The organism is Rhizobium cauense (assembly GCF_019511525.1).
Lineage (GTDB): Bacteria > Pseudomonadota > Alphaproteobacteria > Rhizobiales > Rhizobiaceae > Rhizobium > Rhizobium cauense.
On the sequence record NZ_JAEUAT010000013.1, the window covers coordinates 1 to 176,500 of the forward strand.

Genomic DNA, 176,500 nt, shown 5'->3' on the forward strand with positions numbered 1-176,500 from the left:
GTAGAGGATGATCTTTTCGAACACGAGCCTCCAGATCCACATAGCTGAAGAGTTCACCTGTCCTCACATCGCCGCCGCGCATCCATCAGCTCCAAATCGCAATAAAGCGAGTGAATCACGACAGGAGCCTTGCGCCAATGCCTTTTTCAACAGCCTGCTAAGGCGCGGGCTACGATAGTCGGCGCATGCAAACCCTGCCTAACGGCGCATCGCCGGCCATCTCCAGGGGGGCGGTCTATATCCGCCCTTCTGGATCTGGCGCGTCAGCAGGAAATTTGCGTCCGTCTTCCTGAAAATGTCAGGCCGACAATGTGGCGGAGCCGTAGATAGCAAGTATTTGGGGGGATCTAGCCGCATGTTCATCCTGTACGTCGCTGCCATCTGGGCTGTTGCCGCAGTAACACCCGGTCCCAATTTCTTCGTCGTCGCAAGAACCGCGCTCGAAGGATCCCGGTCTGCAGCCTTAGCAGTGCTTGCGGGCGTCATTTCGGGAACCTTGTGGTGGGGGGTGGCGGGCTGGCTTGGGATCAGCGCGCTCTTTGCTGCGGCGCCGATTGCGTACGTATCACTCAAGGTCGCGGGTGGAACCTATCTCGTATGGCTAGGTATCAAGCTGCTTGTGGGGGTCGCCAGAGGCACGAAGGTCTCGGACGCGACGATCGGCAGCGATCAGGAGATAACCGCCTGGAAGGCCTTCTCGCTCGGTCTTCTGACGAACCTCGCCAACCCAAAGTCGGCATTCTTTGTAGCCAGCCTCTTCGCCGCCACGTTGCCACCTACTCATACTTGGCTCGAGGGTGCGGCTACCGTCGGCACCATGGTTTTCGTATCGGCGAGTTGGTACACCCTGATTCTTCTATTCCTTCGGCGCCCCGCCATCGCACGCGCATATACGCGTTCTCGCCGCATCGTGGACGGGGTGGCCGGGGCGTTGTTCGTCGGCTTCGGCATCAGGCTGCTGGCTTCGACGCGTTAGGACCGGGCGCCTTCTCAGCGGGCGCCACGCCTGAAGACTCGTGCGAGGAAACCTGCCGGAGCCACAGCTTCTCCTAGAGTTGGTCGAAGGAGCAACTGTCCGGCTTCGGAAAAAGCATGGCGCTGCATCAGAGCGGTAGCCCCCATTCCTGACACTCCGGACGCTATAAGGATCATCGCCACGATTACGAACTGGTAAATCCCCGCGTACAACGGGCTTGCGCCCGTAACGAGCATCCCCGCCATCACGCCGGGTATCCACACCAGTCCCAAAGACTTAAGCATGTCCAGGCGAGGCAGCAGGCTTGCGTATACAGCACTTTGTACGTAGGGCGACACGCTTACCTCCGGCTTCGCACCCAGACAAAGTGCGGCTTCGACCTGGCCGACATGACTGAAGACATCTGACCTGAAGCGCTCCATGGCTTGGGCGCTGGCGTTCATACTGTTAGCAATGATCATGCTTCCAACAGGCACCAGCACAGTGATGTTCGTACTCAGACTTTTCGTAAGGAGCATGAACACAATGGCCGTAAAGCCGCCCGCGCCGACGGAGTACAGCGAGATCTCGAAAACATAGGGGAGTCCGGGAAACCGTTGAGAGACCGTGAATGCCGCCGCAGTAACCATCCCGAGTAGAATAATCGCCCCGATGAGCAGGCTTCCCTTCAGCAAAAATCCGAGCACTAAGCCCACGACAGACATCTGGATCAAGCCCCTGACGAGGGATATGACTGTTTCCCGTTCGACTTGAACCTGAAAGTGGCGACAGAGAGCCACCACGCCCAGGCATAGGCAGATAGCCGCGGCGGCTTGGCCAAGACCGACCAGAACCTGTTGGTCAAACAACGTTGTGAGCATCGAGAACCTCCTTTGTCGGGCCTAGAGCAACGACCTTGCCGCTGGTCATGTACATCGTCCGCTTGGCCAGTCGCATCGCCTGTGGCGCATTGTGCGTAACCATGAGGCACGCTATCTGATCCTCCTCAGTCAACTTCAGGATCAGATCCTCGATGGCGCGACTGGCCTCCTCGTCTAGGGCCGACGTCGGTTCATCGAGCAGCAGAATTCCAGGTTTGTTGGCCAGCGTGCGTGCAAACGATACGCGCTGCGCCTCCCCTCCTGAGAGCGTGTTCACGTCGCGCGCCACGTATCCCGCCAGGCCTACCTTTTCGAGCAGTTGTTCGATGACTTCGTCTCCAAGCGTGTCACCTCGCTGGGCCGGACCGAATGACACGTTTCCTCGTACTGTTCCGGGAAACAGATTTGCACTCTGCATCACCATCCCGACCCGGCGCCGGAGGACCGGCGTTTCCATTTGGCGATAGTCGCGGCCCCGGATGAAGATGGTTCCGCTCGTTGGCTCGTCGAGGCGATTGACCAGTCGCAGGAACGATGATTTTCCTGCCCCACTTGCGCCAGTAACGGCGAGAATCTCTCCGCGACCAACCGAAACGTTCACGTGATCGACGAGTTTTCTATCCCCAATCTGCCTGGTCACGCCACGCGCTTCGACTTCTCCAGGTTGACGGTTGGGATCTGCGAGGGTGGCAGCTCGGAACGGAACAGTGCGTTCTCCCGGAAGATCCATCGACATTGCTCCTTCAAGGCCACACCTTCACGCGTCCAGCAAGATCAAGCGAGGTTAGGCCGGTGAAGGTCACCGCGTAACTGGCTGTTGGTCTAGGTGTGATCGCCTGATTGCACAGGGGGCTGCGCCTGCCCACGCGTGCGGAAATGACTCCACCACCGGAAGTCGAGACGATCCTGGCCCGATCGCTGATGTTCATCACACCAACGCTCAATTCCGCGACGAGCGCAGACGGGATATCCTAACACAGCCTCATATCCGACCCGAGGCTCAGCGGCGCCCCCTCCCGCCGCTGTGGCTCGTGAGCAATCCCCGCTCATCACGAGCCGCGGGCGTAAGCAACCCGCGATGGCCGCCTTCGTTTCGGCGAAGGTGGCCATTTCTTCAATTGGCTGCTTAATCAGGCAAACAAGACAAAGCAAGTTCGATGCCTTGATCAGCCGGATGGTAAATCAAGGTCAAGGAGCCAGCAGCAAGTAGGGTCGGCGTGTGATGTTTCGGCGGGTGTCTCTGAAATGGACATAGGTGTCTGAATTGCGCTGTCACCGGACAGGTTGTTGCCAGTCCCTTCCGAAACAAGATCTATCGTGTCGCTGCGCCATGGCTAGGTCATTCTCCAAAACCACTTTCCCACGCGAGGATTGCCAACAGGATGAACCCCATACATGCCAGTGCGAGGGACGGAACAAGGCCCCAGCCGCCAATCGAGAGAGCGCCACATATGACACCCGCGACGAACGAAAGCCAGGATGATCCGTACACGAATATCGGTACGGTTCCGACGCGTCCTCGTAGGGCGCGCGCGATTGCCTGACCCAATCCGAAAAGCGCTCCGGTTATGAAGCTCTTTCCGGCATCTGTCCCAGACACGCCCTGATGCATCACGTTCTGCATTCCCATTGTCAGCGCAATCAGCGTCAAGGCAAGTGTTGCCAGACCAAAGGCAGCTAGAGAGGTCGCCGCGGCACAAAGCACCAATTCTAAAGCAAGCACAGCAATAACAGGCTTACCGCTAGCATCCGTTACGAGCGTCCCGATGAACGTCCCACCCACAAAGGCAGCGATTACGAAACCCGCGTAGATAACATTTCCCCACTGCCCGGAGGCCGCGGCCATCCCTAGATGCGCGCTGTTGCCGCTCATAAAGGATACGTAGAGGTGATTGAGCTGCGCATAACCAACCGCATCGAGAAAGCCAGCAAGTGCGGTTGCCGATGATGCAAACAACAGATGCGAGACAGGTCTCGCCACGGCGCCGCTGGTGCCGCCTTTGGTACGCTCAGTGTTCACGATCTTCTTTTCCGAGGGGCGCCCGCACCGTTGTGGACGGGACGGGCAAATTGCAGTCAGCGCACCACAGGCTGGCTCGTTTGACGCAAGGCGTTCATAACGGTCCGGTCGAGGCCCAGATGTCCGCGGATCAGATCAGGAGGAGTAAGCGCCATCCACTGGTTCAGCGAGACGTCGGTACAGAACCTGCTGTTGAAAACGTTGACCACGCGAACAGGTACCTTCCCAGTGTTTTCGATGTAGTGTCCCAGGGTCTTGGGAACGAACCCGACATCGCCAGGCATGAAGTCGAAGGTACGAGCCTTATTGGTGGCATCGAACACAGTCATGCGCGCCTGGCCTTCGATGTAGTACTGCCACTCGTCGGCATCGGGGTGCCAGTGCATCTCGCGCATCCCCCCAGGCTCGATCTCTATCACCAAAGCCGACAACGTCGTCATCGGGAAGACACGCGAATCTATGGTCTTCACCGTGCCGCCACTATAACGTTCCGGCTCGATCTTGGACGCAAGCAGGACATAGGGGTCCCGCGGTGGCTTGTGCGGCAACTGACCTCGGACAACGTCGAGCGGCGGCGGGACCGGCTGACGGAAGATGTATTTTTCCGATTTGGGAATGTTTGCGAAGTGCGCGCTCCCAACTCCGAAGTTCTTCGCCAGAACCTCTGGAGGAGTGTGCGCAAGGTATTCAGTGATTAGCAACGTTTCGTTTTCCGAGAAATTGCCGTCATCGAACACAAGCAGAAACTCGGTCCCATCCTCCATTCCTTGGATAGCGTGAGGAACGCCGGCCGGCACCAGCCACATATCGCCTGGGTTGAGGTCATCGATCGAGAGATTTCCCTCCGCGTCGACGACAGTCAGGCGAGCTGTCCCGTCGAGAATGTAGGCCCATTCCGCTTCCTTGTGCCAATGCAACTCGCGGACGACGCCGGGACCTAGCCGCATGTTGACCCCTGCCATCGATTTCGAGGCGGGAAAATCCCTCACCGTCACCTCGCGAGCCCAACCGCCGTCCTCCAGTCGGTTATGGGCAAGCGAGAAGGGAAATTTAAGGTTTGGAAGCGAACCGTTATCGGTATTAGGAGGCAGAAGGAGATCCGGATTCTGCAGGTCGACAGTTAGATTGCGCGGTCCGGGATCGTTTGCACCGCGGGTTCCGCGGACGGGTTCAACTGTGGTTTGATCAGTCATGTAACAATCCTCACGTGATTATGCTGGCATTTGTTGAGACGCGTGCCGCGTGATGGTGACGATGTGAGGATCGCAATTTAAGAGCTCGAATGATTGTCGAAACCGCCTCCGAATGCGCAATCTTTCGAAAAAGCCAATTGCGTCTCGTTGCGAATGTCAATCCCTGCGAGGTCGTTAATGCTGAAGCTATGGGAGACTTGAGAGAATATCATCGTGGACGGGAGGCCTAACGGCGCGGCCTCTCATGTGATAATTGGACGGGTATAACGCTCACATATCCCAGGCACACCGCGGGCTACTTTCGGACGCATTTCCTAGATCCCAGCTCATTGTCAGCGAGCGCCAACCGGATCCGCGACGACGCGGCAGCCCTCAATCATAATCAGCCCGGAGATCCCGAGAAGTTCGCTCGGCAGGTCGTCGCCTTCGCCGACTTCGATCAGCCACCGGTGCGCATGCCGTTCGGGAGCGACACCGTTACCGCGATCGGTGACGGAACGTGTCAGTCTCGACCAACTTCTGAGATATGTCCGTGACCATTGAAGGCTGAAGCCGACCTCGCGTACTTCTCGCGTTGTCGAGTCTGGGCTCTTGAAGGACTCGAACCGCCGGCCCTGCTGTTCCACGGGTCGTGTAGCGAGGTCGTGCGGAGAGTTCTGGCGGGCAAGGCGGTCTTCCCTCCCTCAAAGCCCCGATGTCGATTTCACTCTTCAATGGGGCGGCATCCGTGGCCGCTCAGGAACTCAAGCGAGCCGGACGCTAACGACCAAAGATGTTGTGATCTCGCAACCAAGTCAGATAGTCATTGAACGCAGCTTGAAGACCATGCTCGGACGTCGGACCAAACTCTTCATGGAACAATTCCCATGAGAGCCGCCCGCCATCGGTCTCACCATAGACTTCCACATTCCCAAGTTTGGCAACGGAAAAATCAAAGCTTGGAAATTTGACCGTTAGCAACTCTGCCCATGCAGATAACGGCCAGCATTCCTCTGGTCCAAGGTTGTAGACGGTCTTAGATGTAGCCTCCGAGGCCAATTTGATAAGTGCCGCCGCCGCATCCCGGCTATAGTGCCAGTTCTTGTTTTTGTCGAAGGGAATGATCGCCCGCTCGCCGCGGTGAGCCATGCGTGTCAGCTGATAAATCGGGCTCATCGTATCGCGAAACCCTGTCTGATGTTCCCATGGACCGAATGCGGTGCCGATGCGACCGATTGCATAAGGCAGCTTCCAAAGTGTCGCAATCCGAGCCACAATTCCTTCGGCGGCAGATTTGCTGATGCCGTATAGCGTCGAGACCTGATGCGGGACGTCTTCGGTCAATATCATCCCGTCGGGTCGCAACTCTTCGGAATAGACGCCAGCAGAACCCAGATACACGAATTTCTCGACGCCGGCTTCGCCGGCCGCGGTCACCACACTTGCCGTCCCGGCGAGATTGATGTCGATAATCATGCTGCCGTGATGTTGTTCGCGGTGACTGTCGGATGTGACAACCGCCCCGTGAAGAACATGGCTGACCTTATGGCGCAGCAATGCATTCCTGACGTTTGCTTGATCGCGGACATCGCCTTCGACATTCACGAGTTCACCATTCAGCCCTCCCAGATGTTTTAAGACAGACGAGGACATGGGTTGGTTGCTGAACGCGATTACCCGATGCCCGTCCCGTAGGAGCTGTTCAACGATATTAGTGCCGATGAAGCCGGTCGCGCCGGTAACGAGAAAGTTCACGTGTTCTCTCCTGCCGTATAATGGGGCATCTCATAACGATGGTCATTTTTTTCGCAATACCGACTGTATTCGCTTGACAGAACCTATGACAGACGATCATTCTCTATGCAAGACGCTGTTCTTTTAGGAAGACAGTTTAGTCGCAAAAAGGGGAACCGGAGAAAAACATGACCGAAAGCAAACTCACGACGCGCCGCTCGCTTCTTAAGACCGGCCTGGGCATGGCGGCGGCAGGCGCACTGCCGATACGCGTCTGGGCGCAGGCCTCTACCACGCCCAAGATTCCGGAAAAAACCGTCAGAATGGGAGGGTTCGCCGTAACGAACCACGGCTGGACGATGCTCCTGTCACAATCAGGCTTTCTGAAGGATGTCGGGATCACGATGGAGGGCGGTGCACCTAAGCTGCTGCGTGAAACGCAGGTCCTCCCGCAACTCAACAACGGTGAACTCGACATCACGACGATGTGGTTCGGTATGGTCTCGCAGGCCCTTGACAAGGAAGTCAAGGCCCGTCCGATCCTGACCTACAGCTACTTCCAAGGCAACACCATCCTCGCGAGCCCAACATCCGGTTTCAAGACAGTGGACGAATTCGTCGCAGAAGGAATGCCGTGGGACAAGGCTGCCGCCGCAGCAATTGAGCAGATGCGCGGCAAGCGCTTCGCGATTACGGCAAGCCCGAGCACCTATCAATGGAACGACTTTGCCCTGTCGCTGGGCGGAATGTCGATGAAGGACACCCAGACAGTTCCGGTGGAGGACCCGCGTGCGGTGCAGCTGGCGATCGGCAACCAGATCGATTTCGCCGCTCCGGGGGGCGCCGTCCAAGTTTACCAACTGCAATTCCAGGCCGGCTGGAAGCCGATCATGAGCACCCGCCAAATGATCAAATATATGCCGACCGGCACGGGTTCTGCGGTCAACGACCTGTTGAACTACGACCTGATGATGTGCACCGACGATTATCTCCGCGACAATAAGGACACGATCTACCGCTGGTGCGGAGCAACCTTTCGCACGCTCGATTTCATCTTCGGCGCGACGCAGAAGCAAGCCCTGTCAAAATACGCGCCCTTCATAAGCGCCAATACGGGAGCTCAGATGGACCCGGACGCGATCAAGTTCATTTTCGAGCAGATCGATCCGTTCTTCCAATGGAAAGATCAGGCTTCCATCTGGGAGGACGAGAAGTTCCCACTTTATTACAAGAACCTCTACTCCTACCAGATCAAGAAATTCATCGCCGCCGGCACGATCGCCGACAAGGCCTACGATCTCGACGAGGTCTTCCAGGCAAAGCGGATCTGGAAGGACCTGAGCGAGATGAAGACGAAGACCGAAGCCTTGCAGGCCAAGCTCGACGCAACGGCGTCGGACGATCGTAAGACCTTGGCAGCAGAAGCAAAACGGCACTACGATCAGTTCAACTATTTCGATGCTCTTCGCTTCGCGGAAGCTGCAGTGTCATGACAGTGACAGAAAGTATCGACAAGCCCGTGCCGCATGATGCCTCTATCGGACGAAACTTCACCAAGCTGGGAGGCGCGATCGCGCTTCCCATTCTAGGCTTCATCGCAATCGGTGTCCTGTGGCAGATCGGCAGTTTTGCGCTCGGTCGATATCTGCCTCCGCCAATCGACGTTGCCCGGGCAGCCTTCGAGAACCTCTTTCAGAGTCGCTACCTGGTCGGATTGGGAATGCCGGAGGGAGGTTTCCTTCCCCATCTCATATCGACGCTCTTGACCGTGATCAGTGGTCTTGTGATCGGAGCTCTGGTCGGCACGGCAACAGGCAGCCTTGCTGCCTATAGCCCGATCGTTACTGCTGTCTTCAATCCGATCGTCAATGTCTTCGGCAATATTCCGATCATGGTCGCAGCTCCGTTCTTCCTGATCTGGTTCGGTGTTGCGGAAGCCTCCAAGGTCTTGCTCGTTGCCCTTTATTCTGCCGTGCTCCTGCATGTCTTCATGTATCGAGCCATTCGCAATGTGAGGCCACACTTTGTCGAGTACGCCAGGACGCTCGGGGCGCGCCCCCTTGCCGTCTATCGGCAGGTGCATCTGCCCGGAGCACTCCCCGAGCTTTTCGGCGGGCTGCGCGCAGCACTCGGGGCCTCTTGGGGACTTGCAGCGATCACCGAACTTCTCGGTAGCACAAGCGGTGTCGGCCGCATCATCATCACCGCCTGGGGCGTGAGCGACGTAGCGCTCATGCTTGCGGGCCTGTTCTGGCTTTGCCTGATCGCACTTACCTGCGATGGGTTGCTAATGGCTGCGCGCCGTTACGTGCTGCGCTGGATGTAGGAGTTGACAATGATTGCAGTAGAAAACGCCGGCTGCGTCTTTCGACACGAGAGCGGGACGGTGGTCAAAGCGCTCGACGAGGTGTCGCTTGAAATCGGCAACGGAGAGTTTCTGTGCCTGCTTGGACGTTCGGGCCATGGCAAGTCGACACTCCTGAGATCGCTCGCCGGCCTGAATTCGCTGACCGCGGGATTGATCAAGATCGATGGCTCTCTCATTTCCGGACCGAGCGCGGATCGAAGCATGGTTTTCCAGGACGACACGGTCTTCCCCTGGATGACCGTCGAAGAAAACGTCGCCTTCGGTCTCAAGATGCAGGGCAGGTCGCGAACCGAGCAGAAACGGGAAGCGCGTCATTGGCTTTCTTTAGTCGGCCTGTCACAGAACCTCCACAGCTGGCCGAAGGAACTGTCGGGCGGCATGCGCAAGAGAGTGGCAATCGCGGCAGCCTTTGCCACCGGCGCTCCGACTTTGCTGATGGACGAACCCTTCGGGGCGCTCGACTATGTGACGCGCATGGATCTTCAGAACCTACTACTGCGTCTTTGGAGCGAAACCGGCCGAACGATCGTTTTCGTCACCCACGATATCGAGGAGGCCCTGGTGCTGGCGAGCCGCGTCGTCATGATCCGCCGCGGCCGGGTTGCGGAGGACACACAGGTTGACCTGCCACGGCCGAGAGACGCGGAAGTGCGGGCCCTCCCCGAAGGGGTTCGGCTGACGAAAACGATCTTGCAATGCCTGCATGACGACGCGTGAGCGGAGCAGAAACCATGAAAAAGCTTTTGACGAGACCGATCTCGCCGGCAGCATCGTTCCTGACGAGCCTGGTGACTGTGATCCTCCTTCTCTTGCTTTGGGAGATGATCGCCCATTCGGTGCCGACGAGCCCGCTCCGCCAATCGCCGATCGTGCCGCCGATTGAATTCATATTCGGCGAGTCTCTTCTCGGCATGTCCGATTATTGGAAGTTTCCTTTCTGGGCGCCCGTGCCTGAGATGGGCGGCGAACAGACCTATCGCGGCGCATTTCTTGCGCTCGGATTCCATTCTCTGGCGACCTTGCTGCGCGTTGTCGTCGGCCTTGTCCTCGGCGGGTTGGCTGGGACGGGATTGGGACTGCTGGTGTCGGTCTCCAAATCCTGCAGGGCAGCTGTCGCCGGCCCGTTGCACCTGGTTCGCATGTGCCCACTTCTGGCGTTGATTCCGCTGTTTCAATACTGGTTCGGCGCAAACAATGTCGGCGCCGTTATCTATATTGCCTACGGCGTCGGCGTCTTCTATTTCGTCTCGACCATCAACGCCGTCCAGAACATTCCGGTCAAATTCATCGAGGCGGCCAAGACCTTCGGCGCCACGCAGGTGGGCGTCTACCGTCACGTCGTCATGCCAGGAATCCTGCCCGAACTGTTTTCGAGCATTCACGTCACGATGGCGCTTGCCTGGACCGCTGCGATCGGCGCCGAATACATCGGCGTCGACAACGGCATCGGCCGCATGATCATCTGGGCCGATTTCTTCAGCCACACGGGCCGTATGATGCTGGTTACCTGTGTGATCGTCTTCTTCATTCTCGCCTCGATGCATGTCTGCAGGCGCATCGAGCGCCGTCTGCTGAGCTGGATGCCGAACCGTCCCCACTAGCGGCAACCTCTTTAGCTTTTTGACCGGTCCGCGCGCTTTTGGCGCGCGGAACAGATTGCCTATTGTCCTAACAGGAGGAATTCGCATGCGCCTAAAGGGGAAAACCGCCCTTGTCGTTGGTTGCGCAACCGGCATTGGCCGGGCCGTCGCCGAAGCGTTCATTGAGGAGGGCGCGATCGTCTGCCTAGCAGACAGGGGCCAGCAGGAAGTGCTCTCCGGCATCCTCAAAAGCGCGCCCGAAGGCAGCTTTTGCCTGCACTGCGACGTGCGCAGCGAAAGCGATGTCAAGACTGCAATCGAGAGGGCCATCGGCGGCCTAGGTCGGCTGGACATCCTTGTCAACAATGCCGGGGTCGGAACCTCAATGATCCCGTTCCAGACCCAGACGTGGGAGGAATGGGACCGCGTCATGGAGACCAATCTCAGAAGCGTCGCCTATGCCATGCATCACGCACTGCCGCATATGCTCGATCGCCAATATGGTCGCATCATCAATACGGCCTCGCAATTGGCACACAAGCCGGCTCCCTGGTACGCCGCCTATTGCGCCTCGAAGGCTGCCATCGTCGCCATGAGCGTATCGGTCGCCCACGAGGTCGCCGAACATGGCGTCACCGTCAATTGCGTGTGCCCCGGCCCGACCGATACGCCTGCCTGGCGGGCAAGTGACCCGAAATGGAATGATTGGAAGATTGCACAGTTGCCGATCAAGCGCATCGGCACCCCGCGGGAAATCGCCGGCGCTTATGTCTATCTCGCTTCGGACGAGGCCGGATACATGGTCGGACAGAGCCTCTCGCCCAATGGCGGCGACGTCGCCTGGTGATGGCAAATTCAGGAAGAGACCGGACGCATCGGCGTCCGGTCCCTTCCTGTCATAGAAGCTTCGATGCCTTTTTTCGGGCGATGAACTGGCCACGCCCCTTGGCGCCGGTAAAAGCATTGTTTTCGACTATAACCTCGCCACGGCTGATGACGATATCGGCATTGCCCTTGATCTCGCGCCCGTCATAGTGCGTGTAGTCTGAGCGGTGATGGAGGTCGGATTGTACGAGCTTCCGATCAGCATCCGGATCCCAAATAACGACGTCGGCATCGTAGCCCGGCGCAAGGTGACCCTTGGTGGTTAGGCCGAAGATTCGAGCCGGGTTCGTGGAGCAAATCTCGACGAAGCGTTCGAGACCGATTTCACCCTGCACGACGCCTTGATAAACCATGGTCATCCGCTCCTCGATTCCGGGACCTCCGTTCGGAATCTGGGTGAAATCGTGACGTCCGACCGTCTTCTGGCCCTCGAAGAGCCAGGAGGCATGATCGGAGGAAACGACCTGCAGATCGGAATTGGTGAGCGCCCGCCAAAGGACCTTATGGTCGCTCATCTGCCTCAAGGCCGGAGACAGGACGTGCTTGGCACCCTCGAAGCCCGGTTTTCTGAGATCCTCGGCCGTCAGATAGAGGTAGTGAGTGCAAGTTTCGGCAAACACGCCAGCTCGGCGCTTCCTCGCCCGAGCGACCTCGCGAACCGCCTCCTCGCAGGTGACATGGACGATGTAGATCGGCGCGTCGGCGATTTCTGCAAGCATCAGGGCGCGCGCAGTCGCTTCCGCCTCGGTCATTGGCGGACGCGAAAGCGCATGACTGAACGGTTCCGTCTTGCCGTCTGCAAGCAACTTGCGTTGCAGGTGTAGGACGGCATCGCCGTTTTCGGCATGGATCATGACGATGGCGCCGCTGGCTGCCGCGGTTTCGAAGGTTTTCAAGAGGGTGAGATCGTCCACCATCTGAGAGCCCTTGTAGGCCATGAACAGTTTGAAACTTGTGATGCCCCGATCCGGAAGCGTCTTCAGTTCCTCCAGGACAGCTTCCGTCGGATCGGTGATGATGATGTGGAACCCGTAGTCGATCACGGCCTTGTCTCCGGCTTTCCCATGCCATCCGGAAAGCGCCTCGGAAAGTGACTGGCCCTTCGCCTGAGCACAGAAATCGACGATCGTCGTCGTTCCGCCGAAGGCAGCAGCGAGCGTTCCACTATAAAAATCATCGGCAGTGCTTCCGACCTCGCTCGGCGCATCGAGATGGGTGTGCACGTCGATGCCGCCTGGAAGGATCAGTCGACCGCGCGCGTCGATATGACGGCGGCCCGCGGGCGCTCCGCCGATCTGCTCGATCCGCCCCTCCTTAATTCCGATCGAGGCGTCGAAGACGCCGCCGGTTGTGACGATCCGTCCATTTTCGATCACCAGATCCATCCGAAACTCCTTTTATTTGCCTCATCGTCGCTTGACGTCGCGACATCGATGTATTCTATATGCAGAAACTCGTTCTGTGGAAAGGACAAATATGTACGAAGGTGTTCGCGACTTTTATGTCTCGCGCGGCTTTGGTGGCCGTGTCGGTTTTGGCAAACGGCCGGCGGTCGTAGTGATTGACATGGCGAAATCCTGGCTCGACGAAACGTCCCCGCTCGGTTCCAGACGATTGGAAAGCGTTATGGCTGCCACCGTGGACGTGCTGGCGGCGGCTCGAGAGAATGACCATCCCGTCTTCTTCACGACGATGAGTTACAGCGATTTCGATGTGGCAGGCGCGCTCGGCCGCAAGCTGCCCCACGCAAGCGCCGGGCGCTCGCTTTCGGAAGGATCAGGCCTGTCGGAACTGGATCCGCGATTGGAACGGCGGGCAAGCGAGCCAGTGATCATCAAGCCGCGCGCCTCTGCATTCTGGGGAACAGCTTTCGATGCGCATCTGGTGTCGCTATCAGTCGATACCCTGATCATTACAGGGTGCAGCACCAGCGGTTGCGTGCGGGCAACGGCAGAAAGCGCGCACAATCTCAATCTGCATCCGATTGTCGTCGAGGAAGCCGTCGGCGACCGGTCGGCGGAAGCACATCAAGCAAATCTCACGGACATCGATCTTCGCTACGCCGACGTCACAGCCCTGCAAGACGTCATCTCCTATCTGAAAACCCAAAAGGCCTGACACATGACAATTACCAGACTGCAATCCGCAAAGAGAATGAGCCAGATCGTCAAGGCAAACGGCTTCGTCTTCCTGGCCGGCCAGGTCGCCAAGGGCGCCGAAGGCAAGCCGGTTGCAGACCAGACGGCAGCAATCCTAAAGAAAATCGATGCCCTCCTACAGGAGGCCGGAACCATCAAGGAAAAGATCGTCAGTGCAACCATCTGGCTGACAGACATCTCCAAGTTCGACGAGATGAACGGCGTTTGGGACGCTTGGGTGGCCGACGGCGCTTCACCCGCCCGCGCCTGTGTCGAGGCGGCTCTGGCGACACCCGACTACACGGTCGAGATCATGGTCACGGCGACGGTTTGAAGGAGACAGGACAATGGAAGAGCGTAAGAAGATCTTTATCGACCCTGCCTTTGTTGAACGCCTGATCCTCGACATGGCCGAACACGGCAGCGACGGCGGGACAGGCGTCTCGCGAACCGTCTATTCCCCGGAATGGGTCGAGGCGACGAAGCTTTACGCCAGGTGGTGTGAGGAAGCTGGCCTTGAAGCAAGAATGGACAGTGTCGGGAACGTCTGGGGGAAACTTCCGGGCTCGACGGCGGGAGGCTCAATCGTTTCTGGATCGCACATCGATTCCCAGACGCCAGGCGGCCGCTATGACGGTATCCTTGGCGCCTTGGCCGGATTAATCGCGCTGAAGGCCCTGAAGGAGCAGTTTGGCACACCGAAGAAGTCCCTCGAATGCATCGCTTTTTGCGAAGAGGAATCGAGCCGCTTTCCGTCCGCAAATTTCTGGGGCTCGCGAGCCATTACCGGCCGGACCGCCGCGACGGATCCTGACACCACAATCGCCTTCACCGGCGAGACGATGGCCTCGGCAATGCGCGACGTCGGCCTCGACCCGGCAAAGATCCCGGACGCCAAGCGCAACGATATCGACACTTTCGTCGAATTGCACATCGAACAAGGTCCGATCCTAGAACATGCTGACCTGCCGGTCGCCGTCGTCACAGGGATTACCGGCATCAGGCACTATCAGGTCGAACTGAAGGGCACGCAAAATCATGCCGGTGCCTTTCCGATGGATCTCAGGCGTGACCCGATGGCGGGGTTTGCCGAGATTGCCTCGGGGGTCGTCAACACCGCGCATCGATGGGGACGACCGGCCGTAACCACTGTCGGCCGTGTCAATGTGAGGCCGAACGCGACGGCTATCATTCCCGACACCGTTTCCTTCACGGTCGACGCACGCCATCCCGACCCGGTTCAATGCCAGAAGCTCTATGAAACCCATGAAGCCTTCATGCTCGAAGTGGCAAAGCGCAGGGGCCTCGAGATCAGCTGGAAGGTGATGATCGATCATCCGGCTTGCCCGTCCGATCAGGGCGTCGTCGCGACGTTGAAGGCTGCCGCAGCAGATCAGGGCGTGCCTGTCATGCTGATGGCAAGCGGCGCTGGACACGACTCGCAGCAGATGGCGCGGATTGCCAAAATGGCGATGATCTTTGTGCGCAGCAAAGACGGGCGGAGCCACACGCCCGACGAGTTCTCCTCGATCCCCGATATTGTCGCAGGCATCGAGGTTCTCGCTGCCGGCCTCTACCGCCTCGCCTATGAGGGAGCATGATATGCAGGCATATCCACGCGATCTGATCGGCTATGGCCAAAAGCCCGTCGATCCTCGTTGGCCCGAGGGGGCGCGGCTGGCGATCCAGTTCGTCATCAACTACGAGGAAGGCGGAGAGAACTCCATCCTGCATGGAGATCGTGCTTCGGAAGCCTTCCTCACCGAAGAACCCACGTCGGCGCTGGAAGGAATGCGCAATTTCAACGTCGAGTCGCAGTACGAATATGGCAGCCGGGCGGGGTTCTGGCGTCTTCACCGCCTTTTCACCGAACGGGCACTGCCCGTCACTGTCTTCGGAATTGCGACAGCGCTTCAGAAAAATTCCGACGCGGTTAGCGCGATGAAAAGTGCGGGCTGGGAGATTGCCTCGCATGGCCTGAAATGGATCAACTATGCCCAGATGCCCGAAGCGGAGGAGCGGGCGCAAATCCTCGAGGCAATTCGCCTCCATACCGAGGCAACGGGCGAGCGACCGGCGGGCTGGTATACGGGCAGGATGAGCCCCAATACCCGCCGGCTTATCGGCGAGATCGGCGGGTTCGCCTACGACTCTGATTCCTTTGCCGACGATCTGCCTTATTGGGCGTATGAGAACGGCACGCCGCAGCTAGTCGTTCCCTATACGCTCGACAACAATGACGGGCGTTTCGTTAACGGCTTCGGGTTGCAAGCAACGGATTTTTCGACATATCTGACGCGCGCTTGCGACCTCTTGCTGCGCGAAGGGAAACAAACGCCAAAAATGATGAACATCGGCCTCCATTGCCGGCTTGCCGGAAAACCAGGACGGGCAGCCGATTTCGAGCGATTCCTCGACTACGTCAAAACGCTGCCGGATGTCTGGATCACAAGACGCGTGGATATCGCTAATCACTGGCGGCAACATCATCCGCCACGTGACAAAGAGGCGGACTAGGCGGATTTGGCAAGTGAAAGCGGGAAGCTCTGCGGGGGCTTTCCGCCGATCAGCCGATGGATATCGGCGACCGTCTTGGTGATTTCCTCCGCGATCTCGAACTCGCGGCGAGCCATAGCGAGCGAGAGGCCCATGCAGTCAAGAATGAAGATCACGCGCCCCGCACTGTCAAAGATCGGAAGAGCAATCGCCGTCAGGCCCTCAGTGAATTCGCCGATGCTTCGCGCATAGCCTCTTGCTCTCGTGGCGGCGAGTTCGGCCTTTACCTCTTTCAGACTTGTCGCTGTGGCGCCGGCGTAGCGCACTGGTTCCCAGCCTTCGAACCAACCATCGACTTCCGTTTCCCCACACCAGGCGAGCCGCGCCTTCATCTGCGCGCTCGCATCTCTCGGAAAACGGTGGCCGAGAGGATAGGAAATCTCGACCTGATCGGGAGCGCTCGCCTTTGCGACGACGACGAAGGTGCACTCCGACGACGGTTCCGACAGGATGCAGGAGACGTTGGTACGCGACGGCAAATCGTCAATCAGAGGCTTGATCATCGATAGCGGTGTCACGTCGCGGATCATTGTGGAGAGGTCACGCAGAACCCCGACATTCAACCGATAGGATTTCCGGAGGGGGTCGAAATAGAGCCAGTCATGGAAGGTGAGCGTTTTGAGGATGGAATGGCAATGGCTCTTGGTGATGCCGGTTGCATCGGCAATCTGCGCAAGCGTCATTTCCGAGCGGCTGCCATTCACGAGCGCAAGAGCCCTCACAGCTTTGTCGACAGCAGGCACCAGTCCGGCTGTTTCCGTCCCGTCGCGCGCACCTTCAGACAGGACCCATTGATTGCCCTCGAGTTTTAGCTTTTCGTATCTGGCGCTCTCGGCTTCCGCGGCCTTAGAAGAATTTTTTTTGGGCATTCCAATTTCCTGAAATCTAATGACGCACATTATGGACGTTCTCTAAGAAGAATGCAACTTCTTTAGGCAGAACGCGAATCAAACGGTCAAGATGGAGAATTGAATTTTTCCTCGCCGGCAGGCTCAGACCCAGCTTCAGACCTCACAGCTATTGCGCCGTGGTGGGAGTCGAGCCCCCGACAACCAATGCCCGGGGACCTAATGTCCTGAATTTCCGAAGTTTTGCGCGCAATCCCGGCTGGCGGAGAGCGGCGAGTTGATCCCAACGGATCGAAGAGGCGCAGGCGCAGGCCGGATTGGTTGGTACGGGTACGGCCTTTTGAAGGCTTTTGATGGTTCTTACTCAAGACAATCACAGACGCGAGAGCAACGCCGTCATCAACAACTACTCACTGTTCCTATGGCCCCGACAGCTGGGGGAAGAACGATTGTCACCATGAGCCCTCCCCCGGCGCGGAAGAAAGAACCATCGAGCCGCCAGATAGTTCCGCGTGCTCTTTCACCTGTCCACTGATGATGATTGGCCGAGCACGACGGCGCGTATAGTCGCCTCTAGTTACGGGCGACATCGAGAACCGTTCCGAGCGGAAACAGGTCACACCCGGATGTATTAAGTTCTAGCACCATGCTGCAGACGAAACCGTTCCAGCGCCAACGCGCCGATGATGATCAGACCCTTGACGATCTGCTGCCAGACATCGGGAACACCCGTGAGGATCAATCCGCTTGAGTGCACGGCGATGATCATCGCGCCAAGCAGCGTGCACCAGATCGAGCCGATGCCACCAACAGAAGACGTGCCGCCCAGGATGACAGCCGCGACTGCGTCCAGCTCGTAAGCCTGGTCGAGCTGCATTCCGTTCGCCGCATAGTTGATGAAAGCTAACCACCATGCGCAGCATCAGCCTGGTGAGTCAGGTCCGACTACACTCGGGGTGAAACTATGATAGGGTGGGGTTTGAATGTAATGCCTTACTCCGACCTGTCCTACTCGCCATTGAGTACGGCCAACCTCATGACTGCCCGTTTGCCCAACCTTCGCAACCTTCCGCTCGCTACACTAAAGACGTTCGAAGCCGCCGCGCGTCACCAGAGCCATTCAAAAGCGGCTGCGGAGCTCAGCCTGACGGATAGCGCCGTCAGCCATCAGATCCGAAGGCTGGAAGAGGCGCTCGGTTGCGAGCTTTTCATCAAGTCCGGCCGAGGCGTCGTTTTGAGCGACGCGGGCAGAATGTTTGCAAAGACTGTTTCCTCGGCGATGCAGGACATCCTCGGCGCAGCACTTCGGCTGGCTGACGCCGATCAGGTTCAAGGGAGGCTGGATATCGCCTGTCCACCGATGTTCGCCAACACCTGGCTCGCCAAGAATCTCTACGAGTTCTGCCAGGACCACCCGGCAATCGAGTGCCATATCCGGCTTGTGGAGAACCAGCGCGTTCACGACCTGAGTGACGTGGACGTCGGCATTTCCTTCGGTCCCGGCGGCTGGGCCGACCGATGGTCGGCGCTGCTGGCACATGTCAACATCACCCCGGTCTGCAGCCCGCTTCTCTTCGAAAGGATTGGCGGCACATTCACAAAGCCGGCCGATCTGCGCTATACGACGCTGCTGCATCAGGACGACGGCTCCGAATGGCGCAGATGGCTTTACGAGGCTGGCGCGCCCGAAGTCGATCAGCAGGCGCGGCATCTTTATTGCAGCGATCTCGGCATGGCGATCGATTTGGCCGTGCACGGCGCCGGCGCTGCGCTGGTCAGCGACACCCTCTCTGTCGGCGACATGAAGCGCGGAATACTGGTAAAGCCCTTCGCGTTTTCAATCGACGCGTTCGGTGGCTGGCACGTCGTCTGCAGCCCATCCAGCATCAGCCGCTCAGCTTCGCGCTTGTTCCTCCGATGGCTTCTGGCAAGTTTCGGTCGCGACGCAGCACTCGATACGCTGCCCTGACCAGCCTTCCAAACAACTGATTTCAGGTCACAAATTGCAAGCAGCAAGCCCACGTTCGTGGGTCTTGTTCCTGTAAATCATGAAACAGGATCATGAATCGGGTGATGAAAGATCATTTGTGCAAAATTGCATCATCCGTCTATCTGGCAATTAATTAGGCAAGCGTGAGCCACACGCTGGGGAATTCAATATGAAGCTGAGCGCAACCGATATCCATAAATCCTATGGCCACCATGAGGTGCTGAAAGGCGTCACCTTGAATGCTCATGCCGGAGACGTCATCAGCATGATCGGTGCAAGCGGCTCGGGCAAGAGCACCTTCCTAAGGTGCATCAACTTCCTCGAACGCCCCAGTGCCGGATCGATTGCGATCGACGGGGAAGTCCTTGCGACCATCAAGGATAGCGACGGAACCCTGAAGCCAGTCGACAAAAACCAGCTACGGCGGGTTCGCACCAAACTGTCGATGGTGTTCCAGAACTTCTGCCTCTGGTCCCATATGACCGTGCTCGAGAATGTCGTTGAGGCCCCGGTCAGCGTTCTCGGCCTGTCGAAGATCGAAGCGCGAGAACGCGCTAAAGCGAACCTTGCCAAGGTCGGCCTCGGCCAGAACGTCCTCGAAAAATACCCGGCGCATCTTTCCGGCGGCCAGCAGCAGCGCGTTGCAATCGCGCGGGCGCTGAGCATGAATCCTGATGTGATGCTGTTCGACGAGCCGACCTCGGCGCTCGATCCCGAGCTTGTGAGCGAGGTTCTCAAGGTCATGCAGGCGTTGGCCGAAGAGGGGCGAACCATGGTTGTCGTCACTCATGAAATGGGCTTTGCCCGCCACGCCTCCAGCCGCGTCTTGTTTCTGCACGAAGGACGCGTCGAGGAAGAAGGCACGCCTGAAGCCATTTTCACCCAGACACAGAGCCCGCGCCTGCAACAGTTTCTTGCCGGTCGACTGAAACACTGATCGACGGCCCAGTCATCCATTCCCCTATAACAACAAGGACCGCAGAGGAGCATTGCCATGAGATTGCAGACAACTTCCTTATTCGCCGCGCTTTTGATGACGATCACCGGCGCCAATGCGGCCGAGCAGCTCAAGATTGCCACGGACGCCACGTTTCCTCCGTTTGAATCCGTCGATGCCAGCGGCAAGGTCGTCGGCTATGACGTAGAACTGATGCAAGCGATCTGCGACGCAGCGAAACTCGACTGCGATATCTTCAATGCTGCCTGGGATGGCATGATTCCCGGCCTTATTGACGGCAAGTACGACGCGCTGATTTCCCAGCTCACGGTGACCGACAAGCGCCGCAAGGTCATCGCCTTCAGCGATATCTACGACCACCCCACTTTCCGCTTCGTCGCCAAGAAAGGCTCGCAGTTCGAGTTCACCTCGGAAGGCCTGAAGGGCAAGACGATTGCCGTCCAGACCGGCACGCCGATGGACGCTTACGTCACCGCGCATTTTCCACAGGCAACCATCAAGCGCTACGACAGCGGCAGCGCGCCCTATCTCGAATTGACTGCCGGCCGCGCCGACCTGCACATCAGCTATCAGGCACAGATCATCCATAGCTTCCTGAAGGATGACTCCGGCAAGGACTTCGAACTGGTTGGCCCGCAGCTGACCGGCCAGGATGCCAAGGAATTCGGCGAAGGCGTTGCCATCGCCATCAACAAGAAGAACACCAAACTGGTCGAGCAGATCAATCAGGGTCTAGCCACCGTCCGCGAAAACGGCCAACTCAAGGCTCTCAACGCCAAGTATTTCGGCGAGTAAACGAATGGTCTGGGACTACGCCACGGCAATTCTGACAGCAGGGTCGACGACCCTGCTGGTAGCCGTCTCCTCGCTGATCGTCGCAACACTTCTCGGTCTGGCCGCAGCCTTCGCCAAGCTGTCGGGAAGTGCGGCACTTCGCCGATGCGCGGGAGCCTACACATTTATCGTGCGCGGCATCCCCGATCTGGTGGTTATGCTTCTGGTCTACTACAGCCTGCCGGCGCTTCTCAATCAGGGCATAGAAGCTCTCGGTTGGGACCTGAGAATAGAGTTTTCGCCTGTTGCCGCCGGCATCGCCACGCTCGGCGTGATCTTCGGCGCCTACATGACCGAAACCTTCAAGACGGCGTTGCAGAACATATCGAAGGGGCAGATTGAAGCCGCAGTCGCCTATGGCCTGACCAAGCAGCGCATGTTCGTCCGCATCATGCTCCCGCAACTGATCCGCCTTGCGCTACCCGGCTTCACGAACAATTGGCTGGTTCTTGCAAAGGGTACTGCGCTGGTGTCGCTGATCGGGCTGCAGGACGTGATGTTTCGCGCCAAGGGCGCGGCCGAGGCCACGGCGATGCCCTTCACCTTCTATCTCGTCGCGGCGGCATTCTTTCTGGTGCTGACGCTGGTCTCCATCGGGCTTCTGTCGCTTGCCAGCCGCCGCTTCGATGTCGGCATTCGAAAGTTGTCGTCATGAACTGGGATGTGATTTCCGAAAACCTTCCGCAATATTTGGAAGGAGCGAAGCTGACGCTGCTATTGACCTTCGCGTCGCTGGCGACCTCCTTCTTCCTGGCCGTGCCGCTGGCGTTTCTGCGAAACAGCGACAACCGCGCCATCCGCTACGGCGTGATGAGCTATACGGTTGTGTTCCGCGGCACGCCGCTTCTGGTGCAGCTGTTCCTGATCTATTTCGGCCTTGCCCAGTTCGGCGCCGTGCGCGAAAGCGTCTTCTGGCCCTGGCTTTCCGATCCGCTGGTGTGCGTGATCGCCGCATTCGTCCTGAACACGACGGCCTATACGACCGAGATCTTCGCGGGCGGACTGCGCCACATTCCCGTCGGCGAAATCGAGGCCGCGCGCGCCTACGGCATGTCGCCCTTCACGCAGGCGCGCCGCATCCAGATCCCGGCCATGCTGACACGATCGCTACCGCTCTACGGGAATGAAATGATCATGATGTTGCATGCGACGTCGCTCGCCAGCACGGTTACGCTGCTGGAAGTGACGGGCGTCGCCCGATCCATCACGCTGAATTACTACATTCAGTTCGAGCCCTACGTCACCGCGGCTGCGATCTATCTGACCCTGACTTTCGTGTTGGTCTCGGCATTCCAGATCGTTGAGAAGCGCTGGGCCGGTTACCTCGAAGCCCGCATCAACTGAAGGCTTTCCCACACACCCTCCCCTCATGAACACTCGTATCGACGAGACGAAGGAGAACCTGCATGTCAACCAAGGTGGATCTCGGCGCATTGTTCGGCGCGACCGAAACGAAGACCTTTCTCGGTCTCGAATCCTGCGAAGACCTGACGACGCTTGAAGCGCCGGTCGCACTGCTCGGCGTTCCCTGCGCCACGCCCTATGCCGCCGTCGGCGCCTACTGCCGCAACGCGCCCGATGCGCTTCGCCAGGCTACAGCGTCCATGACTGCCAACGTCGATCGCCACGATTTCGACCACGGCGGCCCGGTCTTCCCGGATCCGAAGCTGCGTCCGGTCGATTGCGGCGATCTGCCGTTTGACGAAAGCGATGGAGCCGGCAATCGCCAGGCCATCACCAGTGCCGTTACCCAGATCCTGGAGCGCGGCGCGGTGCCCGTCCTGCTCGGCGGCGACGACTCGATCCCGATCCCCATGCTCGAAGCGCTCGGCGCCACTGCCAACGGGCAGAAGTTCACCATCCTGCAGATCGACGCGCATATCGACTGGCGCGAAATCCACATGGGCGAGCGGATGGGCCTTTCCTCGACCATGCGCCGGGCATCCGAAATGCCGCATATCGAGCGCATCATCCAGGTCGGCGCGCGTGGCATCGGCTCGGCGGCGACCAGCGACTATGAGGATGCGCTCGCCTGGGGCGTCAAGTTCGTCACCGCCTACGACCTCTACAAGAAGGGCCTGGACGCGGCTCTGGACCTGATCCCCGAAGGCAGCAACGTTATCATCTGCATCGACGCGGACGCGATGGAATCGACGCTCGTCCCCGGCGTCATCGCCCGCGGGCCGGGCGGCCTCAACTACTATCAGGCCGTCGACCTCATCAAGGGCGCAGCCGCAAAGGGCCGGATCGCTGCCATGGACTTCGTGGAGTTCATGCCGGAGCGCGACATCGACGGCATCGGCGCCCTGGCCTTTGCCCGCTTGATCACGACGGCGCTCGGTGTCCTTGCGCGACAGGCAGCCTGACCTTGCCAGCCTGACGCTTGAACGAACAAAAGGCCCGGAGCGATCCGGGCCTTTCCTTTGTCGTACATTGGGCGCTCGTCAGTCACGCGGCGTCAGGTGGATGCCCGCCAATGTGCATCGCACCGATCCGCCGGCCCGCTCGATGGTCGGGATATCGAGCGCGACAAGCTTAGCGCTTTCCTCGATGGTGGCACGCTGGGCATGATCCAGCGCGGCCAGCGCCGTCGTCGACAGTGCCAGGATGAGGCCGTCGCGTCCCTGCAGCTCCAGCGCATTGCCGGCGAATTTCTCGATCTGCGCATCGGTGAGTTCAACGATGCGGCGCCCGAAACGCGCAAGGCGCCCGAGCATCTCGTCGCGCCGCTTCGCATCGCGGATCATCCCAGTTCCGATCATCGCAAATTCGGTGCCGACACACATGAGGACGTTGGTATGGTAGATCGGAAGATCGTTTGCATCGCGGGCCTCGAAGGCCATCGGCTCGAAATTGAAATGAGTCGCAAAGCGCTCGAGCGCGATCGGATCGGTCCTGTCGGATCTGACGGCGTAAGCCACCCGGTCTATATGGTCGAGGACCATGGCGCCGGTGCCCTCCAGGAACAGCCCGTCGGGCTCCAGCCCGGAATAGTCGATGACATCCTGCACACGATACCGGGCCTTCAACATCTCGATGATATCGGCGCGGCGCTCGCGCCGCCGGCTCTCAGCCTTCATCGGATAGATCGCGACATGACCGCCGGCATGGGTGGAAAACCAGTTGTTTGGAAACACTGAATCCGGTGTCGACGTGCCCTCGTCCTCGAAAAGATGCACGGTGACGCCATAGCTGCGGAGCATCTCCGCAGCGCGGCCTATCTCATCATAGGCCTTCGCCGACAGATCCTCGCTGCTATCATTGGCAATCTGAAAGCTGTTGTCGGCAGCGGTCTCGGTGTTGACGGTGAAGTGGTGCGGACGAACCATGACGACCGCGGAAGGAGACTGAACGGAGTAGCGCATCTTGTTCTCACTGGGCCCGCTGAAACATGCCGAACAGATCCCGCGGATCGTCCGGATCGGCGATGATGTCGAGATCCTGATAGAGGTCCGTGCCCTCCAGCTTACGCTTGATGTAGCGCAAGGCAGAGAAATCCTCGATCGCGAAGCCAACGCTGTCGAAGAGGGTGATCTGCGCCGCTTCGTGACGGCCTGTAACTTGGCCCGTGACAACCTTCCACAACTCCGTCACCGGGTAGTCGTCCGGCATCTGCTGGATTTCGCCTTCAATGCGTGTCTGCGGCGGATATTCGACGAAGGTGTCGGCGCGCAACAGGATATCGCGGTGCAATTCGGTCTTGCCGGGGCAGTCTCCGCCGATCGCATTGATGTGAACACCCGCGCCGACCATGTTGTCGGTTAGGATCGTGGCGTATTGCTTGTCAGCCGTGCAGGTTGTGATGATCCCGGCGCCCTCGATCGCCTCTTGCGCCGTTTTGCAGGAAATGACGTTCAATCCTGCCGACGAGAGATTGCGCCGCGCCTTCTCCGTCGCCAGCGGGTCGATGTCGTAGAGCCGGATGTTTTGGATGCCGAGCACGGCCTTCATGGCCAACGCCTGGAACTCGGCCTGGGCGCCATTGCCGATCATCGCCATGGTCTTGACGCCATCCCGCGCCAGATGGCGGGCGGCCATGGCCGAGGTTGCGGCGGTCCGCAGGGCGGTCAAAAGCGTCATCTCGGTCAGAAGGACCGGATAGCCGGTCGACACCTCAGCGAGAAGGCCGAATGCCGTCACCGTTTGCAGACCGTGGGCCATGTTCTTGGGGTGGCCGTTTACATACTTGAACCCGTAAACCTCACCATCGGAGGTGGGCATGAGTTCGATCACGCCGTCGGACGAGTGCGACGCAACGCGCGGCGTTTTGTCGAAGACTTGCCAGCGGCGAAAATCGGCCTCGATCTCGTCGGTCAGTTCGACGAGCACAGTTTCAATGCCGATGCGATGAACGAGACGCATCATGTTTTCAACGCTGACGAACGGCACGAAGGCCTTGGCGGATGGTGGCGGTGACGCGAGCATGGTGACTTCCTTTTGTGTCGTCATGCTCCGATCATACCGTGCGAAAATATTGACAAAAATGCCAAAAAAGTATCAATTTAATCACGTGGATGGCCATATCGATCAACACGGTTGGCTAAATTGACAGGACTAGTTGTGAGCATCGCGAAATATATTCCCGACGAATTGGATCGCCGGCTCATCGCTCACTTGCGCGCCGATGGGCGGGCATCGCTCGCAAAGCTTGCCGATCTAATGGGCGTTGCAAGAGGCACGGTGCAGAACCGGCTCGATCGACTAATCGAAACGGGGACCCTGCTCGGCTTTACCGTTCGGGTGCGGGAGGACTATGATGAACGGACAGTCCATGCCGTCATGATGATCGAAGTCGTTGGCAAATCGACGACGCAAGTCATTCGCAAAATGCGAGGCCTGACCGAAGTCTATTCGCTGCACACGACGAACGGCAACTGGGATCTTGTCGCGAATATCCGGGCTGCGAGCCTCTCGGATTTCGATCGAGTTCTGCGCGAGGTCCGCATGATCGAAGGTGTCTCAAACAGCGAAACTAGCCTGTTACTGAGTAGCGTGTAAATTGTAGGCTAAATAAAAGCATAGATGAACAGGCTCAGGCACAAATCTTGATTGCTGCTCTTGATGGGAAACGAACCGACGACCCATGACGTAGAACAGCTAAGTATCTCAATATTCTTGTATTTAGCGCGAAGAGAGGTTTGAAAGCAATAAGGGGGAAGAATGAATGCTCTGCTCCCTCATTAGCGCTTTCGATTGCCGCGGGCAGGGGCGCCGAGAACGCCGCGAACCGGACGACTACCGCCTAGTACGCACAGACAACACATTGCCGATAAAGCTCTGTTGAAACTCACTGCCCCATCCCGACCGTCCAAACATTTTTAACACCTTGCTAAAAGCAAAGACGGTTTCAGAATGAGATCGAGCCCTGCCTCGTGCCGTTTGTTCGGGCGTCAGTCCGCCACCAGTTTGTCACTTGTCGGCCAAACTCTTGGGATTGAAACTGTTGGCAAGCTCGATATCGGTTGCGAATGCGACGCGCCGACCAAGCGCCTCTACAGAATTCATCTTCTCATCGCACGCCTCGACCTCCGACATAGATTAGGTGGAGACAATCATGTGATGACTTGAATGCTGGCAGTTCGGGCGCAACGCCTCTGGGAACGAGATGTTTACTTCATTACGGCCCTTCAACTTGTGGATGACCAACAAACCACCTCTGCGATCCGCAATACTTGTGATGGTAATTTCAATCTGCGAATCGGATTAGGAAGTTATGAATGGCTGAGACTGTGAACCGTGCGCAGATGGCAGAAGACCTATCAAATAAGGTCTTTGCTGAGTTTCTTTGGCAGAAAACCGGTCCGATGAACGAGAATTGGCCGTGTGAGCAAGGAGAAGCCCACAACGCTAAAAGCCATCCAACCGATGTCGTCTTCTTCTATGACGAGCCATATTCGACCGTTCGAAGCTACATCCAATGCGACCTCAAGAGCTACGGCAAGGATAGTATCAAGCGAAATGCAGTGAAAGACGCCATCCTGAGCCTCGCAGATCAAGTGTCTTGTGCAGAAATTAGTGAGGTCTGGCAAAGCAGATATACGCACAAATCATCTACTTTTGAGATTTCAGGACTGCTCTTCGTCTATAATCACGACAAGGAATTCCATAAGTCATTTGATAGCCTGATTACCGACATTCGGCCGGAAGACATCAAGATCCCGAAGCGCTCACGTCTGTATGTTCTTGGACCGGAAGAGATAAATTGGTTGCAGCGAGTTGCTTATGAATTGCAACGGATGCGCGGTGACGAAGACGAGACAAACCGGCTTCCTCCTCGCGAACGCTGCGCCTTCTTCTACCCCCAGCTAGTCAGAAACACAGTTGTCCGAAGTGAGCGTGCGCGGGCAGCAACCATGGAGATGCTGAAGTCCCCGTGGATTATCCTAGAGCATTTCGACGAAGACGAGAAACGGCAAGGATTTGTCATTTTCCATCGCCGTACGACCACAGTTGAAGGCCTGATGTACTTACTCGACTATTTGCGAAGGCACGAGCTTATTGTGAACAAGACGCGGATAGACATCAAGGTTCAACCGGACGACAAAGAAGCGTCGGCTAACTTGCAGAAGGCAACCCAAGAGTACGTGGCCTCTATAACTGGAGAAAACCAAGACACGGATTTCGCTAAACGCCTTTCGCGCATTAAGATTTCCCACGTCCCCGAGATTCTCGCATCGTACTCAACCGAAGAGATTGGAATGAGCTATGCAGGATAAACGTCCACGTCTGTTTGCTACCGACAAAGAGCTTTACGACCTGATGTATTCGGCTAAGCAGAGGATCACGGATGGCGTTCTGCATCGCGCCACAAGGGAGCGCGGGGTGTTCTTCGGAGCCTCGACCACCCGCGCAGATCTCGCGGATTATATCTCGATGACGATCCATGACCTACAGGATGTGGTCGAGCTAGTGAAAGATGCGGAGCCTGGCACCAGAGGAGAACGCACCAGTTCGCTTGCCCTCAAAATGAAACTGGATGTGGCCGAAATCAAAGAGGTCATGAAAGAGTATGCGGATACGGATGGCAGGGGAGATAACGTCTCAGTTCAACAGAAAACGTCTGAGGCACTGACTGCGAGCGTAGCCTATAGCGAGTTTGATCTTTCACGCACAACCCTTGCACAGCGGCAAGACAGAGTCGCGACGTTAGACTTCAAGGTCGAGGACGATGGCATCGTGATCCGCTACCCGGCGAACGACAAAGGCCGAGAGATCGTCGACATATTCATTGAAAAATTAGAAAGCAAAAAGAAGAGCCAGCTTCAACAGGAACGCGTTGCGGTCGAAGATCTTTCGCCAGAGGACCGTACTCGGTTTTTCGTCAATCTAGTAACCAGGATGTCTGGGTTCAGATTAGACACCGTTACAAAGCTTAAGGTCTCGTCGGCATCGATCTCAGAGGATGATTTGGAACTGGATGACGATGACGATACTGCTGAGAAAGACGTCGCAAAATCTGAAATGATCAACCTGGTAAAGAACGTCGCCCTGACCGGTAACGACCTCTTGGTGTCAAAGCAGTATAAGCAGATGGAGGAGGATGGCTTTTTCATCACGGCGATCAAATGGGAAGCCACCCAGACGGTGCACCCTTTTGACAAGGCTGAGTTCGAGGCCCTGTTCGAGAACCCACAGGAGGGAACGGGGTTTCAGTATCGCGCAAGACATTCTCGCCGTTCGGAACGCACTGGAAGCTACCCCCACAACTTCAAGCTACCTGACGACGCGATCAAGAAAGTGTTGTTCTCCCTTCTAGAACAAACAGCACGGACGGTTCTGGCAGACATCCGGTCCAGTCGCCCAATCGCCAAGGGCGAAAAGTGATGCGCGTCCGGTGGTTCGGCTTGTTCACGCGACTGACACTGCGCGACGTCGCGGCTCAGTTAAAGGATGCACCGTATAAAGACGGGTCGACAGATGGTTTCGTTGTCGAACAATTGCGCTCCGACGTCCTTGAGGCATCTTTAATCCAGCGGCTCCAGACGACACACGAAGCGATCGATCCATTTGGCTTCAAGGAGCAGTTTGACGTCATCGAATATGTGAGAACGCAGTTCCGTCTGGATTCTACTCGAAACGTTATCGAGTTAAGGGACCCTGGAAGATCGAGTTCAAAGCTCGTTAGCAGACTCCTAGAAGTGTTGGGTGCGAATTTCACAATCGAAGAAGAAACCGTGAACCCCCTTGTATGGGCGAACAAATTTAGTGAGATGGTCGACCTCTATGGTTCTATCGAAAAGGTACAAATCGGATCGGTCGCACTAGGGGAGAATACTGTTGCACAAGTTGTGGTGAAAGGAAGCAGCGATGTCGCCGACGCGGCAATTAAGTTCGTCGCTCCATCGGAATACACGCTTGAAAAGGTACAACTGAAGCTTCGATCAGCCCGCGGCTCCGTGACGTTTCAGAGAAACTCGAGCGTCGTACTCTCCGCTGGCTTCGATGAGCGATTGATGGACGCCCTCCGCGACAGTCTGAGCGAGACCAAAGTGACGTAGGGGAATTCGGGCCTCTATACACAACCACCAATCATTCCGCGCTTGCCGGTGGAGCATACCGCAGCGAGCAATCGTAACGAAAGAAGATTTTGATCACGGCGACCAGGTATCTGATTGCTATTGAACAGTCGCCGAGGCTGGTCATCCTGACGTTTGCACAAACAGGACATTGTTACGGAAATGGCTGCAAAATTGAAACCGTCAGGGTCTGCCCTTCGCGATAAGGTCGCAGGTCTCCTCAAGTGTGTTCACGATGAGGTGGAAATTGAAAAGGGTTTGTCGATAACGACCGCCGACGTCTTCTACGTCGACGCCAGCAACCAGTTCTTCCCGAGGAAAATTGCCATCGAGTGCAAAGATTGGGGAAGAGGGCTCGCATCCTCGAACCTTGCGGAAATCTACAATCTCTACAAGCCGTCTTTGGACAAGGGCGAGATCGACAATCTGTTGATCATTGGCGAGAAGGAGCTCTCGCAGCAGCCGTCACGGTCAATGGGGACATTGGACAACGCAGCCTATGTGTCGTTTGATATGTTTGTCACGTCGCTGATGAACTTCAATTTTTTGCTCCAAGACAACGTAGCTGCGTTTCGCAACCACGACTCGTCGAAGAATTTCATTCACACCAATGTAAAGGGCCAGGGCAAAACCCTCGAGCAGGCCGCCCTCGACTGGCTCGCATCTAACGAAAATATCCTTCTGACCTACGGCGGATATGGTGTCGGCAAAACCAGCTTCAGTCTCTACTTCTGCAAGTTGATGACCGAACGCTATCGTTTGGGAGAATTCGACCGCATCCCGATCCGGCTGACGTTGGGTGACCTCTTTACCAAGCAAGATGTAAAAAGCGTGATCTGCTCGGCGATGACCGGCGCCGATGGCGGACCCGCCGTCCGCAACTTTGCCTACAACCTGTTCATCGAAATGAACCGCGAAGGCTATTTTCTTCTAATCCTCGACGGTTTCGACGAGATGCGGCATGCCATGACGCTCGATGATTTCAGGTTCATTTTCGAGGATATGGCAACCCTGTTTCAAGGCAATTCGAAGACGATCATTCTCGGCAGGCCAGACTCGTTCTTTTCCGCAGACGAGGAAAATGCGGTCATTGATTCCATTTTGACCAGTGTGCTCGGCGACCTCAAGCGGTTGAGGAAAGTCGAAGTCGATTTGCTACGCAGGGAGCAGGTCGACACATATCTCGACAACGTACTCGCCCGGAAGGCTGGTGACGAAAACTTCGCGCAACTGGTTGAAATCAAAGACCGAGCGCTCGCCGATGAGCTGGATGTCCTATCGCGGCCGGTACAGCTCAACATGTTCACGACGATCATGAGCAGCATGGCGATGTCCGAAGGCAGATTTAGCCGATACGAGCTCTACTTCCAATTCATCTATCGTTTCGTCCTACGCGAACATGGGAAGGCAAGCCGCAAACTCACTGATGAACAGCTGGGTGATTCCGCGATCGGATATAGTGACCCGCGAACGATCTTCATGCAGCGACTGGCATGGTGGTTGCTGACGGAAAAGAAGGAAAACCGCTTCAGAGCGATCGAGGTCCCTCCAGAATTCGTCCCGCAAACCGTGCGTAGTTCTCGCGGAAGCGAAGCGGCCTTAAGGGAAGTGATCGTCGGCTCCGTGGTCGAGCACCTTGGTGGGCAGACCGTCATCGGCACGAAAGGACCTAAGATCTACTATTTTCCGCACAAGAGCTATGTCGAGTTCCTCGTCGCAGAGTTCTTTTGCCGCGAGAAGTTCAGCGTGGAGATGTACACGACCTTCTTTCGATTCATGAACAGCGAGATCCTATCTTTCATCGCGGAAGGGCCTGCCGATGCGGTCGCCAACATCCGCGCCGGTCTGGAGCACGCCAAGGGAACAGTTAGCGCCGACGTCTTGCGGATAGCTTCCCGTGACCCTGCAATCCTTAAAGAGGAGCAAAAACTGTCCGAAGGCAATACGACGCCCGGCCGGCTTTATGTCTATTACGAATACCTATTGGCGAACGCCAGAAGCGACCAGGACATCGAAGACTTTCTTGTCGTTGTGATGTCGAAAGCGACGGCAATCAACCGTGTCGGCCCGGCTTACGCTTTGCTTGCCCACTATCTTGGACGAAAGAAGACCCTTGTGCTGATGGAGCGGGTTCTGGTGCTCGCCTTGAACAAGGTCGGCATATTTAAACTGAAGGAAATGCTGACAAAGACTAGCTCAATCTATTCGATGGATGGTGCAGCTGCTCACATGGTTTTCCTCTCTGTCTGCGCTTCGATCGAGCGCGGCGCCGTTTCGATCGACTTGGGTGAGATGAAACGCTTTGCGCGCGAAGCCTGCCAAAAGAGCCTCTATGTCAGCGGGTTCGACTCGCCGCCCGTCAAGGACGCCCGGAGCTTCAGCCTCAAACTCGGTGCCATCAAAGGGTTGTCTCCCGACATCAAAGAGTTTTTGGTTGCTTTCCCAGCAAAGTCGCGGCATCGCTTCAACGTGCAGGTTCACGGAAGGCCCGATGAGCTGTTGACGGGCATGTCGAATATTTTCGCGGCGCCACGAGACTTACGCGACCTCGACCAGTCTTGAACAACCGACATAAAGTTGTTCTTGGCTGTCGATCGGCAATTGACCATCGCATTGCGATCCGTGGTAAGATCGCAGGCTATCTGGCCAGTTTGATGCACGACCAAAGCCACATGGTGCCGTAATGTTGGACTTGTTTGATCCTCGATTCCGAGAAGAAAAACTCCATGACAGCTTTCGTCTCATTACGGCCGCGCCCGATTACAAGAAGGTCCAGCCTGTCATCCAAGCTTGGGCCACCGGCATGTTAGATCGGAAGGGAGAGAGCCAGAAGTTCGTCAACGAATTTCAAACTACATTCAATTCGTCGATGTGGGAAATCTATCTGAACCAGGCGCTGCGCGATTTAGGATGCAGCATAGATTTCTCGAAATCAGCTCCAGATTTTGTCGCACGAGGCCACGGAAACTACGAGTTCAACGTGGAAGCTGTTATCTCCGATCAGCGGCCGACTGTCTCGCAGCGGAAGACATTCGACGAGCAAGATTTCAAAATGCGTGGTGCGTTGAAGCTTGCCGGGAAGATCAGAGACAAACTGGATCTCTACCGCGGATCCAACGTAAAAAAGCACCCCTATTCATCAATGAGCCATGTGCGCGGTCGGCCGTTCGTTATCGCGATTGCCCCCTTCGATAGCAGTCTCTCACTCACCCAGAACAACGAGCTCATTAACATGGTTCTGTATGGACTGGCGCCACCCGTGCTCCACGGGCCAGACCGCGGGAAGCAGGGCAGGATAAGCTCGATTTTGAAGGCATCGGGCTCACCGGTCCAGATGGGAATTTTCACCAACGATTCGTTCAAGGAAATCAGCGCTGTCTTCTTTTCAACGGTTGGGACCTTCGGAAAAGCCGTCGTTGAGAGCAAGATCGAAAAGCTAGTGCGTTCAACGCGGTACAGGCTGATCGATAAGCGAAATATTGAACCCAACCCGAAGCATTGGCAGCTTGGAACGCATCGGGTGCAGCTCGCCCCGTTGGATTACCTAGTCAGAGAGCGGCGAGAAAGCGAAACTCATATCGGCGGCGCCGACATGCATGTTCGTCATTCGTCGTTCCATCACGAAACCCACTTGGATGGATTTCAAGTCTACTTCAATCCATTTGCTGAAGTGCCGTTAGACCAAAAATTCCCTTGGCCTCCGGAAGTTGCTCTCAACTACTATGATGTCAAGAGCGGCGAACACGTCCAGGCGCATCCAGACGGAGCTCTGGTGTCGAGGCAAGTCTACGACATAAGACCCGAATTCATTCACCTTTTACTCGGGACATATGGATTTCTCCGACCATAGCGACTCGCCACCCAGATCGTGCGTGATCCGGCCGCGGTGCAATTACTCGTATTCGAGAACCTTAAGCGTTTGCTTAGCCAGATTAGGCGCGATTCTTACGCTCCAGCTCAGGGCGGCTGCCGTGAACCATATCACCATCCACTGACTTTCGATGGATGCGGCGAGAATTAGGAACGTCCGAGCTGAGGCTCTTCATCTGTTATTGATGGCCTACATGCGCATAGCCCCATGCTGCCTGGATCCTCCTCGTCTTCTCGGACCTCTCAATCGCGTCAAGCATATGTCGGATCGCGCGTATGCCTGCCGAAACAAGATCCCTGTCACGGTCGGTGAAATACACTTTCGAGCCGTGGAAAAGGTTGTTCCGTATCGTCCTCACCTGAAGCAGGACATCCAGTACTGTCTTAGGAATTGCCGCATCTCGGAATTCACATCCCCCGTCAGCGATCTTTGTCAAGGTGCGCGCTGGTTCGCGAAACAGGATTGCGGCCTCGGCGTCGGCGGCCACCTCAGCGAGGAAAGACTTGTGGAGATCCTTCGCGAAGCTATCCCAAAGGACCCAGGCATTCTCGCCAATATCACCGCCAGCGTATCCGGACGAAAGCAGGGCGAACTCTAGGCGCGAGAAAAGCCCGAAGAATTCCACTGTGATGTAGGGAACGTTGCCCACTTCCTCTACGTAAACATCGGCGTTTTGCTTTTTGCGAGCAGCCCTGTCAAAACGCATATTTCCGACCTCTCAGTTCGAACGCATCGCGGCCGCCCTCCATCGTGTCGGTGATGGTCGTCCGGACGGCTGGAGTTTCGATCGCGCCATCGGCCTCGATTTCAACCCTTGCCGCCTGGGAATCATTCGGACTATCGGGTTCAACGCTCGGCGTGAGCGCAATCACTTTGTCCGCGTCGCCATTGACCACGAAGTTGGGATTGTGCGTCGCAAAAATGAGCTGTCGCTTCCGCTTGGTGGTCTGGAGAAGCTTCGCAATCTTCATGATGATCTTGTTGTCCAGATCATCCTCTGGCTGGTCGATGATCAGTGTTCCAGCCTCTTGCTCCAGAAGAAGCGCGAGGAGAGCTGAGGCTTGCTGGCCCGGAGAAGCTCTTTCGAACGGCATATAGCCACCCCGATCCCGGTATTCGAACCGCACGAATGGGGACGACCAGGCAGACAACAGTTCCCCCATTCGAGCATCGTCAAGCCGTCCCAAGACAGCCGTCGCCTGTTTGTCAGTCGTGTCCCAGCCCAAGGCGAGCCGTATCTTGCCGATCAGGTTTGGATCGATCTCCGATCCCTCCCCCGCATGGACGAGGCTATGTCGAATTTCCAGCAGTCCCTGCAGGAACTGCTCCCAGCCGTGCCCCTCATTGGCGCTCGCTTCGGAAACCTTGGTCGAGCATCGCTGCTCTAGTTCCCGGAACGAGCACTTCTCGCAAAGGTCGATGAGCGCGTCCAGGCGGCGACGTGGGAGCGGTTCCTCGTCGACCCTGGCTCGCAGGGTTCCACTGGACATCTGTTCGACCCGATCCGACGACGAGTTTAGAATCCGACGGAGTTTCGTGACCTCATCAGACAGCGCCCTCCGGCTGGTCTGCAGCGCTTCCTGTGCCTCGGCGACTTTTCCACCGCCGAATTCTCTGGCACGCGCTGCAGCTTCCGCTGTTTCCAGCTCGCCGGAAAGGCGGCGATGATCGCCCAGGATGGAAGACAGGTGCTGCTGCGCTGCGTTCGCTTCCTCATACCTCGTCCCGAATTCGATGTGGGCGCCAGCGAATACCATGCGGTGTCGCTCGATCTCTTGATGGATATTGGAGAGTTCGAGCTGCATTGCATCGGACAGTTCTTGCATCCTGGCGCACGATTCCGCCAGTGACGTCCTGACCGCTCTCACCGACGGAATATCGATGGCCTGCTCCCAGCTAGCAAGATCGAGGGCCTGCATCCGTTCCAGAGTTGCCTGACGCGCCTGTACGTCCTCGAGAGCACTTGCGAACAGTCTCTCGGTTCTCGAGTAGACTTGATGCTGATCAAGGATAGCACGCTGTTCCTCGCTCAAGCCGCCAGCTTCAAGCCGGGTGCCGGTGGCATCGAGTCTGCTTTTCAGGTCTGCAACCCTCGCTAGCTCGCGGTCATACGCGGCCTGAGAAGCCCATGCCTGGACAAGTGTTTGGAACGCGAGGCGTACCCCACGCTCGGCTTCCTCGATCCGCTGCTCTGTGTCGCGCCGCTGGTCGACCGCTTCTGCGGCGGCGATGCCGGTAATCTGTTCGTCTGCGGTCTCCGCCTTGCGCACCAACGTGGAGAGCTGCTGCTGGGAAAAGGCGCGCGCGCGAAACCGCTCCTGAGCCACGGCGACGGGAAGATCCGTTTCATCGCCAGCTTCGGTGCGTATCGCGATCACAGAAAGTCTACTGAGTGTGCGACGCCAGGTTTCGCGCACACCGTCACGCTCAAGATCGACCTCAACGTACCCCCCGATCAGTGTCGACCTGACAAGGTCTCTCTCGCGCTCCGAACTCTCACCCTCGTCCGTGTCCAGCGTACTGCGGCCGAGGCCAAACCGAAGGTATTCGAGCAGCGCGGATTTGCCGGACCCGCGGCCCCCGATAAAAGCATTAAAGCCGTCGTTGAAGGTCACCTCCATGCCGGGTCCAGTCAGCGAAGAACATACGCGAAGCTCAAGAACCCGCTGGCTCGGGATTGTCGGAGGACCGTATGTGATCCTGGCGAGATCAGCTAGCACAGCTTGCCTGATCGATTCCGCGGTCGGCTCCCCCAAACGCACCCAGCAGGCGTTTGAACCGAGTGCGTCATATGATGCGGAACGGTTGTCTCCGGTAGTCAGGATGCCACGGCGACGGTCACCCCATTCAGGGGTCTCGCCATAGATCTTGTCGAGAGTTCCCTTGTCCAGCTTTTCGTAGTGCTGCTCGTTGTAGACACCATCGACCTCCAGCTCGGCGAAACGCGGATGGAAACCCTTGCGGAGTATGTCCTTGTGGCCTCCCTTGCTGGCGTGAGGCAGTACGATGCTTCGGCCCTGGAATGCGATGTCCTCCATCGCAGAACCGATGAAGTCGGCGATATCCTTACCACAAACATCAGCTTGCGGGGCTCGCCCGAGATTGAGATCCGGCGCGGCGACCCGTGGCATGATGCCGAAAATCCGAAGAGTGACATCGTGACCTGTGCCCTCGTCAAAAAGGATCAGGCACTGGACCGCATCCTGGCAGGTCACCTCGACGCCCGGAAACAGCCATATCCTGGCTTTGGCCGCGGTTGATCGCTCAATCGCGCGGGCAACGTACGGATAAAGCGCAACATCATGATGGTCGGTTATGGCGATCGCCTCTATGCCCTTCTCGAGGCACCTCGCGACAAATACGTCCGCCCACTCTTCCCGTGCCGCCTCACTATCTGTGGTCCCTCCTGGGAGCGGACCTGAACCCGACCAGTTCGAGTCACGCGGCGTGTGGATCTGAAAGTCGGTTTTCTTCCAGACCGCCCCGGGATGTCTGCCCTTGATATGCAATCCGCCTCTCCTCCACGAACTAATCTGCAAGCTATAGAACAGGTATACGTCAGAATACTACCGCACCGACACGGCCAGCGCCCAGCAAAGAACCTTGGTATTGCCGGAAGAACTCAAGACGGATTTTGAAGCCGACAAATCATCGAGGAATTGCGCACCAGCTGTCGGGATCACATGTCTGACGACCAGAAAACAGCAGGGGCGGAACTCTCGAATTCAAACTATACCCCACGCCCGAAACCTCCCCCTCCCCGTCATCTCGCGCAGGCCAAGTTCCAAAACGATCCGCCGCGCCGCCTGCGGCGTGACGTCGAGCGTCTTCGCCACCATCCCGGCCGAGACCAGCGGCCTTGCCATGACGAGCTCGATCAGTTCCGGCAATTTCGAAGACGTCCGCCGCCCCTCCAGTTTTCGGTCCATCATCGTTTTCGCCAGCGTCAACCGGTCATGCTCTTTCATGCCAATCTCGGCGACCGCCAAAAGCCCGTGGGCGATGGCGAGCAGCCGGGTCTCGCGGTCAAGGTGGCGGCGCCGATCGACGGGAATGGTTTTCAGGCCGAGATTGATGGCGGCAAGGTGCGCGCCGGTGGTGATCCCGGCCTGGCGCAGGATCGCCGCGGCCAACAAGCGGCCGAGCCAGGGGGCATGCTGAAGAACTAACAGCTCGTTCCAGGCATCGAGGGCGATGATGGCCTGCAACGCCGCCGGCAAATTTTCGGCCTGGCGCAGCACGCCGCGCCATTCGTAGAGCCGGGCATCTTCGTCCCAGTCGAGATCGTAGACGAGCGGATCTTTTTCCGCTGCGCCAGCGCGGCCGGGCCGCTTGGCGTGTTCAATCGCCGCCTCCGATCGCGCCAGCAGCGCATCGATAGCGGCATAGTCAACGCCGGGCAGATTTTCCGCATCACCACCATAGTCCCCCTCCCCTTCAGCATTGATCGGGGTCGCGGGCCGTATGGCGCCGGCCGCCTCGGTCTCGCCGGCGCCGGTCGATGCAATCTCAGAGGTCTGCCGCAAAGTTTGGATACCGTCCGTGGATAATGCCCAATCCGGCGCCTGAGCGGCAATGCGCCGGCGGGTGCGCAGCACGTCGCGGGCGATGGTCAGTTCGTGGGTGGGCGTGCGGGTGTCGCGAAGCGCGTCGTGGAGAACGAGGTCTTCGAGGTGAACGAGCTCGCCGTCGATCCACAGCGAGGCGCAGGCGTCGGCGAAATTTTGTCGCTCGAGAAAGCCTCCGCCGACCGGCGAGCGGGCAATGCGCTCGTCGAGACGGGCGAGCGCGATGCCGGCGTCGAAAGCCGGCTGAATCAGGGCTGTCATGCTGATTTTCGTGAGATCGTAAGTCATTGATTTTATGGTAAATGATTTCTTAAAGGAAATCTATCTCCACATTTGGGTTCGCCACTGGATAGATTGCACCAGCGCAGCGCTGGCCATCGATAATGATCGGTTATCGATGGTAGTTGATCTGGAGTCGCAAATCAGCGATGTCGGCCGTCCGAATTCGGCGGATTCCCCACATTCCCGGCTATTTCGGGCGTTTTTCGCCCCAGTTCGGCGGACAGCACGCTGCGACGCAGCGTTCCCTTTCTTCGCGGACGAAGCAAGCGCCGCCACATTTCGCGATGAATTTCGGTCGTTCTTCTCTATTCCTTAGATGAACATCGAGGTTGATGCCGCCTGGAGCCTTATTTTCCGGCATTTCCGCCTCAGAGCGCCGATAGCGCGCGATCGCCGCACTGGAGGGCCCCAGATGCGCGCCGGATCGGAAAACGCGCTGTACGGACTCTCATTTAGCACGTAAAACACGCTTGCAAAGGAACCATTACCTATGCGTTCCTTATTTGAACAAACGCAGCGGAACCAGGGAAAAATCTATGGCAAAATCTGCGAAGAACATCGCCCCTGCTTTGCCTCGTCGGCTTATCGGCTATGCACGCGTTTCTACCGACGACCAGATTCACGATGCGCAGATCGACGAACTACGGGCCGCCGGCTGTGAGCGTATTCACCAGGAGCATGGTTCTGGCGCCTCTCGTACCCGGCCGGTTCTCGCCAGGGTGCTGAAGGAGCTGTCTGCCGGCGACGTCCTCGTCGTCGTGCGGCTGGACCGGCTGGCACGTTCGGTCAGTCATCTGCTCGATGTCATCGAGAACCTCGAGGAACGAGGCGTCCATTTCCGATCGCTGCGCGATCCGATCGACACTTCGACGCCACAGGGCATGTTCTCACTCCAGGTCCTTGGTGCTGTGGCCCAGCTCGAGCGAGCACTGATCGCCGAGCGCACGAAGTCGGGGATGAGGGCGGCCAAGGCACGTGGTCGCCTAGCAGGCAATCCAGGTCTTCGTGAGCGACGACCAGAAGCGATCCGTGCTGCCGCAGCCGCCAAGAACCGGGTCTACCTCGACGAACTAATTACGTCTGCCCAAACCTGGCTTCCGACGGTAAAGCGGCTTCGGCCGCAGCATAGCTGGGACAACGTTGTGCGGATCCTCAATCGGAAGGGCCACGACTGGACTGTCGAGCGCCTGCGCCGCGCCGTCCATCGTTTGGTGAGAGAGAAGCTCGCGGACTCCGAACTGTTGGCCCGCTCTCCCCGCAGACCAGTGGACGATCGCCATATGAAGCTTGTCGCGGCGATCGCGATCGCAGATCCGACTTTGACGCTGCGGGATATCGCAGGTCAGTTGGACCAGATGGGAGAGCGTCCGGTTCGCGGCGGCCGGAAATGGCAACCCTCATCCGTCAAGGCTCTCATGGATGAGGCGTTTCGGTTTGGGCTTCTGAGGGACTGAGCAGCTCGCGTGCTAACCGCGAGATCGCTTTGGAGCGGTTCCGCGGCGCCAGCGTCGAGAGCTTGTTCCAGCGCGGATCTTTAATCGCCGCGGACGCAAAGCCGAGGCGGCGTTGTTCGGGTGACAATATCCCCGCAACCCGCGGCGGCGCCGATTTGACCGCCGAATGTACGTGGCGCAATAAGCGAGCCAGCCGTGGATGGGCAGGCACACGATAAGGTTCAGGCCGGTTTTAAAAAGGTCAATGTTCTGCCAGGACATCCACCCTGCAGATTTTCACAGAGGATCTGCGTCGCAGATCTCCCGTCCCCTTCATAAAACTGTCACCCAACATTGGCATCGCTGTATCGATTTCCGATATCGTTATCCGGGGGGGATTGATGCAAAACGGGATCTATCACGCACTGTTCCTTTCACGCCGCAACTCCGCGCGCAGCGTGATGGCGGAAGCTATTCTGAACAAGATCGGCAAGGGTCGCTTCGAGGCCGTGAGCGCGGCCGTTGATCCTGCGCCGGTCATCGAGCCGACGGTCTTGGAACTGTTGCGGACGGCAGATTATCCGATAGAGAATATAACGCCACGGCATTTTGGGGCGTTCGCGGAGGCAGGCGCCGCCGACTTGGACTTCGTCTTCACGCTCAGTGACACCGCCGCCGGTGAGCCACTTCCGGAATGGCCGGGCTTGCCCATCACCTCGCACTGGCGGTGCCCCGACCCGCTCCTCGTCGAGGGTGAAGCCTGGGAGCGCAAACAAGCGTTCACGCAGGTGCTGACCGGACTGGAACGTCGCCTCAATATCTTTATCAGTCTGCCTTTTGCTTCGCTGGACCGGATGAGTCTCCAGAACCAGATCCGGAGCCTTGGCGAGGCGCAGGAGGTTTAGCTCTCTGATTGGCTGGAAGCGGTGTCGAGACCTATCCAATCCACGATCAGCCACCAGCTACCGGTAAGAATACCGGCACTAACGGCCGCTGCGATCATTGCGACCAGCAGTCCTATGCCGATTGCCAGCGAATCGCGCTGTGCCATTCCCAGAGCCGTAATGAGCACGGCCAGGCCCGGCAGCATATTGCCGAAGGGAATGGGCAGGGCGATCAGGATGGCCATCGTGAGGATAACTAGCCCGAGTACCGGCCGCATCGCAGTCTGGGAAAGCAGTCTGCCACGTGGTCTCATGTGTCGCTCCAGCCTAGCGAGGATTGGAGCGCCATGTGTGGCCGTCCGCTCAACAACGGCTCGAGGTATACTCAGGGCTGCCAGTCGACCAGGAAGCCGCAATCGTTCGGCGCCGAAGATGATCTGCATCGATAACAGAGCAAGAGCTACACCAAACACGAGTCCTGCCGGAATGCCTGGCGTTGGAATGATCGCAGGAATGGCGAACATCAGGAGCACGACGGCAATCCCCTGATCGCCCATCGCCCGTAGAAGGTCTCCCACGGTTGCAGCCCGCGGCAACCGGTCCGGCAGAGTGCGGAGCAGACTGGCGATGCCGTCAGTGCTGGCGGCATCGCTCATGCACACCACCACTCTCGCCAATCAGGTCGTACTATTGCCATGCGGCCTCGTTCTTCTTTTCATAGTCCCCGAACGCCTTCTTCAGGCCGCCGAGCACCTCGGCTGCGGTTTCGAACATCGCCTTCAGTTGCGGCTCGTCGACCTTTTCAATGTCTTCCCGCAGATGATCCATGGTTTCCTGCAAGCAGGTCTGCATTTTCTGGGTATGGTGACGCGGATCACGATCGGCTTCACTGACCATCGGTATTCTCCTATGGTTTGTGCTTCGATGAACCGCCAATCCGTCTGACGGTTGCAGGCAAAACTCTTTACCTCTAATCTCGGTTCCCGATATCGTTTTTCGAGAGTGAGGTTTTACTTATGGTGATAAATGGAACATCAGGACCTTCTCTCCGGCTTCATCCGGCTTCATGTCCTGCATCATGCGGCCGAAGGCGATCTCCACGGTCTCTGGATGATCGAGGAACTCGCGCATCACGGCTACAAGGTATCGGCCGGTACACTCTATCCGATGCTGCATTCCATGGAGAAAAAGGGATACCTCACCTCGCGAACCGAGCGGGTAGGCCGCACGCATCGCAGGATCTACAACGCGACGCCATACGGCATAGCAGCTCTCGAACTGGCCAGGGAAAAGGCGAAGGAGCTGTTTCGTGAAGTCGTCGGTGGAAGCAATTCATGAAGACGCTGTTGCGCGTCCAGGCGGTACACCGGGAGAAGTCTTCACAGCCTTCCTGAAGCTCGGGCTTACCTCCTTCGGCGGCCCGATCGCTCATCTCGGATATTTCCGCGACGAACTGGTGGTTCGACGCAAATGGGTCGACGAGACGGGTTACGGCGATCTCGTGGCCCTTTGCCAATTCCTTCCCGGGCCCGCCTCAAGCCAGGTCGGCTTTGCGCTTGGCCTGCTTCGGGCAGGTCCTCTCGGCGCACTCGCCGCATGGGCGGCCTTCACATTGCCGTCTGCAATCTTGCTTGTCATCTTCGCCATGGCTGCGACCGCCTTCGACGGACCGGTTGGATCCGGCCTGCTACACGGGCTGAAGATCGTGGCTGTCGCCGTTGTTGCTCAGGCGGTCTGGGGAATGGCGAAGAGTCTGACGCCGGATCGGGAGCGCGCGGGCATCGCGCTGGCCGCTGTCCTCATCGTCGTCTTTTCTGCAGGGGCAATCGGACAGATCGCCGCGATATCAGTTGGAGCGCTCGCAGGTCTTGTACTTTGCCGCAACGGCCCAGTCACGGGCGGGACGCATCTTTCGTTTCAGGTTTCCCGATCCTTCGGCATTGCCTGCCTTATCGCCTTTTTCGTTCTGCTTGGCGTCTTGCCCGTTATCGCCTCTGCATCAGGTCTCCAGGGACTGTCGCTTTTTGACGCCTTCTATCGATCTGGTGCGTTGGTGTTCGGCGGTGGTCATGTCGTGCTGCCGTTGTTGCAGGCCGAAGTGGTCAATCCCGGCTGGATGACCAATGACACCTTCCTTGCAGGCTACGGGGCGGCCCAGGCGGTTCCCGGACCGCTGTTCACGTTCGCGGCCTATCTCGGCGCGGTCGTGGGACCCGCTCCAAATGGTCTCCTCGGAGCAAGCATCTGTCTGATCGCGGTATTCCTGCCCGGCTTCCTGCTGCTGCTGGGTGCCCTGCCATTCTGGGACAGCTTTCGCAAACGCCCTGCGGCTCAGGCCGCGATGCGCGGCGCCAATGCAGCCGTCGTCGGCATCCTCGGCGCGGCTCTCTACAGTCCAGTCTGGACGAGTGCCGTACTAAATCCAGAGGATTTCGCGCTCGCTCTGACAGGTTTTATCCTGCTGGTCGTCTGGAAGGCGCCGCCGTGGATCGTCGTCGTGCTGTTGGCAGCAGGTGGCACTCTCCTTCACGTGATATAACCGGCGGAACATAACTATGAACCACGATCCGATCATCGAGCCATCCTCTCTTCGGGACCTGGCGAACTTTCACCTTCTCGACGTCCGCGATCCGCAAAGCTTTGACGAGGGACACGTGGCTAACGCCGTACGTGTCCCGATAGAAGTCTGGGAAGCTGCAGCAAAGGCGGAAGAGACTTCGTTCGAATCCGTTGATTACTGGCAAGATGCGATCTCGCCGCTTGGTCTCGATCCCGATGTCCCATGGATCGTTTACGACGATGGTCGAATGACTGAGGCGGCGAGGGTCTGGTTCATCCTCCAGTTTTATGGCGCTACAGCCTTCATTCTCAATGGGGGACTTCCTTCATTGCGAGAAGCAGGTGCCGATGTGCCCACAGCGGTCCCTGCAAGCTGTGGGTCTGCGTTTATTGCAAAGCCAGCATCTGGTCAGGTTGGTCTGATTGACCGAGAAGGGCTAAAAACAGAACTTGGAACGAACGTGCAGATCTTCGATGCCCGCTCGGCGGGGGAGTTCGATGGAAAGGATTTGCGCCGCAATGCGAGGGGTGGACATCTGCCGGGGGCAACACTCTTGCCTCACGCTGAGCTGCTGGATGGAAGCTTCGTTCGTCCAACAAACGAACTTCGCTCCCTCCTCAACCAGGCCGGCTTCGAGCCGGGCCATCACATTGTCACCCATTGCGACGGTGGTGGTCGCGCTGCTCTGGCTGCCGCGGCAGCCGTTCGTGCGGGGTACGACGATGTCCGCGCCTATTACCTCAGCTTTTCCGATTGGGCGAAGGATGAAAGCTGCCCGATCGTGCGATAACCCGGCGTTTTTCGAGCCCCGATATTAAGGACGCGTGCCAAAGCGCTGAGTTCATCGGCGCGCTGCACGGCAATCTTCTGCCACATCCCGCGAACTGCAAATCGCGATCGCTGGCTGGCTGCGGAAAATCAGCAAGCCTCGGCGTTCTGCGATCCGGCACAGCAAAGAGAATCACGCTGCACGTGAGTCCGCTCAGTTTGGGTGAATCCGGCGAATTGGGAGAATGTCCGGCGGCCGGCGGCGCAGCGAGATCGCAGGCCTTCGCCTGGAACAACTGACCGTGGAAGCTCCAATCGAAGTCACAGACGGCCCTCCCCTCCCCACTTTGGCCATTCATCTTGGCCGCACCAAGACGACATCAGGCGAGCAGGGCGACGTCGTCTATCTCACTGGCCGGCCGGTCGAAGCATTGAATGCCTGGCTGGCGGCCGCAAAGATCGACAAGGGAAGCGTCTTCAGGGGGATTGGGCGCTGGGGCACGGTGTCGAAGCGGGCGCTCGATCCGCAGTCGGTCAATGCGATCCTGAAGCAGCGGGCGGATGGCGGGGCTGAATGTGAGGGAGTTTTCGGCGCACGGGTTGCGATCGCGATACCTGACCCAAGCTGCCAACCGTGGAATTCCTCTCCTCGAGGCGATGGAGCAATCGCGACACAGGTCGGTCCAGCAGGCTTCGAGCTATTACAACAGTGCGACACGAAAGAGCGGACGAGCAGCACGACTTCTATGACCATACAATATGTCTGATAAAGTTGCCTTGATCGCCACCCTCTACGCACAGCTGAACCAACGTCTATTCCAAAGCATCCTCTGACGCCTGTTCTACTGCGTCTGCTTGCTCGAGCTCCAGCGACTTCGGGCGGCGACGGCCTACGATCCGAGGCGAATGGGATGCTGACCCGCTTGCGATAACGCCTCGGCTCCCGCATTGCCGACAGATTCTGTCAAGCCTCTATGAGGCCAGGGACGGCGATTATACAACATCTGACAGCTCCCTGAAGGTGATCGAATATCGCAGACGGTCGACGGGAGGGATTGAATGCTCCCAGACAGTTCGTGCCGGGCCTGACAGAACGTAGATGGACCCGGGCTGCGCCTCGATTGATGCGCGCTCCCAGTTCTCGCCGTTTCTGCGGCGAAGGCGAAATGTGCAGGGCGACAACAGCGAGATACCGACAACGACCCCAAAGACGGCCTTGTCTCGATGCCAGCCAATTGGCGCGCCGATATCATATTCGCTCACGAGGACCTGCTGAAGACGCCCCGCTGCCATTCCAGCGAAATCAGCCGCGATGTTACGCAAGGGAAACAGAATGTCAGGTATGCCATCGGTTTTCTGAAGCGAGGCCAGAGCGAAATCATACTTCCAGCCGAATGAGACGACCCGTCGTTTGCCCTCGTAACCATGGAAGTCGAACGCCTTGAATGGCAACGACGGTATCCACGCGAGCAATTCGTTTTGCGTTGCCTGCGAAATGGCATCCGCCTTGTAGCGAAAACCCTCCGGCAAACGCTGCGGCAGATCGCCGAAAAGATCATCCTGCATGCGCGGTGTCCTTTGATTGCAATCGCCCTGGCCGCTTCGTCAGCAATTCGGGCAGAGTCGTCGGACGCAGCTCGCGAGGGTCAACACCAACATCGAATTGACGCGGCATGGGCTTCAATCTGCCGTGCGAGTGACCATGCAGGTTGATCGACCCCTTGCCCATCTGGTTCCAGGTGCGGAATGCATAGTGACAGAGAATGAGCCGATGGCCGTCGGTCGTGAGTTCAGCGTAGTGCTGAACACTCGCCCATCCGGCAGCCCTTGTGGTTTCGGCCGGATCATTGTTGCCGATGATGAGATGCTTTTCGCCATGAAGCCGGGAAAGGAGCTGCTCGGCGAAGCCGGCTCGCTTGACCGCGAAATCTCCGAGATGCCAAATTTCGTCTTCCGGCAAAACGCGGCTGTTCCAGTTCGAGATCAGGGCAGCATCATGGTCAGGCATATTAGGGAAAGGACGCCGATCGATGCGCAGCACGCGCGGATCGCCGAAATGAGTATCGCCTGTGAAGTAAATCATACCTCAATCGCTGCCCGACCTGACCTGCTCGACGCGAAGGATGCCGGCGGAGAGCGGCGCAAGTATGTTGCTTTCTTTCCCGGAGAGGTAAATCCAATCAGCCCACCGGTAAGGCGCCAGGACGACGACCTGCCGGTCATGAATTAATTTTGCGGCTCCCTTGCGGACGAAACGGATTTTCAACACCGCGACTTCGTCCTGGGTGCAGAATTGCTCTTTACGATGGGTTCGAGTGGTGAGGCCGAAGAACTTGCCGTGTCCTTTCCGGACCGCAACGTCACCGCAACGGACACTGCTATGTTTCTCTGCCTCAGCGTCGCGATCGACCTTGGAGCCTCCGATCCCTCTCAGACCGCCGAGACAGCGCACAGCCACCGGCAAATTTGCGTTCTACCACGTCGGACGCGTAATCATCAGCCAGACGATTGCGAGTACCGCGCCAAACGCCGGAAAGCCGAAGAAAAACCAGCGCCTGAACAGGTCGTGATACCGCTTCGGCAGGGGGCTGCCCGTCCTCTCCGCTTCGATGGCGAGATTGCGCATCTCCATCTGCATCCAGACGACCGGCAGCCAGAAGATCCCGGTAAGGATGTAGAGCAGGATCGAGATAAGGATCCAGCCGTCCGTCAACGAGTAGCCCACATTCCAGGCCAGTGCCACGCCGGTGATTGGCTGTACGACCACTGCTGTGGCGGTGAAGAGGAAGTCCGCCAGAACGACGATGCGAGCGACCGGTGCAATCGTCGATGCGTTTCCGGTTCGGTGGGCAATCAGCATGAAGAACGCGATCCCGGCGCCGGTACCAAGCAGAACGCATGCGCCGATGATGTGGAGGAATTTCAGGAGGAAATAGAGCATCAACGCTCCTCCAAAATCGCGAAGGCGACCAGATGAAGAACAAGGATTGGTCCGATTTTCAGAAGCGGACCTAATGGTTCGTGCCAGAGCGCAGGAATGAGAATGGTGCCAGCGATCGCATAGAAGATCGACACCAGCACCGCGCCCCACAAGCCGAGGCGGCTCGTACGCCGGAAAGCGATCATTATTCCGATTGTAATGTCTGCCAGCGCTCCGGCGACGACAGAAGGCACCGCCAGCACGCCGGCATTGCCACGGTTCATCAGCGCCAGGCCCTCGTCGAAGCCGACGGTGACCGAAATAATTCCAGTGACGATCCAGAACAGCGGCAGAACCACGAAAATCAGTGGCTTGAGGAAGAAGAGATTCGAAAACCAACGTTCTTGCACGTTCGCCGGCGCCGATTTCAGCGCCTCAGCAAGGGATCGAGGTTGGATGCCGACTGTCGCGGCCCAAGGCTGAGGGTCTCCCGTTGCACCCCGGGCAATCTCCTTTTTGGCTGTTGTCCGAAGTGCAGGCCTCCAGCCCAGCACGCCCGCAAGGTCGCCGAGGGAATAAAGCAGCGAGGCGACGATCGACGGCACTGGTAATTGGACGGCCGGCCGTCTTCCAAGCCAACGGCGATAGATCCGGACCACCTCTTCAAAGGCCAGCCGCTGCGGTCCAGCCATTTCCAGAATGACCTGTCTTGCGGCGTTCGGTTCAAGCAACTTCACCACCGTTTCCACGACGTCGTCGAGTTGGACGACCTGAAGCTCGCCGCCTCCCGGCATCACCGGAAGAACAGGTAGGGCTGCCAAACCACGTATGAGCGCACTTGCGCCGAACGCCGGGCGCCCGAGCACGACAGACGGGCGCAGGATGACCCAGTCAAGATCGCGCGCCATCACAACGTCGTCGCCCCGGAATTTTGTTTCGGAGAATTGGCTCGGCTGCTGTCGATCGACACCAATTGCCGAAAAATGCACGACGCGCCTCACCCCCAGTTGCTCGCACGCCTGAAACAACGCTGCCGGCCCGGCGACATGAATCCCGGCCACGTCCTCTCTCGGGCTGTCCTGCAAGGCTCCGACGCAGTTGACGACCGCATGCACATTCTCCAGAATCGGAACCCAGGCCTGAACATCGACGGCGGATGCAACGTCCAGGTAAACGGTTTTGGTGGCGCCGAAAGGCGCAAGACCTCCCGGCCTGACGACCGCCACAACCTGATGACCGTCCTGGAGTAATCGTCCGCATATCGAAGAGCCGATGAGGCCGTTGGCGCCGGTCACGAGGATGTTCATCGCCTCTCCTGTCATATGTCGGTCGCTCGGGCACTTTCCCGGCGGCCTTCTTCCTGCATGAGCGTCGCTGGCGAACTTCTCTCCGACGCCTAAGTTCCGGCTCATCGAGCCAACTATGCTGCGGGTCGCCGCGCTGGCCCTCTTCTTTCTGTTGTCGTTCAGCCGCAGTTCACGGGCGTTGCGATAAGTGTTCGATCATGGAGATGCCGAAGATGAACCAGCAGCGGCTTTGGTGCCTGCTGTCTGCGTTGGACCGCCGGGCATGGCAACGATCGCCCAAAGGAACTGGGCTGAAGACCGCCAACATCCCGGTGGAACATGGACTGATCCTGGCGCGCGGCGACTGGAGGCAAAAACGCTATCGCCTCACTGCGCTCGGAGGTGAGGCGGTCAGCCTGCACGCCAATAAGCAAGGGAAGGGATAAAACGCGCCGGCGATCCGCGTCGCCCCTGCTTCAAGTTAACCGCAGAAGCATCCTCCCGCGCCGCTCCCGCGAGCGATGACCCTTTCTTGGAACAATTGTGGCTGAACGATGTTAACCGGCAGTAGGCCCGCCAGTCTGCCGATCCGGCACCTTTTCCTTTTACGGAGTTCAGTTATGGCCACGAAGACCTTGGAAGACCTCTTTATCGACGGCGTGAAGGACATCTAGTACGCCGAACGGAAGATCGTTGCAGCGCTGAAGAAGATGATCCGCGGTGCGCAATCGCAGGACCTGAAGACAGCATTCGAAACCCACCTGCAGGAAACCGAAGGCCAGGTCGAACGCCTGGTTCAGGTGTTCGAGATCCTCGGCAAGCCGGCGCGCGGAAAGACCTGCCCGGCGATCGACGGGATCGTCAAAGAAGGACAGGAAATCCTGGAGGAATTCAAAGATTCCCCCGCACTCGACGCTGGCCTGCTTGCTGCTGCCCAAGCCGTCGAGCACTATGAGATCGCTCGCTACGGCACGCTTCGCAACTGGGCTCGCGAACTCGGCAAGAACGACGTCGCGCAGCTTCTCGAGCAGACCCTGGCTGAGGAAGAAAAGACGGACGAACTTCTGACGCAGCTCGCCGATACCAAGGTCAATAGCAAAGGCAAGGCAAAAGCCGCCTGATATCAACGGGAGCGGCTTGGCAGCCGCTCCCGCCCGCCGGTTGTTTCGTCCGGCCGCTCCATTTTGCGTTTTTAAGGGTAATATTTTGCGTTTCCTCCGCGATAACGGCCTCACCATAGCCCTCCTCGGATTTTCTGTTCTGACCGTAGGCGGTATGCTGCTGACCGGCTGGGGCGTTTACAATGAAGAGCTCGCAGAGCATGGCGCGGGGCAGCTTGATCTTTGGAATTATGCGCTCTCAGGCCATTTCCTATCGGCCCTGTTCGAAAATTGGGAGAGCGAGTTCCTGCAAATGTCCGCGTATGTCATGCTGACGGCAATACTTTTCCAACGCGGCTCCGCTGAATCAAAGAATCCCGACGAACCTGCTTCCCAAGACCAAGACCCAGCAGAGAAACAGAATGATAATAACGCACCGTGGGCGGTTCGAGCCGGCGGGATAGCGCGCTCCCTCTATTCATATTCCCTCGGTATAGGCTTGGCGATCCTGTTCATTCTCAGCTTTGTGCGACATGTGCGTTACAGCGCCGAGGACGCGAATGCCGAAGCGCTCATGCATGGCCAGCCCCCAGTGGCGCTCCTCGAGCACCTGGCCAGCACGCAATTCTGGTTCGAGTCCTTCCAGAACTGGCAGTCGGAATTCTTGTCGACCGCCGTGCTCGTGGTGCTGTCGATCTTCCTAAGGTTCAGGGGATCGCCGGAATCGAAACCTGTCGCGTCTCCTCATTCGGAGACGGGCAGCTAAAGCATTTCCACAAATGGGCCTTCCCGGCCCACGTGACCCCCGATGGTGACATCATCGTGACGAACCACAGGCGCGCCATTGTCGCGGGACCTTCCAGTCGGCGGAGGTCTAAGCGAGCGCCCCCAAGTCGGTCTAGCTTCATCGGGCCATAGAATGATCCCGCGATATAAAGTGGATGGGCTCAACTGTCTTGACGTCACCAAGGTAGCGCCCACCGACAAGCCCCTTTTCGAAGAGCGGAAACCGGCGTTTCAGGTGTCGTTTTGCACTTAACCGTAAGACTTCGGTCCTAGCAAGATAGGCGGGCACTTCATCCGAGAGACTTGGCGTTTAATTTGAGATTTTGGCTTCGCCGGCGACCGCCGGCGCAGCGAGGTAGCCGCGCTCCGCGTTGACCAGCTCACGTCGAGGCGCCGATCCAGAAGAAGGACGACCCTCCCCTTCCCTCACTTGCCATGCATCTCGGGCGCGCGAAGACCGCCCCGAATGAGCAGGACCGAGTTTGTTGTCTACCTCACTGGCCGCCCGGTCGAGGTCCTGGACACCTGGATGGTGGCCGCCGGGATCGACAAGGTAGCGTCTTCAGGGAGATCGAGTTGGAGGACTGTTTCGAAGCGGGGGCTCGCGGCATTCCCCTACCCGAGGCGATGGAGCAATCACGCCATCGCTGCGTCCAGCAGGCCTCGAGCTACTAGAATGACGCCACCCGTCGCAGTGGGCGAGCGGCACGCATGCTGTGAACACCAGCGCGCGACACCCAGCTGTCGAAAACTCGTCTTGACGCTAAGCGGCTTGCGACGGCTGTTGCGATAGTCCCGAAAGCGCGGCATCGCCAGCACCGCCGAGCGACGCTCTGGCCAGCGCTCGTTCCAGGGCTTCGATGCAAATCGGGTCGTGCGACTGGCCCGCCCCTTCCCACAGGATCGCCAGTGCCTTGGCAACGGGCATGGCCGGCCGATAAGGCCGATCTGCTGTAAGGGCATCGAAGACGTCGGCCGTCGACACGATCCGGACCTCCATCGGGATCTCGCCGGCATGCAAGCCGCGCGGGTAGCCTTTCCCATCTAGCCGTTCGTGATGCGCCCCGCCGATCAAGGCCGCGTCGGAAAACGCGCCGATTGTCGAGAGGATGTGTTCCGAAAACGCCGCGTGCCGCTTCATCTGCAGCCACTCTTCCTCGCCAAGCTTACCGGGCTTGTCGAGAACGCTGTTGCTGACACCGAGCTTGCCGATATCGTGCAGCAGCGCCGCCCGCTTCAACAGCCGGCGCGCCGAAAAATCAACGCCCATTTCCTCGGCGATCAGATCGGTGAAAAGTGCGACGCGATCGCTATGCCCGGAGGTGTACGGGCTTTTGGCATCAATTACCTTGGCGAAGCCGGCGGCGATATCGTCAAGGTAGTCGTCGTCGGCCATGATCGCATGCTGCCCAGGCTCCGATGCCAATACCACGGCCTCCAGCTTTGCCGAGTTCAATGTCGTCCAGAAATCGGCCCGCTCAGAGACAGTGACAAACGCCTCGACAAGGGAGGCGATCAAACCAGTCCCCCTTGCGCTTGTTGATCTCCCTGAGGGCGCTGTTTCGAACGCGCCTTCGTCACCGCGACCGCAATAAAAATGGCTGGCACCACCGGCTTACCAGCGTCGATTAAAATCGACACGGTCCGGCCGATAGCCTTGCCGGCGATCGGGCTTTTTCCTATTCAAGGGCCCGAAACGAACACAGCAGCTTTGCCGTCCTCTCAACTCAATCGGAAAATAGAGGTTCAAAGTCGATAAGCCATTGATTTAACCACGCTAACAGCGAAAAAATACGGCTGACAACTGACCTAGTGGTCAATGATTTCGGCTTTCGCTTAAATATGTTATCCGGCGAGCCGTCCCCCTGCTCCATTGTTCTTCAGGAGTGCCATGAGCATTGGGCCAAGCGAAAACTCACCACGCTCCGCGCGCTTCGTGAGATCACGCAGATAGCCCCCCGCGGAGTTGATCATGCTGGATCTCTCCAAGATGCACGCCATCGCGACAGCGGCATTTTCGGGACCCATTGCTCCGCACGCCTCCTCGTAGGCTGATGGACTGACGCCCAACATTGACCGAACAGTCACCGCGGCACTCATCAATTCACGCCAGTGATCAATCTTGCCAGCAGGCCCGTAATCACTAATCTGGGGGCAGGCCCGAAGCACCATCCCGAGTGGAAATGCCTTGATTTGCTCGAGGCTGCGCTGCTCGCTAACCTGGCCTCTTCTTATAGGTTCAGATTCTGACTCCAACTTCTCGCCCTGCTCCTTTTCGGAGCTAGGTTCAAATTCATAGATGGATTCGGGTTTTGAACTCTGTATGTGGCGGCCGTTTTGGATAGCATTGCCAGCCGTATTTTCAGCTTTTGCCTGAAGTTCCAATTGGTTGAGCACTTCGTCTCGAAGCAGCACCATCTCGTCGAGGGTGGATTCAGCTTGCTCTCGGGTCGCGTAACGGGGAAGTCGGTCCAGAATGCCAAAATAGGCGTCTTCAGCGGCTTCCCAATTGCCGCTGGCGCCCTCCTCGATCGCAGCTGTGATAAGCTTGCGAACATCCCGCCTGCAGATGGTCAGAGCTTCCTTGACTCTTCGAAAACGTACGCGTTCGGCAACAACGTCTTGGGCAAGCTGGGCCAGTTCTGCAGACCGAGCCGCTAAGGGAGACAGGTCGAAGCCGTATGCCTGTTCAATCTCGCCATCGCGATCTCGATGAGCGTACCGCTTGCCGTTTGGACTGTCGCGTCTCTGGATCAGACCCGCTTCAACGAGCGCGCCTAAATGCCTACGCAACGTCGTGCCAGCCATACCGTGAGCGCGGAGAGACAACTGCGCATTCGACGGGAAGACGACCAGGCCGCGCGCTGTATCAAGTTCGTTGTCAGGATAGAATGTCAACAATGCATCGAGCACCGCGAGTGCCCTATCCTGAAGCCCCAGCCGCTCTCGCGTCTCACTGATGTCGCGGAAGACCTTCCACTTGTCGACACGCTTGTTAGCTTTCAATTTTGCGACAGACAGCTGCCCTTTCACGAGGGCAAGCGTCATCGATCGCCGCCCAAAGGGCGTCGACACAAGTCCTGTGTACATTTCTCTCTCTCACCTTTCGTTAGGCAAAAGAAATCCGCTCACCAAATCGGTGCCAAAGACTCTTGACTGTGATTCCGGGAAATGCGATTCTCCATCTTGCTACGGATAACGAGAGAGGCTTCCACGGGGTACCGTTCGGGGGCCTTTTTCTTTTGCGGTTAATCTCCGTTTTCTTCAGATTTAGACCGCCTGTATTCGTCGTACAGCTGGTCCATTCGGCTGGAGAGCCAATCACTAAATGGCTTGGCTTCTGTGTTTGAAAGCTCGATAGCCACCTTCTTGGATTTGGCGTTCATGGAAAAATTCAGTGTGCTATCACGCGATACCCACTCTTTCGCAGATGCCGCTGTTTTCGGCTTCTTTGCATCTGATTTGGTCTTGTACCGCTTGAGATAGTCGTGCAGGTCGTCGAACCTCTTATCCTCGGACAGTTCAAGGAACTCTGCGTTAGCCACGCGATCGGTCGAAGCTCGTAGCAGGGCAGGGGACAGAACCAGCTGCCTGAGGCTCAGCCACTTGTCGCGGCCTATCTTCTTCGAGGCACCAAGAGCTTTAATCACCGGAGCAGGGACGACTTCGACAACACCGAGCATTTTTGACAGCATTGCTTCATCGATGGCCAGTGATACTCGAACGACGTCCTTGGACATTCCCGTGGCAAGGAGGTTCTGAGCAAAGTAGGCGCGCTCGATGAACGACAAATTGGAACGAGCCGAATTTTCCTGGCCTTGCGCAATAGCCGAAGCGATATCGTCGAGTTTCTTGACGATCGCCTTGACCGGAATTCCAAGCTCGCGAGCTACCTTCAGGCGCCTGTGGCCGAAAACGACTGTATACCGTTGTCCGTCCGAGCTTGGCCGCACCAAAATCGGAGTCGCCTGCCCGGACTCCTGGATCGCCTGCTTAAGTTCCTGATATTCCTCCCCGTCGTCGGAAAGCCGATCGGAAATAGAGGAGGCGTCGAGCGACAGCGGATCCAATTCCACGATCACTTCACCTTCCATCAGCTTCTTAGTGTTCTCCGCAAGATCCTCAATGGACCTAACAACTGTCTTCGCGGCCCCGGTCATCGCGTAACCAGGCTTGGTCGGAGCTTTGGTGGCATTGATGGATGCCAAGTCCAGCTTTGCGAAAGGATTTTCACGCGACATGGCTCGTCTCCAAATTTTCTGTCAATCTCGATAAGGCGCTGTTACCCCTCGCGAAACGCCGAAAAAAAACGGCTGACAAGGTCATTTCCGCCCCCATGCGCTGTGGATCAGTTCCATGATCTCGCCGTTTGCAGAATTGAGACTTTCAATGGCGCGATCATATGTTGAGCGGACGAAATCTCCGCGCTCGACCTCGTACAGGGTCTGCTTCTTGATCGAGGCATCCGAAATGGCCGTCGATTTCAACACGTGATTTCGAAGCATGTGCTGCGCGAACATTGACTGCATAAAGCCAACCATCTGGGCCTGCGGTATGTCTGTCGGTTCGAAGCGCGTTACCAAATATCGGAACCATTCCACGCGTATCTCGGCGCCTGCCTCAGCAACCGGCGTCATAATACCGCCGAGCATCATCAGGAACTGACTCATCGACATGATGTCCAGCATCTGCGGATGGATGGTGATGAGAATGCCGGTGGAAGCCATGAGCGCGGTGATCGTCAGATAACCAAGCTGAGGCGGGCAATCGATCACAACGACGTCGTATCGGTCGTCGATATCCTTCAGGGCATTTACTATCCGCATATGGAAAAGCCGACCCTCTTCTCCCTTCCTCGAGGAGATCGCGAGCGGCACATCATACTCATATTCTTGCAAGATCAGGTTTGCCGGGACGACATCCAGACCCGGAATATTGGTAGGTTGGATAACCTCCGCGATAGGCTTGCGCTCGTCGTCAAAGCGCAGTGCCTCGTAGAGGGACGCCGTCTCGTCCAGCTCCGGCTGGATACCGAACAAGGATGTCAGCGACGCCTGCGGGTCAAGATCGATTGCAAGAACGCGATGGCCGGACAACGCAAGGTATTGGGCGAGATGCGCAGCGGTCGTTGTCTTTCCGCTTCCACCTTTGAAGTTCACAACGGACACGACCTGTAGGGGCTCGCCCTCACGCCGCTTGGGCAGATAGTACCGCTTGTCTGACTTCTTGTTGGCTTCAAGATATTCCCGAAGCTCGAGCATTTGATCTGCCGTATAGTACCTACGGCCGCTGATAGACTCGATCTCTGGGCCTTTTCCCTCGGAATGGATCTGGCGGAGATGGCTCTGCGTTACACCCATGAAGTCTGCAACCTCACCAAGCTGAAACTTTCGCAGACCTTTACGCGCATCGGGCGGATACTGCTGGCTGCGCAGCATATGCAACGCGCTAGAGATCTTTGATCCCTGCTCGGCGATCTCAAGATCAAAACGGTTAGGCAGCGGCTGGCTCATTTTGCGAACTATTTCCTTGGTGGTCACACTTTCGAAAAAATGGCCAACGAGCCATCATTTGCGCAACTATCTTTCGATTCCGCCTTTGCGGCAAGGAATTTAAAGTTAACAAAGTCTTAAGTCGATTCCGCGCATTTCTCACAGTTTGGCAAATTCACCTGTTATTTCATCCGGTTAGGCTGAACTCTACCGTGCCCGGCCTCTTATCTTTCCTGTGATTCATTGATCTAAACTGAAGCCGGCATCGCTCAGCAGCGGCCGAATCGAGGCGAACCTGACGGAATCACCCGCGACTCGCGAGGTGCAAAATTGCACATAGACTTCGCACGCCCTCCGAGGTCTGTCTCCTGACGTACTCAATCGAGGAGATGATTTTCCCCATGCTCCAGTCGCACTCTCGCCTTGTCCGCAAGCTCCAGGACGCACTCGGCGAGCACCTTTGCATTGCCCTTGAGGACCCCACAGTCGTAGAGATCATGCTCAATCCAGATGGTAAGCTCTTTATCGAGCGTTTAGGTCATGGCGTCGCGCCAGCTGGCGAAATGCAGGCGACTGCCGCCGAGACTGTTATCGGATCGGTCGCGCACGCTCTCCAGTCGGAAGCCGATGGAGAACGACCAATCATCTCCGGTGAGTTGCCGATCGGCGGCCACCGCTTCGAAGGGCTCCTGCCTCCCGTCGTCAACTCGCCAACGTTCACGATCCGCCGCCGCGCTTCGCGGCTTATTCCGCTCGACGACTACGTCACCGCAAGAATTATGACCGAAGCTCAGGCTTCGATCATCCGCAGCGCCATCGCCAACCGTCTGAACATCGTCATCGCCGGCGGGACTGGCTCAGGCAAGACAACACTAGCGAACGCTGTCATCGCGGAAATCGTTTCCGCTGCGCCGGACGACAGGATGGTGATCCTCGAGGACACATCCGAAATCCAATGCTCGGCGGAAAATGCGGTCTGCCTCCACACGAGCGACGCGGCCGATATGGCCAGACTTCTCAAGAGCACGATGCGCCTGCGTCCCGATCGCATCATCGTCGGCGAGGTTCGAGACGGCGCCGCGCTGACCTTGCTTAAAGCCTGGAATACTGGACACCCCGGGGGCGTCACGACCATCCATTCCAATTCCGCAATATCGGCGCTTCGGCGCCTTGAGCAACTGACGTCGGAAGCCAGCCAGCAACCAATGCAAGCCGTAATCGGCGAGGCGGTCGATCTCGTCATCTCGATCGAACGCGCTGGGCGGGGCCGCCGGGTGAGGGAGGTCCTTCATGTCGAAGGGTTCAATGGCTCGCGCTACCAGACAGAACACTATCCGCAGATCGATGAGGACAGTCATGCAGCATAATCGCGTTCTCCGTTTGGGAATTATCGGCGCATTGCTCTGCGCTACGTTTACCGGGCCGGCGCTTGCGGGCTCAGGCGGCGGAAGCCTGCCGTGGGAAGGTCCACTCGAGCAAATCCAGCAATCGATCACTGGGCCGGTCGCTGGCTACATTGCGCTAGCTGCGGTCGCGATCGCCGGCGGTATGCTGATCTTCGGCGGCGAGCTCAACGATTTCGCGCGGCGATTGGTGTATGTGGTGCTGGTCGCAGGGATCCTACTCGGCGCGACGACGATCGTCGGCCTCTTCGGCTCGACCGGCGCTTCGATCGGCGGTTCGTTTGTCGTCAAGCAAACCGCGGTCACGAACTCCAATCGGATCGGACGAGGGGAGGGGCGTCATGGCTGACGCTGGCGCCGGGCTTCATCGTAATCGGATCCATCGCGCCTTGTCGCGACCGAATCTCCTGATGGGAGCGGATCGAGAGCTCGTGCTGCTGACCGGGCTCGCCGCGATCATTCTCATCTTCGTCGTCCTAACCATCTACTCGGCCCTGTTTGGCGTCGCAATCTGGATCGTGGTCGTCGGCGTGCTCCGCATGATGGCGAAATCCGATCCCATGATGCGCAAAGTCTACGCCCGCCATATGCGCTATCGGGCGTATTACCTTCCGACCTCCGCGCCCTGGCGCCGTTACTGAGGATCTCGCGATGGTCGCCTTACGCACATTTCGATCGACAGGTCCGTCATTCGCTGACCTGGTTCCCTATGCGGGCCTTGTCGATAACGGGATCCTTCTGCTGAAGGACGGCAGTCTAATGGCCGGATGGTACTTTGCCGGTCCGGATTCCGAGAGCGCGACTGATTTCGAGCGCAACGAGCTTTCTCGTCAGATCAACGCGATCCTTTCCCGGCTCGGTACGGGCTGGATGATCCAGGTCGAGGCCGTGCGGGTGCCGACGACGGAATATCCGTCTGCAGAGCGCAGCTATTTCCCCGACACTGTCACGTCGCTGATCGATGACGAGCGTCGGCGGCATTTTGGAATGGAACGCGGGCATTTCGAAAGCAGGCACGCGCTTATCTTGACCTACCGACCGCCAGAGCGACGCCGATCCGGCCTGACCCGCTACATCTACTCGGATACCGAAAGTCGCTCAGCAAAATATGCCGATATAGCTCTCGATGCGTTTCGGCGGTCGATCAGGGAGATTGAGCAGTATCTCGGCAATGTTCTCTCGGTGCAGCGCATGCAGACCCGAGAGGTTCACGAACGGGATGGAGCTCGCGTTGCACGCTACGACGAGCTCTTCCAGTTCATTCGATTTGCCATCACCGGCGAGAACCATCCCGTCCGCCTGCCAGAAATTCCCATGTATCTGGACTGGCTGGCGACGGCAGAGCTCGAACACGGACTGACGCCGCGGGTCGAAAGCCGATTTCTCGGTGTGATCGCCATCGATGGGCTTCCCGCCGAGAGTTGGCCTGGGATCCTGAACAGCCTCAACCTCATGCCGCTGACATATCGCTGGTCGTCGCGTTTCATCTTTCTCGATGCGGAGGAAGCCAAGCAGCGCCTGGAGCGGACCCGCAAGAAATGGCAGCAGAAAGTGCGGCCGTTCTTCGACCAGCTGTTCCAGACGCAATCCCGATCGATCGACCAGGATGCCATGGCAATGGTCGCCGAAACCGAGGATGCGATCGCCGAAGCCTCATCGCAATTGGTGGCCTACGGCTACTACACGCCTGTTATCATTCTCTTCGACGAGAGCCGGTCGGCGCTGCAGGAGAAGGCTGAAGCGGTCCGTCGCCTGATCCAGGCGGAAGGTTTCGGCGCCCGTATCGAGACGCTCAACGCGACCGATGCTTTTCTCGGCAGCCTGCCGGGAAACTGGTACTGCAACATCCGCGAACCGCTGATCAACACTCGCAATCTGGCCGATCTCGTTCCGCTGAACTCTGTGTGGTCAGGACAGCCGTCCGCGCCGTGCCCATTTTATCCGCCCGATGCGCCGCCACTGATGCAGGTGGCGTCCGGCTCGACGCCCTTCCGACTGAACCTTCACGTCGACGACGTCGGCCATACTTTGATTTTCGGACCAACCGGTTCCGGCAAATCGACCCTTCTCGCGCTGATCGCCGCGCAATTTTGCCGATACGAGAAGGCGCAAGTCTTCGCCTTCGACAAAGGCAATTCGATGCTGCCACTGACGCTCGGCGTTGGTGGTGACCACTATGAGATCGGTGGTGACAGCGGGGAGGGGGCCAATCTTGCCTTTTGCCCGTTGTCAGAGCTTTCCACTGACGCCGATCGAGCCTGGGCCTCTGAGTGGATCGAAACCCTCGTTTCGCTTCAGGGAGTGACGGTTGCGCCGGACCATCGCAACGCGATCTCGAGGCAGATCGGATTGATGGCCTCGGCGCCTGGCCGCTCGCTGTCGGATTTCGTCAGTGGCGTTCAGATGCGCGAGATCAAGGATGCCCTTCATCACTATACGGTCGACGGCCCGATGGGTCAGCTCCTCGATGCGGAACAAGATGGCCTGACGCTTCGACGCTTTCAGTGCTTCGAAATCGAGGAGTTGATGAATATGGGTGAGCGCAATCTCGTGCCGGTCCTGACCTATCTCTTCCGACGGATTGAAAAGCGGCTTGATGGTTCGCCAAGCCTAATCGTCCTGGACGAGGCATGGCTGATGCTCGGCCATCCTGTATTCCGAGACAAGATCAGGGAATGGCTCAAGGTGCTGCGCAAGGCGAACTGCGCCGTCATCCTCGCGACGCAGTCGATCTCCGACGCCGAGCGCTCGGGCATCATCGACGTCCTGAAGGAGTCTTGCCCGACCAAGATTTGCCTCCCGAACGGCGCTGCCCGGGAAATCGGCACCCGCGAATTCTATGAGCGGATCGGCTTCAACGAGCGGCAGATCGAGATTGTCGCAAACGCCATCCCGAAACGCGAATACTACGTGACCTCACCCGACGGCCGCAGGCTCTTCGACATGTCCCTGGGTCCGGTCACACTTTCCTTCGTCGGCGCTTCCGGCAAGGCCGATCTAGCCCGCATCAGGGCGCTCTCGTCGACCCACGGCCACGAATGGCCGGGTCAATGGCTCATCGAAAGGGGGACCAACCGCTATGAGTGAAGCAGTCCAGTATTTGAAGCTCAGCAAATCGCTAGTTGCGGGGTTGGTCGCCGCTGGCCTTGCCGCAACGCCCACGGTTTCCTTCGCAGGAAGTGCGGTTACCGGCGCGACCGAGATGACGCAGATGCTCAACAATGGCGAGCTTATCCACCTTGTTGGTCAGTCGACCGAACAGATCAATAACCAGATCAAACAAATCACTCAGCTTGCCGAGCAGATCCAAAACCAGCTCAATATCTATCAGAACATGTTGCAGAATACGGCCCAGCTCCCGAACCACATCTGGGGTCAGGTCGAAGGCGATCTGGATCAGCTGCGCGATATCGTCACTCAGGGTCAGGGCATCGCCTTTTCCATGGGCAACGCTGACGATCTCCTAAAGCAACGGTTCAAAAGCTACTCAGACCTGAAAACAAACCTGCCGAACGCCGAGAGCTTTTCGTCTACTTATCAGACGTGGTCGAACACGAACCGCGACACGATTTCCAGCACACTTAAGGCTGCAAGCCTCACCGCCGATCAGTTCGACAGCGAAGAGGATACGATGGGCCAGCTGCGATCAATGTCGCAATCGGCGGACGGCCAGATGAAGGCGCTTCAGGTCGGCCACCAGATCGCCGCTCAGCAGGTCGCCCAGATGCAGAAGCTCCGCGGCATTGTCTCCCAGCAGACCACAATGATGGGGACTTGGCTGCAAAGCGAACAGACGGACAAGGATCTCGCACAGGCGCGGCGCGAGAAATTCTTCAATGCCGACGTCCAATCCATTCCCTCCGGACAGAAAATGGAGCCTCGCTGGTGACCCGCCCCGCATTGATTGCTTCTGTTTGCATCGTGATCGCAGGGATTGCTGCGATCACCGCCGTCGTTCTGATGCGAGGAGAGAGCTCCGCTCCGCCCCAGTTGAGTGAAGAACAACGAGCAACACGCGAGAAGTTCTTTGGCACGAGCAAGGCGCTGCCGCCGATCGAAAAGGGTCAGGAGATGCGCCCGAGATGGTGAAGCGCGGTCGGAGAAGCACCATCCTGGTTGCCGGTATCGCTTTCCTCGCGTTGGCGGCGCCGTCTCTCGCGCAGCAAGGCCAAGTTCTGACGGAATTGGAAAATCAGGTCTCGACGGCCGCGAAAGGGTGGGAAACCACCGTCATGGATGCGGCGAAATCGTTGTTCTGGATCCTCGCAGGCATTGAGGTTGGCATAGCTGCCGTGTGGCTCGCTATCCAGGCAGCATCGCTGGAGAGTTGGTTCGCAGAGCTCGTCCGGCGCATCATGTTCATCGGCTTTTTCGCCTTTGTACTCACGCAGGGACCGACTTTCGCCAAGGCTGTCGTCGATAGCCTTTTCCAGATCGGCGCCGGTGGCGGCTCTGCATCTCCGGCCGAAGTCTTTGACGCTGGCATTCGCGTCGCCTCTCAGATGTCAGAACAGGCGAAGTTCGGCGTCTTCGAGGACAATGCCCTGGCAATCGCCGCAGTGCTTGCCATGGGCATCGTCGTCATCTGCTTCTCACTGGTGGCGGCAATCTTCGTCTCGGTGATGGTCGAGATGTATGTCGGCCTGCTGGCAGGCATGATCATGCTCGGCCTCGGCGGCTCATCCTTCACCAAAGACTTTGCGATCCGCTATCTCGTTTATGCCTTCGGGGTTGGGATGAAGCTGATGGCCCTGGTCATGATCGCCAAGATCGGATCCAACGTCCTGCTTGGCCTCGCGCGGGCCCCGACAGCCGAGAGCGACCAATTCATCACGACGCTTGCGATCGCCGGCATTTCCGTCGTCGTTTTCATCATCGCGACGTACGTCCCGAACATTATCCAAGGCGTCGTGCAGGGGGCTTCGGTCTCCGGCGGCATGGAGACAATCCGCCACGGCGGCCAGGCGGCCTCGTTCGCAGCGGGCGGCGCGTTTCTTGGCGCCGGCGCGGTTGGCGCTGGCTTTGCTGCCGCGCAGGCGGCGCGCGCCGGCGGATCGTCGGCGGCAGGCTCGGTGCTCAAAGGCATGGGCGCAAGTTTCAGCTCCGGTGCCATGGCTGCCGGATCCGCCGCCAAGGAGAAGGCGATCGGGTCACCCGGCGCCTATGCCGGCTCGCTTCTTGGCTTGGCGAACGCGAAACTCGATCAGGCAAGGGGCAATCCTTCAGCTCCGCCACCTCCTCCGGAAAGACCGGACAAACGATAGTTCACGGACAGGATCACACACATGGCAGGGCATCCCGCACCCGAGAACCCGTATCTTGCCGCAAGGCAGGAATGGTCAGAACGTTACGGCTCCTACGTCAAGGCGGCCTCCGCCTGGAGGGCCGTTGGCATCCTGAGCCTGGGATTGGCCGTTATCGGCGTCAGCTACGCGCTTTATCTCAGCACGCAGGTCAAGCTCGTTCCTTATATCGTCGAGGTCGACAAACTTGGAAACACGGTTTCCGGCGGCTTCCCGCAGCAGATCGAATACGCCGACACGCGGGTCGTTCGCGCGACCCTTGGGAACTTCGTGACCAGCATTCGTTCGATTACGCCAGATGCCGTGGTGCAGAAGCAATATATCGATCGCACCTATGCCCTTCTACGAACGAGCGACGCTTCGACGCAAAAGGTCAACGCCTGGTTCCGTGCCAACTCGCCGTTCGAAAAAGCAGTCAACGCGACGGTGGCGATCGAGGTGAACAACATCGTAGCGCTTTCGAACCAGACCTATCAGATCGACTGGACAGAATACGAGCGTGATCGAAAAGGCAAGGAAGTCGCAACCCGTCGCTTTCGAGGGATCGCGACCGTGTCGATCACCTCACCACAAGACGAAGCAACAATCCGGCTCAATCCTATCGGCGTCTATGTGACCGATTTCGACTGGACCGCGCAACTTTGAGGGCAGGATCTGCAATGAGGATCAAACATAAACGCGTCGCGCTTGTCTGCATGCTAGCGCTTGCCGCATCGACCGAGGTCTCATCCAATGCGATCGCGCAAAGCCTGACGAGCAACGAGGCGAAGGGGACGAATCTCTCCGGTAAATGGCGAGGTCAATCCGGACTGGTGACACGTGGCCCGGACGGTAAGGTGATTTTCCTCTTCGGTGAAACGCAGCCGTCTGTCGTCTGCTCACCCTTGCAGGTCTGCGATATCGAGCTGCAGGGTGGCGAAATCGTCCGCGACGTGCTGGTCGGCGATACTGTTCGGTGGAAGGTCGAACCGGCAACCTCTGGCGCCGCCGGCGGTCAAGCGATTCACCTGATCGTCAAACCATCCGAGCCAGGGCTTGTCACATCCATGGTGGTGACCACCTCGCGCCGCACCTATCATATCCAGATGAAGTCACATCCCACGCAATACATGGCCCGCGTCGGGTTCGAGTATCCCGAGGACGCCGCCACAAAGCTTTCCGACATCAACGCCCGCCTCCAGGCCATGACTGGGCCGGAGGGCGGTGTCGCTCCCGAACAGCTGGCCTTCTCCTATGCCTTGAGCGGAAGCGCTCCATGGCGACCGAAGCGGGTCTATTCGGATGGGCAGAAGACCTACATCCAGTTCCCCCGCGCAATCTCCGGTCAAGATGCGCCGGTCCTGTTCGTCGTATCGGGCGGCCAGAACCGCATCGTCAATTACCGGATGAAGAACGACATGATGATCGTCGACTACAATATCGACAAGGCGATCCTGATATCCGGGGTCGGCTGGAAGCAGCAGAAGATCACGATCCGGCGGGGAGGATAATTCATGCAGCTCCATCGCCTCATTCCGATTGTGATCGCGCTCGGCCTATCTGGATGCCAAACTGCAACCGACGGGCTCTCCACAACTGCTGCACCCGCCGAAATCACCGGGCCAGCCGCCGGTGCCATCGCCGGCGACATGGCTGGACGTTTCGCAGAGCAGGCAGGATCGACGAACACTCCCATCAAACTGCCCAAGGAAACATCCGCATTCTCCGTCGCGCTCGAAGCTGCCTTGAAAGGGTGGGGATTTGCCATCGTCGCTGATGACAAGAGCGCAGGCGCCAAGGATGGACCTAAACCGATCGAGTTGACCTATTCGGTCGCTGCCGTCGATGGACAAGTGCTTGCGAAGCTATCGACTGACACGATGGCGCTCGCCCGAGCGTACTCGGTCAGCAATGGCGTGGCGACGCCGGCAAGCCCCCTTTCCCTCATGAAGCGAAACTGACAGGCGGAAACGATCATGGTCCAATCGCTGCAACTGGGAACGTCAATTCAGTCTGGTGACGAGAAAGGGATGAGGCGCCTCAATCGCGTGCCTCTGTTCGTGGGCATCGCGATCCTGGTCCTTGTTCTAGCGGTTCTCTTTTACGGCCTCTCCTCGCGTGGGCTGAGATTTGGTCAGCACGACCCGAACGACGGTGCTTCTGGCACGCCGGCTTCGACCTTTGCTGATCAGCTGAAGCGAGGTGTCAAAGACGGCATTATCGGTGACCGCGAGGAACAGCCGCCGGTGTTTCAGCCAACCCCGGTCCCCCAGCAACAGGCCGCCGCCCAGCCGGCGGAGGCAGAGCCAAGGGTCGAACCACGGGAGCCGCGCAAGTCTAGCATGGAATCAGACGAGGAATGGAATGCCCGGATGCTTCGCGAGCAGCGAGCGCAGATCTTTCGCGAACAGCAGCGCCAGCGTATGGCGAGCCTACAGGCGAGGGGGGCGGCTCTCGACTCGCCGTTGAAGGTCGACATATCAGATGTCTCGGCCCAAGTGCCGAGCGCCGCATCTGCCGGAGCGCGTCAATCGAACACCTCGTCGAGCGGCGCGCAGGATCTCTATGCAGCAGCGTTAAGAGCGGGTGCTGCGGGTCAGGTCGACCAGAACGGACAAGCGTCCAAGGAAGATTTCTTCAACGCTGATATCAAGGATCTCGGCTATTTGCCCAATCAAGTCGTCCCTCAGCAGTCACCTTACGAACTGAAACGTGGGTCCGTAATCCCCGCGACACTGATATCAGGCATAAACTCCGACTTGCCGGGCCGCATCACCGCCCAGATCAGCCAGAACGTCTATGACAGCGCGTCTGGCCATTACACACTTGTACCTCAGGGCACGAAGCTTCTTGGTCGATACGATAGCAAAGTTTCTTTCGGGCAGAATCGTGTCCTCGTTGTCTGGACCGACATCATCTTCCCAAATGGCTCCACTCTTCAGATCGGCGGGATGGCCGGGACAGACTCGGAGGGTTATGGCGGCTTCAGGGACAAGGTAGACAACCACTACCTCCGGACCTTTGGCTCGGCCGCTCTCGTCGCACTGATCGGGACAGGGATCGACATGTCGATGCCCGAGAGCTCAACTCTTGCCACACAGGACACGGCCTCAGACGCGGCGCGTCGGAATTTTGCCGAAACGTTTGGACGTGTCGCCGAGCAGACGATCTCGAAAAGTCTCAATGTCCAGCCGACGATCAAGATCAGGCCCGGTTACAGGTTCAATGTGCTCGTAGATCAGGACATCATTTTTCCGGCCACTACCAGCAACTGAGATTTCGCTTAGCAAGGTTTACCTCGACGTCGTCACGGCAAAAACACTTGCTTCGGCTTGGAACGGAAACCGCAAACAATATCCTCGCTAATAGTCTCCACAGTTGGCCGAGCTACCATTGCGCTCACCGCGATCAAGCAGAGCCGATGAGCTTCTTCCGTGCGCAAGCATCCTTTCGATGCTTTGGGCCTGCTGTATCCCGTTTCTCTTAGAAAGATACTGGAGGGGGATCATGCTCTCTTCCCGTGTTTTTCCTGACGATGCGATTGATCGATACAGTCCTGGGAAGTGTATCCACAGCTAATGCGATCGCGTATCGAGCGACCTCTTGGCCCAGGATTTAGGATGCGACAGGAATACCGCCGCCCTCTCAATATGATCAGCAGCGCATGTCGGTAAATACCTGACAGCACTACTTTGTTGGGCAAGATCTAGGTCCTGTTGACAAAGTATGGCAACCATATCTTCGCAGCGGCCAGAGCGAGGAATGCTGAGAAGGATTTTCGGGTTTTGTCGTATCGGGTCGCCACGCGGCGGAGCTGCTTGAGACGGTTGAACATCCGCTCGATGCGGTTTCGATCCTTGTAGGCTCTAACGTCGCATGCAGGCGGGTTCTTCCGGTTGGCCTTCGGTGGGATTACCGGTCTGATCCCGTGGACCAGAAGTTCCTCGCGCAGGAAATCACTATCGTAGCCTTTGTCAGCAAGGAACAGCCTCGGTTTGCCGACCGGTATCGCCAGCAGATCAGACACGGCGTTGTAGTCCGATGCTTCGCCGCCTGTCAGGACGAAGCCAAGAGGGCGTCCCTGACCGTCTGCGCGGGCGTGGATTTTTGTCGTAAAGCCGCCGCGTGATCGACCAAAAGCCTCCTGATAAGTCCCCCTTTTGCGCCCGCAGCCTGAGAGTGGCCGCGAACCGTGGTGCTGTCGATCATGTGCTGCCAGTCATCCGTCAGCCCGAGTTCGACCAGGGTCTCAAGGAGAGCATCCCAAACGCCTTGCTCGGCCCAACGGCGGAAGCGCACATAGACGGAATTCCACTTTCCATAGCGCTCATGCATGTCGCGCCAGGGACAGCCAACGCGCAGGACATGAAGCATCCCGTTCAAAAAGCGGCGGTTGTCATGCGATGGGCGAGACTTGCGGCCCCGCTCTCTCGGCAGTAGCGGCTCAACTATCCGCCATTCTGCATCACTCAAATCGCCTCGTCCAAAACCGCCTCCTAAAAAGCAGTGTTGAATCACGCCTCAAGCGATTTTGGAATCGGGGTCAATTGCAGCTGGTGGGCTTTTCGTGTCCAAAGTCTCGCAAATCTCGCCATCGCGGACCTCAATCCAGGCGGATTTCTGATGCTCAGTGCAACGGTCAAATATGGTCCAACTAGGCTGGCCGTCTGCGGTCATAAACGAAGCTATAAAAAGCCCGCCTGCCAATTCAATCGAGAGCTCTGGAAGTCGTCCGAATAACGATACATTTCGAACGCCACGACCGATAAGCGACCGAAAAATCTCTTCCCAACCGTCTTCGTCGCTCCAACTTCCGCACACAATCGAGTTTTCATTTTCAATCCGCCAACTCCACTCGATCATGACCGTGAAGTCGCCTTGTGAATTTCCGGCAGTACCGTCGCGTCTCACTTGGGGTGATAAGCGGCCAAACTCCAAGAAAATCGCGGAGCCATGGCCACGCCAAACCGCCGACAACTGCTTTGTCAAAAGCGCAGATCGATACTTATCGAAAACTTCCAAAGACGTTGGCAACTTGTGCCTCCCCACCCATAAAGGATGGAACTTCCCGATGATCGAGAACTTTGTCAACAGGACCTAGATGGACTTGATATGAGCTTTCTCCGAACTATACCTTTGCCTTCCCGTCTTGTTGCTAGAGTCCGTAGTTGCACCAGCACCCTACCAAATGTCGTCGAGCCCGATTTCCTACGCGGTCGGGACTTTGCGAAACCTGCGATCACAGAGAAAGCACAATGAGCGCCGCTGAAAAAAAGCCGCCTATAACGAAACTTTACGGCGTCATTACCCTGGCGCTGTCTGGAGTACCATTCCTCATATGCTGCTTTTTGGCTATCTACTTAGCTCAAACTGGCAATTTCACGGCCGTTTCAAGTTTAACAAGTAGATACGATTTATTGTCCGTATGTTCGGGACGAACATACGCGCTTATCTCTTCAATTCTGTACATTTACGGTCCGCTCTCCGTAGCTGCATTGCTGTCATATCTAGTCTCGCTGCCCTTGGCCTTCCTGTACAACGGGCCGCTGTTTAAATTTGTGGCTCTTTCATCCGGCGTGTTTAGCGTTCCATTCCTAGCGCTGCAGTTTCCAAGCGTACTGGTCCTATCTCGAATGCCTATTGACGTGATGTGCCGCGAGCATCCGCAGTCTTTGGCGTTGGTTTTGCATATGACGGCACTGTTTGTGGCTAGCTACGTAATTTTCGGAAATTTGGTCATGCTTTTAAAGCTTTCATATAAGGGGACGAGGGGTGAGTGAATCTGATTGGTCGAGGTTTTCGCATAGTCTGAATTTCCTCGGAGCTTTTGCGACGCGTGCAGCGCATCACTACAAGCCCTTGGCGCTACTCAAGCTTGCCGGTCCTTTGGGGCTGGATGCGGCGGGAACCTTGTCCGGTGTGGTCTTTCAAGATGGCGGACTTGACGCCTCTGGCATAAAGCTGACTGGGGCCGTCAGCGGTTTTTTTGGGTCTATGGCGGGCGTGGCCGTAGGGAATGCTGCCGTCACCGCGATATTAAGTTCGGCCACGGTTGCGACAATACCCTTCCAGTTGCCGGTAATGGGCACCGTGGTGGGGGGCGCTATTGCCGTTTGGTTCTTCAGCGAGGCTGGAGGTTTCCTCGCCCAGAAAGCTGCAGAATGGATGGCGGCGAATCACCCGACAAGACCTTCAATGCCGCGGGACAGTTGACCGTGCAGGTCACGACTAGCGATGACTCTACCAAGGTTCAACTGAGCTATGATCCGGCCAATGCCGCTACATGGTCAACCTACCAGCAGAACTTCAACGCGGCAGGGCAGCTGACCTATATCAACCAAACCAACGACAACGGTACCCGCAACACCGTTACCTATGACGTCGCCAACGCAGCAACCTGGTCGCGATACGAACAATACATAGATGGCGCGGGGCGGGTTCTTTATCAGACTAACTACAATGATAACGGCACCTGGGATGCGTACGCTTGGGATGCCACCAACGCAGCCGCGTGGTCGCTCTATATACAAAGCTTCAACCCAGCCGGTCAGTTGACCCTCGTCCAGCAAACAAATGACGACGGAGTACGGTACGTTTTCCACTATGACCCAACTAACGTGCAAAACTGGAGCAGGGTCGAATACACCTACGACTCCGCCGCAAGGATGACGGTCAATTCCGTCTTCTACGACGACGGAACTCGAACAACCGTCGCCTATGATCCGTCCAACAGCCAGAACTGGTCCACAGTACAATACAATTACGACGCGGCCGGTCGGCAGGTAAGCCAAGTCAACAACTACGACAACGGCACCCGGTGGATTTACACCTGGGATGTCACGAACGTCCAACCGTGGTCTTATGTCATCGACATGTACGATGCAGCTGGTCAGAGACCGCAGCAAAACATTTACAGCGATCAAGCGGGCAATTTTACGATAACCGTTTATGAGCCCAATGTCCGTGGTAACGAGTGGAACAGGACGGTCAATGAATATATCAACAACGTCCTTCGGGCATCTTACTATTACTATGATGATGGATGGTACGATCTGACACGTTATTCCACGAGCGGCGCCTTCCAAAGTACCAAATCGTACAATCCCCACGGCGTTGAATATACCAAACACAATGGGCTGAAGGTCCCCAACGGCTCGCAGCATCCAGTTCTGCTCGATCTAGATGCCGATCACCACGTTGATTTCCGGCCAATCAACCTTGCGGACCTTAGCGCATCGACTCGTTTTGACTGGAACGGCGACGGCCTCGCCGATCCAACTGGTTGGGTAGGGCCCAATGACGGTTTCCTTGCGATTGATCTGGGACCCGATGGCGGCGCCGGCGGCGATGGCCTGATTGATCAGGCTCGCGAACTGGCGTTTGCAGATTGGGCGAGCGACGAACAGGTCGCCGCCAACGGAGGCACTGTATCCGACCTTGACGGCCTCCGCCTGGTCTTCGACACCAACCGCGACAATATCCTCGATGCCAATGACGCTCGCTGGAGTGAATTCCGCGTCTGGCGCGACGCCAACCAGAATGGTGTTTCGGACGCTGGCGAGCTGATGACAATGTCAGAAGCGGGAATCAAGTTGATCAACCTGTTGCACACTCCGGAAGGATCGCGGGCTTTTGCCGACGGTTCGGCGATCACAGGCACGTCGACCTACGAGACTGTCAACGGCGAGAAGTACCTCGTTGCCGACGCTACACTCGCTTATAGAGCAGCATGATTGGGTTCAGGATGTTCCATCTCAAAGTAGCTTTGACTACCGCGGTCACCGCGATGTGGCTTGCCACCCTAGCAAGCGCAAGCGAGTTCGATCGGCAGTGCCATAAACTCCTACCTGAAGCCGACAGTTTTTATGATCGTTGCCAAAATGAGGGTGTCCCATTTGGCAGGACATTTTATCCTAGCGGGGGCACGAAAGGTGAGCATGAATCTTTCCGCGTGCTGTTTAGCGAAAGTTTCCAGGATTCGCAGTTCGTCATGGGATGCGTGCTGATGGGTAACTTCAGTATTGTCGGCATCTATTACAAGACTACCAAGGCCCCCTTGCCACCAATCAAGCCGGAATACATCCAGGCCGTCGATTTTCAAGGCAATGTGGGCCTTAAGATCGACGGAAAACGTCGCATATTGCTGGCCGTTGAACAAATCGTCACCGACAAAATTCCCGCCCGTTATGAGGCTGGCGTTCGCAACTGTGAAATCGGAGATTTCAACAGGGTGAAACCTCATACAAATAGCGCTTGGTTGGAGCGGGGAGCGGACGGCCGTCCCTCCGGGTTTTGCTATGGTTATGGGGTACCTTGCGAGCTCGCGCCGTATGCCGTGTTTTTCGGCGACGGACGTAACAAGGCGGTATTTATGCCAACCTATAAACTATTTGTCGACGCGGACGGCGCGCTGATGGTCGAGCAGAGTTATCGGGATAAGGCGTGTGCGGGTTGGCATGAAGTTTATGGACCCGAGGCAATCGTTCTCGAGACGTGCGCATCGCGCAAATAGCCGCCAGCTGAATTGATATGTCCTGCCTGCGCATCGAAATGGCTAGTTTGGTCATCTTGGATGGTGGTTGGATAAAGAGCTTGCCCGCGTCACCTGCCGCCGCGGCGCCAGGTGACGCGGGCATCCTGAAGCCTGCTACGTTCGGTAACATCTACCGGTGAGGCAATGTCCGGGGTCAAATCTCGCTTCGCTTGGCACTCCCAACCTATCGGCCTAGACCCTGGCGGATTCTATTGCATAAGGCTCATCATCAGATGAGCAGTATGACGCGCCAACGTCCTGTCCGGCGGAGCATTCTTTAGATGAGAGCAATTGGCCTGATGCCGTGTTCCACTGAATTGTTGTCGATCTCGCTGCAACCGTCGCGCAAAGACCATCCCAGTATTTGGCGATTTGGGTAGCCCTTCGCCCCAGCGGCGACGTGCCAGCAACGCGGGTGCGATGATGGCCCATCCAGACTCGCGCGCCGCAGTGGCGAGCGGTCGCCGGATGCCGCATTCGGGTGATCCCTCAGTTTCGAATAGCTGAGGCTCGACGAGAAAGTACCTGTCCCCCGCGCAAGACTAGGTACAACCATCAGCTTGGTCGTTTGAATCGGACCCCCACCCCGCCCCCGTTGCTTGGAAGAAACTGGATTCCAGCGTTCTCTAATGTCATCCGGATGAGTTTCAGGTTTGCGGTTGTTATCGACGGCAGTTGATTATCGGTCTCCGCCCGCCTTACTGTCGACAGACCCACACTTGCCGCCTCAGCAAGGTTCTCAGCCGTCCATTTAAGAAGAGCTCTTGCCGCTCGAATTTGAGCCCCGGTGATTTCGCTCATTTTTTTCGATTTCTCATTGAAACTTTTTAGTTCATGTGCAACATTATTGTTCACTACGGTCGCATCGGTGTTTGGGCATCGGATGCAGCCTGCCATAACATAAGCTGTCAGGAGCTCGGATCATGGGTGATTCCGACAATAGCAGAACTTTATCTACCGTCACGGTGCCTCTAGCTCGTTCTCCACTCCTCCGGTAGGACGTCGATGGAACTTCGCCAACTATCTCTCTTCAAAGCCGTCGCCGAAGAACTGCATTTCGGTCGTGCCGCTATCAAGATGAATATCGCCCAGCCGGCGCTTAGTAACCACGTCATGGCGCTCGAAAGGGAGTTAGGTTGCCCATTGTTCATCCGCACCACGCGCCGCGTCGAGCTGACCACGGCGGGGGAGACCTTCTATGACCGTGCCGTTCGTATTCTAAGCGAGATGGAATTGACCACGGAATTGACGCGTGCCGCCGGCGGCAGCCGCATCCGCCAGATCAGGATTGGGACCGTCCACCCGGCCACAATGGGTATGCTGCCTCTATTCCTCGGAAAGATAGCTCGCAAGTTTCCCGATGTCCACATCCACATCGCCTCAGGCAACACGGCAGACATTATCCGCGGCCTGGAAACTGGGCAGCTGAACCTCGGCTTCATCAGGCCCGTTGAGAATATTGGGTCGCTGCGCTTCTTCTCCGTTGCCTACGAACGCTATCTTCTGGCGGTTGCCGAGAGCAATCCTTTGGCTTCGCTCAACGAGATCTCAATCGAGGACCTCCGCGATCATAAGATCATTGCCTTCAATCGACAGAACCTCTCGTTTTCCGAGCGGTACTTCAATGAGAAGTTTCAGGAATATGATCTGACGAAGAACGTCGCCTATAGCTGCGACGACACCTACTCGCTGGTCTCTCTCGTCTCTGCCGGTCTAGGGATCGGCTTTGCACCAGAGTGGACGACCAACATCCCGAACCGCAGCTTCTTGCTCAAGAAGGTGAATGGGATCGACTTCAAGATTGGGCTGGGCATCGCTTGGTCGAAGGAAGATCCGACGGCTTCACGGGACGACATTGTGGAGATCGCGAAGTCACTGGTGCGCCGGCGGTGAGGAGGTTCATGGCCAGGCTGCGGCTCGGGCCGCAGCCAAAACTCACTCGGGAGAAACGACAGCAGATGAAGGGACTTGACGCTGCACATTAATGCAACGTGAGGTGCGCCGCGAGAATTAGAGATGTGTGGCGTGGGCGGCGACTTAATGCTTTTACCGCGGTCGAAGCTCGTAACACCTGCAATCAAACAACGTCGCTAGAGTTGCGCACTCATCATATTTGGCTTTTGTCTAACCACGAGGGAGGAGGAGAATGACAGTCCATAACCATGAAGTAAATTCTCGTAAAAGGGTGGGTGCAAATCTGCATTGGAAATAGTTTGATATCTGTGGCCTAAAAAGAAACCAACGGCGGTGGCACCCATTGATGGCGATCACCCGATGGACGCCGTCTCCACAGACTCGTCGATTAAAGCTAGAGAACCTTGGTAACTTCCGAAGCTGAGCGCGTCTCGGCGAAATTGCTGGAAATAAAAGAATGGTTAAAACCGAAGAGACTGCGGTAAGCGATTTGAATCTGCAACCGATTGTCGGCCTCCTAAGGGGTGTGCCTGAACCAGTCATTGAACACCTGACAGTAACGGCGATCCAGCGACATCGCAATCTCATCAACAAAGCAGATACGCTGTTTCATAGAATGCCTCCTCACGTTAAAGCAGGCTACGAAGCTGCCGGAGTCGACCATATAGAATATCTCGAGACGGCAATCGAGATGCATTCACAGATGTTAGCGCTCACCACCCTTCTGGATGTTCTTGGTAGGACGCCGAAGGCCTGACGAACATCATATCAAGCCGCGTCTGATCGCCAAAGCCACTAGTTGCGTGTTGTTGCAGAGATCGTATCGGCGTCTCAGCTCCTCCATCGCCTTTCGGACCGTATTGTATTTTACCTCTTCGACATCGGCGACATCCTGCACCGTTTTGCCCAGTTCAAGCCAGCGTGCAAAGGCCACTTCCTTTGGGCTCAGATAAAAGGGTTCTTCGACCGAGGGGGTCGCTTGCAACGTCTCGATGCGCGAATGGAGCTGCGCTACGGTAGAGGCCGCCGCTATTGCATCGATTTCGTGATCCACTTCCAGCTGGGGTTTGATCGACGCGAACGTGAGCACCGCAGTCCCTCGGTTCGGAAGCGTAATGGGGATGGTTACGCCCGATCTGATATTAAAGTCGGCTGCATCAGCGAAGAAAGCTAACTCGCCTTTAGACATGGATTTCCTATCAGCTTCTCCTGACCATGAAAAAGCACGACGGACCTTCTTTGCCTGCTTGATGACCGGATCCATCGATTTTAGATCACTCTTGAAATAGTGATCTTGCCAGTCAGGATGATAGTTCGAGATCGCGAAAGTCCGACCAAAACGGAGAACAATGTAGGCGTAGCCCGTAAATTCGAAGCGCTCACCAAGATCAGAAAGTGCGGACTTCAGACTATTCTGGTCGCGAGCAATGGCGGTGATGTCAAGTAGTTTATCAAGCCAATGTGCCAAGGCAGTACCCTTTTGGGCGATGAAAGTCCGTGATGGCAAGTTGCCTACCTTATATTTTCTACTGAGACGAGCACCCCCTTCCTGAGGCAAAGAAACTGACTTCGATGGAAACGCGAGCGACCTGGTGCGAAGAGGTCTTTCAGCTCGCGTTCCCTTCTCGGACGCTCGGGTTCATCGAACTGAGAAAGCCGTGAAGTATATTCGCCACAGTCATCATCCACTGACGGAGGAAGGCGGGTTTGGCAACTACACCAGCGCCAGACGAGATTACGCCGGCGCAGTGCAGCGTCTGTGGCCAGCGCGACTTTATGCGAGGTCCTGCAAGATCGACATGCGGCTGTAGCGAAATCAAGCTGAGCGCAGCCGTAGAACCTTCTAACGGAAGAAATCCCGCCAATCCGTCACCTGCGCCGCCTTTGCAGTCTCCAGGATCTCAACGATCTCGATCAACTTTGCTGCGGACATCTCCTGAACCTCGCAGACCTCGTCCGGGGTGAGGACTAGGGCCGTCCAAGTGCCGTCGGCATACCTGAAGGAAAGAAATTTAGGGTTGGTTTCGTCCATGACTGTCGGTCCTCTTGAGCGCGTACAGCAAAACAGCTCAGTGCGCGGAGGTCTACTCGCAAATTTGCGGGTAGTTAGGAACAAAATCCTCCGCGGGTAAGCGGGTGGCCACCTTTGCCGCTCCGGCCGTTTTGGAGGCCGAAGTCATTCGCTACAAATGCGCTGGGAGCGAAGGGTTCTTATCATTGGATCGCCTATCCGACGCCCGGATTCGGCCGGCTCCTGCTCACGAAGGTCTCAATCGAATGCCTGCCGCTCGCATGTAGACGAACGCACTCTACAACAGAGGGTACTATTCCCTTAGGAAGCTGCCATACATTTTGAAACGGTTTCTGACTTGAGTTTGACCTGAACCTGGTAACGAAAGTGCCAGCGTTACAGTTAAATGCTTGACGGGCCATAAACCGTTATTCCTTTACGAACTTGACGAACTTGACGAACTTATCCATCTTTGCCATATAAGTACTTCTGTATGGAGGCAGTGTTATGGCATCTCCCAAAGCAAGACCCACCACCAAAGACAACTCGGCCCGCAGGGATGGACCAGATAGGTCCATGGCTTTCTTTCTGGCGACAGGCGCCGATGCGCTGCCGGAAGGTATGAGCGGCTTCAAAATCAAAGTTCCGGATAGTGCGACCAAAGTCCTGTCCGACAAGCCGAAGCGCGTACAGGCACTCCTGCAGCAATATGGTCAGGCGATTTCAAGGAGTCGAACCGCCGGCAGGCGTGTGAGCTTCCGCGTTGACGTCGATCCAGAAGGCGAAATGGTCGTAACTCCGGTCGAAGACGACGCGTTGCCCACAGCTGCGCTGTCTGAGGAGGACAGCATCGCAGATGCTGGACTTGAGCAAGCTCTTGCTGCGGCCCGGGCACGCGGACGCTCGAAAGCCGCAGAAATCCTCGAGCGCGCCGATATGCTCAGCGCTGACGACTTTGCGCGCCTGCTCGGCACGACGCGGGTGACAGTCAATACCAAGCGGCAAAACGGTCAGGTGCTCGGACTCGACGGCGCCAAGCGTGGGTATCGCTTCCCTGAATGGCAGCTCGATTCCGATGGCAAGCCATTTGCTGCACTCCCTATTCTTCACGAGATGCTCGGTGGGGCCTGGGCGGTCTATCGCTTCCTGGTCCAGCCGCATGGAGAACTGGATGGTCTGACGGGTCGTGAAGCTCTGGAGCGTGGGCGAACTAAACAGGCGATCGCGGCAGCGGAAAGCGTTGGGCGAGATTTCCGGTAAATGGGAAATGCGCTGCCGCCCGCCGGCTTCGAAACAGCACGCCTGCATCTACACGTCGTGGCGTCCGGCTCACGGTTCGGCCGCATCTACCTCGATAGATACCCTGATCCGCTCGGTTTCGGAAAGACACCGAGCCGCTTCAGCGACCCGCGGCGCCGAAAGCCCGCCAATCGCTTTGGTGTACTCTACATGGGCGACACCATCAAAGTCTGCTTTCTCGAAGCCGTGCTGCGAGATCAACGCGATGGCTTGATCGGCGATCTGGCTATTGCCGAGTCAGACCTTCATAACCGACAGTACGCACAGATTGAGGTGATCGCCCCCCTGAAGATGGTTGATCTGCGTGACGACGGAGCGATCAAGATGGGTGTTCCGACGGATGTGGCAAAATCCTCCAAGCAATCCCTTGCTCGCGAATGGGCTGTCGCATTCCATGAACATCGAGATCAGGTCGACGGCATCATTTATCCGTCGAGGCTAAACGGGCACACGAATCTTGCGGTGTTCGATCGAGCCATCGGGAAGCTGAGGGCTGTCGGCGCAACAAGGCTGATACGGGCACCGGGTCTCGCGAATGTACTCGATGACCTGAACGTTGCGATTGTCGATCCCTGATTCATCGCCGCGTTCAGCGTTGCTTGATAAGTCATTTCTGACCGCCGATCCTCGAGAGATCGATCCTGATACCAGCCGCTTCGATATCGCTTGCATCCGAGGGCTCGGCCTCGCTCTTAACCGGCGCATCGTCGGCAGGCTGCGCCTCTGGTGCCTTTACCTCGTCGCTGTGGTTGGCGATAACACCACCTGGATCTTGGGCTTGAAACACGGCTTGCCCCTCGAACTGGCCGGTCTTCCAAGCGTAGACCGCATCGTCGAAGATTTGCGGAAAGACCTCAGCACTTTTGGGGTTGCCGTACCATTTTGTTACGATCCGGAGGATTTTGGCGAACATCGTCGATCCCTTGCGGAGGTTCTCGCAGGGCTCGACCAGATCGGAGGTTATCTCGGAGGTATCCTTTACGCCGACACCAGCCGGAAACTGCGTCACCCCCACTCGGACCACCGCCTGGCCGACATACTGCCGAACGATGCCCATGGCCTCTTCTGGGGTCTTCGGTTTGGGAACGAGGATGAGACGTCCACCCGATCTTACGGTGACAGCGAGCGGCTCGCCGGAGCCGACCGCAGACACGAACTGCTCAACAATAGCAGGCTTGAGCGCCGGATCGGCGCACTGTTTGATAAAGGCAGCGTCCATGACGATGGCTCCAATGATCAGGTGTTGAAAGACATCACGAAAGGCTTGCCGAACAGCCGAGCCCACGCTTCTGTGGTGGCGAATTGAATGGCGATGATGGATGTTCCTCTGGTCCACCAGCCATTCCCCACCGCGACGATCAGATCAGGATCATGAAGCATCGACTGCAGGATGGGCCAAATGATCAACTGCTCGTAGCAGATGAGTGGGGCCAAGCGCTGGCCGCCAACTGATACGATCGGATTTGCAAAGAAGTCCGCTCGGGCTCCGCCGCTCCTTCCAATCAGAGGCAACCAGGGCTGCCACATCGAGCCAGGCACTGGCATGCGCTCGCGATAGAGGATCTCGCTTTCGGTGGACGAGACGCGTACCAACACATTGTCATAGCCTTCCGGCTCGACGACCGCCGCTCCGGCAATGACGTCCACATCAGTCCCCGTGAGCTGCTGTTGCCACAGGCGATCGACCGATGGCGTCCAAAACCCGAGGGCGCTTTCAGGCAGGAGCATGTGGGCGGCATCGGGCCTGCGTTGCGCGCGCAGCGTTGCAGCAAGGCCACTATGCCGGGTAAGACTGCTGTCGCGACCAAGACTATCTCCCAGCTGCAGGTCGACGCCCTGCCATCCCGCCTCTAGTTTGGGAGCGGTCCAGAATGCGGCGGACCAGAGCCAGAAACCTACGAGGGCCATGGCTGCAGCCGGTCGATAGCGTGTCGTCATGATCGCAAGACCGGCTGCAACTGCCGCCAGTCCCGCCCATCCCCATCCTGGAAAGACAACGCCGGCGGCCGTGACCGGATGGGCCCAACCGATAATGCCGAAGGGTGGGATGGCCATGAGGATCATCGCCACCAGATATCGCAGGGCTTTCCGGGGCCCCGACTGGCGCGACCACAGCACGACATGAACGAAAACGAAGCCGCTTGAGGCGACGATACACAAGATCAGTCCCGGCCAGATGTCCGATTGATAGAAAGCGGCCACGCCTTGTGGGAGACCACGCGACGCCGCCAAAAAATAGGCTGCAGAAACAAGACCGGCGGTTCGGCGACTGCGTGCGAGCGACCAGAGCGCGGGAAAGGCAATTGCTGCTGGAAGCGCCAGCACGTGTCCGCTCCAGGCGATATATCCTGCCGCTGCAGAAGCCACAGCGAGAGAAAGAGGCTGGAGCCAATCATGGCGCATAGGTGAGCACCTGCTTTGCAAGGCCGAGGACACCGGAGGCAGGGACCGGCCCGAAGTACCGCGAGTCCCACGACCCGGGAAATGGCGAGTGCAGGAACAGGAAGCCGGATGGAATCGTCCCTCCCGAATAAGGGCGCAGCCGCCGCCCCAATCCGTCCTGAGCCACGAGGTTGGAGTTCGCGATCCGCCTTCCATCGATCGTGATGGCGCTGGCGACATCAATGCGTTGACCGGCAACTGCCGCCACCGTCTTGATGAGGGGACCAAAGCCGCCTGGGCATAGGCCCCAGCGGAGGTAGCCTCGCTTAACCCCCTCCGAAATCGCATCGGTCTGAGGCGGGCAGACGAACACCATATCGCCGACCTGAACCGGACGATCGAGGGGCGCGACACGCCACAATCCGAGCGGTTCGCTGGGTGTGGTGTTGATCCGCAGGCCGCCAATGGTGCCGCTGATAATCACCACCACGGCAGCGCCGGTTGAGGTCGCGAGAAGGGCGAGGGCCGAACGTCTTCGGCGAGCAACGGCAGGGGTGGAGGAGATATAGGACCTCATTTCAGCGACAAGCCTTTCGTCTGGCTCTGCCGCATGGCTTCCGCCTGTTTCAGCGCCACAGCTGTCCGTTCATGCGCGGCCAATTGCTGAACAGTCCGGATCGTGTCCCAAGCCGACCTCAGCTCTTGTCTCTGCGCCGGCTGCATTCCCGCGGACGCTGCCTCGAATGCCTTCCCGTCCGCGGTCTTTGCCGCAAGCGGCAGGAAGGTCCGTTCTCCGAAGCGTTCCGACACTGCCTTGGCAAAACCTTCAAGCTCGGCCTTCACCATTTTGTCCGCCAGGGCGAACTCGAGACCGGCGGGGATATCGTTTCGATCGATCGCATCGCGCACGCGCTCGAGCACCTGCTTTGCCGATGCGGAGAGTGCCGGAATGTCGAGCGAGAGCTTGGTGCGGACCGCGCGTTCCTCATCCTCATAGCGGCTGGCCGCCTCTGCGCGCTTTGCAATGAAATCCTGCAGATCGCGGGCGAGAGCCGGCGCGTTGACAAGAGCAGTATCGCGCGCCTGCTTCTCGGCGCTGCCGGCGAACAGCCCCGTCTTCCCCTTCAACGCGCCGAAGCTTTCCGGCTGCTCTGCAATCCGCACAATTGTCGTTGCGGCAACCGTCCCATTTGCCAGCATGGCATCGACATTGACTGCCTTGAAGGCGGCCTGCGGATCCGCAAAGACGTGATTGAAGCGAGCGGAAACCTCCTGCCAGCTATCCTTCAGGCCAGCGTCGGCTGAAAGCCTGTCTTCGACCGCCTGACCGATCGATCTGGGGAAGGTCGTTGTACCTGAGACCATGGGTTTTGCCTCCTTGATTGCAGATGATGTTGAGGCCGCCGCCTTCCTTTGACCAAGACCGAGCTTCGCTGCGGCGGCGGCAAGGCGCGCGCCGAGCTCGGCAAGTTTCGACGATTGACGGACGGTCCATTGGATCTGATCGTGCGCGATCGTGCGGGCGACGTTCATGAGATGGAGGCCACGTGCCTCGGCAAAGCGCAGCGCGGCGCGATAGTGCGAGGCGTCCTGGTAATCGAGCGTCGTTTCCTTCGATCCAGAGCGCGAGAGCCGCTCATGAAGGCGGGCCATCGCCAGCTCCTCGATCGGCACGACCTTCCAGGAATTCCTGTCGACCTCTGTTCCGTCGGGAAGCGTGACGCGTTGCGATCCGACGTGCTTGAGGCCGATACGATCACCGATCTCGGCTTTCGATTCATCCATCGCCCGCGCGAGGTCCACACCCCAGACGGTGCGCGTCTGACCATCAGAATAACCGAGCGTCACGTAGTAGCTGCCCCGGTTGCCGGGCTTGTGCTCGTAGGGCGCTTCGCCGTGGGCGATCAGCACGCCGCCACGCCGTTGCGCGAACTCTTCCAGCCCGACATAGAGCTCCGCCGTCTCGCGGTGGCGGGTCATCGCGACATAGGAGAGGTGCCGGTCCAGCGTGCTCGACGCCAGCACCTTGACGCGATCGACGGTGGCGCCCTGGCTCTTGTGGACCGTGGTGGCATAGCCGTGATCGACATTGGCGTAGAAGCGCTGTTCGATGACGACATGGCGCCGATCGTCGCCATCCCGGATCTCTGCAACGATCCGCCCTGGCTGGGCCTCGACCACACGCGCTAACATGCCGTTCTTGACGCCGATCGACCCTTCATTCTTCAGGAAGACGATCTGATCGCCGGCCGAAAAATGCCTCGTTCCGTCTTCCGACTTGAACGCATGGCCAACCTCGATCACGCCCCGGTCGACCAGCTTGCCGCGCGCCATCTCGTTCAACAGCCGCACATCGACACGACGATGGGCAAGGATCAGGGTCGTCTTCGTCGGATCGTATTCACGGTCCCAGTCGGCGATCAAAGAAGTGATCACCTCATCTTTTGTCCACCCGGTCCGCACAAAATTCCGCTGCGTGTAAGCGTCGAGCGCAGCTGACACGTTTCCTCGCGCCAGATCGAGTGAGGCATCGCGCATCCATTGTTCGCGCTGGCGGTAGATGGTCCCGAGTTCCGCATAGCCGATCCGCTCGGAGATGGCGCGGAAGGCAGCACCGGCTTCGATCGGCTGCAGCTGCTCGGGATCTCCGATCAGGACGAGTTTGGCCCCCCTCTCCGTGACAGCATCAACGAAGCGCGCCATCTGCCTGGACGAGACCATGCCGGCCTCGTCGAGGACGAAGACGGTATTCTCATCGAGTCGGTCTCGCTGCTGATCCCATCGCAGTTCCCAGGCTGAGAGCGTGCGGGAGGCGATGCCGGCTTCTTTCTCCAATCCTTCCGCCGCCTTGCCCGCCAATGCACCGCCAACGACGCGGTATCCGGCCGCTTCCCAGGCTTCGCGCGCCGCCTTCATCATCGTCGTCTTGCCGGCGCCGGCGCGGCCGATCACGGCGGCGATCCGCTCTGAGCCAGTAACATGTTCGATCGCGGTCTTCTGCTCATCCGACAGGCGATCATGATGAGAGAATACGCCGTTCAGGACCGCTGGCTTGACGGCATGAGAGGATCGCTGCGACAGCCATAGCGCCTCATTGGCCATCTGCGCTTCAACGCGGATCAGCTCCCGTGTCGTGTACTTCGCCGCTGACCTGACGCCAGTGACAAGATCCATACGTTCACGGTCGAGCCGTAGCGTCTGCGGGCTCTGCAGGATCCGCGCCATCAAGTTCTGGAAGAGGGCCGCATCGTCGATATAGCGGTAGAGGACCTTGGCGACATCGCGTTCCTCGAAGACACTCTTCTCGCGGGTGATGAGGTCGAGCACGATCTCCGGATTGCGCTGGATGCGCCGCGCGTTTTCAGCGCGGCGTCCCTCCTGCAGCTCCAACCGCTCGAGCGTGACCTTTTCCTCTCCGCCCTCGCCCTTCCGCTCGATCGCTTTCGTCCCGACGCCGAGATGGATGGTCGGAGCCAGCTCGATCCCTTGCTTCTCGAAGGAGCGCCCATCGACACGAATATCAAGACCGGCGAGTGCCAAATGCCGGTTCTGGATCGCAAACCATCCATCCCGAAAGACATTGAAATCGTCGGCTCCGCCAGCCCAAAGCTCATAAACGATCTTGCCGGCATCGTTGCGAAGAGGATTGCCGTCAGATCCTAAGACCGCGACCTTCTTGCCGCCGAACCCATCCTCGGTCAGTGGCCGCAAGGTGGTCATCAGATGGATGTGCGGATTATCAGGAGCATCGTGAAAGACCCAATCGGCGACCATGCCCTGGGCGGTGATGTACCGTTCTACGAAGTCGCGGACGAGGGCGATGTTCTGATCGGCGGTCAGCTCGATCGGCAGGGCAATGGTCACATCCTTGGCAAGCTGTGCATCGGAGCGCTTCTCGAATGCCTCGACCTTGTTCCAGAAAGCTTCTGAGGCGCCGGCGACCGAACGATCGGCGATCATTTCCTGCAGCCATTCCGGAGCGTCCTCGGGAATGACGAACTCCTCATGCAGCAGCCCCTGCTTGCGGGAATAGTCGATCGTCCTGGCTTCTCGCTCGAACTCCATCTTGGCGCAATGCCGGTAGGCCGCCGACAGCACAGCGCTGCGGCCGGAGCCGCGGGCAACGATGCTGACGGAGAAATGCGGGACGGCCACGAGTAGAATTCCCCTTTACGCAAATGATTTCAATCAGTTCGAAGATAACGGCGGCCCCGCCAGGCCGCTCTTGCGAGCACGTCGCGTCAGCGACGTATAATTGCGCCCTTGGATCCGCTTCTTCGAAACGGCGGGATCATTCGCCAAAAGCTGGCGCTTTGGCGAGGTGCAACATTGCACCTTTCCAGCGGGAGAAATTTCGGGGCAGGGTTCATCTTGATCGAACCGTCAGCAACGAGGAAGCCACGCCCATGAAGAAGCCAACTGCCAAAATCCGGGAAGAAATTGCTCGCCTGCAGGAGAAGCTGAAGGAAGCGGAAACACGTGACGCCGAGCGGATCGGTCGGATCGCGATACGGGCAGGGCTCGGAGAGATCGAGATCGAAGAGGCTGACCTTCTGTCGGCATTCGAGGAGATAGCCAGCCGGTTTCGCGGCGACACGAAACCGGCTCCGGGACGCAAGCCTGCGACCACGCCGCCGAACGGCGCTGGCGAGGCTGCGGGCCAATCTGCTGAGGCTTGAGCGGATGCAGAAGATGACGGCGAGCGAGGCTCGCAAGAAGGACGCGCGGGAGAAGATCGAGCTTGGTGGCCTGATCGTCAAGGCGGGCCTGCGCTATGAGAAACGTGCGCTGCTACTCGGACTCCTGATCGATGCCAGCGCACGGATCAAGTCTGACGAGGCGGAGCGAAGCCGCCTGAGTGAACTCGGTGCGAAGGCATTTGCCGATGACGCTTAGGAAGATCCTTGTCGCAAGCATTCCGGCCATTGCCATGATTGCCATTTGCTTGAGCCTCCCCGGTATCGAACGGTGGCTCTCGGCGTTCGGCACGACCGATCAGGCAAAGCTGATGCTCGGGCGAATCGGGCAGGCATTGCCCTATGTGCTCGCCGGCGCCTGCGGTCTCCTGTTTCTCTTCGGAACCAGGGGGTCGATCAACGTCAAGGCGGCTGGTTGGAGCGTCGCCGCGGGCGGCCTCGGCGTGGTCGTCGTCGCAGCGATCAGGGAGGGGTCGCGCTTGCTGGCGTTTGCCGAGCCAGTCCCCACGGGAAGGACGCTTCTGTCCTATGCCGATCCTTCGACCATCACAGGAGCGGGCGCAGCACTACTTACCACCGTCTTCGCGCTGCGCGTCGCCAGGATGGGCAATGCGGCGTTTTCGCGAAGCGAGCCGCGACGCATCCGTGGCAAGCGCGCCCTGCACGGAGAAGCGGACTGGATGACGATGCAGGAGGCGGAGAAGCTCTTTGCGGAAACGGGCGGCATCGTCATCGGCGAGCGTTATCGTGTCGATCGGGACGATCCGGCGACGAGGGCGTTTCGACCGGGTGAGCCGACAACCTGGGGCAAGGGTGGCTCCGCGCCGCTGTTGTGTTTCGATGGCTCGTTCGGTTCGTCGCACGGCATCGTCTTCGCCGGTTCGGGTGGCTTCAAGACCACCTCCGTTACGGTCCCCACCGCACTCAAATGGGGCGGCTCGCTTATCGTCCTCGACCCGTCCAACGAGGTGGCGCCAATGGTGATGGAGCACCGGCGCAAAGCGGGCCGGCGTGTCATCGTCCTCGACCCGAAAAAGCCAAGCTCCGGCTTCAATGCGCTCGACTGGATCGGTCGCCATGGCGGCACCAAGGAAGAGGATATCGCCGCCGTGGCGTCATGGATCATGAGCGACAGCGGTCGCGCCACCGGCGTCCGCGACGACTTCTTCCGTGCATCCGGTCTCCAGCTTCTGACGGCGATAATCGCCGACGTCTGCCTTTCCGGACATACCGACGCGAAGTCCCAGACCCTGCGCCAGGTCCGCGCCAATCTGTCGGAGCCTGAGCCGAAGCTCCGTGCGCGCCTACAGGAAATCTACGACAACTCGGCATCCGACTTCGTGAAGGAAAATGTCGCCGCTTTCGTCAACATGACGCCGGAAACGTTCAGCGGTGTCTATGCCAATGCGATCAAGGAAACGCATTGGCTGAGCTATACGAACTACGGCGCACTGGTGTCGGGGTCGAGCTTCCCCACCGATGCACTGGCGGACGGCGAGACCGACGTGTTTATCAATATCGATCTCAAGACCTTGGAGACCCATGCCGGGCTGGCGCGCGTCATCATCGGCTCCTTCCTCAACGCAATCTACAACCGGGATGGAGCGATCAAAGGCCGGGCATTGTTTCTCCTCGATGAGGTCGCAAGGCTCGGTTACATGCGGGTGCTGGAGACAGCGCGTGATGCCGGCCGAAAGTACGGAATCACACTGACGATGATTTATCAGTCGATCGGCCAACTGCGGGAAACCTATGGTGGGCGCGACGCGTCCAGCAAGTGGTTCGAGAGCGCCAGCTGGATCTCGTTCGCCGCGATCAACGATCCGGAAACTGCCGACTACATCTCGCGTCGGTGCGGCACGACCACGGTCGAAATCGACCAGGTCAGCCGCAGTTTCCAATCGCGTGGATCGTCTCGGACACGCTCGAAACAGCTTGCCTCGCGGCAGTTGATCCAGCCCCACGAAGTCCTGCGCATGCGCGCTGACGAGCAGATCGTCTTTACGGCGGGCAATGCGCCGCTGCGATGCGGCCGCGCGATCTGGTTCCGACGTCCGGACATGACGTCGTGCGTGGGGAAGAACAGGTTTCAGCAACGCGAAGCGGATGTCGACGAAGCTGTTTCTCCCGAAACAATCTGAGCGCAGGAGGATCGTCGATGCGATACTGGGAAGCCTGCGAGGCACAGGTTACGGCAGACGAGGCCATCGAAGAATGCCGCATCCACGAAGTCGCGGCTGCGGTCCGCGACGACGAAAAGGCATTGGTCGATGAAGCCACCGGCGAGGTCATCGCCCATGCCGACGAAGAGGGTGAATATTATGGCGCCGATATCCTCGGATATCTTGGGTAATGAAGGCTGCCGCAGTGCAAGCGAGAGGATCGTGACCCGAATGGGCGAAGACCGCTTGCGGGCTTCGTTCGCCTCGGCGAATAGAGCCGTGCGCCGAAGGCGGATCGCCCAAAACCTGATGTTGCGAACGCTTCACCGGATTGAATCGATCACGCGGAACCGATTCATAATTGTCGTTGGACCGCAAACTCAGCACGCGCGATTCTTAGTCATGATCGCACAGCCCTATCAGCTCTACGTCGAACGCAGAGACCGCGCCAAAAACATGGCTCGCTACTATGCCATGTCGATCGACGCCAACCTCTTTGGTGAACTTTGCCTGACCCGGCGATGGGGACGGATCGGCACCAAGGGCCAGACGTTGATCCACCATTTCGAGCGGGAACAGGATGCCGTGGTCCTCTTCTTGGAACTGACCCGACAGAAGCGTGCCAGAGGCTATCGAACGAGATCATCGGCAGTCGCCGTATCCGATAGTTCGGCACATGCATCCGGAATCGAGCTGGGATAAAATCATTGAAACGAATTTTGGCGGGAGTCGCCACTTCTGTTCAAAGGTGCGAACCGGGATGTAAGGAAAGGAATCTGATCGATGGCGCTTTCGAGTGTCGCCTTCAGCCCAAGATTTGAGTTGTGTTTGGCCCTGCGCTTACGACTGACCAGATGTAGGCACGGCGAAACGCCGGCTCACCATTTCCTCGTTTCGTATCCGGGGCAAGGGGCGCTCCCAGCTGAGACAGCCACTATCGACCGCTCATTGAAGCAAGGAGTATGTTAGATTCCACTCACTCCGGCTTGGGAGGGCTAAATGTGGGGGCCCTCGATTGCATTCACGTCTCTTGTCAGCTTGGCGGCGTCTAGCATTGGGGCTGATCTTCCTCCGTTCCATACCTCAATCTTCTCTGAAGGTGTCTCGGTGTCCTTATCGGTGCGATCTGTCACCGCGTCTCGGTCTCGGGAATATGACTACGATGTCACTATCGGCCTGACGGAGCGGCTGAGGAATGGCAGGACCATTTTTATCGACCATGGAAATCATCACGCGCGGGTCAAGTGTTTGCCCGGGAAGGTCTTCGTGGGTGGCAAGGAGTACCACCCGCTTCCAAGTCAGGCGACCCGCGACTGGAAGGAGGACCTGGTGGAATCGCTATGCACTGGTCCGGCGTCATAGTCCGCAATTTCGACCACGCATCCTCGCGGCTTTTATGCCTTTGTTGGGCCCAGGGCCGGTTTTAATGGCCTGGGCCCTTTTTCACTTAACCTGCGTCACGGTCAGCTTGCCATCAACGCGCTCGGCAACGAACTCGATGCTCTTGCCTTCCTTCAGTTGTTCCAGAATGGCCGAATCCGTGACCCTGAAAACCATAGTCATGGCGGGCATGTCGAGGTTCTTCAGGTCCTCATGCTTGATGGTGACCTTCTGCCCCTTGGCGTCGACCTTGTTGACGACGCCCTTGGTAAACTCCTGCGCGAATGCTCCAGCAGCGGCGCTGATGGACAGCAGGGAGGCCAAGGCGAGTTTAAGTGCGATCTTCATTGTTAGTCTCCTTTTGAGGGGCGGTTACTTGGCAGCGACAGTGACGTCGCCATGCATGCCAGCCTCGTAGTGGCCGGGGATGAGGCAGGCGAACTTGAAGTCGCCGCCGGATGTGAACTTCCAGATGATCTCGCCGGACTCACCGGCTGCCAGGCGAATTGAATTCGGGTCGGCGTGTTCCATCTCAGGGAACTTCTCCATCACCTTCTTGTGCTCCAGGATTTTATCCTCTTGGTCGAGCACGAACTCATGGTCGGTTTCACCCGCGTTCTTGATGGAGATTTTTACCGTCTGGTCCTTGCGAACCTTGATGACAGCAGGCTGGAACAGCATCTTGCCGTCTTCGGTCTCTTTCATGGTGACGCGGATGGTCTGCGTGACCTTTGCCTTATCGCCAGGTTCGCCGACCGCCATCTTTTCCCCGTGTCCGCCAGCGTGGTCGCCAGAGGCAAGGGCAGGGCTGGTGATGGCCGCAAGAGCAACTGCAAGTGCGTAGATTTTCATGTTTGTTCCTTTTGTTACTGTGAATATGCGTCAGCCGTGCTTCATCGGCTTCGGCGTGATGGTGGTGTTTGCGTCTTTGGCTTTGGGAGCGTCCGGCAGTTCGCCAGTCCACTCCCAAGCCTGGGTCCCGGGCGGGTTTTCGTACCAACCCGGATCGGAGTAATCGTCCGCCGAAATGCCTTCACGGACTTTCACGACCGAGAACATGCCGCCCATCTCGATGGGGCCGTGAGGACCCCAACCGGTCATCATGGGAATGGTGTTCTCGGGGATGGGCATTTCCATTTCGCCCATGTCGGCCATGCCTTTGGTTCCCATCGGCATGTAATCGGGCTGCAGCTTGCGGATTTTCTCGGCGACCTTGGACTTGTCGGCACCAATGAAGGTCGGGATGTCGTGGCCCATCGCGTTCATGGTGTGATGTGACTTGTGGCAATGGATTGCCCAGTCGCCGAGGTACTTGGCATCGAACTCGTAGGCCCGCATCGCCCCGACGGGGATATCGATGCTCACCTCCGGCCATCGCGCCTCGGGTCGCACCCAGCCGCCATCGGTGCAGGTGACCTCGAAGTCATAGCCGTGCATGTGGACCGGGTGGTTCGTCATCGTCAGGTTGCCGACGCGAACACGCACACGGTCGTTCTTGGAAACGACAAGCGGGCTGATGTCCGGGAAAATCCGACTGTTCCAGCACCACATGTTGAAGTCGGTCATTTCCATGACCTTGGGCACATAGGTGCCGGGATCGATGTCATAGGCGTTGAGCAGGAACACAAAGTCCCGGTCGACGCGCATGAACTTCGGGTCCTTGGGGTGGATGACGAAGAAGCCCATCATGCCCATCGCCATCTGGACCATCTCGTCCGAATGTGGGTGGTACATAAAGGTGCCGGACTTCACGAGATCAAACTCGTAAACAAAGGTCTTTCCGACAGGTATGTGAGGCTGCGTCAGACCGCCAACGCCGTCCATCCCCGATGGTAGGATCATCCCGTGCCAATGAATGGTCGTATGCTCGGGCAGCTTGTTGGTGACGAATATACGAACACGGTCGCCCTCGACGGCCTCGATGGTCGGTCCCGGGGATTGTCCGTTGTAGCCCCAGAGGTAGGCGGTCATGCCGTCTGCCATCTCTCGCTCCACCGGCTCGGCGACAAGATGAAACTCCTTGACGCCATTGTTCATCCGATGGGGAAGCGTCCAGCCGTTGAGGGTGACCACCGGCTGATAATCGGGGCCCGAGGTTGGGTGCAGTGGAGGCTGCATATCGGCCGACGCCATTGCCGGAGCGTCCGGAAGGCCCATCGCAGACGTCTTGGTCCAGGCTCCTGCTGCCATCAGGGCTGCACCAGCGCCAAAAAGTTGTCGTCTATTGAACATCTGAGTGTCCTTTCTCAATGAGCGCCGCCGCCGCTTTCGGAGGCCGAAGCAACCTCCGTCTCGGCTGCCGCCGCAGACGAGCCGCCGCCGTAGACAGCGGGGGCAAGGTTCGCGTCGGCCAGCCAAAAATCTCGCTTGGCGTTGACGGAAAGCAGGATGGAATTGATCTTGTCCCGAGTGTCGGTGAGCAATTCGAACGTGTTGGTGATCATGCCGTTGTAGGTGAGCAGCGACTCTTCCTCGACCTTGGTACGCAGCGGCACGACGTTGTTGCGGTAGTGCCGGGCAATGTCGTAGTTGGCGCGGTAGGCCTCGTAGGCTGATCTCGCCTCCGAACGCACATTGACGGCTTTCTCCGCCAATTGGTTCGCGGCTCGCATGTAGCCAAGCTCGGCCTTGCGCATCCGGGCCTTGCCGGTGTCGAAGATAGGGATCGCGAACTCCAGCTCGCCAGCGGCGGTGGTTTCCCACTTCTTCTTGCCGTCCTCCTCGACTTCGCGTTCGGCCTCGAAGCCTGCCAAGACTTCCAGGTCGGTGACGTAGCGGGTGGCCTCGGTCAGGCCATAGGATCGTGCGGTGGCCTCCAGCTCCAGGCGGGCGACCTGAAGATCAATACGGTTTCTGAGGGCTTCGGCTTCGATTGCGTCGCGCTTGGCAAGCGACCGTGGCAGCGCCGGGAGACTGTTCGGGACCTGGAAGTCGACGTCGGTGCCCCACAGGCCCATCAGTCTGGTGAGTTCCTCCTTGGCAAGACGCGCCGTCAACCTTGCCTTCGCGGTTTCGCCAGCCAGCTCGGCAACAAAGACATGCTCGCGAGCTTGGCCTCCCTTGGTCATTGCGCCTGTTTCACCCAGCTTTTCGGCGAGTTCCGACGCTGCGTCGGCGGCAGCTTGCGCTCGTTGCAGCTGACCGACATTTTCCCATGCCGCGACGGCATTGATCCAGGCACGACGGGTTTCCGCTGCGAGCTGCAGGGTCCGGACGGCAGCGTTCAGCTGAGCCTGCCTGAAGCGAGTGTCGGCGATCTCGATGTCCCGCTTCCTCGTCATTAGGGCGAGAAGGTTTGTGGTGATCGCCCCCTCGATTGTGCGGAATGCCTCAAGTTCCGGCGCACCAATGCCCGAGAAGCCGATAGAGACTGTAGGGTTCAGCAGCATCGTCGACTGCCAGGCATCTGCCGCGCTGTCGCCGAGGTCGGCGTAGGCTGCCTGCAGGCCCTTGTTGTTGATGAGCGAGACTTGGACGGCCGTGTCGGCGTCCAGCACCTTGCTCCGGCTCAGGATCGTCTTGACATGGGCAGAGGTTGCCTGGGCCTGCTGTTGATTTTGGACCCAGACAGTCTGCTTGGCGGTGGCACCACCAACCTTGGCGGAGACCGTGGAAAAGCCCGCTTCCTTTCTGGCGTATTCGGCACTGCTGACGCAACCGGCCAGAACCAGTGGAATAGCTGTCAGGACTACCGCTCTCTTGATGGCGTTCATGATTGGTCTCCGTTCTTCGGAGACAATTGTTCGTTCTGTTGCCGCCACGGCTTCGGATCGACAGGCTGGCGGGCAACGAAGCCAGAAATGGGCGAACGGTATCGAAGAGGACGCACCGAGTACGTCTGCTGGACGTCCGCCGACGCAATAACATCGGGAGGCGTGGATGCGCAGCCGCCAATCAAAAGGGGCAGCCCCACCACAAAAAGGGAAGGTTTCATTTTGAAAAATCCGAATAGCAGAAGTCGACCGGCAGGCGCGGCTGTCGCCACGGCATGCCTTCCGGACCCGTCAGGACGGGCTAATCGCTATTCAGATATTAGGCGGTCGATACAGAGGCGGCAGCTCGCCAACCACAGTTTGATCGTTGACGAACTGCCGGATCGAAGACACGACGGGTCCGCCGAAGTCGTGAGCTTCACAAACAATGCCAAAGCCGCCGCAGAAATCCTTGCAGCACGGCTGTTTGGAGAACTGGTCGTCATCGCCCGTGGATGACCCGTGATCATGCTGCTGGGAAAAATCTTGAGCCGCCGCCCGATCACCGGACATCGAATGATCCTGACCGGGCATGCCGTGATGATCGTGAGACATGGCACTATGGTCGTGCCCGCTCGCGGACGGCAATTCAGGGAACGCCGAGCCATGCATGGCGGCATTTGCGTTGGACAAGGTGTACCCTGCCAGCGATACGATGATCACCAGCCGCACGAATATGAGCAGTTTGCTCAGTGCGATTCGATACATTTTGCCCATTCCCAAGAGCTACAGCCAAAGCGGCCCCGCTTCAATTGCGCTGCCGAACGTTTCAAAGATTCGCGACCATTGTGAGGCAGTAATGGGGGCGTGTACGGCTTGCCACCGTTGGAAGGTCAACATCTATTTTGCTGAACCGCCTGCAATTTCGGACGGCAATGAGTTTGAGGGAGGGCACCCCGGCTTTTTGAAAACCAACCCTCCGCTGTGGCCTCCCACTATCCTCCCAGGAGAAGAGGATAGGAAGAGACTAGGACTAACCGCTTTCCTCGCCATCGGACTTAGGTCCAATCGTCGAATTCCTTACGTCAACGAACAATGCGGTTAGCGTCTGACTTGACGGTCCAGGTAACCGGATCGTCTGTGCGGGGAAGGATAATCCGGTCGATTGTAGCGTCCCGCTTGATCAACGTATGCCAGGCGGCCGCCGTGAAGTGCATCGCGACCATAATTAGGATCACCTTCGATCCGATGACATGAAACGGTGCGACGGAGAAGGTCAGATAGCTGGCGACGAAACCAAGTGCGGCTTGCCCGATTATCGCGGCATAGAAGGCAAAGTGGAGAGCCTTTGCGAGCAGGTCCGCACCCGTCTGCGGTATCGCTGGTGATGGCGGCCGCATAATCCTCAGGAGAAGCCGCAGGACCATCAACCCGCCGATGGCAATCCCCGCATAGTTGTGGATCAGGTGCTGCAGCACGTCGTCCGCCGACGGCTGCACGCCCATGTGCACCGCGTGATGGGTCCGCTCAATACTACCTCCAGTCAGGTACTGTAGTGGCAGTAGTCCTGCGATCACCCAGTGCAAGGCGATCTGATAACCCCTGTAACCTTTGCGCATTCGATCCTCCAATTGCCGTGGAGGATGCCGTGACTCTGTAAAAATTGGGTATCAACCCCCGTACTCCCTGCTTGCTTTCCAAGCTTGCCAGCCCATATCGCCATCAGGAACAAAATTCTGCTTTCGCCATTTGGATGCGAAAGGGAAATTCACGGTGAGCCGTATTAGTAGCAAAATCGCCCATGCCATAGTGGCCCTGGCGTTGAGCTTGATGGTGATCGCGGCGATGGCCCCGTCGGTGAACGCCGGCTCGCTGGGCGGGCAGTGCTTGCATGCCTACTCAGGCTCACATGATGAAAAGCCGCATCCGGACACGATACATGTAGTTGCATGCTGCAGTGACATGCATTGCTGTCCGCTTATTCCGAGCGTCCTTCCAGCCGAGACGTCGTTGCGGTTAGACGACGTCCTTTTTGCGGGACATAGGGCAGCAAGCCCGCTCCTGTTGATCAGGCCAATCGATCCGCCACCGAAAGCCTTCGCGGCCTGACGTTTCGATCAACCCAATCCTTGGAGATTTCCGATGAAAACGAAGTACCTTTTGACGGCTTTCGCCGCGTCTTGCCTGTCCTTGGCAGCGATTCCTGCTGTTGCCCAGGAAATGACCTATCCCGAAAAATGCAAGGGGATGGACATGGCCCAAATGAATACCTCGTCCGGCGGCGGGACGAAGATGGACATGTCCTCTGGCGGCGACATGAAGATGGATATGCCCATGGACAAAATGGGCGATTACCAGAAGGCCGTGATGGACGGCATGAAGTCGATGCACGACGACATGATGACGGGGATGATGCAGAAAGACCCCGATGTGGCTTTCGTTTGCGGGATGATCGCCCACCACATGGGTGCGATCAACATGTCCGAGGCCGAGCTGAAGTACGGTGACAACAAGGCGGCGAAGGACATGGCGAAGAAGGTCATTGCCGCGCAAAAAAAAGAGATCGCGTACATGACCAAGTGGGTCGAGAAGGAAGCCAAATAGGAGGCGATCATGCACCACCAATCGGAAGAGATGAAGCGTTGCATCGAGACCTGCCTGGCTTGCTACCAGGAGTGCCTTTCGATGGCGATGACCCACTGTTTGGAAATGGGTGGCCAACATACGAAGCCAGACCATTACCGTCTCATGATGGCATGCGCGGAAATGTGCCGCACGTCGGCGCATTTCATGTTGCTCGCCACACCGCATCACAAGCACACCTGCCGTGAGTGCGCCGAAATCTGCCGGGAATGCGCTGCCGACTGTGAGCGCATCGGCGATATGGAAAGCTGCGTCGATGCCTGCCGCCGCTGCGCGGAAAGCTGTGAGAAGATGGCCGCTTAGGCTGCAAGGCGGGAGGCAGTTTAGCTGCCTCCTGCTTTTTGTTGCAGCAAAAGCTCGGAGGGATTGCAGGCTTTTACGCGTGGCCGCCACTAAAGTGGCGTCGACCGCCTCCTCGACGCAACTGTGTTCAATCGTCAGCGTTACTGCTCAGATTGTTCCAGCGAAGCACGGATTTGATCGATCTTTCCGTCTTCCTCGCCAACTCCAAGAATGGTCTTTGCACTATCGAGAACAGCGGGACTGACTTCGCCACTCTTAGTTGCTGACGCCAGTGCATCCTCCAGAGCCGCGTCTCCCAAAAGCGGATCGTCGACAGATGGTTCGGTCCCGTTATCCAGTTCGTATCGCGCGTACGCAATGGCGTACGTGGAGATTGCCGTCATACGCGGATCGGAGGTATGCAGGTAGGCCCTATAACTCCGATTGAGAGAGTTCAGGCCAGCAAGTACTGACGATGTATTTCGCGCGCGCGTAGTGACAGCCGCTTTGCTGTTTTTTGTTGATTGCGCCTTGCTTCCACCAGCGCTCGACTGTCCTTTAGGGCTACCTTGCGACTTGGAATTGCCGTGTCCCGTTGAACCGCCTGCATTGTTGTTACTGTTCCCGCCGCCGTTCCCTCCGCCGCTTCCGCTCCCATTGCCCCCGCCATTTCCACCGCCGTTACCTCCGCTCTTAGCAAAGGCGTCCATTTCGAATCCGGCGATCTCGACGGGGCTGGCAGCGACAGCGACAGCGACAGCGACAGCGACAGCGACAGCGACAGCGACAGAAAATGCTGCGACAGATGCTAAAGTCAAAATACGCATTGCTTCCTCCAAATTGCAGGTGGTGCTTCGATGCTATTGAAGATAGAGGAAGCTGGCCAATGACGCATCGGGCCGAAGTCTGATATATCCCGGTCTTAGGTCCTAGCTCACACAGCACGACGATCTTCTCTTCGGTCGTGGCACGGACTGAAGTCTGATCATCGGAACCTCTGAGCCCGCCGCTTGTTGATCTAAGCTATCAATGAGGAGGCTGTTTGTGGACAAAGAGAACAGAGACTTGGACCTCCGCACCACGCCCCGCCGATATCGCCATCGCGGTTGGTTCTGGCTTTTGCTTGCCATCCTGTTGCTGTTCTGTGTCCTTGCGTATGGGATGTCAGAGCTCCGAACCGCACTTGGGATTTCCTAATGTCGTTCCAGACCAGGCGCAGAGGTGACCAGCGACATGCTGGCATAGAATGCCTGCACCCTTTTGCGACTGAACACTTATGGCCTTAGTATCCGCGAGACTTCCCATTAGCTTGTTAGAGCTTCTGGCAACCGCAATCTTTCATAAAGGGTCCGTTGGAAATTCTGGCCTGAGCGTCAACCACAGATTGAGGAAACCGGCGAATACCCGCAGCGCCGAAGTCCAAAGATGACAGCCTGAGAAGGCCTAAGACTGGGCGGTGGGCTCTCCATTCAGTCGCTTCTTGGATGCTGAGGGAAGCGATTACCGGCCTCCGAAGTTATTTTTGCTACGCACCACCTCGCATATGCTTTTGCCGGAATTCCTCCCAGCCAGCTGCCCACGGGGCTGCGGGAATACGAGTATTGAATTTTAACCGTCACCCGGCAGCCTTGTGTGATCGGCCTGATGACGAAATCCATGTGGTACGAGTCGATGACCAGCAATTTGGGGCGGCCGAGCGTTTGCCACGACTTCCGCCACGGTGGTTGCCACTCGGTGATGATCTCCTCGACGAGCAACTCCATGCCGAGAACCTTGCCGCGCATCTTTACGATGGAGCCGACAGCCTGCCCTTTGCCAGGATCGACGTCGTACTCCGTGGTGGCCCCCAGCATCATCAGCGAGGGCTTCTGCATGTGGGCTACGACAACGGTTGGATCATCGAGGAACGCGAAGACCTGCTGGGGCGGAGCCTGCAGGTCGATGGTGCTTGTCGCGGAGTCCTCGTAGGTCATCACGCGCCGTCCTTGTGGTCATGACCTCCATGACCACCGTGGCCATGGAACAGGTGCATTAGCGGACCTGCCAAAAGCAGGAGGTACGGGGGGATGCCAAAGGCGTGCGCCCAATGCTCCCGGAGCATGAAGAACACGACGATGATGCCAAGTGATGCCGCCATCAAAATCCAGGTGCGCGAATTCATAGTCCGATGCTCCTAAGTCTGAGGGAATTGCCGACGACGCTGACGGACGACAGGGCCATGGCGGCTGCGGCAATGATCGGGGAGAGGAGGATTCCAAAGACGGGATAGAGAGCGCCCGCCGCTATCGGCACGCCAGCGGCGTTGTAGATGAAGGCGAAGAACAGGTTTTGCCGGATGTTGCGCATCGTCGCCCGGCTAAGCTGCCGAGCCCTGACGATGCCTTGTAGATCGCCCTTGAGCAGGGTAACGCCCGCACTTTCGATGGCGACGTCCGTTCCGGTGCCCATCGCAATTCCGACGTCGGCCGCCGCAAGTGCTGGTGCATCATTGACGCCGTCCCCGGCCATCGCAACGATGCGGCCTTCGCTCCTCAGTCGCGAGACGGTCTTGCTCTTGTCTTCCGGAAGGACTTCCGCCTCCACCGAGGTGAGGCCGAGCTTGCGAGCAACTGCTGCCGCCGTCGTCTTGTTGTCGCCGGTCAGCATGACAACTTCGACGCCTTCTTCCATCAGCACATCAACCGCTTGCGGGGTTGTCGCTTTGATCGGATCGGCGATGGCGAAGAGACCGGCCAGCGAGCCATCGATTGCCAGGAAGATTACCGTCGCGCCTTGGTCTCGGAGTTCCTCCGCTTGAGCGGTCATCGACAGGACGTCGACGTTTGTGTCAGTCATGATCCTGTGACTGCCCAAGATAAGCCTCTTACCAGCAACGATCCCGGTCACCCCTTTGCCAACGGGACTGTCGAAGCCTTGCGCGTCTTGGAGAGGGAGGTTCTGCTCCTGAGCAGCGACGACGATGGCATGGGCAAGCGGATGCTCGCTCGACCGCTCCAGGCTGGCGGCTAACTGCAGGACGTCATCAGCCGCCATCCCGTCGCCAGGAATGATGGTTGTCACCTTCGGACGGCCCTCGGTGAGCGTGCCGGTCTTGTCGACCACGATGGTGTTGATCTTTTCAATCCGTTCCAGTGCCTCGGCATTTCTGATCAGGACCCCCAATCTTGCGCCGCGACCAACGCCGACCATGATCGACATCGGGGTTGCCAGACCCAGGGCGCAGGGGCACGCGATGATCAGGACAGCGACGGCGGCGACCAACCCGTGGGCAAATCGCGGCTCCGGACCGAACAGCAACCATGCGACAAATGCGATGACTGCGATGACGATAACAACTGGCACGAACCAGCCCGACACCTGGTCGGCCAGCCGCTGGATCGGAGCACGAGAGCGCTGTGCCTCGGCGACCATCCGCACGATCTGGGACAGCATCGTGTCACGGCCGACCTTTCCGGCCTCCATGACGAAACCGCCGGTCTGGTTCATGGTGCCGCCGATCAGCTTCGACCCGACTTCCTTGGTCACAGGCATGGACTCGCCAGTGATCATGGACTCGTCGACCGTGCTTCTGCCTTCGAGGAGGACGCCATCCACCGGCACTTTCTCGCCGGGACGAACGCGAAGCCGGTCCCCGACCGCGATGACATCCAGGCCGACATCTTCGTCGGAACCATCCGTTTTGACGCGTCGCGCCATCTTCGGAGCGAGATCGAGCAGGGCCCGGATCGCGCCGCCCGTCTGTTCGCGGGCCCGAAGCTCAAGAACCTGGCCCAACAAGACGAGGACCGTGATGACTGCTGCCGCCTCAAAGTAGACCGCAACCGCGCCTTCGTTTGAGCGAACCGTTTCCGGAAAGATTTCCGGGAACACGGTTGCGACCGCACTGTAAATCCAGGCGACCCCGGTTCCCATCGCGATCAAGGTAAACATGTTGAGGTGACGGCTGACCAGGGACTGCCACCCCCGTTGAAAGAACGGCCAGCCAGCCCAGAGCACGACAGGGGTGGCCAAAATCATCTGCACCCAGTTCGACGTCTGCGCGCCGAGAAGCATGTGCAAGTTTGTGAGGTGGCCGCCCATCTCCAGCGCCAGGACCGGCAGAGAAAGCACCAAGCCGATCCAGAACCGACGTTGCATATCAATCAGCTCGGCGCTGGGGCCGGTCTCAGCTGTCACCAATTCGGGTTCGAGAGTCATGCCGCAGATCGGACAGTTGCCCGGGCCGGGCTGCCGTATCTGGGGATGCATGGGACAGGTATAGATGACCGGCTCGCTGGTTATAGTAGGCGGTGGCGATGCCGCCATATGTTCAAGGTCGTGATGATGTACCGTTGTCACGAGACACTCCGTGTTTTCCGTTGCCAGCTCGCGCGGCCGAGCATGGCCACGCTCGTTAGATCAAGCAGCGGTACGGGGCGGTCCCAGCGATGGCGGGAAGATCACGCCGGTCAGGCGGTCGACCGGTGCCCGGTATTCGACGTCAATGAAACTCGGAACATGACGGACTTCTTGGGCAACGGCCTCTGCGACAAACACCAGACACTGCAAGGCGCAGCATTGGCCAGGGACAGCGTGCGGTTTTGAATCGTCGCAATCCTCGTGAGAACTTTGGTCGGCCGAAACGCGCGTGTGGGAAGAAACGGAGAGGTCGGCTGTGAAGCCTGGCATCACAGGGGAAAGGAAGAGCAGGACTGCGATGAAAACCGCGACCATGACTTTCCGTCCTTGAACCTCGTCGCTAACTCGAATCGGGCTGAATCTTGCCAATGTCTGTAGATAGCTGAGACGCAAAGTAAGACATTGATCTCGATCAAATTCAAGTCGATGCCGAGCCGTGCCAGGTTCGTTCATCGATCCTGCCAGCGAAGGGATGCCATGAGGTCCGTTATTGTCGGTTCATTGATTTTTGTGGCTGTTGCGTCTGCGGCGGTTTGCGCGGATGACATCGTGACCGTCCGGCAGGCGGATATGAAGGCAATCGCGGCTGCCACCAAGTCCATTGCTGGAATGTTTAAGGTGCCGTCGACCTATTCGTCGCCTGAGTTCAAATGGGCAGCCGAGCTTATTCGAGACAAGTCGGGCCAGACGCTGATCGACCACTTCGCGTCGGAAGCTGCATCTCCGGCTTCAAAGGCAAAGCCAAATATCATCGAGGAACGGGACCGTTTCGACCGTTTGGCAAATGACCTCAAGTCCTATGCGGCGGCGCTCGCCGTGGCCGCCGAAAGGAACCCAACGGTCATGACCGGCAGCATGCGAATGAAGCCCGGCGAGCCGGTGGGCGGCGGTCCGCTCGGCACCCATGTCCAGAGCGAGGCCGAGCTTTCGTCCATCCCCGCCGAGCACGCCTTCCACCTGATGCTGCAGAGCTGCACGACCTGTCACGTTAGGTTCCGAATGGAGTAAGCTGTTACCGTCGCACTGGCTGCTCGGGCCTGATACCGTTCACGCCGAACCGGGCGTTCATGGCTGGAACATCCTCTTCGTCGCTTGCGTTGGCGAATTCCTCGATAATCGGGCAGTCCGGTCGTTCATCACCGTGGCAGTGGTTGGCGAGATGCTTCAGGGTCTCCGTCATCGCATGGATAGCGGCGGCCTTCCTCTCCAGCTCGGCAATATGCTCCATGGCGATGGTCTTGACGTCCGCGCTTGCGCGAGATCGGTCGCGCCAGAGGGCCAGCAAGGTTTTCATCTGCTCCACGGAAAAGCCGAGGTCGCGGGCACGGCGGATGAAGCGCAGGGTGTGGATATCGTTGTGGGCGTAGGTTCGGTAGCTCGATTCCGTTCTATGAGCGGGCGTGATCAGCTTGATCTGCTCGTAGTAGCGGATCATCTTCGCTGAGACGCCGCTCGCCTTGGCAGCCTGTCCGATGTTCATGGTCGATCTCCTTGAGTGCGGGCGGCCCGTTCTAGGCCAGCCCGCTTCGCATGGGTTATGGGTTTACAGAGCGGAGGCGTAGCGCGTTTCCGAGTACGAAGACGCTGGACATCGCCATGGCTGCTGCCGCAAATATCGGCGACATCAGCGTGCCGTTTACCGGGTAAAGCACGCCTGCTGCGACCGGGATCAAACTCACGTTGTAGGCGAAAGCCCAAAAGAGGTTCTGCTTGATGTTCCGGATCGTCGCCTTGCTGAGGGCGATGGCCTTCGGCACGCCGTTCAGGTCGCCAGACATCAGCACGACATCCGCACTTTCGATAGCAATGTCGGTGCCCGTGCCGACAGCAAGGCCGACGTCCGCTTCGGTCAAAGCCGGAGCGTCATTGATACCATCGCCAATGAAGGCAACCTTTCTGCCACCGGCCCGCAGACGCTTCACGGCCTCTACCTTGCCGTCCGGAAGGACTTCGGCGACGACCTCGTCGATACCCAATTGACGGGCGATTGCGTCGGCGGTCCGTTTGTTGTCTCCAGTGATCATCGCGACCTTCAGACCGAGGGCGTGAAGCGCCGCCACGGCTGCCGGGGTTGTTTCCTTTACAGGATCAGACACCGCGATAATCGCTGCGAGATTGCCGTCGATGGCGGCATAGAGAGGAGACTTCCCTTGATCGCCAAGAGCGGCGGCTTTCTCACGGAATTGGCCGACGTCAACGCCCGCTTTCTTCATGGCGCGGTCAGCACCAACTAGGACCTTGCGACCGTTGACCGACCCTTCAATGCCGAAGCCGGGGTTTGCCTGGAAGTCGGTGACAGGGAGGGCACGAATGCCCCGTTCCCAAGCCGCTGCCGCCAATGCCTTGGCAATCGGATGCTCCGACAGGGTCTCGACGCTGGCGACGAGTTGCAGGACCTCGATTTCCGCATATCCTTCTCGGACCTCGATATCGGTCAGTTCAGGGCGACCCTTCGTCAAGGTGCCGGTCTTGTCGAGAGCGACGACATCGGCTTCGCGAAGGCTTTGCAGAGCCTCGCCCTTCCGGAACAGGATGCCAAGTTCAGCCGCACGTCCTGTTCCGACCATGATCGAGGTTGGCGTGGCCAGACCCATGGCGCATGGGCACGCGATGATGAGGACTGCCACCGCGTTGACGAGCGCGAAACTCAGGGCTGGCGACGGACCAAGCAGGTACCAGCCGACAAAGGTAATCGCGGCAGCGAGGATCACCGCCGGGACGAACCAGCCCGTGACCTTGTCCACCAAAGCCTGGATCGGCAGCTTCGAACCTTGTGCGGCCTCGACCATCTTGATGATCTGCGCCAGCAGCGTGTCGCTGCCGACCTTGGTCGCCTTGAAGATGAAAGTGCCGTTCGTGTTAATCGTGCCTCCGACGACTTCGCTCTCGGCTGCCTTTTCAACGGGGATCGGTTCACCCGTGATCATGGACTCGTCAACGAATGAGCTTCCGGTCACGACGATGCCATCGACCGGCACCTTTTCGCCCGGCCGTATGCGGAGGAGGTCGCCGACGATAACGTGTTCGATGTGCGTTTCGACGAATTCGTCGTTACGCGATACGAACGCGGTCTTCGCTTGCAGGCCGATCAGCCGCTTGATTGCTTGGCTCGTCTGCCCTTTGGCCCGGGCTTCGAGAAAGCGCCCCAGCAGGATCAGCGTCACGATCACCGCTGCGGCCTCGTAATAGACGTTGGCGGTGCCCGACGGCAGCACGCCCGGTGCGAACGTGGCCACGGCGGAGTAGAGCCAAGCTGCCGTGGTTCCGAGCACGACCAGCGAGTTCATATCCGGGGTCCAGCGCAGAAGGTTCGGTACGCCCTTCTGGAAGAAGCGCAGGCCGGGTCCGAACAGGACGATGGTTGCCAGGACGAACTGGAGGTAGAGATTGTTCTCCATACCGATGGTATCCATGATCAGTTCATGGACGCCGGGGATAAAGTGAGACCCCATTTCCAGTAGAAAGAATGGCAAGGTGAGCGTTGCCGAGACCGCCAGCAGGACCTTGAGCTTGGAGATTTCAGCGGTTCGCTGTTCTTTTGTCTCGGAGGTCTGCGCCGTGTGCAGGCGGCGGACGTTGTATCCGGCGTTCCTCACGGCCGCTTCGAGCGCTGGCGTCTGCACAGCACCCGCTGCCACACGGACAGTCGCCCGCTCGGTGGCCAGGTTCACCGAGGCGTCAATGACGCCGGGAACAGCTTTGAGCGCTTTCTCGACGCGGGCAACGCAAGAGGCGCACGTCATTCCGTCGACACCGAATTCCTGCGTATCGACCTTGGCCTGATAGCCCGCGTCCTCGATGGCACGTAAAACGGAGCCTGAATCAACAACGTCCTTGAAGACCACACTGGCGCGTTCAGTGGCGAGATTGACCGAGGCATTGTCCACACCGGGGAGAGCCTTGATCGCTTTCTCCACGCGGACGACGCACGATGCGCACGACATACCCTCGATTTCGAACTCTGTCGGTATCGGAAGGGCTTTGCTTTTTTCGAATTGGGATAGCGCAGTCATGGGGGATTCCTCATTTCACTGCACATATAGTTAATCCTTCCCATGATGGGAAGGTCAAGTCGCTTCTCGTGTGTTTAGGGATGAAATCCTCAATTGGCAGTTCGCTAACGGCACTGGTGAGAAGTCTGTTCGAAAGCAAACAAATGGCCGTACCTACCATTTAGTCCTACAGGCCGACCGAAGCAGCGAGCTGACGAAAGCAAAGGACGGCGGCAAGGCGAAGAGAGGACGCATGCATCGGGCAGGCGAAGCCAAAGGATTTGGAACAGATACTGGGTTCCTACTGATGGGCAAGGTGGACGATCCGAGCAGATACATGAAGCGATCCGATCTGGCCAAACGAGATCGGCCGAGGCTGTTGGTCGTTACATGCCTCTCGCCGACAGCGAAAAGCGTGAAAAAGATGCAAGAATTCGCGAAGCTTTCACTGCCGGAGCATTGTCAACCTGACACTCAAATTACGCGGCTGAAACTAGGCAGCACGGCGATGGGAGAGAGTGCACCACTTGGCTGTGATGCACCCGCTCGTTCTCAAATTTGCCTGAACCGCGACGGATACCCCGCGTTCTCGATAGCAGCATTGATCGTTGCCGGATCGAGCCTTGTATCAACCTTGGCGCTCTTCTCTGCAAGGTTAATATTGGCGGAGGCTGCCGGATCGGCCGCCTTAATGGCCTTTTCCACGGTGCTGGCACAGTGTGCGCAAGTCATGTTCTGGATCTCGAACTTATACATGGTGGTCTCCAATTGAATGTGACTTGATATAGTTGGGGCTTCCCACCATGGGAAGGTCAAGGCCATTCGCCAGGGTTTCCGAAAGCGGGCGAAGCTGATGATAGGCTAGCACCTCGCCACCTGCCGCCCGCAAGCCTCATGGTGGAGGACGTTTTGGCTTCTTCGTGAGGGTCCTTCCTTTGCCGAGATCCGCGCCAGGATAGCGTCATCAAATTCGCCCCTCAGCATCTCTGCGTGCAACGCTCGGCATCATGCTTGGTCCGATGAGTATTGGCATGGCTGAGAGCGCGATGGCGATGACCGGCGGAATGCCTGCAATGGTGCCGGAAGCCGCGAACACGCAAAATGCGTGGCGACAGTCCAATGTCGGATAGCGTGAAGAAACTAACGGCGGCGGATAAAACTGCGGCATGGGGCGAAATGCCGTGCTGCCCGAACCAGAGCCTGTTTCTCTTGGTTGCCAAAAGGTTCCCCGCTATCCTTTGATCGGCTCTTCATTAAGAAGGGGCAATAGCTGAGGTATCCTTCGGCAGGTCGGTAGATGGCGCAGCCGTTTCAGACGCATTGTCCACCCGTATGGATATGGCCCCCCGAAGGTATGGTGATGATGGCATACAGCCAGAAGTTCGAGGACCTCCAAGACTACGAACTCCAACGCAAGGAGAAACGAGCATGAAAAGAAGAACGTTTATGTGCCTGGCCGCCACGGGAGCGTTCACCGTAGTGGCGCGGCCGATGCTTGCGTCACAGCTCCAGATGGACGTCTACAAAGAACCGACCTGTGGATGCTGCGAGGCGTGGGCGAAAGTGATGGCAGATGCCGATTTCAACGTTGTCCTCCATCATGGCGAGAACGCGCTTGCCGACATCAAATTGAAGCTTCGGATACCGGAGGCCATGAAGGGTTGTCACACGGCTGTCGTTGGCGACTATTTCTTTGAAGGGCACGTGCCACTGGAAGCTGTCCAAAAGATCATGAACGAACGGCCGCAGAGTGCCGGTCTTGCGGTACCTGGCATGCCAGCCGGGTCGTTGGGGATGGGAGATGACCCCAATGCCTCCTACGAGGTCCTCAGCCTCAGTAAACCGGACATGAAGCCTACATTGTTTATGCGCATGGGAAGAAGGCTTAGTGGTCGATAATTGCATGCCATCCGATAAGTATCATCGCAGCACCAAAAAATAGCGCTGCGATGAGGGCGATCTGGCGGTCTGCCTTGACTTTCAATAGGGGGCGCACACGCCGTTTCGGCCTCAGTCGATGGGCACGAACCAGGGTTGGATTGGTGTGTTGATGCTTACGGCGGCCCGACGTGGCTCATCCTCCCATCGATGCGACGTCGACTTTAATGGGTGATTTGCTGGTAGACGAGCCCCTAAGCGCGCAGGAAATCTGTGGAGGTTAGGAAGCCGATATCGGGACTGAGATCGATCTGAACTGCTTAAGTGAGCCAGCGGAACGGGTGAAGCTGCGGACGTCAACTACTTAATCACCAGACCATCCGTTTTTCGTCGTCTTTAGGTCTTCGCCGAAGGAAAGGCCCCGCCCTTTCGGGCAGGGCTCGGGTCCTCAGTCCCGGTTCGAGCGGGACCAGATCAGCTGGTAGCCTTCTTCGCCTTCGACCTCGGAGAGCGTCGCGTAGATGGGAGCGGGGAAGCTCGGATCGTCGAGCTTGACCGAGAGGTAGTCGCGGTCGGTCTGCTCCGAGCGCTTCTGCCAGGCGGCGCCGAGTTCAACGGCTCCCGCGAAGATGCGGAAGTGCGGGCCCTTGTCGGAGGGATTTTCGATGCGGGCAATGCGGGCCTTGACGTTGAGAGCGAGGGTGCGGATAGAGCCGGTAAAGCCGTTTTCGGTAGAGGTGAAGGTGCCGATGGTAGCCATTTTCCTATTCCTTTTCGCTGTTTCGGGCCGCTCCATTGCGGCCTCGATGGCAGTCGCAGAGGCCGGGGACGATCGGACCGCACCCGTAGGGCCGAAACATCGTGAAGGGCGGCGTGGAGAGACTTTCTTGTTTCGCGAGGAATGACGGCGACCTGGGGTCCCCGCTCGACCTGTCGAGTGGGGTGGGTTCCGGCAGGGGATGAAAGTTTAGGAGCGCCGTTGCGGGAATACGAGCGAGGCGTAGCCGATCTCCGGCCAGACATGCCTCATCGAGCCCGCGAATGGAGCCCTGTCGGCAAGGGAAAGGGATATGGCGATGGCGGCCCGCACCAGGAACCCAGGCGAACGGCCGCAGCCATCAAGAAAGCCGTCTCAGCTACGACCAAGATATGCGCAGTCCTCGCATGACGCCCGACCAAGGTCCGCTTGCGAGACGAACTTGCCGCGACAGAGTTACCCCGCGAATCATCGCCTGGAGGATCTATGGCAAAGCAGACGAAACCGTTTAGCGTCGAAATCAAGCAGTCCCGGAAGCTGAAGCCTTCCGCTCCTAAGCCATCGATCTGGGAAAGGCTGGACTTGAGCAGCACGGAGGATCTGGCCCGCTGAGACGTTGACAGAGCCGGCCACCGCGGAGAGCAGCGACCGCCTGAGAACTCTCAAGCACTCATGCCGCGTCCCGAATGTTGGCGGCCTCCGGCTGTAGCCCGTGAAGGAATGCCGTCGCGCGTTCCGCGTGCGCAGCCGCTTGGAAGATTGCCCGCTTGTCACCGGCCAACACATTCAACCAGGACTGAGTGTACGACGCGTGATCCGGTCTCGGCTCGAGTTCGGGGACGATCCCGAGGTCAGCGCAAAGGAAACAACTTCCAAGCTCGGCGATCAGTTCTTCGCGGGCCCGCTCGCTTTTATCCTTGGCATAACGCGATAGGTCGCGGCCCACGCGGCTCTCAGGCGCTACCCAGTGGGTCTTATGCCGATATCGGCATAAGACCCATTATGCCGTAAGCCGGATTATGCCGCATAGCCGATCTTCTGCGTGGAAACTCCTCCATTCGGCCATGCGACGGTTCGGCATAATCAGAGCGACTCTAGGAACACGAGCAGTTCGTCGTTGGGTCGATACCGCCCGGGATTGGCTTCCGGTCTGACGATCTGAGACAGGGCCTTCTCCTTCAATCGCATGTCGGCGTGGATGTAGATCTGGGTCGTTTCCACGGACTCATGCCCAAGCCAGAGCGCGATCACGGATTGGTCGACCCCGTGATGAAGCAGTTCCATAGCCGTGCTATGTCGCAAGGTATGCGGCGTTACCCGCTTGCTCCTGAGGCTCGGACATCCTCGGGATGCCGTGAGGCAATGCTTGCGCACCAGATGTTCAAGTGCATCACGGCTGAGCCGCTCGCCCCGGATCGACGGGAACAGGGGACTGTCGCTATCACGACGCTCCCCAATCCAACCCTGGATCAGCTTTGCCGTATCGCGACGAAGAGGCGTACTGCGTTCCTTTCGCCCCTTGCCGACGCAACGGATGTGGGCGCCTGCTCCAAGGGCCACATCTTTGCAGCGCAGACTGATCAGCTCGGAGGCCCGCAATCCGGTCTGCAGCGCAAGCAACAACAGGGCGTGATCTCGCCGGCCAACCCACGTCGTTCGATCCGGCGCGGCCAACAGCGCCACTATTTCCTCTGCGTCCAGGAAAGTCACGCTTCCCTTCACATATCGCTTGCTTGGCATCGAGAGAATGCGCTGGTAGTGGAGAAGCCAGGTCGGATCGGTCATCGCGACGTATCGGAAGAATGAGCGAATAGCGGCAAGTCGCGTATTGCGGGTTCGTGCCGTGTTACCGCGCGCCGTCTCGACGTGGGATAGGAAGTCAGCGACAAGATCGGCGTCAAGATCTTCGATCGTCAGCTTTGTGGGCGGCTTTCCACGCCGTGAGCTAGCGTAGCGTATCAGCAGCCGGAACGTGTCCCGGTAGCCGGCGATGGTGTGGGGGCTTGCCTCCATCTGTGTGCAGAGACGGTCAGTGAAGAAGCGTTGGATGAGCGCAGGGAAGTTCGTCGCCTTCATTGCTCCCCCTCCGTTGCGGTTGCTATCCGGGCGGAAGCCAATTCCAGCAACTCCGGAACCGCCTCCAGATACCAATAGGTATTGGCCGGGCTTTCGTGGCCGAGCCAGGTCGTGAGTTTGATCATCTCGCGCCCGACATCCCGGCCGGAACGATACCAGTTCAGCATTGTCCGAACCGCGAAGGTGTGGCGAAGGTCGTGGATGCGTGGCCCACGCCCATGGCGCTTGTAATCCTGCCTCGGCCGTAGACCAATTTGCTGACAAACCAGCGCGAAGTTGTAGCGTGCGCCGCAATCGCCGAGACGATGGCCATCGCAGGTGACAAACATGGCCTCTGACCTGAGCCCCAGCAGCCGGTCTCGCTCACGCCCATAACGTTCGAGCTTCTGCACTACCGTTCGATCCAAGGGCAGTATTCGTTCCTTGCCGAGTTTTCCGAAGCGGACACGAAGAACGCCGGTCTCGATATCAAGGTCAGACTGGTCGAGACGCAGGGCTTCGTTGATGCGGAGGCCGGTCACCGCGATCAGGCCGAAGAGCGTCGAACTTGTGAGACCGCGCATGCCGTACACCGATGGCAACGTTCGGGCTTGCTCGACAATCGCAAGGATTTCGGCATCGCTGTAGATGTGTGGATGAACCCGTTGGACATGAGCGGGCACCAACCCTTGGGGCGGAACCTCGTGCCGTGGATCCATACCGTGGAGCCAGAGGGCAAATTGACGTGCCACCCGGAAGCGAGCGCCCCGGGTGCCGGCACTGGCAGCGGGGAGGCTCTCAAGCCAACGCATGATCAACCTAGTATCGACAAATTCCGCGCTACTCTTGTCGGCAAAGGCGGTGAAGCGACGCAATATGCGTTCTTCCGTACTCAGATCGGCGCCAAGCCGTCTTTTGATGCTGAGGTAGCGGTGCTGTTCGGCAAGGAAGCTCATTGGGCAGCCTCCGCGACTGGCCAAGGTTGGACGATGGAGCGCAATCCATCAGTGTCGAGCTTCGCATAGATCATCGTCGTAGCGCGCGATCGGTGTCGCAACAGATCGCCGATCTCCTCAAGCGAAGCACCGGACCGCACCAGGTTCGTCGCAAGGCTGTGGCGAAGCACATGCGATCGGACATAGGGCGTCGGCGGCTTCACCCCGGTTGCCGCGAACGCTTCCCGCAAGATCGAGTTGATGATCTGGCTATCCTTGAACGGACGGTTGGGCGCCCGATGGCTTACGAACAGCGTCCGGGTTGTCGTTGAAGTCCGCTCCTCGCGCAAATACCTGCTGATCGCCTCGCCCACGTCTGGCGGGATGGGCAGTCGGTCATGGCGTTGTCCTTTTCCGCGAACTAGAATCTCGCCGGCTCGCCAGTCGATGTCATCGAGCTGGACTGCCATAACCTCGGGGGCGCGCATGCCGAGCCTCGCCATCAAAAGCAACATAGCGTAGTCGCGGGCGCCTCGCCGTGGATTGGTCGCGACCGATGCCAGCACGGCCTCCACATCATCGGGCGACAGATATCGCGGAAGTCTCGCACCCCAGGGCTTACGTACGCTGGGCACGCACAGTGAGAGGTTGGCGGTAGTGAGGCCTCGGGCGAACAGATACTGGAAGAAGCCGCGCAAATGTGTGGACAACGTCTTGTCGCGGTAAGGTGTCTTACGCACAATGACATGCTCCATGAACGCAACGACATCGCGGGCGGTAAGCCCAGGAAGATCTAGTCTTTCTGTCCCAAAGCGATGAGCCAGAAAGCGAGCCCCGAACCCTAGCACGTGCTTGACGGACCGTGGACTGAGACCGCGTTGCCGCAGGAGGTAAAGCTCCAAGCTGCCGAGGAGTTCTTGGCGCTCGGCCTGAGCTGCAGTAACTGGCGGGCGTGTCGCCACGCCCATTTCGATCAGATGCTCGACGAACAGCTTTGCAAGATTGGGAACCCTGATCTGGGATTTGGGTGATGTTGGCAGTCGCCGTCCCAATTCGACGCAAATATCCGCCGTCAGTTCCGATGGCGCGATGCCTTCGGCCTCCAGAAGTCTGCCAAAGCGTCGGAGGTGGTGACGATAGTTTTCCAGGGTCGCAGGTTTGTAGTTCCTGGCAGCAAGACTCCGCTCGAATGACGCAAGGTAAGCGTCAAGGCAGGTGGCATGGTCGGATGTTGTCATTTCAGCGCTCCTTGTTGTTGGAGCCGTAATCTTCACGCCAAAGGATCCTTTAGGGCCAGTCGCTCGCGGCTTGACCTCTTGCCTGCCGTCGCGGCAACTGGCGACAGTGCTAAAAGCGGAACTTGCAAATGCCTGCTGTAATGGCCGATATCCGTAGCAGTAATCAGGTGCACAATGTCCGACGCAGGACAAGGAGTTGACGTGAAGACGGTAAAGCTTGGCTCAGATATTGAATTTTCAAACACCAAACCGATGGTGCTTATTGGCGGGGTCAACGTTTTGGAGAGCCGCGACCTCGCAATGAGAGTTGCTGAGACGATGAAAGCCGAGACAGCTCGCTATCGAATGCCATATGTCTTCAAGGCCTCTTTCGACAAAGCTAACCGCTCGTCAAATCAATCTTACCGCGGACCTGGGATCGAAGAAGGCATGCGAATACTGCAGGATGTGCGGGACGGCTTTAATATTCCGATTCTGACCGACGTTCATCTCCCAGAGCAGGCGGCTGTGGTCGCTGAGGTTTGTGACATCCTGCAACTTCCAGCGTTTCTCGCGCGTCAGACGGACCTAATCGAAGCCCTTGCCAAGACGGGAAAGGTCGTGAATGTCAAAAAACCTCAGTTCATGAGTCCGCGTCAAATCGGAAACGTCATCGACAAGCTCACTGATTTTGGAAACGACCAAGCGATTATCTGTGAGCGAGGAAGTTGCTTCGGTTACGATAATCTCGTCGTGGATATGCTTGGATTCAGCGTCATGAAGGAAGTCACCGAAGGCGCGCCGATCATCTTTGACGTCACACATTCATTGCAGATGCGCGATCCAAGCGCAAAGAGTTCTGGCGGCAGACGGAAGCAAGTCTTTGAACTTGCCCGCTCCGGGCTAGCTTTGGGATTGGCGGGCGTATTTCTTGAGGCCCATCCCGATCCAGACCGCGCGTTGTGTGACGGACCCAGCGCCTTACCATTGGACAAGCTCCCGGCGTTTTTAGGTCAAATGAAAGCGCTTGATGACTTGGTCAAGTCCTTCCCAGCCGTTGAGCTATCCTAGCTTACGTCCTTCATCGACTCTCCCGGAGTAGCGCTCTCTGTCCTTGTTCTGCTAGGCCTCGTTGCACGTCAGCACCTCGATTATGCCGAACCGTCGCATGGCCGAATGGAGGAGTTTCCACGCAGAAGATCGGCTATGCGGCATAATCCGGCTTACGGCATAATGCGTCATTTCATGGCTCAGTGTGGCATAGTAGCTTGCGGCGTCCTTGAAGGTCTCGAAGGGTGGCATCTGGATGATGTCAGGACCGGGCGCATAAAAAGCCTGATTTCCGCCGTGGCGGATGACCGCGCCGGTATTGCGGAAAAAACGATCCGCCTGCTCGATCCGTTCAACGGGATCGAGTACGGTCTCCGGCCGGCTGTAGAAATGCTCGGGCAAACCGTCGATCTGTTCGACGTTGAACACCGCGTAGGCTTTCAGGAACGGGATTTCGCGATCGACTTCACCACCCTTTCCGTCCGCTTCGGATTTGGTGAACCGGCTCGCGAACACGACCGTCGATCCGGTCTCGCCCTTTCGAACGGCGGCCCCGAGCTCCAAGGCCTGCTTGAACGTCATCCACATCGGCGACGCAAAGCCACGCGACATCTGCTCAGACCATAGCAAGAGCACGTTCATTCCCGAATAGGGCTGGCCATTGTGTCGGAGCGGGCGGGTGATCCGGCCATCCGTGTTTGCGGAATTCCAGGGCTTCATCCAGGGTCGGACCCCGTTGGCGAGGTCCTCGATGATTCGATCGGTGATCCGGGAATAGATGTCGGTGCGCTGGCTTGCGATCTTCTTGCTCATTTCTCATCTCCACTATCTGGAGCCGCGCCACGCGGCCCCGTCGCGGAGGCCAAGGGCAGGAGCCAGGAGCCGACGGCTGCACCGGAACGGCCGAAACGGAGTGGAGGACGGCGAAGCCGTTGCCTGACGTGGGCGGCTCCTGCAGGTCCGACGCCCGAGACGGGCCGCAACGGCCGATCAAATTCCTTTCTCCTTCCCTCTATCGAGAGTCGGCATGAAAAAAGGCCGCACCCAAGGGGCGGCCTTTATCGATGAGGGGCGGGGCGCACCCCGCCGCAAGGTGTCAGTCGAAAGCGGACATTTGGGCTGCGACCGCCTTGCGATCCACGGAATGTCCGGGATTTTCGACTGGTCGATCGAACGGCTTCCAGCTCTCGCCGACGATGTGCTTGTAGGCGGCGACGGCACCTTCGGCTGCCATCCGCAATGCGTGGGCCTGGATACCCATATCGGCGGCGAATTCCCGCTTGCGGTGGGCTGCACTATCGTATCCGGCGGGACCGTCGAGGTCTTCATCGCGGGCGTCGTTTGCCGCCTTGGCGGTGGCAGCGCGTGCCTGCGTGACGGCGTTGCTGTAAAACTGGCCAGCGCCGTGGGCCGAGCCGACATAAGCGCCGACGATCCGCTGCAGATGGATCTGCATGGCCCGTTCACCGAGGCCCTCGCTAAGAGCATCCGCAGTTTCGATGATGAGCCGTTCGTGGAGGTCTCGGATGCCGTCGCTGTCGATGACGGCAGTGCCGAAGCTTTCGGCGATCTTGATCGCCTGGGCGCTGTCTGGGCAGGTGAGGCGGACCATTTCGACGGTGGCGCCCTTGCGGAGCTGAACGACCCGTGCGGTCTGGCGACGATTGGTTGCGGGCTTGGCCATGTCTCTTCCTTTCGAGCCGAAGCGGTTCCGGCCCCGTGCCGGCTTGCCCTTCGGTGCGGTCGACCCGAACCGGCGGAAGACGGGCGCTTCAAGGTCCGGACCTGACCAGGCCAAGCGGAGCCGATCTGCGAGCAAGCAGGGCAACTGCCCTGCGAGGTCGAGCTAAGCTGCTCCGTGAAGGACGGCGGGTTCCGGCCGCCCCGCGGCGCGATAGCGGCCTTGAAGCGGACGGCAGCTGGTTCAGGCCGCAGCAAAACCGAAGGACAAACCGTCACGGAGCCACCCCCGGACACGATAGGGATATGGCTCCAGCCCGGTCTACTCGTCGCTTTTGCCGATGCTCAGGTTCGAGGACGCTGCATTCCCGGTGGACTGGCTGCGCAATTCTGCCTTGGGCAACCGGTAGGATTGAAGCGATGTGGGACCATGGGTGTTACGAAGACCGCGCAATATCCCGCCATCGTCATAAGGAGGCCCACCCATCCAGACATTGTTGAGGATGCTTTTCCAGCGACGGCCATGCCTGGCGGCATAAGCTCGTAGTGCAGCTCCTGATCGTCGCTCAGGACTGGCCATCGCTGGCGCTTGGATTTGGCGGCACGTAGTAAAGTCAGGTTGCGCTCTGCGATCATCAGCTTGAGCTCGGCCACGCCCGCATCGAGGCATGCTTTCCCTTCGAGATGATGAAACTGGAACCAGAATGCAGTTCGCCCAACATCGGAAGATCCGATCCCGGCTTTCCGCTCGAGGTCGCCTATTGTTGCCATGTCGTCAGTCCTCAGGACCCGGGTTCCGGTGTGGGGCGGCCGAGGACATACGCTCGCGTAGCGCTGCGATCGCAGCATCCTGCCGAGCCAGCTTTCCCGATAGAGCATCGACCTCTGGCTGACGCTCGGCGGTCAGGCCGGTAAGATTGGCACGATAACGCTCGAGCAACGTGCGGCCATCGGGCGCCTTGCCTCGCCTATAGCCGCATTGGCGCCTGGCGATCTGTGGCAGGATCGCTGTCATCCGGCGGGTGATTTGCCGGTCGATGATTTGCAGCTGCTTCAAAATCTCGACCTCGTCGTGGTTGACAATGCCTGCCAATCTCTCAGCGGCCGCCCGGGCGTCCTCGTGACCTTGTTCCGTAAGGCCGGTGTCGTACCACCCTCCCACCTTCTTCTCGATGTGGTGGATCGATTGTGCATGCGTCACCACGAACAGGTCCTTCATTGACTCTTCCGATCACCCACTGAAACGCCCAATGGCAACGGAGACAGGCCGCCATGGTGGATGACATGATATCCGCAATAGTCGGCAATCGGGCCCGAAGCGGACATTCAGACGGCTACGTGACTGCTGACAAGTCCATCGGCGGTGAGCCGATGGACCATAATCATGGGCGGATCATTCACGGCAGGAATGTTAGGGCCTCCAAACCAAAGCGGGTTTGCGCCGCAGATCGAGCCGCAAATGTGGGCGGGTATTGCCGCCAGCGTAGCGCTCATAGGTCGATGCACGTGACCGGACGAAATCGCCAGTGGCTTAAGGGAGCGCCGGGTCAAAAGTGCTGCTAGCTCCTCTCTTCCCTGCGCGATCACGGCGTCCATCGGTGGAATCCCGCATGGCACGACGTGGTGGTGCGTGAAGAGGAGCGTTGACTGGGCTCCTGGCAAATCCAGCGCTTGTTTCAGCCAGCCCAGATGTTGAGCGACGTCGCCAGCCGCCGTTCCAGACAGGGAAGTGTCTAGTCCCACCAGTCGAATTGCACCGAACTGGGCGCTGAAATGAATAGCGTCGCCATTATCGACCGCACCGTATCGGTTCGGGAACGCCGATTTAAGTGCACAACAATTGTCTGAATTCCCTGGCACCATTAAAACAGGACAATTCAACACGCTAAGACGAACCCCGATCTCAGCGTATCCCTCTGTCCATCCCTCCTCGATAAGGTCCCCAGACACCACAACCGCATCAGGCTTGACCTCGGCAAGCCATGACACTGCGCGGACGAGCCTCGACATGTTTCCGTTGCCTGGCGCAGCGTGAACATCGGAAACCTGCGCGACGATCATGTTGCTGCTCCTATACTCGATGTTCCAGCATAGAGGCGAATACCGCTCTTCGGAAGACAAAGCAGAGCCTCCACTACCTTTGATGGGAGCGAAACGACCGTTTGCGACAATTGGGTCTATGACCGCTTATGGCGCTTATGTTCCATGGCGGCCTTCGGGCCCGAAGCGGACGTTGGAGCGGAGCCCTGATCGCAAGGTAAATTGTACCCTTCAATAGAAATGAACCCTCGACAGATCAATCTCATAGGGATCGATGAGAATGGGCTTTCCATTCTCTTTGTATATTTCAAGTTCTGATAGCTCTCCACCAGTCACATGCAATGCGAGCCTCACGAGGGCCGCGATACCCAACATTCCCTTAGTTTCATCAATGACGTCGTCATAAAATCCTTCAACGGGAATACGGTCGTTCGGCCGCGAGGACGGAGCGTCACTGTCTTTAACCTCGGCGTACGGCCCTTGACTGCGAAGCTTTAGGCTGCTGCTAAAACCAATCCGCATAGCTTCCAGAGAATTGAGTTGTTCCAGGATTTCGGCTCTTCCCGGAAACTCTTGCCTGACCAAGTGCATAATAAGGGCACGCTCGGCAACACCGATTGGCCGCCACCTCCGAAGTGGTACGTCAACGTCCGTGGGTCGACTATTTGTCGCCGATGGAAGCCGCATCCATTCTATCACCTGTCTTGCTTCTGCCATGGCATCCTTGGCGCTCGCGAGGATGCCTGACGTACGTTCTCCGACCCAAGAGGGCGGGCTGTCATCCCATTCAGAGAGCACCTCTTCGACATATTCGTATTTCCCGTCAGAACGAGAATACACGCTGACACGCCGGGCGGAATCTTCTCGCACAACCCTCATAGTTAGTTCGCCGGGCATGGGTCCTCCCCCTTTGGCTTCACCTGAATTGAAATTGGGAGGAGTGTCAACGTCCGCTTGTGGCGGCGCGAGGCGGAAGTCGGCCACTGGCCCCGAAGAAGTCATGGCACATCGTGGATAGGCCGACTGGCAAGTTGAAGAAGCGTATCCATTTCGCGATGGGAGCGCAGCACCGCTACAGGGACATTGGGGCCATACCGATCAATTTGCTTGATGAATTGTGGCGCGTATCTCTTCTCGAAATTCCAAATGTACGACAGGAACTCTCGATCAGGCAGGGGCTCAGGGCAGCCGTCCGCCATCGCTGGGCGGACTGACCCATAATAGCGAGAGACACGCTTCAGCAGACCGATCAGTGCGGTACGTCTGGGCACCCGGACCCAGAGGACCAGCTCAGCGCACGGCAACCTGATGTCGAAAGAAGACGCGCCGCTGCCGTCCATGACCCATTTTTGCCCTGCACCAGATGCCTAATGATGTCTCTCTGTTCAGCTCGATCTCGTTCAACCCACCCCGGAAGCCATCGCACGTCCCGGTCGAGCGATAGAAATTGCAGGTGACGCAGCTCGGCGACCTTTACAGAGAACGTCGTCTTTCCTCCGCCCGAACATCCAATGACCAGGACGCGCTCGGCGGTCGCTAGGTGGCGTGCCGCTTCAGACAGAGAAACATATCGAGGCATCCAATTGTCACTCGCTAATCGTTTTGCTGAACGGGGGTACCGATTACTTGTGTTGGCCCAGTGCCCGGTGAACCGTAACCTCCGCTTCCTACATGGCTTTGACGAATAGAAGACGCTCAACTGTTTCGGACTCTAGGGCAAAACCTTCGCGCCGATAAAACCGATCCGCAGGGTTTGTTCGTAGGACGCTCAGCTTCGTCGACATCCCCCGTCGAGCCGCCTGAGCGACTTTCGTCTTCAAGACGCGTGCTCCAATGCCTTTGCCTTGGAAAGCTGGAGCGATGTAGAGCTTCTCGATGAACAAGTGATCATCATTCCATGTCGTTGCGACACAACCGATTTGAAGTTCATCCTGCTCGATGACCTCGTGACCAAAAACGTCGAAATTTTCCTCGCTTGACGGCTGCCAGGCACCCCACAACGCTTCCGCGTACTGACGCATGCAGACCTCCTCTAGTTCGAGCAAGTATGGTGCGTCGGCTATAGAAGCAGGTCGAAGTACAATCTGCATGGCCGCTTTCTTTCCCTTGCGGTATCAAACACCTTGTCACGAGGTGGCGCTTCTGGAGGAGGTGCGTTGGAACCGCCAAAAGATAGCGCCTTCAAACTGCTCTTATAAGTTGCAGAATTGCATCACGCCGCGTTTTTGTGCTCGCGTAGATTTCATCGCGTTCCTAATTTTGCTACCGCTGTGGTTGAAGAGCATTGGCATCCAGAGGTTCGCTTTGCCTAAGTAAGTCCCGGTCTCAATCCAGTTTCACCCACACACGCGGCAACGCAGGTTTGCCGTTGTGTAGTTGTGTTCACGGGGTGGCGGCATGAGACCGGTTTGGCATCGTTTCATGTGCCATCTGCGGCCTTCGCCGCAAAAAGCTCTTCAGCCACCCCAGAAACGCCATACCGCGCCCGAACGGGCTCTCACGCATCCATCTTGGTGAACTTCCGAACGGAAGACCAAGACAATATGTGCAATATACTTCAGGTCCGCTGGACCATAATCCCTACAACAGCCCCGCAGCCTTGGCTCGTTTGCAGCGGTTGTGGAGGTCTCAACGCCTTTCAATGCAGCAACAAGATCAGGCTCAATGCGAACGGTCGGAAGCTCGACGCGTGGCTCATTTATGAGTGCACGACGTGCGACAAGACGTGGAACCGTTCCATCTTCGAAAGGCGAAGTGTACGGGACATCGATCCCGCCACGCTCGAAGCGCTGCAATCAAACGATCCGAATTGGATTCAGGCGGCAGCCTTCAACCTTGAAGCTCTGAAAAGAAAGTCTCAACGGATTGACGAGTTCGCGGACGTGGAGGTCACGAAGGAGGTGGTAGGGGACGCTCTCGGTTGGACAGATTTGGGGATAGAATTCTCGGTCCCGTTCCCGGTCAGTACACGCTTGGATCGCTTGCTCGCCTCCGAGCTTGCGTTTTCGCGTTCCCAGTTGTTAAACCGCCTCAAAAACGGATTGATCCACACGAACTCTGATAGCTCAGCCTTACTACGGCGGCGCGTGAGGGATGGTTGTCGTGTAATTCTAGATTTGTCTGATCTCGAAAACAGGGGCATGGTCGGACACTGGGCGGCCGTTGCCAAGATTTCTGCCTGATGAGACTGCGACGGAGGCCCGAGGCGGGCCTTCGTTTGCGCTTCACGCCCACGCGACATTAGCGTCCGCTAGTTGGGCGGCCACTCGCTCAGCCAGTATTCCCCGTAGATTGCTATCTTGATAGCTCGACTGATTGCAGGCTTGATAGCTCGATGGATTGCAAACTGGATTTCAGTCGAAAAAGGATGGCGTGCGTTGACGTTGGTGGGAACCACCACCAAGATACCCAGACTGTACAGCTCTAGAGGCGACCAAGCGCCTGCCTCAGAGACGCTGCTATGCAAGGCGAATCTCCTCTGGCGGTTCCAACATCATAGATCAACGACGAAGCCGGGACGAAAGCCACCGAAGAAGCGTTCGCCGCCATATCCCCGAGGGTTACAAACCCGCCGCGCTCATCGAGATGCGTCAGCAGGGCGCGTTCCACGAGATCCGAGACGTCTTGTCGGCCGGTGTCAGCGAGATCGCCGAGGCGAAGCCGGACGCTTTCCAAACTTCGTGGAGCAGTAGACCCCGAATCCGGCACCCGCACGGTAGCCGCCGATCTAGGATTCGCCCGATAGAGCCGCGCAACCTCCTCGAAGCTTCCTCCCCGATCAGGCCGCACCACTGATCCGATCACAGATGGCGGTCGGCCTGACCGACGGGACAAACGCCATCGCGGCTTTTGGCTCTGTTGCTGTGTCGACTATTCTTCTGCAGAGAGACTAACTAGCCTCTTGCGGAGGTCGGCCGAGAGGAGCCGTCCATCGTACGTCGTGGTAATCCGTGTCGCCTTGGCATCCGAATTCAATTCAATCGCAGTGATCCCACGCATTTCCTTCCCACGCCATTCGAAGCCGCCTCCGGCCTTGCCGCCAACCACATGTAAAAGCGTCGAGCCCGCTCCAAAGGGAGCCGACTTAACGATGCGACCAAGATATCGGGTCACGGCATCGCGGCCGACGACGCGGGTCCGGAGTGCCTCATCCTCGTACACCACGTCATATGAAAGCAAGTCCGCAAGATGTCCGAAATCGCCGCTTGAGACGGCCGCGTGGTAGCCCGCTGCGGCCTTACCGATTTCAGGTGACGCGTTATTTCTGATGCCGCTCTCCTTGAAGTCCGTAGGAAATTTGGCCTCCGGCGTGCGGACTGCCCGATAGATGTCAGTGGGAAAGCCAGTGCTATCCCAGTAGTCCACCCATCGGATGATCTTGCCATCCTTGAAATCAACTGCACCAATCAGGCGGATTTCGCCGCCGAACAACTCTGGTGTGTCAACGAAGGCGACGATCGCACTGTTAGGACCTCCAATCACCCTGACGGGATAAGACTTCCCGGAACCCCACTTTGGCATCGCCTCGGCAAAAACTGACTTCAGGCTATCGTAGCTGTCCAGCGGCCACCCGAGAACCGCGTCGGTGTAGGTTAACAGTTGCGGGGAGAAGAACCCCATGGTCGCCTCAACGTCATGCCGGCTCTTTGCATCAAAATAGGCATTGAAGAGCCTTGCTGTTTCCGGCGCGGCGGCGACCGTGTCAGCTTTCGTCGGAAAGGCGGCCGAACCAGCGAATGTCGGCACTAGGAGAAACGACAATGCCGCGATTGTCGAAAAGGGAGATGACTTAATCATACGATTTTCCTTAGGGCGTGGTCCGCACCTTGGATTGGAGAAACGGCTCTTTGCCCGCCAGGCCGACCATCAGAGGTCGTCCGGCGATTCCACCCAAGTCTCTTCGCTATAATCGTCGTTGGAGCGTTTCCTCAGGTCGCATCGTCCTAGTCTCTGGCGCGGTCGTCCAAAACCAGAGTTGTGGCGGTTTCAACACTCTGGTCGTACCTTGTGCGCACTCGCAGAGTGCCGATCAGTAGACGCCCAGATGCTTTTCAGGTCGCCTCGGGACCGTCTTGGAACAAGCGTTCAGAGGCGCGTACCTATCAGGCACATCCTATCCGATACGCCGCCATTGAACTTCGTCATCGCATCAACGAAGACGGGTTCCGGATTGTTGACATACGGCATCGCAGGTAGCTCCGCCCGGAACGGCAGAGACGGTCGATGACTATATGGGATCTGCGGTTTGTCCGTCTGAATCCTGATCCAAGAGAGTCGACATATACAAGGGCGACAGGAGCGCGGTTGCCCCTCTCCTATCGACGGAGTTTTCATCGGTAGATCGTGTTACGTGTCGACACCCATCATCCTGCTCCCTGTTCGTCCTCAGCTAGAGCCAGTTTGCACTGTTGGGATCAACGTGGTGTCCCTCGAACGAAAGCCTGCTCGGACTTAATTCTTGCGCGCGACCATGCGCGAAGCAAGTGTCCCGTCCGTACTGGTGGGTTCAAGGCGAGGCCGCGTGCCGCCGGGCTACTATTCAAGTCCTTTGAAGACGTACGCGCGCTTGTAGGTCGCAGCCCCGTTCCCGATGACTTTCCGCGCCGGGCATCAATGTTGTCCTCTGGGATAATCGTTCCGACCTGAAAGTTCAGGCTCGCTGTCCTATGGTCTGGTATCAAGGGGCCGCACTCCAGCGATATCGTGAGCTTACCTTGCAGGTTTCCGGTTTGGCCCCCTATCGAAGCGTAACCGGCTGCCGCCCCGTACCGCTCTACAAGGCAACCTCGCAACCAGTTCACTCGTGACGGGAGGAAAGCATGGAAATGACAGCGCTTTTTCTCTCGCGTCTGCAATTCGCCTTTACCATCTCCTTCCACATCATCTTCCCCGCGTTCACGGTGGGTCTTGCGGCTTGGCTTACCTTCCTGGAGGCGCTCAGCCTTTGGACCGGGCGACCGCTGTATCGGCGTCTCTTCGATTTCTGGCTGAAGATTTTCGCGGTAGCCTTCGGTCTGGGTGTCGTAACCGGCATCGTAATGGCCTTTCAGTTCGGTACAAACTGGAGCGAACTCTCGTTGCGCACGGGCCCGATACAAGGTCCACTCCTAGGCTACGAAAGCTTCACCGCATTCGCCCTCGAGGCCAGCTTCTTCGGCGTGATGATGTTCGGACGCTCCCGAGTTCCGCGGTGGCTGTATTTGTTTGCCTGTGCAATGGTGACGCTGGGCACCAGCCTGTCTTCGTTCTGGATCATGGTCAATAACTCATGGATGCAATGGCCCGTCGGGTACGAGATCGACGCCAGCGGGACTTTTGTGCCCACGGACTGGTGGGCAATAGTGTTCAGCCCCGTAGCGTGGGTCCGGTTCCCGCATATGATCCTCGCAGCGTACCTAACCACGTCATTTTGTGTCGCTGCGACAGGTGCGTGGTATCTGATCGACCGAAGACTCCGGGTCGAGGGCGTGGCAATGGTCAGGCTGGGCTTGGGCATGGCCGCGATATTGGTCCCGGTCCAGCTCTTCTTCGGTCATCTCACTGGCGATTATGTTCATGACAAGCAGCCTGCGAAGTTCGCGGCAATTGAAGGGCGTTGGAACAATGAGAAGCCTGCGTCCGAGATCTTGATAGCGCTTCCGGACGAAGCCGCCGAGAAGAACAGGTATGAGATTTCGATCCCCTACCTCGGCAGTATTATTGGTTCGATGAGCCTCACTGCGGAAGAAGTTGGGCTGAAGTCCTTCCCGGTGGACGAACGCCCTCCAGTTTTGATCCCCTTCTTTGCCTTCCGCATCATGGTTGGTTGCGGCCTCCTGATGCTCGCACTCGCTTGGTATGGGACCTGGCTTGGCTTCGAGGGGAAGCTGCCTGACCGCCGATGGTTGAACTGGTGCGTATTTCTGAGTTTTCCGCTTGGATTCATCGCAACGTTGACCGGGTGGTTCACAGCGGAAGTTGGTAGGCAGCCGTGGGCCGTATACGGAGTGCTGCGTACTGCCGATGCCGTCACGCCGTCACTCACGGTGGAGCAGGTCGCAATCAGTTTCATCGCGTTCGGTGTCATCTACACTTCGATAGCCGTCGCGGGAATCGTCTACCTATATCGCATGCTTCGAGCGGGCCCCGAGGAAACAGTCCACGAGATCGGTGAAGGGGCAAATCCCAAGCGTCCCCTGGCTGTACCTGGTGGAAGTCCTGGCACACCACGCGATTTCACGGAGTAGTGGACATGATTGAGTTCTGGACCGCGAGTCTTGGGCTGACCCTGGCGCTGTATGTTATTCTCGACGGGTTCGATTTGGGCGTCGGAATTTTGTTCTCCACGACTCGAACTGAAGATACGAAGCGGCACATGCTCAATTCGATCGCGCCGATATGGGACGGCAACGAAACATGGCTGATTCTTACCGCGTCGATATTGTTCGGTGCGTTTCCAGTCGTCTATTCGCTAGTGCTCAGTGCGTTCTACCTGCCGATCATCATTCTGCTTGCAGCACTTATCTTTCGCGGCGTCGCGTTCGAATTCCGAGAGAAGAGCAGGAGCAAACAATGGCTGTGGGACGCTGGATTTTGTATCGGCTCCTTCATTGCCAGCTTCGTTCAGGGAGCCGCGCTAGGGGCCATCGTCGAGGGAATTCCGAACATCGACGGACGCTTCACTGGCACCGCATTTGGCTGGCTCACCCCGTTTTCGTTCCTCTGCGGATTTGGGCTGTGCCTGGGCTACAGCCTGCTAGGCGCCAGTTGGTTGGTGAAGAAGTGCGAGGGCGAAGTCCGAGAGAGGGGATATCAGTTGATTCCGCAGCTCCTCGCCGGAGTGCTGGCTTTTCTTGCGATCGCGTTCGTAGTGTCGCTTGCGATGAAGCTGCCGGTGATGAACCGTTGGCTCGAACGTCCGGGACTCGGGGCATTCCCATTGATTGGAGTCGTGGGGTGTGCGGTGATTATGGAGGGCGTAAGATCGCGGCGGGATGGCTGGCCGTTCTCGGGTGCAGTACTCCTGTTCCTCTCGGCATTCGGAACTCTCGCTGTCTCCTTCCTTCCCTATATGGTTCCCTTCACGATCACGATCGAGCAGGCCGCTGCGCCGCATTCCAGCTTGTCATTTATGTTCTGGGGCGCCGGCCTGTTCGTCTTGCCGTTGACGCTCATCTACACGATCGTGGTCTACTGGCTCTTCAAGGGCAAGAGCCATTCGGGCAGCTATCACTAATCGGTGACAGATCGATCTGCTAGTTCTTGGCAGAGAAGCCGCGACCGCACAGGTGCGGAGAATGAACGCATCGCATCTCAACGACTCAATTTCGGAGCAAACACGCCTTCTCAGGAAATCCCATCTGTCGCGCGTCCCTCCACAACGGTGGCCATCAAGCCGAGCTACCGTCCCGGTGATGAACGTCAACATGCGTCAGCTTATCCGGATTTTTGACCATATAGATTGCAAAGATCTTGTCGTCGCGGATGCCGAGAGCTGTTGTTTGCAACACACCCTTTGAATCAAGGCTCACATAGCCCGCTAAGCCGTTAATGATAGCGGTTCGCAGCAAGGTGGGCGGAGTCATGGACTTCCGGTGAGCGGAAACGAAGAGTCGAACTGCACGCTCCCGACCCCGAATGACTTCTCGGAACGCTAGAACCTTGCCGCCGCCGTCGCTATGTATCTCGACATCGCGCGCGAGCAATGCCGAAAGCGCGGTGACATCGCCGTCACGCGACGCAGCAAAGAATGCGCGAGCAATTCCATCAGCCTCTGTCGCCCCGACGCTGTATCGTGGTCGTGCGTTCTGGACATTCTTGCGTGCACGAGAAGCAAGTTGCCGAACGGCAGCAGGTTCACGATCAAGCACCGCCGCGACCTCGGTCAGCGCTACGTCGAACACGTCGTAGAGCAGGAAGGCAGCCCGTTCTAGCGGCGAAAGCCGCTCCAACGCCAACATCAGCGTCACAGTGACATCGTCAGTGGTGGCTTCGCACGCATCCAGAGACTCGACCAACGGCTCTGGCAGCCAGGGGCCGACATAGATCTCGCGTTGCACTCGCGCCGACTTCATCCGGTCAAGGCATAATCGGGTGACGATACGGGTGAGATAGGCGGTCGGAGTGCGGACTTCGTCTTTAACGCGCATCCAACGCAACCACGCATCCTGCACGACATCTTCCGCCTCGGTGATCGACCCAAGCATCCGGTAGCTCAGACGCAGCAAGCGTTTGCGCTCCCGGGTGAATTCCACAATCCTTTGGTCGCTAAGCGACGCATCAGCGCTCGCTTCATCGGTCATCGCCTCCTCGCGGATGTTATGAGTTCGGTCCGTTTCGTTCCTGCCGTGATGCCACATGCCACCTTCCTCGCACTCGATCGCTTGGCTCGTGGACGAGCGAGTTCGCGCAAGTGTGACATGGCCCCTGCCAAAAATAAAATCGGGTCGAGATGTCACTTCTCCAATTGACGCGTCGTCAACCGAGCAGCGCCGGCTGTAGGCGCAATTCAAGGAGACCATCATGAATGAGATCACGCGCCTCAACTGGCACGAGGTAGCACCCGCTGGAGCCAAGGCCCTGTTCGGCGTCCATCACTACGTGACACACAACACGAATCTGCCTGAGGAACTTATCCATCTAGTATTCCTGCGCGTATCGCAGATTAACGGCTGCGCACATTGTATCGACCTGCACACCCGCGATCTATTGAAGACCATGGCGGCCGACAAGGTCACTCTGGTCCCAGTGTGGGAAGAGGTGCCGCACCTATTCTCCGAACAGTACCGCGCGGCGCTGGCCTGGGCCGAGGAGGTGACGCTTGTCAGCGAAACGCATGCTTCTGACCAAGCCTATGCTGCAGTTTCGGCAGTTTTCGAGCCCAGAGATTTGGTAGATCTTACAATCACGATCGCAGCTATGAATGCCTTCAACCGTCTAGGCGCCCCATTTCGGCTGCCGGTAAAGGCGCAGCCCTGAAGATGCGCGGGCGCCGTTGCGTAGCCACGACGGCGCCCCTCGCTTGTATATCGGCTGCTTACAGGCCCCGCTTGCTCGCCCGCAGATGACCTCAGTCGGATGATGCCAGCGATCGATTGCCATCAAGTTGAAAGAGGGACGTAAGGAAAATTCTTTGATGGCCCTGGGATGACTGTCTCCTTTCCTATGCCTAGGCGAATTGGAGTATTGGCGGCGATCGAGAACATCACGTCGGCGACGTTATCCGTCAAAGATCGCCCGTTCCAATCCGAGAACCCAAAAATTGCTGGGGTTCCCAGCGTGTACGGCAAGATATTTGGAAACAGTCGACGAGCAAGTCGCTCGGCGTAAGCTCTAGGATCCTCTGCGGTTCCGTAGGCGCCGACTACGCCCGACACCGCCTTGATCACGGACTCTCCGTGCATTGCGAAGTCATCAGTAGGTATTCCAGCGTTCAAGCGGTTGCCTAAATCCCCGTTGAACTGCGTAAACAGCGGATGGATCATCGGTAGCCCGATGCGGTTGACGGAACGCCAGCCACCTGCGTCCGTTGCGAGTGTCGAAACCGCCCAGATGCCGAGGCGGCTACTAACGCCTTCTTGCGAGCGAAACTCGCCGTCCGGCACTTCCAGAACGATTGAATAGACCGTGTGTCCCGCAAAGAGGTTTCTCGCAGTCTTCGACGACCAATTCTTCAAGTCGACCGCGGTGCCATCCTCGAACGCATGGCCAACAGCATGGAGGACATCGGGATCAATCCAAAACGGATCCCCTGCCTTGCCAGCCCAGATCCTCAGTTTGTCAGGCGCTTTGACCTCCTCGCCCGTCTTACCTTCGAGGACGAGGTCTCCTATCTCGTTTGGATCAGCGGCTGCCCCTCCGGCAATCCGTCGCAAGACAAACCCCTGTTCTCCCTGCTCGTTTCGATCACCAAACGTCAACCGATACGTAATGTCCTCGACTGCGTCGTTGTTGAGATCGATCTTGATCTCGTACATCCCCTCAGGATGGAAGCCCGGGCTTGGTATGGGGCCGAAGATTGAATGACAGACGTTGATCGCGAAAACCGTGCCGACCTCACCTCGGAAAACGTAAAGGTCGGTGATGTCGAGCCGAATGTCTTGCCTGGCCAACGGTGAGTCCAGATGATGGGACAAAGGAGGTCCTCCTGTTCATTGAGTAAGTCGAGAAGATCACTTGTGATGGCGGGCTCGGGCTGGCAAAGCACGCTCTTCAACGCCAATCTATCGACGCATCTTCGCGAGTAATATTGTCCGTCAGCTCAGAGAGCTTACACGTTCGGACAATTGGAGCAGCCACACCCGTACCCGCCCGCGGTTTCAGCCGGGTAGCGCACCCTATTCTCACTGGTCATGACGGCTCCAGGGGTGACGGCGCCGGAAATCGTTCGGCCAGGTGCCATCAGGTGATCGACATCAAATCCTCGAAGAAGCAGGTAGTCGGCTATGATGCGCCGATGACATCGCCACCACGCCGCTTCTGAGCACATCATGGCGACACGTGACGATGTGCCAATTGCAATGAGCCGCGATATGGCCATCTGAAACCTATCGGACAGGGCGTAGTCGGCATAATTGTGAAAACTCGCGTTGCGCCACAGTGCGTTGAGGTTGCAGGGCACACCGCTCTGGCGACGACGGCGTCCACCAAGATCGCTCCAGTGCTCGTACCCTATGCCGTGAATGTCAAGGCTGGCTGGCAATGTTTCGATGTTGAACGCGGGGTGCGTACGGGATCGCGGAAATGCTCTTACATCGACGATCAAGTCGATTGCGGCTGGCGCAAGCACCTCGATGAACTCGTCCAGAGAGCGGGTGGAGTGACCTATGGTGAAGAACGGCACTGTCACTCCTTCGCGGACAGTGCGCTCTCCTTGTGAGCGGCTATATGATCGCTGCGGTCGCTCTTGATCTCATACTGGGGCGCGTCGACCGACGCGCGATGCTTGTACCCTTTGAAGACGAAGTCCGCGACATGGATCCGTATGACCCTGCCGCTGACAAGACCGGCCTCCGAATTCCATTTGACCAGATCGCCGATCCTGTACTTCGGCATCGTTGGAACTCCTTTGACGCGGCTGCTAGAGAAGCCCGGCAAACATGGCAGCTCCTGCGCAAGCCGCCACGCTCCCGCAGGCTTGGGCGATACTTCGCCCGTGAAGCACTCTTTCCATCGCCGCGCCGAACGCCATCCCGGTCGCGTGTAGAACCGCCGTCGCTAATACGAAACCTAGAGCATAGGTTCCGCCGTCTACGTACCCCGGTGCCTCAGCCCCGTTAGCGTAGCCGTGCAGCACGGCGAATGTAGCCACCAATCCGGAGACCAGCCAGATGGGTGGCCTGGACGCGAAAGCCACTACAGTCCCAATCGCGACGACGGACAGTGCGAGCACCTCTTCGGTGAACGACACCGTCACCCCCAGGAAACCCAGCATTCCTCCACCAACCATCGACAACACGAATATCGCTGGAAGGAGCAAGGTCGCCGTCCCCTGCCGTTGATAGACGTAGAGCCCGAGCATGATCATGGCGAGCGCATGATCCAATCCAAGAAGCGGGTGTGCGAACCCGTGACTAAAACCACTAGCGTCATCGACGCCTGTATGAGCGAAAGCGACCGTGGACGAACAGATGAGGAGGACGAGCATTCCAACCGGTCTTGCGAATCTGGACATGAGCTTATCCTTTAAATTCATCGGGATTGTTTGGCGGCGGACCCGACCCAATCAGATCGTAGGACGCCGGGGCGAGAAGCACTACTCGCTCAAGGACTCATGCTTGGCTCACTAAAGTGTAGTTATAAGCCGCTCGAGAAGCTGCTAGATTCGGAGCATTCAAGACAACAGCCACGGTGGAAGTCTCGTCTCCCAACGAGCGGTGAAGTCGCGCGCGGTGAAACCTGGAAAGGACGTCACAACATGCTCAAGCCAAAAAGATCCATAATCGCGATCATTCTCGTTGCCCTCGCGTCGTCGTGCACGTCGACGGACAGTATGAATGGAGGCCAGTCCTTGGACCGTCCGGCGAACATCGCCTGTACCGATGGCTTCCGGCCCAGCCACGGCCGACCATGCAGCTATTGACGAGCAATGGCCCGCACATAAGATCGAACTGCCTACGGGCGCAGCCGGGGGAGGACTTACCCAGGTCTTCAGCTCACGCTATATACTGAGGCCGATGGGACACGACCCTGCAAAGGCATTCCGCTACGGTGTGGCATCGCTACTGATGCGACGCCCGCACCTTCGTTGCCATGCGAAAATCGCCCACTGGTGGAGCGAGGAGTTCGTAGACTACGCCGTGGCCATCCGCGCCAGAGACAGGTTCAGCGCAGACAGCGATGATAGGCTGAGGGAGTACGAGACGCTCTGCTATGAGCTTGAGGACGAACTCGAGGGCTATCTCACAGGCGGAGAACAGCACTAAAATCAACACTGCGACGGCCCGGAGCACCCGTACTCCATAGGGCCGTTTCACTTGTTCGGTCATTTTTGTGTGCGGCGCGTGAAGCCTATCTCGGTCATTTGAGGATCTTCCTGTCGCAGCGTACGGACCATCTGCTCGTACTCTCGTTCCATTTCAGGTGTTACTGAGGGACGGACTTCGGTCAGCGCTCTTGAGAAATCTTCCGCAGTGACCAAGTCCGCGTCGATGGATTTCCGCAAGGCCATCAAGCCGGCGCGCCTCGACAGGTCTTCAAGATCTGCGCCCGTGAACCGCTCGGTCTGCTCGGCCAGTAGATCAAGATCCACGTCGTCAGCCAGAGGCATCTTCTTGGTGTGTATGCCGAGTATCTTTCGCCTGCCCTTTGCGTCGGGCACTGGGACATAGACAAGTTCATCAAAGCGACCCGGTCGCAGCAAGGCCGGGTCGAGGAGGTTCGGCCTATTGGTGGCCGCAATCACCACGACGCCATGCATCTCCTCCAAGCCGTCCATCTCGGCCAGAAGCGTGTTGACCACCCGCTCCGTGACCGCGGGTTCTCCAAGGCCACCTCCCCTTGCTGGGGCCAGAGCGTCGATCTCATCGATGAAGATCACTGTTGGTGCAACCTGCCTCGCACGCTCGAAAAGACGCGCCACCTGCTGTTCCGACTCCCCGTACCATTTGGACAACAGGTCCGACGACTTCGTTGCGACGAAATTCGCCTCCGCCTCGCGGGCCACCGCCTTTGCGAGCAGCGTCTTACCGGTGCCGGGCGGACCAAACAGAAGAAAACCTTTCGCTGGTCTGATGCCAAGGCGCTTGAAGGATTCGGGTGATCGCAGAGGAAGCTCCACCCCTTCCCGCAGTTTCAGTTGCGCGTCATCCAAACCGCCGACATCGTCCCATCTAACGTTCGGCGCCTGGATCATGATCTCCCGGAGCGCAGACGGCTGGATACGTCGGAGGGCGGAAAGGAAATCCTCGTGCGAAACCGTCAAGTCGTCCAACACATCCGGCGGAATTCCCTCTCGTAAATTGATAGAAGGCAAGATCCGCCGGAGCGCGTCCATTGCGGCCTCGCGCACAAGCGCCCCGAGATCTGCTCCCACAAAGCCGTAGGTCGTCCGGGCGATCTCGTCGAGATCCATGCCGTCTGCCAGCGGCATGCCGCGCGTGTGGATCGCCAGCACCTCCCGGCGCCCAGCCTGGTCCGGAACTCCGATCACAATCTCGCGGTCGAAGCGACCAGGGCGGCGTAGAGCTTCGTCGATGGAATCTCGCCGGTTCGTGGCACCTATGACCACCACGTTCTGCCTAGGCTCCAGCCCGTCCATGAGCGTCAGAAGCTGCGCCACTATACGTCGTTCCACTTCTCCGGTTACGTCTTCCCGTTTTGGAGCGATTGAGTCGATCTCGTCGATGAAGATGATGGAGGGAGAGTTCTGTGACGCGTCTTGAAACACCTGCCTCAGACGCTCTTCGGACTCGCCGTACCGACTTCCCATGATCTCGGGACCCGCGATGTGGAAGAACTGCGCCTCGGTCTCGTTCGCAACCGCTCTTGCGATTAGCGTCTTGCCTGTCCCGGGCGGACCGTAAAGAAGGACGCCCTTTGGAGGATCGATACCGAGACGCTGGAACAGCTCCGGGTGACGGAGCGGAAGTTCCACCATCTCCCGAACCTGATCGACTGTCGATCCGAGTCCTCCGATGTCGTCGTAGGTGACGTCCGCTCGGCGGGGGGTTGTCGGCTCTTCGAACTGTGGCCGCAGTTCCACTCTTGTATCCTCCGTCATCTGCACGATTCCGCGAGGTGTCGTCGAGACGACTACAAGCCTAATTTCCTGAAGGCCGTATGCAGGCATTTCAAAAAAACCTCGCGTGAGACTGTCGGAGGAAGCCGCTCGTCCGATTCGCTGCTGGACCGAAGTGGAGATTACGTCTCCTGCGACCATGGGCCGATGAAGAAAAGTCCGTTGTAGGGCCTCGCCCGATCCCTGAAGGACAAGGTTCTTTTGCGCAGGGGCAAGGACAATCTTCGTCGCCCGCTTGGCATCTGACTTCCTGACCTCCACATGGTCGCCGCTGGAGGTCCCCGCGTTTATGCGTTGCAGCCCGTCGAGCCGGATGATGTCCAGGCCTTCGTCTTCAGGATAAGGACGCATCGCGATCGCCGCCGTGTGTCGCTTTCCCGCAAGCTCGATCACGTCACCCTCTGAGACACCGATCTTCGCCATGGAATCCTCTGTCAGGCGGGCGATGCTGGCTCCTGAATCCTGAGGTCTTGTGTTCGCAACCTGGAGCTGGATGACGCGGTCGTTCGACGACATTGCGATTCCTTTCGTGATCGGCTCGGAGTACTGCAAGGTCACTATGCGTGACTGGGCGCACCGCGTGAGGCTCGCCGCCGGGCGCGAAGAGCCAGCCCGAAGGCGATGAACCCCCATCCTTGGAAAATAAGATCGACGGTCAGCAACCCCCCAAGGAACCAAAGCCCAACGAGGGGCTGCGACAAGATGAAGGCCCCAACAAAAAATGTTAGGCAGCCGCTTGCGGCGATCCACCCCCAGCCCCTTCTTGTCCGGTCGAGTAGGCCGGAAATCCCGCGGAAGACGCCGGATGCGACTAGCAGTGCGCCAATCCCGATAGTGATGCCAAGGGCCGAAAAGACCGGGTCGTACACTGCAAGGCCCCCGGCCGCGCCATAGAAGATGCCAGTCAGGAGATAAAGGGCCCGGCGCTTCCAATCACGCGACGTGAAAGCATGGACAATCTGCATGACGGCACCCAATAGCATCATGGCTGCGATGTAGAATACTGAAGCGAGGGTGGACGCGAACAGATTGGCGCTAGCGATGCCGCCTGCGATCAACATGCCGACCCCAAGGGCCGCGAACCAGCCCCATTGCTTTTCGACGTGCGCAGTGGACAGCCCCGTCCGGGGCGCTGAAATGCTGGACATGTTCATTTCTCCTTTTGAACCATTTGAACGCTGCGGGAAGTTCAGTGCGCCCGACTTGGGGCCAACAAAGCCTGGTCGCTACCGCACGGCTGCTGCGACGACCTTCGCTATCCAGATTTCGACGGGCACCCCAGCATGACCAGCGAGTTCTCTGACTTGTTCAGCCAACGCCGGGTTCAGGGGTACGTCGAATATGACGTCGTCGACACCGTTGTTTGTGAAGACCATTCGGGATGCTTCGGCGGCGAAGTCACGGACGCGGGTGATTTTTTCCTGGACAGAAAGATCAGTTTCTGCCGCGACCGCGGGGCAATACATCGCGATCAGATGGTTTACCGTATCGTTGGAAGACAGCCCGTGTTCCCTCATCAGGGTAATGACGGTCGCAAGTTGCTCCGGCTGCGCCAGGATGGTGCCTTTGGGCAGCAGGCTGTCTATTAGCGCACCAAGCGGCGGCGTTTTGAGATCGATGATCTCAGGACACTCGAGGGCTGCTGCGCTTGAGACATCCGCCGCCCCTAGCCATAACGCCAATCCGACCGCTAGAGAGCTAGCAACAGCTCCTGTACGACCGTGACGAACGAAGACGTTCCGTTGCGTTGGGAGGGTTCTGTCGAAATACTCTGAGCGCAGCACAGCCGTTATCCCTGATCAAACTTCGATCCCATTTGGAACGGAGGTCGCGACTCAGGATGTCTCCATGCACCCATGCTCGCGACCTACTCAGAGCAGCGTATCGATGGACATAGGAACACTGAATTATACTGGGGGATAACGGGGATCGCTCTTCCGCTAGGAGGAGTGGTCCGATGGTGTAGCCTGATGATGCGCCATTGACGGTCGGGAACGATCTCTCGCGCTTGCTGGTTTCCGGCCGAACATCTGCCGACCGGAAACCTTCAAATCAACTCTGCGAAAGCGTGCCCAGTTCCGTGCGAACCAGCAGCTTATCAAAGTTATCGGATCTCTCCCTGCCGATAGTGCTCCCCAACCAGCACAACGCAAACCCGAGGGGAATGCTGATGATGGCGGGATACTTAAGGCTCAGGTACGCCTGCGCTCCGAGCACAACCGGGGACGCCAGGATGAGGGCCAGCGAGGCGAACACGCCACCGCTCAGGCCGACGATCGCACCTGTACGGTTAAAGCTTCTCCAGAAGAGAGCACACAGGAGGACTGGAAGATTGGCGCTTGCGGCGACCAGAAATGCAAGTCCAAGCAGGAACGTGATGTTGAAGCCCGTACCGATCGCGATACTGGCTCCCGTTGCGAGAACGCCTACCACAACCGCCGAAAGCCTTGCCACCCGCGCCTCACGCTCCTCTATGTTGCTCTGACCTCGCCAAAATACGCCGGCGAATATGTCGTGGGCAACGGCGCCGGAAGCGGAGATAAGGAGCCCCGAGACGACTGCTAGAATGGTGAGAAACGAAACGCCCGCTATCAGCGCGATAGAGATCGCACCCGTAGTCGTCTCCAGACCGCCGCCGAGCACGCCCGCCAATATAGGGGCCACCAGGTTGCCACCCACGCCGGAGGCAAGCGTCGCCGCCTCGCCGCTTAGAAGAAGACGTGCGCCCAGTCCAAGGATAACGACCATCAGGAAGAAGACTCCCATCGCAGCCATCGCCCATCCGAGCGAACGACGAGCAGCGGTCCCGTCCTTCACGGTGAAGAACCGGATGAGCACATGTGGAAGGCCCGCTGTTCCAAGCATGTAGACCAGACCGTATGACAGTATATCGACGGGATGTGCCGAAGACAGGAGGAGTCCGGGTCCGGCGAACTCAAAACCCTTGGGATGTGCGGTTGCCGCACTCGTCACCAGTGAGGCGAAACTCCAGTCCGTGTGGCTGAGGATTGCGGCGCACATCGCGGCCCCAACCAGCAGCAAGATTACTGCCTTCACAATCATTACCCACGTCGCCCCGAGCATGCCGCCAAACGCGACGTAAGCTGTCATCAGTCCACCGGTCAAAATCACTGCCGTCGAAAAACTTAACCCGGACAACGCTTGCAGCAGGATCCCGGCGCCGACCAATTGCGCGAATAGGTAGAGCAAGCTCACAACGAGGGATGTCCCCGCCGTGACCGCCCGTACGACGGGGTCGGGGAAGCGCAGTGACAGAACCTCGGCGAGCGTGAACGCACCCCCATTGCGCAGGCGCTCTGCAAGCAGGAACAGAAGCGGCAGGAATGAAAAGATCGCCGCCACCAGAATCAAGGTGCCATCGAATCCATACAGATAGATCAGTCCCGTCGTCCCGAGAAAGGTGCCCGCTGACATGAAGTCACCTGCAATGGCCAAGCCGTTTTGAACACCGGAAATGCTGCGGCCCGCCGTGAAGAAATCGGACGCCGTCCGGGTGCGCCGCGCAGCCCAGGCAATGATGCCGAACATGGCGACGACAAGGGCCCCGAAGACCAGCAGGGTGATAAACCGTGTGTCTGCCATCAGCGTGCTCCCACTGGAGTGCTGATCGTGGCTACAACGTTCCTTCTAACTCTGGTGGCCATGGGTTCAAGGACACGAGCGGAGAGTCGAAGGTATAGCCAGGTGAAGGCCCAAGCTAGGAAGAACATTCCGAAAAACACCATGTAGGCGTTCGAACCAAAGACCATGTTCCCTGACCCCAACATGGTCGGCGCGAAAGCCACGAGCGCGAAAAAACCCACGTAGACAGCCATCATGGCAGCCGAGAAGCAGAATCCGAGGGTGCGGCTGCGCCTTATGAGCGACTGCACCTCCGGGTTTCTATGCAGCAAGGCCGGATCTCCATAGGTCTCTCCCGGCTTCAGTTCGATGACATTCTCGAGCATGAGTTCCTCCTCTGTTTGGCAGCACCGAGACACCCTCCCTGCTGCACCGCTCGTTCATGGATTGGGTTCGATGATTTTACGCAACAACCGCGCTAGCTCGGACTTCTCGCCGTCCGTGAAGCTGGCAAACGCTTCTGCTTCGATGTCTTGCATGACAGTAACCAGCCGCTTGCGAAGTTCCTCTCCCTTTGAAGTCAGAGCGAGGGTGATGAGGCGCTTGTCCTCTTGATTCGGATCCCTGTGGAGCACCCCGACTGCGGTTAGCTGCTTGATGGCACGGCTGATTTTCGCCTTGTCCATCTTTGTCAGCTCGGCCACTTCGAAGGTCGACACCGGCCCAAAGCTATGGACTACGGTGATCACTCGAGCTTCTGCGATGGTGATGCCGAGCAATTCAGCATAGATGCCAGAGGTTTTCTGAGTGATGGCACTCGTCGCCACGAGGAGCTGATACGGCAGGTAGCGCTTCAAGTGCAGGTCGTCGGAATCGGTCATGAGCAGGCCTCCAGGTTTGAATGGGAGGCATCAATACGGGTTAGCCATTGCATGACAAGGTCGAGGACGGTCTCGCTATTGCGATCCATCATCAGCATATGAGAGTTCCCCATCAGACCTTCCCGGGGAAGATCGAGCGTGTCGGCGACGCCTCCTCCGTCCCTCCACGCCTTCACGCTCTCCTTTGCGCTCCGCGCCAACCTCGTCCAGGTGTCATCACGGTCGATGAAATCGCCCTGCACATGCAGCATGGGGCGTCCTGCTGCACGCTCGAACCGCGATGGTCCTCCATGGGGCTCCAAGGCAACGGTCGCGCGGACGAGCTCAGGTTCGCGTTCCGCCACGGCCATAGCATGACCACCCCCTTGGCTGTGACCGACCAAGTAGCAAGGCCCGACTATTCGGACTACCGCCACCAGAGCGGCGATCTGTGCCTCCGTGTTCGTCAACCACCTGGGCACCGTCTGACGGACAAGGTCATCGAAGGCTTCTAATGGGAATTGCGAGCCGTCGAAGGGGCGACGTGCTGCAAAGTCGGCGCGTTTTCCGATCCGGAACAGGGACCAGGATTCTTCTGCGCTGCGCTGCAACGGGCGTCCGCTCCACGTGCCGGGCAGCGCGGCGAAACCCGCGCGGCCCCGCTCCACCGAGTCGGCGACGTAAGTTGACACGCCTCGGCGAATGAGACTTTCCTGCCAGCCCATCCGACAGTCTGGGTGAGTCTCCCAGCAGCTCCCGGTCAGCCCTCCGCCATGTACTAGAACAACCGGCAGCGCCAATCGCTGCTGGTGGGGAATGAAATATTGCACGTAGCTTTGCTCGATCCAGTATTCGCCGTTGGGATCGTAGCGGTAGTCAGAGAATCCGGCGGAGAACGAAATGTCCTCGCAGGGCTCGCCAGAAATTCGGACTCTGTGGCCACCGGCCATGAAACTTCCCATACCTCCAAGGACCATGGAGCACACGGCTAAGCCTCCCGAGAGAGGATGGACACGCTATGGCAGGCCATCATACCGCCGAGAGCGTGAACCAACGCGGTCGTAGGCGTCTCGACTTGAAGGCCGAGAGCTTGGCCCCGCAACTGCCTGATCGCCTCCATCATGCTGTCCATGACGCATGAGACGCCGGGCTGACCAAATGAAAGCCAACCTCCATTGGTGTTTGTGGGGCGCTCTCCTCCCGGGCCTGTCGCTCCAGACCTGACGAAGGACCCAGCCTCTTCCATGGCCACATAGCCGAGCTGGCTGAGGCTCATCAGTTCTACGTGCGCAAACTGGGAGGCCGTCTGGAGCAGGTCCATTTCGTTAGGTCCCAGACCAGCCATGTCGTACGCCTTCTGAGCGGCAATTCCGCATCCCGTTTCGGTAATGTTGGGAAGCTTGCCGAGTGGAAGGCGACTTGACCGCAAGGACATCCGATCGGTCAGATAATCGTGTGTCGAGCACTCACCCGCACCGAGCAGATAGATGGGGGTTTCGGTGAGCTGTCTGGCGATCTCCGACGTTGTTACGATGTATGCGCCGGCCGTGCCTGGCGGCCCCCATGTCGCGCAATGCCAGAGACGCAGCGGCGAGGCGATCAGAGGCGACGCCATCACTTCTTCGACAGTGATGATTCCCTTGCTTCCCTTGGCTGCAAAAGGATGATGGGTGGCCCACTCCTGGCACTGGACCGCGACGGATGCCAAGTCTTCCTCGGTCACATCGAACTCGTGCATGAGGCGGCAGGCGATCTGTGCGTAGATGGCAGGAATGATCGGCCTGTACGGCTGTTCGAATTCAGGATCAGCGTCGATACTGCTGATACCCACCCTTGCGTCCGTCATCCCCGCCGCTGCATCCGCGCCCACGCAAAGGACAAAGCGGGCGGCCCCGCTTGTTACCGCGAGCGCAGCGTGCTTGAGCATCGAGTTCATGCCAGCCGCGTGGATCGTGATTTCGGAGGCGTAGGTGGGGGTGATGTTCAGATTGGCAGCGAAGATATTGTTATATTGCTGGCGCATGTCCGACATCGGGGCACGTCCGAACAACAAGCCATCAATGTCGTCCTTCTCCAGACCCGCGTCCTCGATCGCTTTCCGAGTCGCTTCAGAAGCGAGCCGCATCGCAGTCTTGCGCTCGTCCTTCTTGCAATAGCTATCGCCGAAACCGACAATGGCTGCCTTTCCTCTAATGTCACGCATTTGGCTCATGACAACACCTTGAATTTCGGAAGCGTGACGCCGTTGCCGAGATCATCGAACCAAACTCGGACCCGCTGTCCGATTTCGACGACGCTGTCGAGGGCGGGTGGCTTGATCTCAGTGAACATGTGAAAGCCTTCATCGAGGCTCACTATGCCCAAGACGATTGGGTTGAAGGGGGTATCCGTTTGTCGAAGCGGGATGTACTGTGTGGTGAACGAATAGATAGAGCCATTGCCTTGCGACTGCGTCCATTCGAGATCATCAGACAGACAGTAAGGACATGCCGGTCGCGGATGAAAGACAGGCGCCTCGCAGCATCGACATTTCTGGAAGACAAGGCGGCCATCGCGGGCGGCCGCCCAATATGTCTCAGTGTCCCTGGTGGTCCGTGGGCGGTTTTCCATCTAGCCAGCCTTCCTTGACTGGAACTCTTCGAGGAAGATTTCACGCAGCAGGTGCTTCTGTATCTTGCCGCTGCCCGTGAGGGGCCACTCGCGCGTAAACCGGACGTATCTCGGTACTCTGAAATTGGCGACCGTACCTGAGCAAAAACGGATCACCTCGGCTTCGTCCAGTTCTGCTCCCTCCTTCAGCTCCACAATTGCCATAACGACTTCCGAGAGCCGATCGTCGGGAGCGCCTATGACTGCAACCTGTTTGATGTGAGGATTTTGTAGCAAAACAGCCTCGACTTCCTCCGCCGACACGTTCTCGCCGCCAATCTTCAGCATGTCTTTAAGCCGGCCCACGAATCGGAGGTTGCCTTCCGCATCAAGCGCTCCGAGGTCACCGGTGTGGATCCAGCCTTCATTGTCCATGGCCTTGGCCGTTTCCAGCGGCTGCCTCAGGTAGCCGTTCATTCGCCACCAACCGTTGATGCGAATTTCGCCGATCTCGTCAGCCGTCAGGCGCTCGTTGGTTTCGGGATCGAAAATCGCAAGCTCACTGCCAGTGACTGCGGTACCGCAAGTGGAGGCGCGAACGTCCCAGCTCTGGCGATAGTCGCCCCCGGCGCCGCCGCCTTCGGTCGCCCCGTATATCTGGACAAGGTCCGGCATGTCGAATGCGTCGCGGACGCGTTCCATCAATGCGGGCGTGCCCACGCACCATCCGCCGCGGAGGGAGGACAGGTCGTAGTCCCTGAAACGCTCATGGTTCATCTCCATGATGTACATGGCGCCATAGCCTGACCGTGAAACACATCGTTCCCGCTCGATCAGGGAGAGGATGCGCTCCACCTCGTAGTATTCTGCACTTACTACAGCCCCGCCGAGTGTAAGAGGCAGCGGGATGGCTCCACACGAGCCTCCCACGTGGTAGAAGGGCTGGGTGTTCAGAAACGGCTCGCCCGGCTTTAGTCCTGTACGGAGTGTGAATTCCACGCCGAAATTGAGAGCGTACCGATGGCTGCAGAGGGCTCCCTTTGGAAGCGCCGTCGTCCCGGAGGTATATTGCAGAATAACGGGATCATCGAAGTGTTGCTCGGACTGCCTCTGCATCAGCCGTTCCTGGCTGACAATCTCGCCGGAGTTCTCGAAATCCTTAAATGCCATGAAGCCTTCGGCCTGGACCGAACCTAAGGAAATCACTCTCTCGAGATGTGGAAGATTGGCGCTCTGAAACCGTCCGGAATCCTCCGGAACCCAATCGCCAGCCAGATCGGACAAGGTGCTCACAAAATCGTGCTTTAGGAAGCGCTCGACCATGATCAGGATTCGAGCTTGCGAATGCTTCAGGACGTGGCCGAGTTCAAACGTCTTGAAGCGCGTATTGATTGCAACGATGACCGCCCCGACTTTAGCGCATGCAAACTGGCAATAGGCGAATTCAGGGAGGTTCGGTGTCCAAATTGCCACCGTGTCCCCCTTTTTGATGCCATGAGCGAGGAGCGCCCGTGCTAGAGCGTCAGACCGCCTTTGCATTTCTCGGAAGCTGACCCGCGCCTCGTCAAAAACCCAGCCGATCCGGTCCGGCCAGTGAAGGACTGCCTGGTCGAGCGCTTCTCCAAGGCATAAATGTCGTATAGCAACTGAAAAAGTCATGTCACTCCCCTGTTTGTCTGGTGATCTTTGAAGGCGCGGCCGATGGCCGCGATCGAATTCGCTATGCCTGTGGTCGGAGAGCGATCATCATCGGCGAAGTGCCGCGCTGCACGAGAGTGCCGTCCTGATTGATCAGGGAAAACTCGCGCTCGACAATTCCGAAGTCACCTTTGCTGGTCAGGCGCTTTCCAGTCAGCACCATCTCCGCGTGGAGGGTGTCGCCGATGAGGATGGGCGCCTTGAATTCCCATTTGTCGATGGACAGCATTGCAACTGCTGACAGTTCGAACACTCCCCAGCGAGTGAACATTCCTGTCAGAAGTGTGATGCCGAAGATCCCGCCCACCACCCGACGCCCGAAGCGGGTCGTCCTGGCATACTCGTCGTCACAGTGTAGCGGGTTCCAATCTCCGGAAATCATGCAGAAGACCGTTGCATCTGCATCGGTTACCGTGCGGCCTGTGCTCACGAACTTCGATGGTATTTCCAAGTCTTCATAATACAACGTGGTCATCGCTCACTCCCAACAATGTCATTTCATATCATATGAAATGATTTATGCAAGGGATGACCAGTTACATGAATGTGAAGAAGAGGGAGCGAGGGCCTGGTAGCATCTGCTACCCAATCCCGCATGAATGGCCACACATCACTCAGCGACCTCGAACGCAAGGCTCCCCTCGTCCCAGCCGCCATTGGGGATCAGGGCCTTCCAGGTCAACGTGTAGCTTCCAGGATCAAGCCTTGCATTCGTGGGTACGACGATCTCGCCTTCGGTGGCATCCTGCTTTGCATTGGAACAAGGCAGCTCCCGGTTCGCGCTGTCACGCAGCTCGAAGTGCGAGCCCGCCAGGTCGACATCGTAGGAGAACGACAGGGACACCTCAGACCCGGTAAACGGGATGATCTGACCCATGCCCGCAACCGCTGCTGTCGGCGTCGCCGAAATAGCGGCAATCGTCAGGCAAACGACGAGGATTTTCTGCAGCATGTCGGCGGGCCTTTGAACTTCATTAAAGCGCCTAGCCTACGGACACGGTGATGCGGCGTGAATTGCACATTGGCTCGGGAAACCTATACCTTCGGATCAGTCACCCGGGCGACAGGTGCTTCAGGTGAAGCGCAGCCTCCACAGCCTCAGCCAGAACGAGGGCATGGTTGTGGTTAGGATCCTTGGCGCCATAGAGCAAAGTTACGTCGTGGGCGGCGATGAACTTGCAGAGGTTGGCAAATGCGGGATTGCGAAGGAGTTCCGCCCGATACCGCGTTCGGAATTCCTCCCACCTGTCAGCTCTGTGATCGAACCATTCCCGCAGTTCCGGCGTAGGCGCGACGTCCTTCAGCCAAGAATCGAGGTGCGCAGCCTTTTTCGAGACGCCGCGGGGCCAAAGTCTGTCGACCAGAATCCTGTCACCGTCGAGCGGGCTCGCGGGCTGATAGATTCGCTTAATTTGCAGGGACATGTGCTCAACCTTTCCGTTGTTTTGGACCGCTGCGCGTAAGGACGACAATGACCGCCGCCGTTAGGACGACGACGCCCATGACATAGAACGCGTCGGAGATCGCCATTATGAACGACTGCTGGGCTATCAGGTTTGCGAGGACGATCTCGGCCTGATGGCGAGCGTAAGCGGCGGTGCCTGCGCCGTGCTGCAGAAAGTAGGCTTGCATGTTGGTGAGAAACTCGCCGACCGTGTAGCCGTAAGGCGTGACCGATTGTCCGATGATGTTAGAATGGTACTCCTCCCGTCTCGTGATAACGGTGGCGAGCACGGCCGTTCCCACGGCGCCGCCCAGGCTTCGCATCATGTTGAACAGCCCAGATGCCGCGGCGGCATGTTCCTTGGGCATGCCGACCATGGCGATCGAAACGAGCGGAGCGATGAGGATCGCCTGCCCGATTGCGCGGACGATGTTGGTCATCATGAATTCGCTGCCGCCGTCGTTGAAGCTCAGGTGGGTGTTAAGCAGGCAGCTTGCTGCGAAGATCGCCAAGCCTGTGCAGACAATCGCCCGGTAGTCGAAATAGCGCTGCAGGATGGGGACGAGCGGTATGATCAGAAGCTGAGGCATGCCCGCCCATGCAAGGACGATACCGGTCTGTTCGGCGTTGTATCCCTGCACTTCGGTCAGGTAGGCCGGTAGAACGTAAATGGATCCGAACAGTGCAAAGCCTACGAGGACGTTCGCAAGCGTGCCCAGGCCGAAATTGCGCATCCGGAGCAACCGAAGCTGCACGGCAGGTTTTTGAACGCGGAGTTCGATGAATACAAACACCGTCAGGCAGAACCCCGAGAGTATGGAAAGATGGACAATATGGGTGGATCCGAACCAGCCGTCCTGGTTGCCTTCGTCCAGAACTGTCTGTAGCGCCCCCAGCCCGATCGCCATGAAAGCGATGCCGAGCCAGTCCCCCTCCTTCAGGAGCGGCAAATTCATCTCGCGCCGTTCGAGCGTGGGATGAAGCAGCGCAAACATTATTGCGCCAGGTATTAGGTTGATGAAGAAGATATACTGCCAGCCGTAATTTTCGGTGAGATAGCCGCCGATCGTGGGGCCGATCGCTGGACCGAAGGTTGCCGTAAGGGCGAAGGCGGCGAGCCCCACCGGCTGTTGACGCAGCGGGATGGTTGTCAACACTCGCGTGAAGGCCATTGGAATCATCACCCCTCCGGTGAAACCTTGAAGCCCCCGGAGGACGATCATCTCTGTAAGATTCGAGGCGAAGGCGCACCCTACGGAAAAGATGAGGAATAGCCCCAGGCAGCCAAGCAGGAACCTTCGGAAAGAGAAGATCCGGCTGAAAAAATCGGTCAGCGGGATCATGATGATCTCGCCGATCAGGTACGAGGTGGAAATCCAAGTTCCGTTTTCGGATCCAGTCCCGATGCCTCCCTCGATCTCGGGCAGCGAGGAGTTGGTGACCTGAATGTCGAGGACGGCAATCAGCGCGCCAATCATGCATCCGGCCACCGAGATCCAGTCTCGGAGGCTCGCGCTTCCTTTCGCCGCTCCGACAGCGCTGGTCATGGCCGGGAGACTCCGTCCTTCCCGACGGACTGCCCGGGTCTGTCATCAGACACGACCTTGATGGTTGCCGTCACCGACATGCCCGGAAGAAGTCGGCCTGCAAGCGGATCGCCTCTGTCGATGCTGATCTTGACGGGGACACGCTGCACAATCTTTGTGAAGTTGCCGGTCGCATTGTCCGGAGGAAGGAGTGAAAACTCCTGTCCGCTCGCTGGCGCAATGCTGTTGACGTAGCCGCGGATCGGCCTGTCCGCGAATGCATCCACGTCGATCTCGACTGGCTGGCCCGACCTTATTCTGGCCAACTGGGTCTCCTTGAAATTGGCCACCACGTAGGCCGCGGTGACGGGCACCACCGCCATGAGCTGCTGCCCCGGTTGCGCGAATAGGCCTACCCTGGCCATCCTCGAGCCGATAACGCCGTTGGTCGGAGCTCGCAGCGTCGTATAGCCTAGATTTAGCTGCGCTTGCGCGAGCGCTGCACGGTTGTGGGCCAATGTCGCCTTGGCCTCCGCCAGCCCGGCTTGTAGGGTATCCACTTGCTTTGTGGCGGCCTCGAGCGCTGCCTGATCCCGGGCAACGATGGCTTCGCTCGAATCTGCCTGGGCTAGCGTCTGCTGCGCCTCCTGCAAGGAGCCGGAACCGCTTTTCTGCAGCGCCCCGAACCTCTCCCTATTCTGCTGGGCGTAGACGTCGGAGGCCTGGTCGGTTCTTAGCGTGGCTTGAGCTTCTTCGATTAGCGCGCTCTGCTCACTCAGTTGAGCGGTGATCTGCGAGATGTTCGCTTCTGCTTGAGCGACATCGGCCTTCGCTTGATTCAATGCGTCCTGATAGCCACGGGGATCGATCGTCGCCAAGACGTCGCCTGCCCTCACCGCCTGGTTGTCGTTGACAAAGACGTTGTCGATGTAACCCGCGACCTGTGGTGCGATCGGAATGATGTCCGCCTGCACGTAGGCGTCGTCGGTTGATTCCTCGAGTCGCCATACCGTCCAATACTGCCACACCGCATATCCCGCCAGCCCTGCGACGACAAGCAGCGCCGCTCCGTAGAACGGGGCCCTCGACCTCTTGGGACCGTTGCTGCCTTCGCCGTCAGACTGCCCAACGGCGGAAGACTCCGGACTTGGTGCAGGCGCCTGCTGCCGAAAACTGTGAACCCGATCGATGACGCCCATGATGACCTCGCGTCCATGCTGGATCTTGGCGCCGGGCTTTGGCTTCGAGAGCGAAGCTCACCAACGCACAATGTTGCCCGCGGCCTTGCGAACCAGGCCGCCTGAGAGACCTACTTGGATGCTCGAAGTGTCAGGGAAGTCACGCCCACCGCGATGTTCACGCCCTCCTCTGCCTTTACGGAGATTGGCTGGAGGGAAATCGTGCCGTTCAGGCCGCCGACGAGAACATCGGCTCCCAGTCCGATGCCAACCGCCACGTCGGCAGTCACACCGGAATAGGTTCCCGCCAGTGCGGCCCTGTCCTTGTTGGTTGGCGCGTAGACAAGCCAGGCCATCTTGGCGGCCTTTATTCTGCCGATGTCGATGCCGAACTCATCGATCCTTCCTGAGTATTGCTCGGTTGGACCTCCGGCAGAGGGTCTGAACGTGCAGCGTGCCTCCTGCTGGGCACCGATGATCACGCCGACGCCGGCCGCGACGTCGCAGTCTAACGACCCTACTTCAATGCGTTCGGCCGCGTTCGAGGGGGCGATAGAAGCTATCGAGATGGCCGCCAGCGAGGCGGAGAAAATGAGAACTTTGAACATTGTCATACCTTTGAGTTGTTTTGTTCAATCGCTAAATGTGGCGGCTTTAGCGGCGCGTCGCTTCGAAAAGGAACCAGGTGCGGCGCTCGGCTTGATCGATCCAATTCTCGACCAGACTCGTGGTGGCGGCGTCGTCGTAGTCGGAGGCAAGCACATGCACCTCGCGCAGGACCGCAACGAGCTGCTCGTTGTCATCCCTCAGTTCCGCCAGCATGTCCTCGGGCGTTACAAATTCAGCGTCGTTGTCGAGAAGCCGCTGCAGCCGCGATGCATGACCTAACGAGCGAAGAGTGGTTCCGCCGATCTTTCGGGCCCGTTCTGCAATGTCGTCCGTCATCGCGAATATCTGCTCGCCCTGCTCATCTAACATAAGGTGGTAGTCGCGAAAATGCGGGCCAGACATGTGCCAGTGGAAGTTCTTTGTCTTGAAGTAGAGAGCGAAGACATCGGCAAGGAGAGCCGTCAGGGCTGCCGCGACGTCCGTTGTGGCGTTTGTTGACAGGTCGGTGGGGGTGGCGAGCGCTGAGCGTTCGATCTTCGTGAGGGAGTTGTTGTTGGTCAAGACGAAATTCCTTGGGTAGGTGGCGGACTGAAAGGCGGCCACGGCTAAGATTGCGGGTTGTCGAGGTATCAGCGTACCGCCTGTCGACTGGGTGCCGCTGACAATGGTGCCAGCCTATGCCGCCCGCGGCGCCGCGGATATTCACTGCTAGGTCAGTCTGTCTTGTACCTACGTACAGGCGGGATTAAGCGGTGGCTCCCTTGCTGGACGCAGGGGCGACATCGACGAAATGCCGGGTGAACGCACACCAACGTGTAGTAACCAACCGAAGCAGCGGCCGGTAGTTTTGCATCAGCACGCATCACGGAGCCCCGCGCCATGTACGCCGACACCATTGCAAACTTCGCAGTCGCCGGCGCGGAAAAGGCCCACGCCGTCCGACACAATTTCATCGCGTTCCTCATCGGGGCAGTGATGGCAGGCGCCTACATCGGCTTCGGCGACATCATCATGTTCACAGTTGCCGCCCACGTCGACCCGGCGTGGATCCATCTTGTTATGGGTGTTGTTTTCTCGTCAGCTCTTACGATCGTCGTGTTCGCCGGATCTGAGCTTTTCACCGGAACAGCCATGTATATGCCGCTCGCGGTGTTGTCAGGTCGATCAGGAGTCTACGACATGTTTGCAGTCTGGGTATCGTCGTGGGTGGGCAACCTGCTCGGCGCAATCCTTTTGGCTTCGCTGTTCCATCTTGCGGGTGGAGGCGTGCTTCTGGGTGACGGCAGTTCGGAGTTTTTTTCGGTCGTCACAGCCAAGATGGCCGCCGCCCCGGAACAACTATTTGCACGTGGAATTTTATGTAACTGGCTAGTCTGTCTAGCAATTTGGATGGCGGCGCGCACTGATAACGCTGCAGCGAAGGTCATGTTGATCTTCTGGCCGATCACCATTTTTGTAGCCGCGGGTTATGAGCATTCCGTGGCGAACATGTTCACCTTCGCCATGGCTCTACTGGGCGAACACCCCGCTACTGTTTCCTTGACGGGTGCGGCCCACAATCTGCTCTGGGTCACCGCCGGCAATCTTGTTGGCGGTTCCATCTTCGTGGCGGCTGGCTACTGGATGCAGGCGCGCAACGATGGTCATGTTTCCTTTACGCCCGTAGCCACGAAGAGCGAGACGGTTTCTCTAGGAGAACCGACCCATGATCAAGCGACCAAGTAGGTTTTGCACGTAAGCCGCAACTGCACACCCCAGTCGAACAGCCCGTCGCGGAAGTGACTAGGCAAGCCAAGTCATAGGAGAAAGCCATGAGCGAGATGTTGACTCGAAGCGAACTCGACCAACGCATAGCCGACGTCGAAGAGAACCTCCGGGTTCTCATTGAGTTAGCAGCAGCAGTGAGTGGTCCAGCGGATGAGGAACTGGCCAATGACAGAATTCAAGAGCAGCAGGTCCTTTTGGACCGCCTGATCTTGCGTCGGGCATCTCTTGAATTTGACGAGGATTAAAAAACAAGCCGGATCGCTATAGGCTACATCGGCATACCCTCGACGTCGTTCTGCCGAAGCATCCGCAGGCTTCCTCGCCGCTGTGTGCAGCATCCCCGCGTCTGTAGAAGCGATGGGTCGTGATGGCGCCACGGGGCCATCAAGCTGCAAGGCTAGCGACCGCTGCCTGCGAAGGAGTGAAGACTGAGCTGAAGAATATAGGTGCGCTCCTGCTCTGCATCAAAACGGAGGGATACCTCGGAGAGCAAGGACAGGAGACGGGAGTGGGTGGACCGAGCTTCTATTGCACATCCGCTTCAACGCCCACTGAGGTGACGACGTGTGGAAGCCCGGAACTTTGGGCGAAGGACCTCGCCATGAATTGCATCTACATTTCTGGTGCGGGCCAATGTTGAAAAATCGGTTCGCAAGCGCCTGCTCGGAGTGCAGCGCAGGAGGCTCTACCAGCGCAACGGTTGTGGTGACGCCACGGGATGCTTGAATTTCGGTCTACGAGCAGCGGCTCCATGAGATCCGCGAGATCGATTTCCGACCTGAGTGTCGCGACCCGATAGGAACGCACCATTTCCGTCCGACAGTTCGCGTCGAGAAGCGAGCTCGTCTCCAACTCGGGGAGCAATGCAGCAAGTGTTTCGGAGCTGTCGAGCTCCGAAACACGCGTTGTTCGCGGCAGCTTTAAAGTCCTAGGTCGGACAGACCAGGATGGCCCTGTGGCCTCGGACCGCTTCTATCCCAGTGGTACTTTCGTTCGTCGCTTTTGATGGGCAGATCGTTAATGGAGGCGATCCGGCGCTGCATCAGGCCATTGGGCGCGAATTCCCAATTCTCGTTTCCATATGACCGAAACCAGTTTCCGGCGTCGTCGTGCCATTCGTAGGCGAAGCGGACGGCAATGCGATTGTCCGTGAACGCCCACAATTCCTTTATCAGCCGATATTCCAGTTCCCGGGCCCACTTGCGCTGAAGAAACTCTACGATGTCCGCTCGACCCGTTACGAATTCGGCTCGATTTCGCCATACGGAATCCGGAGTGTAGACCAAGGAAACCCGTTCCGGATCGCAGCTATTCCAGCCATCCTCGGCACCGCGGACTTTCTGCCTGGCGGTTTCCAGAGTGAAGGGAGGAAGTGGGGGACGATTTTCACTCATCTGCTTTCCTTTGCAGTTGGAGACAATGACTCGGAGACGGCCGTCTGACTAGCGTGGGCCGAGAGGGTGCTTATGGCCTGTAGTCTGTCGAGATGCTCAGCGAGCGCCATTTGGCATCGGAGGCGCAAAGCGCCCGCATATGCGCACCGACAAGCTCGACGGCGTCCGAACCCAGGAGCAAGTGCAGTGGCGGATTGCTCATCCCCGCCACCTCAAGAATGACCTGCGCCGCCTTTTCCGGATCGCCTGGTTGCTTTCCCGTTATGTCGCGAACGTGCCTCGCGACGGCTCCCACGGTGTCATCGTAGGCGGGCTGTGTCGGGGCTATTCGCATGGACGAGCCTGCCCAATCTGTCCTGAACGCACCCGGCTCGATTATACTGACCTTGATCCCCAACGGTGCGACCTCGTGGTAGAGCACCTCTGAGAATCCGGAGACAGCGAACTTTGCGGCTTGATAAGCGCACAGGCCAGCGACGCCGAACCGACCGCCGACCGAAGACAACTGAATGATATGACCAGATCCTTGGCTCCGCATAACCGGAAGCGCCGCTTTCGTGACGTTAACGACTCCCCAGAAGTTGGTTTCGATCTGAGCCCGAAAATCCTCGGCCCGGATGTCTTCGATCGAGGCGATGTTGCCGTACCCGGCGTTATTCACGACGACATCCAGTCGACCATATGCGGCTTGGGCGATAGCTATCGCACGATGGGCAGCGTCCGCGTCTCTGACGTCCAGGCTGAACGCCAGCACGTTATCTCCGAACTGATCGGTCAGGTCGGACAGGTCCTCAGCGCTCCGTGCCGTCGCCAGAAGCTTGTCGCCTGCGCGGAGGACCGCCCGTGACAGCGAGTGTCCGAGTCCTCGGGAGCAACCGGTTATCAGCCAGGTTCGTGTCATCCGATTATCTCCGTCTTGGGCTCGAGGAACGCTTCGAGACCGACTCCGAATTCCCGTCCTACTCCCGACTGCTTGACGCCGCCGAACGGAGCGAGCAGGTCGGGCCGGATGGCGTTGATCAGGACGCTCCCGCGCGCGAGTGACGTGACCGCCCCGTCGATGTAGGCGCTGTCGATTAGCCTCATGGCAGCCCCCAACACCTAGAACGCCGACCGGATCGCGCCGCCATCCACGCGGATCGTCGCCCCGCTGATGTAGTCGGCATGTTCGCTCGCAAGGAATGCGACAGCAGCGGCGATCTCATCGGGACGGCCTAGTCGGCCGACGTCATTGGGCACCATGTCCCTTACCGAGTTTCGTTCGATCTCGTCCCAGGAGCCACCCCAGCCTCTCTCTGGCGCGATCTCCTCAAAGAATGCACGAACCGCCGGCACGAGGATCGCGCCGGGAGCAACGATGTTGGAGGTGACACCTGTATCCCGTAGCTCGCGAGCCAAAGAGACTGCCAGATTATGCCGGGCAGCAAGCGAGGCGCTATAGTCTGGAAGGCCGGATAGCGGTTGCCCAGCGAGACCGCCGCCTATCTGTATCACGCGCCCCCACCCGCGTTCGCGCATGGGCGGCACGAATCGTTCGACCATCCGTACTCCGGAGAGAACATTCACGTCGTAAGTCCTTGCCCATTCACGCGGGGTTGCGGTCTCCCAACTCAGATGACGATATGCTCCCGCATTATTGACGAGAATATCGACATCGCCGCCCACTCGCTGTCTTACGGCGTCGGCACCAGCGTCAGTGGAGAGGTCACCCACCGCGAAATCGGCCTCCTGTCCCATACCCGCGATCGCATATGCGATGGACCGGGCACGCGACTCGTCACGGCCATGTACAACGACCGCCGCACCCTCGGCGGCAAGCATCTTCACAATGGCCTCTCCGAGTCCCGCCGTAGAGCCGGTGACCAATGCTCGCTTTCCCTCGAGTTTGAGATCCATGACATCCTCACACTGGTCTTGCGATGTGCACTCTTGGCCGCGAGAAGCGTTCAGAACCTCGCCGCCGTGACGCATCGCCGCTGAAAGATCGTTGGATTGGTCGCTCGCACCTATTGCCGGGGCCGCTGGCTCGCATCGCTGGCTGCGATGCGAGCCAGCTCAGGCAACTATTTAATGAAGAATGTCATGCTGCCATCCGCAGCCTGCTGGGCGTTGACAACATTGTTGACGCTGATGCCCTTCGCTTCGAGCTTCTTGGTCAGCGCCTTGTTCGCCTTGATCGAGGCCTGGATGTTCTTGACACCCTCTGCGGTGCGCGGTGGTACGCCGTCCTGCGGATCGGGCTGGACCTTCTGGTTCTGGTAGTCGTTGAGGTACTTGACGTCGAAAGGCTGGTTGAACGTGACAAGTGTACGTTCGATTTCCGGACCGTCGTTCATGGTGAGACTGTCGGCGTAGCTGGTGCCGGCGATCGCCATCGACGAGATGAGAGCGGCGGCGGCGAAATTGAATGCGCGGTTCATGGTAAATTTCCTTATACCGATCTACACGAAGCCAAAGATCAGGCGCCGTGGGGTTAACTGGGCGCGCGCTCTAGTTCTGGAGCAGGCAGAAGGATAATATTCGTCGGTCCACCGCGAGAAAATTCGACCTAGGTAACTGGCACATACTCCGTTGGTCTCGGTGTCCGTGGATGGAAGGGCTATTGCAATTATCCGGGCCGCTCGAACTTCACTGCGAGATCAAGCCAAAGTCCGGGCGACCTGCATGCCAAAGAGAAGTCCCGCGAGTGACAGCGCGAGCGACGCCGCGACGTAGAAGATCGCGAGGCCAGCGTGCCCTCGTTGCCAAAGATCCACCGAGTCCAAGGAGAAGGTCGAAAACGTAGTGAACCCTCCGAGAACCCCGGTCGTAAGGAACACCTTCAGCTCTTGGGGAAGGTCGCTTTTGAGAACGAAGAGCGCGACCAAAACTCCCATCGCTGCGGACCCCACGACGTTGACGGCGAGAGTGCCGAAAGGAAAGCCGGGCGCAAACAGCCTAGAGGTCGCGACATTGACGACCTGCCGGAGGACTCCTCCGACCCCAGCCCCGATGAAAATCAGCACATAGATCATATCAAAACATCCCTTTTCGATCAAAAAGCCAGCCGACCGCGCCGCCTACGGAGCGACGAGAGGCACTGGCACGTTCCGCGAAAAGTTGCTTCTCATGACTACGGTCTCCGAGAAGCTGAGCGAGAGATCAGGTAGCTCTTCGTCTCGGACACCAAATTCTCTGGCGAGCACCGAGCGTTCAAATACCCCACCGATCGTGTCATCCTCGTCGACATCGGATTGCCGCCGGTCAAAGAAGAGGACGACATGCCCGTCTTCGTCCACGACAGCAACCATTTGCTCAATTCTTTCGTTACGTGCGTCCGGTGCGCGCTCGAGCCTGGTCTTGACGGCTTTTTCCACTACCAGAACTTCGGCGCCACGGTGATCGAGCGGCAACGCATTCACGTCCACTCCTTCTCTGGCGATGGCCAATATTAACGCCGCAGTCTCGCCATCGGCGCTGTAAATGCTGAAGTTCGTTCCAGCCGGTATGAAAATCAGATCGCCTTTCCCTGCGGAGAAGGATTCAAATGCTCCATGGTCCCCCCGGATCTGCAGCGAAACCTGTCCGGCGGCACAATATGCGAGCTCATGGAAAAGTGATGGGCCATCGGAGATGCGCTCACAGTCAGGCGGGATTTCCAACTTGCGGAAACCGATGTGCCGGAGTGACCGAAGGATCGAAACGTTGGCTTCGTCTTGCGTTCGCAGCGTGTTGAAGCTGGTGTAGCTCATGGGCCTGCCTCTCGTTTTGTTCAAGAGGCCAGTTTACGGTGCGGGCTTATTGCGGACTATCGTACAGGCGCTTGGCTTTTTGAGACCTCCGTATAGGGTCAATGGCCTGGAAGGTCGGCTTTCCGGTTGGAGCACTCGCACACTGTTGATGCTTTGCGTCAATGACCCGCGATAATGAGTGGCGTCCCGGTGCCAAGCGCGGAGGGCGACGAGACGCCCCCCACACACGGCCCCCCTAAAGAATAGCGCGATCAACCGACATTGGTGTAGGTTCGCTTGCCATCGGAACATATACCTTTACGGTAGCTTCCGGGCCACGTTGCAGGATGACCACGACAACCACTGCAGCATACAAGACGAGCCCAACGAGGACTAGCGCAGTAAGATAAGACCCTCCAGCCGAGGGCTTTGCGACGGTGTAACGGTTGCGTCTGAACATGTCTGAACCTCCTTCGCTGGGTTCCTAGGAGTTCCGGTTCCAAGGAGCGGCGATCACTCAGGCAAAAGCGGCGATCGTGTGGGCGCAAAGTCATCCTGTGACGGCGCGTGTAGTGACAGGTGTCACCCGCACCCGGCGACGCCATGCACTGGGGGTCACGCCAACGACCCGCCGGAAGAGACGCGAGAGATGGGCCTGGTCTGCTAAGCCACAACTGAGGGCGATTTGGGAAAGCGGTGCGTCTGTCGCTTCCATCAAGTGCTTCGCATATTCCACTCGCTGCTCCGCCACGTAGGCGTGAGGAGAGCGGCCGAACGTTGTCTTGAAGAGGGTGCAGAAGTAGCTGGTGCTCAGGTTCGCCACTCGAGCTAGATCGCCGATCGGAATTGAATTCGACAGTCGCCCAGCTACGTACGCTTCGACCTTCAAGCGCTGCCATCTGGCAAGGCCGCGACCAGGCGGTTCATCGCTTGAAAAATCATCGTCGCCAGTGGGGTCATGCCCGACGAGAATACGAGATGCTCGTGTCACCAGCTCAACAGCGTTCGCGCCATCATGCTGGTAGCAGTCCAGGGCGTGCATTAGAAGACGGCGGACTTCGGCGGACGCGCTGGCGCCCAAGTTGTCATCTGCAGGTTTGACGGTCTTTCCAGTTGCGAACATCCTCAATCTCCTCGGGACGTTGAGCGGCATTAACTGGTCCGACTATGAGAGCCTGCGGAAATTCCAGATATTCTCTTAGCATCGCGGATTACTGGCACTTCGGTCTCTGGGATGTAATACGAAGGTGCCATTGTGCTCGTCCGGGCGTCGGCCCGTCGACGCCCGCTCGAGTCGAACGAGATGAGATGGGGTGACGACAGTGGGGTATTCAGTTCATTTCGATACAAGCAGAAAGGCCCACGCCGGCGGACGCCGACGGGGCCAAGTTCGGGTGCGGCGGGCAGCCTTGACCCGCAGCTTATAGCAGCATCCGGGTTTTATTCCCGGATGAACGCAAGAAGGTCCGGGTTGATCACCTCGGCATGCGTGGTGAGCATGCCGTGCGGATAACCATCGTAGATCTTGAGCTTGCTATTGCGGATCAACTTCGCCTGCAACAAGCTCGCATCCTTGTAGGGGACGATCTGGTCGTCGTTGCCCTGAGTGACTAGCGTAGGAACTCGCATTTCCTTCAGATCGTCGGTCTGATTGGTTTCCGAAAATGCCTTGATGCCATCGTAGTGGGCCTTGGCGGCGCCCATCATACCCTGCCGCCACCAGTTGTTGATGATGCCTTGCGAGATCTTCGCGCCCGGTCGGTTGAAGCCATAGAACGGCCCCGATGGGACATCGATGTAAAACTGGGCACGATTAGCGGCGAGAGCTTCCCGATAACCATTGAACACCTCTATTGGCTCGCCTCCGGGATTTTCCGGTGTCTTAAGCATTATCGGAGGAACCGCGCTCACGAGAATCGCCTTGGCCACGCGCCCCTGAGGCTGCCCGTATCTGGCGACGTAGCGGGCGACCTCGCCACCACCGGTAGAGTGACCGATATGGATGGCGTTTCGCAGATCGAGGTGCTCGACGACAGCCGAAGCATCCGCAGCGTAGTGGTCCATGTCGTGGCCCCAGCTTACCTGCGCCGAGCGTCCGTGCCCGCGTCGGTCGTGAGCTACGACCCGATAACCCTTACTGAGGAAGTAGAGCATCTGGTTGTCCCAGTCGTCGGAGGACAATGGCCAGCCATGATGAAAAACGATGGTCTGCGCCTCTCTAGGACCCCAGTCCTTGTAGAAGATTTCCACACCGTCTTTTGTTGTAACGAATTCTTCTGCCATAAGGCTCGCTCCTTTCGGGATGTTCAGGTTGTTTCTGTCTGCCGCCAAAGCAGGCACAGCCATGGCAAGCGAGGCGGTCGCCCCGGCGAGCAGTGCCTGCCGACGCGAGAGGGGAAGGGAAAATTCACTTGTCACGTTGGTCTCCATCTTGATGCACCGAGGCCTGCCTCGTTTCACAATTCGACCATAGCGCCCGTCGGGCTGTCGCTATTGATGGATCGTCCTCGATTTAGCAGTTCATCGGAAATTCTGCCGCGCCACATGCACATGTGTGAACCCCCGCTAATTTTCCCCGGGGCATGAGGCGGAAGATGTGAGTTCTCGGTGGGACTGACTAGCGCTTCTACTGCGCGCATGCCGCGGGTGCGCACAGTGGCCACGGGAAGGAAAAAAGGATACTAGAAGGCCTCAATAGCCGAGGGTTGCAGCGGCCACGATGCCATGCTCGGTTCGAAAGCTGGTTCGGCATCTTGCAAGTGCGCGATCGCATCCGAGACGCGGACGAGGTCCGCGACCGTCCGTACGCTAAGCTTGCGCATGATGCTGCCACGGTGAACCTTGACAGTCGTCTCGCTTATCCCGAGTTCGCCAGCGATCTGTTTGTTCATCTTTCCCGCCGCCACCAGTGGCATGACTTCACGCTCGCGCTTGGTAAGTCGCAGGAACCGCCGATGAACAGCATGCAGGGCCTCGGCGGCATTCCGTCTGCTGCGGTCCAAGCTGACCGCCCGTGCGACCGCATCGAGGAACTCTTGCTCCCTGAAGGGCTTCACCAGAAAATCGATCGCACCCGCCTTCATGGCACGTACGGTGATCTGGACGTCGGCATGGGCAGTGATGAAGATTGCAGGTACTTTCGAGCCGCTCCGCACAATTTGCTCGTGAAATTCAACGCCGCTCACGCCTGGCAACCGAACGTCCAGGACAAAGCAGCTCGGCGTATCGCGGTGATTGTGACGCTGATCGAATTCGACCACTGACTCGTAAAGCTGACATTTTAGATTTACGGACTGCAATAGCTCCTGCAGGGATTCACGTATCGCGGCATTGTCCTCGATAACCACGACAATCGGATCGTCATTGGCGCTATCGAGCCTGCGGGAGGGCCGTGCTACGCTACGGCTCGTTGCGGCAGTGCGGCTGCCGTTGAAAGATTGCCCATTCAGCATCAGTGTTCCGAAACTGTCCATGACGCTCGCTCCTTCTCCAGCTACTCTGATTTCAGGTGTCAGGGCTCGCGATCTCGACCACGTTTCATTTTCTTACCGATCTCACTTGCCATGATCCGAAGTGTATAAAGCGATCCGACAAGCGGCTATTATGGGTTTCTATCAGGTGTTCTGGTGGCGCGCCTCGGCTTGAGCCTCCGAACGAAGATGATCTGCCAAACCCTGCGTACCGTAAGGAAAGAGCCTGCGCGTTGTCAGGCGCCCCTGCAGTCGCGATGGCAGCGCCAGCGGCGATGGCCATGTCGGCAAGGAGTCCGGAGATTTGCAATTCTGCTGCGCGGGCAAACTCGGGATAGCACCAAGTCGTACGCGCTCGTTGCATTTTAGCGCTAGACAGACGAGGTACCAGCCTAGCGAAGCATTCAGCAACTAGCGCACCGCCTTCGTGATGGCGTTGACCAGATCCTGGGCATCGAATGGCTTGCGAAAGAAGCGTCCGGAAGGCAGCTCCATCACGCGGGTTTGCGTCTCAACATCGCGAGTTCCCGTTATAAAGATCACCGGGAGGTCCGGCCGCTTCTCGTTGGCTGCTTCCTGCAACTCAAAACCGTCTAGTTCGGGCATGGTGATGTCCGTGACTAGACAGTCTGCGGGCGGCACGCTTTCGTCGTCGAGAAACGCGCGCCCAGATGTGAAGGCGCGGACGGCAAATCCCGCTGATTTCAGAAAATCTCCCAGTGAATCCAGGAGACGAGCGTCGTCATCAACTATCGCAACGACGGATTTTTGCATTATCATCGAGCGGGAACTCCTGAGTATCGTGAATGAGTAATAGGAATTTCCAACTTCGCCGCCACCCGCACGAGTTCGGCGAAGGAGGTGACCTGCATCTTCTGCATGACCCTCCCCCGATGAACTTGGAACGTTATTTCGCTGATGCCCAACTCAGCAGCCCCTTGCTTGTTGAGGAGCCCGCTAACAATCAGCGGAAGCACCTCCTGCTCTCGGGGCGTCAATTCATTGAACCTAACCTTCAGGTCGGCCAATGCCTCTCTCTCCTGACGGCGCTCTCGATCTCGGTCGATGCCCGCGCGGACCGCGGAGACGAGAGCGTCGGCATCGAATGGTTTGGTTAGGAAGTCCACGGCGCCGCGCTTCATAGCCGAGACTGATGAGGGGATATCTCCGTGCCCTGTGATGAACACCACCGGCGGATGGTCGTCGTTCTCAATTTGCGCATGGAAGTCGAGCCCGTTTACATCGGGAAGCTCCACATCGAGAACAATGCATCCTGGCACGTCGGGACGAGCGAACTCCAAGTAATCGCGCACCGATCCCAAGGCGAAAGTTTTCAGACCGACCGAGTTCAGCAGTTCTCCAACTGATTCCTGCACCTTCGGGTCGTCATCGACGAGAAAGACGATTTGATTGAGGTCTTGCTCCATATCCGTCCGCCACTGCACCGTGGATACTCCCTGCTGGCCAATGCGCTTCAACCCGCAGCCGTCGCTCCGACGCATCACCGCCCATCTTCCAGACCGATCAATCTTACCAGATCCGACGACAAAGGAGATGTTATAGAATCCTATAATGCCGACGATTTTTGCGATGGCCGCGCTAGGGCGCGGGATTGGCTTTGTCAGCACCGACAGGCAGCGAGAGCCAGAACGTCGCACCGTGAGGTTCGTTCGCAGTTACCCATAGCCTCCCGCCATGTGAAGCTGCGATGGTCTTGCTGATGGCAAGGCCCATCCCCATTCCTTGTGTCTTAGTGGAATAAAACGCGTCGAAGACCTTGTTCCTGATGTCAGGCGAAATCCCGGGCCCAGTGTCATGGACCGCAACGGATATGCTGTTATCGGAGCGTCCAGAGACGATCGTAAGTGATTTGGAGGAGCCATCGACGTGGTTTGCCATGGCTTCGATTGCATTAACGCTGAGATTTAGAATCACCTGCTGAACCTGCACCCGATCCGCAAGAATCTGTGGGAGACTCTCATCTAGCTTGATCTGAATGGACACATCCTTTTGATGCGCCTCCGCGGCGATGAGAGAGGCCGTTTCCGTTATTATGCCATTTATGTCGATGATCTCAGCCTTTGGTGGAGATTTCTTGACAAGGGCGCGAGTCCTTTCCAGCACCTCGCCAGCTCGGTGTCCCTCGCTTACGACGCGTTCTAACGCCCTCCGCGCGGCATCTAAATCCGGAGGATCCGCCTTTAGCCAATTCAACCCCGCGGATCCGCTTGTGACGACACCGACAAGCGGCTGCATCACATCGTGGGAAATTGCGGCAGACAACTGCCCCGCCACCGCCACACGATTCGCGTGAGCGAGTTCCGACTGAAGTTCCCGGTAGCGCCTGTCACTCGCGCGGGCGGCGTCTTCCGCATGTTTTCGGGCGGTCAGATCAAGAATATAGGAAACGCCACTCTCGAATTCCGTGTCACCAAATGCCGCCGCACCGATCAGAACCGGGACGCGACTGCCATCCTTTCGCAGGAACTCTTTCTCCCAAGGCGTCGCGACGCCAGTGGTCTTGACCTCCTCGACGACCTTGGCGTCGGTGGCCCATTCATCCGGCGGGGAAAGGTCGGTCCACCGCAATCGGCCCGCGGCGAGATCCTCGCGCTCGAAGCCAACCATCTGGAGGAAAGAGTCATTTGCCTCGAAAATCTCGCCGTCAAGCGTCCACATGAACACGCCAATGATGTTGGCGTCGACGAGTCGACGGATTCTCGACTCACGTTCCTTCAAATCACGGTAAAGTCGCGTGTTCTCAAGTGCGATTGCCGCGTGCGATGCGATGAGCTTCAGGATCGCGAGCCGATTTTGTGTGAAGGCATTGGCCGCGAGGTTGTTCTCGAGATGGAGGAGCCCGAGGAGCTTTCCCTGATTGACGAGCGGGAGTGCCAGGAGGGAGCGCACTCGATGCCGACGGATGTATTGGTCGCTCGAGAACGCGCTATCGGCAAGGGCGTTGTCGAGAATCATGGTCTCCCTCGTTCGAAGAACGTACTGAACGACGGTTTCGGGAAGTTCAACCGGCGTTCGAGCGTCAGCTCTGTGCTTGACGACCACTCCATCCGCCGTCATCTGAGCTTCCGCCTCAACAGCATGCCCTGTCGCATTGCCGAGAACGAGCACGGCTCGCCCTGCTCCGGCGTGCTCAAGAGCCGTTCTCATCAAGGTATCGACCAGGCGCTCAAGAACGATTTCGCCCGAGACGGACTGCGCCACCTTGATTACAGTAGCCAGGTCCAAATGCTCCACGGCGGCCACCGTGGTCCCGGTTGAGAGGCGTGAGGCGGACTCGTCGTAAAAATCAGCATATCTCTCTTCGAGCTGCCGCACCTTCGCGTCTGCGCCCCATCGGGCATAACAAGCGCGAGCTTCAAGGAGATAGGTACGCGCAAACCTCTTCGCGCCTCTTGCAGCGTGGAAACGCGCGGCCGTTTCGTTCGCGATCGCTTCGTATTGGGTGAATCCGTTTAACCGAGCCACCCGTATGCTCTCGTCATACAGCCGCTGTGCCTCACCCTCCATTCCCTCGAGGCGAGCGATCTCCGCTGCTACGAGGATATGCTTGTCCTCGAAGCTGGGCGAGCGGGCGTGCTTGGCCCAGGATTCCAACTGAGCATGCTGCTGACGGATCTCCTCAAGCATACCCGCTCTTTCCTCTGTTGAGGTCTCGTCCTTGATCACCGCAGCCAAAGCTAGCGCCGAGAAGTAGTAGCAATCCAACTGCTCGATTTGCATGTTCCTGATAGCAGGATTGGATCGAACTTTCGCAACCGCATCTAGGGCGGCCTCAAAATTCTCCGCCAGGGTGTAGAGCATCGCCTTTCTGGTCCAATACCACCACATCACCACCGAGTTCTGTGTGCTGGCGAGATCCTCCTCGAAAGCCTGCTCATCGAAACCATCGCTATCGTAGCTAGCCAATCCGCTGGTTCGCCCTCGAAGGCTCGCGATGGCGCGTTCGGTAGCAACGATGAGATCTGCCCCTGCGCGAAAGCCAGTCCTGCGGGCGAACTCCAGGGCCTGTTCACATTCCTCGTCTACGTCCTTCAGGTTCTCACCGCTCAGGAAAACGTGCAGTACGATGACGGCCGCTTCGAAGCATGCGTAGTAGAGGTCCCCCGCCTCGACGCCTCCACGGAAAGCCGGCCGAAGCCAGCCAAGTACGGCAGGTAAAGGCTCAGTCCACGCGGCCGCAAGTCCCGTCAAATGATTGACGCGAGCCAGATCTACCGTGACGTTGCGTTCGGCAGCCAGGCGGCCAGCCAATTTTGCGATGCGATACCCGTCCGCATAGCGCCCGAAGGCGGGCCCCATCACGTAACCGAGCATAACCAGCCCTTGTGCGGACGTACTCGCGGCTCCTCTTTCGAGGCAAAGATTGATCATCCTGCAAATCACCAGGATCGTCATGTTGAAGTTCGAAAAGTAAGCGGGAGGCTGCATCTCGGCGAGGAGACGCACCGCCGCCAGCGCCTTGGGATCGGTCATGGCTGGCAGGTCTGCGAAGCTCTCGATCGACCGCCCGTCGAGGTTTTCCCAGATCATGTCATATTCGCGCTGGACATCCTCCCAGGACGGGAATGCTGGCAGGTGCACCCCCAGGAGATTGAGGCCCAGGATCGCGTTGGCCACCGCGCCGCTGTTGTCGGATTTGACGACGCACAGCTCGACTATGACGCGGTAGATCGCTGCCTTGTCCACGTCGGTGGTTCGTCTTCGGAGAAGGTCCTCAATCAACAGCTCAGCCCTTCGGATGTCCCCGCCCAGGAACATGCACTCGACGTGTTCCAGTGCGAGTGCGAATGCAAGCTCGTAGTCCGACCTCCAGCCCATTTCACCAAGCTGCGAGATCCCCTGCGTGAGGTAGCCAGAGGCCGCGGAGTAGGCCGCGGCTGCTTTTGCTTTTCGACCCGCCCTAAGATTGAGTGAAGCAACCGTTGCTCTCTCGGCCTGGGACGCACGCCCCGCCTCCCCCCGATTGAACTGGCTGACGATCTCGAAGATGTCGGCTTCAATTTCCTCCTCGCCGAGCGTCGCTAGCAGTCGCGAACCTATTGCCCAGTGCGTCCTACCTCTCTCCTGCTCCGGGATCGTGGAATAGGCCGCCTCGTGGACCCGGTCATGTGCAAACGAGTAGGCATCCTCGCTCTGGAAAAGCAGACCTGCCCGAAAGGCTTCATTTAAAAGAGTGTGAGTCTCATTCCTTGAGAAATCGGTCATTCGCTGAAACGTCGCGATCTTGACGTTGCTGCCAATGCCGGCGAGTTGCTTCAGAGCCCTCTGTGATCCATCGGACAGGCGGCTAAGGCGTTCAACCATCAAGTCGACCACGCCCCCGCTCACATACTTTGACTGGATGCGGTTTATGTCCCATCGCCACCCGGGCAGCGCGGCGTCGTAGTGAAGCAGGCCGTCATCCGCCAGCGAGGCAACGAACTGGGTCGTGAAGAACGGGTTGCCCGCAGTCTTCGCGTAGACGACCTCGGAAAAAGGCTTCACTCTCTCCGTGTCATCTCCCAGGGCATCGGCGATCATCCGGGCGACATCGTCGGAGCCAACGCCCCGCAGAACTATCTCATCGATGCTGATGTCCGAGCGCCGGACCGCATCGAGACGGGCCGACAGCGGATGATCCGGCCCCACTTCGTTGTCACGGTACGCACCAACCAGCAGAAGACTTCCCACCTCCGTCTCATTCACCAAGCTTCCGAAAATGTCCAAGGTAGCGGGGTCAAGCCATTGCAGGTCATCGAGGAACAGCACGAGCGGGTGCTCTGGACGAGCGAACACGCCGATCAAGTGTTGGAACACCACTCGGAAGCGCCTCTGAGCCTCAGGTCCTGAAAGATCCGGTACCGGCGGCTGTTCTCCGATTATATGCACAAGCTCCGGGATCAAGTTCGACATCAAGCGGCCATTGAAGCCAAGAGCTTCGGACAGGGCGCCGCGCCATTGCGCTAGTTCGACGTCGCTCTTGCTGAGCAACTGCCTGATCAGTCCCTGGAAAGCTTGAGCAAGGGTCGCATAGGGAATGTCCCGCTTGTATTGATCGAACTTGCCAACCGCAAACAGGCCGCGAGCAGACACCAGGGATTTGTGGAGTTCGTTTACCACCGACGACTTGCCGATGCCTGAGAAGCCAGACACCAGCACAAGTCCGCGGGCTCCTGTATTTACGACTCGGTCGAATGCGCCTGCAAGTTGCTCGACTTCGCGCTCCCGACCGTAAAGCTTTTCGTGAAAGACCAGGTGATCCGGTCCAGTACCCGCCCCTAACTCGAAGCCTGAAATAGTCGCATGCGTATCCCATTCCGCTAGGCAGCGCTGAAGGTCTGCCTGAAGCTCCTTAGCTGAGCGGTAACGATCCTCGGCCGCCTTGGCCAGCAGCTTCATGACCACAGAGGAAAGCTGCGCGGGTATATCCGGCCGCCTGTCGATGACGGGTGGCGGCTGCCGCGCGACGTGGCAGTGGATCCACTCCATCGGATCCTCGGCTGAGAAGGGCAGCTTGCCAGTCAGCGCTTCGTAGAAGGTGACACCAAGTGCGTAGAGGTCACTGCGTGCGTCGATTGACCGGTTCATTCGACCAGTCTGTTCGGGCGCCATATATGCAAAGGTCCCCGCTATGACCTCCGGCGGCGCAGGTGTCTGGCGCTCTCTCGGAACTCGCGACGCGATACCAAATCCAGTCAGCCACGCCCGATCTTGCGAGGAGGAGACGAGAATGTTGGCGGGCTTGATATCCTTATGTAGCAGGCCGGCTTCGTGGACGCTCGCCACAGTGCGCGAGATTGCTATGGCGAGGCGCAGAAATGAACCCACTTCCAGCCGCGCACCGAGCACATGCTTAAGGCTATGTCCGACAGGATCCTCGAGCAGAAGGATGGTGACCCCATTCGCGTCCGAAAGCCGCGAAGGAAGGACAGCCCAGGCACTGTCGAGATGAGGTGCGAGGCCGTGCTCGTTGATGAGACGCGAAGTCATCTCGCGCGATGGGTGGTCGTCGACCGGGCCAACCGCCAGAAAGGGTCTCTCGCCGTTGATCCGGAGGACGATCCGTTCCCCGTCCTCTATCAGGACCTCGGCACTTGCTCTCCAGTCATCACTGATCCAATGCGGCAGACTCATCGTTCCCCCTTCTGGCGTCGCCTCGCACTTTCGATCTGTGAGAATAAGTTACCTTCGCTCTTTGCGGGTATCCAGCCTGTACGCCATAGCCGCCGATATGGAGGTCATTGAAATCGTTCGGTGGCTGATTGTCAACAATCGACCAGTTGCAATGGATCGCGTTAAGAGCGAACTATGCCGCTCGTTTTCTCCACCTAGGGACACCTAGCGCGACCTAAATCTCGCCGAGATGCGGCCAGCGCTCCACGGCATCGCGCCCTGCCTCGGTGACATTCGACCGAAACACGCTCCCGGCCGCCGCGCCATCTCCTGCGAGCAGCGCGTTTAGAAGGGGTTGGTGCTCGCCAACCAATCTCGTAACTGCACCGGGAACTTCATTGCCAACCACGATCAACATCTGAATCTGCGCATCGACTCTGTCGTACTGTGTCTGAAGTCGCCGATGGTCGGCGGAACTAACCACGATCTTGTGAAACGCAAAATCTGCAATATCCGCCTGCTTCACGTCCAGCCGACTACACGCTTCCTTGAGATCTTCGAACGCTCGTAAGATCATCGCAGGGTCGAGCGATCCACGGCCGATTGCGTCGGCCACTATTTCCGCCGCCAGACCCTCTAGCGCTGCTCGAAGAGTGTAAAGCTCCCAGGCATCCTTCGCGGAAAATCCGGTAACCTCCCAGGAGGCATAAGGACGCTGGCTTACCAAACCCTCGGTAAGAAGCTTCTGCAAGGCCGACCGCACAGTACCCCTCGATATTCCCAGCATCCCGGAGAGCTGAGACTCGGTCAACCGACTTCCTGGTGCGAAACGCCTGGAAACTATAGCTGCGCGCAACTCGTCTGCTGCACGGCTTTCAAGGCTACGGCGCGTCAGTGCGCGAAGGGGCTGTTCACTTGCCATTCCATGAATATGAAGCACGGTTGTTGACAATCAACAAAAATAACGCGCCTCCCGCCATCTATGATATTCCTAACTCATGTGAACCGGAGGAGTTGAGAATTGTTTGGAGACCGGCCCCGTTGGCTGACGTTCGACTGCTACGGAACCTTGATTCAGTGGGATCAGGGATTGCTCGCAGCAATGGACCGGATCCTTGCGAGTAAGGAGCAGCGCGTCGACCGCGATGCTTTCATCGCGGCTTACGATCGCCTCGAGCACGCCATGGAGATGCAGAGGCCGCATCGCACTTTCAGGGAGATCGCATCACGCGCCCTGATCGAGGCCATGGCTGAGTTTTCACTATCGGCCAATCACGAAGACGCAGAAATCCTGACCCGTTCGATCGGCCAGATGCCGCCCTTTCCCGAGGTCGTTCCAACTTTGGAGAGACTCAAGAACGCTGGTTTCAAAATCGCTGTCATATCGAACACCGATGATGCCATCATTTCCGGGAACATCTCGCAGCTCGGCGGAACTATAGACCGAGTTATCACGGCGGAACAGGCGGGTGCTTACAAACCGAGTGCGAGAATATTCGAATACGCATGGTCGGCTCTGGGCGCCGGCAAAGAAGAACTCGTGCACATCTGCGCAAGCCCGCAGCTAGACCTCCTAGCGGCGCGGGAACTTGCCTTCCGGGCGATTTGGGTCGACCGAGGCAAAGGACGCGCACTGCCCTCAGACTATACGCCCGTCGCGACCGTTTCGAAGCTTGACGAGGTTTGGACGGTACTAAGGGAGAGCGGCTGGATCTGAGATAGGATCCAGTCCGGCAACGAACTCTTCGCTTACGTAAGCGGGATACTCCGCCTTGGCCGCATTCGCAACGCTCTCGTCAATGTCAATTACGACTATCGGATCGACGGGTGAAGTCGCAGCCAATAGCTTCCCCGCCGGGTCAATCGCAAATCCGCCCCCACCAAACATCCCGCTTCGGGCCATGCTGCTTACTCGGTTCGAGCTCACAACGTAGGCGCCTGCAGAAACCGCCGCCATGATCCCGGCTGCATGCCAGAGGACGCTATTGCTTCCCGTCGCGCGTGGACTGGCAATTAGTTGAGCGCCACGTTGGCCAAGCAACTTCGCGTATCTTGTGAACATCAGTTCAGTGCATAGAAGCGCGCCAACTGATGTCTCTCCGCTTTGCTGAGGCTCGAAGCCCGGATGAAAGGGCTCGAACCATGTCGCCTCCTCCCACCCTGGCTCCGCTGGGAACAGGTGCTTCTGGTGCAGGAAGCGATAGGTCCCGTCCTCGAGAATGAATGCCTCGTTTGCGAGAACGTCTGGACCCATTACTGGTCTGGAAGAAACAATGGTTCGGGCATTCAGGGCGGCCAGCGCATCAAGCCCGTCCTCGTGCACCTGGACCCAATCCTCAGCCAGTCGACGCGAAAAGTCCCTGGTCTTCGGCAACCAGCTCCCAAACGGCATCTCGTTCGTCACAAGGATGTCGGGACGAAGGTCATTGATGCGATTTACTATGCGAGACCACGTCTCCGTTCCTGGCAGCAGGCCGTCTGCCCATTCAACTACCGCTATTCGAGTCATCTGTCCTCCCGAAGGCTCCGTCCAATTTTCACGCTATCGGCCGGCCTACTGCAGCCGAGCAATCAAGGTCTGCAGCTCACCGATCGAGTCCACCAACTGCGCTGCCGTACGCCGCGCTGCCGCGAAATCCAGATCTTCATTGTCGAACCATTTCAGATTTGCATGAGCTCTCAGGGAGAGTGCGGTCAGACACAGATTAACTTCGTGGAGTTCGGACGATAGTCCGTCGGGTGGCTGCAGGTGGGGTTCCACATTTCGCTCCGCACCTCTCACGTCCGGTATCGAGTCGCGATTGTTATTTAGCTCAGGCATGAACCTACCCTTCCGGAAGCTCAATGACGACTTTGCCAAAGGGGCCACGCCGCAAATGATGAAACGCCTCGGCCGCGTCAGCGAAGGGGTACACGGCGTCGATGACGGGTTTAATGCCGAGGTGGTCGATCGCCCGGATCATGTCTTCTTCTGCACGACGATGCCCCACCCCGATAGCGATAATCTGAGCTCGCTTGTAAAGCATCGGCAGAATTGGAGCCCGGAGTTCCGTTTCCCCCAGCACCCCTATGAGTGAGATTCTACCTCCGAACGCCAGGGCCGATACGGATCTCGCAATGTTGTCGCCGCCGGACATCTCGACGATGTGCGAAGCCCCTGCGCCGCCCGTAAGCTCCAGCACCGCTTCGTGCCAATCCGGAACTGCGATCCGATCGACGGCGTCGTCGGCACCTAGGCTTCGGGCTCTCGCCGCCTTGTAGTCGTTGCTTGTCACCACGATCGTCCGCGCGCCGTGCGCCTTTGCGAACTGGAGCGCGAACAGAGATACACCTCCAGTCCCCTGGATAACCACGGTGTCGCCTGCCTTAACCCCTCCCAATTCGATCAGGGCGAACCAAGCAGTCAAACCAGCCACGGGCAGCGTACTCGCCTCCACGTGCGACAAGGAAGCAGGCGCAAGTACCAGATTCTCCTCGGGCACCACAACGTATTCAGCCAGTCTGCCCAGAATGGCTACGCTGTTTGTTTCCCTCGGCGGCGCCGGGCCGTCGATCCAGTTCATGGTGTCGGCAGAAATGACAGACGCGCCAATTTGAAACCTTCTGGTGGAAGGGCCAAGCCCCACCACCTCCCCCGACATGTCGGAGCCCGGCACAATCCTTTCGTCCGGGGGGGCGGGAAAAACCCCGTCGAGCATGGCCACGTCGCGGTAGTTCAGGGAGAGCGCTCTAACCCTCACGAGCACCTCGCCTGCGCCGGGCACCGGCCTCTCGACATCACAGATCGCAAGATTGCCCTGACCGGGCACATATTCCCAGCGTTTCATCCTTGGCTCCTTAGATCGAGAGTACAGGTCGTCCGATTGTTTCACCCGCCTTCAGCGCGCGCTGCGCCTGCGCGACGCCTTCAAACGGCACCACGCGATCGATATGCACCCGGAGATTCCCGGCGTCGACCATCGTTGCGATCTTGTTCAGAACATCAACCTGACGGAGACGAAGCGCATGGCTACGGCTGATCTGCGGAAGACCAATGTTAACGAAGCCCAACTCCATGTTCTTCCACTCGGCCATAGCGTTGCCGCCGGCCGGCCAATCCGAGACCACGGTATTGACCAAGCGTCCGTAGTCGGCCGTGTGTTTGAAGCTCTCGGCGAAATTGCTGTGTCCTACGAAGTCGAAGACAACGTTGGCACCGGGCTCGCCTCGCCACCTCAGCAAGGACTCCTCGACACTCTCTTCCCTGTAATTGATCACCCGCTCGGCACCAAGCTGGCGGACGAAACTCGCCTTCGCATCCCCCGAGACGGTCGCCGCTATCCTCACCCCCAGAGTATTCAAATACTGGATAGCGATATGACCCAGCCCGCCGGCGCCTCCATGGACCAGCACGTAGTCGCCAACACGAACGCGCCCCTTGTCGAAGACAGCTTCCCATGCGGTCAAACCGACAACGGGCAGAGCTGCCGCCTCGACGAAACCGACGGTCTTTGGCTTAGCGCCAACGTAGTCGCCCCGGACAACTTTGAACTCCGCGTAGCTGCCGGGATTTCCCGCGTAACCGCCATCCACGTACCAGACCTCGTCCCCTACCCTGAACTGATCGACGTTCGATCCTACTTCCTCGATCACACCGACACCGTCGATACCGAGGATCGTGGGCGAATGGGTCCCGCGGCCATCCTCGTCGTAAACAGCCCCGTTCTCCCGGTTCTGCCAGTCCGCAGGGTTGATGCCGCAGGCCTTCACCCGGACGATGACGTCGTTTTCGTCGCGTAGTCTTGGGCGGTCGACTTCCCGGACCGCAAGAACCTCCGGTCCACCAGGCCGAGTGACCACAAGGGCGCGCATTTTCATAGACATCTGTATTTTCCTGTCGTTTTGCTGGAGCGGAAGTTGCCCGGGTGGGGCTCCTGCTGCCTGTTCGTTAGTCTTCATTGAGGATGCACCGGGGGGTGTTGGACTTGGTCCATCGCCCGCACCTCTGCCAATCGCCAGGGCGCGTGAGTGGCCCTAGCCGCTTATCCATGAGACGCGGTAATGCCCTTCTGAAAAGGCGATCAAGGCCTCTATAGGCTCGACCACCTTCGCGAGGCCCTCGCCGGCGCCTTCGATCCGACCGTCATGTTGCCTGGTCGATGAAGCGGCGGCCCTTCGCCACCAGGTTGCTAATAGTGCTCTTGAGGGTTAGCGGGCTTCGCATTGGATCTCCTTTCCAATGCTATGTAACGACCTTCCTCAGTACTCCTTAGCGCGGATCGTCTCAATTTCTGGCGCAACCGTCCATTATGGGAATCTGTGACGGACGCGCAGGTGGTGACTTGGCAATACCAATGGATAGGCGTGTCACACCTTGGGCCTATACCGTGGAAGGTCTCGGTCTCGTAGCTACTGCTGCCCGTGCCGCAAAATTGGAAAGCTGCAGATGCCTACAAAGACGAAACCATTGGTCGAGGTCTCCGTGAAAGGTCGGAAGAAAAGCATGCCGATCGGCATCATGAATGCGCGGCAGGCCCTCGAGCTTCCAGAACATGGTCGGTTCACGTTCTTGCACCACGACGATGGAACGCCTCGCAAGGGAGAACATCTCAATCGAGCTGAGTTCAAAGAGGCGTTGTCTAACGACGGCTCGGCAATAGACCGGCGTGCAGCGCCTCCGGAGGACGCGGCACGCGTGTCATTCGCGGGAGATCGAGACAGCAGTTCCAACCGCGGGCCGTAGGTGGTTCCGACCGGTAGTTGGGGCGGTGTTCGAGACAACCTACGTCATCGGGAATCGCGCCTCGTCTGCCGTCTCGAAGGATCGAGATTGCCTCCTTTGGAGCTTCGCTTTCGCCCGCGGAGACTACGGACACTGACTTTCCGTCAGTATGAATCAGTCCAACGGACAACAGCGCGCGTCGTCTCGCCAGCTTAGGCTGTCTGCATCCACTAGAAGACGGAGAAACCCCATTTGGAAATCCAACTCATGCCCGCACCTGGTGAGGACGCGTAGTATCGGAGATCGGCGTCCGGTTTGGCGCTAGCTACGTGATCTGCCATTTGCCGAACTCGCTTTCCGCGCATGGCAAGGTCCATTTTTGCCAGCCGCGCAAGCCTGTCCCTTGCGTTAGCCCCGCAATCATTGCGGATGACCGGGAGCCGGCTGCATCGTTGATCACCTGCTGAAAGAACACAGCGAGATTACGCCGACGCTCTCGCCCACCTAATAAAACCAGAAGGAGCGCCATTCATGGCAACCATTCTTTGCGTCCTGTTTCCGGACCCTGAAGGCGGATATCCGCCGAAGTACGCCAGAGAGTCTATCCCGGCGATAGCAGGATACCCGAACGGCCAAACGGTCCCAACACCGATCGGACCGATTGGGTTCAAGCCCGGGGACCTGGTGGGCTGCGTGTCCGGTGAACTTGGCCTACGGCCATATCTTGAAGCAAACGGCCACAAGCTCATTGTGGTCAGCGACAAGGACGGTCAGAACTCAGAGTTTGACCGCCATCTTCCCGAAGCCGATGTGGTTATATCTCAGCCCTTCTGGCCCGCCTACCTCACGGCGGAGCGCTTTGCCAAAGCCAAGAACCTCAAGCTTGCCCTGACGGCGGGGATTGGCTCCGACCACGTGGATCTAGGCGCCGCAGCCCAACACGGCGTCACGGTGGCCGAAGTAACCTTCTCCAACAGCATAAGTGTTGCCGAACATGTCGTTATGACGGTTCTGTCGCTTGTCCGGAACTATCTCCCATCGCACGAAGTCGCGAACTACGGCGGCTGGAACATCGCCGACTGCGTGAGCCGCAGCTATGACCTGGAGGGCATGGAATTCGGAACCATAGGCGCGGGCCGTATCGGTCTCGCGGTCTTGAGGCGATTGAAGCCCTTCGACGTCCGCCTGCATTATCATCAGCGGCACCGGTTGTCCGAAGACATCGAGCGCGACCTTGGTCTGACGTTCCACCCGACCCCCCAATCCCTTGTGCAGGTCTGCGACGTAGTCAACCTGCAGGTGCCGCTCTACCCCTCGACGGAGCGCATGTTCGACGATGCAATGTTTGCGTTGATGAAGCCTGGTTCGTACTTGATCAACACGGCGCGTGGGAAGCTTTGCGATCGCGATGCCGTTGTCCGCGCGCTAAAGCGCGGCACCCTGGCCGGATATGGAGGCGACGTATGGTTTCCGCAGCCTGCACCGCCTGATCATCCATGGCGGACGATGCCTCATCAGGGGATGACGCCGCACATCTCAGGCGCTTCCCTCTCCGGGCAGGCGCGTTATGCAGCCGGTACGTTGGAGATCCTTCAGAATTTCCTCGATGGAAAGCCAATTCGGTCCGAATACCTGATCGTTGCCGGAGGGGCCCTCTCAGGCGTAGGCGCCGCCTCCTATGGCCTTAAATAACCGAGCAGGAAACATCATGACTCTTGTATCCCGGAGAAGGGCCATCAGGCAGCACCGTAGCACGACGGCAAAACGACGTCCTCGGCCCTCAAAGGTTGAGCTCGCATGCTTGACCGTGGCGATTTTCGGGACGGCGATTTGGGCCGTCCTGCTCTTCGGAAACAGCGGGAGCAAGGCGGAAGCCGCCTCTGACCCCGCTGCGGCCGTGCCGGTCGCGATCAGTGACGCAAAGCTTCAAAACGTTCCCGTGTATCTCGAGAGCCTCGGAACAGTGCAAGCCAATCTTACCGTCACTGTGAGGTCTCAGGTCAACGGCACGCTTCAGCAGGTTCTTTTCACCGAAGGACAGAACGTCAAGACGGGAGATCTCCTCGCCGTCATCGATCCCAGACCTTACCAGGCGGCGGTAGATCAGGCAGCCGCCAAGATTCAGCAGGACGAAGCGGACCTTGCGAACGCGCAGTACCTGCTGTCGAAGGATCAGAAGCTCGGGAAGCAAGGCATCACCAGCGAGGAGACGGTCCAGACCCAGCAAAGTCAGGTAGATCAGTTGACGGCACAACTCGCCCAGGACAGGGCGGCGAAAGCGGCCGCCGACGTATCGCTATCGTACACTCAGATCCGGTCGCCCATCGATGGCCGCACCGGCATTCAGATCATCGACATCGGAAACCAGATCCAGACCACAGACACCGACGGGATCGTCGTCATTACGCAGATAAATCCGATCTCCGTCGTGTCGACTCTGCGGGAGCAGGACTTGAACGACGTGCGGGATGCTCTGCACGCGGGACCGGTCGAGGTCATCGCAATGGCCGACAATGGTTCAGACGCATTGGCAACGGGCACCCTCGCCCTCGTCGACAACCAGATTGATCAATCCAGCGGCAGCATCAGGATCAAATCGAACTTCGCCAATGCCGACGAATCCTTGTGGCCGGGGCAGTTCGTTACGCTCAGAATCCGCCAGAAAACGATCGAAAACGCAGTCACGATACCATCCTCGGCCCTGCAGCGCGGTCCGGACGGCTTCTTCGTGTACGTCGTCGACAAGGAAGACGTCGCGAACATTCGCAAGGTCTCGCCTGGCCCCATCCATGCCGGACGGGCGGTGATCACTTCGGGCCTTTCCGCTTCGGAGCGGGTCGTCAGCGACGGGCAGTTCCGCGTGCAGGCCGGCACGAAGGTGTACGTCCAAAACACGCAGAGAACCGACGTGAAGGTGAAGTGACCATGTCGATATCCTCGTGGTTCATTCGGCGACCGATCGCCACTTCCCTTCTCATGATGGCTCTCTTCGGGCTGGGCGTGGCCGCTTATCCCCTGCTGCCCGTCGCGCCGCTTCCGCAGGTCGATTTTCCCACGATACAAGTGTCGACGCAGCTTCCAGGGGCGGACCCCAAAACGATGGCCTCGTCGGTTACACAACCGCTGGAGCGTCAATTCGGGCAAATTCCCGGCGTAAGTCAGATGACGTCGAGCAGCACTCTCGGAAACAGCTCGATCACGTTGCAGTTCGAGCTGTCGCGCGACATCGATAGTGCGGCCCAAGATGTGCAGACCGCAATAAACGCAGCCGGCGGGCAGCTTCCGACCGCACTGCCGTCTCCTCCGACCTACCGAAAGGTCAATCCCGCAGATCCACCAATCATGGTGCTCGCCCTGACGTCCGAGACAATGCCGCTGACCAAAGTTGACGACTTCTCCGACACTATTCTTGCGCAGCACATCAGCCAGTTGAGCGGTGTGTCGCAGGTTCTAATATTCGGCCAGCAGAAGCCAGCAGTCCGGCTCCAGATCGAACCCAGACGGATCGCCAGCCTGGGCTTGTCGCTCGAGGACATCCGAAGCGCCGTCACCACCCTTACAAGCGATGCTCCGAAAGGAAGCATTCAGGGAGAGGAGCGGACCTACACCGTCTTCGACAACGACCAGATTCTCCAAGCCGAACCTTGGAACGACGCAATAATAGCCTACAAGAACGGGGCTCCGATCCGCATTCGCGACGTCGGGCAAGCGATCGACGGCGCAGAAAACACGCAGCTCGCAGCCTGGTCGAACGGAAGGCCCGCGATCATACTAGCGATATTCAAGCTTCCCAGCGCCAACGTCATCGACACGGTTGGCGAGATCAGGTCGGCCCTTCCAAAACTGCGGGCCACGGCCCCGGCTGGCATCGATCTGTCGATTCTCAGCGATCGGACGGAGACCATCCGCGCCTCGGTATTCGACGTCGAGAAGACCTTGGTGATCACGGTCCTGCTTGTGGTTATGGTCATCTTCGTCTTCCTTCGCAATTTCTGGGCCACGATCATTCCAAGCGTGACCGTGCCGCTTGCGCTCATGGCGACGCTCGCGCTGATGTACGTGGCCGGGTTCAGCCTCGACAACTTGTCTCTCATGGGGCTCAGCATCGCAGTCGGGTTTGTCGTCGACGATGCGATCGTGATGGTCGAGAACATTCATCGACATATGGAAATGGGAAAGACGCCCCTGCAGGCCGCGCTCGACGGCGCCGCGGAAATTGGCTTCACCATCATCTCGATCAGCGTCTCGCTCGTCGCCGTTTTCATCCCACTGCTTCTGATGGGAGGAATCGTTGGAGAACTATTCCGAGAGTTCGCAATCACAGTGACGATGACCATTGTGGTTTCCGCGCTGGTTTCCCTGACGATCACACCGATGATGAGTTCACGTTTCCTGAAGCCCGAGAACGAGACATCGCACGGCCGACTTTACGGCATGTTCGAACGGGGCTTCGACGTGCTGCTCGGCGGATACAGCAGAACTCTCGACATCGCCCTTCATCATCACAGGGTCACCTTTGCGATGTTTCTCGTGTCGCTAGCCGCGACGGCATACGTGTTTCTGCATATCCCGAAAGGCTTCTTTCCCACGCAGGACACGGGTTTGATAACGGGTGTACTTGAAGCCTCCCAAGATATTTCCTTTAAAAAGATGTCCAGCCTTCAGGTCGAGGCCGGACGCATCGTCCAAAGCGACCCGGCCGTTGCTAGCGTCGGAATGCAAGTGGGCGCCGGTGCAGGCTCCACCGTGAACATGAGCAGGATGTACATCACGCTGAAGCCGCTGGAGGATCGCGACGTCTCCGCAGTCGCGATCATCGACCGGTTGCGACCCAAGCTTGAGAGGCTGGAGGGAGCTCAGCTCTTCCTTCAGGCTGCGCAGGATATCAACGTTGGCGGAAGAAGCTCCGCCACCCAGTTTCAGTATACGCTTCAAGAAGGCGATCCCACCGTCCTTAACGAGTGGGCTGACAAGCTGCTTGCCAAGTTCAAGACCCTGCCGGAGCTGTCCGACGTGGCGACAGACCAGCAGAACGGCGGTGCCACTGTCACTCTGCAGATCGACCGGGATCAGGCGTCCCGCTTCGGAATAGCTCCGCAGGTGATCGACAACGTTCTCTATGATGCCTTCGGACAGCGGCAGGTGACGCAGTATTTCACCGATCTAAACAGCTACCACGTAATCCTTGAGGTGGCGCCGGAGTTCCAGGATTCGCCTGAAAACATCGACAATCTCTACGTGTCGTCGCCCGTCACAGGTGAGCAGGTCCCGCTGAATCTACTCGTGAAGCAGACCACAGAGCCAACCGCCGTACTAGCCGTGAATCACCAGAGCCAGTTTCCATCGGTTACCCTGTCGTTCAACCTCTCGAAGGGCACGGCGCTCAGCGAAGCAGTAGCTGCTATCAACCAGGCTCAGATGGAATTGGGAGCGCCGGCAACGCTTCTCGGCACCTTCCAGGGTAACGCGGAAGCGTACGAGTCTTCCCTCGCGAGCGAGCCGCTCCTCGTGCTCGCCGCGATCGTCGTGATCTACCTGATCCTCGGCGTGCTCTACGAGAGCTACTTCCACCCTCTCACGATCCTTTCCACCCTTCCCTCGGCCGGACTAGGCGCACTTACCATGCTCTGGATCTTCGGTTTCGACTTTACTGTAATCGCGCTGATAGGCGTTATCCTTCTTATCGGGATCGTGAAGAAGAACGGGATCATGATCGTCGACTTCGCGATCGAGGCAGAGCGGCAATCCGGAATGTCTCCTGAGGACGCTATCCGACAAGCGTGTTTGCTACGTTTTAGGCCGATCATGATGACGACCGCGGCGGCCCTACTCGCGGGCCTTCCGTTGATGCTCGGACACGGAGCGGGCTACGAGCTACGTCAACCTCTTGGCTATTCCATCGTGGGCGGCCTGCTGATCAGCCAGCTCATGACGCTGTACACGACGCCCGTTGTCTATCTCTACCTGGAACGGCTCAGCGGCCTGCTTTCGCCTCGCGGCTCTCAACTGGACAAGGATTCGGCCAACTAGATGCCAGCCCTGCCTACAGAGGAGTTACCGCAACAATTCCGGTTTGAAAGGATTCGACGATGCGCATCATCATGGCAATTATCCTCGCGTCGATGGCGGTTGCAGTCTTAAGCATAGTGGTCGTTCCCGGCCGCCATGAGCAGGTCATGCCGGGCCAGTCGTTGGCCACATCACTCGATCCAAAGGACGAAATACAGTGATGGCGGGGAACCCCAGCCACTAACCAAATGTGGAATCGTCAGTACCATCTTTGGCAGCACCCTGGTAACACCGATTATTGGGGCTGTTACTCAGTCCGGAGATTTCCTCGGAAGCCGCAAGGCGGTTGGATTGCCTCTCTCCTTCCTAGGAAATAACGTCAAGAAACCGCATTTCCCGAACTTCGGTATCGCCCGTGTACTTCGCATAATCGTCGAGCGCGAAAAATCGGGAATAGGACCTGCCTTCGTCCGTGAAGGCTTATACGCCAAGTGTGGACGCTGTTATTTCTAGCTGTTGAGTACATGGATGACTATAAGAACGCAAACCTTCAAGCTCCGGCCGTCCGTCGAGGATGACTATGATGCGATTGCCGAAATTTGGCATAGCAGCGCGAGTCTACCCGGTGTCGGTCCCCCCATTATGCCAACTGAAAATGAACTGCGAGAACGAGTGGATTTGGAGTTTGCTGCGGGTTGGAGCGTGACGGTCGCTGTTCGCGAGAACGATCTTATTGGTTTTGTAGCGATTAAGCCGAAGGAAGCTGTTCTCGACCAATTATTTGTTCGACCCGGATCGATAGGGGCTGGTGTCGGTCAAGCACTTCTCGCGCATTCCGTCGTCGCGATGCCGAAGGGATTCACACTCTTCACACGATCAGGGAATGCGAAAGCCCGCCGCTTTTACGAGAAAGCGGGACTGGTCTGGCTCCGTGACGATGTACATCCCTGCACAGGAGACTTAATAGCTTGCTACGGCTGGAAGGTAGGCTGAGTGTCAACGGCGAGGCGTCCCATTATCATGTCACGATGTATTCGAGCCGTCGGCCGTCGTGGCTGGAAAATGTGGAATCGTGAAATTTTAACGATTCCGCATTTAAGTTAGTGGCCGCAGTCCATCCGACGGCTTTGTTTCTCCACAGCAGTGGCCCCGTTACCACCCTCTTCCCGGCCCGAACGGACCGTCGAAATTGGCTATCCATGGACCCCACGGCCCCCAATCCCAGCCGCCGTCATGATGGGACCGCGCATAAACCGGGAGATGGCTGGCCACGGCCGCCCGCCGCTTCGCGAGACGATAACTGTCCCAAGCTTGCTGAGATCCAACATACAGGCAATCGCAGCCCTTTGGATCAGCATACACATAATGGACAGTGCGTCCGTGCTCGCGTTTCAGAAAGCGGTTGGGGGGCAGCCTGTCGAGCATGGCTTGGCGCTCGGCTGTGTTGGCGGGCCGCTTGACGAAGCCGGCTGCAACTAGGCTCTCTCCGCTGCCGTTAGCCCCTCCCGTCGTAGTACACGCGGTCAGCATCGCTGACGCAGCTACGCCGGCAGTGACAAGGGTACGAAAAAAGGAATGCCCGGGCATGGCGATCTCCATGAAGTCTCAGGTGCAGATAGTAAAAAGGCGCGGCTTTCGTCCCGTAGCCTCAGTAGCAAAGGGGATACGGATAGTAGCCGCACGGCGGGGCGATGTAGCGAGGGCTATGAGCGTAAAGAGGATATCCACCGATAGCGGTGCCTGCCAGCACCCCTGACAGCGCACCGGCGGCGAGCCCGGCGCCAAAGCTTCCGTGGTGGCGATGCTTGTACCAGCCGCCATGCCAGGCTGGCCGGGGGCCGTGAGCTCCACGGGGGTGGTACCAATCGATGAACAAGGATGCGGGGCCGCTCGCTCCGTGAAGATCGCTTTCCAGCACCGTGATATCGAAGGAAAGGTCCGCCCCGATCAGCATCGGTTTAGCAAGAACGATTACAGTGTCCTCAACCTTCCTGCCGTCTGGACTAAAGACGGATAGCGTCGCGTTGGGCGGGTCTGCCGCAAAGCTGTCAGCGCCAGCGTCCCACTGCTTGATGAAGTCCGAAGTGAGAACATGGCCAACGGATCGACCAGGACGCTCGGCAAAAACAATAGTATTGCTCGTCACTCCAGTAAGGGTCAGCCTCCCACTGGAAAAGTGCGCGCCCATCGAATTCAGCACTGCCAAGGAGGGTACAATGGCTTCCTGCGGCACGCCGACCGCCTTCTGCGCGGGATTTGAGATCGCATCGTCCGCGTATGTGACGTTCCACGACGTCATCGCGCTGAGGACGGCAGCCGAGAGGCACAGCTTTAGCCGAGAGGTGAAATAACCGCTCGATTGAAGGCGGAGTTGTCTAAGATGCCTCATCGCGTCGTGTCCTTTGTGTGATGTTGGCCATCACACTAGGGTCAACGGTGCAGCGAAAATATTCGATACATGGCCAAGTCGGCCTCTCCGAAGGGGTTAGGCGAATTCAAGCTGCTTCGAGCTCTCGCACCTTTTCGCTCTCACGAGATGATCTGACCTTTCGGTATTCGCTCGGCTTCGTTCCGACGCCCCTTACAAAGGCTTTTGTGAAAGCGGCCTCGGATGCGTAACCGACAGCACGGGCCACGTCCGAGACCCTCACGGAAGTCTTCTCAAGAAGTCTGGTCGCTTTGTAGATGCGCCAGTCAGTTAGGTAGCCTAGCGGCGGCTGTCCGACCACTTCCTTGAACCGAGCGGCAAAAGCCGAGCGGGACATCCCCGCGACCTTTGCCATCATGTCGACTGTCCAGTGCTTTCTGTGATCTCCATGAATCGCCTCTATGGCCAGGGCCAGGTTCTTGTCCGCCAGACCCGCCAACCATCCTCTCGGAAGAGAATGCTCCTGGGCGAAGCAACGAACCGCATGAATGAACAAAAGCTCGAAAAGACGCGCCGTAGCCGCTTCCGACCCAAGGCGCGGAATTACTGTTTCGGCACCAAGAAGCTCCAGCACGGACTGGAACGCAAGTGTCCGCCCCTCCTCCATGCGTAGCGACAAAAGTTTCGGAAGCGCCTGCATCAATGGCTTCACGTCCGAGTGATCTATTTCGAAGTAGCCGCACACGAAGGTGCTGGCCGGTCCATCGCTTCCAAACCTTATCTGGTTTCCAACGCGAAGCGCCTCGACGTCGACACAGGCGGCCAAGGTGGAGCCTTCCCGGTCAAAAAGCTTGTAAGGTTCGTTGCCGAGAAGGATGAACACGTCGCCGCTGGAAAGCGGGACAGGCGCCGCGCTGCTAGCCGTTACAAGAATCCCGTCACCCTCGACGACCAACACGAATTGTATGGCGGACATGCCGTCCGACTGAATCCCCCAAGGCGAATGTGCCGTCAGGCGAGTGAATCCAACCTTCCGGATGCGCATCGACGACAGGATTTCGGAAAGGGGGTCCAATGACGTATTCCTATAATGGACGATCGCGCCAAACTTTGGGACGATACGGACTGAGGGGCTTTGCGAACCGCCACTATATGGTGCCGGGAAAGGAGAGTGCCAATGCCAAGTCAAGAGGCCCTGATCAACACTATCCGTCGGCAGAAAGCAAAGTACTGCCGGTTTGTTGACACGAAAAACTGGGACGGCTTCGCCAGTCTCTTCATCGAGCGGCCATCGCTGCATTTTTATGGCCCAGACGGTGAACTCCTCTACGAATTCAACGATCGGTCCGAATACGTTCGCGCGGCCAGTTCATTCCTGGAAGGCGCCCATACCATTCACCAGGTCCACAACGACGAGATCGATATTATATCTGACACGGAAGTCCGGGCGATCTGGTCGATGGAGGACTATCTGTTCCTCGCACCTGGAAACGATCGGCCGAAGTCGATCCACGGCTACGGTCACTACCATGAGACATGGCGGCTTACGGACGGGAACTGGTGCATAACCAGGATCGAACTTCGCAGGACGATCCTTGTGACCGTGCCTGCGGACTCATCGCATTGATGGCCAACAAGGACTCTTGGTCCTGCCTCCACCGCGGTGAATTCACCTCCTCCTTCTGAGGAAAACTCCACACAACACTCACATCACACGTCGTCGAACGCAGCCGCGTTCGCTGAAAGGAAAATCTATGAGTTCTCAAACTTGGTTCATTACCGGCGCGTCCAGCGGACTAGGAGAAGCTATCGCCCATTCCGCATTGCGAGCCGGGCATCACGTAGCAGTCACTGCCCGCGATAGCGCTCGCCTCGGTCGCCTCGTCGCCGCCCATCCCAAACAGGTCCTTGCATTGTCGATGGATCTGGCTAAGTCGGCGGAAATTAAGGCGGCCATTGACATTGCGGAAGATTGGCGCGGTAGCATCGACGTCCTCGTGAACAATGCTGCGATCGGCTATGCCGCCGCAATCGAGGAAGGTGAAGAGGACAAGATCAGAGCTCTCTTCGATACGAATGTCTTCGGCGTAGCAGCGACGATTCGCCATGCGTTGCCCGGGATGCGCTCTCGAGGTTCCGGCGTCATCATCAACGTTTCTTCCATGGCTGGCCTCGTGTCGTACCCGGGCATGGGCTATTACAGCGCGACCAAGTTCGCCCTGGAGGGACTAAACGATGCCCTGGCGCAAGAGGTCGGACCACTCGGGATCAAGGTGACATCCATCGAGCCCGGTGGAATGCGCACAGGAATTGCAGGGCGCAATCTGCTGAGCCCGAGAATTGATGCATACGCTCCTACTGCACATGCCATCTTCGACATGATCAAGAACGACAAGGAAGGCGCCTTCGCCCCCAGCGACGTCAACCGCATCGGAGACCTGCTGGTTCGCATGGTGGAAGCCGGCGACCTTCCACTCCGTCTCAGCCTCGGTGGAGATAGTTGGAGCGCGATCCTGGGTAAGCTGGATTCTCTGCGCGCGGACTACGAGAAGTACAAGACTGAAGCCTACAGCGTTCAATTCGACTAACAGGCTGTTGAAGAAGTCAGTCGGGTTCGCAAACGAAGCCTGAGTCATCTCCGTTGTGGATGTAGATGTGCCCGACAAGGCGTCCGGCTGAGCCGAGAGCAGCCCATCCGCGACCACAGGCCGGGTCATTCTCGTCTTGTCCCTCCCATGAGAACTCCGCACAGCCTGATCCGTTGCGTGCGCCGTAGCGGACATCGAGAAAGCCCTTGAGCGCGACGAATGCGATTTCTCCGTCCGCTGCTCCCTGGAATGTCAGATGCGCCTCTTCCACGAGATCGAGGACGTCGTTATCCCAGTTGTCCATCTCGACGATGCGCCACCGACCGGCGAAGGCCTTGGGCAAGGCAGAAGCTCTCGCCATTAGCCTGCCTCCGTCACGAGCTTCGGCAGCCGCACAAGATTGTAGGCGGCGGCCGCGAAGGTGAAAGCCCATCCCACCCTGTCGCGACCGCGGAACTTTGTCTTGTCCTGCCCCGCGACAGTTTTGATCCAGCCGAACGCCTCCTCGATACGCTTGCGAATGCGTAGGCTGACCTCATAGCCGGGATGGCGTGTAGTGCGTCCGTCGATAGCCGAGCGGCGACCATTGACGTTCTGTGCCACGTGGGGC

General features: G+C 58.2%; 175 protein-coding genes and 10 pseudogenes. 77 read left to right on the top strand and 108 right to left on the bottom strand.

Features of this window, described 5'->3' with window-relative positions; all coding sequences use genetic code 11:
- Positions 1–355 precede the first annotated feature (355 nt).
- Positions 356–976 carry a LysE family transporter gene (locus tag JNB88_RS21965; RefSeq protein ID WP_220357252.1) on the top strand — a complete coding sequence of 207 codons (621 nt, stop codon included), beginning with the start codon at positions 356–358 and terminating at the stop codon, positions 974–976.
- A 14-nt stretch (positions 977–990) separates the two neighbouring features.
- On the opposite strand, the gene JNB88_RS21970 is transcribed toward JNB88_RS21965, so the two are convergent.
- From JNB88_RS21970 to JNB88_RS21995, 6 genes are all read right to left on the bottom strand, one after another.
- Positions 991–1,836, bottom strand: a complete 846-nt coding sequence (locus JNB88_RS21970) for an ABC transporter permease (protein ID WP_220357253.1) — start codon at positions 1,834–1,836, stop codon at positions 991–993.
- On the bottom strand, positions 1,817–2,566 hold the full coding sequence (locus JNB88_RS21975; RefSeq protein ID WP_223217278.1) for an ABC transporter ATP-binding protein: 750 nt from the start codon (positions 2,564–2,566) through the stop codon (positions 1,817–1,819). Before JNB88_RS21975 ends, JNB88_RS21970 begins: the two co-directional genes overlap by 20 nt.
- Before the next feature lie 609 nt (positions 2,567–3,175).
- Positions 3,176–3,856 (bottom strand): YoaK family protein, encoded by a 681-nt coding sequence (locus JNB88_RS21980; protein WP_220357255.1) that lies wholly within the window; start codon positions 3,854–3,856, stop codon positions 3,176–3,178.
- A gap of 56 nt (positions 3,857–3,912) precedes the next feature.
- A complete protein-coding gene (locus tag JNB88_RS21985; RefSeq protein WP_220357256.1) occupies positions 3,913–5,049 on the bottom strand; it encodes a cupin domain-containing protein in 1,137 nt (378 codons plus the stop codon).
- A gap of 332 nt (positions 5,050–5,381) precedes the next feature.
- A complete protein-coding gene (locus JNB88_RS34420) occupies positions 5,382–5,675 on the bottom strand; it encodes a hypothetical protein (protein ID WP_220357257.1) in 294 nt (97 codons plus the stop codon).
- 133 nt (positions 5,676–5,808) lie between these two features.
- Entirely contained in the window at positions 5,809–6,783 is a 975-nt protein-coding gene (locus JNB88_RS21995; RefSeq protein ID WP_220357258.1) for an NAD-dependent epimerase/dehydratase family protein, read from the bottom strand.
- Between the two features lie 167 nt (positions 6,784–6,950).
- Here JNB88_RS21995 and JNB88_RS22000 point away from each other — a divergent pair, with 167 nt between their 5' ends.
- From JNB88_RS22000 to JNB88_RS22020, 5 genes are all read left to right on the top strand, one after another.
- The gene (locus tag JNB88_RS22000; protein ID WP_220357259.1) at positions 6,951–8,255 is read left to right on the top strand and encodes an ABC transporter substrate-binding protein; all 1,305 of its coding nucleotides are present in this window, start codon (positions 6,951–6,953) and stop codon (positions 8,253–8,255) included.
- Positions 8,252–9,088 carry an ABC transporter permease gene (locus JNB88_RS22005; protein ID WP_220357260.1) on the top strand — a complete coding sequence of 279 codons (837 nt, stop codon included), beginning with the start codon at positions 8,252–8,254 and terminating at the stop codon, positions 9,086–9,088. The genes JNB88_RS22000 and JNB88_RS22005 overlap by 4 nt, the downstream gene beginning before the upstream one ends.
- Positions 9,089–9,097: 9 nt before the next feature.
- Positions 9,098–9,847 (top strand): ABC transporter ATP-binding protein, encoded by a 750-nt coding sequence (locus JNB88_RS22010; RefSeq protein ID WP_220357261.1) that lies wholly within the window; start codon positions 9,098–9,100, stop codon positions 9,845–9,847.
- Between the two features lie 14 nt (positions 9,848–9,861).
- Complete coding sequence (locus JNB88_RS22015; protein ID WP_220357262.1) at positions 9,862–10,731, top strand: ABC transporter permease; 870 nt, start codon at positions 9,862–9,864, stop codon at positions 10,729–10,731.
- 85 nt (positions 10,732–10,816) lie between these two features.
- Complete coding sequence (locus JNB88_RS22020) at positions 10,817–11,557, top strand: SDR family NAD(P)-dependent oxidoreductase (protein ID WP_220357263.1); 741 nt, start codon at positions 10,817–10,819, stop codon at positions 11,555–11,557.
- A gap of 49 nt (positions 11,558–11,606) precedes the next feature.
- Here the strand turns inward: JNB88_RS22020 and hydA are convergent, their stop codons facing one another.
- Positions 11,607–12,980 (bottom strand): dihydropyrimidinase, encoded by a 1,374-nt coding sequence (gene hydA / locus JNB88_RS22025; protein ID WP_220357264.1) that lies wholly within the window; start codon positions 12,978–12,980, stop codon positions 11,607–11,609.
- Between the two features lie 91 nt (positions 12,981–13,071).
- Between hydA and JNB88_RS22030 the strand changes: the two genes are divergently transcribed.
- The 4 genes from JNB88_RS22030 to puuE are packed head-to-tail and all read left to right on the top strand — an operon-like array spanning position 13,072 to position 16,250.
- Positions 13,072–13,713, top strand: coding sequence for an isochorismatase family protein (locus JNB88_RS22030; protein WP_220357265.1), 642 nt, complete (start codon positions 13,072–13,074; stop codon positions 13,711–13,713).
- A 3-nt stretch (positions 13,714–13,716) separates the two neighbouring features.
- Positions 13,717–14,067 (top strand): RidA family protein, encoded by a 351-nt coding sequence (locus tag JNB88_RS22035; RefSeq protein WP_220357266.1) that lies wholly within the window; start codon positions 13,717–13,719, stop codon positions 14,065–14,067.
- Positions 14,068–14,080: 13 nt separating this feature from the next.
- Positions 14,081–15,334, top strand: coding sequence for a Zn-dependent hydrolase (locus tag JNB88_RS22040; RefSeq protein ID WP_220357267.1), 1,254 nt, complete (start codon positions 14,081–14,083; stop codon positions 15,332–15,334).
- A gap of 1 nt (position 15,335) precedes the next feature.
- A complete protein-coding gene (gene puuE, locus JNB88_RS22045) occupies positions 15,336–16,250 on the top strand; it encodes an allantoinase PuuE (RefSeq protein WP_220357268.1) in 915 nt (304 codons plus the stop codon).
- On the opposite strand, the gene JNB88_RS22050 is transcribed toward puuE, so the two are convergent.
- Both JNB88_RS22050 and JNB88_RS22055 read right to left on the bottom strand, forming a co-directional pair.
- Complete coding sequence (locus JNB88_RS22050) at positions 16,247–17,158, bottom strand: IclR family transcriptional regulator (protein ID WP_220357269.1); 912 nt, start codon at positions 17,156–17,158, stop codon at positions 16,247–16,249. The genes puuE and JNB88_RS22050 overlap by 4 nt on opposite strands.
- Positions 17,159–17,768: 610 nt before the next feature.
- A pseudogene (locus JNB88_RS22055) lies at positions 17,769–18,029 on the bottom strand (ABC transporter permease subunit); the annotation flags it as partial.
- 96 nt (positions 18,030–18,125) lie between these two features.
- On the opposite strand from JNB88_RS22055, the gene JNB88_RS22060 reads away from it, so the two are divergent.
- The 6 genes from JNB88_RS22060 (at position 18,126) to JNB88_RS22085 (ending at position 23,285) form a co-directional block, all read left to right on the top strand.
- Positions 18,126–19,106, top strand: coding sequence for a LysR substrate-binding domain-containing protein (locus JNB88_RS22060; protein WP_220357271.1), 981 nt, complete (start codon positions 18,126–18,128; stop codon positions 19,104–19,106).
- A 190-nt stretch (positions 19,107–19,296) separates the two neighbouring features.
- The gene (locus JNB88_RS22065; RefSeq protein WP_220357272.1) at positions 19,297–20,064 is read left to right on the top strand and encodes an ABC transporter ATP-binding protein; all 768 of its coding nucleotides are present in this window, start codon (positions 19,297–19,299) and stop codon (positions 20,062–20,064) included.
- A 57-nt stretch (positions 20,065–20,121) separates the two neighbouring features.
- Positions 20,122–20,880 (top strand): transporter substrate-binding domain-containing protein, encoded by a 759-nt coding sequence (locus tag JNB88_RS22070; protein WP_220357273.1) that lies wholly within the window; start codon positions 20,122–20,124, stop codon positions 20,878–20,880.
- A 4-nt stretch (positions 20,881–20,884) separates the two neighbouring features.
- Positions 20,885–21,574 carry an ABC transporter permease gene (locus JNB88_RS22075; protein WP_220357274.1) on the top strand — a complete coding sequence of 230 codons (690 nt, stop codon included), beginning with the start codon at positions 20,885–20,887 and terminating at the stop codon, positions 21,572–21,574.
- Positions 21,571–22,263, top strand: coding sequence for an ABC transporter permease (locus tag JNB88_RS22080; RefSeq protein WP_220357275.1), 693 nt, complete (start codon positions 21,571–21,573; stop codon positions 22,261–22,263). The genes JNB88_RS22075 and JNB88_RS22080 overlap by 4 nt, the downstream gene beginning before the upstream one ends.
- A gap of 62 nt (positions 22,264–22,325) precedes the next feature.
- Positions 22,326–23,285 carry an arginase family protein gene (locus JNB88_RS22085; protein ID WP_220357276.1) on the top strand — a complete coding sequence of 320 codons (960 nt, stop codon included), beginning with the start codon at positions 22,326–22,328 and terminating at the stop codon, positions 23,283–23,285.
- A 78-nt stretch (positions 23,286–23,363) separates the two neighbouring features.
- On the opposite strand, the gene ctlX is transcribed toward JNB88_RS22085, so the two are convergent.
- Both ctlX and JNB88_RS22095 read right to left on the bottom strand, forming a co-directional pair.
- Positions 23,364–24,284, bottom strand: a complete 921-nt coding sequence (gene ctlX, locus JNB88_RS22090; RefSeq protein WP_223217279.1) for a citrulline utilization hydrolase CtlX — start codon at positions 24,282–24,284, stop codon at positions 23,364–23,366.
- Positions 24,285–24,291: 7 nt separating this feature from the next.
- Entirely contained in the window at positions 24,292–25,368 is a 1,077-nt protein-coding gene (locus tag JNB88_RS22095) for an ornithine cyclodeaminase (protein ID WP_276572938.1), read from the bottom strand.
- A 111-nt stretch (positions 25,369–25,479) separates the two neighbouring features.
- Between JNB88_RS22095 and JNB88_RS22100 the strand changes: the two genes are divergently transcribed.
- From JNB88_RS22100 to JNB88_RS33730, 6 genes are all read left to right on the top strand, one after another.
- On the top strand, positions 25,480–25,917 hold the full coding sequence (locus JNB88_RS22100) for an Lrp/AsnC family transcriptional regulator (RefSeq protein WP_220357277.1): 438 nt from the start codon (positions 25,480–25,482) through the stop codon (positions 25,915–25,917).
- A gap of 719 nt (positions 25,918–26,636) precedes the next feature.
- Positions 26,637–27,635 carry a PD-(D/E)XK nuclease domain-containing protein gene (locus tag JNB88_RS22105; RefSeq protein WP_220357278.1) on the top strand — a complete coding sequence of 333 codons (999 nt, stop codon included), beginning with the start codon at positions 26,637–26,639 and terminating at the stop codon, positions 27,633–27,635.
- The gene (locus tag JNB88_RS22110; RefSeq protein ID WP_220357279.1) at positions 27,625–28,743 is read left to right on the top strand and encodes a hypothetical protein; all 1,119 of its coding nucleotides are present in this window, start codon (positions 27,625–27,627) and stop codon (positions 28,741–28,743) included. The genes JNB88_RS22105 and JNB88_RS22110 overlap by 11 nt, the downstream gene beginning before the upstream one ends.
- Positions 28,744–28,763: 20 nt before the next feature.
- The gene (locus JNB88_RS22115; protein ID WP_220357280.1) at positions 28,764–29,417 is read left to right on the top strand and encodes a hypothetical protein; all 654 of its coding nucleotides are present in this window, start codon (positions 28,764–28,766) and stop codon (positions 29,415–29,417) included.
- A 180-nt stretch (positions 29,418–29,597) separates the two neighbouring features.
- Positions 29,598–31,997, top strand: a complete 2,400-nt coding sequence (locus tag JNB88_RS22120; protein ID WP_220357281.1) for an NACHT domain-containing protein — start codon at positions 29,598–29,600, stop codon at positions 31,995–31,997.
- A gap of 121 nt (positions 31,998–32,118) precedes the next feature.
- Positions 32,119–33,285: a hypothetical protein gene (locus tag JNB88_RS33730; RefSeq protein WP_223217280.1), complete on the top strand. Its 1,167-nt coding sequence runs from the start codon at positions 32,119–32,121 to the stop codon at positions 33,283–33,285.
- A gap of 199 nt (positions 33,286–33,484) precedes the next feature.
- Here JNB88_RS33730 and JNB88_RS22130 read toward each other — a convergent pair whose 3' ends face one another.
- The 3 genes from JNB88_RS22130 to JNB88_RS22140 form a co-directional block, all read right to left on the bottom strand.
- Positions 33,485–34,012, bottom strand: a complete 528-nt coding sequence (locus JNB88_RS22130; RefSeq protein WP_220357282.1) for a hypothetical protein — start codon at positions 34,010–34,012, stop codon at positions 33,485–33,487.
- Positions 34,002–36,815: a TrlF family AAA-like ATPase gene (locus JNB88_RS22135; RefSeq protein WP_220357283.1), complete on the bottom strand. Its 2,814-nt coding sequence runs from the start codon at positions 36,813–36,815 to the stop codon at positions 34,002–34,004. The genes JNB88_RS22130 and JNB88_RS22135 overlap by 11 nt, the downstream gene beginning before the upstream one ends.
- Positions 36,816–37,031: 216 nt before the next feature.
- Positions 37,032–38,162: an RHE_PE00001 family protein gene (locus tag JNB88_RS22140; protein ID WP_220357284.1), complete on the bottom strand. Its 1,131-nt coding sequence runs from the start codon at positions 38,160–38,162 to the stop codon at positions 37,032–37,034.
- A 530-nt stretch (positions 38,163–38,692) separates the two neighbouring features.
- Between JNB88_RS22140 and JNB88_RS22145 the strand changes: the two genes are divergently transcribed.
- Together JNB88_RS22145 and JNB88_RS22150 are read left to right on the top strand one after the other, a co-directional pair.
- Positions 38,693–39,610 carry a recombinase family protein gene (locus JNB88_RS22145; RefSeq protein WP_220357285.1) on the top strand — a complete coding sequence of 306 codons (918 nt, stop codon included), beginning with the start codon at positions 38,693–38,695 and terminating at the stop codon, positions 39,608–39,610.
- Between the two features lie 380 nt (positions 39,611–39,990).
- Positions 39,991–40,494, top strand: coding sequence for an arsenate reductase/protein-tyrosine-phosphatase family protein (locus JNB88_RS22150; RefSeq protein ID WP_220357286.1), 504 nt, complete (start codon positions 39,991–39,993; stop codon positions 40,492–40,494).
- Here the strand turns inward: JNB88_RS22150 and JNB88_RS22155 are convergent.
- Both JNB88_RS22155 and JNB88_RS22160 read right to left on the bottom strand, forming a co-directional pair.
- Complete coding sequence (locus tag JNB88_RS22155) at positions 40,491–41,129, bottom strand: exopolysaccharide biosynthesis protein (RefSeq protein ID WP_220357287.1); 639 nt, start codon at positions 41,127–41,129, stop codon at positions 40,491–40,493. The two genes, JNB88_RS22150 and JNB88_RS22155, sit on opposite strands and share 4 nt — an antisense overlap.
- 31 nt (positions 41,130–41,160) lie before the next feature.
- Positions 41,161–41,370, bottom strand: coding sequence for a hypothetical protein (locus tag JNB88_RS22160; RefSeq protein WP_220357288.1), 210 nt, complete (start codon positions 41,368–41,370; stop codon positions 41,161–41,163).
- A gap of 129 nt (positions 41,371–41,499) precedes the next feature.
- Here JNB88_RS22160 and JNB88_RS22165 point away from each other — a divergent pair, with 129 nt between their 5' ends.
- The 4 genes and pseudogenes from JNB88_RS22165 to JNB88_RS22180 form a co-directional block, all read left to right on the top strand.
- Complete coding sequence (locus tag JNB88_RS22165; RefSeq protein WP_136883602.1) at positions 41,500–41,811, top strand: PadR family transcriptional regulator; 312 nt, start codon at positions 41,500–41,502, stop codon at positions 41,809–41,811.
- A complete protein-coding gene (chrA, locus tag JNB88_RS22170; protein ID WP_338111021.1) occupies positions 41,783–43,012 on the top strand; it encodes a chromate efflux transporter in 1,230 nt (409 codons plus the stop codon). Before JNB88_RS22165 ends, chrA begins: the two co-directional genes overlap by 29 nt.
- A gap of 16 nt (positions 43,013–43,028) precedes the next feature.
- Positions 43,029–43,823 carry a sulfurtransferase gene (locus JNB88_RS22175; protein WP_220357289.1) on the top strand — a complete coding sequence of 265 codons (795 nt, stop codon included), beginning with the start codon at positions 43,029–43,031 and terminating at the stop codon, positions 43,821–43,823.
- Positions 43,824–44,049: 226 nt separating this feature from the next.
- Positions 44,050–44,551, top strand: a pseudogene (locus tag JNB88_RS22180) (tyrosine-type recombinase/integrase); the annotation flags it as partial.
- Positions 44,552–44,794: 243 nt separating this feature from the next.
- On the opposite strand, the gene JNB88_RS22185 reads toward JNB88_RS22180, so the two are convergent.
- Genes JNB88_RS22185 through JNB88_RS22205 form a run of 5 tightly spaced genes read right to left on the bottom strand, consistent with a single transcriptional unit; the run spans position 44,795 to position 48,028 of the window.
- A complete protein-coding gene (locus tag JNB88_RS22185) occupies positions 44,795–45,367 on the bottom strand; it encodes an alpha-ketoglutarate-dependent dioxygenase AlkB (RefSeq protein WP_220357290.1) in 573 nt (190 codons plus the stop codon).
- Positions 45,357–45,884: a metallophosphoesterase family protein gene (locus tag JNB88_RS22190; RefSeq protein ID WP_220357291.1), complete on the bottom strand. Its 528-nt coding sequence runs from the start codon at positions 45,882–45,884 to the stop codon at positions 45,357–45,359. Before JNB88_RS22190 ends, JNB88_RS22185 begins: the two co-directional genes overlap by 11 nt.
- 3 nt (positions 45,885–45,887) lie before the next feature.
- Positions 45,888–46,259 carry a hypothetical protein gene (locus JNB88_RS22195; protein WP_220357292.1) on the bottom strand — a complete coding sequence of 124 codons (372 nt, stop codon included), beginning with the start codon at positions 46,257–46,259 and terminating at the stop codon, positions 45,888–45,890.
- A gap of 15 nt (positions 46,260–46,274) precedes the next feature.
- Positions 46,275–46,742 (bottom strand): DUF2269 family protein, encoded by a 468-nt coding sequence (locus JNB88_RS22200; protein WP_220357293.1) that lies wholly within the window; start codon positions 46,740–46,742, stop codon positions 46,275–46,277.
- On the bottom strand, positions 46,742–48,028 hold the full coding sequence (locus tag JNB88_RS22205; RefSeq protein WP_220357294.1) for an SDR family oxidoreductase: 1,287 nt from the start codon (positions 48,026–48,028) through the stop codon (positions 46,742–46,744). The genes JNB88_RS22200 and JNB88_RS22205 overlap by 1 nt, the downstream gene beginning before the upstream one ends.
- Before the next feature lie 212 nt (positions 48,029–48,240).
- Between JNB88_RS22205 and JNB88_RS22210 the strand changes: the two genes are divergently transcribed.
- The 4 genes and pseudogenes from JNB88_RS22210 to JNB88_RS33735 all read left to right on the top strand — a co-directional run.
- Positions 48,241–48,453 (top strand): hypothetical protein, encoded by a 213-nt coding sequence (locus JNB88_RS22210; RefSeq protein WP_220357295.1) that lies wholly within the window; start codon positions 48,241–48,243, stop codon positions 48,451–48,453.
- Positions 48,454–48,627: 174 nt separating this feature from the next.
- Positions 48,628–49,128, top strand: a pseudogene (locus JNB88_RS22215) (YciE/YciF ferroxidase family protein).
- Between the two features lie 85 nt (positions 49,129–49,213).
- Positions 49,214–49,873: a DUF6766 family protein gene (locus tag JNB88_RS22220; RefSeq protein ID WP_220357415.1), complete on the top strand. Its 660-nt coding sequence runs from the start codon at positions 49,214–49,216 to the stop codon at positions 49,871–49,873.
- Positions 49,874–50,224: 351 nt separating this feature from the next.
- Positions 50,225–50,568, top strand: a pseudogene (locus JNB88_RS33735) (site-specific integrase); the annotation flags it as partial.
- An 88-nt stretch (positions 50,569–50,656) separates the two neighbouring features.
- Here JNB88_RS33735 and JNB88_RS22225 read toward each other — a convergent pair.
- The 4 genes from JNB88_RS22225 to repA form a co-directional block, all read right to left on the bottom strand.
- Positions 50,657–51,412, bottom strand: coding sequence for an HD-GYP domain-containing protein (locus JNB88_RS22225; RefSeq protein ID WP_338111022.1), 756 nt, complete (start codon positions 51,410–51,412; stop codon positions 50,657–50,659).
- Positions 51,413–51,738: 326 nt separating this feature from the next.
- Complete coding sequence (gene repC / locus JNB88_RS22230; protein ID WP_220357296.1) at positions 51,739–52,983, bottom strand: plasmid replication protein RepC; 1,245 nt, start codon at positions 52,981–52,983, stop codon at positions 51,739–51,741.
- A gap of 158 nt (positions 52,984–53,141) precedes the next feature.
- On the bottom strand, positions 53,142–54,134 hold the full coding sequence (gene repB / locus JNB88_RS22235) for a plasmid partitioning protein RepB (RefSeq protein WP_220357297.1): 993 nt from the start codon (positions 54,132–54,134) through the stop codon (positions 53,142–53,144).
- 81 nt (positions 54,135–54,215) lie between these two features.
- Complete coding sequence (gene repA, locus JNB88_RS22240; protein WP_220357298.1) at positions 54,216–55,406, bottom strand: plasmid partitioning protein RepA; 1,191 nt, start codon at positions 55,404–55,406, stop codon at positions 54,216–54,218.
- 380 nt (positions 55,407–55,786) lie between these two features.
- Here repA and trbB point away from each other — a divergent pair, with 380 nt between their 5' ends.
- The 11 genes from trbB to trbI are packed head-to-tail and all read left to right on the top strand — an operon-like array spanning position 55,787 to position 65,345.
- Entirely contained in the window at positions 55,787–56,752 is a 966-nt protein-coding gene (gene trbB, locus JNB88_RS22245; protein ID WP_220357299.1) for a P-type conjugative transfer ATPase TrbB, read from the top strand.
- A complete protein-coding gene (locus JNB88_RS22250; protein ID WP_220357300.1) occupies positions 56,742–57,137 on the top strand; it encodes a TrbC/VirB2 family protein in 396 nt (131 codons plus the stop codon). Before trbB ends, JNB88_RS22250 begins: the two co-directional genes overlap by 11 nt.
- The gene (locus JNB88_RS22255; RefSeq protein ID WP_220357301.1) at positions 57,130–57,429 is read left to right on the top strand and encodes a conjugal transfer protein TrbD; all 300 of its coding nucleotides are present in this window, start codon (positions 57,130–57,132) and stop codon (positions 57,427–57,429) included. Before JNB88_RS22250 ends, JNB88_RS22255 begins: the two co-directional genes overlap by 8 nt.
- A 10-nt stretch (positions 57,430–57,439) precedes the next feature.
- Positions 57,440–59,875 (top strand): conjugal transfer protein TrbE, encoded by a 2,436-nt coding sequence (locus JNB88_RS22260; protein ID WP_220357302.1) that lies wholly within the window; start codon positions 57,440–57,442, stop codon positions 59,873–59,875.
- A complete protein-coding gene (trbJ, locus tag JNB88_RS22265) occupies positions 59,868–60,677 on the top strand; it encodes a P-type conjugative transfer protein TrbJ (RefSeq protein WP_220357303.1) in 810 nt (269 codons plus the stop codon). The genes JNB88_RS22260 and trbJ overlap by 8 nt, the downstream gene beginning before the upstream one ends.
- On the top strand, positions 60,674–60,877 hold the full coding sequence (trbK, locus tag JNB88_RS22270; protein ID WP_220357304.1) for an entry exclusion protein TrbK: 204 nt from the start codon (positions 60,674–60,676) through the stop codon (positions 60,875–60,877). The genes trbJ and trbK overlap by 4 nt, the downstream gene beginning before the upstream one ends.
- A complete protein-coding gene (trbL, locus tag JNB88_RS22275) occupies positions 60,871–62,052 on the top strand; it encodes a P-type conjugative transfer protein TrbL (protein WP_220357305.1) in 1,182 nt (393 codons plus the stop codon). Before trbK ends, trbL begins: the two co-directional genes overlap by 7 nt.
- 21 nt (positions 62,053–62,073) lie before the next feature.
- Positions 62,074–62,736 (top strand): conjugal transfer protein TrbF, encoded by a 663-nt coding sequence (locus tag JNB88_RS22280; RefSeq protein ID WP_220357306.1) that lies wholly within the window; start codon positions 62,074–62,076, stop codon positions 62,734–62,736.
- A gap of 14 nt (positions 62,737–62,750) precedes the next feature.
- The gene (gene trbG, locus JNB88_RS22285) at positions 62,751–63,581 is read left to right on the top strand and encodes a P-type conjugative transfer protein TrbG (RefSeq protein ID WP_220357307.1); all 831 of its coding nucleotides are present in this window, start codon (positions 62,751–62,753) and stop codon (positions 63,579–63,581) included.
- Positions 63,582–63,584: 3 nt separating this feature from the next.
- On the top strand, positions 63,585–64,031 hold the full coding sequence (gene trbH / locus JNB88_RS22290) for a conjugal transfer protein TrbH (RefSeq protein WP_220357308.1): 447 nt from the start codon (positions 63,585–63,587) through the stop codon (positions 64,029–64,031).
- Between the two features lie 15 nt (positions 64,032–64,046).
- On the top strand, positions 64,047–65,345 hold the full coding sequence (gene trbI / locus JNB88_RS22295) for an IncP-type conjugal transfer protein TrbI (RefSeq protein WP_220357309.1): 1,299 nt from the start codon (positions 64,047–64,049) through the stop codon (positions 65,343–65,345).
- Positions 65,346–65,776: 431 nt separating this feature from the next.
- Here the strand turns inward: trbI and JNB88_RS34660 are convergent.
- Positions 65,777–66,585 (bottom strand): annotated as a pseudogene (locus JNB88_RS34660) (IS5 family transposase).
- A gap of 6 nt (positions 66,586–66,591) precedes the next feature.
- Positions 66,592–67,104: a hypothetical protein gene (locus JNB88_RS22305; protein WP_223217281.1), complete on the bottom strand. Its 513-nt coding sequence runs from the start codon at positions 67,102–67,104 to the stop codon at positions 66,592–66,594.
- Positions 67,105–67,325: 221 nt separating this feature from the next.
- Here JNB88_RS22305 and JNB88_RS22310 point away from each other — a divergent pair, with 221 nt between their 5' ends.
- The 4 genes from JNB88_RS22310 to JNB88_RS22325 are packed head-to-tail and all read left to right on the top strand — an operon-like array spanning position 67,326 to position 70,582.
- Positions 67,326–67,850 (top strand): hypothetical protein, encoded by a 525-nt coding sequence (locus tag JNB88_RS22310; protein WP_220357310.1) that lies wholly within the window; start codon positions 67,326–67,328, stop codon positions 67,848–67,850.
- Positions 67,843–68,283 (top strand): hypothetical protein, encoded by a 441-nt coding sequence (locus JNB88_RS22315; RefSeq protein ID WP_220357311.1) that lies wholly within the window; start codon positions 67,843–67,845, stop codon positions 68,281–68,283. The genes JNB88_RS22310 and JNB88_RS22315 overlap by 8 nt, the downstream gene beginning before the upstream one ends.
- Positions 68,232–69,803: a hypothetical protein gene (locus tag JNB88_RS22320; protein ID WP_220357312.1), complete on the top strand. Its 1,572-nt coding sequence runs from the start codon at positions 68,232–68,234 to the stop codon at positions 69,801–69,803. The genes JNB88_RS22315 and JNB88_RS22320 overlap by 52 nt, the downstream gene beginning before the upstream one ends.
- An 11-nt stretch (positions 69,804–69,814) precedes the next feature.
- Positions 69,815–70,582, top strand: a complete 768-nt coding sequence (locus tag JNB88_RS22325; RefSeq protein WP_220357313.1) for a hypothetical protein — start codon at positions 69,815–69,817, stop codon at positions 70,580–70,582.
- Positions 70,583–70,886: 304 nt separating this feature from the next.
- On the opposite strand, the pseudogene JNB88_RS33740 reads toward JNB88_RS22325, so the two are convergent.
- A pseudogene (locus JNB88_RS33740) lies at positions 70,887–71,044 on the bottom strand (IS66 family transposase); the annotation flags it as partial.
- A 564-nt stretch (positions 71,045–71,608) separates the two neighbouring features.
- On the opposite strand from JNB88_RS33740, the gene JNB88_RS22330 reads away from it, so the two are divergent.
- Positions 71,609–72,496 carry a LysR family transcriptional regulator gene (locus JNB88_RS22330; RefSeq protein ID WP_220357314.1) on the top strand — a complete coding sequence of 296 codons (888 nt, stop codon included), beginning with the start codon at positions 71,609–71,611 and terminating at the stop codon, positions 72,494–72,496.
- A 478-nt stretch (positions 72,497–72,974) separates the two neighbouring features.
- Positions 72,975–73,274: a transcriptional repressor TraM gene (locus JNB88_RS22335; protein ID WP_220357315.1), complete on the top strand. Its 300-nt coding sequence runs from the start codon at positions 72,975–72,977 to the stop codon at positions 73,272–73,274.
- Positions 73,275–73,280: 6 nt separating this feature from the next.
- On the opposite strand, the gene traR is transcribed toward JNB88_RS22335, so the two are convergent.
- Both traR and JNB88_RS22345 read right to left on the bottom strand, forming a co-directional pair.
- Complete coding sequence (traR, locus tag JNB88_RS22340; RefSeq protein WP_220357316.1) at positions 73,281–73,985, bottom strand: autoinducer-binding transcriptional regulator TraR; 705 nt, start codon at positions 73,983–73,985, stop codon at positions 73,281–73,283.
- 375 nt (positions 73,986–74,360) lie between these two features.
- Positions 74,361–74,549 carry a hypothetical protein gene (locus JNB88_RS22345; protein WP_220357317.1) on the bottom strand — a complete coding sequence of 63 codons (189 nt, stop codon included), beginning with the start codon at positions 74,547–74,549 and terminating at the stop codon, positions 74,361–74,363.
- 600 nt (positions 74,550–75,149) lie between these two features.
- Here JNB88_RS22345 and JNB88_RS22350 point away from each other — a divergent pair.
- Together JNB88_RS22350 and JNB88_RS22355 are read left to right on the top strand one after the other, a co-directional pair.
- Positions 75,150–75,788 (top strand): XRE family transcriptional regulator, encoded by a 639-nt coding sequence (locus JNB88_RS22350; RefSeq protein ID WP_220357417.1) that lies wholly within the window; start codon positions 75,150–75,152, stop codon positions 75,786–75,788.
- Positions 75,789–76,403, top strand: coding sequence for an RES family NAD+ phosphorylase (locus JNB88_RS22355; protein WP_220357318.1), 615 nt, complete (start codon positions 75,789–75,791; stop codon positions 76,401–76,403). It abuts the gene before it with no gap.
- A 31-nt stretch (positions 76,404–76,434) separates the two neighbouring features.
- Here the strand turns inward: JNB88_RS22355 and JNB88_RS22360 are convergent, their stop codons facing one another.
- Genes JNB88_RS22360 through traA form a run of 4 tightly spaced genes read right to left on the bottom strand, consistent with a single transcriptional unit; the run spans position 76,435 to position 82,364 of the window.
- On the bottom strand, positions 76,435–77,046 hold the full coding sequence (locus JNB88_RS22360) for a TraH family protein (RefSeq protein ID WP_220357319.1): 612 nt from the start codon (positions 77,044–77,046) through the stop codon (positions 76,435–76,437).
- Between the two features lie 17 nt (positions 77,047–77,063).
- On the bottom strand, positions 77,064–78,230 hold the full coding sequence (locus tag JNB88_RS22365; RefSeq protein WP_220357320.1) for a conjugal transfer protein TraB: 1,167 nt from the start codon (positions 78,228–78,230) through the stop codon (positions 77,064–77,066).
- A complete protein-coding gene (gene traF, locus JNB88_RS22370) occupies positions 78,220–78,786 on the bottom strand; it encodes a conjugative transfer signal peptidase TraF (protein ID WP_220357321.1) in 567 nt (188 codons plus the stop codon). The genes JNB88_RS22365 and traF overlap by 11 nt, the downstream gene beginning before the upstream one ends.
- On the bottom strand, positions 78,783–82,364 hold the full coding sequence (gene traA / locus JNB88_RS22375) for a Ti-type conjugative transfer relaxase TraA (RefSeq protein ID WP_220357322.1): 3,582 nt from the start codon (positions 82,362–82,364) through the stop codon (positions 78,783–78,785). Before traA ends, traF begins: the two co-directional genes overlap by 4 nt.
- A gap of 251 nt (positions 82,365–82,615) precedes the next feature.
- Between traA and traC the strand changes: the two genes are divergently transcribed.
- From traC to JNB88_RS22400, 5 genes are all read left to right on the top strand, one after another.
- The gene (gene traC, locus JNB88_RS22380) at positions 82,616–82,888 is read left to right on the top strand and encodes a conjugal transfer protein TraC (protein ID WP_220357323.1); all 273 of its coding nucleotides are present in this window, start codon (positions 82,616–82,618) and stop codon (positions 82,886–82,888) included.
- Positions 82,889–82,892: 4 nt separating this feature from the next.
- Entirely contained in the window at positions 82,893–83,105 is a 213-nt protein-coding gene (gene traD, locus JNB88_RS22385; RefSeq protein ID WP_220357324.1) for a type IV conjugative transfer system coupling protein TraD, read from the top strand.
- Complete coding sequence (gene traG / locus JNB88_RS22390; protein ID WP_220357325.1) at positions 83,095–85,047, top strand: Ti-type conjugative transfer system protein TraG; 1,953 nt, start codon at positions 83,095–83,097, stop codon at positions 85,045–85,047. Before traD ends, traG begins: the two co-directional genes overlap by 11 nt.
- A gap of 17 nt (positions 85,048–85,064) precedes the next feature.
- Positions 85,065–85,259, top strand: coding sequence for a hypothetical protein (locus JNB88_RS22395; RefSeq protein ID WP_220357326.1), 195 nt, complete (start codon positions 85,065–85,067; stop codon positions 85,257–85,259).
- Positions 85,260–85,470: 211 nt separating this feature from the next.
- Positions 85,471–85,770, top strand: coding sequence for a WGR domain-containing protein (locus JNB88_RS22400; protein WP_220357327.1), 300 nt, complete (start codon positions 85,471–85,473; stop codon positions 85,768–85,770).
- A 741-nt stretch (positions 85,771–86,511) separates the two neighbouring features.
- On the opposite strand, the gene JNB88_RS22405 is transcribed toward JNB88_RS22400, so the two are convergent.
- The 7 genes from JNB88_RS22405 to JNB88_RS22430 form a co-directional block, all read right to left on the bottom strand.
- Entirely contained in the window at positions 86,512–86,796 is a 285-nt protein-coding gene (locus JNB88_RS22405) for a copper-binding protein (protein WP_220357328.1), read from the bottom strand.
- 24 nt (positions 86,797–86,820) lie between these two features.
- The gene (locus JNB88_RS22410; protein WP_220357329.1) at positions 86,821–87,300 is read right to left on the bottom strand and encodes a cupredoxin domain-containing protein; all 480 of its coding nucleotides are present in this window, start codon (positions 87,298–87,300) and stop codon (positions 86,821–86,823) included.
- Between the two features lie 30 nt (positions 87,301–87,330).
- Complete coding sequence (locus JNB88_RS22415) at positions 87,331–88,680, bottom strand: multicopper oxidase family protein (RefSeq protein ID WP_220357330.1); 1,350 nt, start codon at positions 88,678–88,680, stop codon at positions 87,331–87,333.
- A 14-nt stretch (positions 88,681–88,694) separates the two neighbouring features.
- Positions 88,695–90,161 carry a TolC family protein gene (locus JNB88_RS22420; protein ID WP_220357331.1) on the bottom strand — a complete coding sequence of 489 codons (1,467 nt, stop codon included), beginning with the start codon at positions 90,159–90,161 and terminating at the stop codon, positions 88,695–88,697.
- The gene (locus tag JNB88_RS33750) at positions 90,158–90,382 is read right to left on the bottom strand and encodes a hypothetical protein (protein WP_223217293.1); all 225 of its coding nucleotides are present in this window, start codon (positions 90,380–90,382) and stop codon (positions 90,158–90,160) included. The genes JNB88_RS22420 and JNB88_RS33750 overlap by 4 nt, the downstream gene beginning before the upstream one ends.
- A 91-nt stretch (positions 90,383–90,473) precedes the next feature.
- Positions 90,474–90,917 carry a hypothetical protein gene (locus tag JNB88_RS22425; protein WP_220357332.1) on the bottom strand — a complete coding sequence of 148 codons (444 nt, stop codon included), beginning with the start codon at positions 90,915–90,917 and terminating at the stop codon, positions 90,474–90,476.
- A 308-nt stretch (positions 90,918–91,225) separates the two neighbouring features.
- Positions 91,226–91,759: a cytochrome b gene (locus JNB88_RS22430; RefSeq protein WP_220357333.1), complete on the bottom strand. Its 534-nt coding sequence runs from the start codon at positions 91,757–91,759 to the stop codon at positions 91,226–91,228.
- Between the two features lie 523 nt (positions 91,760–92,282).
- On the opposite strand from JNB88_RS22430, the gene copM reads away from it, so the two are divergent.
- Both copM and JNB88_RS22440 read left to right on the top strand, forming a co-directional pair.
- Positions 92,283–92,744 (top strand): CopM family metallochaperone, encoded by a 462-nt coding sequence (gene copM, locus JNB88_RS22435; protein WP_220357334.1) that lies wholly within the window; start codon positions 92,283–92,285, stop codon positions 92,742–92,744.
- Between the two features lie 9 nt (positions 92,745–92,753).
- Positions 92,754–93,086 carry a four-helix bundle copper-binding protein gene (locus tag JNB88_RS22440; protein WP_220357335.1) on the top strand — a complete coding sequence of 111 codons (333 nt, stop codon included), beginning with the start codon at positions 92,754–92,756 and terminating at the stop codon, positions 93,084–93,086.
- A gap of 140 nt (positions 93,087–93,226) precedes the next feature.
- Here the strand turns inward: JNB88_RS22440 and JNB88_RS22445 are convergent, their stop codons facing one another.
- The 5 genes from JNB88_RS22445 to JNB88_RS22465 all read right to left on the bottom strand — a co-directional run bounded on the left by JNB88_RS22445 (position 93,227) and on the right by JNB88_RS22465 (position 97,778).
- Complete coding sequence (locus JNB88_RS22445) at positions 93,227–93,892, bottom strand: hypothetical protein (protein ID WP_220357336.1); 666 nt, start codon at positions 93,890–93,892, stop codon at positions 93,227–93,229.
- Positions 93,893–94,534: 642 nt separating this feature from the next.
- Positions 94,535–95,038, bottom strand: coding sequence for an SRPBCC family protein (locus JNB88_RS22450; RefSeq protein ID WP_220357337.1), 504 nt, complete (start codon positions 95,036–95,038; stop codon positions 94,535–94,537).
- On the bottom strand, positions 95,038–95,226 hold the full coding sequence (locus JNB88_RS22455; RefSeq protein WP_220357338.1) for a DUF2933 domain-containing protein: 189 nt from the start codon (positions 95,224–95,226) through the stop codon (positions 95,038–95,040). Before JNB88_RS22455 ends, JNB88_RS22450 begins: the two co-directional genes overlap by 1 nt.
- Positions 95,223–97,370, bottom strand: a complete 2,148-nt coding sequence (locus tag JNB88_RS22460) for a copper-transporting P-type ATPase (RefSeq protein ID WP_220357418.1) — start codon at positions 97,368–97,370, stop codon at positions 95,223–95,225. Before JNB88_RS22460 ends, JNB88_RS22455 begins: the two co-directional genes overlap by 4 nt.
- Before the next feature lie 93 nt (positions 97,371–97,463).
- The gene (locus tag JNB88_RS22465) at positions 97,464–97,778 is read right to left on the bottom strand and encodes a hypothetical protein (protein WP_220357339.1); all 315 of its coding nucleotides are present in this window, start codon (positions 97,776–97,778) and stop codon (positions 97,464–97,466) included.
- A gap of 162 nt (positions 97,779–97,940) precedes the next feature.
- Here JNB88_RS22465 and JNB88_RS22470 point away from each other — a divergent pair, with 162 nt between their 5' ends.
- Complete coding sequence (locus JNB88_RS22470; protein ID WP_220357340.1) at positions 97,941–98,471, top strand: cytochrome c; 531 nt, start codon at positions 97,941–97,943, stop codon at positions 98,469–98,471.
- Between the two features lie 4 nt (positions 98,472–98,475).
- Here JNB88_RS22470 and cueR read toward each other — a convergent pair whose 3' ends face one another.
- From cueR to JNB88_RS22485, 3 genes are all read right to left on the bottom strand, one after another.
- The gene (gene cueR, locus JNB88_RS22475) at positions 98,476–98,943 is read right to left on the bottom strand and encodes a Cu(I)-responsive transcriptional regulator (protein WP_220357341.1); all 468 of its coding nucleotides are present in this window, start codon (positions 98,941–98,943) and stop codon (positions 98,476–98,478) included.
- 55 nt (positions 98,944–98,998) lie between these two features.
- Positions 98,999–101,476, bottom strand: a complete 2,478-nt coding sequence (locus tag JNB88_RS22480; protein ID WP_220357342.1) for a heavy metal translocating P-type ATPase — start codon at positions 101,474–101,476, stop codon at positions 98,999–99,001.
- A 531-nt stretch (positions 101,477–102,007) separates the two neighbouring features.
- Positions 102,008–102,211: a heavy-metal-associated domain-containing protein gene (locus tag JNB88_RS22485; protein ID WP_220357343.1), complete on the bottom strand. Its 204-nt coding sequence runs from the start codon at positions 102,209–102,211 to the stop codon at positions 102,008–102,010.
- Between the two features lie 672 nt (positions 102,212–102,883).
- On the opposite strand from JNB88_RS22485, the gene JNB88_RS22490 reads away from it, so the two are divergent.
- Positions 102,884–103,354, top strand: a complete 471-nt coding sequence (locus tag JNB88_RS22490; protein ID WP_220357344.1) for a DUF411 domain-containing protein — start codon at positions 102,884–102,886, stop codon at positions 103,352–103,354.
- Positions 103,355–103,781: 427 nt separating this feature from the next.
- Here JNB88_RS22490 and JNB88_RS22495 read toward each other — a convergent pair whose 3' ends face one another.
- The 5 genes and pseudogenes from JNB88_RS22495 to JNB88_RS22515 all read right to left on the bottom strand — a co-directional run bounded on the left by JNB88_RS22495 (position 103,782) and on the right by JNB88_RS22515 (position 108,318).
- A complete protein-coding gene (locus JNB88_RS22495; RefSeq protein ID WP_220357345.1) occupies positions 103,782–104,093 on the bottom strand; it encodes a DUF736 domain-containing protein in 312 nt (103 codons plus the stop codon).
- A 667-nt stretch (positions 104,094–104,760) separates the two neighbouring features.
- Positions 104,761–105,063, bottom strand: a pseudogene (locus JNB88_RS22500) (zincin-like metallopeptidase domain-containing protein); the annotation flags it as partial.
- 110 nt (positions 105,064–105,173) lie between these two features.
- Positions 105,174–106,166 carry a tyrosine-type recombinase/integrase gene (locus JNB88_RS22505; protein WP_220357347.1) on the bottom strand — a complete coding sequence of 331 codons (993 nt, stop codon included), beginning with the start codon at positions 106,164–106,166 and terminating at the stop codon, positions 105,174–105,176.
- Positions 106,163–107,101 carry a tyrosine-type recombinase/integrase gene (locus JNB88_RS22510; RefSeq protein ID WP_220357348.1) on the bottom strand — a complete coding sequence of 313 codons (939 nt, stop codon included), beginning with the start codon at positions 107,099–107,101 and terminating at the stop codon, positions 106,163–106,165. The genes JNB88_RS22505 and JNB88_RS22510 overlap by 4 nt, the downstream gene beginning before the upstream one ends.
- On the bottom strand, positions 107,098–108,318 hold the full coding sequence (locus tag JNB88_RS22515; protein ID WP_220357349.1) for a tyrosine-type recombinase/integrase: 1,221 nt from the start codon (positions 108,316–108,318) through the stop codon (positions 107,098–107,100). Before JNB88_RS22515 ends, JNB88_RS22510 begins: the two co-directional genes overlap by 4 nt.
- A gap of 201 nt (positions 108,319–108,519) precedes the next feature.
- Here JNB88_RS22515 and kdsA point away from each other — a divergent pair, with 201 nt between their 5' ends.
- The gene (gene kdsA, locus JNB88_RS22520) at positions 108,520–109,368 is read left to right on the top strand and encodes a 3-deoxy-8-phosphooctulonate synthase (protein WP_476705532.1); all 849 of its coding nucleotides are present in this window, start codon (positions 108,520–108,522) and stop codon (positions 109,366–109,368) included.
- Positions 109,369–109,527: 159 nt separating this feature from the next.
- On the opposite strand, the pseudogene JNB88_RS22525 reads toward kdsA, so the two are convergent.
- The 8 genes and pseudogenes from JNB88_RS22525 to JNB88_RS22555 form a co-directional block, all read right to left on the bottom strand.
- Positions 109,528–110,160, bottom strand: a pseudogene (locus tag JNB88_RS22525) (ArdC family protein); the annotation flags it as partial.
- 283 nt (positions 110,161–110,443) lie between these two features.
- On the bottom strand, positions 110,444–111,031 hold the full coding sequence (locus JNB88_RS22530) for a hypothetical protein (protein ID WP_220357351.1): 588 nt from the start codon (positions 111,029–111,031) through the stop codon (positions 110,444–110,446).
- 341 nt (positions 111,032–111,372) lie between these two features.
- Entirely contained in the window at positions 111,373–111,798 is a 426-nt protein-coding gene (locus JNB88_RS22535; RefSeq protein WP_223217282.1) for a hypothetical protein, read from the bottom strand.
- A gap of 4 nt (positions 111,799–111,802) precedes the next feature.
- Positions 111,803–112,246, bottom strand: coding sequence for a phosphoglycerate mutase family protein (locus tag JNB88_RS22540; protein WP_220357352.1), 444 nt, complete (start codon positions 112,244–112,246; stop codon positions 111,803–111,805).
- A gap of 107 nt (positions 112,247–112,353) precedes the next feature.
- Positions 112,354–113,148, bottom strand: coding sequence for a metallophosphoesterase (locus JNB88_RS22545; RefSeq protein ID WP_220357353.1), 795 nt, complete (start codon positions 113,146–113,148; stop codon positions 112,354–112,356).
- Between the two features lie 150 nt (positions 113,149–113,298).
- Complete coding sequence (locus JNB88_RS33760; RefSeq protein WP_223217283.1) at positions 113,299–113,964, bottom strand: hypothetical protein; 666 nt, start codon at positions 113,962–113,964, stop codon at positions 113,299–113,301.
- A gap of 101 nt (positions 113,965–114,065) precedes the next feature.
- A pseudogene (locus tag JNB88_RS33765) lies at positions 114,066–114,646 on the bottom strand (P-loop NTPase family protein).
- A gap of 88 nt (positions 114,647–114,734) precedes the next feature.
- Positions 114,735–115,088, bottom strand: coding sequence for a GNAT family N-acetyltransferase (locus JNB88_RS22555; protein ID WP_220357354.1), 354 nt, complete (start codon positions 115,086–115,088; stop codon positions 114,735–114,737).
- Positions 115,089–115,610: 522 nt separating this feature from the next.
- On the opposite strand from JNB88_RS22555, the gene JNB88_RS22560 reads away from it, so the two are divergent.
- The gene (locus tag JNB88_RS22560; RefSeq protein ID WP_220357420.1) at positions 115,611–116,249 is read left to right on the top strand and encodes a DUF1062 domain-containing protein; all 639 of its coding nucleotides are present in this window, start codon (positions 115,611–115,613) and stop codon (positions 116,247–116,249) included.
- 688 nt (positions 116,250–116,937) lie between these two features.
- Here the strand turns inward: JNB88_RS22560 and JNB88_RS22565 are convergent.
- A complete protein-coding gene (locus JNB88_RS22565; RefSeq protein WP_220357355.1) occupies positions 116,938–117,864 on the bottom strand; it encodes a nuclear transport factor 2-like protein in 927 nt (308 codons plus the stop codon).
- 1,022 nt (positions 117,865–118,886) lie between these two features.
- Here JNB88_RS22565 and JNB88_RS22570 point away from each other — a divergent pair.
- A complete protein-coding gene (locus JNB88_RS22570; protein WP_220357356.1) occupies positions 118,887–120,293 on the top strand; it encodes a cytochrome ubiquinol oxidase subunit I in 1,407 nt (468 codons plus the stop codon).
- A 5-nt stretch (positions 120,294–120,298) separates the two neighbouring features.
- Positions 120,299–121,282 carry a cytochrome d ubiquinol oxidase subunit II gene (gene cydB, locus JNB88_RS22575; RefSeq protein WP_220357357.1) on the top strand — a complete coding sequence of 328 codons (984 nt, stop codon included), beginning with the start codon at positions 120,299–120,301 and terminating at the stop codon, positions 121,280–121,282.
- A gap of 154 nt (positions 121,283–121,436) precedes the next feature.
- Here the strand turns inward: cydB and JNB88_RS22580 are convergent, their stop codons facing one another.
- A complete protein-coding gene (locus JNB88_RS22580; RefSeq protein ID WP_223217284.1) occupies positions 121,437–122,348 on the bottom strand; it encodes a sigma-70 family RNA polymerase sigma factor in 912 nt (303 codons plus the stop codon).
- 220 nt (positions 122,349–122,568) lie between these two features.
- On the opposite strand from JNB88_RS22580, the gene JNB88_RS22585 reads away from it, so the two are divergent.
- Entirely contained in the window at positions 122,569–123,024 is a 456-nt protein-coding gene (locus JNB88_RS22585) for a carboxymuconolactone decarboxylase family protein (RefSeq protein ID WP_220357358.1), read from the top strand.
- Between the two features lie 122 nt (positions 123,025–123,146).
- Here the strand turns inward: JNB88_RS22585 and JNB88_RS22590 are convergent, their stop codons facing one another.
- The 4 genes from JNB88_RS22590 to JNB88_RS22605 all read right to left on the bottom strand — a co-directional run bounded on the left by JNB88_RS22590 (position 123,147) and on the right by JNB88_RS22605 (position 125,719).
- Positions 123,147–124,181: a DUF4331 family protein gene (locus JNB88_RS22590; RefSeq protein ID WP_223217285.1), complete on the bottom strand. Its 1,035-nt coding sequence runs from the start codon at positions 124,179–124,181 to the stop codon at positions 123,147–123,149.
- Positions 124,182–124,315: 134 nt separating this feature from the next.
- Entirely contained in the window at positions 124,316–124,888 is a 573-nt protein-coding gene (locus JNB88_RS22595; protein WP_338111023.1) for a DUF488 domain-containing protein, read from the bottom strand.
- A 2-nt stretch (positions 124,889–124,890) separates the two neighbouring features.
- On the bottom strand, positions 124,891–125,100 hold the full coding sequence (locus JNB88_RS22600; protein WP_220357361.1) for a hypervirulence associated TUDOR domain-containing protein: 210 nt from the start codon (positions 125,098–125,100) through the stop codon (positions 124,891–124,893).
- Positions 125,101–125,125: 25 nt separating this feature from the next.
- Positions 125,126–125,719, bottom strand: a complete 594-nt coding sequence (locus tag JNB88_RS22605; RefSeq protein ID WP_220357362.1) for a HupE/UreJ family protein — start codon at positions 125,717–125,719, stop codon at positions 125,126–125,128.
- 502 nt (positions 125,720–126,221) lie between these two features.
- Between JNB88_RS22605 and JNB88_RS22610 the strand changes: the two genes are divergently transcribed.
- The gene (locus JNB88_RS22610) at positions 126,222–126,470 is read left to right on the top strand and encodes a hypothetical protein (protein WP_220357363.1); all 249 of its coding nucleotides are present in this window, start codon (positions 126,222–126,224) and stop codon (positions 126,468–126,470) included.
- A 59-nt stretch (positions 126,471–126,529) separates the two neighbouring features.
- On the opposite strand, the gene JNB88_RS22615 is transcribed toward JNB88_RS22610, so the two are convergent.
- From JNB88_RS22615 to JNB88_RS22695, 17 genes are all read right to left on the bottom strand, one after another.
- A complete protein-coding gene (locus JNB88_RS22615; RefSeq protein WP_220357364.1) occupies positions 126,530–128,800 on the bottom strand; it encodes a CDC48 family AAA ATPase in 2,271 nt (756 codons plus the stop codon).
- 41 nt (positions 128,801–128,841) lie between these two features.
- The gene (locus tag JNB88_RS22620) at positions 128,842–129,432 is read right to left on the bottom strand and encodes an HdeD family acid-resistance protein (RefSeq protein WP_223217286.1); all 591 of its coding nucleotides are present in this window, start codon (positions 129,430–129,432) and stop codon (positions 128,842–128,844) included.
- Between the two features lie 78 nt (positions 129,433–129,510).
- Positions 129,511–129,966 carry a hypothetical protein gene (locus JNB88_RS22625; RefSeq protein ID WP_220357366.1) on the bottom strand — a complete coding sequence of 152 codons (456 nt, stop codon included), beginning with the start codon at positions 129,964–129,966 and terminating at the stop codon, positions 129,511–129,513.
- A gap of 370 nt (positions 129,967–130,336) precedes the next feature.
- Positions 130,337–131,887 (bottom strand): solute symporter family protein, encoded by a 1,551-nt coding sequence (locus tag JNB88_RS22630; protein WP_220357367.1) that lies wholly within the window; start codon positions 131,885–131,887, stop codon positions 130,337–130,339.
- Complete coding sequence (locus JNB88_RS22635; protein ID WP_220357368.1) at positions 131,887–132,252, bottom strand: DUF485 domain-containing protein; 366 nt, start codon at positions 132,250–132,252, stop codon at positions 131,887–131,889. The genes JNB88_RS22630 and JNB88_RS22635 overlap by 1 nt, the downstream gene beginning before the upstream one ends.
- Positions 132,253–132,306: 54 nt before the next feature.
- Positions 132,307–132,747: a MarR family winged helix-turn-helix transcriptional regulator gene (locus JNB88_RS22640; RefSeq protein WP_220357369.1), complete on the bottom strand. Its 441-nt coding sequence runs from the start codon at positions 132,745–132,747 to the stop codon at positions 132,307–132,309.
- Positions 132,744–133,676 (bottom strand): alpha/beta fold hydrolase, encoded by a 933-nt coding sequence (locus tag JNB88_RS22645; RefSeq protein WP_220357370.1) that lies wholly within the window; start codon positions 133,674–133,676, stop codon positions 132,744–132,746. Before JNB88_RS22645 ends, JNB88_RS22640 begins: the two co-directional genes overlap by 4 nt.
- A gap of 38 nt (positions 133,677–133,714) precedes the next feature.
- Positions 133,715–134,938, bottom strand: coding sequence for a thiolase family protein (locus tag JNB88_RS22650; RefSeq protein ID WP_220357371.1), 1,224 nt, complete (start codon positions 134,936–134,938; stop codon positions 133,715–133,717).
- Positions 134,935–135,336, bottom strand: coding sequence for a Zn-ribbon domain-containing OB-fold protein (locus JNB88_RS22655; protein ID WP_220357372.1), 402 nt, complete (start codon positions 135,334–135,336; stop codon positions 134,935–134,937). The genes JNB88_RS22650 and JNB88_RS22655 overlap by 4 nt, the downstream gene beginning before the upstream one ends.
- Positions 135,337–136,974 carry an AMP-binding protein gene (locus tag JNB88_RS22660; protein ID WP_220357373.1) on the bottom strand — a complete coding sequence of 546 codons (1,638 nt, stop codon included), beginning with the start codon at positions 136,972–136,974 and terminating at the stop codon, positions 135,337–135,339.
- A gap of 61 nt (positions 136,975–137,035) precedes the next feature.
- Entirely contained in the window at positions 137,036–137,488 is a 453-nt protein-coding gene (locus tag JNB88_RS22665) for a MaoC/PaaZ C-terminal domain-containing protein (protein ID WP_220357374.1), read from the bottom strand.
- A gap of 135 nt (positions 137,489–137,623) precedes the next feature.
- Positions 137,624–137,965, bottom strand: coding sequence for a copper resistance protein CopC (locus JNB88_RS22670; RefSeq protein WP_220357375.1), 342 nt, complete (start codon positions 137,963–137,965; stop codon positions 137,624–137,626).
- A 100-nt stretch (positions 137,966–138,065) separates the two neighbouring features.
- Positions 138,066–138,437, bottom strand: a complete 372-nt coding sequence (locus JNB88_RS22675) for a DUF488 domain-containing protein (RefSeq protein ID WP_220357376.1) — start codon at positions 138,435–138,437, stop codon at positions 138,066–138,068.
- A gap of 4 nt (positions 138,438–138,441) precedes the next feature.
- Positions 138,442–140,004 (bottom strand): DHA2 family efflux MFS transporter permease subunit, encoded by a 1,563-nt coding sequence (locus JNB88_RS22680; RefSeq protein WP_220357377.1) that lies wholly within the window; start codon positions 140,002–140,004, stop codon positions 138,442–138,444.
- A complete protein-coding gene (locus JNB88_RS22685; RefSeq protein ID WP_220357378.1) occupies positions 140,001–141,182 on the bottom strand; it encodes an HlyD family secretion protein in 1,182 nt (393 codons plus the stop codon). Before JNB88_RS22685 ends, JNB88_RS22680 begins: the two co-directional genes overlap by 4 nt.
- 110 nt (positions 141,183–141,292) lie before the next feature.
- Entirely contained in the window at positions 141,293–141,769 is a 477-nt protein-coding gene (locus JNB88_RS22690) for a DUF992 domain-containing protein (protein ID WP_220357379.1), read from the bottom strand.
- A gap of 46 nt (positions 141,770–141,815) precedes the next feature.
- Positions 141,816–142,331: a Dps family protein gene (locus JNB88_RS22695; protein WP_222858105.1), complete on the bottom strand. Its 516-nt coding sequence runs from the start codon at positions 142,329–142,331 to the stop codon at positions 141,816–141,818.
- Positions 142,332–142,649: 318 nt separating this feature from the next.
- On the opposite strand from JNB88_RS22695, the gene JNB88_RS22700 reads away from it, so the two are divergent.
- Together JNB88_RS22700 and JNB88_RS22705 are read left to right on the top strand one after the other, a co-directional pair.
- A complete protein-coding gene (locus JNB88_RS22700) occupies positions 142,650–143,495 on the top strand; it encodes a formate/nitrite transporter family protein (RefSeq protein ID WP_220357380.1) in 846 nt (281 codons plus the stop codon).
- 86 nt (positions 143,496–143,581) lie between these two features.
- Complete coding sequence (locus JNB88_RS22705) at positions 143,582–143,782, top strand: hypothetical protein (RefSeq protein ID WP_220357381.1); 201 nt, start codon at positions 143,582–143,584, stop codon at positions 143,780–143,782.
- 675 nt (positions 143,783–144,457) lie between these two features.
- Here the strand turns inward: JNB88_RS22705 and JNB88_RS22710 are convergent.
- The 15 genes and pseudogenes from JNB88_RS22710 to JNB88_RS22780 form a co-directional block, all read right to left on the bottom strand.
- Positions 144,458–144,931: a nuclear transport factor 2 family protein gene (locus tag JNB88_RS22710; RefSeq protein WP_220357382.1), complete on the bottom strand. Its 474-nt coding sequence runs from the start codon at positions 144,929–144,931 to the stop codon at positions 144,458–144,460.
- A 70-nt stretch (positions 144,932–145,001) separates the two neighbouring features.
- Entirely contained in the window at positions 145,002–145,832 is an 831-nt protein-coding gene (locus tag JNB88_RS22715; RefSeq protein WP_220357383.1) for an oxidoreductase, read from the bottom strand.
- Positions 145,829–145,972 (bottom strand): annotated as a pseudogene (locus JNB88_RS22720) (aldehyde dehydrogenase family protein); the annotation flags it as partial. The gene JNB88_RS22715 and the pseudogene JNB88_RS22720, both read right to left, overlap by 4 nt.
- A 60-nt stretch (positions 145,973–146,032) precedes the next feature.
- Positions 146,033–146,827 carry an SDR family NAD(P)-dependent oxidoreductase gene (locus tag JNB88_RS22725; RefSeq protein ID WP_220357384.1) on the bottom strand — a complete coding sequence of 265 codons (795 nt, stop codon included), beginning with the start codon at positions 146,825–146,827 and terminating at the stop codon, positions 146,033–146,035.
- A 167-nt stretch (positions 146,828–146,994) separates the two neighbouring features.
- Entirely contained in the window at positions 146,995–147,351 is a 357-nt protein-coding gene (locus tag JNB88_RS22730) for a hypothetical protein (RefSeq protein WP_220357385.1), read from the bottom strand.
- 219 nt (positions 147,352–147,570) lie between these two features.
- Positions 147,571–147,945 (bottom strand): fluoride efflux transporter CrcB, encoded by a 375-nt coding sequence (gene crcB, locus JNB88_RS22735; protein ID WP_220357386.1) that lies wholly within the window; start codon positions 147,943–147,945, stop codon positions 147,571–147,573.
- Between the two features lie 45 nt (positions 147,946–147,990).
- Positions 147,991–148,662, bottom strand: a complete 672-nt coding sequence (locus JNB88_RS22740; protein ID WP_220357387.1) for a cupin domain-containing protein — start codon at positions 148,660–148,662, stop codon at positions 147,991–147,993.
- 235 nt (positions 148,663–148,897) lie between these two features.
- Positions 148,898–149,101, bottom strand: coding sequence for a hypothetical protein (locus JNB88_RS22745; RefSeq protein WP_220357388.1), 204 nt, complete (start codon positions 149,099–149,101; stop codon positions 148,898–148,900).
- A gap of 90 nt (positions 149,102–149,191) precedes the next feature.
- Positions 149,192–149,764 (bottom strand): helix-turn-helix domain-containing protein, encoded by a 573-nt coding sequence (locus JNB88_RS22750; protein WP_220357389.1) that lies wholly within the window; start codon positions 149,762–149,764, stop codon positions 149,192–149,194.
- A gap of 317 nt (positions 149,765–150,081) precedes the next feature.
- The gene (locus tag JNB88_RS22755; protein ID WP_220357390.1) at positions 150,082–151,071 is read right to left on the bottom strand and encodes an alpha/beta fold hydrolase; all 990 of its coding nucleotides are present in this window, start codon (positions 151,069–151,071) and stop codon (positions 150,082–150,084) included.
- Positions 151,072–151,322: 251 nt separating this feature from the next.
- Positions 151,323–152,114: a response regulator transcription factor gene (locus JNB88_RS22760; RefSeq protein WP_223217287.1), complete on the bottom strand. Its 792-nt coding sequence runs from the start codon at positions 152,112–152,114 to the stop codon at positions 151,323–151,325.
- A gap of 408 nt (positions 152,115–152,522) precedes the next feature.
- Complete coding sequence (locus JNB88_RS22765) at positions 152,523–152,891, bottom strand: response regulator transcription factor (protein ID WP_220357391.1); 369 nt, start codon at positions 152,889–152,891, stop codon at positions 152,523–152,525.
- Entirely contained in the window at positions 152,888–153,538 is a 651-nt protein-coding gene (locus JNB88_RS22770) for a response regulator transcription factor (protein WP_220357392.1), read from the bottom strand. The genes JNB88_RS22765 and JNB88_RS22770 overlap by 4 nt, the downstream gene beginning before the upstream one ends.
- A 172-nt stretch (positions 153,539–153,710) precedes the next feature.
- Positions 153,711–159,245 (bottom strand): AAA family ATPase, encoded by a 5,535-nt coding sequence (locus JNB88_RS22775; RefSeq protein ID WP_220357393.1) that lies wholly within the window; start codon positions 159,243–159,245, stop codon positions 153,711–153,713.
- Positions 159,246–159,459: 214 nt separating this feature from the next.
- On the bottom strand, positions 159,460–160,146 hold the full coding sequence (locus JNB88_RS22780) for a GntR family transcriptional regulator (RefSeq protein WP_223217288.1): 687 nt from the start codon (positions 160,144–160,146) through the stop codon (positions 159,460–159,462).
- Positions 160,147–160,245: 99 nt separating this feature from the next.
- On the opposite strand from JNB88_RS22780, the gene JNB88_RS22785 reads away from it, so the two are divergent.
- Positions 160,246–160,941 carry a haloacid dehalogenase type II gene (locus JNB88_RS22785; RefSeq protein ID WP_220357395.1) on the top strand — a complete coding sequence of 232 codons (696 nt, stop codon included), beginning with the start codon at positions 160,246–160,248 and terminating at the stop codon, positions 160,939–160,941.
- Here JNB88_RS22785 and JNB88_RS22790 read toward each other — a convergent pair.
- From JNB88_RS22790 to JNB88_RS22805, 4 genes are read right to left on the bottom strand one after another with little or no spacing between them, the layout of a single operon-like run.
- A complete protein-coding gene (locus JNB88_RS22790; protein ID WP_220357396.1) occupies positions 160,918–161,733 on the bottom strand; it encodes a carbon-nitrogen hydrolase family protein in 816 nt (271 codons plus the stop codon). The genes JNB88_RS22785 and JNB88_RS22790 overlap by 24 nt on opposite strands.
- 45 nt (positions 161,734–161,778) lie before the next feature.
- Positions 161,779–162,045, bottom strand: coding sequence for a hypothetical protein (locus tag JNB88_RS22795; RefSeq protein WP_220357397.1), 267 nt, complete (start codon positions 162,043–162,045; stop codon positions 161,779–161,781).
- 4 nt (positions 162,046–162,049) lie between these two features.
- A complete protein-coding gene (locus JNB88_RS22800) occupies positions 162,050–163,051 on the bottom strand; it encodes a zinc-dependent alcohol dehydrogenase family protein (protein ID WP_220357398.1) in 1,002 nt (333 codons plus the stop codon).
- 10 nt (positions 163,052–163,061) lie between these two features.
- Positions 163,062–164,087 (bottom strand): zinc-binding dehydrogenase, encoded by a 1,026-nt coding sequence (locus JNB88_RS22805; RefSeq protein WP_220357399.1) that lies wholly within the window; start codon positions 164,085–164,087, stop codon positions 163,062–163,064.
- Positions 164,088–164,649: 562 nt separating this feature from the next.
- Here JNB88_RS22805 and JNB88_RS22810 point away from each other — a divergent pair.
- From JNB88_RS22810 to JNB88_RS22835, 6 genes are all read left to right on the top strand, one after another.
- The gene (locus JNB88_RS22810; RefSeq protein WP_220357400.1) at positions 164,650–164,946 is read left to right on the top strand and encodes a hypothetical protein; all 297 of its coding nucleotides are present in this window, start codon (positions 164,650–164,652) and stop codon (positions 164,944–164,946) included.
- Positions 164,947–165,456: 510 nt separating this feature from the next.
- Positions 165,457–166,617 carry an NAD-dependent formate dehydrogenase gene (locus tag JNB88_RS22815; protein ID WP_220357401.1) on the top strand — a complete coding sequence of 387 codons (1,161 nt, stop codon included), beginning with the start codon at positions 165,457–165,459 and terminating at the stop codon, positions 166,615–166,617.
- 115 nt (positions 166,618–166,732) lie between these two features.
- Positions 166,733–167,848 (top strand): efflux RND transporter periplasmic adaptor subunit, encoded by a 1,116-nt coding sequence (locus JNB88_RS22820; protein WP_338111026.1) that lies wholly within the window; start codon positions 166,733–166,735, stop codon positions 167,846–167,848.
- A 2-nt stretch (positions 167,849–167,850) separates the two neighbouring features.
- Positions 167,851–170,955: an efflux RND transporter permease subunit gene (locus JNB88_RS22825; RefSeq protein ID WP_220357403.1), complete on the top strand. Its 3,105-nt coding sequence runs from the start codon at positions 167,851–167,853 to the stop codon at positions 170,953–170,955.
- Between the two features lie 59 nt (positions 170,956–171,014).
- Positions 171,015–171,155, top strand: coding sequence for a hypothetical protein (locus JNB88_RS22830; protein WP_220357404.1), 141 nt, complete (start codon positions 171,015–171,017; stop codon positions 171,153–171,155).
- Positions 171,156–171,462: 307 nt separating this feature from the next.
- Positions 171,463–171,927, top strand: coding sequence for a GNAT family N-acetyltransferase (locus tag JNB88_RS22835; protein ID WP_220357405.1), 465 nt, complete (start codon positions 171,463–171,465; stop codon positions 171,925–171,927).
- 655 nt (positions 171,928–172,582) lie between these two features.
- On the opposite strand, the gene JNB88_RS22840 is transcribed toward JNB88_RS22835, so the two are convergent.
- Both JNB88_RS22840 and JNB88_RS22845 read right to left on the bottom strand, forming a co-directional pair.
- Complete coding sequence (locus JNB88_RS22840; protein WP_420832208.1) at positions 172,583–173,323, bottom strand: hypothetical protein; 741 nt, start codon at positions 173,321–173,323, stop codon at positions 172,583–172,585.
- Between the two features lie 106 nt (positions 173,324–173,429).
- Positions 173,430–174,377, bottom strand: a complete 948-nt coding sequence (locus JNB88_RS22845) for an AraC family transcriptional regulator (RefSeq protein ID WP_220357406.1) — start codon at positions 174,375–174,377, stop codon at positions 173,430–173,432.
- A 102-nt stretch (positions 174,378–174,479) separates the two neighbouring features.
- On the opposite strand from JNB88_RS22845, the gene JNB88_RS22850 reads away from it, so the two are divergent.
- Positions 174,480–174,929 carry a nuclear transport factor 2 family protein gene (locus tag JNB88_RS22850; RefSeq protein ID WP_220357407.1) on the top strand — a complete coding sequence of 150 codons (450 nt, stop codon included), beginning with the start codon at positions 174,480–174,482 and terminating at the stop codon, positions 174,927–174,929.
- A 127-nt stretch (positions 174,930–175,056) separates the two neighbouring features.
- Positions 175,057–175,890: an SDR family NAD(P)-dependent oxidoreductase gene (locus JNB88_RS22855; RefSeq protein ID WP_220357408.1), complete on the top strand. Its 834-nt coding sequence runs from the start codon at positions 175,057–175,059 to the stop codon at positions 175,888–175,890.
- 16 nt (positions 175,891–175,906) lie between these two features.
- Here the strand turns inward: JNB88_RS22855 and JNB88_RS22860 are convergent, their stop codons facing one another.
- Together JNB88_RS22860 and JNB88_RS22865 are read right to left on the bottom strand one after the other, a co-directional pair.
- A complete protein-coding gene (locus JNB88_RS22860) occupies positions 175,907–176,251 on the bottom strand; it encodes a hypothetical protein (RefSeq protein ID WP_220357409.1) in 345 nt (114 codons plus the stop codon).
- Positions 176,251–176,500, bottom strand: a 250-nt coding sequence (locus JNB88_RS22865) for a transposase (protein ID WP_220357410.1), incomplete at its 5' end; no start/stop codon positions are given. The genes JNB88_RS22860 and JNB88_RS22865, both read right to left, overlap by 1 nt.

Coding starts and splice junctions, on each gene's coding strand:
- JNB88_RS21965 (WP_220357252.1), top strand. CDS start 356: ATGTTCATCCTGTACGTCGCTGCCATCTGGGCTGTTGCCGCAGTAACA.
- JNB88_RS21970 (WP_220357253.1), bottom strand. CDS start 1,836: ATGCTCACAACGTTGTTTGACCAACAGGTTCTGGTCGGTCTTGGCCAA.
- JNB88_RS21975 (WP_223217278.1), bottom strand. CDS start 2,566: ATGGATCTTCCGGGAGAACGCACTGTTCCGTTCCGAGCTGCCACCCTC.
- JNB88_RS21985 (WP_220357256.1), bottom strand. CDS start 5,049: ATGACTGATCAAACCACAGTTGAACCCGTCCGCGGAACCCGCGGTGCA.
- JNB88_RS22000 (WP_220357259.1), top strand. CDS start 6,951: ATGACCGAAAGCAAACTCACGACGCGCCGCTCGCTTCTTAAGACCGGC.
- JNB88_RS22005 (WP_220357260.1), top strand. CDS start 8,252: ATGACAGTGACAGAAAGTATCGACAAGCCCGTGCCGCATGATGCCTCT.
- JNB88_RS22010 (WP_220357261.1), top strand. CDS start 9,098: ATGATTGCAGTAGAAAACGCCGGCTGCGTCTTTCGACACGAGAGCGGG.
- JNB88_RS22015 (WP_220357262.1), top strand. CDS start 9,862: ATGAAAAAGCTTTTGACGAGACCGATCTCGCCGGCAGCATCGTTCCTG.
- JNB88_RS22020 (WP_220357263.1), top strand. CDS start 10,817: ATGCGCCTAAAGGGGAAAACCGCCCTTGTCGTTGGTTGCGCAACCGGC.
- hydA (WP_220357264.1), bottom strand. CDS start 12,980: ATGGATCTGGTGATCGAAAATGGACGGATCGTCACAACCGGCGGCGTC.
- JNB88_RS22030 (WP_220357265.1), top strand. CDS start 13,072: ATGTACGAAGGTGTTCGCGACTTTTATGTCTCGCGCGGCTTTGGTGGC.
- JNB88_RS22035 (WP_220357266.1), top strand. CDS start 13,717: ATGACAATTACCAGACTGCAATCCGCAAAGAGAATGAGCCAGATCGTC.
- JNB88_RS22040 (WP_220357267.1), top strand. CDS start 14,081: ATGGAAGAGCGTAAGAAGATCTTTATCGACCCTGCCTTTGTTGAACGC.
- puuE (WP_220357268.1), top strand. CDS start 15,336: ATGCAGGCATATCCACGCGATCTGATCGGCTATGGCCAAAAGCCCGTC.
- JNB88_RS22050 (WP_220357269.1), bottom strand. CDS start 17,158: ATGCCCAAAAAAAATTCTTCTAAGGCCGCGGAAGCCGAGAGCGCCAGA.
- JNB88_RS22060 (WP_220357271.1), top strand. CDS start 18,126: ATGCCTTACTCCGACCTGTCCTACTCGCCATTGAGTACGGCCAACCTC.
- JNB88_RS22065 (WP_220357272.1), top strand. CDS start 19,297: ATGAAGCTGAGCGCAACCGATATCCATAAATCCTATGGCCACCATGAG.
- JNB88_RS22070 (WP_220357273.1), top strand. CDS start 20,122: ATGAGATTGCAGACAACTTCCTTATTCGCCGCGCTTTTGATGACGATC.
- JNB88_RS22075 (WP_220357274.1), top strand. CDS start 20,885: ATGGTCTGGGACTACGCCACGGCAATTCTGACAGCAGGGTCGACGACC.
- JNB88_RS22080 (WP_220357275.1), top strand. CDS start 21,571: ATGAACTGGGATGTGATTTCCGAAAACCTTCCGCAATATTTGGAAGGA.
- JNB88_RS22085 (WP_220357276.1), top strand. CDS start 22,326: ATGTCAACCAAGGTGGATCTCGGCGCATTGTTCGGCGCGACCGAAACG.
- ctlX (WP_223217279.1), bottom strand. CDS start 24,284: ATGCGCTACTCCGTTCAGTCTCCTTCCGCGGTCGTCATGGTTCGTCCG.
- JNB88_RS22095 (WP_276572938.1), bottom strand. CDS start 25,368: ATGACGACACAAAAGGAAGTCACCATGCTCGCGTCACCGCCACCATCC.
- JNB88_RS22105 (WP_220357278.1), top strand. CDS start 26,637: ATGGCTGAGACTGTGAACCGTGCGCAGATGGCAGAAGACCTATCAAAT.
- JNB88_RS22110 (WP_220357279.1), top strand. CDS start 27,625: ATGCAGGATAAACGTCCACGTCTGTTTGCTACCGACAAAGAGCTTTAC.
- JNB88_RS22120 (WP_220357281.1), top strand. CDS start 29,598: ATGGCTGCAAAATTGAAACCGTCAGGGTCTGCCCTTCGCGATAAGGTC.
- JNB88_RS33730 (WP_223217280.1), top strand. CDS start 32,119: ATGTTGGACTTGTTTGATCCTCGATTCCGAGAAGAAAAACTCCATGAC.
- JNB88_RS22130 (WP_220357282.1), bottom strand. CDS start 34,012: ATGCGTTTTGACAGGGCTGCTCGCAAAAAGCAAAACGCCGATGTTTAC.
- JNB88_RS22140 (WP_220357284.1), bottom strand. CDS start 38,162: ATGACTTACGATCTCACGAAAATCAGCATGACAGCCCTGATTCAGCCG.
- JNB88_RS22145 (WP_220357285.1), top strand. CDS start 38,693: ATGGCAAAATCTGCGAAGAACATCGCCCCTGCTTTGCCTCGTCGGCTT.
- JNB88_RS22150 (WP_220357286.1), top strand. CDS start 39,991: ATGCAAAACGGGATCTATCACGCACTGTTCCTTTCACGCCGCAACTCC.
- JNB88_RS22155 (WP_220357287.1), bottom strand. CDS start 41,129: ATGAGCGATGCCGCCAGCACTGACGGCATCGCCAGTCTGCTCCGCACT.
- JNB88_RS22160 (WP_220357288.1), bottom strand. CDS start 41,370: ATGGTCAGTGAAGCCGATCGTGATCCGCGTCACCATACCCAGAAAATG.
- JNB88_RS22165 (WP_136883602.1), top strand. CDS start 41,500: ATGGAACATCAGGACCTTCTCTCCGGCTTCATCCGGCTTCATGTCCTG.
- JNB88_RS22175 (WP_220357289.1), top strand. CDS start 43,029: ATGAACCACGATCCGATCATCGAGCCATCCTCTCTTCGGGACCTGGCG.
- JNB88_RS22185 (WP_220357290.1), bottom strand. CDS start 45,367: ATGCAGGATGATCTTTTCGGCGATCTGCCGCAGCGTTTGCCGGAGGGT.
- JNB88_RS22190 (WP_220357291.1), bottom strand. CDS start 45,884: ATGATTTACTTCACAGGCGATACTCATTTCGGCGATCCGCGCGTGCTG.
- JNB88_RS22200 (WP_220357293.1), bottom strand. CDS start 46,742: ATGCTCTATTTCCTCCTGAAATTCCTCCACATCATCGGCGCATGCGTT.
- JNB88_RS22205 (WP_220357294.1), bottom strand. CDS start 48,028: ATGAACATCCTCGTGACCGGCGCCAACGGCCTCATCGGCTCTTCGATA.
- JNB88_RS22210 (WP_220357295.1), top strand. CDS start 48,241: ATGAACCAGCAGCGGCTTTGGTGCCTGCTGTCTGCGTTGGACCGCCGG.
- repC (WP_220357296.1), bottom strand. CDS start 52,983: ATGTACACAGGACTTGTGTCGACGCCCTTTGGGCGGCGATCGATGACG.
- repB (WP_220357297.1), bottom strand. CDS start 54,134: ATGTCGCGTGAAAATCCTTTCGCAAAGCTGGACTTGGCATCCATCAAT.
- repA (WP_220357298.1), bottom strand. CDS start 55,406: ATGAGCCAGCCGCTGCCTAACCGTTTTGATCTTGAGATCGCCGAGCAG.
- trbB (WP_220357299.1), top strand. CDS start 55,787: ATGCTCCAGTCGCACTCTCGCCTTGTCCGCAAGCTCCAGGACGCACTC.
- JNB88_RS22250 (WP_220357300.1), top strand. CDS start 56,742: ATGCAGCATAATCGCGTTCTCCGTTTGGGAATTATCGGCGCATTGCTC.
- JNB88_RS22255 (WP_220357301.1), top strand. CDS start 57,130: ATGGCTGACGCTGGCGCCGGGCTTCATCGTAATCGGATCCATCGCGCC.
- JNB88_RS22260 (WP_220357302.1), top strand. CDS start 57,440: ATGGTCGCCTTACGCACATTTCGATCGACAGGTCCGTCATTCGCTGAC.
- trbJ (WP_220357303.1), top strand. CDS start 59,868: ATGAGTGAAGCAGTCCAGTATTTGAAGCTCAGCAAATCGCTAGTTGCG.
- trbL (WP_220357305.1), top strand. CDS start 60,871: ATGGTGAAGCGCGGTCGGAGAAGCACCATCCTGGTTGCCGGTATCGCT.
- JNB88_RS22280 (WP_220357306.1), top strand. CDS start 62,074: ATGGCAGGGCATCCCGCACCCGAGAACCCGTATCTTGCCGCAAGGCAG.
- trbG (WP_220357307.1), top strand. CDS start 62,751: ATGAGGATCAAACATAAACGCGTCGCGCTTGTCTGCATGCTAGCGCTT.
- trbH (WP_220357308.1), top strand. CDS start 63,585: ATGCAGCTCCATCGCCTCATTCCGATTGTGATCGCGCTCGGCCTATCT.
- trbI (WP_220357309.1), top strand. CDS start 64,047: ATGGTCCAATCGCTGCAACTGGGAACGTCAATTCAGTCTGGTGACGAG.
- JNB88_RS22310 (WP_220357310.1), top strand. CDS start 67,326: ATGAGCGCCGCTGAAAAAAAGCCGCCTATAACGAAACTTTACGGCGTC.
- JNB88_RS22320 (WP_220357312.1), top strand. CDS start 68,232: ATGGATGGCGGCGAATCACCCGACAAGACCTTCAATGCCGCGGGACAG.
- JNB88_RS22325 (WP_220357313.1), top strand. CDS start 69,815: ATGTTCCATCTCAAAGTAGCTTTGACTACCGCGGTCACCGCGATGTGG.
- JNB88_RS22330 (WP_220357314.1), top strand. CDS start 71,609: ATGGAACTTCGCCAACTATCTCTCTTCAAAGCCGTCGCCGAAGAACTG.
- JNB88_RS22335 (WP_220357315.1), top strand. CDS start 72,975: ATGGTTAAAACCGAAGAGACTGCGGTAAGCGATTTGAATCTGCAACCG.
- JNB88_RS22345 (WP_220357317.1), bottom strand. CDS start 74,549: ATGGACGAAACCAACCCTAAATTTCTTTCCTTCAGGTATGCCGACGGC.
- JNB88_RS22350 (WP_220357417.1), top strand. CDS start 75,150: ATGAGCGGCTTCAAAATCAAAGTTCCGGATAGTGCGACCAAAGTCCTG.
- JNB88_RS22355 (WP_220357318.1), top strand. CDS start 75,789: ATGGGAAATGCGCTGCCGCCCGCCGGCTTCGAAACAGCACGCCTGCAT.
- JNB88_RS22360 (WP_220357319.1), bottom strand. CDS start 77,046: ATGGACGCTGCCTTTATCAAACAGTGCGCCGATCCGGCGCTCAAGCCT.
- JNB88_RS22365 (WP_220357320.1), bottom strand. CDS start 78,230: ATGCGCCATGATTGGCTCCAGCCTCTTTCTCTCGCTGTGGCTTCTGCA.
- traF (WP_220357321.1), bottom strand. CDS start 78,786: ATGAGGTCCTATATCTCCTCCACCCCTGCCGTTGCTCGCCGAAGACGT.
- traC (WP_220357323.1), top strand. CDS start 82,616: ATGAAGAAGCCAACTGCCAAAATCCGGGAAGAAATTGCTCGCCTGCAG.
- traD (WP_220357324.1), top strand. CDS start 82,893: ATGCAGAAGATGACGGCGAGCGAGGCTCGCAAGAAGGACGCGCGGGAG.
- traG (WP_220357325.1), top strand. CDS start 83,095: ATGACGCTTAGGAAGATCCTTGTCGCAAGCATTCCGGCCATTGCCATG.
- JNB88_RS22395 (WP_220357326.1), top strand. CDS start 85,065: ATGCGATACTGGGAAGCCTGCGAGGCACAGGTTACGGCAGACGAGGCC.
- JNB88_RS22400 (WP_220357327.1), top strand. CDS start 85,471: ATGATCGCACAGCCCTATCAGCTCTACGTCGAACGCAGAGACCGCGCC.
- JNB88_RS22405 (WP_220357328.1), bottom strand. CDS start 86,796: ATGAAGATCGCACTTAAACTCGCCTTGGCCTCCCTGCTGTCCATCAGC.
- JNB88_RS22410 (WP_220357329.1), bottom strand. CDS start 87,300: ATGAAAATCTACGCACTTGCAGTTGCTCTTGCGGCCATCACCAGCCCT.
- JNB88_RS22415 (WP_220357330.1), bottom strand. CDS start 88,680: ATGTTCAATAGACGACAACTTTTTGGCGCTGGTGCAGCCCTGATGGCA.
- JNB88_RS22420 (WP_220357331.1), bottom strand. CDS start 90,161: ATGAACGCCATCAAGAGAGCGGTAGTCCTGACAGCTATTCCACTGGTT.
- JNB88_RS33750 (WP_223217293.1), bottom strand. CDS start 90,382: ATGAAACCTTCCCTTTTTGTGGTGGGGCTGCCCCTTTTGATTGGCGGC.
- JNB88_RS22425 (WP_220357332.1), bottom strand. CDS start 90,917: ATGGGCAAAATGTATCGAATCGCACTGAGCAAACTGCTCATATTCGTG.
- JNB88_RS22430 (WP_220357333.1), bottom strand. CDS start 91,759: ATGCGCAAAGGTTACAGGGGTTATCAGATCGCCTTGCACTGGGTGATC.
- copM (WP_220357334.1), top strand. CDS start 92,283: ATGAAAACGAAGTACCTTTTGACGGCTTTCGCCGCGTCTTGCCTGTCC.
- JNB88_RS22440 (WP_220357335.1), top strand. CDS start 92,754: ATGCACCACCAATCGGAAGAGATGAAGCGTTGCATCGAGACCTGCCTG.
- JNB88_RS22445 (WP_220357336.1), bottom strand. CDS start 93,892: ATGCGTATTTTGACTTTAGCATCTGTCGCAGCATTTTCTGTCGCTGTC.
- JNB88_RS22450 (WP_220357337.1), bottom strand. CDS start 95,038: ATGACCTACGAGGACTCCGCGACAAGCACCATCGACCTGCAGGCTCCG.
- JNB88_RS22455 (WP_220357338.1), bottom strand. CDS start 95,226: ATGAATTCGCGCACCTGGATTTTGATGGCGGCATCACTTGGCATCATC.
- JNB88_RS22460 (WP_220357418.1), bottom strand. CDS start 97,370: ATGGCGGCATCGCCACCGCCTACTATAACCAGCGAGCCGGTCATCTAT.
- JNB88_RS22465 (WP_220357339.1), bottom strand. CDS start 97,778: ATGGTCGCGGTTTTCATCGCAGTCCTGCTCTTCCTTTCCCCTGTGATG.
- JNB88_RS22470 (WP_220357340.1), top strand. CDS start 97,941: ATGAGGTCCGTTATTGTCGGTTCATTGATTTTTGTGGCTGTTGCGTCT.
- cueR (WP_220357341.1), bottom strand. CDS start 98,943: ATGAACATCGGACAGGCTGCCAAGGCGAGCGGCGTCTCAGCGAAGATG.
- JNB88_RS22480 (WP_220357342.1), bottom strand. CDS start 101,476: ATGACTGCGCTATCCCAATTCGAAAAAAGCAAAGCCCTTCCGATACCG.
- JNB88_RS22485 (WP_220357343.1), bottom strand. CDS start 102,211: ATGTATAAGTTCGAGATCCAGAACATGACTTGCGCACACTGTGCCAGC.
- JNB88_RS22490 (WP_220357344.1), top strand. CDS start 102,884: ATGAAAAGAAGAACGTTTATGTGCCTGGCCGCCACGGGAGCGTTCACC.
- JNB88_RS22495 (WP_220357345.1), bottom strand. CDS start 104,093: ATGGCTACCATCGGCACCTTCACCTCTACCGAAAACGGCTTTACCGGC.
- JNB88_RS22505 (WP_220357347.1), bottom strand. CDS start 106,166: ATGAAGGCGACGAACTTCCCTGCGCTCATCCAACGCTTCTTCACTGAC.
- JNB88_RS22510 (WP_220357348.1), bottom strand. CDS start 107,101: ATGAGCTTCCTTGCCGAACAGCACCGCTACCTCAGCATCAAAAGACGG.
- JNB88_RS22515 (WP_220357349.1), bottom strand. CDS start 108,318: ATGACAACATCCGACCATGCCACCTGCCTTGACGCTTACCTTGCGTCA.
- JNB88_RS22530 (WP_220357351.1), bottom strand. CDS start 111,031: ATGGCCAAGCCCGCAACCAATCGTCGCCAGACCGCACGGGTCGTTCAG.
- JNB88_RS22535 (WP_223217282.1), bottom strand. CDS start 111,798: ATGGCAACAATAGGCGACCTCGAGCGGAAAGCCGGGATCGGATCTTCC.
- JNB88_RS22540 (WP_220357352.1), bottom strand. CDS start 112,246: ATGAAGGACCTGTTCGTGGTGACGCATGCACAATCGATCCACCACATC.
- JNB88_RS33760 (WP_223217283.1), bottom strand. CDS start 113,964: ATGCCCGGCGAACTAACTATGAGGGTTGTGCGAGAAGATTCCGCCCGG.
- JNB88_RS22555 (WP_220357354.1), bottom strand. CDS start 115,088: ATGCGTCAGTACGCGGAAGCGTTGTGGGGTGCCTGGCAGCCGTCAAGC.
- JNB88_RS22560 (WP_220357420.1), top strand. CDS start 115,611: ATGTGCAATATACTTCAGGTCCGCTGGACCATAATCCCTACAACAGCC.
- JNB88_RS22565 (WP_220357355.1), bottom strand. CDS start 117,864: ATGATTAAGTCATCTCCCTTTTCGACAATCGCGGCATTGTCGTTTCTC.
- JNB88_RS22570 (WP_220357356.1), top strand. CDS start 118,887: ATGGAAATGACAGCGCTTTTTCTCTCGCGTCTGCAATTCGCCTTTACC.
- cydB (WP_220357357.1), top strand. CDS start 120,299: ATGATTGAGTTCTGGACCGCGAGTCTTGGGCTGACCCTGGCGCTGTAT.
- JNB88_RS22580 (WP_223217284.1), bottom strand. CDS start 122,348: ATGACCGATGAAGCGAGCGCTGATGCGTCGCTTAGCGACCAAAGGATT.
- JNB88_RS22585 (WP_220357358.1), top strand. CDS start 122,569: ATGAATGAGATCACGCGCCTCAACTGGCACGAGGTAGCACCCGCTGGA.
- JNB88_RS22600 (WP_220357361.1), bottom strand. CDS start 125,100: ATGCCGAAGTACAGGATCGGCGATCTGGTCAAATGGAATTCGGAGGCC.
- JNB88_RS22605 (WP_220357362.1), bottom strand. CDS start 125,719: ATGTCCAGATTCGCAAGACCGGTTGGAATGCTCGTCCTCCTCATCTGT.
- JNB88_RS22610 (WP_220357363.1), top strand. CDS start 126,222: ATGGGACACGACCCTGCAAAGGCATTCCGCTACGGTGTGGCATCGCTA.
- JNB88_RS22615 (WP_220357364.1), bottom strand. CDS start 128,800: ATGTCGTCGAACGACCGCGTCATCCAGCTCCAGGTTGCGAACACAAGA.
- JNB88_RS22620 (WP_223217286.1), bottom strand. CDS start 129,432: ATGTCCAGCATTTCAGCGCCCCGGACGGGGCTGTCCACTGCGCACGTC.
- JNB88_RS22630 (WP_220357367.1), bottom strand. CDS start 131,887: ATGGCAGACACACGGTTTATCACCCTGCTGGTCTTCGGGGCCCTTGTC.
- JNB88_RS22635 (WP_220357368.1), bottom strand. CDS start 132,252: ATGCTCGAGAATGTCATCGAACTGAAGCCGGGAGAGACCTATGGAGAT.
- JNB88_RS22640 (WP_220357369.1), bottom strand. CDS start 132,747: ATGACCGATTCCGACGACCTGCACTTGAAGCGCTACCTGCCGTATCAG.
- JNB88_RS22645 (WP_220357370.1), bottom strand. CDS start 133,676: ATGGCCGGTGGCCACAGAGTCCGAATTTCTGGCGAGCCCTGCGAGGAC.
- JNB88_RS22650 (WP_220357371.1), bottom strand. CDS start 134,938: ATGAGCCAAATGCGTGACATTAGAGGAAAGGCAGCCATTGTCGGTTTC.
- JNB88_RS22655 (WP_220357372.1), bottom strand. CDS start 135,336: ATGGAAAACCGCCCACGGACCACCAGGGACACTGAGACATATTGGGCG.
- JNB88_RS22660 (WP_220357373.1), bottom strand. CDS start 136,974: ATGACTTTTTCAGTTGCTATACGACATTTATGCCTTGGAGAAGCGCTC.
- JNB88_RS22665 (WP_220357374.1), bottom strand. CDS start 137,488: ATGACCACGTTGTATTATGAAGACTTGGAAATACCATCGAAGTTCGTG.
- JNB88_RS22670 (WP_220357375.1), bottom strand. CDS start 137,965: ATGCTGCAGAAAATCCTCGTCGTTTGCCTGACGATTGCCGCTATTTCG.
- JNB88_RS22675 (WP_220357376.1), bottom strand. CDS start 138,437: ATGTCCCTGCAAATTAAGCGAATCTATCAGCCCGCGAGCCCGCTCGAC.
- JNB88_RS22680 (WP_220357377.1), bottom strand. CDS start 140,004: ATGACCAGCGCTGTCGGAGCGGCGAAAGGAAGCGCGAGCCTCCGAGAC.
- JNB88_RS22685 (WP_220357378.1), bottom strand. CDS start 141,182: ATGGGCGTCATCGATCGGGTTCACAGTTTTCGGCAGCAGGCGCCTGCA.
- JNB88_RS22690 (WP_220357379.1), bottom strand. CDS start 141,769: ATGTTCAAAGTTCTCATTTTCTCCGCCTCGCTGGCGGCCATCTCGATA.
- JNB88_RS22700 (WP_220357380.1), top strand. CDS start 142,650: ATGTACGCCGACACCATTGCAAACTTCGCAGTCGCCGGCGCGGAAAAG.
- JNB88_RS22705 (WP_220357381.1), top strand. CDS start 143,582: ATGAGCGAGATGTTGACTCGAAGCGAACTCGACCAACGCATAGCCGAC.
- JNB88_RS22710 (WP_220357382.1), bottom strand. CDS start 144,931: ATGAGTGAAAATCGTCCCCCACTTCCTCCCTTCACTCTGGAAACCGCC.
- JNB88_RS22715 (WP_220357383.1), bottom strand. CDS start 145,832: ATGACACGAACCTGGCTGATAACCGGTTGCTCCCGAGGACTCGGACAC.
- JNB88_RS22725 (WP_220357384.1), bottom strand. CDS start 146,827: ATGGATCTCAAACTCGAGGGAAAGCGAGCATTGGTCACCGGCTCTACG.
- JNB88_RS22730 (WP_220357385.1), bottom strand. CDS start 147,351: ATGAACCGCGCATTCAATTTCGCCGCCGCCGCTCTCATCTCGTCGATG.
- crcB (WP_220357386.1), bottom strand. CDS start 147,945: ATGATCTATGTGCTGATTTTCATCGGGGCTGGGGTCGGAGGAGTCCTC.
- JNB88_RS22740 (WP_220357387.1), bottom strand. CDS start 148,662: ATGAGCTACACCAGCTTCAACACGCTGCGAACGCAAGACGAAGCCAAC.
- JNB88_RS22745 (WP_220357388.1), bottom strand. CDS start 149,101: ATGTTCAGACGCAACCGTTACACCGTCGCAAAGCCCTCGGCTGGAGGG.
- JNB88_RS22750 (WP_220357389.1), bottom strand. CDS start 149,764: ATGTTCGCAACTGGAAAGACCGTCAAACCTGCAGATGACAACTTGGGC.
- JNB88_RS22755 (WP_220357390.1), bottom strand. CDS start 151,071: ATGGAGACCAACGTGACAAGTGAATTTTCCCTTCCCCTCTCGCGTCGG.
- JNB88_RS22760 (WP_223217287.1), bottom strand. CDS start 152,114: ATGGACAGTTTCGGAACACTGATGCTGAATGGGCAATCTTTCAACGGC.
- JNB88_RS22765 (WP_220357391.1), bottom strand. CDS start 152,891: ATGATAATGCAAAAATCCGTCGTTGCGATAGTTGATGACGACGCTCGT.
- JNB88_RS22770 (WP_220357392.1), bottom strand. CDS start 153,538: ATGGAGCAAGACCTCAATCAAATCGTCTTTCTCGTCGATGACGACCCG.
- JNB88_RS22775 (WP_220357393.1), bottom strand. CDS start 159,245: ATGAGTCTGCCGCATTGGATCAGTGATGACTGGAGAGCAAGTGCCGAG.
- JNB88_RS22780 (WP_223217288.1), bottom strand. CDS start 160,146: ATGGCAAGTGAACAGCCCCTTCGCGCACTGACGCGCCGTAGCCTTGAA.
- JNB88_RS22790 (WP_220357396.1), bottom strand. CDS start 161,733: ATGACTCGAATAGCGGTAGTTGAATGGGCAGACGGCCTGCTGCCAGGA.
- JNB88_RS22795 (WP_220357397.1), bottom strand. CDS start 162,045: ATGCCTGAGCTAAATAACAATCGCGACTCGATACCGGACGTGAGAGGT.
- JNB88_RS22800 (WP_220357398.1), bottom strand. CDS start 163,051: ATGAAACGCTGGGAATATGTGCCCGGTCAGGGCAATCTTGCGATCTGT.
- JNB88_RS22805 (WP_220357399.1), bottom strand. CDS start 164,087: ATGTCTATGAAAATGCGCGCCCTTGTGGTCACTCGGCCTGGTGGACCG.
- JNB88_RS22810 (WP_220357400.1), top strand. CDS start 164,650: ATGCCTACAAAGACGAAACCATTGGTCGAGGTCTCCGTGAAAGGTCGG.
- JNB88_RS22815 (WP_220357401.1), top strand. CDS start 165,457: ATGGCAACCATTCTTTGCGTCCTGTTTCCGGACCCTGAAGGCGGATAT.
- JNB88_RS22825 (WP_220357403.1), top strand. CDS start 167,851: ATGTCGATATCCTCGTGGTTCATTCGGCGACCGATCGCCACTTCCCTT.
- JNB88_RS22830 (WP_220357404.1), top strand. CDS start 171,015: ATGCGCATCATCATGGCAATTATCCTCGCGTCGATGGCGGTTGCAGTC.
- JNB88_RS22835 (WP_220357405.1), top strand. CDS start 171,463: ATGACTATAAGAACGCAAACCTTCAAGCTCCGGCCGTCCGTCGAGGAT.
- JNB88_RS22840 (WP_420832208.1), bottom strand. CDS start 173,323: ATGAGGCATCTTAGACAACTCCGCCTTCAATCGAGCGGTTATTTCACC.
- JNB88_RS22850 (WP_220357407.1), top strand. CDS start 174,480: ATGCCAAGTCAAGAGGCCCTGATCAACACTATCCGTCGGCAGAAAGCA.
- JNB88_RS22855 (WP_220357408.1), top strand. CDS start 175,057: ATGAGTTCTCAAACTTGGTTCATTACCGGCGCGTCCAGCGGACTAGGA.
- JNB88_RS22860 (WP_220357409.1), bottom strand. CDS start 176,251: ATGGCGAGAGCTTCTGCCTTGCCCAAGGCCTTCGCCGGTCGGTGGCGC.